This window comes from Mycobacterium sp. EPa45 (assembly GCF_001021385.1).
GTDB lineage: Bacteria > Actinomycetota > Actinomycetes > Mycobacteriales > Mycobacteriaceae > Mycobacterium.
Window position 1 is genome coordinate 1 of record NZ_CP011773.1, and the last position, 228,222, is coordinate 228,222.

215 protein-coding genes, 3 tRNA genes and 3 pseudogenes (1 of these 221 only partly in view) are annotated in these 228,222 nt (G+C 65.6%); 116 read left to right on the forward strand and 105 right to left on the reverse strand.

The window, feature by feature from the left end; translation table 11 throughout:
* Positions 1–251: 251 nt before the first annotated feature.
* The 18 genes from dnaA to AB431_RS00090 all read left to right on the forward strand — a co-directional run bounded on the left by dnaA (position 252) and on the right by AB431_RS00090 (position 21,762).
* Positions 252–1,754, forward strand: coding sequence for a chromosomal replication initiator protein DnaA (gene dnaA, locus AB431_RS00005; protein WP_047328221.1), 1,503 nt, complete (start codon positions 252–254; stop codon positions 1,752–1,754).
* 511 nt (positions 1,755–2,265) lie between these two features.
* Positions 2,266–3,453 carry a DNA polymerase III subunit beta gene (gene dnaN, locus AB431_RS00010; protein ID WP_047328222.1) on the forward strand — a complete coding sequence of 396 codons (1,188 nt, stop codon included), beginning with the start codon at positions 2,266–2,268 and terminating at the stop codon, positions 3,451–3,453.
* 27 nt (positions 3,454–3,480) lie between these two features.
* Positions 3,481–4,374 (forward strand): phosphogluconate dehydrogenase (NAD(+)-dependent, decarboxylating), encoded by an 894-nt coding sequence (gene gnd / locus AB431_RS00015; protein ID WP_047328223.1) that lies wholly within the window; start codon positions 3,481–3,483, stop codon positions 4,372–4,374.
* Between the two features lie 9 nt (positions 4,375–4,383).
* Positions 4,384–5,535 carry a DNA replication/repair protein RecF gene (recF, locus tag AB431_RS00020; protein ID WP_047328224.1) on the forward strand — a complete coding sequence of 384 codons (1,152 nt, stop codon included), beginning with the start codon at positions 4,384–4,386 and terminating at the stop codon, positions 5,533–5,535.
* Positions 5,532–6,104, forward strand: a complete 573-nt coding sequence (locus tag AB431_RS00025; RefSeq protein WP_047328225.1) for a DUF721 family protein — start codon at positions 5,532–5,534, stop codon at positions 6,102–6,104. The genes recF and AB431_RS00025 overlap by 4 nt, the downstream gene beginning before the upstream one ends.
* Before the next feature lie 222 nt (positions 6,105–6,326).
* Positions 6,327–8,339, forward strand: coding sequence for a DNA topoisomerase (ATP-hydrolyzing) subunit B (gene gyrB / locus AB431_RS00030; protein WP_047328226.1), 2,013 nt, complete (start codon positions 6,327–6,329; stop codon positions 8,337–8,339).
* A gap of 38 nt (positions 8,340–8,377) precedes the next feature.
* On the forward strand, positions 8,378–10,909 hold the full coding sequence (gene gyrA, locus AB431_RS00035) for a DNA gyrase subunit A (protein ID WP_047328227.1): 2,532 nt from the start codon (positions 8,378–8,380) through the stop codon (positions 10,907–10,909).
* 29 nt (positions 10,910–10,938) lie between these two features.
* Positions 10,939–11,829: a DUF3566 domain-containing protein gene (locus AB431_RS00040; protein WP_047332902.1), complete on the forward strand. Its 891-nt coding sequence runs from the start codon at positions 10,939–10,941 to the stop codon at positions 11,827–11,829.
* Between the two features lie 69 nt (positions 11,830–11,898).
* Positions 11,899–11,972: transfer RNA gene (locus AB431_RS00045), tRNA-Ile, on the forward strand.
* Between the two features lie 133 nt (positions 11,973–12,105).
* Positions 12,106–12,178: transfer RNA gene (locus AB431_RS00050), tRNA-Ala, on the forward strand.
* 504 nt (positions 12,179–12,682) lie between these two features.
* A complete protein-coding gene (locus AB431_RS00055) occupies positions 12,683–13,447 on the forward strand; it encodes an MlaE family ABC transporter permease (RefSeq protein ID WP_369803102.1) in 765 nt (254 codons plus the stop codon).
* Positions 13,444–14,289 (forward strand): ABC transporter permease, encoded by an 846-nt coding sequence (locus AB431_RS00060; RefSeq protein WP_047328229.1) that lies wholly within the window; start codon positions 13,444–13,446, stop codon positions 14,287–14,289. The genes AB431_RS00055 and AB431_RS00060 overlap by 4 nt, the downstream gene beginning before the upstream one ends.
* Positions 14,290–14,293: 4 nt before the next feature.
* The gene (locus tag AB431_RS00065) at positions 14,294–15,721 is read left to right on the forward strand and encodes an MCE family protein (protein WP_047328230.1); all 1,428 of its coding nucleotides are present in this window, start codon (positions 14,294–14,296) and stop codon (positions 15,719–15,721) included.
* Between the two features lie 10 nt (positions 15,722–15,731).
* Positions 15,732–16,760: an MCE family protein gene (locus tag AB431_RS00070; RefSeq protein WP_047328231.1), complete on the forward strand. Its 1,029-nt coding sequence runs from the start codon at positions 15,732–15,734 to the stop codon at positions 16,758–16,760.
* The gene (locus AB431_RS00075) at positions 16,757–17,983 is read left to right on the forward strand and encodes an MCE family protein (protein ID WP_047332903.1); all 1,227 of its coding nucleotides are present in this window, start codon (positions 16,757–16,759) and stop codon (positions 17,981–17,983) included. Before AB431_RS00070 ends, AB431_RS00075 begins: the two co-directional genes overlap by 4 nt.
* On the forward strand, positions 17,980–19,236 hold the full coding sequence (locus AB431_RS00080) for an MCE family protein (RefSeq protein WP_047328232.1): 1,257 nt from the start codon (positions 17,980–17,982) through the stop codon (positions 19,234–19,236). The genes AB431_RS00075 and AB431_RS00080 overlap by 4 nt, the downstream gene beginning before the upstream one ends.
* Positions 19,233–20,366 carry an MCE family protein gene (locus AB431_RS00085; protein ID WP_047328233.1) on the forward strand — a complete coding sequence of 378 codons (1,134 nt, stop codon included), beginning with the start codon at positions 19,233–19,235 and terminating at the stop codon, positions 20,364–20,366. Before AB431_RS00080 ends, AB431_RS00085 begins: the two co-directional genes overlap by 4 nt.
* A gap of 1 nt (position 20,367) precedes the next feature.
* Entirely contained in the window at positions 20,368–21,762 is a 1,395-nt protein-coding gene (locus tag AB431_RS00090; RefSeq protein WP_047328234.1) for an MCE family protein, read from the forward strand.
* Positions 21,763–21,787: 25 nt separating this feature from the next.
* On the opposite strand, the gene cwsA is transcribed toward AB431_RS00090, so the two are convergent.
* Positions 21,788–22,195 carry a cell wall synthesis protein CwsA gene (cwsA, locus tag AB431_RS00095; RefSeq protein WP_047328235.1) on the reverse strand — a complete coding sequence of 136 codons (408 nt, stop codon included), beginning with the start codon at positions 22,193–22,195 and terminating at the stop codon, positions 21,788–21,790.
* A 106-nt stretch (positions 22,196–22,301) separates the two neighbouring features.
* Between cwsA and AB431_RS00100 the strand changes: the two genes are divergently transcribed.
* The gene (locus tag AB431_RS00100; protein ID WP_047328236.1) at positions 22,302–22,829 is read left to right on the forward strand and encodes a peptidylprolyl isomerase; all 528 of its coding nucleotides are present in this window, start codon (positions 22,302–22,304) and stop codon (positions 22,827–22,829) included.
* A 72-nt stretch (positions 22,830–22,901) separates the two neighbouring features.
* Here AB431_RS00100 and AB431_RS00105 read toward each other — a convergent pair whose 3' ends face one another.
* Together AB431_RS00105 and crgA are read right to left on the reverse strand one after the other, a co-directional pair.
* Positions 22,902–23,318 carry a PH domain-containing protein gene (locus tag AB431_RS00105; protein ID WP_047328237.1) on the reverse strand — a complete coding sequence of 139 codons (417 nt, stop codon included), beginning with the start codon at positions 23,316–23,318 and terminating at the stop codon, positions 22,902–22,904.
* Between the two features lie 157 nt (positions 23,319–23,475).
* Complete coding sequence (gene crgA / locus AB431_RS00110) at positions 23,476–23,757, reverse strand: cell division protein CrgA (RefSeq protein WP_047328238.1); 282 nt, start codon at positions 23,755–23,757, stop codon at positions 23,476–23,478.
* 49 nt (positions 23,758–23,806) lie between these two features.
* On the opposite strand from crgA, the gene AB431_RS00115 reads away from it, so the two are divergent.
* Both AB431_RS00115 and AB431_RS00120 read left to right on the forward strand, forming a co-directional pair.
* Complete coding sequence (locus AB431_RS00115) at positions 23,807–24,598, forward strand: DUF881 domain-containing protein (RefSeq protein WP_047328239.1); 792 nt, start codon at positions 23,807–23,809, stop codon at positions 24,596–24,598.
* 28 nt (positions 24,599–24,626) lie between these two features.
* Complete coding sequence (locus AB431_RS00120) at positions 24,627–25,349, forward strand: aminodeoxychorismate/anthranilate synthase component II (protein ID WP_047328240.1); 723 nt, start codon at positions 24,627–24,629, stop codon at positions 25,347–25,349.
* Here the strand turns inward: AB431_RS00120 and pknB are convergent.
* From pknB to AB431_RS00155, 7 genes are all read right to left on the reverse strand, one after another.
* Complete coding sequence (gene pknB, locus AB431_RS00125) at positions 25,327–27,198, reverse strand: Stk1 family PASTA domain-containing Ser/Thr kinase (RefSeq protein ID WP_047328241.1); 1,872 nt, start codon at positions 27,196–27,198, stop codon at positions 25,327–25,329. The two genes, AB431_RS00120 and pknB, sit on opposite strands and share 23 nt — an antisense overlap.
* Entirely contained in the window at positions 27,195–28,472 is a 1,278-nt protein-coding gene (locus AB431_RS00130) for a serine/threonine-protein kinase (protein ID WP_047328242.1), read from the reverse strand. Before AB431_RS00130 ends, pknB begins: the two co-directional genes overlap by 4 nt.
* Before the next feature lie 46 nt (positions 28,473–28,518).
* A complete protein-coding gene (gene pbpA / locus AB431_RS00135) occupies positions 28,519–29,994 on the reverse strand; it encodes a D,D-transpeptidase PbpA (protein ID WP_047328243.1) in 1,476 nt (491 codons plus the stop codon).
* Positions 29,991–31,394, reverse strand: a complete 1,404-nt coding sequence (locus AB431_RS00140) for an FtsW/RodA/SpoVE family cell cycle protein (RefSeq protein ID WP_047328244.1) — start codon at positions 31,392–31,394, stop codon at positions 29,991–29,993. The genes pbpA and AB431_RS00140 overlap by 4 nt, the downstream gene beginning before the upstream one ends.
* Positions 31,391–32,935 carry a PP2C family serine/threonine-protein phosphatase gene (locus tag AB431_RS00145; RefSeq protein ID WP_047328245.1) on the reverse strand — a complete coding sequence of 515 codons (1,545 nt, stop codon included), beginning with the start codon at positions 32,933–32,935 and terminating at the stop codon, positions 31,391–31,393. Before AB431_RS00145 ends, AB431_RS00140 begins: the two co-directional genes overlap by 4 nt.
* Positions 32,932–33,399, reverse strand: a complete 468-nt coding sequence (locus tag AB431_RS00150) for an FHA domain-containing protein (RefSeq protein WP_047328246.1) — start codon at positions 33,397–33,399, stop codon at positions 32,932–32,934. The genes AB431_RS00145 and AB431_RS00150 overlap by 4 nt, the downstream gene beginning before the upstream one ends.
* A gap of 150 nt (positions 33,400–33,549) precedes the next feature.
* Positions 33,550–34,998: a DUF3662 and FHA domain-containing protein gene (locus AB431_RS00155; protein WP_047328247.1), complete on the reverse strand. Its 1,449-nt coding sequence runs from the start codon at positions 34,996–34,998 to the stop codon at positions 33,550–33,552.
* A gap of 225 nt (positions 34,999–35,223) precedes the next feature.
* Between AB431_RS00155 and AB431_RS00160 the strand changes: the two genes are divergently transcribed.
* Positions 35,224–35,306 (forward strand) — tRNA-Leu (locus tag AB431_RS00160).
* A 52-nt stretch (positions 35,307–35,358) separates the two neighbouring features.
* On the opposite strand, the gene AB431_RS29300 is transcribed toward AB431_RS00160, so the two are convergent.
* From AB431_RS29300 to AB431_RS00175, 3 genes are all read right to left on the reverse strand, one after another.
* Complete coding sequence (locus AB431_RS29300) at positions 35,359–36,555, reverse strand: diguanylate cyclase domain-containing protein (RefSeq protein ID WP_158423489.1); 1,197 nt, start codon at positions 36,553–36,555, stop codon at positions 35,359–35,361.
* A 167-nt stretch (positions 36,556–36,722) separates the two neighbouring features.
* The gene (locus tag AB431_RS00170) at positions 36,723–37,031 is read right to left on the reverse strand and encodes a hypothetical protein (RefSeq protein ID WP_047328248.1); all 309 of its coding nucleotides are present in this window, start codon (positions 37,029–37,031) and stop codon (positions 36,723–36,725) included.
* Positions 37,032–37,077: 46 nt separating this feature from the next.
* Positions 37,078–38,178, reverse strand: coding sequence for a diguanylate cyclase (locus AB431_RS00175; RefSeq protein WP_200902678.1), 1,101 nt, complete (start codon positions 38,176–38,178; stop codon positions 37,078–37,080).
* Positions 38,179–38,288: 110 nt separating this feature from the next.
* On the opposite strand from AB431_RS00175, the gene AB431_RS00180 reads away from it, so the two are divergent.
* Positions 38,289–38,558 carry a YdeI/OmpD-associated family protein gene (locus tag AB431_RS00180; RefSeq protein WP_047328249.1) on the forward strand — a complete coding sequence of 90 codons (270 nt, stop codon included), beginning with the start codon at positions 38,289–38,291 and terminating at the stop codon, positions 38,556–38,558.
* Between the two features lie 160 nt (positions 38,559–38,718).
* Here the strand turns inward: AB431_RS00180 and AB431_RS00185 are convergent, their stop codons facing one another.
* On the reverse strand, positions 38,719–39,321 hold the full coding sequence (locus AB431_RS00185; RefSeq protein ID WP_047328250.1) for a TetR/AcrR family transcriptional regulator: 603 nt from the start codon (positions 39,319–39,321) through the stop codon (positions 38,719–38,721).
* A 77-nt stretch (positions 39,322–39,398) separates the two neighbouring features.
* Between AB431_RS00185 and AB431_RS00190 the strand changes: the two genes are divergently transcribed.
* The 6 genes from AB431_RS00190 to AB431_RS00215 all read left to right on the forward strand — a co-directional run bounded on the left by AB431_RS00190 (position 39,399) and on the right by AB431_RS00215 (position 45,528).
* Complete coding sequence (locus AB431_RS00190; protein WP_047328251.1) at positions 39,399–40,382, forward strand: nitrilase-related carbon-nitrogen hydrolase; 984 nt, start codon at positions 39,399–39,401, stop codon at positions 40,380–40,382.
* Positions 40,379–42,010, forward strand: a complete 1,632-nt coding sequence (locus tag AB431_RS00195; RefSeq protein WP_047328252.1) for an amidohydrolase — start codon at positions 40,379–40,381, stop codon at positions 42,008–42,010. The genes AB431_RS00190 and AB431_RS00195 overlap by 4 nt, the downstream gene beginning before the upstream one ends.
* Positions 42,007–43,350, forward strand: coding sequence for an APC family permease (locus AB431_RS00200; RefSeq protein ID WP_047328253.1), 1,344 nt, complete (start codon positions 42,007–42,009; stop codon positions 43,348–43,350). Before AB431_RS00195 ends, AB431_RS00200 begins: the two co-directional genes overlap by 4 nt.
* Positions 43,351–43,352: 2 nt before the next feature.
* The gene (locus tag AB431_RS00205; RefSeq protein ID WP_047332906.1) at positions 43,353–44,090 is read left to right on the forward strand and encodes a YqjF family protein; all 738 of its coding nucleotides are present in this window, start codon (positions 43,353–43,355) and stop codon (positions 44,088–44,090) included.
* A gap of 26 nt (positions 44,091–44,116) precedes the next feature.
* On the forward strand, positions 44,117–44,386 hold the full coding sequence (locus tag AB431_RS00210) for a hypothetical protein (protein WP_047328254.1): 270 nt from the start codon (positions 44,117–44,119) through the stop codon (positions 44,384–44,386).
* A gap of 176 nt (positions 44,387–44,562) precedes the next feature.
* Positions 44,563–45,528: a GGDEF domain-containing protein gene (locus tag AB431_RS00215; protein ID WP_047332907.1), complete on the forward strand. Its 966-nt coding sequence runs from the start codon at positions 44,563–44,565 to the stop codon at positions 45,526–45,528.
* 51 nt (positions 45,529–45,579) lie between these two features.
* Here the strand turns inward: AB431_RS00215 and AB431_RS00220 are convergent, their stop codons facing one another.
* The 5 genes from AB431_RS00220 to AB431_RS00240 are packed head-to-tail and all read right to left on the reverse strand — an operon-like array spanning position 45,580 to position 48,532.
* Positions 45,580–46,413, reverse strand: a complete 834-nt coding sequence (locus AB431_RS00220; RefSeq protein ID WP_235435787.1) for an acyl-CoA thioesterase domain-containing protein — start codon at positions 46,411–46,413, stop codon at positions 45,580–45,582.
* A 26-nt stretch (positions 46,414–46,439) separates the two neighbouring features.
* Positions 46,440–46,781, reverse strand: coding sequence for a GNAT family N-acetyltransferase (locus AB431_RS00225; RefSeq protein WP_047328255.1), 342 nt, complete (start codon positions 46,779–46,781; stop codon positions 46,440–46,442).
* A 9-nt stretch (positions 46,782–46,790) separates the two neighbouring features.
* Positions 46,791–47,756, reverse strand: a complete 966-nt coding sequence (locus AB431_RS00230; protein ID WP_047328256.1) for a pirin family protein — start codon at positions 47,754–47,756, stop codon at positions 46,791–46,793.
* Between the two features lie 21 nt (positions 47,757–47,777).
* Entirely contained in the window at positions 47,778–48,194 is a 417-nt protein-coding gene (locus tag AB431_RS00235; RefSeq protein ID WP_047328257.1) for an EVE domain-containing protein, read from the reverse strand.
* Positions 48,195–48,250: 56 nt separating this feature from the next.
* Positions 48,251–48,532 carry a hypothetical protein gene (locus AB431_RS00240; protein WP_158423490.1) on the reverse strand — a complete coding sequence of 94 codons (282 nt, stop codon included), beginning with the start codon at positions 48,530–48,532 and terminating at the stop codon, positions 48,251–48,253.
* A 159-nt stretch (positions 48,533–48,691) separates the two neighbouring features.
* Between AB431_RS00240 and AB431_RS00245 the strand changes: the two genes are divergently transcribed.
* Complete coding sequence (locus tag AB431_RS00245) at positions 48,692–49,003, forward strand: DUF4242 domain-containing protein (protein WP_144418150.1); 312 nt, start codon at positions 48,692–48,694, stop codon at positions 49,001–49,003.
* Here AB431_RS00245 and AB431_RS00250 read toward each other — a convergent pair.
* Both AB431_RS00250 and AB431_RS00255 read right to left on the reverse strand, forming a co-directional pair.
* Complete coding sequence (locus AB431_RS00250) at positions 48,967–51,873, reverse strand: AAA family ATPase (protein ID WP_052960130.1); 2,907 nt, start codon at positions 51,871–51,873, stop codon at positions 48,967–48,969. The two genes, AB431_RS00245 and AB431_RS00250, sit on opposite strands and share 37 nt — an antisense overlap.
* Before the next feature lie 379 nt (positions 51,874–52,252).
* On the reverse strand, positions 52,253–52,438 hold the full coding sequence (locus tag AB431_RS00255) for a hypothetical protein (protein WP_047328259.1): 186 nt from the start codon (positions 52,436–52,438) through the stop codon (positions 52,253–52,255).
* Between the two features lie 58 nt (positions 52,439–52,496).
* Here AB431_RS00255 and AB431_RS00260 point away from each other — a divergent pair, with 58 nt between their 5' ends.
* Positions 52,497–53,390 carry a hypothetical protein gene (locus AB431_RS00260; RefSeq protein WP_144418151.1) on the forward strand — a complete coding sequence of 298 codons (894 nt, stop codon included), beginning with the start codon at positions 52,497–52,499 and terminating at the stop codon, positions 53,388–53,390.
* Between the two features lie 167 nt (positions 53,391–53,557).
* Here AB431_RS00260 and AB431_RS00265 read toward each other — a convergent pair whose 3' ends face one another.
* On the reverse strand, positions 53,558–54,157 hold the full coding sequence (locus AB431_RS00265; RefSeq protein ID WP_082135488.1) for a TetR/AcrR family transcriptional regulator: 600 nt from the start codon (positions 54,155–54,157) through the stop codon (positions 53,558–53,560).
* A gap of 57 nt (positions 54,158–54,214) precedes the next feature.
* Between AB431_RS00265 and AB431_RS00270 the strand changes: the two genes are divergently transcribed.
* On the forward strand, positions 54,215–55,354 hold the full coding sequence (locus tag AB431_RS00270) for a Rieske 2Fe-2S domain-containing protein (RefSeq protein WP_047328262.1): 1,140 nt from the start codon (positions 54,215–54,217) through the stop codon (positions 55,352–55,354).
* Between the two features lie 9 nt (positions 55,355–55,363).
* Here AB431_RS00270 and AB431_RS00275 read toward each other — a convergent pair whose 3' ends face one another.
* Positions 55,364–55,774, reverse strand: coding sequence for a WhiB family transcriptional regulator (locus tag AB431_RS00275; protein WP_047328263.1), 411 nt, complete (start codon positions 55,772–55,774; stop codon positions 55,364–55,366).
* Between the two features lie 129 nt (positions 55,775–55,903).
* Between AB431_RS00275 and AB431_RS00280 the strand changes: the two genes are divergently transcribed.
* Genes AB431_RS00280 through AB431_RS00305 form a run of 6 tightly spaced genes read left to right on the forward strand, consistent with a single transcriptional unit; the run spans position 55,904 to position 59,935 of the window.
* Positions 55,904–56,644 carry a helix-turn-helix domain-containing protein gene (locus AB431_RS00280; protein WP_047328264.1) on the forward strand — a complete coding sequence of 247 codons (741 nt, stop codon included), beginning with the start codon at positions 55,904–55,906 and terminating at the stop codon, positions 56,642–56,644.
* Positions 56,641–57,429: a C40 family peptidase gene (locus tag AB431_RS00285; RefSeq protein ID WP_047328265.1), complete on the forward strand. Its 789-nt coding sequence runs from the start codon at positions 56,641–56,643 to the stop codon at positions 57,427–57,429. The genes AB431_RS00280 and AB431_RS00285 overlap by 4 nt, the downstream gene beginning before the upstream one ends.
* A gap of 54 nt (positions 57,430–57,483) precedes the next feature.
* A complete protein-coding gene (locus AB431_RS00290; RefSeq protein ID WP_047328266.1) occupies positions 57,484–57,843 on the forward strand; it encodes a DUF4226 domain-containing protein in 360 nt (119 codons plus the stop codon).
* A gap of 58 nt (positions 57,844–57,901) precedes the next feature.
* Entirely contained in the window at positions 57,902–59,314 is a 1,413-nt protein-coding gene (locus AB431_RS00295; protein ID WP_047328267.1) for a DUF4226 domain-containing protein, read from the forward strand.
* Between the two features lies 1 nt (position 59,315).
* Complete coding sequence (locus AB431_RS00300) at positions 59,316–59,633, forward strand: ESX-1 secretion-associated protein (protein ID WP_047328268.1); 318 nt, start codon at positions 59,316–59,318, stop codon at positions 59,631–59,633.
* Positions 59,630–59,935: a DUF2694 family protein gene (locus tag AB431_RS00305; protein ID WP_047328269.1), complete on the forward strand. Its 306-nt coding sequence runs from the start codon at positions 59,630–59,632 to the stop codon at positions 59,933–59,935. The genes AB431_RS00300 and AB431_RS00305 overlap by 4 nt, the downstream gene beginning before the upstream one ends.
* 6 nt (positions 59,936–59,941) lie before the next feature.
* Here AB431_RS00305 and AB431_RS31385 read toward each other — a convergent pair whose 3' ends face one another.
* The 6 genes from AB431_RS31385 to AB431_RS00330 all read right to left on the reverse strand — a co-directional run bounded on the left by AB431_RS31385 (position 59,942) and on the right by AB431_RS00330 (position 63,465).
* Positions 59,942–60,067: a hypothetical protein gene (locus AB431_RS31385; protein WP_255353520.1), complete on the reverse strand. Its 126-nt coding sequence runs from the start codon at positions 60,065–60,067 to the stop codon at positions 59,942–59,944.
* A gap of 37 nt (positions 60,068–60,104) precedes the next feature.
* Positions 60,105–61,358 (reverse strand): lipase LipE, encoded by a 1,254-nt coding sequence (gene lipE, locus AB431_RS00310; RefSeq protein ID WP_047328270.1) that lies wholly within the window; start codon positions 61,356–61,358, stop codon positions 60,105–60,107.
* Positions 61,355–61,840: a peroxynitrite isomerase gene (locus AB431_RS00315; RefSeq protein ID WP_047332911.1), complete on the reverse strand. Its 486-nt coding sequence runs from the start codon at positions 61,838–61,840 to the stop codon at positions 61,355–61,357. The genes lipE and AB431_RS00315 overlap by 4 nt, the downstream gene beginning before the upstream one ends.
* Before the next feature lie 24 nt (positions 61,841–61,864).
* Positions 61,865–62,272 (reverse strand): VOC family protein, encoded by a 408-nt coding sequence (locus AB431_RS00320; protein WP_047328271.1) that lies wholly within the window; start codon positions 62,270–62,272, stop codon positions 61,865–61,867.
* A gap of 62 nt (positions 62,273–62,334) precedes the next feature.
* Positions 62,335–62,970, reverse strand: coding sequence for a class I SAM-dependent methyltransferase (locus AB431_RS00325; protein WP_047328272.1), 636 nt, complete (start codon positions 62,968–62,970; stop codon positions 62,335–62,337).
* Between the two features lie 54 nt (positions 62,971–63,024).
* The gene (locus AB431_RS00330) at positions 63,025–63,465 is read right to left on the reverse strand and encodes an STAS domain-containing protein (RefSeq protein ID WP_052960131.1); all 441 of its coding nucleotides are present in this window, start codon (positions 63,463–63,465) and stop codon (positions 63,025–63,027) included.
* Between the two features lie 477 nt (positions 63,466–63,942).
* On the opposite strand from AB431_RS00330, the gene AB431_RS00335 reads away from it, so the two are divergent.
* Entirely contained in the window at positions 63,943–64,806 is an 864-nt protein-coding gene (locus tag AB431_RS00335; RefSeq protein WP_047328273.1) for a rhomboid family intramembrane serine protease, read from the forward strand.
* Positions 64,807–64,895: 89 nt separating this feature from the next.
* On the opposite strand, the gene AB431_RS00340 is transcribed toward AB431_RS00335, so the two are convergent.
* From AB431_RS00340 to AB431_RS00355, 4 genes are read right to left on the reverse strand one after another with little or no spacing between them, the layout of a single operon-like run.
* Positions 64,896–65,348, reverse strand: coding sequence for a hypothetical protein (locus tag AB431_RS00340; RefSeq protein WP_047328274.1), 453 nt, complete (start codon positions 65,346–65,348; stop codon positions 64,896–64,898).
* Positions 65,349–65,383: 35 nt separating this feature from the next.
* Positions 65,384–66,046, reverse strand: a complete 663-nt coding sequence (locus tag AB431_RS00345; RefSeq protein WP_047328275.1) for an LUD domain-containing protein — start codon at positions 66,044–66,046, stop codon at positions 65,384–65,386.
* A complete protein-coding gene (locus AB431_RS00350; protein ID WP_047328276.1) occupies positions 66,043–67,500 on the reverse strand; it encodes a lactate utilization protein B in 1,458 nt (485 codons plus the stop codon). The genes AB431_RS00345 and AB431_RS00350 overlap by 4 nt, the downstream gene beginning before the upstream one ends.
* Positions 67,500–68,240: a (Fe-S)-binding protein gene (locus AB431_RS00355; protein ID WP_047332913.1), complete on the reverse strand. Its 741-nt coding sequence runs from the start codon at positions 68,238–68,240 to the stop codon at positions 67,500–67,502. The genes AB431_RS00350 and AB431_RS00355 overlap by 1 nt, the downstream gene beginning before the upstream one ends.
* Positions 68,241–68,338: 98 nt before the next feature.
* On the opposite strand from AB431_RS00355, the gene AB431_RS00360 reads away from it, so the two are divergent.
* Entirely contained in the window at positions 68,339–70,240 is a 1,902-nt protein-coding gene (locus AB431_RS00360; protein ID WP_082135489.1) for a potassium transporter Kup, read from the forward strand.
* A gap of 36 nt (positions 70,241–70,276) precedes the next feature.
* The gene (locus AB431_RS00365) at positions 70,277–71,485 is read left to right on the forward strand and encodes an FAD-dependent oxidoreductase (RefSeq protein ID WP_047328277.1); all 1,209 of its coding nucleotides are present in this window, start codon (positions 70,277–70,279) and stop codon (positions 71,483–71,485) included.
* A 76-nt stretch (positions 71,486–71,561) separates the two neighbouring features.
* On the opposite strand, the gene AB431_RS00370 is transcribed toward AB431_RS00365, so the two are convergent.
* Entirely contained in the window at positions 71,562–72,611 is a 1,050-nt protein-coding gene (locus AB431_RS00370) for a phosphotransferase family protein (RefSeq protein WP_047328278.1), read from the reverse strand.
* A 35-nt stretch (positions 72,612–72,646) separates the two neighbouring features.
* Positions 72,647–73,270, reverse strand: coding sequence for a TetR/AcrR family transcriptional regulator (locus AB431_RS00375; protein ID WP_047328279.1), 624 nt, complete (start codon positions 73,268–73,270; stop codon positions 72,647–72,649).
* A 37-nt stretch (positions 73,271–73,307) separates the two neighbouring features.
* Between AB431_RS00375 and AB431_RS00380 the strand changes: the two genes are divergently transcribed.
* Positions 73,308–74,468, forward strand: coding sequence for a hypothetical protein (locus tag AB431_RS00380; RefSeq protein WP_047328280.1), 1,161 nt, complete (start codon positions 73,308–73,310; stop codon positions 74,466–74,468).
* 8 nt (positions 74,469–74,476) lie between these two features.
* A complete protein-coding gene (locus tag AB431_RS00385) occupies positions 74,477–75,511 on the forward strand; it encodes a phosphotransferase family protein (RefSeq protein ID WP_047332915.1) in 1,035 nt (344 codons plus the stop codon).
* On the opposite strand, the gene AB431_RS00390 is transcribed toward AB431_RS00385, so the two are convergent.
* On the reverse strand, positions 75,512–76,264 hold the full coding sequence (locus tag AB431_RS00390; protein WP_047328281.1) for an SDR family NAD(P)-dependent oxidoreductase: 753 nt from the start codon (positions 76,262–76,264) through the stop codon (positions 75,512–75,514). It abuts the gene before it with no gap.
* Positions 76,265–76,388: 124 nt separating this feature from the next.
* On the opposite strand from AB431_RS00390, the gene AB431_RS00395 reads away from it, so the two are divergent.
* Positions 76,389–77,399 carry a zinc-binding dehydrogenase gene (locus AB431_RS00395; RefSeq protein ID WP_047328282.1) on the forward strand — a complete coding sequence of 337 codons (1,011 nt, stop codon included), beginning with the start codon at positions 76,389–76,391 and terminating at the stop codon, positions 77,397–77,399.
* Here AB431_RS00395 and AB431_RS00400 read toward each other — a convergent pair.
* Both AB431_RS00400 and AB431_RS00405 read right to left on the reverse strand, forming a co-directional pair.
* Positions 77,396–78,292, reverse strand: coding sequence for an LLM class flavin-dependent oxidoreductase (locus AB431_RS00400; protein WP_047332916.1), 897 nt, complete (start codon positions 78,290–78,292; stop codon positions 77,396–77,398). The two genes, AB431_RS00395 and AB431_RS00400, sit on opposite strands and share 4 nt — an antisense overlap.
* A gap of 35 nt (positions 78,293–78,327) precedes the next feature.
* Positions 78,328–78,873, reverse strand: coding sequence for a TetR/AcrR family transcriptional regulator (locus tag AB431_RS00405; RefSeq protein WP_082135491.1), 546 nt, complete (start codon positions 78,871–78,873; stop codon positions 78,328–78,330).
* 105 nt (positions 78,874–78,978) lie between these two features.
* Between AB431_RS00405 and AB431_RS00410 the strand changes: the two genes are divergently transcribed.
* From AB431_RS00410 to AB431_RS00430, 5 genes are all read left to right on the forward strand, one after another.
* Positions 78,979–80,220: a cytochrome P450 gene (locus AB431_RS00410; protein WP_082135844.1), complete on the forward strand. Its 1,242-nt coding sequence runs from the start codon at positions 78,979–78,981 to the stop codon at positions 80,218–80,220.
* Between the two features lie 14 nt (positions 80,221–80,234).
* Positions 80,235–80,429, forward strand: a complete 195-nt coding sequence (locus tag AB431_RS00415; RefSeq protein WP_047328284.1) for a ferredoxin — start codon at positions 80,235–80,237, stop codon at positions 80,427–80,429.
* A 3-nt stretch (positions 80,430–80,432) separates the two neighbouring features.
* Positions 80,433–81,137: a hypothetical protein gene (locus tag AB431_RS00420; protein WP_047328285.1), complete on the forward strand. Its 705-nt coding sequence runs from the start codon at positions 80,433–80,435 to the stop codon at positions 81,135–81,137.
* Entirely contained in the window at positions 81,137–82,360 is a 1,224-nt protein-coding gene (locus AB431_RS00425; protein WP_047328286.1) for a cytochrome P450, read from the forward strand. Before AB431_RS00420 ends, AB431_RS00425 begins: the two co-directional genes overlap by 1 nt.
* 77 nt (positions 82,361–82,437) lie before the next feature.
* The gene (locus AB431_RS00430; RefSeq protein ID WP_047328287.1) at positions 82,438–83,874 is read left to right on the forward strand and encodes a wax ester/triacylglycerol synthase family O-acyltransferase; all 1,437 of its coding nucleotides are present in this window, start codon (positions 82,438–82,440) and stop codon (positions 83,872–83,874) included.
* A gap of 1 nt (position 83,875) precedes the next feature.
* Here AB431_RS00430 and AB431_RS00435 read toward each other — a convergent pair whose 3' ends face one another.
* On the reverse strand, positions 83,876–84,682 hold the full coding sequence (locus AB431_RS00435) for a lysophospholipid acyltransferase family protein (protein WP_047332918.1): 807 nt from the start codon (positions 84,680–84,682) through the stop codon (positions 83,876–83,878).
* A gap of 179 nt (positions 84,683–84,861) precedes the next feature.
* Here AB431_RS00435 and AB431_RS00440 point away from each other — a divergent pair, with 179 nt between their 5' ends.
* Entirely contained in the window at positions 84,862–85,590 is a 729-nt protein-coding gene (locus AB431_RS00440; protein WP_047332919.1) for a TetR/AcrR family transcriptional regulator, read from the forward strand.
* Here the strand turns inward: AB431_RS00440 and AB431_RS00445 are convergent.
* The 3 genes from AB431_RS00445 to AB431_RS00455 form a co-directional block, all read right to left on the reverse strand.
* A complete protein-coding gene (locus tag AB431_RS00445; protein ID WP_047328288.1) occupies positions 85,538–86,506 on the reverse strand; it encodes an enoyl-CoA hydratase/isomerase family protein in 969 nt (322 codons plus the stop codon). The two genes, AB431_RS00440 and AB431_RS00445, sit on opposite strands and share 53 nt — an antisense overlap.
* Before the next feature lie 123 nt (positions 86,507–86,629).
* On the reverse strand, positions 86,630–88,879 hold the full coding sequence (locus AB431_RS00450) for a molybdopterin-dependent oxidoreductase (protein WP_047328289.1): 2,250 nt from the start codon (positions 88,877–88,879) through the stop codon (positions 86,630–86,632).
* A 9-nt stretch (positions 88,880–88,888) separates the two neighbouring features.
* A complete protein-coding gene (locus AB431_RS00455; protein ID WP_047328290.1) occupies positions 88,889–89,455 on the reverse strand; it encodes a TetR/AcrR family transcriptional regulator in 567 nt (188 codons plus the stop codon).
* A 107-nt stretch (positions 89,456–89,562) separates the two neighbouring features.
* Between AB431_RS00455 and AB431_RS00460 the strand changes: the two genes are divergently transcribed.
* The gene (locus AB431_RS00460) at positions 89,563–90,273 is read left to right on the forward strand and encodes an enoyl-CoA hydratase/isomerase family protein (RefSeq protein WP_047328291.1); all 711 of its coding nucleotides are present in this window, start codon (positions 89,563–89,565) and stop codon (positions 90,271–90,273) included.
* 13 nt (positions 90,274–90,286) lie between these two features.
* Here AB431_RS00460 and AB431_RS00465 read toward each other — a convergent pair whose 3' ends face one another.
* The 3 genes from AB431_RS00465 to AB431_RS00475 all read right to left on the reverse strand — a co-directional run bounded on the left by AB431_RS00465 (position 90,287) and on the right by AB431_RS00475 (position 94,401).
* Positions 90,287–90,670, reverse strand: coding sequence for a PaaI family thioesterase (locus AB431_RS00465; RefSeq protein ID WP_047328292.1), 384 nt, complete (start codon positions 90,668–90,670; stop codon positions 90,287–90,289).
* A gap of 33 nt (positions 90,671–90,703) precedes the next feature.
* A complete protein-coding gene (locus tag AB431_RS00470; protein WP_047328293.1) occupies positions 90,704–92,830 on the reverse strand; it encodes an elongation factor G-like protein EF-G2 in 2,127 nt (708 codons plus the stop codon).
* A gap of 95 nt (positions 92,831–92,925) precedes the next feature.
* Complete coding sequence (locus AB431_RS00475) at positions 92,926–94,401, reverse strand: adenylate/guanylate cyclase domain-containing protein (protein ID WP_047328294.1); 1,476 nt, start codon at positions 94,399–94,401, stop codon at positions 92,926–92,928.
* Positions 94,402–94,498: 97 nt separating this feature from the next.
* Here AB431_RS00475 and AB431_RS00480 point away from each other — a divergent pair, with 97 nt between their 5' ends.
* The 4 genes from AB431_RS00480 to AB431_RS00495 all read left to right on the forward strand — a co-directional run bounded on the left by AB431_RS00480 (position 94,499) and on the right by AB431_RS00495 (position 98,089).
* The gene (locus tag AB431_RS00480) at positions 94,499–95,344 is read left to right on the forward strand and encodes an LLM class F420-dependent oxidoreductase (protein ID WP_047328295.1); all 846 of its coding nucleotides are present in this window, start codon (positions 94,499–94,501) and stop codon (positions 95,342–95,344) included.
* Positions 95,345–95,348: 4 nt separating this feature from the next.
* Complete coding sequence (locus AB431_RS00485; protein ID WP_047328296.1) at positions 95,349–96,149, forward strand: SDR family NAD(P)-dependent oxidoreductase; 801 nt, start codon at positions 95,349–95,351, stop codon at positions 96,147–96,149.
* A gap of 26 nt (positions 96,150–96,175) precedes the next feature.
* Positions 96,176–97,168, forward strand: coding sequence for an alpha/beta fold hydrolase (locus AB431_RS00490; protein ID WP_047328297.1), 993 nt, complete (start codon positions 96,176–96,178; stop codon positions 97,166–97,168).
* A gap of 96 nt (positions 97,169–97,264) precedes the next feature.
* Positions 97,265–98,089, forward strand: a complete 825-nt coding sequence (locus AB431_RS00495; RefSeq protein WP_047332920.1) for a mycofactocin-coupled SDR family oxidoreductase — start codon at positions 97,265–97,267, stop codon at positions 98,087–98,089.
* Here AB431_RS00495 and AB431_RS00500 read toward each other — a convergent pair.
* Positions 98,086–99,753 carry an acyl-CoA synthetase gene (locus tag AB431_RS00500; protein ID WP_047328298.1) on the reverse strand — a complete coding sequence of 556 codons (1,668 nt, stop codon included), beginning with the start codon at positions 99,751–99,753 and terminating at the stop codon, positions 98,086–98,088. The two genes, AB431_RS00495 and AB431_RS00500, sit on opposite strands and share 4 nt — an antisense overlap.
* A 39-nt stretch (positions 99,754–99,792) precedes the next feature.
* The gene (locus tag AB431_RS00505; protein WP_047328299.1) at positions 99,793–100,131 is read right to left on the reverse strand and encodes a hypothetical protein; all 339 of its coding nucleotides are present in this window, start codon (positions 100,129–100,131) and stop codon (positions 99,793–99,795) included.
* 98 nt (positions 100,132–100,229) lie between these two features.
* On the opposite strand from AB431_RS00505, the gene AB431_RS00510 reads away from it, so the two are divergent.
* Entirely contained in the window at positions 100,230–100,961 is a 732-nt protein-coding gene (locus AB431_RS00510; RefSeq protein WP_082135492.1) for a TetR/AcrR family transcriptional regulator, read from the forward strand.
* Between the two features lie 177 nt (positions 100,962–101,138).
* Here the strand turns inward: AB431_RS00510 and AB431_RS30690 are convergent, their stop codons facing one another.
* Positions 101,139–101,606: a hypothetical protein gene (locus tag AB431_RS30690; protein WP_047328300.1), complete on the reverse strand. Its 468-nt coding sequence runs from the start codon at positions 101,604–101,606 to the stop codon at positions 101,139–101,141.
* 16 nt (positions 101,607–101,622) lie between these two features.
* Here AB431_RS30690 and AB431_RS00520 point away from each other — a divergent pair, with 16 nt between their 5' ends.
* Together AB431_RS00520 and AB431_RS00525 are read left to right on the forward strand one after the other, a co-directional pair.
* Positions 101,623–104,160, forward strand: a complete 2,538-nt coding sequence (locus AB431_RS00520; protein WP_158423491.1) for a VCBS domain-containing protein — start codon at positions 101,623–101,625, stop codon at positions 104,158–104,160.
* A 148-nt stretch (positions 104,161–104,308) separates the two neighbouring features.
* Positions 104,309–105,217: an LLM class F420-dependent oxidoreductase gene (locus AB431_RS00525; protein ID WP_369802957.1), complete on the forward strand. Its 909-nt coding sequence runs from the start codon at positions 104,309–104,311 to the stop codon at positions 105,215–105,217.
* Here AB431_RS00525 and AB431_RS00530 read toward each other — a convergent pair.
* Positions 105,207–106,448, reverse strand: coding sequence for an MCE family protein (locus tag AB431_RS00530; protein WP_082135494.1), 1,242 nt, complete (start codon positions 106,446–106,448; stop codon positions 105,207–105,209). The genes AB431_RS00525 and AB431_RS00530 overlap by 11 nt on opposite strands.
* A gap of 176 nt (positions 106,449–106,624) precedes the next feature.
* Entirely contained in the window at positions 106,625–107,449 is an 825-nt protein-coding gene (locus tag AB431_RS00535) for an SGNH/GDSL hydrolase family protein (RefSeq protein WP_047328303.1), read from the reverse strand.
* Between the two features lie 49 nt (positions 107,450–107,498).
* Between AB431_RS00535 and AB431_RS00540 the strand changes: the two genes are divergently transcribed.
* The gene (locus AB431_RS00540; RefSeq protein ID WP_235435788.1) at positions 107,499–108,125 is read left to right on the forward strand and encodes a TetR/AcrR family transcriptional regulator; all 627 of its coding nucleotides are present in this window, start codon (positions 107,499–107,501) and stop codon (positions 108,123–108,125) included.
* Positions 108,126–108,128: 3 nt separating this feature from the next.
* On the opposite strand, the gene AB431_RS00545 is transcribed toward AB431_RS00540, so the two are convergent.
* Positions 108,129–108,353: a hypothetical protein gene (locus AB431_RS00545; RefSeq protein WP_047328304.1), complete on the reverse strand. Its 225-nt coding sequence runs from the start codon at positions 108,351–108,353 to the stop codon at positions 108,129–108,131.
* 144 nt (positions 108,354–108,497) lie between these two features.
* Here AB431_RS00545 and AB431_RS00550 point away from each other — a divergent pair, with 144 nt between their 5' ends.
* Positions 108,498–109,676 (forward strand): cytochrome P450, encoded by a 1,179-nt coding sequence (locus tag AB431_RS00550; RefSeq protein WP_144418152.1) that lies wholly within the window; start codon positions 108,498–108,500, stop codon positions 109,674–109,676.
* A 69-nt stretch (positions 109,677–109,745) separates the two neighbouring features.
* On the opposite strand, the gene AB431_RS00555 is transcribed toward AB431_RS00550, so the two are convergent.
* Positions 109,746–110,201, reverse strand: coding sequence for a MarR family winged helix-turn-helix transcriptional regulator (locus AB431_RS00555; protein WP_047328306.1), 456 nt, complete (start codon positions 110,199–110,201; stop codon positions 109,746–109,748).
* A 543-nt stretch (positions 110,202–110,744) separates the two neighbouring features.
* Between AB431_RS00555 and AB431_RS00560 the strand changes: the two are divergent.
* Positions 110,745–110,915 (forward strand): annotated as a pseudogene (locus AB431_RS00560) (transposase); the annotation flags it as partial.
* A 703-nt stretch (positions 110,916–111,618) separates the two neighbouring features.
* Here the strand turns inward: AB431_RS00560 and AB431_RS00570 are convergent.
* Positions 111,619–112,830, reverse strand: coding sequence for a cytochrome P450 (locus AB431_RS00570; protein ID WP_047328307.1), 1,212 nt, complete (start codon positions 112,828–112,830; stop codon positions 111,619–111,621).
* Positions 112,827–113,450, reverse strand: coding sequence for a TetR/AcrR family transcriptional regulator (locus AB431_RS00575; protein ID WP_052960132.1), 624 nt, complete (start codon positions 113,448–113,450; stop codon positions 112,827–112,829). The genes AB431_RS00570 and AB431_RS00575 overlap by 4 nt, the downstream gene beginning before the upstream one ends.
* A gap of 835 nt (positions 113,451–114,285) precedes the next feature.
* Between AB431_RS00575 and AB431_RS00580 the strand changes: the two genes are divergently transcribed.
* From AB431_RS00580 to AB431_RS00595, 4 genes are all read left to right on the forward strand, one after another.
* Positions 114,286–115,347, forward strand: coding sequence for an LLM class flavin-dependent oxidoreductase (locus AB431_RS00580; protein WP_235435790.1), 1,062 nt, complete (start codon positions 114,286–114,288; stop codon positions 115,345–115,347).
* 118 nt (positions 115,348–115,465) lie between these two features.
* Positions 115,466–116,215 carry a hypothetical protein gene (locus AB431_RS00585; RefSeq protein ID WP_047328308.1) on the forward strand — a complete coding sequence of 250 codons (750 nt, stop codon included), beginning with the start codon at positions 115,466–115,468 and terminating at the stop codon, positions 116,213–116,215.
* A 65-nt stretch (positions 116,216–116,280) separates the two neighbouring features.
* Positions 116,281–116,895: a cytochrome c oxidase subunit 3 gene (locus tag AB431_RS00590; RefSeq protein ID WP_047328309.1), complete on the forward strand. Its 615-nt coding sequence runs from the start codon at positions 116,281–116,283 to the stop codon at positions 116,893–116,895.
* Positions 116,892–117,167, forward strand: a complete 276-nt coding sequence (locus tag AB431_RS00595; RefSeq protein ID WP_047328310.1) for a cytochrome C oxidase subunit IV family protein — start codon at positions 116,892–116,894, stop codon at positions 117,165–117,167. Before AB431_RS00590 ends, AB431_RS00595 begins: the two co-directional genes overlap by 4 nt.
* Positions 117,168–117,673: 506 nt before the next feature.
* Here the strand turns inward: AB431_RS00595 and AB431_RS00605 are convergent.
* On the reverse strand, positions 117,674–118,888 hold the full coding sequence (locus tag AB431_RS00605) for a cytochrome P450 (RefSeq protein WP_047332928.1): 1,215 nt from the start codon (positions 118,886–118,888) through the stop codon (positions 117,674–117,676).
* A 333-nt stretch (positions 118,889–119,221) separates the two neighbouring features.
* On the opposite strand from AB431_RS00605, the gene AB431_RS00610 reads away from it, so the two are divergent.
* Together AB431_RS00610 and AB431_RS00615 are read left to right on the forward strand one after the other, a co-directional pair.
* Positions 119,222–120,445, forward strand: a complete 1,224-nt coding sequence (locus tag AB431_RS00610; RefSeq protein WP_047328312.1) for an amidohydrolase family protein — start codon at positions 119,222–119,224, stop codon at positions 120,443–120,445.
* Between the two features lie 36 nt (positions 120,446–120,481).
* Positions 120,482–121,651, forward strand: a complete 1,170-nt coding sequence (locus tag AB431_RS00615; RefSeq protein ID WP_235435792.1) for an acyl-CoA dehydrogenase family protein — start codon at positions 120,482–120,484, stop codon at positions 121,649–121,651.
* 83 nt (positions 121,652–121,734) lie between these two features.
* Here AB431_RS00615 and AB431_RS00620 read toward each other — a convergent pair whose 3' ends face one another.
* A complete protein-coding gene (locus tag AB431_RS00620; protein ID WP_047328314.1) occupies positions 121,735–122,490 on the reverse strand; it encodes an SDR family oxidoreductase in 756 nt (251 codons plus the stop codon).
* A 269-nt stretch (positions 122,491–122,759) separates the two neighbouring features.
* Here AB431_RS00620 and AB431_RS00625 point away from each other — a divergent pair, with 269 nt between their 5' ends.
* The 8 genes from AB431_RS00625 to AB431_RS00660 all read left to right on the forward strand — a co-directional run bounded on the left by AB431_RS00625 (position 122,760) and on the right by AB431_RS00660 (position 132,400).
* Positions 122,760–123,863, forward strand: coding sequence for an amidohydrolase family protein (locus tag AB431_RS00625; RefSeq protein WP_047328315.1), 1,104 nt, complete (start codon positions 122,760–122,762; stop codon positions 123,861–123,863).
* Between the two features lie 19 nt (positions 123,864–123,882).
* Entirely contained in the window at positions 123,883–125,025 is a 1,143-nt protein-coding gene (locus tag AB431_RS00630; protein ID WP_047328316.1) for an amidohydrolase family protein, read from the forward strand.
* A gap of 182 nt (positions 125,026–125,207) precedes the next feature.
* On the forward strand, positions 125,208–126,125 hold the full coding sequence (locus AB431_RS00635; RefSeq protein ID WP_047328317.1) for an alpha/beta fold hydrolase: 918 nt from the start codon (positions 125,208–125,210) through the stop codon (positions 126,123–126,125).
* Between the two features lie 148 nt (positions 126,126–126,273).
* Positions 126,274–127,755 carry an aldehyde dehydrogenase family protein gene (locus tag AB431_RS00640; protein WP_082135496.1) on the forward strand — a complete coding sequence of 494 codons (1,482 nt, stop codon included), beginning with the start codon at positions 126,274–126,276 and terminating at the stop codon, positions 127,753–127,755.
* 87 nt (positions 127,756–127,842) lie between these two features.
* Positions 127,843–128,445, forward strand: coding sequence for a hypothetical protein (locus AB431_RS00645; RefSeq protein WP_052960134.1), 603 nt, complete (start codon positions 127,843–127,845; stop codon positions 128,443–128,445).
* A 343-nt stretch (positions 128,446–128,788) separates the two neighbouring features.
* Positions 128,789–129,400 (forward strand): TetR/AcrR family transcriptional regulator, encoded by a 612-nt coding sequence (locus tag AB431_RS00650; RefSeq protein ID WP_369802958.1) that lies wholly within the window; start codon positions 128,789–128,791, stop codon positions 129,398–129,400.
* A gap of 189 nt (positions 129,401–129,589) precedes the next feature.
* Positions 129,590–130,831, forward strand: coding sequence for an acyl-CoA dehydrogenase family protein (locus AB431_RS00655; protein WP_047328319.1), 1,242 nt, complete (start codon positions 129,590–129,592; stop codon positions 130,829–130,831).
* 6 nt (positions 130,832–130,837) lie between these two features.
* Positions 130,838–132,400, forward strand: coding sequence for an AMP-binding protein (locus tag AB431_RS00660; protein WP_047328320.1), 1,563 nt, complete (start codon positions 130,838–130,840; stop codon positions 132,398–132,400).
* Positions 132,401–132,413: 13 nt separating this feature from the next.
* Here AB431_RS00660 and AB431_RS29305 read toward each other — a convergent pair whose 3' ends face one another.
* The 5 genes from AB431_RS29305 to AB431_RS00685 all read right to left on the reverse strand — a co-directional run bounded on the left by AB431_RS29305 (position 132,414) and on the right by AB431_RS00685 (position 137,665).
* Entirely contained in the window at positions 132,414–133,034 is a 621-nt protein-coding gene (locus AB431_RS29305; protein WP_082135497.1) for a TetR/AcrR family transcriptional regulator, read from the reverse strand.
* A gap of 72 nt (positions 133,035–133,106) precedes the next feature.
* On the reverse strand, positions 133,107–134,303 hold the full coding sequence (locus AB431_RS00670; protein WP_047328321.1) for an acyl-CoA dehydrogenase family protein: 1,197 nt from the start codon (positions 134,301–134,303) through the stop codon (positions 133,107–133,109).
* A 24-nt stretch (positions 134,304–134,327) separates the two neighbouring features.
* Positions 134,328–135,581: an acyl-CoA dehydrogenase family protein gene (locus AB431_RS00675; RefSeq protein WP_200902679.1), complete on the reverse strand. Its 1,254-nt coding sequence runs from the start codon at positions 135,579–135,581 to the stop codon at positions 134,328–134,330.
* Positions 135,475–136,353 (reverse strand): SDR family NAD(P)-dependent oxidoreductase, encoded by an 879-nt coding sequence (locus AB431_RS00680; RefSeq protein WP_047332932.1) that lies wholly within the window; start codon positions 136,351–136,353, stop codon positions 135,475–135,477. Before AB431_RS00680 ends, AB431_RS00675 begins: the two co-directional genes overlap by 107 nt.
* Before the next feature lie 73 nt (positions 136,354–136,426).
* Positions 136,427–137,665, reverse strand: a complete 1,239-nt coding sequence (locus AB431_RS00685; protein WP_158423493.1) for an amidohydrolase family protein — start codon at positions 137,663–137,665, stop codon at positions 136,427–136,429.
* 339 nt (positions 137,666–138,004) lie between these two features.
* Here AB431_RS00685 and AB431_RS30695 point away from each other — a divergent pair, with 339 nt between their 5' ends.
* Together AB431_RS30695 and AB431_RS00700 are read left to right on the forward strand one after the other, a co-directional pair.
* Positions 138,005–138,265, forward strand: a complete 261-nt coding sequence (locus AB431_RS30695) for a Zn-ribbon domain-containing OB-fold protein (RefSeq protein WP_052960137.1) — start codon at positions 138,005–138,007, stop codon at positions 138,263–138,265.
* Positions 138,262–139,443 carry a thiolase family protein gene (locus AB431_RS00700; protein WP_047328326.1) on the forward strand — a complete coding sequence of 394 codons (1,182 nt, stop codon included), beginning with the start codon at positions 138,262–138,264 and terminating at the stop codon, positions 139,441–139,443. The genes AB431_RS30695 and AB431_RS00700 overlap by 4 nt, the downstream gene beginning before the upstream one ends.
* A 4-nt stretch (positions 139,444–139,447) precedes the next feature.
* Here AB431_RS00700 and AB431_RS00705 read toward each other — a convergent pair whose 3' ends face one another.
* The 6 genes from AB431_RS00705 to AB431_RS00730 all read right to left on the reverse strand — a co-directional run bounded on the left by AB431_RS00705 (position 139,448) and on the right by AB431_RS00730 (position 146,276).
* A complete protein-coding gene (locus AB431_RS00705) occupies positions 139,448–140,602 on the reverse strand; it encodes an acyl-CoA dehydrogenase family protein (protein ID WP_047328327.1) in 1,155 nt (384 codons plus the stop codon).
* A gap of 18 nt (positions 140,603–140,620) precedes the next feature.
* A complete protein-coding gene (locus AB431_RS00710) occupies positions 140,621–141,649 on the reverse strand; it encodes a phosphotransferase family protein (RefSeq protein ID WP_047328328.1) in 1,029 nt (342 codons plus the stop codon).
* A gap of 48 nt (positions 141,650–141,697) precedes the next feature.
* On the reverse strand, positions 141,698–142,906 hold the full coding sequence (locus AB431_RS29315) for a cytochrome P450 (RefSeq protein WP_052960138.1): 1,209 nt from the start codon (positions 142,904–142,906) through the stop codon (positions 141,698–141,700).
* A gap of 28 nt (positions 142,907–142,934) precedes the next feature.
* On the reverse strand, positions 142,935–144,398 hold the full coding sequence (locus AB431_RS00720) for an aldehyde dehydrogenase family protein (RefSeq protein ID WP_047328329.1): 1,464 nt from the start codon (positions 144,396–144,398) through the stop codon (positions 142,935–142,937).
* Positions 144,395–145,291 carry a hypothetical protein gene (locus AB431_RS00725; protein WP_047328330.1) on the reverse strand — a complete coding sequence of 299 codons (897 nt, stop codon included), beginning with the start codon at positions 145,289–145,291 and terminating at the stop codon, positions 144,395–144,397. The genes AB431_RS00720 and AB431_RS00725 overlap by 4 nt, the downstream gene beginning before the upstream one ends.
* Before the next feature lie 103 nt (positions 145,292–145,394).
* Complete coding sequence (locus AB431_RS00730) at positions 145,395–146,276, reverse strand: MaoC/PaaZ C-terminal domain-containing protein (protein WP_047328331.1); 882 nt, start codon at positions 146,274–146,276, stop codon at positions 145,395–145,397.
* A gap of 167 nt (positions 146,277–146,443) precedes the next feature.
* Here AB431_RS00730 and AB431_RS00735 point away from each other — a divergent pair, with 167 nt between their 5' ends.
* Entirely contained in the window at positions 146,444–147,592 is a 1,149-nt protein-coding gene (locus tag AB431_RS00735; protein ID WP_047328332.1) for an acyl-CoA dehydrogenase family protein, read from the forward strand.
* Positions 147,593–147,845: 253 nt separating this feature from the next.
* Here AB431_RS00735 and AB431_RS00740 read toward each other — a convergent pair whose 3' ends face one another.
* The 7 genes from AB431_RS00740 to AB431_RS00770 form a co-directional block, all read right to left on the reverse strand.
* On the reverse strand, positions 147,846–149,060 hold the full coding sequence (locus AB431_RS00740; protein WP_047328333.1) for a thiolase family protein: 1,215 nt from the start codon (positions 149,058–149,060) through the stop codon (positions 147,846–147,848).
* 11 nt (positions 149,061–149,071) lie between these two features.
* Complete coding sequence (locus AB431_RS00745; RefSeq protein ID WP_369803103.1) at positions 149,072–149,437, reverse strand: Zn-ribbon domain-containing OB-fold protein; 366 nt, start codon at positions 149,435–149,437, stop codon at positions 149,072–149,074.
* 81 nt (positions 149,438–149,518) lie between these two features.
* Positions 149,519–150,733, reverse strand: coding sequence for a CaiB/BaiF CoA-transferase family protein (locus AB431_RS00750; protein WP_047332934.1), 1,215 nt, complete (start codon positions 150,731–150,733; stop codon positions 149,519–149,521).
* A gap of 246 nt (positions 150,734–150,979) precedes the next feature.
* Positions 150,980–151,684: a TetR/AcrR family transcriptional regulator gene (locus AB431_RS00755; protein WP_047328335.1), complete on the reverse strand. Its 705-nt coding sequence runs from the start codon at positions 151,682–151,684 to the stop codon at positions 150,980–150,982.
* A 90-nt stretch (positions 151,685–151,774) separates the two neighbouring features.
* The gene (locus AB431_RS00760) at positions 151,775–151,963 is read right to left on the reverse strand and encodes a ferredoxin (RefSeq protein ID WP_047332935.1); all 189 of its coding nucleotides are present in this window, start codon (positions 151,961–151,963) and stop codon (positions 151,775–151,777) included.
* 42 nt (positions 151,964–152,005) lie between these two features.
* Positions 152,006–152,830, reverse strand: a complete 825-nt coding sequence (locus AB431_RS00765) for an NAD(P)-dependent oxidoreductase (protein WP_047328336.1) — start codon at positions 152,828–152,830, stop codon at positions 152,006–152,008.
* A gap of 7 nt (positions 152,831–152,837) precedes the next feature.
* Positions 152,838–153,653, reverse strand: a complete 816-nt coding sequence (locus AB431_RS00770) for a mycofactocin-coupled SDR family oxidoreductase (protein ID WP_047328337.1) — start codon at positions 153,651–153,653, stop codon at positions 152,838–152,840.
* Positions 153,654–153,942: 289 nt separating this feature from the next.
* On the opposite strand from AB431_RS00770, the gene AB431_RS00775 reads away from it, so the two are divergent.
* From AB431_RS00775 to AB431_RS00785, 3 genes are all read left to right on the forward strand, one after another.
* Positions 153,943–154,983 carry an LLM class F420-dependent oxidoreductase gene (locus AB431_RS00775; protein WP_047328338.1) on the forward strand — a complete coding sequence of 347 codons (1,041 nt, stop codon included), beginning with the start codon at positions 153,943–153,945 and terminating at the stop codon, positions 154,981–154,983.
* Entirely contained in the window at positions 154,940–155,905 is a 966-nt protein-coding gene (locus AB431_RS00780) for a MaoC/PaaZ C-terminal domain-containing protein (protein ID WP_200902680.1), read from the forward strand. The genes AB431_RS00775 and AB431_RS00780 overlap by 44 nt, the downstream gene beginning before the upstream one ends.
* A 62-nt stretch (positions 155,906–155,967) precedes the next feature.
* On the forward strand, positions 155,968–157,197 hold the full coding sequence (locus AB431_RS00785; protein ID WP_052960139.1) for a cytochrome P450: 1,230 nt from the start codon (positions 155,968–155,970) through the stop codon (positions 157,195–157,197).
* Between the two features lie 378 nt (positions 157,198–157,575).
* Here AB431_RS00785 and AB431_RS00790 read toward each other — a convergent pair whose 3' ends face one another.
* The 8 genes from AB431_RS00790 to AB431_RS00825 form a co-directional block, all read right to left on the reverse strand.
* Entirely contained in the window at positions 157,576–158,298 is a 723-nt protein-coding gene (locus tag AB431_RS00790; protein WP_047328339.1) for a hypothetical protein, read from the reverse strand.
* A 170-nt stretch (positions 158,299–158,468) separates the two neighbouring features.
* Positions 158,469–159,008 carry a hypothetical protein gene (locus tag AB431_RS00795; protein ID WP_235435794.1) on the reverse strand — a complete coding sequence of 180 codons (540 nt, stop codon included), beginning with the start codon at positions 159,006–159,008 and terminating at the stop codon, positions 158,469–158,471.
* Entirely contained in the window at positions 158,998–160,584 is a 1,587-nt protein-coding gene (locus AB431_RS00800; protein ID WP_047328340.1) for an MCE family protein, read from the reverse strand. Before AB431_RS00800 ends, AB431_RS00795 begins: the two co-directional genes overlap by 11 nt.
* Positions 160,584–161,792 (reverse strand): MCE family protein, encoded by a 1,209-nt coding sequence (locus tag AB431_RS00805; RefSeq protein ID WP_052960141.1) that lies wholly within the window; start codon positions 161,790–161,792, stop codon positions 160,584–160,586. The genes AB431_RS00800 and AB431_RS00805 overlap by 1 nt, the downstream gene beginning before the upstream one ends.
* Positions 161,789–163,123 (reverse strand): MCE family protein, encoded by a 1,335-nt coding sequence (locus AB431_RS00810; protein ID WP_052960142.1) that lies wholly within the window; start codon positions 163,121–163,123, stop codon positions 161,789–161,791. The genes AB431_RS00805 and AB431_RS00810 overlap by 4 nt, the downstream gene beginning before the upstream one ends.
* Positions 163,120–164,202: an MCE family protein gene (locus tag AB431_RS00815; protein WP_047332941.1), complete on the reverse strand. Its 1,083-nt coding sequence runs from the start codon at positions 164,200–164,202 to the stop codon at positions 163,120–163,122. Before AB431_RS00815 ends, AB431_RS00810 begins: the two co-directional genes overlap by 4 nt.
* Entirely contained in the window at positions 164,202–165,176 is a 975-nt protein-coding gene (locus tag AB431_RS00820) for an MCE family protein (protein WP_235435795.1), read from the reverse strand. The genes AB431_RS00815 and AB431_RS00820 overlap by 1 nt, the downstream gene beginning before the upstream one ends.
* A gap of 38 nt (positions 165,177–165,214) precedes the next feature.
* On the reverse strand, positions 165,215–166,399 hold the full coding sequence (locus tag AB431_RS00825) for an MCE family protein (protein ID WP_047328342.1): 1,185 nt from the start codon (positions 166,397–166,399) through the stop codon (positions 165,215–165,217).
* 385 nt (positions 166,400–166,784) lie between these two features.
* On the opposite strand from AB431_RS00825, the gene AB431_RS00830 reads away from it, so the two are divergent.
* The 3 genes from AB431_RS00830 (at position 166,785) to AB431_RS00840 (ending at position 169,691) form a co-directional block, all read left to right on the forward strand.
* A complete protein-coding gene (locus AB431_RS00830; protein ID WP_158423495.1) occupies positions 166,785–167,540 on the forward strand; it encodes an SDR family NAD(P)-dependent oxidoreductase in 756 nt (251 codons plus the stop codon).
* Entirely contained in the window at positions 167,537–168,757 is a 1,221-nt protein-coding gene (locus AB431_RS00835) for a CaiB/BaiF CoA-transferase family protein (RefSeq protein WP_047328344.1), read from the forward strand. Before AB431_RS00830 ends, AB431_RS00835 begins: the two co-directional genes overlap by 4 nt.
* A gap of 73 nt (positions 168,758–168,830) precedes the next feature.
* Positions 168,831–169,691: a mycofactocin-coupled SDR family oxidoreductase gene (locus AB431_RS00840; protein ID WP_047328345.1), complete on the forward strand. Its 861-nt coding sequence runs from the start codon at positions 168,831–168,833 to the stop codon at positions 169,689–169,691.
* 129 nt (positions 169,692–169,820) lie between these two features.
* Here the strand turns inward: AB431_RS00840 and AB431_RS00845 are convergent, their stop codons facing one another.
* Both AB431_RS00845 and AB431_RS00850 read right to left on the reverse strand, forming a co-directional pair.
* The gene (locus AB431_RS00845) at positions 169,821–171,119 is read right to left on the reverse strand and encodes an amidohydrolase family protein (RefSeq protein WP_047328346.1); all 1,299 of its coding nucleotides are present in this window, start codon (positions 171,117–171,119) and stop codon (positions 169,821–169,823) included.
* 85 nt (positions 171,120–171,204) lie between these two features.
* Positions 171,205–172,047: an SDR family oxidoreductase gene (locus AB431_RS00850; protein ID WP_047328347.1), complete on the reverse strand. Its 843-nt coding sequence runs from the start codon at positions 172,045–172,047 to the stop codon at positions 171,205–171,207.
* Between the two features lie 537 nt (positions 172,048–172,584).
* On the opposite strand from AB431_RS00850, the gene AB431_RS00855 reads away from it, so the two are divergent.
* On the forward strand, positions 172,585–173,793 hold the full coding sequence (locus AB431_RS00855; RefSeq protein ID WP_047328348.1) for a cytochrome P450: 1,209 nt from the start codon (positions 172,585–172,587) through the stop codon (positions 173,791–173,793).
* A gap of 281 nt (positions 173,794–174,074) precedes the next feature.
* Here the strand turns inward: AB431_RS00855 and AB431_RS29730 are convergent, their stop codons facing one another.
* Positions 174,075–174,677, reverse strand: a complete 603-nt coding sequence (locus tag AB431_RS29730) for a TetR/AcrR family transcriptional regulator (RefSeq protein WP_082135499.1) — start codon at positions 174,675–174,677, stop codon at positions 174,075–174,077.
* A gap of 639 nt (positions 174,678–175,316) precedes the next feature.
* Here AB431_RS29730 and AB431_RS00865 point away from each other — a divergent pair.
* The 3 genes and pseudogenes from AB431_RS00865 to AB431_RS29735 all read left to right on the forward strand — a co-directional run.
* Positions 175,317–176,168 (forward strand): TIGR03619 family F420-dependent LLM class oxidoreductase, encoded by an 852-nt coding sequence (locus tag AB431_RS00865; RefSeq protein ID WP_047328350.1) that lies wholly within the window; start codon positions 175,317–175,319, stop codon positions 176,166–176,168.
* 4 nt (positions 176,169–176,172) lie between these two features.
* Positions 176,173–176,974, forward strand: a pseudogene (locus AB431_RS00870) (SDR family NAD(P)-dependent oxidoreductase).
* Between the two features lie 791 nt (positions 176,975–177,765).
* Positions 177,766–178,077 (forward strand): annotated as a pseudogene (locus AB431_RS29735) (cytochrome P450); the annotation flags it as partial.
* On the opposite strand, the gene AB431_RS00880 reads toward AB431_RS29735, so the two are convergent.
* Positions 178,033–179,037: a VWA domain-containing protein gene (locus AB431_RS00880; RefSeq protein WP_200902681.1), complete on the reverse strand. Its 1,005-nt coding sequence runs from the start codon at positions 179,035–179,037 to the stop codon at positions 178,033–178,035. The pseudogene AB431_RS29735 and the gene AB431_RS00880 sit on opposite strands and share 45 nt — an antisense overlap.
* A 94-nt stretch (positions 179,038–179,131) precedes the next feature.
* On the opposite strand from AB431_RS00880, the gene AB431_RS00885 reads away from it, so the two are divergent.
* From AB431_RS00885 to AB431_RS00895, 3 genes are read left to right on the forward strand one after another with little or no spacing between them, the layout of a single operon-like run.
* Complete coding sequence (locus AB431_RS00885; protein WP_235435796.1) at positions 179,132–180,136, forward strand: VWA domain-containing protein; 1,005 nt, start codon at positions 179,132–179,134, stop codon at positions 180,134–180,136.
* A 53-nt stretch (positions 180,137–180,189) separates the two neighbouring features.
* Positions 180,190–180,396, forward strand: a complete 207-nt coding sequence (locus AB431_RS00890) for a DUF3072 domain-containing protein (protein WP_047328353.1) — start codon at positions 180,190–180,192, stop codon at positions 180,394–180,396.
* Positions 180,396–180,641, forward strand: a complete 246-nt coding sequence (locus AB431_RS00895; protein ID WP_369802959.1) for a hypothetical protein — start codon at positions 180,396–180,398, stop codon at positions 180,639–180,641. The genes AB431_RS00890 and AB431_RS00895 overlap by 1 nt, the downstream gene beginning before the upstream one ends.
* Here the strand turns inward: AB431_RS00895 and AB431_RS00900 are convergent.
* On the reverse strand, positions 180,638–181,438 hold the full coding sequence (locus tag AB431_RS00900; protein WP_047328355.1) for a HugZ family protein: 801 nt from the start codon (positions 181,436–181,438) through the stop codon (positions 180,638–180,640). The genes AB431_RS00895 and AB431_RS00900 overlap by 4 nt on opposite strands.
* 120 nt (positions 181,439–181,558) lie before the next feature.
* Between AB431_RS00900 and AB431_RS00905 the strand changes: the two genes are divergently transcribed.
* The 4 genes from AB431_RS00905 (at position 181,559) to AB431_RS00920 (ending at position 185,349) form a co-directional block, all read left to right on the forward strand.
* Entirely contained in the window at positions 181,559–182,677 is a 1,119-nt protein-coding gene (locus AB431_RS00905; RefSeq protein ID WP_047328356.1) for an ABC transporter substrate-binding protein, read from the forward strand.
* Positions 182,678–182,681: 4 nt separating this feature from the next.
* Positions 182,682–183,542 (forward strand): ABC transporter permease subunit, encoded by an 861-nt coding sequence (locus AB431_RS00910; RefSeq protein ID WP_047328357.1) that lies wholly within the window; start codon positions 182,682–182,684, stop codon positions 183,540–183,542.
* 65 nt (positions 183,543–183,607) lie between these two features.
* A complete protein-coding gene (locus tag AB431_RS00915; protein WP_369803104.1) occupies positions 183,608–184,309 on the forward strand; it encodes an ABC transporter permease in 702 nt (233 codons plus the stop codon).
* Positions 184,306–185,349, forward strand: a complete 1,044-nt coding sequence (locus AB431_RS00920) for an ABC transporter ATP-binding protein (protein WP_047328359.1) — start codon at positions 184,306–184,308, stop codon at positions 185,347–185,349. The genes AB431_RS00915 and AB431_RS00920 overlap by 4 nt, the downstream gene beginning before the upstream one ends.
* On the opposite strand, the gene AB431_RS00925 is transcribed toward AB431_RS00920, so the two are convergent.
* Entirely contained in the window at positions 185,346–186,023 is a 678-nt protein-coding gene (locus tag AB431_RS00925) for a Crp/Fnr family transcriptional regulator (RefSeq protein ID WP_047328360.1), read from the reverse strand. The genes AB431_RS00920 and AB431_RS00925 overlap by 4 nt on opposite strands.
* Before the next feature lie 93 nt (positions 186,024–186,116).
* Here AB431_RS00925 and AB431_RS00930 point away from each other — a divergent pair, with 93 nt between their 5' ends.
* The 3 genes from AB431_RS00930 (at position 186,117) to AB431_RS00940 (ending at position 188,930) form a co-directional block, all read left to right on the forward strand.
* Positions 186,117–186,593 carry a GreA/GreB family elongation factor gene (locus AB431_RS00930; RefSeq protein WP_047328361.1) on the forward strand — a complete coding sequence of 159 codons (477 nt, stop codon included), beginning with the start codon at positions 186,117–186,119 and terminating at the stop codon, positions 186,591–186,593.
* Between the two features lie 7 nt (positions 186,594–186,600).
* Entirely contained in the window at positions 186,601–187,575 is a 975-nt protein-coding gene (locus tag AB431_RS00935; RefSeq protein ID WP_047328362.1) for an NADPH:quinone oxidoreductase family protein, read from the forward strand.
* Between the two features lie 80 nt (positions 187,576–187,655).
* Positions 187,656–188,930: a phosphotransferase gene (locus AB431_RS00940; protein WP_304413812.1), complete on the forward strand. Its 1,275-nt coding sequence runs from the start codon at positions 187,656–187,658 to the stop codon at positions 188,928–188,930.
* A 133-nt stretch (positions 188,931–189,063) separates the two neighbouring features.
* On the opposite strand, the gene AB431_RS00945 is transcribed toward AB431_RS00940, so the two are convergent.
* Positions 189,064–192,528: a Calx-beta domain-containing protein gene (locus tag AB431_RS00945; protein WP_235435797.1), complete on the reverse strand. Its 3,465-nt coding sequence runs from the start codon at positions 192,526–192,528 to the stop codon at positions 189,064–189,066.
* Positions 192,529–192,750: 222 nt separating this feature from the next.
* Between AB431_RS00945 and recC the strand changes: the two genes are divergently transcribed.
* Genes recC through AB431_RS00965 form a run of 4 tightly spaced genes read left to right on the forward strand, consistent with a single transcriptional unit; the run spans position 192,751 to position 201,838 of the window.
* Positions 192,751–196,011 carry an exodeoxyribonuclease V subunit gamma gene (gene recC / locus AB431_RS00950; RefSeq protein WP_047332944.1) on the forward strand — a complete coding sequence of 1,087 codons (3,261 nt, stop codon included), beginning with the start codon at positions 192,751–192,753 and terminating at the stop codon, positions 196,009–196,011.
* Positions 196,011–199,310 carry an exodeoxyribonuclease V subunit beta gene (gene recB / locus AB431_RS00955; RefSeq protein ID WP_047328364.1) on the forward strand — a complete coding sequence of 1,100 codons (3,300 nt, stop codon included), beginning with the start codon at positions 196,011–196,013 and terminating at the stop codon, positions 199,308–199,310. Before recC ends, recB begins: the two co-directional genes overlap by 1 nt.
* The gene (recD, locus tag AB431_RS00960; RefSeq protein WP_082135502.1) at positions 199,307–201,040 is read left to right on the forward strand and encodes an exodeoxyribonuclease V subunit alpha; all 1,734 of its coding nucleotides are present in this window, start codon (positions 199,307–199,309) and stop codon (positions 201,038–201,040) included. The genes recB and recD overlap by 4 nt, the downstream gene beginning before the upstream one ends.
* A gap of 3 nt (positions 201,041–201,043) precedes the next feature.
* Positions 201,044–201,838, forward strand: coding sequence for a phosphotransferase family protein (locus AB431_RS00965; protein WP_047328365.1), 795 nt, complete (start codon positions 201,044–201,046; stop codon positions 201,836–201,838).
* Here the strand turns inward: AB431_RS00965 and AB431_RS00970 are convergent.
* Together AB431_RS00970 and sigI are read right to left on the reverse strand one after the other, a co-directional pair.
* Positions 201,835–202,155, reverse strand: coding sequence for a zf-TFIIB domain-containing protein (locus AB431_RS00970; protein ID WP_047328366.1), 321 nt, complete (start codon positions 202,153–202,155; stop codon positions 201,835–201,837). The genes AB431_RS00965 and AB431_RS00970 overlap by 4 nt on opposite strands.
* A gap of 60 nt (positions 202,156–202,215) precedes the next feature.
* On the reverse strand, positions 202,216–203,064 hold the full coding sequence (sigI, locus tag AB431_RS00975) for an RNA polymerase sigma factor SigI (protein WP_047328367.1): 849 nt from the start codon (positions 203,062–203,064) through the stop codon (positions 202,216–202,218).
* A gap of 102 nt (positions 203,065–203,166) precedes the next feature.
* Here sigI and AB431_RS00980 point away from each other — a divergent pair, with 102 nt between their 5' ends.
* Both AB431_RS00980 and AB431_RS00985 read left to right on the forward strand, forming a co-directional pair.
* Entirely contained in the window at positions 203,167–204,012 is an 846-nt protein-coding gene (locus AB431_RS00980; RefSeq protein WP_047328368.1) for an NAD(P)H-binding protein, read from the forward strand.
* Positions 204,009–204,455 carry a nitroreductase family deazaflavin-dependent oxidoreductase gene (locus AB431_RS00985; protein ID WP_047328369.1) on the forward strand — a complete coding sequence of 149 codons (447 nt, stop codon included), beginning with the start codon at positions 204,009–204,011 and terminating at the stop codon, positions 204,453–204,455. Before AB431_RS00980 ends, AB431_RS00985 begins: the two co-directional genes overlap by 4 nt.
* Here the strand turns inward: AB431_RS00985 and AB431_RS00990 are convergent.
* From AB431_RS00990 to AB431_RS30945, 5 genes are read right to left on the reverse strand one after another with little or no spacing between them, the layout of a single operon-like run.
* Positions 204,444–205,268 (reverse strand): ABC transporter permease, encoded by an 825-nt coding sequence (locus AB431_RS00990; RefSeq protein WP_047328370.1) that lies wholly within the window; start codon positions 205,266–205,268, stop codon positions 204,444–204,446. The genes AB431_RS00985 and AB431_RS00990 overlap by 12 nt on opposite strands.
* Positions 205,258–206,067 (reverse strand): ATP-binding cassette domain-containing protein, encoded by an 810-nt coding sequence (locus AB431_RS00995; protein ID WP_047328371.1) that lies wholly within the window; start codon positions 206,065–206,067, stop codon positions 205,258–205,260. The genes AB431_RS00990 and AB431_RS00995 overlap by 11 nt, the downstream gene beginning before the upstream one ends.
* Positions 206,064–206,510, reverse strand: a complete 447-nt coding sequence (locus AB431_RS01000; protein ID WP_047328372.1) for a MarR family winged helix-turn-helix transcriptional regulator — start codon at positions 206,508–206,510, stop codon at positions 206,064–206,066. The genes AB431_RS00995 and AB431_RS01000 overlap by 4 nt, the downstream gene beginning before the upstream one ends.
* A 26-nt stretch (positions 206,511–206,536) precedes the next feature.
* Positions 206,537–207,037 carry a metallophosphoesterase gene (locus tag AB431_RS01005; protein ID WP_047328373.1) on the reverse strand — a complete coding sequence of 167 codons (501 nt, stop codon included), beginning with the start codon at positions 207,035–207,037 and terminating at the stop codon, positions 206,537–206,539.
* A gap of 21 nt (positions 207,038–207,058) precedes the next feature.
* The gene (locus AB431_RS30945; RefSeq protein ID WP_200902682.1) at positions 207,059–207,229 is read right to left on the reverse strand and encodes a hypothetical protein; all 171 of its coding nucleotides are present in this window, start codon (positions 207,227–207,229) and stop codon (positions 207,059–207,061) included.
* 76 nt (positions 207,230–207,305) lie between these two features.
* Between AB431_RS30945 and AB431_RS01010 the strand changes: the two genes are divergently transcribed.
* Genes AB431_RS01010 through AB431_RS01020 form a run of 3 tightly spaced genes read left to right on the forward strand, consistent with a single transcriptional unit; the run spans position 207,306 to position 209,642 of the window.
* Positions 207,306–207,611: a hypothetical protein gene (locus AB431_RS01010; RefSeq protein ID WP_082135503.1), complete on the forward strand. Its 306-nt coding sequence runs from the start codon at positions 207,306–207,308 to the stop codon at positions 207,609–207,611.
* 25 nt (positions 207,612–207,636) lie between these two features.
* Complete coding sequence (locus AB431_RS01015) at positions 207,637–208,851, forward strand: CoA transferase (RefSeq protein WP_047328374.1); 1,215 nt, start codon at positions 207,637–207,639, stop codon at positions 208,849–208,851.
* Positions 208,848–209,642 (forward strand): acyl-CoA thioesterase II, encoded by a 795-nt coding sequence (locus tag AB431_RS01020; protein WP_047328375.1) that lies wholly within the window; start codon positions 208,848–208,850, stop codon positions 209,640–209,642. The genes AB431_RS01015 and AB431_RS01020 overlap by 4 nt, the downstream gene beginning before the upstream one ends.
* On the opposite strand, the gene AB431_RS01025 is transcribed toward AB431_RS01020, so the two are convergent.
* Together AB431_RS01025 and AB431_RS01030 are read right to left on the reverse strand one after the other, a co-directional pair.
* Positions 209,612–210,277: a helix-turn-helix domain-containing protein gene (locus AB431_RS01025; RefSeq protein ID WP_047328376.1), complete on the reverse strand. Its 666-nt coding sequence runs from the start codon at positions 210,275–210,277 to the stop codon at positions 209,612–209,614. The two genes, AB431_RS01020 and AB431_RS01025, sit on opposite strands and share 31 nt — an antisense overlap.
* 11 nt (positions 210,278–210,288) lie before the next feature.
* Positions 210,289–211,584 carry an acyl-CoA dehydrogenase family protein gene (locus AB431_RS01030; RefSeq protein WP_047328377.1) on the reverse strand — a complete coding sequence of 432 codons (1,296 nt, stop codon included), beginning with the start codon at positions 211,582–211,584 and terminating at the stop codon, positions 210,289–210,291.
* Between the two features lie 108 nt (positions 211,585–211,692).
* Between AB431_RS01030 and AB431_RS01035 the strand changes: the two genes are divergently transcribed.
* The 5 genes from AB431_RS01035 to AB431_RS01055 all read left to right on the forward strand — a co-directional run bounded on the left by AB431_RS01035 (position 211,693) and on the right by AB431_RS01055 (position 217,106).
* Positions 211,693–212,529 (forward strand): magnesium transporter, encoded by an 837-nt coding sequence (locus AB431_RS01035; protein ID WP_047328378.1) that lies wholly within the window; start codon positions 211,693–211,695, stop codon positions 212,527–212,529.
* Complete coding sequence (locus AB431_RS01040; protein WP_047332947.1) at positions 212,526–213,764, forward strand: NRAMP family divalent metal transporter; 1,239 nt, start codon at positions 212,526–212,528, stop codon at positions 213,762–213,764. Before AB431_RS01035 ends, AB431_RS01040 begins: the two co-directional genes overlap by 4 nt.
* A 17-nt stretch (positions 213,765–213,781) precedes the next feature.
* Positions 213,782–214,576 (forward strand): enoyl-CoA hydratase/isomerase family protein, encoded by a 795-nt coding sequence (locus AB431_RS01045; RefSeq protein ID WP_047328379.1) that lies wholly within the window; start codon positions 213,782–213,784, stop codon positions 214,574–214,576.
* Positions 214,573–215,487, forward strand: a complete 915-nt coding sequence (locus AB431_RS01050) for an SDR family NAD(P)-dependent oxidoreductase (protein ID WP_047328380.1) — start codon at positions 214,573–214,575, stop codon at positions 215,485–215,487. Before AB431_RS01045 ends, AB431_RS01050 begins: the two co-directional genes overlap by 4 nt.
* Before the next feature lie 170 nt (positions 215,488–215,657).
* Positions 215,658–217,106 carry a serine/threonine-protein kinase gene (locus tag AB431_RS01055; protein ID WP_047328381.1) on the forward strand — a complete coding sequence of 483 codons (1,449 nt, stop codon included), beginning with the start codon at positions 215,658–215,660 and terminating at the stop codon, positions 217,104–217,106.
* A 37-nt stretch (positions 217,107–217,143) separates the two neighbouring features.
* On the opposite strand, the gene AB431_RS01060 is transcribed toward AB431_RS01055, so the two are convergent.
* Positions 217,144–217,887 carry a cutinase family protein gene (locus AB431_RS01060; RefSeq protein WP_047328382.1) on the reverse strand — a complete coding sequence of 248 codons (744 nt, stop codon included), beginning with the start codon at positions 217,885–217,887 and terminating at the stop codon, positions 217,144–217,146.
* Between the two features lie 181 nt (positions 217,888–218,068).
* Between AB431_RS01060 and AB431_RS01065 the strand changes: the two genes are divergently transcribed.
* Both AB431_RS01065 and AB431_RS01070 read left to right on the forward strand, forming a co-directional pair.
* Positions 218,069–218,674: a GNAT family N-acetyltransferase gene (locus tag AB431_RS01065; RefSeq protein WP_047328383.1), complete on the forward strand. Its 606-nt coding sequence runs from the start codon at positions 218,069–218,071 to the stop codon at positions 218,672–218,674.
* A gap of 46 nt (positions 218,675–218,720) precedes the next feature.
* On the forward strand, positions 218,721–219,044 hold the full coding sequence (locus AB431_RS01070) for a hypothetical protein (RefSeq protein WP_047328384.1): 324 nt from the start codon (positions 218,721–218,723) through the stop codon (positions 219,042–219,044).
* Between the two features lie 229 nt (positions 219,045–219,273).
* Here the strand turns inward: AB431_RS01070 and glgX are convergent, their stop codons facing one another.
* From glgX to AB431_RS01095, 5 genes are all read right to left on the reverse strand, one after another.
* Positions 219,274–221,406 carry a glycogen debranching protein GlgX gene (glgX, locus tag AB431_RS01075; protein ID WP_047328385.1) on the reverse strand — a complete coding sequence of 711 codons (2,133 nt, stop codon included), beginning with the start codon at positions 221,404–221,406 and terminating at the stop codon, positions 219,274–219,276.
* 98 nt (positions 221,407–221,504) lie between these two features.
* Positions 221,505–221,930 carry a hypothetical protein gene (locus AB431_RS01080; RefSeq protein ID WP_047328386.1) on the reverse strand — a complete coding sequence of 142 codons (426 nt, stop codon included), beginning with the start codon at positions 221,928–221,930 and terminating at the stop codon, positions 221,505–221,507.
* Positions 221,927–222,670 (reverse strand): pyrimidine reductase family protein, encoded by a 744-nt coding sequence (locus AB431_RS01085; RefSeq protein ID WP_047328387.1) that lies wholly within the window; start codon positions 222,668–222,670, stop codon positions 221,927–221,929. Before AB431_RS01085 ends, AB431_RS01080 begins: the two co-directional genes overlap by 4 nt.
* Before the next feature lie 40 nt (positions 222,671–222,710).
* Positions 222,711–223,373, reverse strand: coding sequence for an HAD family hydrolase (locus AB431_RS01090; RefSeq protein WP_047328388.1), 663 nt, complete (start codon positions 223,371–223,373; stop codon positions 222,711–222,713).
* 140 nt (positions 223,374–223,513) lie between these two features.
* On the reverse strand, positions 223,514–224,245 hold the full coding sequence (locus AB431_RS01095) for a TetR family transcriptional regulator (protein ID WP_082135505.1): 732 nt from the start codon (positions 224,243–224,245) through the stop codon (positions 223,514–223,516).
* Between the two features lie 70 nt (positions 224,246–224,315).
* Between AB431_RS01095 and AB431_RS01100 the strand changes: the two genes are divergently transcribed.
* Positions 224,316–225,362, forward strand: a complete 1,047-nt coding sequence (locus AB431_RS01100; protein WP_047328389.1) for a ferredoxin reductase — start codon at positions 224,316–224,318, stop codon at positions 225,360–225,362.
* Between the two features lie 16 nt (positions 225,363–225,378).
* Positions 225,379–226,476 carry an acyl-CoA desaturase gene (locus tag AB431_RS01105; protein ID WP_047332949.1) on the forward strand — a complete coding sequence of 366 codons (1,098 nt, stop codon included), beginning with the start codon at positions 225,379–225,381 and terminating at the stop codon, positions 226,474–226,476.
* Here the strand turns inward: AB431_RS01105 and AB431_RS01110 are convergent, their stop codons facing one another.
* Positions 226,477–228,222 carry the 3' portion of a glycosyltransferase family 39 protein gene (locus AB431_RS01110; protein WP_047328390.1) on the reverse strand. The gene runs 168 nt beyond the window's last position, so only the last 1,746 of its 1,914 coding nucleotides appear in the window; its start codon lies beyond the right edge, outside the window — the gene reads right to left on this strand; its stop codon occupies positions 226,477–226,479. It lies immediately after the preceding gene.

The following is a 228,222-nucleotide window of genomic DNA, read 5'->3' on the forward strand; positions in this document are numbered from 1 at the left end:
AAAACTGTTAGCTTCTGCCAAAGCCGTTTCAGACCGAAGCGGCGTGCAAGTACCAAGCGGGGGCACTGGTCGGCCGATAGTCCACACGACACCTGAATTGCGGGGATTAACTGCCGGCCCGCGGCCCTGCGCCGATATGCTTCCAGGCGAGCCGACTGTCCTGTCCACACCTGTGGATAACTATGTGGACAGATCGTTCGTCGACTCGGTTATTGGTTCCTGCCCGACCTTGCGACCAGGGGGATCTGTCGTTGACCGATGATCCCGGTTCAGCGTTCGCCACGGTGTGGAGCTCGGTTGTCGCCGAGCTCAACGGCGACGGAACTGCGGACTCGCGCCTCAGTAACGGAACTGGCGGCGACGCGCCGCTGACTCCGCAGCAACGCGCATGGCTGAAGTTGGTTCAACCGCTCACCATCGCCGAGGGCTTCGCGCTTCTGTCCGTGCCGAGCAGCTTCGTGCAGAACGAGATCGAACGTCATCTGCGGACCCAGATCGTCGACGCACTGAGCCGCCGGCTCGGGCAGCGGATCGAACTCGGGGTACGAATCGCGCCGCCGGCTCTCGAGGACGATGACGAACCCGCCGCAGCCGAGCCTGCTGTCGTCGACTCCGATCTCGACGAAGTCGACGAAGACCGCGAGGCACTGGCCAGTGCTCACGAGACCTGGCCGAGTTACTTCATCGAGCGGCCCCGCAGTAACCCGTCCGCCGAAGCGCCCGGCATCAGCCTCAACCGCCGCTACACCTTCGACACCTTCGTCATCGGAGCGTCGAACCGGTTCGCCCACGCCGCCGCCCTGGCCATCGCCGAAGCGCCGGCCCGCGCGTACAACCCGTTGTTCATCTGGGGTGAGTCCGGTCTGGGCAAGACGCATCTACTGCATGCCGCCGGCAATTACGCGCAACGGCTGTTTCCGGGCATGCGGGTGAAATACGTCTCGACCGAAGAGTTCACCAACGACTTCATCAACTCCCTGCGCGACGACCGCAAGGTCGCGTTCAAGCGCAGCTACCGCGACATCGACGTCCTGCTGGTCGACGACATCCAGTTCATCGAAGGCAAGGAAGGTATCCAGGAAGAGTTCTTCCATACCTTCAATACGCTGCACAACGCCAACAAGCAGATCGTGATCTCCTCCGACCGGCCGCCCAAACAGCTGGCCACGCTCGAAGACCGACTACGCACCAGGTTCGAGTGGGGACTGATCACCGACGTTCAGCCGCCCGAGCTGGAAACCCGCATCGCGATCTTGCGTAAGAAGGCGCAGATGGAGCGGCTCGACGTTCCTGATGACGTCCTGGAACTCATCGCCAGCAGCATCGAGCGCAATATCCGCGAGCTCGAGGGCGCGCTCATCCGGGTCACCGCGTTCGCCTCGCTGAACAAGACGCCGATCGACAAGTCACTCGCCGAGATCGTTCTGCGCGATCTGATCGCCGACGCAGGCACGATGCAGATCAGCACCGCGGCGATCATGGCCGCAACCGCCGAATACTTCGACACCACCGTCGAGGAATTGCGCGGGCCCGGCAAGACTCGCGCGCTGGCCCAGTCACGGCAGATCGCCATGTACCTGTGCCGGGAACTCACCGACTTGTCACTGCCCAAGATCGGGCAGGCCTTTGGCCGCGATCACACCACGGTCATGTACGCCGAGAAGAAGATTCGCGGTGAAATGGCCCATCGGCGTGAGGTGTTCGATCACGTCAAGGAACTCACCACGCGGATTCGCCAGCGTTCCAAGCGCTGAAATCCCTCGTTTCCTGTCGTCTTCGCGAAAAAACTTTGGTCACTGTCGTACCAGTGGTCACGCAATTGGCTTGTGCACACAGCTGTGGACAAGACCTCACATCACCGTGGAAGTACCGGAATCACAATGAACAACCGGCGGCTGTGCACACCGCTCCGGTGATTCGTCCACGGTCATGCACAGTTGGTCCACATGGCGTGACAGCACCGGAGCAGGCCATCGGCCAGGTAGTCCACAGGTTGCACAGGCCCTATTACTATTGCCGTTATCTCTCTTCCATTTTCTTCTTTGAAGACAGGCTTGGGGAGTAGCCCGTTAACAGCACGTCCGGCATCGTCTGGTGGTGCTCGTGTCACCCCGATCGATTAGCTTTCAAGATGGCGCCCGACGCTCTACGGTTGTTGTTCTGACTGCCGTTCTGCGGCTGTCGCTCACAGATCACGCTCATCCGTGCCGCGGCACGCGGTGAACGCTGGTCGGGGTTATCGCGTGATGAAGGGACTATGTAGACGTGGCAACGACGACGGTTGGCTCCGACCTGAAGTTCCGCCTGGTGCGGGAGGACTTCGCCGACGCGGTGGCCTGGGTTGCCCGTAACCTTCCGACCCGGCCGACGGTGCCGGTGCTGGCAGGCGTGTTGCTCACCGGCACCGACGAGGGCCTGGTCATCTCCGGCTTCGATTACGAAGTGTCGGCCGAAGTGCGCGTTCCCGCCGAAATAGCTTCTCCTGGAAGCGTTTTGGTCTCCGGCCGGTTGTTGTCCGACATCACCAGGGCACTGCCGGCCAAGCCTGTCGACGTCAGCGCCGAAGGCACCCGGGTGGCGCTGAGCTGCGGCAGTGCGCGATTCTCGCTGCCCACCATGGCGGTCGAGGACTATCCGGCGCTGCCGGAATTGCCGGAGGAAACCGGTGTGATCTCCGCCGATCTGTTCGGTGAGGCGATCGGCCAGGTGGCCGTGGCCGCCGGCCGCGACGACACGTTGCCGATGCTCACCGGTATCCGCGTGGAGATTTCCGGTGAGACAGTGGTTTTGGCGGCCACCGACCGGTTCCGGTTGGCCGTGCGTGAACTGACCTGGTCGACGTCCTCCCCCAGCTTGGAAGCCGCGGTGCTGGTGCCGGCCAAGACGCTGGCCGAAGCAGCCAAGGCCGGAACCTCCGGTTCCGAGGTGCACTTGGCGCTGGGGGCCGGATCGGCGGTCGGCAAGGAAGGCCTGCTCGGAATTCGCAGCGGCGGCAAGCGCAGCACCACCCGCCTGCTCGACGCCGAGTTCCCGAAGTTCCGCCAGCTGCTGCCTGCCGAGCACACCGCCGTGGCGACCATCGGCGTCGGCGAGTTGACGGATGCCATCAAACGCGTCGCCCTCGTCGCCGACCGTGGGGCCCAGGTCAGGATGGAATTCGGAGACGGGGTGCTGCATCTGTCGGCCGGTGCCGACGATGTCGGTCGCGCCGAAGAGGACCTGCCCGTGGAATTCGCAGGTGAGCCACTGACCATCGCGTTCAACCCCACCTACCTGACGGACGGCCTGGGCTCGCTGCATTCGGACCGGGTGACATTCGGTTTCACCACACCCAGCCGGCCGGCGGTGTTGCGGCCCGCCGATGGGGAACAGCAGGTGGATGGCACCGGACCGTTCCCCGCCGCTGCGACCGACTACGTATATCTGTTGATGCCGGTCCGGCTTCCCGGCTGACCGGGTCCCCTGACTAGAGAGGCAGTCATGCAGCTGGGTTTGGTCGGTCTCGGCAAGATGGGTTTCAACATGCGCCAGCGGTTGCGCGAGGGCGGCCATGACGTCATCGGGTACGACCCCAGACCCGAGGTGAGCGATGTCCCGACGCTGGCCGCACTGGCCGAGGCGCTCGCCGCTCCGCGTGTGGTGTGGGTGATGGTGCCGTCGGGACCCATCACCGATGACACGATCAGCTCGCTGGCCGAGGTCCTCAGCCCCGGCGACCTGGTCGTCGACGGCGGCAACTCCAAGTACACCGAAGATGGCCCGCACGCTGAACTGCTTGCCGCAAAAGGAATTTCGTTCGTCGACGCCGGTGTTTCCGGCGGTATCTGGGGTCTGGAAGAAGGCTATGGCCTGATGGTCGGTGGCAGTGACGCCGACGTCGCCCGGGTGATGCCGATCTTCGACACGCTGCGACCGGCTGGAGAGCTGGCCGACGGTTTCGTACACGCCGGCCCGGTCGGTGCGGGTCACTACGCCAAGATGGTGCACAACGGAATCGAGTACGGCCTGATGATGGCCTACGCCGAAGGCTACGAGTTGCTGGCTGCCGAGCCCTTGATCACCGACACGCAGGCCGTGATCCAGGCGTGGACGAACGGTACCGTCGTGCGGTCGTGGTTGCAGCAACTGCTGGCCAAGGCGCTGAAGGAAGATCCCGCATTCGACGCGATCTCGGGATACACGGAGGATTCCGGCGAGGGTCGTTGGACGGTCGAGGAGGCGATCCGTCATCGGGTGCCGATGCCGGTGATCGCAGCATCCTTGTTCGCACGTTTCGCGTCGCGGCAAGAAGACTCGCCAACGATGAAAGCCGTTTCGGCGCTGCGTAATCAATTCGGCGGGCACGCGGTCAAGCGAGTCTCGGTATCGGGATAACCAGCGTCGATGTATGTCCGGCACCTGGCGCTCCGCGACTTCCGGTCGTGGGAAACCGTCGATCTCGAATTGGCGCCGGGCCGAACGGTATTCGTCGGACCCAATGGTTTCGGGAAGACCAATCTTGTTGAGGCACTGTGGTATTGCGCGACTCTCGGATCCCACCGGGTCGCCACCGACGCCCCGCTGATCCGGGCCGGGGCCGAGCGTGCGGTCGTGTCGGCCATCGTCGTCAACGAGGGCCGGGAACTGGCCGTCGATCTCGAGATCGCGGCGGGACGGGCCAACAAGGCGCGGTTGAACCGCTCCCCGGTCCGTAGCACCCGCGAAATTCTCGGTGCGGTGCGCGCAGTGCTGTTCGCGCCGGAGGATCTTGCCCTGGTCCGCGGCGACCCCGGCGAACGACGTCGCTACCTCGACGAGCTCGCCTCTGTCCGCCGCCCGCGGGTAGCCGCGATCCGCGCCGACTACGACAAAGTACTCAAGCAGCGCACCGCCTTGTTGAAATCTGCTGCGGGAGCACGGTTCCGGGGCGATTCCGGTGTTCTGGAAACCCTTGACGTGTGGGACGGTCACCTGGCTGCGCACGGCGCGCAGTTGATGGCAGCCCGAATCGAGCTGACCAACCTCCTGGCACCCGAGGTGGAAAAGGCCTATCAACTGCTCGCGCCGGCGTCGCGTCCCGCGGCAATCGGCTACCGCAGCAGCGTCCTCGACGGACCGGACACCGCTTACGACGTCGAGTATCTGGAAGCTGCGCTGCTGGCCGGGCTGGCGGCGCGGCGCAATGCCGAATTGGAACGCGGTATGTGTCTCGTCGGGCCGCACCGCGACGACCTGGATCTGCGACTCGGCGACCAGCCGGCCAAAGGTTTCGCCAGCCACGGCGAATCCTGGTCTATGGCACTGGCATTGCGACTGGCTTCATATGAACTACTGCGCACCGAGGGCAGTGAACCGGTGCTGATTCTCGACGACGTGTTCGCCGAACTGGACAACTCACGCCGCCGTGCGCTGGCCGGTGTGGCGGCCGACGCCGAGCAGGTGCTGATCACCGCGGCCGTCGGTGAAGACATCCCGGCGGACTGGGATGCCACCCGCATCGGCATTTCGTTACGTGACGGCGACGACGGCAGGATGTCGGAGGTGGTGTCACCGTGACCGATCCGCAGGACGACGCAGCGGAGCCGGCCGGTCCGCCCGAGCATCTCGCGAACCTTGCCGGCATGGACCTGGTGCGGCGTGCTCTGGAGGAAGCCCGCGGCGCGGCTCGCAGCCAGGGCAAGGAAGTCGGCCGTGGCCGACGCTCCCCCGGCGCCCGCCGCAGTGCCGAGCGGGACGGCCGCCGCCGCTGGTCGGGACCCGGGCCGGACGGCCGCGACCCGCAGCCTCTCGGAACGGTTGCCAGCGAACTGGCCAAGTCGCGCGGGTGGACACCCAAGGTCGCCGAAGGCGCAGTGTTCGCGCAGTGGGCGACAGTGGTCGGCGAGCAGATCGCCGAGCATGCCGAACCGACGGCGCTGCGTGACGGCGTCCTGAGCGTGACGGCGGAATCGACCGCCTGGGCGACGCAGTTGCGGATGGTGCAGTCACAGCTTCTGGCCAAGATCGCCGCCGCCGTCGGCGACGGCGTGGTGAAGTCACTGAAGATCACCGGACCGGTCGCTCCGTCGTGGCGGAAGGGCAGGCTGCACATCTCCGGGCGCGGACCTCGGGACACCTACGGGTGAGGTCGCTACCACAGTCGGCTGACAGCCACGAGACGCTCGCCTATTAGCCCGTCAAGCGTCATCACGTATACCGATCCGAGAAATTCCGTGCACGGCGCAACTAGGTGTGTAGAAACGCCGCCGCAGAATCGGTCCGGAACGCACTTACCGGTAGACTGAACCAGACCCGCGCGCGGTCGGTGAAACCGTGCGCTTGCGAATCCCAAGGAGAGCGTCCCGCTAGTGGCTGCCAAAGAACAGTACGGTGCCGACTCGATCAAAGTCCTCGAAGGTCTGGAGGCGGTCCGCAAGCGTCCCGGCATGTACATCGGCTCGACCGGTGAACGAGGCCTTCACCATCTCGTCTGGGAGGTCGTCGACAACTCGGTCGACGAGGCGATGGCGGGTTTCGCCACCAAGGTGACGGTCCGCATCCTGGAGGACGGCGGCGTCGAGGTCACCGACGACGGCCGCGGCATCCCCGTCGCCATGCACTCCACCGGCATCCCCACCATCGATGTGGTCATGACCGTGTTGCACGCCGGCGGCAAGTTCGAAGAAGGCGCCTACCAGGTGTCCGGCGGCCTGCACGGGGTGGGCGTCTCGGTGGTGAACGCGCTCTCGAGCCGGCTCGAAGCCGACGTTCGCACCGACGGCTACGAGTGGTTCCAGACGTACGACCATTCGGTGCCGGGCACTCTTCGGCAGGGTGAGAAGACCAAGAAGACCGGCACCACGATCCGGTTCTGGGCCGACCCCAACATCTTCGAGACCACGACCTACGACTTCGAGACGATCGCGCGCCGCCTGCAGGAGATGGCCTTCCTCAACAAAGGCCTGACCATCGAGCTGACCGATGAGCGGGTCACGCCCGAGCAGGTCGTCGACGAGGTCGTCAGCGACACGGCCGAAGCGCCGAAGTCCGCGGAGGAGAAGGCTGCCGAGGCCGTCGCGCCGCACAAGGTCAAGCACCGGGTGTTCCACTACCCGGGTGGACTGGTCGATTTCGTCAAGCACATCAACCGGACCAAGAACGCGATCCAGCCCAGTGTCATCGACTTCGACGGTAAGGGCGAAGGCCACGAGGTCGAGATCGCGATGCAGTGGAACGCCGGTTATTCGGAATCGGTGCACACCTTCGCCAACACGATCAACACCCACGAAGGCGGCACCCACGAAGAGGGCTTCCGCGCCGCGCTGACCACCGTGGTGAACAAGTACGCCAAAGACAAGAAGCTGCTCAAGGACAAAGATCCGAACCTCACCGGCGACGACATCCGCGAGGGCTTGGCGGCGGTCATCTCGGTGAAGGTCTCGCAGCCGCAGTTCGAGGGTCAGACGAAGACGAAGCTCGGCAATACCGAGGTGAAGTCCTTCGTGCAGAAGATCTGCAACGAGCAGCTGACGCACTGGTTCGAGGCCAACCCGACGGAGGCCAAGACCGTCGTGAACAAAGCGGTGTCGTCGGCGCAGGCGCGTATCGCCGCCCGCAAGGCACGAGAGTTGGTGCGGCGCAAGAGTGCGACCGATATCGGCGGCCTGCCGGGCAAGCTCGCCGATTGCCGTTCCACCGACCCGAGGCTGTCGGAATTGTATGTGGTGGAGGGTGATTCGGCCGGCGGCTCGGCCAAGAGTGGTCGCGACTCGATGTTCCAGGCGATCCTTCCGCTGCGCGGCAAGATCATCAACGTCGAGAAGGCCCGTATCGACCGGGTGCTGAAGAACACCGAAGTGCAGGCGATCATCACTGCGCTGGGAACCGGCATTCACGACGAGTTCGACATCGAGAAGCTGCGCTACCACAAGATCGTCTTGATGGCCGACGCCGACGTTGACGGCCAACACATTTCGACGCTGCTGCTGACGCTGCTGTTCCGGTTCATGAAGCCGCTGGTGGAGAACGGCCACATCTTCCTGGCGCAGCCGCCGCTGTACAAGCTCAAATGGCAGCGCAGCGAACCGGAGTTCGCCTACTCCGACCGCGAACGCGACGGTCTGCTGGAGACGGGCAAGGCGGCCGGCAAGAAGATCAACGTCGACGACGGCATCCAGCGCTACAAGGGTCTGGGTGAGATGGACGCCAAGGAGCTGTGGGAGACCACCATGGACCCGTCGGTTCGCGTGCTGCGTCAGGTCACGCTCGACGACGCCGCCGCGGCCGACGAGCTGTTCTCCATCCTGATGGGCGAAGATGTCGAGGCGCGTCGCAGCTTTATCACCCGCAACGCCAAAGACGTTCGCTTCCTGGATGTTTAGTGAAGTGCCCCCCTTCGTAGGGATAAAAGAGGAACCACATGACTGACACGACCCTGCCCCCCGGCGACGAGGCCGGCGACCGCATCGAACCGGTCGACATCCAGCAGGAGATGCAGCGCAGCTACATCGATTACGCGATGAGTGTCATCGTCGGGCGCGCGCTTCCGGAGGTGCGTGACGGCCTCAAGCCCGTGCACCGCCGCGTGCTCTACGCGATGTTCGACTCCGGTTTCCGGCCCGACCGCGGCCACGCGAAATCGGCGCGCTCCGTCGCCGAGACGATGGGTAACTATCACCCGCACGGTGATTCGTCGATCTACGACACTCTGGTGCGCATGGCGCAGCCGTGGTCGCTGCGTTACCCGCTCGTCGACGGCCAGGGCAACTTCGGATCGCCCGGCAACGACCCTGCGGCCGCCATGCGTTACACCGAGGCTCGGCTGACGCCGCTGGCCATGGAGATGCTGCGCGAAATCGACGAGGAGACAGTCGATTTCATCCCCAACTACGACGGCCGGGTGCAAGAGCCCACCGTGCTGCCGAGCCGGTTCCCGAACCTGCTGGCCAACGGCTCGGGCGGCATCGCCGTCGGCATGGCCACCAACATCCCGCCGCACAACCTGCGCGAGCTGGCCGAAGCCGTTTACTGGTGCCTGGAGAACCACGAAGCCGACGAAGAGGCGACGCTGGCGGCTTGCTGCGAACGGGTCAAGGGTCCCGACTTCCCCACCCACGGCCTGATCGTCGGATCGTCGGGCATCAACGACGCGTACACGACCGGACGCGGCTCGATCCGGATGCGCGGAGTCGTTGAGATCGAAGAGGATTCACGCGGTCGCACCTCGATTGTGATCACCGAGTTGCCGTATCAGGTCAACCACGACAACTTCATCACCTCGATCGCCGAACAGGTCCGCGACGGCAAGCTCACGGGCATCTCCAACATCGAAGACCAGTCCAGTGACCGGGTCGGTCTGCGCATCGTCGTGGAGATCAAGCGCGATGCCGTGGCCAAGGTCGTGCTGAACAACCTCTACAAGCACACCCAGCTGCAGACCAGCTTCGGCGCCAACATGCTGTCCATCGTCGACGGCGTGCCCAGGACCCTGCGCCTGGACCAGATGATCCGCTACTACGTCAACCACCAACTCGATGTGATCGTGCGGCGCACCAGGTACCGGTTGCGCAAGGCCAATGAGCGGGCCCACATCCTGCGCGGTCTGGTCAAAGCCCTCGACGCTCTCGACGAGGTGATCGCCTTGATCCGGGCCTCGGAGAGCGCCGACGTCGCGCGGGTCGGCTTGATGGAGCTGCTCGACGTCGATGAAATCCAGGCCCAGGCCATCCTCGACATGCAGCTGCGTCGCCTGGCCGCCCTGGAGCGTCAGCGCATCGTCGACGATCTGGCCAAGATCGAGGCCGAGATCGCTGACCTGGAAGACATTCTGGCCAAGCCGGAGCGGCAGCGCGCCATCGTCCGTGACGAGCTCAAGGAGCTCGCCGACAAGCACGGCGATGACCGTCGCACCCGGATCGTCGCCAGCGACGGCGAGGTGTCCGACGAGGACCTGATCGCGCGCGAGGACGTCGTCGTCACGATCACCGAGACCGGGTACGCGAAGCGGACGAAGACCGATTTGTACCGCAGCCAGAAGCGCGGCGGCAAGGGCGTGCAGGGTGCCGGGCTCAAGCAGGACGACATCGTCAAGCACTTCTTCGTGTCCTCGACGCACGACTGGATCCTGTTCTTCACCACGCAGGGCCGGGTGTACCGGGCAAAGGCGTACGAGTTGCCGGAGGCGTCGCGTACCGCGCGCGGGCAGCACGTTGCGAACCTGCTGGCGTTCCAGCCGGAGGAGCGCATCGCGCAGGTCATCCAGATCAAGAGTTACGACGATGCGCCCTATCTGGTGTTGGCCACCCGCAACGGTCTGGTGAAGAAGTCGAAGCTCACCGACTTCGACTCCAACCGGTCGGGCGGGATCGTGGCGGTGAACCTGCGCGACGGCGACGAGTTGGTCGGCGCGGTGCTCTGCTCGGCCGAGGACGATCTGTTGCTGGTCAGTGCCAACGGACAGTCGATCCGCTTCTCGGCCACCGACGAGGCGCTGCGGCCGATGGGCCGGGCCACCTCGGGTGTGCAGGGCATGCGATTCAACGAGGATGACCGGCTGCTGTCGCTCAATGTGGTCCGGGAGGGGACGTATCTGCTGGTGGCGACTGCCGGTGGTTACGCCAAGCGCACCGCGATCGAGGAGTACACCGCTCAGGGCCGCGGCGGTAAAGGCATCCTGACCATTCAATACGACCGGCGGCGTGGCAGTCTGGTGGGCGCATTGGTGGTCGATGAAGACAGCGAGCTGTATGCCATCACCTCAGGTGGGGGTGTCATCCGCACCGCCGCCCGTCAGGTCCGCAAGGCCGGGCGCCAGACAAAGGGCGTTCGCTTGATGAACCTGGGTGAGGGCGACACACTGTTAGCCATCGCTCGCAATGCCGAGGAGCAGGACAGCACGGACGAAGAGACCGCGCTGGAGCCTGAATCCGGCGAAACATCCGACGAGACGTAAACGCGGCGGGCGACAGGTTAGGAGTGGCGGTGAGCGCACCGAACGAGCCGGGCCAACCCGGACCGGGCGAGGGCCCGGGCAACGGGAACGGCTCGGCCGACCGGGCCGGTACCCGACCGGGTCCTGGCGGCGGGTCCGGCGAGGCCCCGCCGTGGCAGCGCGGCGCCACGCGTGCGCGGCAGGGTGGCGCACCTCAGCGACCGGCGGCGGAGGGACAGCCTCGGCAGGCGCCGCCGGCGGGTCCACCGCCGAATATCGAGCAGCGGGTGAACCGGTTCATCAGCGGCACGGCCGCCCCCGATCTGTCCGGCGCGGGCGGTCCGCAGCAGGAGCAGCGGCCCGAGCCGCAGCCCAACCGACCCGAGCCTCGTCCCGAAGTCAGGCCTGAGCCCCGCACCGAGGGCGCCCGCCCGGAGAGCTACGGCAGTGAGTTGCCGGACCTGTCGGGGTCAGCCCCGCCGAAGCCCGTTGCGCAGCAACGCAAACCGGCTTCGGAGGCGCCGGCGCGACCGGTCGGCCCGACCGCCCGAATTCAGGCCGCTGCGGGTCGCTCGCGCGGGCCGGTGCGGGCGAGCATGCAGATCCGCCACATCGACCCGTGGAGTGCGCTGAAGGTGTCGCTGCTGCTGTCGGTGGCGCTGTTCTTCGTGTGGATGATCGCCGTGGCGTTCCTGTATCTGGTGCTGGGCGGTATGGGCGTGTGGAGCAAGCTGAACAGCAACGTCGGTGACCTGTTGACAGCCACCAGCGGGGGCGGCGGTGAGCTGGTGTCCAGCGGGACGATCTTCGGCGGCGCGGCGCTGATCGGTCTGGTGAACATCGTGCTGCTGACGGCGATGGCCACTGTCGGAGCATTCATCTACAACCTCAGCACCGACATCGTCGGCGGTATCGAGGTCACACTGGCCGACCGCGACTAGCGACCGTTGACCGGTTTGGGCGCAGTGCCTCGCGTGCGGTAATCTCGTCGCTCGGTCGTATGTGAGTACGGGCCTATAGCTCAGGCGGTTAGAGCGCTTCGCTGATAACGAAGAGGTCGGAGGTTCGAGTCCTCCTAGGCCCACGATGTCCTGGTCATCGGGAAGGGCGCCCGTGCGGATTGCACTGCTGTTGGTGGCGGCGTTCTTTGTGGGCGCGGCGATCATCCGAAGCCGCCGCAGCGCAATCTGGCACACCCTCGACGACCGCGGCACCGCGGGGCCTTAGCTCAGTTGGTAGAGCGCTGCCTTTGCAAGGCAGATGTCAGGAGTTCGAATCTCCTAGGCTCCACAGAGACGGCGGGCGAACCTCAGGCCGGAATCGCCGTACGTTGCGGCAACGTCTTCTTGCATCGGCGACAGGTGAATGTCGCCCGCGAGGCGAAGATCTTCTGCGCATGATTGCAGATGCCGCACTTGACGTGCCGGCGAGATAGCCACCCCCAAGTCATTCCGACATCATGCACCACCGACAGCGTCCTCACAGGCAAGATTCAGCAAACGTCAGATTTGAGCATTTGATCTTTCAGCAAACGCCCATTGCTGTCGTTGCGCCACGGGTTGGACCTTGCGGGCCGTCAATTTGACCTCGGAATAATCCGGCTCGCAGCGCGGCCCGGCGTGCTGAACACAGGAACCTCGGCGAAATCGCTGCGATCGTGCCCGCGCCCGGCAGCCACGTTCTTCAGTCCTTCGACGAAGTGACCTTCGACCCCTCCGGCACCGCTCTTTGCTGCATAGCGTAAATCGCTGAGATGCCGCAGACCGTCGGCAACCGGCCAGGGGGTCCGTCGTGGTGTCAGCCGACAGTGTTCTGAAACCTATCCGGTCGGTCGGCGACTTCTATGCCATCGCACTGGATGCGCTCGTCGCGATGTTCAAGCCCCCGTTCGCCTGGCGAGAGTTCGTCCTGCAGACCTGGTTCGTGGCACGCGTGGCAGTGGGCCCGACCCTGCTGCTGGCCATCCCGTTCACCGTCCTCGTCGTCTTCACCATCAACGTCTTGCTGACCGAGTTCGGCGCCACCGACTTCTCCGGAACCGGGGCGGCCACCGCTGCGGTCACCGAGATCGGGCCGATAGTCACCGTCCTCGTCGTCGCGGGCACCGGAGCGACGGCGATGTGCGCGGACCTGGGGGCCCGCACCATCCGCGACGAGCTCGACGCGCTGCGGGTCATGGGTGTCGACCCGGTGCATCGCCTGGTGGTGCCGCGGGTGCTGGCGGCCACCGTCGTCGCCGTCTCGCTGGTGTCGTTGGTGACCTTCGTCGGGCTGGTTGGCTCCTTCAGTTTCGCGGTGTTCGTTCAGCACGTCACCCCGGGTGCATTCGCCGCGGGCCTCACGTTGTTCACCGGGCTGCCGGACATCATCCTGGGTGTGGTCAAGGGCGCGTTGTTCGGCATGGCAGCGGCATTGATCGCCTGCTACAAGGGCATGTCGGTCCGGCGAGGACCGCAGGGAGTCGGCAATGCGGTCAACGAGACCGTCGTCTACTCGTTCGTGGCGCTCTTCGTGATCAACATCGTCGCGACCGCCGTCTACTACACGAGCGCGAAATGACGGCGATCCCAGAGCATTCCGGATGGTCGGCCGCAATCGACGGCGTGGTCGGCGGCTGGAACCGAATCGGTGTCCAGATCAAGTTCAACGCCCGATCCATCCGTGAGATGGGCATAGCCGTCACCCGGTACCGAACCGAAATCCTGCGGCTCATCGCGCAAATGAGTTTGGGTACCGGGGCATTGGCGCTCATCGGCGGCACCGTGGTGGTCGTCGGCTTCCTCACCCTGACCACCGGCGCGGTGATCGCGGTGCAGGGGTACAACGAACTCTCGGGCATCGGCGTGGAGGCCATGACGGGATTCATCTCGGCTTACGTCAACGTCCGCATCATCTCCCCCGCCGTAGCCGGAATCGGGTTGGCCGCCACGATCGGTGCGGGCGCGACCGCCCAACTGGGCGCAATGCGCATCGCCGACGAGATCGACGCGCTCGAGGTCATGGCGGTCCGGTCGGTCGCCTATCTGGTGTCCACCCGAGTGATCGCCGGAGTGGTCGTGGTGATCCCGCTGTACTGCGTCGCGATGGTATGTGCCTTTCTGGCGGCCCGCTTCGGCACAACCGGGTTCTACGGGCAGTCCACCGGCGTCTACGACCACTACTTCAACACCTTCCTCAACTCGACCGACCTGCTCTGGTCGTTCTTCACCGTCGTGCTGATGGGCATCGCCGTCATGCTGGTGCACACCTACTACGGATACACAGCCACCGGTGGACCCGCGGGAGTCGGCGAGGCTGTCGGCCACAGCGTGCGCACGTCGCTGATCGTCCTGACGCTGCTGCTGCTGGCGGTCGCCATGTCCGTCTACGGACAATCCGGCAACTTCCACCTCTCCGGGTAGTGCCATGTCCGATCCGCGCTCAGAAGGTATGCCGCCGGGTTGGTGGACCCTGATCTTCGTCACCGCCGCGGCCGCCGCCGTCGTGGCGACGACGGTGTTGTTTTCGGGCTCGCTGCGCGATTACGTGCCGGTGACTTTGACCTCGGACCGAGCCGGTCTGGTGATGGGCCGCGGCGCGAAGGTGAAACTGCGCGGTGTCCAGATCGGCCGGGTAGGCCACGTGAGCGGCGGTCAGAACGGGGTGACGCTGAATCTCGAAATACAGCCCGAGCAACTGAAGTTCATTCCGGCGAACGTGACCGCGCGCATCCGCGCGGGAACCTTGTTCAGCGGGAAGTTCGTCGAGTTGCTCTACCCCAGCGACCCCAGCCCACAGCGGCTGGCCGCCGGCGGGGTCATCAGGGCCGACAACGTGAGCACCGAGATCAACACGCTGTTCCGCGATGTCGCCGACATCCTCGATCAGGTCGATCCCGCGAAGCTTCAGTCCGTGCTCACCGCGCTGGCGGAGGGACTGCGGGGTCACGGCGCCGTCATCGGTCAGACCATCACCGACACCAATGACGTGATGACGCAGATCAACGCCCGCACCGACACCATCACCGCCGACCGGCGATCGATCCGGGATATCAGCGACACCTACAGCGCCGTTGCCCAGCACATCCTGACCGCGCTCGACGCGGCAGGCACCACAAGTGCCACGATCTCGAGCAACGCACAACCACTGGATGCCTTGCTCACCGGTGTCGTCGGAATGTCGCGCAGCGGAATCGATCTGATCGGTTCCAGCCAATCCAACATCACTGCGGCGGTGACGGCCTTCGCGTCGACGGCCCGGCTGCTGCTGAAGTACAACCCCACGTTCACCTGCACGCTGGTGGGAGCCAAGAAGGCGCTCGACACCGGCTACCTCGACGCCACCGGCGCCGCCAACGGCAAGTCGCTGATTCTCGACAGCGCATTGCTTTTCGGACCCGACGCCTATCGCTACCCGCAGAACCTGCCGATCATCGGGGCCAAGGGCGGACCGGGGGGCATGCCCGGCTGCGGTTCGCTGCCCGACGTGGCCGCCAATTGGCCGGTGCGCCAGCTCATCACGAACACCGGATGGGGTACCGGCCTGGACATCCGGCCGAACCCGGGCATAGGTTTCCCGGGCTACGCCAACTATTTCCCGGTCACCCGCGGTGTGCCCGAACCGCCGAGTGTGCGCTACCCCGGCGGCCCGGCGCCCGGGCCGATCCCGTATCCGGGCGCGCCGCCGTACGGAGCGACGCTGTATGCCCCCGACGGAACCCCGCTGTGGCCGGGTCTGCCGGCGGCGCCGCCGGGCGCCGCCCCCGACCCGGGACCGCCACCGCCGGGCTCCGAACCCTTCAACGTGGCTGCACCCGCGCAGCTGCAACCGACGCCCGCTGCGGCGGCACCGTGACGGAGCGACCATGAGGGAGAGTCTGCCGGGGGCGATCTGGCGCGTCGGCGTGTTCCTGGCGGTGTGCGCGCTCGGCCTGGCGGCCATGCTGGCGATCTTCGCCCAACTGCGTTTCGAGGCAGAAAAGGTCTACACCGCAGAGTTCCGCACGGTATCCGGGCTCGAAGACGGAAACTTCGTCCGCGTCGCCGGAGTCGAGGTCGGGAAGGTCAAAGCAATCCATATCCGCGACGACGGGATCGCGCTGGTCGAATTCGGGACCGATCCGTCGGTCGTGCTGACCCAGGGCAACCGGGCCGTGATCCGGTATCGCAATCTGATCGGCGAACGTTATCTGGCGCTCGAGGAGGGTGCGGGCGGCACCCGGGCGCTTGCGCCGGGCGCCACGATCCCGCTCTCGCACACCGCGCCGGCGCTGGACCTCGACGCACTGCTGGGCGGCTTCCGCCCCCTGTTTCGCGCGCTGAATCCCGAACAGGTCAACGCATTGTCCGGGCAACTGATCGAAGCGTTGCAGGGTGAAGGATCGGCGATCACGACATTCCTGACCCAGACCGCAACGCTGACCAGCACGCTGGCCGACCGGGACCACCTGATCGGACAGCTGATCACCAACCTCAGAGCCCTGGCCGGATCGCTGGGCGATGAGAGTTCGCAGCTGGCCGTCGCCGTCGACGCCATGAGTGCATCGTTGGCGACGATCGCCGACCGTCGGCAGGACTTGCGCAACGGCCTGGCGTACGGCAACGCGGCCGCCGCCTCGATCGGCGACCTGCTCGTCCAGGGCCGCGCCCCGCTGAAAACCGTTGTCCACGAGGCAGATCGGACGGCGACCGTCGCACTGGCGGACCGAGAATACTTCGACCACCTGCTCGACACGCTGCCGGACGTCTACCGGATGCTGAACCGGCAGGGACTCTACGGCGACTACTTCAGCTTCTATCTGTGCGACCTGATCCTGAAACTGAACGGCAAAGGCGGACAGCCCGTTTACGTGAAGGTCGTCGGCCAGGACACCGGGCGGTGCGCGCCCAGATGAAAGCTTTTGCCGAACGCAATTCCATTGTCGTCGGTGTGGTGGGTGTGGCGGCGACCCTCGCTGTGGTGCTCGCAGCGCTGAACTACGGGAAGCTTCCGTTCGTCAACTCCAACCGGCACTATTCGGCCTACTTCGCCGAGGCCGGCGGCCTGCTCACCGGTGCCGCGGTGCAGGTATCCGGCTACAAATCCGGCGAGGTCACCAGCATCGATCTCGACGGCCCGCGGGTCAGGGTCACCTTCGAGGTGGACAAGAGTATCCGGCTCGGCGACCGGACCGAGGCGGCTATCAAGACGAAAAGTATTCTCGGCGCGAAGATCCTGGAGCTGACCCCCCGCGGCGACGGTTCTCAATCGGGTCCCATCCCCCTCGACCGAACGACGTCGCCCTACCAGCTACCCGACGCCCTCGGTGACCTGACGGCCACCATCAGCCAACTGGACACCGCCCGGCTGTCGGACTCCTGGAAGGTACTGGCCGACGAATTCTCCGAGACCCCAATGGCTCTCAAGCCCGCCCTGGAGGGCGTGGCGCGGTTCTCGGAGACCCTGAACACACGCGACGCACAGCTACGCAAGCTGCTGGCCGACGCCAACAAAGTGACGACGGTGCTGGCGCAACGCAGCGACGCGCTGGTGAAAATGCTCACCGACAGCAACGCACTGCTGGCCGATCTGACCAATCAGAGCCGAGCCCTGGACGACATCGCAGGCAACATCGCCGCCTTGAGCCGCCAGCTGAAGGGTGTGATCGCCGAGAACAGGCAAACCCTGGCACCCGCGCTGGACAAGCTCAACCAGCTGCTGACGATCCTCGACAATCGGAAGGAGCGTATCCAGTTGGCCATCAAGGGCTTCAATCAATACGCGATGTCGCTGGGCGAATCGATGTCGGCGGGGCCCTTCTTCAAGTTCTACATCGCCAACCTGCTGCCGGGCCAGTTCATCCAGCCGTTCGTCGACGCCGCTTTCTCCGATCTCGGCCTCGACCCGCACGTCCTGGCACCCTCGGAGCGCACCGATCCGCAAACCGGCCAACCCGCAACGCCGCCACTGCCGCTGCCCTACCCCCGCACCGGCCAGGGCGGTGAGCCGAGACTGAGCCTTCCCGACGCGATCACGGGCATCCCCGGCGATCCCCGCTACCCGTACCGCGAGCCCCCGCCGGCACCGCTGCCCGGCGGCGCCCCGCCCGGTCCACCCGCCGAGGGACAGAGCCAATGACCAAGCGCGCCAACATCCGCATCGGGCTCGCGGCAGCGCTCGCCCTGTTGCTCGTCGCCGGTGTCACAGTGCTGTCGATCTCGGCCGCAACGGTGGACCGACGAACGATCGTCGCGTACTTCGCGAACAGCAACGGAATCTTCGTCGGCGACGAAGTCCGGATTCTCGGTGTGCGCGTCGGCAAGATCGACCGCATCGAGCCCGAACCGCAGCGGGTCAAAGTCACCTTCTGGTACGACGCCAAGTATCCGGTGCCCGCCGACGCGAAAGCCGTCATCCTCTCCCCGGCCATCGTCACCGCGCGCGTCATCCAACTCACCCCGGCCTACACCAGCGGACCGCAGATGCACGACAACGCAGTCATTCCCCAGGAGCGCACCGCCGTTCCGGTGGAATGGGACGAACTGCGCGAGCAGCTCGAACGGCTCAGTGAGCTCGTGCAACCGGACCAGCCCGGTGGAGTCAGTACGCTGGGATCGGTGGTGCACACCACCGCTGAAACCCTGCGTGGTCAGGGCGCCACCATCCGCCGGACCATCATCGAACTCTCCCAGACGATTTCGCTGCTCGGCGACCACAGCTCCGACGTGTTCGGCACCGTCAAGAACCTCTCGCTGCTGGTCTCCGCGCTGCAGGACAGCGGGCAGGTGATGCGGCAACTCAACACCAACCTGGCCACCGCGACAGGACTACTGAGCAACGATCCCAATGAAATCGGCGACGCCCTGTCGGCGCTGGATGCCGTTATCGGCGATGTGCGTAGCTTCGTCGCCGAGAACCGCGAGGCGCTGGGCACCACCGCCGACAAGCTGGCCGCGGTGTCCTCTGCGCTGGGCGCCAGCCTCGACGACGTCAAGCAGGCCCTGCACGTCGCGCCCAATGAACTGCAAAACCTGATGAACACGTATCAGCCCGCACAAGCCACCATGGGTGGCGCCTACGCCTTCAACAACTTCGCCGACCCGATCACGTTTCTGTGCGGCGCAATCCAGGCTGCCTCGCGACTGGGTGCCGAACAGTCGGCGAAATTGTGCGTGCAGTATCTGGCCCCGATCGTCAAGAACCGTCAGTACAACTTCCCGCCGCTGAGCGAGAACCTCATCGTCGGCGCGACCGCGCGACCCAACGAGGTGACCTACAGCGAGGACTGGCTCAGGCCCGATTACATCCCCCCGACGAATCCCGTAGTCCGGCAGGCTGATCCGACGCAGGGTCTGCCCGGGTTGATGACGCCGCCCGAGGCGGGCTCATGAGTAGCCGGCGCAGGATGACCGCGGTGCTGCTGGCGGTAATGCTGGCCGCGTCGATGTCGGCCTGTGCCTGGCGCGGACTCAATTCCCTACCGCTGCCCGGGACGGCGGGCCGGGGTCCGGGTGCGTACACGATCCAGGCACAGCTACCGGACGTGCGGACCATCGAGCCCAACTCCCGTGTGCAGGTCGGCGACGTCACGGTGGGCACCGTCACCAAGATCGAGCGGCAGGGCTGGCACGCGCTGCTGACCATGAGCATCGACGGCGGCGTCGAACTGCCCGCCAACGCCACCGCGACTATCGGCCAAAGCGGGCTGCTCGGCTCTTTGCACGTCGAGCTGGCCGCACCAACCGCCACCCCACCCCGTGGCAGCTTGCACGACGGATCGTTGATCCCGCTGTCGTCGGCCGGAACGTACCCGTCGAGCGAGCAAGTCCTGTCGGCAATCACGTTGCTGCTCAACGGCGGCGGTATCGGGCAGGTCCAGGACATCACCGACTCGCTGAGTACCGCGCTGGCCGGCCGGGAACAGGATCTGCGGAACCTGATCGCACAGCTGGACGCGTTCACCCGCTACGTCAATGGCCAGTCGGCCGACATCATCGCCACCGCCGAGAGCCTGAACACCCTCGCCGGCCAGTTCGCCGATCAGCAGCCGGTCGTCGACAAGGCACTCGCTACCATCCCGGACGCACTGCGCGTCATCAGCGACGAACGCCAGACGCTGGTCGAAGCACTCGATCAACTCGGCAAGTTCAGTGCGCTCGTCGCCGACAGCACCAATCAGACCAAAGACAGCCTGATCGAGGAACTCAAGGACCTGGGTCCGGTGCTGGAATCGCTGGCGAACGCAGGGCCCGCGCTGACCCGATCACTGGGCATGTTCGCCACCTACCCGTTCCCGGCCGACACCGTCGGCGTCTGGCAGCGAGGCGATTTCGCGAACCTGACCGCCGTCATCGACCTGACATTGAGTCGGCTCGACGCGTCGTTCCTCACCGGAACCCGGTGGGAGGGCAACCTGACCCAACTGGAGTTGCAGTGGGGCCGGACCATCGGCCAGCTGCCCAGCCCGTACACGCAGGGCAATCCGCTTGTCGCTCTGTATCATTGGGAACAGGGGCGATGACATGCCCCCGTTGACTCTGCGCATTCGCCTCCAATTGGCGATCTTCGTCGTGGTCGCGGCGGTGTTCGGGGCCGCGATGGTCTTCGGCTACATCAGGTTGCCGGCCATGTTCGGGATCGGGCGCTACCAGGTGGTCGTCGAGCTACCGCGCACCGCGGGCGTCTATCCCGGGGGCAACGTCACCTATCGAGGTGCTGAGGTCGGCCGGATCAAAGACGTGCGGCTGACCGACACCGGCGTAGCGGCCGTGCTCTCGCTGAAGTCCGGGATCGCCATTCCCTCGGACCTCGACGCTCAGGTACACAGCCAATCGGCGGTCGGCGAGCAGTACATCACGCTGTTGCCGCGACGCGACTCGCCGCCACTGCACAACGGCGATGTCATTCCGGCCGATCGCACGTCGGTCCCGCCGGACTTCGACGCCGTACTCGACAGGCTGAACACCGGACTGAAGGTCATCCCCCACGATGACCTGAAGACGGTCGTCGACGAGTCCTACACCGCGTTCGGCGGGCTGGGACCCGAGCTCTCCCGGATGATCGTCGGCGGCGGTGAGCTCGCGGCCGGCGCCCGCCAGAACCTCGGCCCGCTGCTGACCCTGATCGACCAGTCGAAACCGATCCTGGACGCGCAGACCGACTCTGCGGACTCCGTCCACGCGTGGGCCGCTCAGCTCGCCACGATCGCCGGGCAGCTCAAGGGCAACGACGCAGCCGTCAAAGATCTTCTGCAACAAGGCGGCCCGGCCATCGAGGAGGCCCGATTGCTTCTCGACGAGGTGCGGCCCACGGTACCCATCATCGCCGCCAACATGGCGAGTGTCGCCCAGGTGGCGCTCACCTACCAGCCGGGTGTGGAGCAGCTCCTGGTTCTGCTGCCGCAGGCCGCTGCCACCGCGCAGGCGATCGTACTGGCCAACCGGGACACCCAACAGCCGTACCGAGGGCTCTACCTGAGTCTGAACCTGAGCCTCAACCAGCCGCCGCCGTGTACCACCGGCTTCCTTCCGGCCCAGCAGCAACGCGCGCCTGCGCTACAGGACTCTCCGGACCGTCCACCCGGCGACCTGTACTGCCGGGTGCCGCAGGACTCGCCGCTGAGTGTGCGCGGTGTGCGGAACATCCCCTGCACCACCCGGCCGGGCAAGCGCGCGCCGACGGTGGCGATGTGCGAGAGCGACCAGAACTACATTCCGCTCAACGACGGCTTCAACTGGAAGGGCGATCCCAACGCCACGTTGTCGGGCCAGGGGGTTCCGCAATTGAACGGCGCCGAATACGACCCGGCCACCGGAGTGTTCGCCGGACCCGACGGGCAACAGTACACCCAGAGCAACCTCGCACCCGGCGCGAAGCAACCCCCGGATTGGCAGTCGATGTTGTTACCCGGCAGCTGAATTCGGCTCCGGGGGCCGCGGTGGGCTAGAGCTTGGGGGCGACCTCGACGCTGGGCGGCAGCGGCGACGGCTCGGGGGCAGCGGACCGCCGCGTGATCACGAAGGCGACCACCCCGCCCACCGTCGCCAGGCCCAGGAAACCGAATACGAACAGCCGGCGGCGACGGCGATGCTGTGCCTTGCGGGCTTCGGCAAGCATTTGAGGCAGCTCGGCCACGACCTGCTTGACGGCTTCGACTTCCGCGGCGACTTCGTGTTGCACGGCCCGCGCTTCTCGGGCGCGGCGTTTGATGGCGCCGGCGGCCGACTCCGCCGAATGCGCGGTGATGCCGACCACTCCTCGGGTGATGTCCACCGGACCGACCGCGGTGTAGTGCAACCCGCGGTTGAGCCGTTCGCGCGACGTGAGCTTGGGTTCAGTCCTGCGGCCCATGGGGTCCTCCCGGCGCTGGCGGTGCGTTGACGGCTCAACACTGCCACAGCGCTCGAAGGGTGGCCGCGGGATCGGGCAGACGACCCTAGTGGCACACTGAGATCCCGTGACGAGCGACATCGCAACCGCAACAGCGACCCTGCACACCAACCGCGGCGACATCAAGATCGCCCTGTTCGGTAACCACGCCCCCAAGACCGTCGCCAACTTCGTTGGCCTGGCCCAGGGCACCAAGGAGTACTCGACGCAGAACGCGTCGGGCAGCACCTCGGGACCCTTCTACGACGGCGCCGTCTTTCACCGCGTCATCGACGGATTCATGATTCAGGGCGGCGACCCGACCGGCACCGGCCGCGGTGGCCCGGGCTACAAGTTCGCCGACGAATTCCACGGTGAACTCCAATTCGACAAGCCGTACCTGCTGGCGATGGCCAACGCCGGCCCCGGCACCAACGGCTCGCAGTTCTTCATCACCGTCGGCAAGACCCCGCACCTGAACCGTCGGCACACCATCTTCGGTGAGGTCGTCGACCCGGAGTCGCAGAAGGTCGTCGACGCGATCGCCACCACGGCCACCGATCGCAACGACCGTCCCACCGACGATGTCGTGATCGAGTCGATCACCATCTCCTGACTCGACCTTTGAAGTAGCACTGAGAGCGAAGATTCTGCGGAATCTTCGCTCTCAGTGCTGTTTCGCGGTGAGCTAGCGGCCCGCGAAGCCGGCGTCGGTCAGTGCGTCCAGGACGTCGACGGGATCTGTGCCAAGGTCCCATCGGCTGAGCACGATCAGCCGGTCAGCGGTCGTGTCGATCTCCAGCAGTTGCGTCTTGCGGCCTATCCGCCGGAACTCGGTGATCCGGATCAGGGTGATGTCCGCGTGCCGCAATGTCTGAGTCCGGAACCACCCGCGGTACACCAGGGCATCGCCGGTGATAGCCAGCCGGGGTCTTGCTCGCCATGATCCGATCGCGAACGCCGCCAGTCCCACCGCAGCGATCCCGGTGAGAATCCGGCCCGGCGGGTCTGTGACGACCGTCACACAAACGATTGCCATAAGAATCGCCGCGATCCCCAGAGCAGCGATGGCGGGAGATTTCGGCGCCCATTCAGTTTGCTGCATGGGGTCTTCCGGCACCTCTACCGTGGCCGATGCAGTTATCCACAGGTGCTATCAACAATGGGGATGAATCACACGCGTGTGATTGGGTGACCAGGAGGTTGCCAGCCTCAAAACGGTGCTTGCACAGCATGGATCCACTAGGGTGTCCTCGCCTGCTTCAGCGCCACCGCATGGTGAGCAACAGTCCCGTGATCATGAAGCCGAACGCTATCGCATAGTTCCACGGACCCAGCTTGGCCATCCACTGCAGTGCGCTCGGGGTGTCGTAGCCGGAGGCGGCGAGCTGGAACACCAGCAGCCAGGCCAGACCGATCAGCATCAGGCTGATGAACAGCACGACGAACCACACGCTCGACGGTCCGGCCTTCACCTTGACCGGAGTGCGGCTCACCGGATTGATCGTGAAGTCGTTCTTCTTGCGAACCTTGGACTTGGGCATGGGTACCTTCGGGCCGGGATCTTCTGCGACGATGGTGCGCAGATCGCTTATGAGATTAACGCAGCGGCGCCGTGACCCGACAACTCCGGCGGCAGCGACGACGGGTGCCAGACGCTCGCCGTGGCGGATTGGCGTCCCGGTGGTATGCCTGCTGGCCGGCGTGCTGCTGGCCGCCACACACGGCGTCTCGGGCGGCAGCGAGATCCGTCGAAGCGACTCCCCCCGGCTCGTCGACCTGGTGCATGACACGCAGAAGTCGGTCGATCGGCTTAGCGCGCAGCGGGACGCGCTGTCCGGCCAGGTCGACTCCACCCACGGCGGCGGGTCCGGCACGGCGCTGGCCGCCATGCAGGCAAGGGCCGATGAACTGGCCGCCTCGGCGGGGCTGAATCCGGTGCACGGGCCCGGGCTGGTGGTCACCCTGTCCGACGCCCAGCGCGACGCCAACGGGCGCTTCCCGCGCGACGCCTCCCCGGATGATCTGGTGGTCCATCAGCAGGACATCCAGGCCGTCCTCAACGCCCTGTGGAGCGCAGGCGCGGAGGCGATCCAGATGCAGGACCAGCGCATCATCGGAACCTCGGCCCCGCGCTGTGTCGGCAACACCCTGCTGCTCAACGGGCGGACCTACAGTCCGCCGTACACGATCACCGCGATCGGCGATGCGTCCGCGATGCAGGCGGCCCTGGCAGCCGCTCCGCTGGTGACCCTCTACAAGCAGTACGTCGTGCGGTTCGGCCTGGGTTACACCGAGCAGGTGCGCGACGACGTCCAGGTCGCCGGCTACACCGAGCCGGTCCGGATGCGCTATGCCCAGCCTGCGGGGCCGCTGGGCTACTGACCCGATCCACCCCGGGTAACCTGGCCTGATGCAGGTTCTGGTCGTCGACAACTACGACAGCTTCGTGTTCAACCTCGTCCAGTATCTGGGCCAGCTCGGGGTGGACGCGCAGGTCTGGCGCAACGACGACGCCCGCCTGGCCGACGAAGCGCACGTCGCCGCCGAATTCGACGGGGTCCTGCTCAGCCCCGGTCCCGGCACACCGGAACGCGCCGGCGCCTCCATCCCCCTGGTTCGCGCGTGCGCTGACGCGGGCACTCCGCTGTTGGGTGTGTGCCTGGGTCACCAGGCGATCGGTGTGGCATTCGGCGGGACGGTCGACCGCGCGCCCGAGCTCCTGCACGGTAAGACCAGCACCGTCTACCACACGAATATCGGTGTGCTGCACGGACTTCCGGACCCGTTCACGGCGACGCGGTATCACTCGCTGACGATCCTGCCGGAGACCATGCCGGCCGAGCTCGAGGTGACCGCCCGCACCGACGGCGGCGTCGTCATGGGTGTGCGGCACGTCGAGCTGCCGATCCACGGCGTCCAGTTCCACCCGGAGTCGATCCTGACCGAGGGTGGCCATCGAATGCTGGCCAACTGGCTGGGCTACTGCGGGCGGGCTCCCGAGGAGTCGCTGGTTCACCGCCTCGAGCAAGAGGTCGCCGACACCGTGCGGCACGCACTCGGAGGGCAGGAGCGCAGCGACTCAGGGATCAACGCCGGCGGCGAGCTATCGGCTACGACGCAAAGCTCAGCGTGATCGTCGCGCCGAAGTTCACGGCGCTACCCGCCGAAGGGTTCTGCGAGACAACCGCATTGGACCGCTGACCGCTGTTCTGGACGTCGCCGCCCTTGTCCAGTACACCGGTCCAGCCCAGGCCCCGAAGCCGTGGCTCGGCGTCCGTCCAGAACATGCCTCGCAGATCCGGCATCACGAACTGGTTGCCCTTCGACACCTTGATTTGAATCGCGGTGTCTTGCGGGACGGTCTGGCCGTTGGCCGGATCAGTCCCCACCACCTGGCCGGACGGCTCGGTGCTGTCGGTTGGCACAGGCAGCGTGTTCAAGAAGCCCGATGCGGTGAGAATCTGCTTCGCGACATCGATCGTCTGCCCGGCCACGACGGGCACCTCGGCGGTCTGGGGCCCGTTGCCGATGACGATCGTGATCTCGTTGGTGATCGCGGAGGTCTGGTTGGCGGGCGGAACCGTGGACAGCACCTTGTCCTTCTGGTCCGGGGTGGACGCCGAGTTGGTCTGCTTGAACTTGCCGAACCCCGCGTCGGTGAGCTTCTTGACGCATTCGGCGTAGCTCAGATTGGCGCAATCCGGCACCTCGACCTGCTTCGGACCGGTCGACACGTTGATCGCCACATCGTCACCGGCGGCGGCCATCGAGTTGGCCGGCGGATCGGTGTCGATGACTTTTTCGGGCGGCACGGTGTTGTCGGGCTTGGTGTTGGTGTGGATCTTGAAGCCCTTGTTCTGCAGCGCCGCGATCGCATCGGCCGACGCCTGGCCCCGCACATCCGGTATCTGCACGTTGCGCGGGTTTCCGCTGACCATGTTGATGCCGATGGTGACGACGACGGTCAAGACGGCGAGCACTGCGACGACGATCAGCCAGCGACCGATCGAGCCGCCGGCGCGGTCGTTGTCCACCGCGCGCGGGATCTCGTCGGTCTCATCACCACGAGGGGCCACCGGCGGTGCGGCGTTGAGCAGCGAGGTCCGCTCCGCCGCGCTGAGCACCTTGGGCGCCTCGGGCGCTTCCCCGTTGTGGACCCGCACCAGGTCCGTGCGCATCTCTGCCGCGGTCTGGTACCGGTTGTCCGGGTTCTTGGCCAGCGCCTTGAGTACCACGGCATCGAGCTCGGCCGAGATGCCGGAGTGTTTCTGCGACGGCGGCACCGGATCCTCGCGCACGTGCTGGTAGGCCACCGCGACGGGTGAATCGCCGATGAACGGCGGTTCACCGGTCAGGATCTCGTAGAGCACGCAGCCCAGCGAGTAGACGTCCGATCGCGCGTCCACCGGCTCGCCGCGAGCCTGCTCCGGCGACAGGTACTGGGCAGTGCCGATCACCGCCGCGGTCTGGGTGACGCTGTTGCCGGCGTCGGCGAGAGCACGCGCGATGCCGAAGTCCATCACCTTCACCGCACCGGTCTTGGAGATCATGATGTTCGCCGGCTTGACGTCACGGTGGATGATGCCGTGCTGGTGGCTGAAGTTCAGCGCCTGACAGGCGTCGGCGATGATCTCGATCGCCCGCCGGGTCGGCATCGGGCCGTCGGTGTGGACGATGTCGCGCAGCGTGACGCCGTCGACGTACTCCATCACGATGTACGGCAGCGGTCCGTTCGCGGTCTCCGCCTCACCGGTGTCGTAGACGGCCACGATCGCGGGATGGTTCAGTGCGGCGGCATTCTGCGCTTCCCGGCGGAAGCGCAGATAGAAGCTCGGGTCGCGGGCCAGGTCGGCGCGCAGCACCTTCACCGCGACATCGCGATGGAGGCGGGTGTCGCGGCCCATGTGCACCTCGGACATGCCGCCGAAGCCGATGATCTCGCCCAGTTCGTAGCGGTCGGACAGGTGCTGTGGGGTGGTCATCGCGGTTTCTCGTCGGTGGGAACAGCCTCGGACAGGGCAGCGATAGCCACAGTGGCAGCGCTGAATCGGGGTACCCCGATCTGTCCTCCAGGATTACCGGCGATGTGATGATCCGTCCAACCGGATGGCGCGGCCTGGCTCGTGGGCGTGACGGTGTCGGTGACCGTCTGCTCGACCGGCTTGTTGTCCTTGCGGTCGCGATCGGCGAGCACGATGAGTATCGCGCTGATGATCGCCAGGGCGCCCAGTACTCCGGCGGCCCACAGCAGAGCGCGCTGGCCGGAGGAGAACGTGCGTCGCGGTGGCGGCGGACGGTGTCCACCGGTGTTGGCACGCGGCCGGGTCCCGGTCGCGGGCGCGGCGGGCAGGCGCGGCGAGCTGCCCGGGATCGACGCGGGGGTGGCGCGGATGGTGGGCGCGGAGTTCGGCCGGGGCGGACGGCGGCCGGCCCGCACGGCGGCCACCGCGTCGGCGAACTGCCCGCCGTTGCGGTAGCGCATGCCCGGGTTCTTCACCAGGGTGATCTCGATCAGCTCGCGCACGTTCGGCGGCAAATCGGCCGGCAGCGGGGCAGGTGTTTCTTTGATGTGCTTCATCGCGACCGTCAGCGCTCCGTCGCCGATGAACGGTCGCTTGCCCGAAACCGCTTCGTAGCCAACAACTCCCAGTGAGTACACGTCGCTGGCGGCGGTGGCGTCATGGCCCAGGGCCTGCTCGGGGGCGATGTACTGGGCGGTGCCCATCACCATTCCGGTCTGGGTGACGGGGGCGGCGTCGACGGCTTTGGCGATACCGAAGTCGGTGAGCTTCACCTGACCGGTCGGTGTGATGAGGATGTTGCCGGGCTTGACGTCGCGGTGCACCAGGCCGGCGGCGTGCGCCACCTGCAGCGCGCGGCCGGTCTGCTCCAGCATGTCGAGGGCATGCCGCAGTGACAGCCGTCCGGTGCGCTTGATCACCGAGTTCAGCGGCTCACCGTTGATGAGTTCCATCACCAGGTAGGCGGTGCGGCCCTCGCCGTCCATGTCGGTTTCGCCGTAGTCGTGCACAGCGGCGATGCCCGGGTGGTTCAGCATGGCGACCGTGCGCGCTTCGGCACGGAACCGCTCGACGAACTCGGGGTCCGACGAGAACTCCTGCTTGAGCACCTTCACGGCGACCCGACGGCCGAGCCGGCTGTCGACGGCCTCCCACACCTGGCCCATGCCACCGGTCGCGATCAGCCGCTGCAGCCGGTACCGGCCGGACAGCGTCACTCCTACGCGGGGGCTCATTGCTCGCCTCGCTTCGCTCGGATGCAGGGGCGCGTTGCTCGCCGACTCATGACGCCCCCTGCAACGCCGCGGCAATCGTCGCGCGGCCGACGGGGGCGGCCAGCGCACCGCCGGTGGCATTCAGCCGATCACCGCCGTTCTCGATCAGCACGGCCACGGCCACCTTGGGGCTCTGTGCTGGGGCGAAGGCGATATACCAGGCATGCGGCGGAGTGTTGCGGGGGTCGGTACCGTGCTCGGCGGTGCCGGTCTTGGATGCGATCTGCACGCCGGGGATCGCCCCTTTCTGCTGGGTCATCTGTTCGGCGCCGACCATCAACTCCGTAAGTTTAGCCGCGACCTGCGTCGATACGGCACGCCGCTGTTGGGCAGGTGCCGCCGTGCTGATGTTGGACAGATCCGGACCCTTGAGGCTGTCCACCAGGTACGGCTGCATCATCACACCGGAATTCGCGATCGTCGCTGCCACCAGCGCGTTCTGCAAAGGTGTCACCGCCACGTCTTTCTGGCCCATGCTCGACATCCCCAGGGCTGCGGCGTCGGAGATCGGGCCGATGGTCGACTCCGCCACCTCCAACGGGATCGGCGCAGGTGGGCTGTCGAACCCGAATGCCTGCGCGGTGTTGCGCAGGGCGTCAGCCCCCACCCGGATACCCAATTCGACGAAGGCTGTATTGCAGGAGCGGGCGAACGCCTCCCGCAGCGACGCGGTGGGCGCACTTCCGCACGGGGTACCGCCGTAGTTCTCCAGGCTGGCCGTGCTGTTCGGGAGCTGGATCTGAGGGGCACTGGTGAGCTGCTCTTTGTCGGTCACGCCGTTCTGCAGCGCGGCGGCGGTGGTGATCACCTTGAATGTCGAACCGGGCGGGAAGGTCTCGGCGATCGCCCGGTTTGTCAGTGGCGAACCGGGATCGTCACGCAACTGCTGCCAGGCGTTGCCCTGTTCCTCGGCGTCATGGGTGGCCAGCAGGTTGGGATCGTACGACGGTGAGGACACCATCGCCAGGATCTTCCCGGTGGACGGCTCCAGGGCCACCACCGATCCGCGGCACCCACCGTTGCAACCCCGCTGCATCGCCTCCCACGCGGCCTGCTGGATGCGGGGCACGATCGTGGTGTCGACGTTCCCGCCGCGGGGGTCGCGGCCGGTGAAGAAGTCGGCCAGCCGGCGCCCGAACAGCCGCTGATCGGAACCGTTGAGGATGCCGTCCTCGGCGCGCTCGAGCCCGGTGCTGGAGTACCGCAGCGAGTAGAAACCCGTAATCGGTGCGTACACAAAGGGATTGGGATACACGCGGAGGAACCGGTAGTGGCCGTTGGTGGACACCGAATAAGCCAGCAGCTGTCCGCCTGCGGTGATCTGGCCACGCTGGCGCGAGTATTCGTCGAGCAGCACTCGCTGGTTGCGGGGGTCAGCGCGCAGGCCGTCGGCACGGAAGACCTGGGTGATCGTCGCGTTGAACAACAGCAGCACGATCAACGCCATGATCATCACCGAAATGCGGCGCAGGGAGGTGTTCATACGCGCTCGATCACCTCGGTGCCGGCCGCCGCGATCGATGTGTGCGGGTTGGTGATGATCGGACGCCGCGCCGCGTGCGAGATCTTCACCAGGATGGCCAGCAGAAGATAGTTGGCCACCAACGACGATCCGCCGTAGGACATCCACGGTGTGGTCAGGCCGGTCAGCGGGATCAGCCCGGTGACACCCCCGACGACGATGAACAGCTGGATAGCCAGCGTGGAGGCCAGCCCGGCGGCCAGCAACTTGCCGAAGCTGTCACGCACGGCCACCGCCGTGCGCAGCCCACGCACGATCACGATCGTGTAGAGCATCAGCACCCCGGCCAGGCCGACCAGGCCCAGCTCCTCACCGATCGCGGCGATGATGAAGTCCGTCGAAGCGGCGGGCACGGTGCCCGGCTGTCCGTTGCCCAGCCCGGTGCCGAAGATGCCACCGGTGGCAAAACTGAACTGGGACTGCACCATCTGATAGCCGGCGCCTTCGGGATCAGCGAACGGATCCAGCCAGGTCTGCACCCGCACCCGCACGTGACCGAACAGGTAGTAGGCCACCACACTGCCCGCGGCGAACAGCGTCAGGCCGATGGCCACCCAACTGAACCGCTCGGTCGCGATGTAGACCATCACCAGGAACGAGGCGTACAGCAGAAGCGAAGTGCCCAAATCTTTTTCGAAGACCATGACACCGACGGAGACGATCCAGGCCACCAGCAGCGGGGCGAGGTCCCGCGGGCGGGGGACGTCGGTGCCGAGGAAGTGCTTGCCGGCGCTGGTGAACAGATCGCGCTTGGCCACCAGCACAGCGGCGAAGAAGATCAGCAGCAGAATCTTGGAGAACTCGGCCGGCTGAATACTGAAGCCCGGGAGCCGAATCCAGATCTTGGCGCCGTTGGTCTCGGAGAAGTGGCTGGGCAGTAGCGCCGGGATCGCCAGCAGGACCAGGCCGACCAGTCCGCAGGTGTAGCCGTAGCGGGCCAGAATGCGGTGGTCCTTGAGGAAGACGACCACCAGGGAGAAGCCGAGCACGCCGACGAGGGTCCAGAGCATCTGTTGCTCTTCGCTGGGCCCGCGTTGCGGGGCGATCGCGCCACCGATCAGATCGAGGCGGTGGATCATCACCAGGCCAAGTCCGTTGAGGAGTGCGACAACTGGCAGCAGCACTGGGTCGGCGTAGGGGGCGAACCGCCGGATGGCCAGGTGCGCGCACACGAACAGGGTGAGGAAGGCCAGCGTGGAACTGGCCAGATCCCAACTGATGCCCTGCTCCTGGTTGGCCTCGACGATCAGCAGTGCCACCACGGTGATGAACGTGGCGAAGCACAGCAACGCGAGCTCGGCATTGCGGCGAGTCGGTGTTGCCGGTGCCACCGTGATGGGTGCTTGGGGCTGGGTACTCATGCCGCCGCCCGGCAGTCGGTGCCCGGTTTCTGCGGCGCTGCGGGCAGTTGCGTCACGGTCGGCGACGGGCTCGGGGGCGGCATCGGCGTGGCGGAAGGGGCTGTAGCCGAGCCACTTTCGGTCGGAGCGGGGGCGGGCGGGGGTGTCGGTGCCGGCGTTGCCGATGGGGCAGGAGCCGGCGTGGATGTCACTGCCGGGGTGGGAACGGGCGCCGGCCCCGGCGCGGGAGCCGGAGCCGGGGGCGGGGTGGGCGTCGGTGTGCTGCTGGGTGGCGGGGCGCACGGCGGCAACACCGAGCTGTGGGCGAGTTCCCGCAGCTGCCCGATCGCATCGTCGAGGCTGCCCGCCGGCAGCCCGGCCGAGACCTGAGCGCGCTCGGAAGGCCGCAGGTCCTGTAACCGCATCAGCTGGCAGCCCAGCGAGTCGGTCGGCTGGCCATAGCTGATCTGCGAGAGCTCATTTCGGTCGTTGAGGCAGCCGAGCAGGTAGGGGTCCTGCAGCGGATAGCCCAGAATCGAGCCCTGGATGCCGCGCATGATCGCGACCGTGCCGTTGTAGGCGCTGACGTAGTAACTGCTGCGGATGATCTGGCGCCCAACCGCCAGTCCGGCGAGGACGACCAGCAGGATCAGCGCGACGGCGATGATGATCCGCCGGCGCGACCGCGGTTTCGGCGGTGGCTCGGGCTCAGCCACGACCCGCTTGGCGGCTGCGGGCCGCGGAGCGATGGCAGACGCTCGGCCTGCCGCGGTATTGGGTGGCGCGACGTGGTCGTCGTCTCCGGAGACGGCACCGGCCAGGATCGGCTGGGTCTGCCCGCCGTAATCGTGATCGACGACATCGGCGACCACCACTGTGACGTTGTCCGGACCTCCGCCTCGCAGCGCGAGCTCGATGAGACGGTCGGCGCTTTCGGCGACGTCTTCTATCTGGAGCGCCTCCAGGATGGTCTCCTGGCTGACCGGGTCGGACAGGCCGTCGGAGCACAGCAGATAGCGGTCGCCCTCCTTGGCCTCCCGCATGATGAGCGTCGGCTCCACCTCGTGGCCGGTGAGCGCGCGCATGATCAGCGAGCGCTGCGGGTGGCTATGGGCCTCTTCGGCGGTGATACGGCCCTCGTCGACGAGGGTCTGCACAAAGGTGTCGTCCTTCGTGATCTGCGTCAGCTCGCCGTCACGCAACAGATAGCCGCGGGAGTCGCCGATATGGACGAGCCCAAGTCTGTTGCCCGCGAACAGGATTGCAGTCAGTGTGGTGCCCATGCCCTCGAGCTCGGGTTCCAGCTCGACGTGCGCGGCAATGGCCGAGTTACCGTCGCGCACCGCGCCGTCGAGCTTGCTCAGCAGATCGCCGCCGGGCTCGTCGTCGTCGAGGTGCGCCAGCGCGGCGATCACCAGCTGGGAGGCCACCTCGCCGGCGGCATGGCCGCCCATCCCGTCGGCCAGGGCGAGCAGCCGGGCGCCGGCGTAGACGGAGTCTTCGTTGTTGGCGCGGACCAAACCGCGGTCGCTGCGGGCGGCGTAGCGCAGGACAAGGGTCACGGGCGCAGCTCGATTACCGTCTTGCCGACGTGTACCGGCGTGCCAATCGGAACGCGTACTGCGGTTGTCACCTTCGCCCTGTCGAGGTATGTGCCGTTGGTCGATCCTAGGTCTTCCACGTACCACTCGGAACCGCGCGGCGACAGCCGGGCGTGCCGGGTGGAGGCGTAATCGTCGGTCAGCACCAGCGTGGAGTCATCGGCGCGCCCGATCAACACCGGTTGGCTGCCCAGCGTGATCCGGGTGCCGGCCAGCGCCCCGTCGGTGACCACGAGATAACGTGCGGCATGCCGCTGCTGGCGGGACGGCAGCAGAGCACCGCGCAGCGCCAGGCCCCGGCGGACCATCACCGCGCCGGTGGGTGCGTAGATGTCGTTGCGCAGGATGCGCAGCACCGACCAGATGAACAGCCACAACAACAGCAGGAAGCCGGCGCGCGTCAGCTGCAGTACTAACCCCTGCATCCGGCGTCCTCTCCGTCCTCATGCCCCGCTCGCCGTTCTCGCGATACCAGCAGGCACCGGGCCGACTTCGGCACCGTCACGATACTTGGACGCCGATGGGTGCGCGGGTGAAGCCACTCCGCGTCAACCAAGCTGTGACCCCCGCCGACCTCAGTGAACGCGGACGATGATCTCGGAGTGCCCCAGCCGGATGACGTCTCCGTCGGCCAACTGCCACTCCTGCACCGGGGCGTTGTTCACCGTGGTCCCGTTGGTGGAGTTCAGGTCCGACAGCAGCGCGACCTGGCCGTCCCACCGGATCTCCAGATGCCGGCGCGAGACGCCGGTATCGGGCAGCCGGAACTGGGCGTCCTGGCCGCGGCCGATGACGTTGGCGCCTTCGCGCAGCTGGTAGGTGCGTCCGCTGCCGTCGTCGAGCTGCAGGGTGACCGCATGCCCGGTCGACGGGTAATCACCCTGGGCGGGCGGCTGTGCGTATCCGCCGTAGCCACCACCGGCGGGCTGGCCGTAGTCGTAGTCGCGACCGCCCTGCTCGTAGCCGCCCTGCTCGTAACCGCGGCCAGCCGGCTGACCGTAGTCCGGCTGACCGTAGTCCGGGCGGCCGTAGCCGCCGCCCGGCTGACCGTAGCCACCTTGCTCTGGGTATCCACCCTGATCGGGGTAGGCGGGCCGGGGCTCGGGGCGACCATAGCCGGCATCCTCGTGCCTACCGGGGCCGCGGCCGTAGTCATAGTCACCTGCCGGCGGACCCTGCGGGGGATAACCGCCGCCCTGCGGCGGGCCGTAACCCTGGCCGCCGTATCCCGGGGGCGGTCCCTGACGGTAGCCCTGGTCGTAACCCTGGCCCTGGTCATAGCCCGGGCCGCTGTAGCCACCGGCCGGTGGGCGCTGCTCATAGCCCTGGCCGCCGTAGCCCTGGCCGCCGCCGTAGCCGCCCTGCTCGGGATAACCCGGCCGCTGGCCGTACCCCTCGTTGGGCGGCGGAGCGTAGCCGCCCTGCTCGGGCGGATAGGGAGGGCGCTGCTCGGGGGCGCCGCGCTGCTCGTCCTGCGGCCGCGAATAGCGCTCGTCGTAGTAATCGTCGCCGGGCCGCCCCTGACCCTGGTCGCCTCGGTAGGTGGGGTCGTTGCTCATCGCTGGTACTCCTGGTTCTGCGGTGTACGCCTGGTTCGATTCTGGCGGGGCGGTTGTGGCTCGGGACGGGTGGGGGTCGGCGTCAGGGTTGACGACGCCGCGCGCACGGTACTGGCCGGTGTGCAGATTCGGCGACTGCTCGAACCTAACGACCAGCTCACCATACGTTTGCCATCCCTGTTCACGGATGTAGCCGCCCAAGTGTTTGGCAAAAGTGTCCGTGGTGAGATCACGATCGGCGCTGACCTTCGCAAAGTCAGATGCACTGAGGGTAATGACGTACTCATTGGGGGCCAAAAACTTGTCGCGTGGAAGTGTCTGTACACCGGCAGAGGCTTCCCGCCGCAGCGCGGCTTCCACCTCCGCGGGGACGATCGATCCGCCGAACACCCGAGCGAACGCGTCACCCACGGTGTTCTCGAGTCTGCGCTCGATGCGTTGAACCAGACCTCTCTGGTTACTCATCTCACCGCCTAGCTCGAGTACCTGCACGTGGTGTGTCGACCCCTGTTCACCTTGATGGTATCGGCCCAGGTCGACGCGCCGTCACCATGAGAATTCTGAGAATCGCGTTACACCTGGTCAGGGCATCGGCGACAGGCCTGGGACGGCGGCCGCTAGGCTTGAATGAGCCGCGGGCGCGAGTTGAGGTTCACCCCCTCGACCGTGATACGCTCCCTCGGTTGTTTCGGGCGAGTGGCGGAATGGCAGACGCGCTGGCTTCAGGTGCCAGTGTCCTTCGGGACGTGGGGGTTCAAGTCCCCCTTCGCCCACAATGTGGAGAAAATCCCCGGCTTCCGGCCGGGGTTTTTCTGTTTGATGCAGTTACGGATCGAGACCGGCGACGGCATTGCGGCCGGCTTGCTTGGCCTGATACATCGCGGCGTCGGCCCGAGCGCTGACCGCCGCACTCGGCTCGCCGGGTACCGACGAGGTGGCGCCGATGCTCAGGGACGTGTTGATCGTCAAACCGAATTGATGGATCGGTTCGGCGGCCAGCCCGCGGATCCGTTCGCCGACCTCGACGGCGTCCTTGGTGCTGCCGACGCCCGGCAATAAGACAAGGATCTCGTCACCGCCAATTCGCCCGACGGTGTCGTCCAGGTGGACGCATTCGCGCATCCGGGCCGCGATCGTCGACAGCACCGCGTCACCGACGGCGTGGCCCCAGGTGTCGTTGATCTGCTTGAAGTGATCGATATCGCAATACAGGACGCCCAGCCGCGAACCGGGTTGCTTCAAAGCGGTCTCGAAGCGGGCCATGGTCTCGGCTCGGTTGACCAACCCGGTGACGCTGTCGAAGCGGGCAAGTTCGCGAAGCCGGTTACGCATATCGTCCACGGCAGCCGAAATCTGCGCGATCTCGCGGGGCCCGCCCCGGCCGATGGGCTGGTCGTAATCGCCGTCCGCTACGGCGCGGACCGATCGCACCAACCGCGAGACAGGCTGGGTGAGCATGCGCCGCACGACGACGATGCACCCGATGACGCTGGCCACCAGGATGCTCATCGCAACCCATTGGTTGTTGTTCGACGTGCGCAGCACTGAGCCGATGTGTTCGATCTCGGCGCTGATGAGCCTGTCGAGCCGAGCATTGAGTGCGCGGAACCGTTCTCGAAGCGGATCGAACAGATTCTTCGCGTCGAGGACCATCTGATCGAGCAGGGATCGCGGGATGGATCCCGTTCGCAGCGCGAGGATCTGGGGTTCTGCCGCGTGGCTGCGCCACAACGCCGCTGCCGCCATCTCATCCTGGAACAAAGCGCGTAGGTCAGCGGCGTACGGGAGACCTTCGATTTCCCGCCGGAGCTCAGGTACCACGCGGTTGACCGTGGCGGTCCCGGCTTCAAACAACTCGAGCGCAATCGGATTGCCGGTCAGTAGATACGCCCGCTGGCCGGTCTCCTGGTCGACGAACGCGCGACTCAGTTCAAAGCTGTGGTTCCTGATCGGGATCAGGCGGTCACCGAGTTCGTGGAGAGAGTGCCCGATCGTGATTCGACCGACTATCGACGCGGCCATCGTCGCAACGAAAACCACCGTAATGACGCCGACACAGCAAAAGATCAACGCTCGCAGGGATGGCCGCCGTCTGCTCGAACTCACCACAGCGTCGACCATAAGTCACCAGGTCAGCGGAGCGCGGTTCTTTGCGTTGTGAGATAACGCCGGTGGGCGGAGGGCTGCTTTCAGTTGTTCGGCGACACCTGGTGCGGGGCACCGCGCCAGGGGTAGAGGGTGCTGCTGTTCACGTCGACGATGCCGTACGAATTCCAGTACCAGTCGTGGCAGCTGTTCCAGTCCCAGCGCAGCACCTGGCTGCCGGGAATCGCCGGATCGCCGGGACACCAATGGGTGCAGGTCATTCCCTGCGGGCAGTTGCCGCCCTGATAACTGGGCCCGTCGGCGGTCGCGGCGCCTGCTCCCAGTGCCAGGCCGGCTACTGCGATGGCACCGGACAGCACCGGCGATGTCGTGAGCCGGGAGATGTTCGTCATGGGACAAGTGCAGCCGGGGCAGCCCGCTACCGATCCCAACCGTCCGTTATCGGTCGACGCGGGCCGGCCGGCAGATACGGGTTTGGTTGCCGCCGGCGCGCTTCGCGGCGTACATCGCGGCATCGGCGGATCGGATCAAATCGTCCATCGCCGATCCGCTGTCCCACCGCACGATCGCGGCGCCGACACTTGCGGTCACCGGCTGGGGCAGGGAGGCGATGGCTGTACAGAGGTGGGTGGGCAACCGCTCGGCATCCTCGGCCGGCACTGCGTCGATGACGATGAACTCCTCGCCGCCGAAGCGTCCGATGATCGCTGAGCCGGTACTGGCCTCGCGAAGCACCCAGCCGACCGCGGTCAGGGCCTGGTCGCCGGCGAGATGACCGTAGGCGTCGTTGAGTTTCTTGAATTTGTCCAAGTCGATCATCACCACCACCAGATGTAGGTCATCACCGGGTGAGGTCAGCAACGTCGATGCGCGCTCGTAGAAGGCGCGCCGGTTGAGCACGCCGGTGAGCGGATCCTGGTCCGAGCGCACGACATCGGCACCGAGGGTGCGCACCACCGCCTGGATCGCCAGTGGGACCGCGAGGTTGAGTTCGATGACCAGCCACAGTCCAGCGGTAGCGGCCACCCAGCCGTCGGCCTCGGCCACCCGCAACGCACACAGCACCCCGGCGACGACGCCGAGGAGGATGTTGACCGCGATGGCCTTGGTGTTGTGGAAAAAGGCCGCATACCCGCCGAGCAGGGCCATGGCGGTGCAACCCAGGAGGGCGAGCATGGCAAGCGGTTGCATCAAGCAGCCCACTGCGATGATGCCGCCGCCGAGCCAGGCCATCACCAGCGATTGCCTGCGAGTTGGCCACCCCCGCAGCCACAACACGGCGTAGCCCAGACCGATGACCACGGCGGCGATGCTGAACACTGCCTTGACCACGACGGGCACGTCGCGCATCGTGAGCGTCGCGACCGCCATCAGCATCAGGGCCGCCGAGATCAGGGCCATCAACAGCTTGGTGGGCATCTCCAATCCGCGTGCGCGGAGATACCCGGTAAGCCATTCGAACTGATCGGCTTGCCGCCACCAACGCCCGATAGGTCCCCCGGCTTGGCCGCCCTGCCTGACCGCCCGCTCGTCGTTCACCGTGCTGCCCCTCCCCGCCTTCGATTCACGGTAGCCGGGCGCACTCCATGGCGAAGCGAAACATCAACGGCGGCCGGAAATTAGGGCGGCCTACTTATTAGTCTGTTCGGATGAGCCCGCAATCGGTTCCCGGTGGAGTGGTGCACAAGCTTCCGGCAGACCTGCGAACTGCGCTGCTTGGTAACGACACCGCGCTGGCGGCGTGGAAGGACATCACTCCCCTGGCGCGCAACGAGTTCATCTGCTGGGTCGAGGACGCCAAGCAGGAGAAGACGCGCGAGCGTCGCATTCGCCGCACCCAGGAAGAGTTGGAGGAAGGCATGCGCCGGCCGTGCTGTTGGCCGGGTTGTAAGCACCGCGAGCGCACCGGCAAGGCCTAGACGGTCAGGTGTTCACCGATACCGCGACCGGCGCAGACCCGGCGGCCGCGGGTCCGAAAGATGAAGCGCCAGAATTTCTTTGAACGGCGGGTTGCCCCGACCGTGAATCAACTGGCCACGGCAGCCTGCCTGGGTGTGCGATCGCGACCGTCCTCCGCCATCAATCTGGCGTGAGTCCGCGCAACAGCACCGCCAACCCGTACTCGAAGGCGTCATCCGCCCGGCCCGGCTTGGGGCCGCCGGTGGCCAGTGCCGCCGCCAGCTCCGGGCCCACCTCGGCACCGGAATCCCACGGCTCCTCCGGTGCGGCCAGGTCCAGCGCCGACCCCAGCACGTAGCAGTCCATCAGGGTGATCGCCCGCAGCGTGTCCGCGGCGTCGAACCCGGCGCGCCCAAGCGTCACCGCCAAGACGTTGTACATCCGGATGGCGTGGCTGCTGTTCACGGCGTACGCGGTCAGCAGCGGGATCAGTCGCGGATAACGGGCATAGCTGCGCCGGTAGGAGCGCAGGATGTCGGCGACGGCGTCGGCCCACGGGCGGGTCGGTTCGTCGTCGGGCAGCTGCACCTCGGACATCGCCCGCTCCCGCAGCAGCTCCACGATCTGGTCGCGACCAGACACATGGTTGTACAGCGACGACGGGCTGACCTGCAATTTTTTTGCCAGATCCGGCATGGTGAAGCCACCGGTCGCGCTCACCAGATCCATCGCCGCCGACGCGATCCGGTCGGTGGACAGCAGTGGTGTCGGCGGGCGGCCCATGAAAAACCTCTCTCCGTCTTGCGAAGAATTATGAGCCAGTTCACACTAAAACGAAAGAGATTCGTTTTAGGAGTTCGATGATCACCCTGACCGGTAGTGCGCTGGAACCGCTCTCCCGCTCGGCACCGTCGCAGCGGTCGCCGCTGCGGGTCGGCCTGGTCCAACATCGGTGGCGGCCCGATCGCGGCGAGCTGGTCGCAGCACTGCGATCCGGTATCGACACCGCAGCCGGCGAGGGTGCATCGGTGGTCTTCCTGCCCGAGATCACTCTCCTTCGCTATCCGGCCGACGCCCCCGCCGGCGCCAACCCCACGGCGCTGGCCGAAGATCTGAAGAACGGACCCACCTTTGAGTTGGCCGCGAATGCGGCGCGGGACAACGGAATCTTCGTGCACGCCTCCCTCTACGAGCGCACCTTCGATGGGCACGACGGCCTGGGCTACAACACCGCGATCCTGGTCTCGCCCGCCGGTGAATTGGTCGGCCGGACCCGCAAGCTGCACATCCCGATCTCGGCGGGCTACTACGAGGACACCTACTTCCGGCCCGGCCCCGACGCCGACGCGTATCCCGTCTACGCCCCCGACGGTCTCGACGCACGACTGGGCATGCCGACGTGCTGGGACGAGTGGTTTCCGGAGGTCGCCCGCAACTACTCGCTGGCCGGCGCCGAGCTGCTCGTCTACCCGACGGCGATCGGATCCGAACCCGTCTTCCCCGACTTCGATACACGGCCGCTGTGGCAGCAGGTCATCGTCGCGAACGGCATCAACAGTGGCCTGTTCATGGTGGTGCCCAACCGGGTCGGCGACGAGGGCACGGTGACGTTCTACGGTTCGTCGTTCATCTCCGATCCCTACGGACGGGTGCTGGTGCAGGCACCCCGCGACGAGGAGGCGGTCCTGGTCGCCGACCTGGACCTCGATCAGCGTCGAGACTGGTTGGAGCTCTTCCCCTTTCTGCTGACCCGACGGCCTGACACCTACGGCGCGCTCACCCGGCCCGTCGTCGCCGACCAGCCCTACGGTGCCGGCCACGCCGCCACGGCGGTGGTCAAATGAGCGCCACGCTGTTCACCGGCGGTGTGGTCTGGACCGGAGCGGGAGAGGAGGTCGACGCCCTTCTGGTGACCGACGGGGTGGTGCGCGCGCTGGGCGACGCGGCCCGTGAACTCGCTGCCGGAATCGACTGCGAGCGAGTCGATCTCAAGGGCGGATTCCTGATGCCGTCATTCGGTGACGGCCACGCCCATCCGCTCTACGGCGGACTCGAGGCAGTCGGGCCTGCGGTCCGCGGATGCAGCACGGTCGACGAGATCGTCACCGCGGTCAAGGTCTACGCCGAAGAGCATCCCGACGAGGAGTGGATCGTCGGCGCCTCCTACGACGGCAGCCTTGCCCCTGGCGGGCTGTTCGATTCCCGGTGGCTGGATGCGGCGGTACCGGATCGCCCCGTGGTCCTGCGGGCGTGGGACTACCACACGCTGTGGTGCAACACCGCGGCCATCGAACGCGCCGGCATCACCGCCGATACCCCCGACCCGGTGCTCGGCGAGATTCCCCGGCGCCCGGACGGCTCGGTGCTCGGTACGTTACGCGAGTGGGGTGCAACCGATCTGGTGATGGCGGTGATGCCACCGCGCGACGAGCGGCAGCGCATCGACGCGCTCGGCACGGCCGCCGACTACTACCTGGCCCGCGGCGTCACCTGGGTGCAGGACGCCTGGGTCGAGCCCGGTGACGTGGCAACCTACGTCGCGGCCGCCCGTCAAGGCGAGCTGCGCATGCGTTTCAACCTCGCGCTGTACGCCGACCCGCGGCATTTCGATTCGCAGATAAAGCAATTCGCCGAGTCCCGGCGAGTGGTCGACGAGGTGGGTTCGCCGCTGCTGACCGCGAACACGGTCAAGTTCTTCGCCGACGGCGTCGTCGAGAACGAGACGGGTGCCTTGCTCGCGCCGTACTGCTCGGGACTGCATTCACACGGGATGCAAAATTGGGAAGGTGACGCACTCGCCGAGGCTGTGCGCCGCGTCGACGAGCTCGGACTACAGATCCACATCCACGCCATCGGTGATGCCGCCGTCCGCCAGGCGCTGGACGCCATCGAATACACCGTGTCCCACAACGGGAATCGTGACCGCAGGCCGGTGATCGCTCACGTTCAGCTGGTGGACGACACCGATATCGGGCGGTTTGCCGCGCTCGGCGTCATCCCCAACATGCAACCGCTGTGGGCGCAGATGGACGCGCTGATGACGGTGCTGACCATCCCCCGGCTCGGCGCCGAACGTGCCGACCGGCAGTATCAGATGCAAACTCTGAACCGCTCCGGTGCGGCCCTGGCGTTCGGCTCGGACTGGCCGGTGTCGTCGGGCGCCCCGCTGGACGGCATCGCGGTGGCGACGTCGCGGCGGACTGCCGACGGGCAACCAGACGGCGGCTGGACACCTCACGAGATCGTGCCGATCGAGCGCGCATTGTCGTCCTACACTGCTGCGGTCGCCTATCAGGCTTTCGCCGAAATGACCTGGGGACAAGTCGTTCCCGGCGCCAGCGCCGACCTGGTCTGGCTCGACGACGATCCGCGGAACACACCGCCGCTGGATCTGCCGGGCGTGGGCATCCGCGCCACCTACTTGCGCGGTGCGCAGGCCTACCGGGCCGACAACGGAAGGGCACGACCATGACCGCGGAATACATCACCGGCCCACATGAGGGACACCTGAAACGAGCGCTGGGCCTTCCATCGCTGGTCCTGTTCGGCCTCGTGTACATGGTCCCGCTCACGGTGTTCACCACCTACGGCATCGTCACCGAAACGTCGGGCGGCCGACTGCCTCTGGCGTATGTCGTCACGCTCATCACGATGGTGTTCACCGCGCTGTCCTACGCGCGGATGGCGGCCGCGATTCCGGTTGCCGGTTCGGCGTACACCTACACCCAGCGCACCTTCGGCGCGCCCGCCGGCTTCTTGGCCGGGTGGTCGCTACTGCTGGACTACCTGTTCTTGCCGATGTTGAACTACCTGGTCATCGGGCTCTACCTGAACGCCGCCCTGCCCGCGCTACCCGCCTGGGTCATTGTCGTTGTGTCGATAGCGATCGTCACCGTGCTCAACATCATCGGCATCGTGTCCGTCGCGCGAGCCAACTTCCTCATCATCGCCATCCAGGCGATCTTCATCGTGGTGTTCGTCGCCCTCGCGATCGCCAAGACCACCGGCTACGGAACCGTCGACCTGCTCTCGCCCTTCACCGGTGACGGCACCGCGGGCGGCATGAGCCCCATCCTGGCCGGTGCGGCAATCCTGTGTCTGTCGTTCCTCGGCTTCGATGCGGTCTCCACGCTGTCCGAGGAGGCCCGCGATGCCAAACGCACGGTGCCGCAGGCGATCATGATCGCGACCATCGTCTCGGGGATCATCTTCATCCTGCTGTCGTATGTGTCGCAGTTGGTGTTCCCGTCCAACAAGTTCACCGACGTCGACACCGGTTCGACCGACGTGATGCTGGCCGCGGGCGGGGCGTTCGTCAACACCTTCTTCACCGCGGCGTACGTGGCCGGTGCCCTCGGTTCGGCGTTGACCTCACAGGCGTCAGTGGCCCGGATCCTGTTCGCGATGGGCCGCGACGGGATCCTGCCACGCAGGGTCTTCGGGCATGTGTCCGCCAAATACAGCACACCGGTGTACGCCATTCTCACCGTCAGCGTCATCTCGCTGCTCGCCATCTGGATCGATCTGACGATCCTCGCGTCGGTCGTCAGCTTCGGTGCGCTGGTGGCCTTCTCGGTGGTGAACCTCTCGGTGATCAAGCACTACTTCGTCGACATGCGGGAACGTAACGTGCTGCTCAACCTGATCGCGCCGGTGATCGGGTTCCTGCTCACCGCGTGGCTGTGGACAAGCTTGTCGGGCACCGCGCTGACGATCGGATTGATCTGGCTGGCAATAGGATTCATCTGGCTGCTGGTGGTCACCCGCGGATTCCGCCGGCCCACGCCGGTGTTAGACCTGGAATACGAGTGAACCTGCAGGGCCCGGACCCGCTGACCGGCTTCCCCGTCGCCGCCCCGTCGCTGGGCGGGCGGGTGTGGTTCGACCAGAGCTGGCTGGACTTGACGTTCGTGCACTGGCCGGTGCGTTCCGACGATGTGGCGCACCTCTATCCCGCCGGCACCCGTCCGGACGTGTTCGACGGTCTCACCTACGTGGGCTTGGTGCCGTTCCGCATGGGGTTCACGAAAGTGGGCGCGGGACCGGCGCTGCCGTACGTCGGCGCGTTCGCCGAAACGAATGTGCGGCTGTACTCCGTCGATGACGCGGGCCGGCACGGCGTGCTGTTCCGGTCGCTGGAAACCGAACGGCTGGCGGTGGTTCCAGCGATCCGCGTCGCGATGGGAATCCCCTACACCTGGGCCCGAATGCGGATCAGCCGGACACCAGAACAGATCACCTATGACAGTGTTCGACGCTGGCCGCAGCGCGGGCTGCGCAGTCGAGTCGCCGTCCGGGTCGGTGACCCGGTTGAACCGACGGCCCTGGAAATCTGGCTGACCGCACGCTGGGGTGCGCATACGCGGAAGGCGGGCCGCACCTGGTGGGTGCCCAACCGGCACGATCCGTGGCCGCTGCGGGCGGCGCAACTGCTGGACCTCGACGACCAACTGGTGGCCGCGGCCGGTGTACGTACCGCCGGGGAACACCTGCGGGCGCTGTACTCCCCCGTCATGCGAACCCAGTTCGGTCGCCCGATCGTGGTCGTCTGACCGGCCGGTCGCAGTAAGCTCACCAGATGGGTGTGCGGATCTCGAGGGCGCTGTTGGCCGCCGCGTGCGGCGCGCTGTTCGTGGCCGCGCCCGTGGTGGTCGCTGCGCCGGCCAGCGCCTGCCCCATCGGGCATCTGGCCGACCCGATCACCGGCCAATGCTTCGTGGCCAACGGCGTGCCGAGCGTCGGCGGAATCCCCTGCATCCCCGGCAAGTCGATGGGCACCTGCCTCGGCATCCTCCAGAACCAGTCACCGCGCGGCGGCGGGCCGCCGGTGGGCGGCCCGTGGCCGTAGACGGGTCAAACGCCGAAAGACGCGTGGGTTGTACCGAAATCCGCCCGATGAGTTAGTCGTTATAAAAGATGTGATCCCGCCATCGTTTGCCGGCAACGGGCCTACGATGACGTCGACGAAGGCGGAAAGCCCGCGGGCTCATTCGGCTGGGATGTGGTCAGGCTATGGGAGTCTTCGTGGATGCAGACGTCGCAGACGGACAGCACGCCGCTGCTCTACATACCCGGGTGTTCCATTCGCTCGACGAGCAGATTGCCATCATCGACGAGGCCGGAGACATTGTCGATGTCAACGAAGCCTGGATCCAATCCGGTGTCGACGGCGGCCTCCCGCACGGTTGGATCTGGATAGGCAGGAGTTATCTGGATGTGCTCTCAGTAGCCGGAGCGGCCGGTGACGCATCGGCAGCCGGAGCGATCGATGGGATCACGAAAGTCTTTCATGCTCAGGATAAGTCGCCGTTCGACTTAGAGTATCCGTGCGACGCCCCCGCCGGCAGCAGGTGGTTTTTGATGCGCGCGACGAAGCTCAGGGGCATTGGTGGATGCCTGGTCGCGATCATTCACATCGACATCACTCGCCGGAAGTTTGCCGAGGAAAGGGCGGCGTTCTTGGCGATGCATGACGAGCTCACCGGCCTCCCGAATCGACGGTATCTGGCGATGGTGTTAGCCGACCCACTTCGCAACGGTGCCGCGGCCGGGTCACCCACGGGCCTGATCATGATCGACATCGACAACTTCAAGGAATACAACGACGCGCTCGGCCATCCCGCTGGCGACCGCTGTTTGAGTCGGGTGGGCGAGGTTCTGCAAACCTTTGCCAGAACGACCGGTGGCGTCCCGGTGCGTCTCGGTGGTGACGAGTTCGCCTTCTTGCTCCCCAATACGAATCTCGCCGAAGTGCGGCGGGTCGCCGCCGACATATTAAAAGCCCTCAATGCCCTGAACAACGGCGGCGAGAGGGAACCCACCGTCAACGCCAGCATCGGGGTGGCCGCGATTACCGCGGACGATCTGGACGATCATGAGCTCCTGTTGCGCGAGGCCGACGACGCACTGTACCGGGCGAAACATGCGGGAGGTAATCGGATTGCATTGGCGGAATGGCATTCTCGGGATGGCGACAGCCCTCGGCGTTGATGCGGCGCAGCGGGTCGTCGGCATTCCTCGACTGTCGAACGCCGGATCTTTCTACGCCCTGGGGCGAAAGGACTCGGCCGGGTTGACCAAGCCGACGGTGATCGCGTTACCGATCTGCCCCTCCACGTCGAATACCGCCACCGCACCGCAGGCGATGCCCTCATGGCTGTTGTGCGAGGTGGCCGCCAAGCCGATGTAATCCCCGACCGGCTCGCGAGCCAGCGTCAACGTGTAGTCGGCATTGATGTAGCGCAAACCGCCTGTGCCCCAATGAGATGTCGCACTAGCCGCATCCGCGGCCATGGCCGCGGTGACGAACGCAGTGGTGACTTCACCCTCGACCAGCGGACGGACCTGCCGAATCCAGGCGTACTTGGGCCCGGTGGCATCGTGCCATTCGGTGAAGGACATCGCGCCGCCGGAGTTACCGTCTCCCCCGTAACCCCAGACGAACATCATCAGGTCTTCGGGCAGTGGACCGGGCTCCGGCGGCAGCGGTGGCATGACGACCGGCGAGGACCAGATATCGCCGGCGGGGTGCTCCCCGCGCCGAAGAAACATGGCGCTGGCCCGGGATACCACGACGTCGTTCTGGATGAGTTCGGCGTCGATGAGCCGGATGCGCCGCCCGTCTCGGCGCACCGTCGAGCGCACCTCCAGCGGTGCGATGGCGGTGGGCCGCAGCAGATCGACGGTCAACCGGGCCGGCACCAGGTCGGGGCCGCCGCCCACCTGTTCCAGGGAACGCGCGAGGATGCCGCCGACGACGTGACCGCTGATCGTCGGTCCCCAGGGGCCCTGCCCCGCCGGACCGGGCAACAGCACGTCGCCGTCGGCGACTGTGTAGGCCCGCGAGACGCTGCCGGTGTTGCCCAGATCTGCCACGAGCTCACACGATAGCGGCGGCGAGCTCAGCTGCTCAGCACCTGCTGCAGGTAGCGCTCGGTGTCCGCCGTCGCGGGGTCAACCGCGTCGTCGAAGTCGTGGTGCTTCTCCAGGTACTTGGCCACCATCTTGCACACTGGCACGATGCGCAGTCCGGCGTCGCGGGTGGCGGCCAGGGCTTCACCGACCATGATGCTGGCCAACCCGCGCCCTTCGTACTCGCTGTCGACCTCGGTGTGGTGAAAGATGCGCTGGCCGTCGTGGTCGACGAAGTCGGCGAGGCCCACCTGTATGCCGTCGACGCTGATGGTGAATTGGTCCTTGCCGGCGGTGACGGTGGTCTGGGCGCCGGTTTTGTCTTCGGTCATGGGGGCTCCTCAGGTTCGGCGGCGGGGCCGCAGTCGGGTGGCGGGCAGCGCGGGTGCAGGCAACCGCCGGACGGAACCCGTGTACCCACTGACGGCACCGAAGCGGTCATCGCCGTCCTGCCACTGCCGGCGGTACTCGACGATCTCCTCGTGGTTGCGCCCGACGAAGTTCCACCACATCAACAACTCATCGGGGAACGGTGGCCCGCCGAGTAGCAGCACCCGGGCTGCCAGTCCGGCCGCGTTGTGCAACCGCAGGCTGCTCGACCCGGTCCCCAGGTACGCCAACTGCCCCGGCTCCAGCGCGCGGCCGTCCACGTCGACCTGGCCCAGGTCCAGCAGGACCCCATGCTCGAAGGCGGGATCGACGTCGAGGTCCAGAGTGCAGCCGGCGGCCAGGTCAATCTGGGCGCCGAGCAGCGGCGTGAAGGTGTGCACCGGGGAGCGCTGACCGGCCAGCTCGCCGAGGAATACGCGGAGGGTGGCCCCACCGCGCGAAAATGGTTCCGGGGCATAGTGATCGAAGTCGCGGGCGGTGTTGCGATCCGAGTCGGGCAGTGCCACCCACAGCTGGGCGCCGTGAAGGATCGTGCTCGACGACGTCGACACCTCCGAGTGGCAGATTCCCGCGCCGGCCGTCATCAGATTCAGTTCGCCGGGGCGGACGGTCTGGTGCACGCCGGCGCTGTCGCGGTGCTCGATCTCGCCGCGGAACAACCAGCTGACGGTCTGCAGCCCGGTATGGGGATGGGGCGGTACGTCCATGCCCGCGGTCTCGCGCACATCCTGCGGGCCGTAATGATCGGCGAAACACCAGGCACCGATCAGGGAGCGCTCGCGCTGGGGCAAGGTTCGCCGGACCGGAAGCGCACGGGGTCCGCCCAAGGGCACCTCACGTGGTTCGAGGACTTCTACACCGTCGAACCTCGTTGCCCCGCAGGGTACTTCACGTGGAGCGGTCTCGAGGTTGCTCACGATCTCGAGCGTACCCGTGCCTCAGGCTGCGAGCGCCTGCGTCATCGCCGCGCGGATGAGCAGGAAGTCCGGCTCGTCGATGCGGAACACTCCGAACCGGAACTTGTAGCCCCAGCGCTGCGGATCGACGATGAACTCGAGTCGGTCCAGCAGGGGCCGGATGGGGGTCGCGGTGCAGGGCAGAAACTCCATCCTGCGCCGCCACGGATCCGTCGGCTGCTCCTGATAAGGCTCGTCGTCGGTGACCCGGCCGATCGCGGTGAACGCCTGAAGCGATTGCCCGTGCTCGAGTGCTGTTTTCGGCGAGTAGAAGATGATCCAATCGCCACGCTCCATTTTGCGCAGCATGTGCGGCTTGCCATGGTTGGCCTGAGTGAAACCGCCCGCGACGCCACGCTGCACGTGGTCGGCGCTCACGGTGTTGATCCAGTGCGTCATGGGCTCACGCTAGGTCGCGGGTACGACAGGTTCGGCGCGGGAGGGCACTGCCCCGGCTAGTCTGCCCGCGCGTCGGACGAGGGGCCGCGTCCGTTGCCGGAGATGTCGGGCGCGAACATCTCCGGGCTCATCGCGGGATCGATCGGCTCGTCCTGCGCCACGTCCGCCGTCTCGTCGGCGGAGGTCTGCTTGTGGTCGGCCCGCCAATCCCGCACCAGCAACGCAATGCCGGAGACGGCCAGCCCCACCACCACAAATGCCGCGTAGGTGCTGTCGGTGAAGATGGCGACCAGCAGGGTCACCAAACCTGACAGGGCGAGAACCATCGCAAGCCTCATTGGCCGCCCTCCATCCACATCGTCGTCACAGTTCTATCGCGTACTCGCCTTCCGAGGGCGAATCACCGCGTTCGGCGCGCCACCGTGTCGGGGCTTCGGCTCTGAACACCAGGGAAATCCCTGGTGTGCACCGATTACGTGGCGGCTTAGCGTGGTCGAGTGAGCATTCCTCGTCGGCCGGCCCATCGATTTCTTGTCGAGTGGTACTCGATGGCCCTCGTGCATGCTCCGCCGGCCGATCTCGCCGGTCGGTTGGCGCACGGCGCGGCGGTCGCGCGTATTCATGGGACCCGGGTTTCGGTGGTGTTGACGGTCGCCGCGCCGGAGGACGAAATGGTGTTCGGGGTGTTCTGTGCCGAGACCGCCGACGACGTCAGACGCATCTGTCAGGATGCCGGCTGTCCTGTTGACCGAATCACCGCGGGCGTGACGAGCTATGTCGTCGCTGACGGTGAGTCGTTGTCTGACTGATTGTCAGTGGTGCGGAGCTGTTGGGCGAGTTGGGTTCGGGAGCGGATGCCGAGTTTGCGATAGGTGTTGGACAGGTACATTTCGACGGTTTTTGCCGACAGATACAGGGTGGCGGCGATCTGTTTGTTGCTCAGTCCGGCGGCAGCGTGCTCGGCGACGCGTTGTTCGGCCTCGGTCAGCGCGGACCCGGGGTTGCGGGTGGTCAGTCGGTCGAGTTCGCGGTGGGCGCGCGTCGCCCATAGCGGGCTGCCGATCTGGTCGAAGGTGTCCGCGGCCTCGCTCAAGGCGTTGTGGGCCAGTTGGGGTCGGCGGCGGCGGCGCTGCAGTTGGCCGAGCAGCAGTTGTGTGCGGGCTCGTTCGAAGGGCATGGGCAGCCGGTCATGGTGAGTCAGCGCGGCCTCGGCCTGGGCAGCGGCGTCGTCGAGGTGGCCGGCGGCAGCCAGGAGGAGGGCTCGGCAGCGGGCGCCGACGGCCAGCATCCAGGCCCGGTCCGATCGGGCGCCGTTGGCCTCCAACGCTGCCACGAGGGGCTCGGCCTCACCCACCCGGCCCAACGCAGTCAACGCCTCCACCGCATCCGGAAGATAGGCGCCCGCCATGATTTCGGTTTCATGGGCGGCGTCAAAGTGCTCCAATAGGGGTGAAAGTGTCTGCAGGGCATCGGTGTAGAGGCCTTCGGACACTTGCACGAAAGCCAGACTGGTCAGTGGAGATCGGATTAGGTACAGCGATCCGGCTGCAGTCGCGGATGCGACCGCCCGATCGGCTGCGTTCTTCGTTTGCTCGGCGCGCCCCAGATGAGCGGCTGCGGCCGCCACCGCCGTGTAGGCGGTGACGAGGGGCAGTCGACCGCCGAGCTGTTCGGCCCGTTCCAACGCTTCGCGGGCGGTCTGTAGCGCGTCGGTGTAGCGGCCCAAATACACTTCGATCATCGTGAGTTGTTCTGCGGCCCAGACCACGTCGACTTCGCTGCCGCGCTCCGCGCATCGGTGAGCTATCACTTCCATCGTCGTGTGTGCCTCCTGCAGGCGGCCTGTCCACGCGAGGTTCATCGCCAACACTGCTGAGGGCTGCACGGTGGCGGGTGCGGCAGTGCCGGCATCTTCGATGGCGAGCGCCTGCTGCAGCGCCTCCTCGTCGGTTCCCAGCCCGTACATGAAACTGACGTGCGTCCAGAGGGCCAGGGCCTGGCTGCGGAGCGAGTTGATGCCCGTGGTCTCGGCTTCCTCGCGTGCCTGCCGTGCGTGAGTTACGCACCCCGCCATGTCGCCGGTGAGTCCAGTCGCCAGAGCGAGCAGTATTCGAGCTTGCGCCCGCAGCGCCGGATGCTCTTCGGCTTCGGCGACCGCGCGTGCCAAGACGCCGGTGGTAGTCGTCAGGCCGTCGCGGTAGCTGCGGATGGCGGCCAGCAGCATGAGGCCCAGGGCCCGCACGAATCCCGCAGGCAGGGTTGCGGCGATCGGAGCGATCATGCTTTCCGCTTCGTCGAGGGCCCCGGCCCGGAATAGGTACTCCGAACAGCGCATTCGCCTAATTTCGGTATCGCCGCCGAGGCGTAATGCCAGGGTGACCAGTTCGGCCCCGACGCTGTATGCACCGCGCGCGGCGGCGGTTTCGGCCGCGGTGTCCAGGGCGGTGTGGGTGTCGGGATCGCCGTGCGGGGTGGCCAGGGCGAGATGGCGGGCGCGGAGTTCGGGTTGGTCGACGGCGTCGGCCAGACTGCGGTGCGCCCGTCGGTAGGTGGCGGGGTCGGCGGTGGTGGTGAGCCCGGAGGCGATCAGGGGGTGTGTAAAGCGGATGTGGTGGCCGACGAAGTTCAGGATCCCGCGTGCTTCAAGGGGCTGGAGGATTTCGACGAGGTGTCCGCGGCCGTGCCCGGTGGCGGTGGCGATCAGATCGACTGTGGGGTCGACGGCGGCGGCGATGGTGACCGCTGCCAGGGCCGTGGTGGGGTCGAGGTGGCCGATGCGATCCCGGACGAGCCCCGCCAGGGTCGGCGGTAGTGCCGCCAGTTCACCGCTCGGACTGTCGGTCAGTGCGCGGGCCAATTCCAGTGCGTAGAAGGGATTTCCGCCGGAGAGGGTGTGGATGCGCACCATGGTGGGCCGCGGTGGTGACATACCCAGGTGGTCGCGGATGAGTGCGTGCAGGGCGCCCAGGCTCATCGGGCCCACAGTCAGCCGAGTCAGGGCGCGCGGGTCGCGGGGATGTAGCCAGGAACGGTCCGGGCCGGAGGGGTCCTCGGTGCGGTAGGCGGCTAGGAGGCCGACGGGTCCGCTCAACCGGCGGATGGCGAATCCGAGGACCAGTCGGCTGGCCTCATCGAGCCATTGGGCGTCGTCGATTGCGATCAAAACTGGTTGCCGGCAGGCGAATTCGTCGAGGGCGGCCCGAACGGCAGTCGCTAGCAGCCGTTCATCGCCGCCGGGTCCCTCCAGGCCGGCGATCACCGCGTGCAGGGCCTGTTGGTGCAAGGGTGAGAGCCGATCGATGACGGTGGTGTCGATCCCGGTCAGTAGGTCGCCCACCGCGGCCAACGCTAACGACACCTCGGCGGGCGCCCCGGCGGTTTCCAACACGGTGAACCCCTCGGCCGCAGCGCGTTCGACAGCGGCTCGCCATAGGGTGGTCTTCCCGATCCCGGCCGGGCCTTCGAGGATCAGTGTTGCCGGTGCCTGGCGCGCCCGCTCCAACGCCGTTCGCACCGCAACGACCTCATCGCCGCGCCCCACCACTCCCCCGACCACGCACAGCATGATCGCAGGCAGAACCGGCCGGTGCAGCGCAAACTCGAGAGTGCGCACACGCCCGGGGCGCAACCGGTTGCGGGCTTTCCCGGTGGCCTCGGTGGGCAGGATCTGGCCGTCCATTCCCTGGCAAATACCAGGGAAATCCCTGTATCGGCGCTGATCGCCTCCTCCCTACCGTCGAGGCCAGGTACTCGCAATCTCACTTCAGAAGATCGGGTTCCTGGGCCGTTGGCACCGAGAGGGAGGGGAGCCGTCGATGGTTCGTTGCCCGCGGCCGCTGGGGAGGACATCGATGAGAGTGCCCGATCCGGCGTCTACGCGTGCGAGTCGGTGCTCCCCCAGTCCAGTAGACCAGGTTTGGCTAGAGAGGAAGTCTCGTGAACATCGCAACGGGCAGTATCGGCAGGGTAGGGCTGTTAGCTGTAGCTTTGGGCATCGGGGGCATGTTCGGCCACTGCGCCGTCGCTTCCGCCGATGATCAAGGTGGTACCAAAGCTACTCACACGAGCACCGCGCACGCCAGGTCTGCCCGCGTGGCAGCAGGCCCGGCCGGCTCAGCGAAGTCTGCTGCGCCGGCAACGCCGGTCAGAGCCACGGCGAATTCGGCACTCCAATCGGTCCCGGCACGGGGCGCCAAGCCTCTGGTGGTACCAACCACGCCGAGCGTGCCGAGCGACACAGTCACCGCGGCCGCACTGGCGGCTGCGAGGCGCGCGGACCAAACCGATGAGACGGCGACCGTCTTGACAGCGCCTGCCTCGGCAGCGACGGACCCAGTGCGCTTCTCCGATCACTTGACCACCGCCGACCTGTACGCCGGGAATTTCGCGGTGGTGTCGGTCGACCCAGAGGACGCCGTCTACGACACCCACGGCTACCTCACCAGCGGCACCCTTGAGGTTGCAACCGGTAGCCAACCCCACTACACCTACGCCCCGATCGGGACCACGCAGAACACCTACACCGGCACGGAGTCGATGGCGACCACCAGAGTGACGCAAACCTTCACGCTGAACGGCGGATACAACGTCGCGTTCTACCGCCCGGCCGACGACCCGATCGACCTGCCGCCGCTGGATGACGTGCGCACGTCGGGTCAGGTAGACGTTTGGCTGGTCCGCGCCGAGAACCTCGCCGACCCCGACCTGATCACGGCGGCGACCAAGATTGCGCCCGGTGCCACGATCTCGACAGGGGCGGTACCGTTGGCTTCCTTCGGTCAACTCTATGTGTTCAAGTCCGGGGGCGGTGACTTCCTGGCGGGACTGCCAGCTGCCGGAACCGTCACGCCCGGTGGCGGTTCGGGTGGCGGTTCGGGTGGCGGTTCTGGTGGCGGAGGAAACAGCCCGTCATTGTTGACCAGGGTCATCGACGGATTCACCGGTCAGCCAGACGCCAACAACAGCCAGTCAGAGGTCCAGTGGGAAGCCGCCACCAACCTCATCAGCGCAGTCCCACTGCTGAACATCCCAGTGGGTATCGCGAAATTCGCCGTCGACGGTTTGCAGCTCCTTATCGCGTTACTGAGCAACGACAATGCCGATGCGCAAGACGAGCTTCACGACATCGGCAACGATATGGGCAGCATCCTATTGTTCAGCAATACGACGAAGCTCGTCACCCTGCTTTCGTCCTAGGTCCACCACACCACGCCAACGAGGGGATGGCGAGCCGGTGGATTGGTGGCCGGGGAGCGGGCATAGGAAGGCGAAATGTATGCCCGCTCCCTTCGGCAATCACCCTCTGCCGACGCCCGCTGCGCTGTCTGGATGTGAGACCGAATAGGCTGCAGCGCAATGGAATATCAGCCTGCGGCGGCAGGTTGGCGTTGCGGCGCCGTGAGCATCGCAGCCAGCATGGCGACGATCTCGTCGAGACTGTCGGGGCCCGCTCCCCCGCTTTCGGCGCGACGCTCGCGGTCGGCCAGCAGCGCCCACATCGTGGTGGCGACGGCGGAGACCCTGCGGATGCGAGTGCCGCGATCGGATGCGGGAACCAGCTCGCGCATCGCCCCGGTGATGCGCGGCCATGCCGACTCGGCCGGACTCTGCGGTTCCCGGTTCAGCCGGATTCGCACCACCTCGAGGAACCGGGCGTAGTGCGTGGCCTCGAGGTTGCCGAACGGTTCGACGAGCACCCGCAGCAATGCGTGCGCGTCACGCATCTCCTCGGCGGACATGCCGTCGAGCATGGCCTGCCGCTCGGCCTCCATCGGGACCAGCCGCCGGGCCACCACCGCGTCGATGAGGTCCTGCCTGCTCCGGAAGTAATAGTTGACCGCTGAGTTGTTGCGCTGGCCGGCCGCGACGGCGATTTCGCGCAGCGGCACCTCGAAGCCGTGCTCGGCGATCAGCCGTTCAGCGGCGTCGAGCAGTACTTCCCGAGAACGGGCGCCGCGGTCCACGTTCAGCAGTCTAAATCAACGCTAGGCAGCTTTAAGCACATGTGCTTAAATTGACGCATGAACCAGATCCGCGAGATCGACCCCGGCACGCCGATGACGCGTTACGCGCGCGGTTGGCACTGCCTGGGCCTGGCAGACGATTTCCGCGACGGCAAGCCGCACGGCATCAAGGCCTTCGGCGGCAAGCTCGTGGTGTACGCCGACTCGCACGGCGACGTCCACGTCCTCGACGGCTATTGCCGGCATCTGGGTGCCGACCTGGCCATGGGCACGGTCAAGGGTGACAACCTCGCGTGTGCGTTCCACGACTGGCGCTGGAACGGCGCGACTGGACGCTGCGTCGAAATTCCCTATGCCAGAAGGGTTCCCAAGCTCGCCCGGACTCGCAAGTACCAGACCGTCGAAGTCAACGGTCAGCTGCTGATGTGGCATGACCCGGAGGGGTCGACGCCGCCGCCGGAACTCACCCCGCCGACGATCGACGGCTACGACGAGGGCCAGTGGTCGAAATGGGCATGGAACTCGATGGTCATCGAGGGGGCGCACTGCCGGGAGATCGTCGACAACAACGTCGACATGGCGCACTTCTTCTACATCCACTACGCCTACCCGACTTTCTTCAAGAACGTCTTCGAAGGTCACACCGCCAGCCAGTACATGGAATCCAAGGGTCGCCAGGACTTCACCGAGCATCCGGAGCGGTTGTGGGAGGGCACGAAACTGCGCTCAGAGGCGACCTATTTCGGCCCGTCATACATGATCAACTGGCTGCACAACGACCTCGGACCGGACTTCACCGTCGAGTCGGTGCTGATCAACTGCCACTACCCGATCGATCAGAACTCGTTCATGCTGCAGTTCGGGGTTTCGGTGCAGAACATGCCGGGGTTGTCAGATGAGAAGGCGGCCAAGCTCGCCCAGTCTTATTCGAAGATCTACGAGGTCGGCTTCCTGCAGGACGTGGAGATCTGGAAGCACAAGACGCGGATCGAGAACCCGCTGCTGTGCGAGGAGGACGGGGCGCTCTACCAGTACCGGCGGTGGTACGAACAGTTCTACGTCGACGCCGCCGATGTCACCTCGGACATGACCGACCGGTTCGAGCTCGAGGTCGACACCACCCACGCGTACGACGTGTGGCAGCGCGAGGTCGACGAGAACATGCAAAAGCGCGCTGCTGCAGCAACATCCAGTTAGCGCATTGGTTCAGGCCGCGGTGCGCGGCCGGCCCAACGGTAGATGGACGACGGTCGCCACCTGGGCGGGCAGTTCCTCGCTGCGCGCCAGCAACTCGGCGCTCTCCGGCAGTTCGCGCGGATTGAGCTGACCGTCGGCGATGCGCCGCAGCAGCTCATGGGCATGGGCCAGCTGGTGGCGCTTGCGGTATTGGCCGCCGGGCAGCTTGATGCCGGCCCACACCCCGTACTCCTCGCCACCTTCGACGGCGCTGCGGGCGCACGCGCGCTGCTGGGCCAGCGGGCACCGGCGTAGGCAGATCGTCCGCGCGCGGGTGGCCGACTGCTCATAGACGCGGGCCTTGGCCGCGCCGTCACTGGCGTCGTCGTCGGCGTAGCCGAACCACAGATCGGGGTCGACCGAGCATGGGCGAAAGTTCATCGGAGCCTCCTTGGCCGGATTCAATGACGAAAGCGTATATGCCCGCCATCGACCACGCAAGGGGAACGTAGAAAGAAACGTATAAAGCGATAGTGCTGTGTACGATCCGTATATGGCTGGAGCCCCACCGTGAGCCGAGAGGCGGCGGGCGCGGCCATCCGGACATTGCGCGAAGCCCGGGACTGGTCGCTGGCCGAACTCGCGGCGGCAACCGGGGTCAGCATCATGGGCCTGAGCTTCCTGGAGCGCGGGGCCCGAAAGCCGCACAAAGGCACAGTTCAGAAGGTTGAAAATGGCCTGGGGCTGCCGCCGGGAACGTACGCGCGCCTGCTCGTAGCCGACGATCCGGCCGCCGAAATCGCCCAGTATCTGACCGATTCGCCGACCGCACCCGCGCCGTCGCGGAGCACCACCGGCATCGTCGTCAGCCGCCACAGCGACGCCGATGTGCTCGAAGCCCACGCCGAAGCACACCTGGAATCGCTCAACTCGTTGATAGCCCGTCTGCCAGCGGAGACGTCAAACGAATATGAAACGTATATTCAGTCCGTGATCGAGCAATGTGTGAAGGCCGAGCTGCTGGCCGCCAACTCGTGGCGCGTCGCCGTCAATGCCGGCGCCGAATCCGTAGACCGCCTGATGAACCACCTCAAGTCGCTGGAGTCGATCCGCACTGGCTTGCTGGCCCGGATGCCGGGCAGCCTCAGCGCGCGCTTCGATCAGGCATGCACCCACTCCGACCTCCCCGAACCGGTCATTGCGACCCTGATCGGCGTCGACGTCGAGCAGCTGTGGGACATCCGCAATCGCGGCGCGATCCCACCAGGGGTGCTGCCGCGGGTGAGGGCGTTCGTCGAGGAGCAGCCGTGACCGCCGGCGAACTGGAGATCTTGAGCCGCGCCCACGCGTTGTTCGACGGCCAGCGGTCGTTCGCGGCGCTCGACGCCGCAACCGGTGTGCGATCGTCAGCAGCCGACGGGTTGCCCGCCGCCTACCACCGAGCGGCCGCCCTGCGTCGTGCTGAACTCGACGGCGCCCGCCGCGTGGACGACGACGTATCGGCGATCCTGGCCCGCGCCCAGCGCGATCACCACGAAGCCCAACAGCAGACCCGTGCCGTACTGGACGCCGCCCGCGCCGATGCCGCAGCCGCCTCCGACAGCCCCGTTGCCCAGCGAGAGCTGCTGCGGCGCAGGGCATCCCGGTTGCGTGCCCAACACGCCCATGTTCTCGCCGCCCGGCGCCGAGCCCGTCGACGGCTCGCCCTGCTGCGCGCGATGGGATATCGCACGCGTCGCAGGAGTGTGCCGGTGCCGAACTCTCGCGCAGCGCTCGCCGTGCGCGCCGCGCTGTCCAGGCTGGGCTGCCCGTATGTCTGGGGTGCCACCGGTCCGGACCGCTTCGACTGCTCGGGCCTGGTCAAGTGGGCTTACGCCCAGGCCGGGATTCGGCTGGATCGCACCACCTACGACCAGATCAATGACGGCGTGCCGGTGTCCCGCTCGCAGGTCCGACCCGGTGATCTGGTCTTTCCGCACACCGGGCATGTCCAGATGGCCATCGGCAACGGCATGGTGGTGGAGGCGCCGTACGCCGGCGCCAACGTCCAGATCAGCCGGATGGGGACTGCCGTCGCGATCCGCCGGCCCGTATAGGCCTGACTCGGCGGGTGAGTTGTTCGGCGAAATCTCGCTGAGTACCGTCGACCCATGGCAGAGCACGTCGGAGCGTCGGCCGACGCCCTCGCATCAGCTCGATCGTTGCTGGCCGCCCGCGACCGCGAGCTCGCCGAGGCCGATGCCGAACTGGCCGAGGCGGTGTCCAGTGCCCACGCCGCGGCAACCGAGGCGATCCGCAAGCTCGACGCCATCCACGCCGAGATCGAAGCGGCCGTCGCCCGCCAAGCCGTCAGCGCTCCGGTCGAGGGACGCGAGTTCGCGCGGTTCCTGCTCGCGAAGCAACGCGAGATCAGCAGCATCCTGACTGCCGCCCGTGCCGAGTCGGACACCAAAGTGATTGTGCTGCAGCGTCTTCTGGACCAGTACCGGGTACCGTCCACACCGGCCTGACGGGTGAATTGTCACCCGTATCCCGCCCCGATACAGTCGCCGGCATGAAAGGGCACCGGTGGCGAGTTACCAAGACCTGCTCGACGTGATAGCGCGCGTCGGCGCGCTCACCGGCGACAGCCGAGCCTGGCTGACCGGGCTGTCGGATGCGGACCTCGCGACGATCACCAGTCCGGTCAGCGTCGTGTCGCCGAGCGCAATCGACAACGTAGTGGCCAAGATTCGCGCCCAGCATCGACCGGTCTTCGATGCTCCGGCCGCCGACCAGGCCTCCGCCGCGGGTGAGGGCCACGCAGCAGAAGCCATTCGTTCGGCGGAAACATCGTTGGCACACCAGAATTCGGTGAGTGCGCAAGTTGACCTGCAGGTGATCACCGCGGTGCTCAATGCGCATGCCGCCCACTCCGCGGGGCGCGGCGCGCTCGATGCGCTGCAGAAGGACATCGAGGTAGCCGTGGCCACCCGCACCGATCTCGACACCCCGGCCGGGGCGCGGGCATTCCAGCGATATCTGATCGAAAAGCTGCGCGACATCAAGACCGTCGTGGAAACCGCGGGCCTCGACGCCACCTCGAAGGCCTCACTGGCTGCGGCGCTGGCATCGCTGTATGCGGGCGCCACCCCGCAGACCGCGTCCGAAGCCGATCCGAAGCCGCCCGAGCCGACAACGACTTCGTCCGCGCCGTCACAGCCGGGGGATATGCCGGCCGATATCGGCCCGGACCCGTTCGCCGACGCCCTGCTGCCCGACGACCTCATGGTCCCGCCGGGCGACCCCGCGGTCGCCGGCCAACCCCTCGCCGCACCGATGATCCCGCCGATGACGGGGATCCCCGCCATGGGTGGCGGGTCGGGCGGCGGCCTTCCGTCCGGGTCCGCTCCGATGCCGGCGGCGCTCGACAACCTCACCCCACCGCGGTTGCCGAGCGGCGACCTTTCCGACCTGCACGACGGGCCCTTGCCGGACGAGCAGCTCGACGAGGTCCCGATCGAGCCGGTGGATGGCGAAGACAAACCGGGGGAGGAGCCGGCTCCGGCCCTCGACGAGTCGACGGTCGTGAACCTGCCCGACGGCGAGACGGTTACCGCGCCGACACCGCAGCTGGCCGCCGCCATCACGGCCGCGGTGGCGGGGACGCCCATCGCCGAGGCCTTCCGACAGCAAGGCATCACGATTCCGGCTCCGGGCACTGCGGTGGCACATCCCGTCGACCCCGTGCGGGTGCTGCCCGGCGACATCGGCATGCTCACCGACCGGCATGCGCTCGCATTGGGCAACGGGAAAGTCGTTTTCAACAATCAGATCCAACCCATCGCCAGCGTCACCGGCCCGAGCTTCCTAGGGTGGGAGCATCCGCCGGAACCGGATGACAAGACGAAGACCCCACGGCCTGATCCACAAGAACAGTCCGACCAACCGGCTCCGACCCGGCCGGCGGTCACAGCCGGCCCGCCGGCGATAGGAGAGTGACATGGCAGAGCGCATCCACGTGGTGCCCGACGAGCTGCGCCGCGCGGCACGTGACCACCAGGACACCGCCGAGCAGCTGAGCACGGTGCCGTCCCGCCACGCCGACATTCTGGCCAGCCTCGATTCGCTCGGGCCGATCTTCGGTGAGCTACGCGACGCCGGCCGCGAACTGCTGGACCAGCGCCGGGCGTGTTATGAGCAGCAGGCGGCCGCGCACGCCGAACTCGCCACGAACCTGCGCCATGCCGCCGATGTGTGGGAACACCAGGACACCGCCGCCGCCGCCGAGCTCGGTCGCATCGCAGAGGACGGTCCATGACCGAACCCGAACCCGAGTTCGACGCGACGCACCCCAGTGGCCACATCCTGTTCAGGTCCTGCCGGGGTGGCTATCTGCACAGCGTGGCCCTGGCCGAGCCTGCGATGGACGCCGAAGCGCACACGCTGGCGCAGGCCATCCTGCTGACGGCGGATGTGTCGCATCTGAAGGCGCTGATGGGAGTCCGCGCCGAAATTCTGGCGGCCGGCCACACTCCTTCGGACGAGGTGGCAGGCAGCCGCGATCTCAAACTCGCCACCGAGGCGCTGGTGCAGCATCAGCTGCGGCCGGAAGAGTTCTGACCCGTTTCAGCGATCGCTGTCGGCGGAGATGATCTCCGGCGGCGCAACGGGATTGGGGCCGAACAGCTCCCGCGCCCGCTGCAGCAGGGCACGCACCTCGTCGAGTTGCTGCTGCAGCAGCGAATCACCCATGGGGGGTACGTTATCCGCCCTCACCGGCGGGCACAATTCACCCGCGAACGCGCGGGATTTCGGCGTTGATGCTGTCCAGCACGTCGGTGTACCGGCCGGCTTCGCGATGCTGGCCGGGCTTGCCGCTGCTGATCAGCCCGACCGACAGCTGCCGCTCCGGATCGGTCCAGACCGCGATGTTGGTCAGACCGGTGTGGCCGAAAGCGGCAGGCGCGTTGCGTCCGAACGGCCCGAACCGGGTGGAGCCCAGCATGTAGCCGGTACCCCATCGAATCGGCGCGAGGCCGGTCGCAAGGTCCGGTCGTAGCCGCCGGGCCTGCGCCGTCGCCGCCCGTAAGGTTTCCGCCCGCATGACCCGGACACCGTCGAGTTCACCGCCGCGGCGCAGAATTTCAGCGAAGCGGGACAATTCGTCGGCGTTGGAGACGGTGCTGGAGGACGGGATGACACCGGTCAGGAACAGCGGGGTGTTGGAGAACGGGATGATCTGCGCCGGCGTGCCCCCGACAGCGGTGCGAAACGCCTTGGCGATCGGCGCCGGAAGCGGCTTGCCTGTCACGTGGCTCGGTGCCACGAGAGGAACGTCCCGTTCGGCCACACCGTAATTGGTCCACCGGAAACCCAGCGGGTCCAGAATCTCCTCGGCGAGGATGTTACGAATATTGCGCCCCGTCGCAGCGGAGACGATCTCGCGGACCAGCGGTCCCCAGGTCAGGCCGTGGTAGATGTGAATCAGTCCGGGTCGGTGGATGGGTTTGAGCTCGCCCAGTTTCTCTCGGGCGTAATCGCTTTCGTTCATCCGCTTGAGGTTCGGTCGCGGGCCGGTGGCGAAGGGCACCCCGGCGCTGTGGGTGATCACATGCCGGATGGTGGTGCGATCCTTGCCGTGGCTGGTGTAGTTCGGCAGGTACTCGCAAACCCGGTCGTCAAGGGAGAACGCGCCCCGCTCGACGAGCATGTGCACCACCGTCGTGCTGATCGCCTTAGCGGCGGAGTACACACAGAACGGAGTCTCGACAGTGACCGGCACGCGCTCGGCGTCCGGCGGGTCGTCGGGGCCGTTGCCCCAGCCGTGGCCGATCGCGCGGTTGAGCACAACTTTTCCGTTGTGGCGCAGGCACAGCTGAATGGCGGGATGCATGCCGGCCGCATACCAGTGCCGCACCGAGCGCCAGATCCGGTCCACGCTCGCGGCCGAGATGTCAACGTGGTCCTCGGCGCCGATATCGGTGACGGCGTCGAGGTCGGCCGGAACGCGGATGCGTCCTTCGCGGACGGGGGAGGGGCTCACCCCTGCTGCCTGCGCAGGGTGGCGGCCAGGTGGTGGGTGAGCGCAACGCCGACGGCGGCCATCCGCACGCTGTAGACCAGCTTGTCGCCGGTGATCCGGAAGGAACGGCTCAGGGCGGTAACACTTTTGGCTGATGCGGTCAGACCGATCGACGTCGAGTCGACTTGGATGACCAGACCCTCGTCATCGACCGACAGCGTGCCCTCGTCGATCTCGGTGACTCCGGTGGGGTGCGCGACGACCAGTTCGATCCGGCCCGGTGACGGAACGCGGAGATATCCGGTCTCGGCGTGCAGGGGACGGCCGTCATCGCCGGCGCGGGTTCGTTGCGCGTACGTCAGGAAGGGCTTGCCGACATGCCCTATCACGATTTCCTCGAGGTAGGCGAATGTCTCGATGGTCGGATACTCGCCGGTGCCGTCTCCGGTCCAGGTGCCCAGCAGGGGTGCCAGGACCGCGACGTCGGGATGAAGCTCGGGCACGACGCCCACCCTACGGCTCGCGATCTACATCGGGCCGACGAGTTCGACCCAGTTGCCGTCCGGATCGGCGACGAACATCCAGCCCATCCCGGGGACCGCCTTGAACTCGGCGAGCTCCTGCGCGATTTCGTATCCGGCGGCCTTCACCTGCTCGGCGGCCTTCGTGGTGTTGGCCACCACCAGGGTGTAATAACGGATGCCGGCCGCAGCCGGCCCGCCACCGGGGGTCGCGGGTGCGGCCGGCGGCTCGTCGAGGGTGATCAGCTTGAGCACGTTGTCACCGACCGCATAACGCTTCATGGTGCCGCCGGGGAAGTCCAGATCGCCGGTGAAGGGAAGTCCGAGGAAGTTCTCGTAGAACTCGACCATCGGACCCAGGTTGGTGGTGACCAAACCGACTTCGATGGTCTTGGCGAGCAGATCGATGGCCATGATGTTCCTCTGCGCTGAGTTTGCGTTGACGTCGGAAGAATAAGCGGTGCCCGGCGCAGCGGTCAGGGCTTGGTCCCGATCGTGATCAGGTCGAATACCGCCTTGGTCCACAACGGCCGGTGCACGCGGTGCTGGTCGCTGATCGTGAAGCCGGCATCGGTGAACAGGGTCCGCATCTCCTGCGCCGACGGGTTGTGCGCGGCACTGGCCGGGGAGTTCGTCAGCTGCCCCACCAGGGGGAGTCGCGGCGGGCTGATCGTTGCGACCGCCGCCAGGCCGCCGGGCCTCAGCACCCGGTGGAATTCGCGCATCGCCGCCGGCTGGTCGAAAAAGTGGAAGGCCGAGGTCGAGACGACAGCGTCGAGCTCGCCGTCGTCGAAGGGCAATTGCTCGGCCGGGCCCTTGCGCCACTGCACGTGCGGGGCACGCGAACGCGCCTGTTTGAGCATGCCGTCGGACATGTCGACCCCGTACACCTCGTCGGGATGCAGCTCGGCCTCGATGCGAGCAGCGAGAATGCCTGTGCCGCAGGCGATATCAGCGATGCGACGGGCGCCGTGGGCGCGCAGCTCGTCGATCACCTCGTCTTGAGCCGGTCGGTAGACCCATTGCTGCAGACCGGGATGATCGTAGAGGGGCGCCGCGACGGACCAGAATCGTGTCACCAGGTCGTTGAGATTGCGACCACGTGTCGCCATGACTGCCCGCCTTCGCTAGAACCGATGGAACCAGTCTAGGAAGCGACGCGGGAACTACTTCGCCAGCGGGGCCAACTGCAAATGGGTGTGCGGGCCGCGGGCGAGTGCGGCAACGGCCGACACGATGTTGCCCGCAGTGGTCAGCAACGCTTCTGGATCGCAGACCCGCAGCACTCGCGCGACTTCGGCCCCGGGGACGACCACCCAGTCGATACCGCGGCGTGAGCACCGGACGTTGAGCGTGTGCAGTGCCGAGAACCCGTCGGTTCCGAAGAACGTCAGTCGGGACAGGTCCAACACGAGCTGCTGGTATGCGGTCGAGTGCTCCTCCACGTAGCCGAGGAGGTCGCCGGAGTTCGACGCGTCGACCTCGCCGACCGCGGTGACGAGGACGGTGGTCGCGCTCAGTTCCCGGGCCCGGAACACGCCACGGTCGGTGCGGTCGCGGCCCAGGCGCGTGACCGCCAAGGGTGGCGCGGTGGTGGCTAAAGACATGGCGCCTCCTCCATGGGTACTCCGCAATGCCGAATTCGCTCGCCGAAGCTCTCCGTCTCGAAGCTTCGCTGCGAGAGTTCTGGGGCCCTCGCGCGGTAGCGTCTCCGGGCGGCTGTGAACTCAACCTGGAGGGAAATGTACTACGGAATCAGTTGCGTGGCTACAAATTGTTTTGGATAGCTATAACACCACTTCAGCGGCGATTCGCGTGTCCCGAAATTGGGACGCGAGCGTGCACATTTGGCAAATATTGACGCGTACTGCGAACGATTCCGTAGGTTAGCTAGCCGAAATGCGGACTGCCCTTTGCGGGTGGTGACTGCGACACCGGTCGGTCGCCTTTTCGAGGAGCTGGGTCGACCTGCCACAGCGGATTCCGCGCGGTCGACGAACTCTCCGCGCGTCCGGGTACAGCGCGCAACGGCGCCGCCGGACGCCACGTCGCAGCCGTCGCACAGTATCTTCGGTGGCAGGACTATGAGCACCCCGTACATACCGCAAACTCCAGCGGGAACACCGACCTGCTACCGCCATCCCGACCGCCCGACGTACGTGCAGTGCACTCGATGTGGTCGGCCGGTGTGTCCGGACTGCATGCGCAGCGCCGCCGTCGGCCAACAATGTGTCGACTGCGTGGCCGCCGCCGCCCAGGATGTGCGCCCGGCACGCACCGGAGCCGGCGGCATCCGGCGCGTGGGGGTGCCGGTGGTCACCTACGCGCTGATCGCGGTCAACGTGGTGATGTTCGTGCTGCAGATGACCTCCAAGGACCTCCAGCGCGAGCTCGTGCTGTGGGCCCCCGGAGTGGCGGGAGGCGAGTACTTCCGCCTGATCACGTCGGCGTTCATGCACTACGGCACCATGCACCTGCTGTTCAACATGTGGGCGTTGTACGTGATCGGACCGCCGCTCGAGGCGTGGCTGGGCCGATTGAGATTTGGGGCCCTCTACGGGCTCAGCGCGCTGGGCGGTTCGGTGCTGGTGTACCTGCTGGCCCCGATCGGTGCGGCCACCGCGGGTGCATCGGGCGCGGTCTTCGGGCTGTTCGGGGCCACATTCGTGGTCGCGAAGCGGCTGAACCTCGACGTGCGGTGGGTGGTCCTGCTGATCGCGATCAACCTCGTGCTCACGTTCACCGTCCCGTCGATCAGTTGGCAGGGTCACGTCGGCGGTCTGATCACCGGGGCGTTGATCGCCGCGGTCTACGCCTACGCCCCGCGGGAGCGCCGCAACCTGGTGCAGGGCGGGGTTTCTGCCGCTGTGCTGGTGGTCTTCGCCGCGCTGATCTACTGGCGCTCGGCTCAGTTGATCGCTCAGTACGGCGCGTTGATCACTGGCTAGCCGGTCTGTCCGCTCGAGCCGACCGTTGATGAGCCGGAAGGTACGTTGCCGAAGGCGAACGCAACGCGGGCAGGAGGGTGCCGGGACGGCTAGAGCCGCGTCAGCCAGAACGGGTAGGTGAAGGTGCCGCCCGGCGCGCCGTCGCAGCCGGCGTCGAACGTGGACTGCAGCTGGCCCGCCAGCGTCTTGGCGTCCCATGTGTAGACGTCGTGGGTCGGGATGACCGGGCCGTAATAGATGTCGCCGCAGCGCAATCCGTCCGGGACATCGACGGTCATCGTGTACTGCCCGTTCACCAGCCGGGCGATGCCGTAGAAGCCGTAGGCTTTGGCGATCGGCATGGGGTTGGCCGAGACGTAGACGCAGTCCGGAGAGAACGTGATCGCCGGAGGGCAGGGGTTTGCGGCCCAGGCCCAGGTGTGGAAGTCACGCCGGTCCGGGATGATGAAGTTGTAGTTGCCCGGCCACAGCTCCGCGGAGGCGGGCGGAGCCAATGTCACCGCTGCCGCCGTGAGCGCAACGCCTATCGCCAACGTCCGCATCGCTGCGCTCCCTTCGTAGGTGGTCCGCCCAAAATCTAAGCGGTGTGGTCACGTGAATTGAGTGGATTCTGCAATGTCACTCCGGTGACCAGCAGTACGTCCAAGGTGCGCGGGCCATGCACGCCTTCGACGCGGCTGAGCTCGATGTCGCTGGTGGCACTCGGTCCGGAGATGAACGTCAGCGGACGGCCCGGGTCCAGCGCGGCGAATGCCTGGGGGACGGTGTCGACGATCTGGTCGGTGAACACGACGCAAATGTGGTGATCGGGAACCAGGGTCAGCGCCCGCCGGCCCTGCGTCGGCCCGGCGTCGAGGACGATCGTGCCGGTGATCGCGATGCCCAGGGCGCATCCGGTGACCACGGCATCGGTGGAGTCGAGTTCTGCTACCGCCAACGGCTTTTCGGGATGGTCGACGACGGCGTCGTTGCCGGCCACCCACTCGGTGGGCAATCCTGCCGGGATCGCCAGACGGGCGCCCGGACCGGTCACTGCGGCGACGGTGGCCGCGATCGCGTCGGCGTCGACGCGCAGTACCCGGGCCTGGTATTCGGCCACGGTCCGCGCGAAGCGATCGGCGTCACCCGGCCCGGATGACGGCGTCCGTTCGTAGTCGCGCGGCACCTGCACGGGCTCGGGCGGGGCCGCGGCCAGGGCTCCGCGGATCCGGTCGAGGACGATGCGGCGTGTCTCGTTCATTGGGACGCCTTGTCGTGGGTACGGGCCCACCATTGGCGGAAGGTCTCCGCCGGCGGTGCGGGGACGTCGCGACTGGTGGTCCACCGCGATCCGGGCCAGGGCAGGGCGGTGATCCGGTGATCGGCGCCAGCCACCAACCGTCCGGCGCCCAGCAGCTTCTCGGCCGCGGCAAAGCGCTTCGGCGAGCCCATCGCCCACGCGGCGGCCCTCATCACCAGGTCCTGAACCGGGGCGCGGTGTTCGTCGACTTGAGCGGCCCGCAGATGCACGAGGATCGACGGGATGTCGATGCGGACCGGGCAGGCGTCGAAACACGCCCCGCACAACGACGACGCGTAGGGCAGCGACGCGTTGGGGTCGTCGTGGCCCTGCGTGCCGGTCAGTTGCGGGCTGAGGATTGCACCGATCGGGCCGGGATAGATCGAACCGTAGGCGTGCCCGCCGGTGCGCTCGTACACCGGGCAGACGTTGAGGCAGGCGCTGCAGCGGATGCAATGCAGTGCGGGCCGGCCCACCTCGTCGCCGAGCACCGCGGTGCGGCCGTTGTCCAGCAGCACCAGATGGAACTGCTGCGGCCCGTCGCCGGCATGCACCCCGGTCCACATCGAGGTATACGGGTTCATCCGCTCGGCTGTCGACGAGCGTGGCAGCAGCTGCATGAACACTTCGAGATCGGTGAACCGCGGCACCACCTTCTCGATGCCCATCACCGTGATCAGCGTCTTCGGCAGGGTGATGCACATCCGGCCGTTGCCCTCGGATTCGACGACGGCCAGCGTCCCGGTCTCGGCGACGCCGAAGTTGGCACCGCTCACGGCGACCTTGGCGGACAGGAACTTTCGGCGCAGGTGTGCCCGGGCCGCCATCGCCAGGACGCGTGGCTCGTCGGTCAGATCGCCGGCATCGGGCATCTCCCGGGCGAAGATCTCCCGGATCTCGGCACGGTTGCGGTGGATGGCCGGAACCAGAATGTGGCTGGGTGTGTCGTGGCCGAGTTGGACGATCAGCTCGGCGAGGTCGGTCTCGATCGCTGCGATGCCCGCCGCCTCCAGGTGCTCGTTGAGGCCGATCTCCTGGGTGGCCATCGACTTGACCTTGACCACCTCATCGGCGCCGGCGGCGCGGATCAGGCCGGTCACGATCCGGTTGGCCTCGTCTGCGTCGCGCGCCCAGTGCACCACACCGCCGCGGGCCACCACATTGGCTTCGAGTTGCTCGAGCAACTCGGGCAGCCGGGCCATCACATCGTGTTTGAGCGCACTGCCCGCGGCGCGCAGCTGCTCCCAGTCCGCGCATTCGGCCACGGCAGCAAGCCGTTTCGTGCGGATCGTGCGGGTGGCACGGCCGACATTGCGGCGCATCTGGGTGTTGGCCAGCTCGTGGCGTGCCGCCTCTGGAAACGGTTGGGTGCCGCGTAGATTGCCGGTGCCGGGCACGCCGAGGAAGGTGCTCATCAGCGCGCCTCGGTGGATGCCAGGATTTCGGCAAGGTGCACGGTCCGCACCGCCGAGCGCATGCGGCTCAGCCCGCCACCGATGTGCATGAGGCACGAACTGTCGCCGGCCGTGCAGACTTCGGCCTGCGAGGTGATCACCGACGACATCTTGTCGGCCAGCATCGCGGTGGAGGTGTCGGCGTTCTTGATGGCGAAGGTGCCGCCGAAACCGCAGCAGGTCTCCGCGTCGGCAAGCTCCACCAACGTCAGCCCCCGCACGTGCCGAAGCAGGTGCAACGGCTTGTCGCCGACGCGCAGCAGCCGCAGCGAATGGCATGTGGGGTGGTAGGTGACCCGGTGCGGATAGTAGGCGCCCACGTCACTGAGCCCGAGGACGTCCACGAGTAACTCGGACAGTTCGTAGGTGCGTGCCGCGACCGATTCGGCGCGCTGAGCCAGCGCCGTGTCACCGGCACGGCGGGCCACCATCGCGTGCTGGTGGCGCACCGAGCCGACGCACGATCCCGACGGCGCCACCACCACGTCACAGCCACTGCCCTCGAACGCCTCGACATGGTGGCGAACCAGGGCGGTCGCCTGTCCGAGATAGCCGGTGTTGATGTGCATCTGGCCGCAGCAGGTCTGGTCCGCCGGGAAGACCACCTGATGTCCGAGCCGCTCGAGCAGCTCGACGGTGGCGATCGCGGCCCGGGGGAACATCGCGTCGGCCAGACAGGTCGCGAACAGGGCAATGCGCATCGGTTCCACCGTACGTCGGGACGGCGTCCCGGCCGCTACCATTGGCGCCACGTCGCCGGGGACCGACGCCGGGCGGACCGATCAGGGGGACTTGCTGGGTGAGCACGGCGACCAAGGCCCGCACCGGGATCGTCATCGGTGCGTTGGGCGTGGTGTTCGGCGATATCGGCACCAGCCCGATCTACACCGTGCAGACGCTGTTCAACCCGGGTGACCCGCATCCCGTTCCGATCACCCGCGCGAACGTCTACGGCGTGGTGTCACTGATCTTCTGGTCGGTGATGATCATCGTCACGCTGACCTACGTCACCCTGGTCATGCGCGCCGACAACGACGGCGAGGGCGGCGTGATGGCGCTGATCACGCTGGTGCGCAGACTGGGACGGCGGTCCAGTCCACGCGTGATCAGCGCCTTATCTGCACTCGGGATCCTCGGCGCTGCACTGTTTTTCGGCGACAGCATGATCACCCCGGCCATCTCGGTGCTCTCCGCGGTGGAGGGCCTGAAGGTCGTCGACCCCTCGCTGTCGGAGTTGGTGGTGCCGATCACCGCCGTCATCATCGTCGGCTTGTTCGCGGTGCAACGGCGTGGCACCGCGGCGGTGGGCCGCTTTTTCGGCCCGGTCATGATCGTCTGGTTCCTGGTGATCGGCGCGTGCGGGATACGTGGCATCCTCGGTCATCCGCAGATCCTCAAGGCACTGTCTCCGACCTACGCGCTGGAGTTCATCTTCGGGCACTTCCACATCGCCTTCTTCGCCCTTGCCGCGGTCGTGCTGTCGGTGACCGGCGCCGAGGCGCTCTACGCCGACATGGGCCACTTCGGCCGCAAGGCGATCACCTGGGGCTGGCTGGGTCTGGTGCTCCCGGCGCTGGTGCTCAACTACCTCGGCCAGGGCGCGCTGCTACTGGGCCAGCAGAGCGTGGTCAACGCGCCGTTCTTCCTGCTGGTGCCCAGCGGCTGGGAACTTCCGATGGCGATCCTGGCCACCGCGGCGACGGTGATCGCGTCCCAGGCGGTGATCACCGGGGCGTACTCGGTGGCCTCGCAGGCCGCACAGCTTGGGTATCTGCCGCGGCTGCGGATCGCACACACCTCGGCGTCGTCCATCGGCCAGATCTATGTGCCCTGGATCAACGGCATGCTGATGGTGGCGGTGCTGATCCTGGTGTTCGCGTTCCGCAGTTCCGCGGCGCTGGGGTACGCCTACGGGATGGCGGTCACCGGCACGATCACCATCACCACCCTGCTGTTCCTCTACATCGCGCACACCCGCTGGCGGTGGCCGCTGTGGATGGTGATCATCGGCGGCGGAGCGCTGCTGACGGTGGACCTGATGTTCCTGGCCGCCAACCTGACCAAGCTCGTCCACGGCGCGTGGCTACCGCTGCTGATCGGCCTGGTGACGTTTACGGTGCTGATCACCTGGCAGCGCGGGAGCGCGGTCGTGGTGAGTGCGCGGGATAAGGCAGAAGGACCGTTGCAGCCGTTCATCGAGGAGATCAACGGCCACACACCGCCCTACCCGCGGATCCCGGGGACCGCGGTGTTTCTCAATCGTGAGAGCGAGACGGCGCCGTTGTCGATGCGGGCCAACGTCGACCACAACCACGTCGTGCCGGAACGGGTGATCATCCTGTCGGTCGTCGTTCCGCCCTCGCCCAGGGTGCCCGACAACCAGCGGATCACCGTCGACGACCTCGGTAACCCTGACGACGGAATCTACTATGTGGCTGCACAATTCGGCTACATGGAACGACCCGACGTGCCCGCCGCACTGCGGCTGGTCGATCCGGCCGACGTGGGCGGTGAGATCGACCTCGACAACACCTCGTACTTCCTGTCCAAGATCGAACTGGTGCCCGGCGACCAGCCGACGATGGCGCCGTGGCGGAAGCGGATCTTCATCGCCACGTCGTTCATGGCCGCCGATTCCGCAGGGTACTTCGGGCTACCGGCCAGCCAGACGATTCTGATCGGATCACGAATTCAGGTTTAGCTCCGCGCGTCCGGCAGTCGTCGTTACGGTGTGGCCATGACCGACTCCACGACGGTGGCGATCGTCGGCGGCGGCCCCGCCGGCATGGTGCTCGGATTGTTGTTGGCCAGGGCCGGTATCGAGGTCACCGTGCTGGAGAAGCACGCCGACTTCCTCCGGGATTTCCGCGGCGACACAGTGCATCCCACGACGCTGCGGTTGCTCGACGAGCTGGGGTTGGGGGAGCGGTTCGCCGCGCTGCCGCAGAGCAAGGTCGATCATGCCGAATTCACCGCGGGTGGTACGTCGCTGACGATGGTGGACTTCCGCCGGTTGCGGCAACCGCACCCCTACATCGCGATGGTGCCGCAGTGGGATCTGCTCAATCTGCTGGCCGAGGCCGGGCAGGCCGAGCCGACCTACACACTGCGGTTGCGCCATGAGGTGACCGGTCTGCTTCGCAGCGGCGCACGGATAACCGGGGTGACCTACACGTCGCCGGACGGCGACGGTGAATTGCTGGCCGATCTGACGGTGGCCTGCGACGGGCGGACGTCGATTGTCCGACAGAACGCCGGTCTGACTGCGCGAGATTTCCCGGTGCCGTTCGACGTGTGGTGGTTCCGGCTGCCGCGGGACAGCTCCGCGGAATACACCCTGATTCCGCGGATCGCGCCCGGGCGCATGCTGATCATGATTCCCCGGGAGGGCTACTTCCAGCTCGCCTACCTCATTCCGAAGGGTAGTGATCCGGAGCTGAGAGCCCGCGGCCTTGGCGCCCTGAAAGCCGAACTCGCCGAACTGATTCCAGAGGCCAACACCGACAGTCTGACGTCGCTGGACGAGGTGAAATTCCTTGACGTGAAGCTCAACCGGTTGAGCCGCTGGCATACCGACGGGCTGCTGTGCCTCGGCGACGCGGCGCACGCGATGTCGCCGGTCGGTGGAGTCGGCATCAACATGGCCATTCAGGACGCGGTCGGCGCGGCGACACTGCTGGCCGGCCCGCTGCGCCGCGGTGTGGTCACCGACCGCGACCTGGCCGCGGTGCGCCGCCGACGACTGCCGCCCGCTGCGGTCACGCAGGCGGTGCAGCGGGTGCTGCACCGCGGGCTGGTCGGACCGATCCTGGACGGGAAGAGCGCCGATCCGCCGGCGGCCCTGATCGCGTTGATCCGGCGGTTGCCGGGGCTCGCGGCGATCCCGGCCTACCTGGTCGGTGTCGGGGTGCGGCCCGAGCACGCACCGGATTTCGCCCGCCGCTAGGGCGGCGGCGCCGAGCGTGCCATTTCGTACGCGCCACGCCGTCCGCGGCGTATCCAGGTGCACATTCGCGGCCTGATCACCACAGCCGCGTCTCCAGGAGCTCCACCACGCCGAGATCCTCGATGGCCGTCGTCGTCAGAACCATTGCTGCCCGGGCGATTTCGATCGGCTGCCATTGTGAACCCACCGCTGCGGTCGACACCGCGGCGATCCACGAATACAGCGAGAACAAGCGGTACTGCTCGAGGGCGGTGCGCTCGTCGAGGGCAACCCCGTTCGCCGCCAGCCCGGCACGGTAGCCGGCCAGCAGCGCGTGCTGTTCGGATCGGCGGACGTCGGTGGGTAGCGAATTGCACAGGAAGTACGCGACGTCGCGCATACCCGGCCCGCGGCCGACGACCGCCCAGTCGTAGAAGCCGGTGCGCCCGTTGTCGACGAACAGGTTCCCGCTGTGGGTGTCGCCGTGGATCAGAGTGAGCGCACCTTCGCCGAACAGGCCGATGATGTCGCCCGATCGCTCGATGTACAACTGCGCCAGGCGACGAAACTCCGGACCCATCTCCGCCCCGAACTGGTCGAGCGCCAGCCGGATGAAGTGGGTCCGCCGGGCAGCGGTCTTGGGATCGTCAGGCTTGCGTCGCATACCTTCTGGCGTTGCAAGCCAGGGGATTTCGCGACCCAGATAGGTCGAGTGCAGGACGGCGAGCTCAGCGACGGCCGATCGGGCGACATCGAGTATGTCGTCGTCCTGGGGGGTGGGGAACCCGCAACCCGAGGCGACCAGGTCTTCGAGGACCATGACGAACGAGCCGTCGGCCTCGTCCGCGGTGGAATACCAGACCCGCGGAATGCGCACCGGCAGTTCGGCTCCCAGCTTCGCGTACAGCCGGGCCTCCGCAACCCCCAGACCCACCTGCCGCAGGAAGGCCTGCTGCTCTGGGGTGAACGGCTGCAACTTGACGAACAGCGTCTCGGGCAGCGAATCGCTGGTCAGTCGGACGCGGGCGCGACCGGTGGTGCCGGAGTGTGCGTCGAGCACCTCGATGCCGGTCACGTTTTCGCCAAGGACGTCGCTGAACCAGGAGGGCGTCAGTTCATCGACCGAGGCCGGGATGTTCGGGCTCATCCGAAGAAAGCTAGCACCAATCGGACAATATCAAGTTATTGTCCGATTTGTGGCACGAGGGCACGCAGCAGGTACTGCTCGACGAACCGGCCCTTGGCATCTGCGGGCCGGTGCCGCCACGCGGGCGCGACCAAAAACAGCGCCGCCGTGTGCAGCCACCGGGCGGTCTCGCGTGGGTCAAGGTCGGCGTGCAGCTGGCCGTCGGCCTGCCATCGGTCGAACAGCGGGCGGTAGTGCCGCAGGATCACATCCACGATCTGCTCGGATCCGATTTCGAGTGCGGTTCTCAGCGCAGTGCTCTCGCCCGACATCAGTGCTTTGTTCAGTCGATCGCCGCCCACCGATTGCACGGGTGCCATCAGCAGTTCCCGAATCGATTCCGCGGCGTCGTCGGGATGTCGCAGCGACGCGACATTGTCGGCCAGCGCGTTGTCGATCCGCAGCAGCAGCAGTCCGAGCAGAAGGTCGTCGCGCGACGGGAAGTAGCGATACACCGTCGAGCGGACCACACCGGCTTCCGCGGCGACTTCGGCCATCCGGATCTGGGTGTTGCCGCGGCGCACGATGCACCGGCTGGTGGCCTCGAGCAGGCGCTGGCGCGCCTCGTCGCCGTCCAGCTGCGCACGCTCGGCACCCCAGCGACGACTCACTGTTCCCATTCGGCAGATCGTACGACGGGGCGCAAGGAAGGTAACCGTGGCAATCAAAGACATCGGGCCGCTGTTCGGGGCCGACGAAGGTCTCAATCATCAGATCGTCGACACCTTCGCGACCCTCTCGCAGGCCGACCTGGCGTGGACGGAGAAGATCTGGGCGTCGATCGCGCGCATTGATGGTTCGCTCCAACTGGACTTCGGGCTCGGCAAATATCAGAATCGCGGGATCATCGACGGCTTCGCCGGCATCTCCCGCGGGCGCGAGCAGTGGACGGTGCGGGGGAGTCGCGAGCTGGGCTCGGCGCCGGAGGCAAACAATGTCGGCCCGATTCAGCTCGAGGTCGTCGAACCGCTGCGCGCCATGCGCTTTCGGCTCGAACCCAATGACGTCCAGCGCATCTCGTTCGACGTGGTGCTCTCCGGGGTTACGCCCCCGTTCTTCGAGGAGCGCAATCTGGTGCGCAACCGGCGCACCGGCCGCGTCGACGTCGACGTGATTCGCTATCACCAGGGCGGCTGGGCCAGCGGCAGCGTCACCGTCGACGGTCGGACCCACGAGATCCGGCCCGACGAGTGGTTCGGTATGCGGGACCACTCCTGGGGTGTCCGCCAGGCCATCGGCTCGCCGCCGGACGACCTGATCCCTTCTCCCGCAGCGCCGGCCGGAACGCGGGGCGGCATGAAGTGGTCGCCGGCCTTCTTCCGCCGTCCGGACGGAAGCTATTACGAGACAGCAATTTTCGTTGTCGAGGGCCCGTGGGAGTACAGCTCGGCTTACCTCAACGACGCCGACGGTACCCAGACCCCGGTACGGCGTGTCACCCCGAAGATCGACTACGACACCACGACCCGCTTCGTCAAAGGCGGCGAGCTGGTGATGACGCTGGAGTCCGGCGAAGAACGCGTGATCGAGGTGGAGGCACTCGGCGAGTCGGGCTTCTTCCTCAAGACAGGTGGTTATGGGGCGTGGAAGGGTCACAAGCACGGTTCGTGGCGTGGGCCGCTGCACCTGGACGGTGAGTACATCGCGGATTGCTGGTCGCAGGAAAGCCTGCGCAGCCTCGGCCAGTTCCGGGACACCCCGATCCGGGTGCGCGACGGTGACGCCATCGGCTACGGAATCATGGAAAGCCTCATCGGTGGCGTGTGGCCCGAACTGGGGCTCACCGCCGAATCCGACTTCAAGGTGTCCTACAACTGATGAGCAACATGATCCCCGATCTGACCCCCCGGCTCACCTCGTGGCTGCGGACTTTCGCCGGCGACGACGTCCGCGTGGAGGGGCTGGACCGGGTGGACTTCGGGCACTCGGCCGAAATGCTGGTCTTCACGATCGCGACGGCAGGGGACCGCACCGATGTGGTGTTGCGGCTGCGGCCGGCCCCGCCGGCACTGCTGGAGCCCTACGACCTGCCGCGCCAGTTCCGGATTCTATCGGCGCTAGACGACACCGCCGTTCGGGCGCCAAAAGTGTTGTGGCTCGAGGAATCCGGAGATGTACTCGGCCGGCCCTTCCTCGTCATGGAGCGGGTGCCCGGTGACGTCTACGAGATGGAGGTACCCGACGGCCCGGACGTCACCGACCAAAGGATCCGGCGGATGTGCATCAGCATGGCCGAACAACTCGCCGCCGTGCACACCGTAGACCTGGTGGCCACCGGACTGGTCGAGCTCGGCGACGGTCGCGACCACCTCGACCGTGAGATCGCGCACTGGGCCGAGGAGATGCATCGGGTACAGCGCGCCCGATTACCTGCGTTGGAGCGGCTGCTCGCGGAGTTGCAGCACAGCAAGCCCGAACAGTACGAAGGCGTGACACTGGTCCACGGTGACGCCAAGCCGGGAAACTTCGCGTTCGTCGGCGACGAGGTCAGCGCTGTCTTCGATTGGGAGCTCACCTCTTTGGGTGACCCGCTGACCGATCTCGGGTGGATGGAGCTGCTGTGGATGCAGCCGGTCGGTCTCACCAGCCATCCCGCAGCGCTCAGTGTCGACGACTTCCTGGCGCACTACCAGGCAGCCAGCGGCATCACGCCACGCAACCGGCCCTGGTACCGGGCGCTGAACGCGTTCAAGATGGCGGTCATCTGCCTGATCGGCTCGGCGCTCTACGACAGTGGCGCCAGCGATGACGAGCGATTCCTGATGAACGCCCACGGCATTTCACTGCTGACGCAGCTCGGGCTGGCCGACCTGGGCGTCACCGACAAGATCGACGACGGACCGGTTCTACCGTCCCGCTAGTCAGCCACCCACCATGATCAGGCCGCCGTCGACTGGCAGCAGCTGACCGGTGATGAAGTGCGAACCCTTGCTCGCCAGGAAGACCAGTACGGGCCCGAGGTCACGGTCGGGATCGCCGAGCGCCCCGCCCAGTGGGATGCTGGCTTTGATCTGCTGATCGATGAACGGCGCCGCGTCGGGCCCGAGAAACTCGCGCAGCCGGTCGGCGCCGCGGGTCTGCATCGCCGGCGCCAGCGCATTCACGGTCACGTTGTCCGACGCCCAGGCCTTGGCGGCCGACCGGGTCCACGCCTGCACCGCACCCTTGGCTGCGGCGTACACCGCGGAGATCGGACTGCCCATCACCGCCTCGGCTGAGCCGAAATTGATGATGCGGCCGCCGGACTTGCGCATGACCGCGTACGCGGCCTGGTTGGTGAGGATCGTGGTCTTCACGTTGGCGTCGAACGCGAAGTCGATATCGGCGACGGTGATCTGCCCCGGAATGCCCTGGTACCAGAGTCCCGCCGCGTTGACCAGAACGTCCAAGCCGCCCATCGCCGCGACAGCCGCGTCGATCACCGCGCCCACCGAGTCGGTGTCCCTGGCGTCACACTGCAGCCAGGTTGCGTGCGATTCGTCGGTGGGCTCGGTCTGGTGATAGGTCGCGAAGACCTCTGCACCGGCCTCGGCCAGCGCCCGGACCGCGGCGGCGCCCAGCCCGGTGGCGGCGCCCGTGACCACCGCCCGCCGTCCCGTAAGCAGCTTGCTCATCGCGAGATCAAGGACGACCCGATGGCCGTGTGCCTTACCATGACGGTCACGGTAGGGCGCGGCACCTCGGGTGTCAACCGTCGGCTATTCGAAAAGCATTGTGCGAGTGGATCTGTGAGGACCAATGAAAGCAACGTTGGTAACCGGGCCCGGCCAGACCGAGGTGGTCGAGGTCGCCGATCCGACGGTCGGGCCGGCCGATGTCCTGGTGAAGATCAAGGCCTGCGGTATCTGTGGGTCGGACGCCCTTTACATCTCGATGGGCGGCCTGCCGCCGCACCAGGGTCGGATGGCACTCGGACACGAGCCGGCCGGCGAGGTGGTCGAGGTCGGCCGCGATGTCACCGGCATCAGCCTCGGCGACCACGTGGTCATCAACCCGATCGGCGCACCCAGCGGAATCATCGGCAACGGTGGCGCGACCGGCGCGCTGGCGGAGTACCTCCTGGTCGAGAACGCCGTGCGCGGCCAGAGCATCGAGGTGATCCCTCCCGAGATCCCGTTCGAGGTCGCCGCGCTCAACGAGCCGATGGCCGTGGCCCGGCACGGCGTCAACCAGACCAGGCCCACGGCGACGGACAAGGTCGCGGTATTCGGCGCCGGGCCAATCGGGCTCGGCGCGACCATCGCCTACAAGGCTCTCGGCGTCAGCCATGTGACAGTGGTGGATCTGATCGGCTCACGACTGGACAAGGCGTTGGCCGTCGGCGCCGACGCGGTGATCAACGCCGGCGACGAGGATGTGGCGCGACGCCTCATCGAGTTGCATGGCAAAGGTGAAGCTCTGTGGCCCGGCAAGTCCGGGACGAACATCTTCCTCGACGCTGCCGGTGCGCCGTCGGTGATCAGCACCGCGCTGGCGGCGGCCCAGACCGGGGCACGGCTGGGGGTGGTCGCCGTGCACAAAGAGCCGGTGCCGGTGGACTTCATCAACATCATGGCCAACGAGATCACCGTCGTCGGATCGATGGGTTATCCCACGGAGATCTTCGAGGTGACAAGGGATCTCGTCGCAAACTGGCAGAAGTACGCGGTGATCGTCAGCCACACCTTCGGCTTCGACGAGGTGCAGGACGCGCTGCGCACGGCGATGACACCCGGCGCCGCTGACAAGGTCGTCGTCACCTTCGACTAGAGCTGCGGCAGCACCTCGCCGGCCAGCAACTCCAGTGTCGCGTCCGACGCCCGGTCGTGGGTGAAGAACACCACCTGGCCGAAGCCCAACTCGCGCAGCTGACCCAGCCGGTCGACGATCTGCGACGGGGTGCCGACCAGCCCGCCCTCGTGCAACCCGAAACCTGGTCCACCAAACCGCTTCTCGGCAAGCGCCCGCACACCCTGCAGGGCCGCAGAGTCCGGAGCCAGCGCGAGCACAGCCTCCACCGACATCACGATGGTGGCCGGATCCCGGCCGATGTCGGCACAGATGGACCGCAGAACGGTCAGCTTGTGCTCCATCTCGCCGAGGGCATACGTGGGCACGTTCCAGACATCGGCGTAGCGGGCCACCAGCGGCAGGGTGTACTTCTCGCCGGACCCGCCGACCACGATTGGTGGGCGCGGCTGCTGTACTGGACCAGGCTTTATCGGCATATCGCGAACCGTGTAATGCGTTCCGGCGAAGTCGATTCGCTGCTCGGCGAATGCCTGGGTGAGGATTTCCAGGGTTTCGCGCAGCCGGTCGGAGCGCTGCGCGAAGGTGCCCCAGTCCAGTCCGACCCGGTCGTGTTCGTCCTCGATGGAGCCGCTGCCGATGCCCAGCTCGAGCCGGCCGGCGGACACCTGGTCCAAAGTGGTGGCCATCTTGGCCAGCACGGCGGGGTGGCGAAACTGGTTGCACAGCACCATGTGCCCGACCCGCAGCCGTTCGGTGCGGCTCAGCAGCGCGGTGGCCAGCGTCCAGGCCTCCAGCGAGTCGATGTCGGGGACACCGGGGCCGTACATGTGGTCATAGAGCCACAGCGACCCGATGCCGAGCTCTTCGCAGCGCTGCGCGCGATGCAGCACATCGGCATAGCCGAAACCCATCTGGGGGACGTAGATCCCGATGTCCAGCGGTGTGGTCACTGTTTGATGCCGACGGCGTGACGCAGCTGGGCCAGGAACTGGTCGGCGTCATCACTGCGGACGACGTAGTGCGAAACCGCGACGCGAATTGCGGTGGCAGCCTTGATCTCAGCGTTGGGCCCACTCAGCAACCGCTGCAGCCGGGTCCGCATGAGCGGCAGAATCCGGGCCAGCTGGGCGACCACCACCTCGGGCTCGACGTCGATGAGCCGCACCCCCGAGTAGGTCTGTTGGTAGGCGACGATGAACTGCAACGCCGCGTCCAGCTTGTCGGTGCCACGCAGCCCGGCGGTGGCCCGACTGATACCGGTGTCGAACATCTCCCGCTCGTAGGCGCCGAACGCATCGAGTAGTTCGGTCTTGGAGGCGAACCAGCGGTAGAGGGTGGGCCGGGAGACCCCGGCCTGCAGGGCGACCTCGGACAGGCTCAGCTTGGTCTGGCCGCTTCGGGCGAGCACCTCGGCGGTGGCGTTGAGGATGCGGCGCCGCGATGAGGTCTCGTCCTCGTCGGGGATCGCAGCGGTGGTTCCGGCCGGGCTCACGTGTACAGGATTACAGGTTGCGGCCTATGTGTCACGCGGACTTGGCACATCCGAGATCGAAAACACCGTCTTTACAAATACTGGTCAAAGTGTCACGCTGTGCACGTGTCGGCGGACCAGCGTGGGTACAGCCCCCACGACATCACGTCGCGGCGATTCTGGGGTCAGACCTTCGACGTCCGCGAGCAGATCTTCGCCGCGTTGCGGGCCACCGAAGGACTCACCTGGCACGAGCCGTTCCCGTCGTTGTTTCCGATGGAGGAGCCCGGCTTCTGGGCGCTGACCCGCCGCGCCGACATCGTCCATGCCAGCCTGCATCCTCAAGTGTTCAGCTCGGCTCAGGGCATCGCGCTGGATCCGATGCCGGCCGAGATCCAGCGGATTGCGACGTTCTTCCTCATGATGGACCCGCCGCAGCACACCACCTACCGGCGGTTGATCAGCTCGGCGTTCACTCCGCGCAACGTCGCCCAGATCGACGAACAGATCCGCAAGAACGCCGCCACCGTGGTCGACGAGTTGGTCGGCGCCGGCGAGGTGGACTTCGTGGCGGCCTGCTCGGCGCGGCTGCCGATGATGACGATCTCCGAGATGCTCGGCGTGCCGACCTCCGACCGCGAGGCGGTGGCCAAGGCCGCCGAGAAGCTGTTCTCCATGAGCGACGACGAGTACGCCACGATCGAAGAGCGAGCAGAGGCGACCGTCAACGAGATGTTCTTGTTGGCCGGCACCGGTATCGAGCTGGCCAAGTTTCGCCGCCGGCACCCGGGTGACGACCTGATGACCAGCATCGTCAACGCCGAGGTCGACGGGCACCGGCTCACCGACGAGGAGATCGGCGCATTTTTGGTGCTGCTGGCCTCGGCCGGAAACGACACCACCAAGCAGACCACCTCGCACGCCATGCTGGCGCTGGCGGCCAACCCGGATCAGCGCGCGTGGCTGATGGTGGACTTCGACGGCCGGATCGGGCCTGCGGTCGAGGAGTTCATCCGATGGGCGACGCCGGTGCTGCAGTTCGCCCGCTTCGTCACCGAGGACACCGAGCTGGCCGGCCAGCAGCTGAAGGCCGGCGACAAGGTGGGGCTGTTCTACTGCTCGGCGAACCGGGACGAGGCGGCCTTCGACCAGCCGGATGTGTTCGATCTGCAGCGCTCGCCGAACCCGCACCTGGGCTTCGGCGGCGGCGGGCCGCACTTCTGCCTCGGCAACCAGCTCGCCCGCACCAGCCTGCGTAACCTGTTCCGCGAGCTGCTGTTTCGCGTCGACCTCGAGTTCGGTGAGCCCGACTATCTGTTGAGTAGTTTCGTGCACGGGATCAAGCGACTCCCGGCGTTCGTCCGGTGAGTGTGGGGCAGGGTATGCGTATCGAAGTGGACCTCGGCAAGTGCACCGGGCACGGAATCTGCGAGACGATCGCCGAGGATGTGTTCGAAGTCGACGACGACGGCAGTGTCCGTATCCACGGCGACCGGCGGCCTGCCACCGACCGGGCGCGGATGCAGCAGGCCGTGACGCAGTGTCCCGCCGCGGCGCTGGCCCTGATCGAGGACTGATCGGTGAAGAAGTACTTCAGCCACACCCTGCTGTACCTGCACGAGACCATCGCGCTGGGTTCCGAGCGCAGTGACCGGTTCGCCGAGAAGTTCACAACCGTGTACCAGCCGATGCTGGAACAGCTTGGGGCGCGGCTGTTCTCGATCTGGGAGACCACCCCCTACAACGGGCACTGGCCGCAGGTGACGATCATCTGGGAGATCGACGCGTTCGCCGATTATGCCCGGATCGGGCGTGCACAGGCGCCCGGCGGCAGTCATCGCGAGGCCGCGGCCGAGTGGGCCGACTACCTCGCCGGCGTTGGCGCGTCGGGGGAGGGCCGGATCATGTACGCCGGGCGCAGCAACCGCCCACTCCAGGAGCTCAAGGACGCGAAATTCGGTGCTGGGCTGGTGATTCAGGAGATCATGCAGACCAAGCCGGGCAAGCAGGACGACTACATCCGAGAACTGGAGCGCCTGTACGTCCCGTGGTCGGAGCGCACCGGCAAGCGCTGGCTCGGCTCGTTCATCACGACCTTCCGATTCAACGAGGTGATCCATTACTGGGCGCTCGACGGGGACTGGGATTGCTTCGAGAACCACTATCCGTCCTGGAAGGACAGTCCGCCGGCCGAGATCGTCACGTGGATGAGTGTCGCGCCCGCACTGCGGGACGGCTGGGAGGACTCGATCCTGCAGGCCCTACCGCCCTCTCCGCTGCGATAATGACTGTGCTGCAAGACTTCTCATACAGTCCATTCGACCCGGCGGTGATGGCCGACCCGCGGCCGTACTACCGGACACTGCGTGACCACCACCCGGTCTACTACATCGAGGACATCGACACCTTCGCGCTGTCCCGGTTCGACGACGTGTGGAACGTGCTCGCCGTCAACGACGGGACGTTCGTCGCATCCGAGGGCACGCTGCCCGCGGTGGGGGTGCTGTCGCACCGCAACGATGGTCCGGTCGCCGATCCGCCGTTGCACCCGCTGCCGTTTCACGCCAACTTCGACGCACCGCTGTACGACGATGTCCGGCGCTGCACCGCCGCACAATTCCGGCCGAAGTCGGTCGCCGCGTGGCAGGACCGCATCCGCGAGTTGGCCAACCAGCGCCTCGACGAACTGCTGCCGCGCGGCAACTTCGACCTGACCCAGGAGTACGGCGGCATCGTCGCGGCCTCGGTGGTATGCGAACTAGTCGGGCTGCCAACCGATTTGGCAGCCGACGTACTGGCTACCGTCAATGCGGGCAGCCTGGCCGAGCCGGGCAGCGGTGTCGAGGTGGCCAACGCCCGGCCGGGGTATCTCGAGTACTTGATCCCGATCGTTGAGCAGGTCCGGGCCGGCACCTACTCCCGCCAGCTGCCCATCGTGGAGAACCTCTTGGCCTACCGGCTGCCCGACGGAGCTGAGCTGACCGACAGCGAGGTCGCCGTCCAGATGCTGGGCGTGTTCATCGGCGGCACCGAGACGGTGCCGAAGATCGTCGCGCACGGGCTGTGGGAGCTGAGCCGCCACCCCGACCAGCTGGAGCGGGTGCGGGCCGATCCGACCGCGAACGTGCCGGTGGCTCGTGAAGAGATCATCCGCTACTGCGCCCCCGCCCAATGGTTCGCCCGGACCGTGCGACGACCGTTCACCATTCACCACACCACCATCCAGCCCGGCCAGCGCATCATCACCCTGCTGGCATCGGCCAACCGCGACGAGCGGGAGTTCGACGATCCGGAGACGTTCAGCTGGAACCGCCCCATCCCGCGGTCGCTGGCGTTCGGCCGCGGTCAGCATTTCTGCCTGGGCTTTCACATGGCGCGGCTGGAGATCGCGGTGCTGCTGCAGGAGTGGCTGCGCCGCGTCCCCGACTACCGCATCGATGAGGCGAATGCGCTGCGGCCACCGTCGAGCTTCCAATGGGGCTGGAACACCATCCCCGTCCAGGTCTGAGCTCGTCGAGCAAACCCTCACATCGCGCTGAGCGCGCGCCTAGCATGATGCCGGGCGGGCGCTGAGAGGGTGGGACTGTGCGGCGACTCAACGGTATGGACGCGATGCTGCTCTACAGCGAAACGCCCAACCTGCACACTCACACGTTGAAGGTGGCGGTCGTCGATGCCGCGGACTTCGACGGTCGCTTCGACTTCGCGGTGTTCCGTCGCACGGTCGCCGACCGGCTGCATCTGCTGGAACCGTTGCGCTTCCGACTGGTTGAGATCCCCTGGCGTCTTCATCACCCGATGTGGATGGAGAACTGTCAGGTTGATCTGGACTACCACCTGCGCCGTGTCACCGTCCCGGCACCGGGCGGACGCCGGGAGCTGGACACCGTGATCGGTCAGATCGCCAGCACGCCGCTGGACCGGCAACGCCCCCTATGGGAGTTCCACTTCGCCGAAGGGTTGGCCGACAATCGCTTCGCGCTGATCGGCAAGGTCCATCACACGTTGGCCGACGGCGTCGCCTCAGCGAATCTGCTTGCCCGGCTTATGGATCTGGCCGGCACAGACGCGCAACCGCCACAGCCCTATCCGGTGTGCGCCTTGCCGCCGACCCCCGAGCTCCTGAGGTCCGCGTTAACCGATCACCTACAGCAGGCAGCTGCGCTGCCGACCTTGATCAAGGATGCCGCTGCGGGTTTCGTCCGGCTGCGCCGGCGTCAGCGGCAACGTCGCGACCGGGTGGAGCTGGCCAAGCCATTCTCGGCGCCGTCGACGTTCGTCAACCACGTGGTGTCGCCGGTCCGGACGTTCGCCACCGCGACCGTGGCTTTGGCGCAAGTCAAGGAAACCGCCAAGCGCCTTGACATCACCTTCAACGACCTCGTCCTCGCGATCACCGCGGGGGGACTGCGTGAGCTGCTACTGCGCTACGACGGATGCGCGGACCAGCCGCTCGTCGCCGCGGTTCCGGTTGCCACCGACAGGTCCGCCGACCGCGTCACCGGCAATGAGATCGGCGGCCTGTCGATTTCGTTGCCGGTCCATGTCGAGGACGCTTTGGAACGAGTCCGGCTGACGGCGCTGGCCAGCGGGCGTGCCAAGGAGAACTACGAACTGCTCGGGGCGGGCGTGCAGGGCCGGATGATGCAGTACCTGCCGACCGCCTTGGCGCCGGGGGCTTTTCGCTGGCAGGGCAAGCACGCCGACCGCAACCGGATCATGAATGTCGCGGTGTCCAATGTGCCCGGCCCTCGCGAACGTGGCCACATCGGTGGGGCGCCGGTCAGCGAAATCTATTCGGTGGGCGTACTTTCGGCGGGCAGCGCGTTCAACATGACGGTGTGGAGTTACGTCGACCAGCTCGACATCGCCGTCCTCTCCGACGACCGCACCTTCGCCGATGTGCACGAGGCAACGGACGCTATGATGCGCGCATTCGCTGAAATACGCAGAGCCGCAGGCTTTTCCGACGGCATCCAGACGGTCGCGACGGCGATGCCGCCGGCGACCCCACTGAATTGACTCAGCCGAGAATGGGCAGCCGACGCTCGCGACTCAGCCGCTGCAGCGCCTCACTCATCACCGACCGCACGTGCGCGTCCACCTCGGCGATGTCGGGGTCAGGCCCGAAACGCGCGGCGATGTCGATCGGCTCGAGCACCTCGGTCACGATCTTCGACGGCAGCGGCAGGTTGGGTGGCATCAGTACACTGAGACCGAATGGCACGCCGAAGGTGACGGGCAGGATGTCCATCCTGGCCTTCGTCAGGCCCAGTCGCTTGGCCAGCCAGTTCCCGCGGGTCAGAAACAGCTGAGTTTCCTGGGCCCCGATCGACACGGTAGGTACCAGCGGCACCCCGGTCTCCAGTGCGGTGCGGACGTAGCCGGTGCGACCGTTGAAGTCGATCTCGGTCTGAGAGAACGTCGGGCGGTACGAGTCGTAATCGCCGCCGGGGAACACCAGCACCACCGCGCCGGATTTCAGGGCCGTGGCGGCGTTGTCGCGGTTGGCTTCGATGACGCCGACCCTGCGCAGCCAGCCGTCGAGCGGTCCGATGAACACGCCGTAGTGGGCCAGCGTATAGAGCGGCCGGTCATACCCGAAGTGGCGATAGAACTGCGGGGCGAAGACCATCACGTCCGGGGTCAGCATTCCGCCGGAGTGGTTGGACACCACTAGCGCGCCTCCGGTGGCAGGGATGTTGTCCAGGCCTCGCACCTCGGATCGGAACCAGCGTTTCAACACCGGTGAGACCGTGCCTGCCACGCGAGCGGTGAACGCCGGATCCCACTTGGTGGTTTCGTCCTGATCGGCCGCTTCGCCGCTCATCTGTTCCCCCAAGATCACTGTGTGCCGGCGGCTGCCTCCCCCGGCGACCGTCACACCAGCGAATATAAGATTCTCAATATCCGAGAATACCATAATCAGGACACGGGCATCGACATGATTCCCAGCCGCGGACCGGCGCCCGGTGCGTGAGTAAACGCGTTGATTTACTTCGGCACGTGCTGTTCACTGACGCGGTGAGCTCTGCCAAAGACGCGCGCACCGATCGGTCGTCGATCACTCGTAACGCGTTGTTGGTGGCCGCCGAGCGGCTCTTCGCCGAGAACGGTCTGCATGGGGTGTCCAACCGACAGATCAGCGATGCTGCCGGGCAGGGTAACAACGCGGCTGCGTGCTATCACTTCGGCTCTCGAGCCGATCTGTTGCGTGTGATCGAGGCCCGGCACCGTGCCGCGATCGATGCAATTCGCCGACGCAAGCTGGCTGAGCTGCCACTGGATCCACAGCTGCGGGAGTGGATCGGCGTGCTGGTCTATCCGTTGACCGATCATCTCCAAACGCTGGGAGCGGCGTCGACCTACGCACGTTTCGCGGCCCAGGTGATGGCTGACCCCGCCTACCGGGAACAGGTGGGATCCGATGCGATGACGTCAGATCCCATGCTCAAAACGGTTCGTGGGATCAATCGATGCCTGCCCTCGCGCCCGAAGCGGGTTCGAGCCGTGCGCTGGACGATGGCGCGGAATATGTTGATGTACACCTGCGCCGAGATCGAAGGCGAGCATGCGAACGGCCGGGCGTCAGCAGCCGCGGGCTGGCCGATAGTCGGCGAGGAGTTGGTCAACGCGCTGGTGGGGATGTGGACTGCGACCGACGTACCTTCCCGCGTTGGCCAGGTCACGGTTTCCTACGCCCAGAGTGGCTCAACCGCCACTCTGGCGGGAAGTTGAGGTCGTTGTCCTTGACGACGTTGTTGAGGCCCTTCTCGAAGGCGCCCTCCGTCAGGTCGGGATAGTTGTCGCGGTCGTTGGTCATCATCGGCAGCATGCCCTCGACCACACCGGTGAGGAGGCTGCCGAAGTATTCGCCCTTGTGTTGCTTGTAAAGCTCGAGGAACGTCTTCTGCACTACGACGGTGTCGGTAGGTCGCGACTTCGAGCACGCCATCGCGTACTTCAGAGTTTCGGCTTCGAGTTGTTCTCGCGGAACGACGCTGTTGATGAAACCGCAGTCGTACATCTCCTGCGCAGTGAAAGGCCTTCCGGTGAACAACATTTCGGAGAACTTTCGCAGGCCCATGGTTTCAGCCCACCACCACAGTCGCGGGCCCCAGCCGACATAGCGAAAGGCCGGATGTCCGAACAGCGCGTCGTCCGAGGACACCACCAGGTCGGCGTCGCCGGCCTGGTAGAAGTGCCACCCGTAGCAGTAGCCCTTGGCTTCCACGATGGTGACCTTCTTGCACTCCTGTAGCGGCCGGTTTCCGGCGCGCGCCTTGGCGTAATGGTCGGTGAGAGTGTAGAGGTAGCGGTAGGAGTCACCTGGCGGATACTTCACGCTGTCGTCATTGATCGAAAGCTCGTGCAACAGAGGCGATCCCGGGTTCTCCAGCATCTCCCGCTGCTCCGGCAGGTCGCCGCCGCTACCAAAGTCGTTGCCTTCGCCACGGATCACTACAACCTTGACGTCGTCGTCGACGTTGCACTTGTGGATCATGTCAGCGAAGTTCTGCCGCATCCCCATTGTTGTCGAATTGAGCTCTGCGGGCCGGTCGAAGGTGATGTAAGCAATTCGATTAGCGAGATCCTTCTCGAATTTGATAAAGGGCTCCGCTTCGCGCTTCATCTGTTCGTAGTCGTGATCCATGGTGCGAAGCTCCCGTCGTGGACGCGGCAGCGCAGCCCAGTGACAGCGCTATCCGTGCAACATAACGGGATTCGCGCACCACCGGCAATAAATCACGCAATTTACTTCGTGGCAGCCTCTGGCTCAGCCGGCTACGGAAACCTCCGCTGCGACCGCTTCGATGCGCGCTGGGACGTGCTTGTGCCAAGGCGTACCGGCGTAGGGGTCGCGCCAATCGGTGGAGGTGAGCGCATTCGGCGCGACTCCGGGCACCCGGCGTTGCCCGTCGGCGTCGACGTAGTCGAGACCGAAACCGTTCGGAAGGGCGGCATGCCCGGGCAGCATGGTCTCGCTGATCTCGATGGTGGCCTCGGCGCTGCCCGCCGCGGTGGTGATTCGGGCGCGGCCGCCGTCGACCAGGCCGAGCGCGTCGGCGTCTTCGACACTGACGCGCAGGGCGCCGTCGGCGTCGCGCTTGCGCCACGACGGATCGCGCAGGATGTCGTTGGCGGTGAACGCCCGGCGCTCACCCGCGGACAGCACGATCGGGAACTCCGGGTCGGTCAGCTCTGCCCGGTCATCGGCCAGCGCGCGGATGTCGTCGAGCATCTCCGGGATCACCAACGCGATCTTGCGGTCGGCGTGGCCGATCAACGCCCAGTCGTCGGCATACTCATGGATGCTGAAGGTCACCCCCGACTTGCCGGCCAAGATCGCGTCGAACAGCGCGTTGCCGTCGGCGTGCCCGGCCCGGCGCACTGCGTCGGGGTAGGTGGCCGCAGCCTTCTGGGCCAGCCCCCAGAGGGCTGCCGCGCCGGCCAGCCCGTCGGGCAGGGTCGGGCCCAGCGTTTCGTACAACACGAATGGCAGCACCTTGCCCAGCGCCGGGTTGGCGGCGAGCTCGGTGAAGAAGGCTTGGGTGTAGGCGTCGCGGCCCTGCTCGGCGGCCTCGCGCAGGGGACGAAGGTCGTCGTCGCTGACCACTCCCAGCGCCCGCACCAGGCGGGCCCAGATCTCGGGCTCCGGCAGTGTGCCCGGTGTCGGCTCGAAAAGCGGATGCCGCAGGTGGAATTCGTTGCGCGGGAACTCGAAATTGAAGAACGTGGCTTCCGGCTTCTCGAATTGGTTGGCCGCGGGCAGCACGTAATGGGCCAGCCGCGCCGTCTCGGTCATCGCCACGTCGATCACCACGAGCAGCTCCAGTGACTCGAACGCGGCGCGGCAGTTCTGCGAGTCGGCGATGGAGTGCGCGGGGTTGGCGCTCTCGACGAGCATGGCCCGGAACCGATCGGGATGGTCGGTCAAGATCTCTTCGGGCACCACGTTCGACGGCACCAGACCGGCGATGATCGGCGCGCCGGTCACCGGGGAGCGCCCGACGCCGCTGAGGCTGAACAGCGGTGCGAACGACGAATGCAGATGCTGTCCACCGGGTTTGGCGAAACTGCCGGTCAATATCCAGAGCAGCTTGTTGAGGTAGGAGCACAGGGTGCTGTTGGGGGCCTGCTGAACGCCGAGGTCCTCGAACACCGCGACGGAATCGGCGCCGGCGATGCGGCGGGCGGCGGCGCGCAGCAACTCCTCGTCGACCCCGCTGAGCTCGGCGTACTCGGCGACCGGCACGGTCGCCAATACCGCGCGGACCTCATCGGCGCCGTTGACGTGCTCGGCCAAAAAGGCTTCATTGCAGAGGTTCTCCTGCACCAGCACCCCGGCAAGAGCGGCCAGGCACCAGGCGTCCGTGCCGGGTTTCACCCGGAGGTGGAAGTCCGCCATCTTGGCGGTGTCGGTGAGCACGGGGTCGATGACGACCATGGATCGGGCGGGGTCTTTGGCGATGTCGTTGAGCACCGTGCGGGCGCGCGGGAAGCTCTGTGACATCCATGGGTTCTTGCCGACGAACACCGACACCTCGGCATGCTCGAACTCGCCACGGGTGTGCCCGCCGTAGAGCTGCATGTCCACCCAGTTCTCGCCGGTCTTCTCCTGCGCCAGTGCATTCGACCGGTACCGCGAGCCAAGAAGCTTGAGGAAGGCACCGCTGTAGGCGCCACCAAGGTGATTGCCCTGGCCGCCGCCACCGTAGTAGAAGATCTTTTCCCCGCCGTAGGTGCCGGCGATCCGCCGGAAGCCGTCCGCGATCTCGGCGATCGCGGTGTCCCAGTCGATTTCCTCGTAACTGCCGTCTGGGCGCCGACGCATCGGGGACGTCAGCCGCGCTCGGTTGTTCTGGTAGTGGTCCAGGCGCAGCGCCTTGTTGCAGGTGTACCCCTGCGAGGCGGGGTTGTCCTTGTCGCCGCGGATGCGCGCCAGGGTGCGGCCCTCGGTTTGCACCACGATGCCGCAGTTGCATTCGCAGAGGATGCAGGCGGTGGGTTGCCAGTCAGCGGACATCGGACTCTCCTAGGTGGGCAGTTCGGCTTCGAGCAGATCGCGCAATTGCCGGTGGACGACGTCGAGTGGCTTGGTGTCACGGGCGGCGCGGGCGAGCACGATGGCGCCTTCCAGGGTGGCGGTCGTCATCACCGCCAAGTCCTGCGCGCGGTCCGTGGCGATGCCGTCGGCGATGAGGCGCTGCGCGATCAGGTCGTTCCAGCGGGTGAACGCCTCGGCCGCCCGGTCGATCACCGGGTTGGCGTTGCCGGGCTCGCCGGATTCGACCGCGACGGCCAGGACCGGGCAGCCGGCCCGGTACTCGGTCTCGATGAGGTTCTTGCGATAGAAGCGAGTCAGCCCGTCGAGCATCTGCAGGCTGCTGGGCGCCTTGGCGAGCTTGGTGGCGACGAAGTCGGCAACGTAATCGATTGCCTCGCTGAGCAATTGGGTGCGTCCGCCGGGAAAGTAGTGGTAGGCCGAGCCGCGCGGTGCCCCGCTGTGCGCCAGGACGTCGGCGATAGCCGTCGACTGCGCTCCGCGCTCGCGGATCAACAGTGCAGCTGAGGCGACCATCCGTTCGCGGGGGCTCGTCATGCCTATGTATGTAACCATACATAATCCGTCCGCGCCAGGGTCTGTGCAGCACCGCCGCGTGCTCACGCAGAATCGGTGTGCCGGGATATCGACGATGGAGTGGCCTGATGATCGAGGAACGCCGAGACGGACTGCTGGTGTGGGTGTCTTTCGACCGGCCGGAACGACTCAACGCATTCACCGGGCGCGATTACCGCGACTTGACGAATACGCTGCACCGGTGCCAGGCGGACAGCACGATTCGTGCGGTGATCCTCACCGGTCGGGGCCGAGCGTTCTCGGTGGGCGCTGACCGGTCACTGTTGGACCCGAATTCCTCCGAGGAGGACCGGCGCAGCGCCGGTGACGAATTCGCCCGGCTCATGGATGTACTTGCGACGTTCGACAAGCCCCTCTTCGCCGCGGTCAACGGATTCGCCGTGGGCTTCGGCGCAACGCTGCTGCTGTACTGCGATGTCGTTCTCTTCGCCCAGTCGGCTCGTATGCGGTTGCCGTTCACCGAATTGGGGATCGTCCCCGAAGCTGGGAGTTCTGCGTTGCTGACCGGTCGGGTCCGATGGGCAGATGCGATGTGGACCGTGTTGTCCAGCGAGTGGTGCGATGCCGACGCCGCCCTTTCGATGGGATTGGCCTTGCGGGTGATACCTGATGACGACCTGCTCGACGAGACTGCGACCGCTGCGGCAGCCATCGCCCGCCTGGACCCGCGGGCGGTCGCCGCCACCAAGCGGCTGATGACCGCGGGTCGCGCCGACGTTGCGCGCCAGGCGATTTCACGTGAACTGGCCGAAATGCGCCTCCTTGCCGGAGGTGGGTGAGTCGTGACGGATCTCAGACCGCGGCGAAGTTGACCGTGCTGGTGGCCGCGAGTTCGTTGTCCTCGCCGCGGTGGATGTCCACCTGCACCACCACCGAGCGCTTGCCGGTGCGCAGGATCTTGGCCACTGCGCGGGCCGGGCCCACCTTGATCGGCCGTAGGTAGCGGACGAACAGGTCCGTGGTCGCGATGCCGAACCCGAACGGCGTCGCTTGGGAGGCCAGCTGCCCCGCCGCCACGTCGGCCATGGTGGCGATCAGCCCGCCCTGCAACCCGCCGGCGGTGTTCTTGGTGCGTTCGTCCACCGGCATCTCCATGACGACGGTGTCGTCCGTCGACTCGACGACCTGCAGGCCGAGCTGGTCGAACAACTCCCGAAGCGAACGAGGTGCCGTCATGGAGAATGACGTTACCGCGCGATCGCGCAGCAGCTAGGCCTGGACCTTCGCGGCGGCGGTTTCCGGCATCGGCTCATACCGGGCGAAGGACCGGGTGAACGACGCGGCCCCGTGGGCAAGGCTGCGCATGTCGATGGCGTAGCGGGTCAACTCGACCTGTGGCACCTCGGCCCGAATCAAGGTGTGGTTCTCGCTGGCCTGCTCGGTGCCCAGTACCCGGCCGCGGCGGCCGGACAGGTCACCCATCACCGCACCGACGAGTTCGTCGGGCACGTTGATGGTCACCTCGTCCACCGGCTCGAGCAACTCGATCCGTGTCTCGGCGGCGGCCTCCCGCAAAGCCAGCCCGCCGGCCATCTGGAAGGCCATGTCGGAGGAGTCCACGCTGTGCGCCTTACCGTCGACGAGCGTCACCCGGATGTCGACGACCGGATACCCGGCGTGCACACCCCGTTCCATCTGGGCGCGGACGCCTTTCTCCACGCTGGGAATGAACTGCCGGGGCACCGCGCCGCCGACGACCTTGTCGACGAACTCGAAGCCGGCGCCGCCGGGCAGCGGCTCGACTTCGATATCGCACACCGCGAATTGGCCGTGGCCGCCGGACTGCTTGACATGGCGGCCGTGCCCCTTTGCTGGGCCGGCGAACGTCTCCCGCAACGGGATTCGCACCTCGACGGTGTCGACGTTGACGCCGTAGCGATTCGCCAGCGCCTCGAGCACCACGTGAGAGTGCGCCTCGCCCATGCACCACAACACGATCTGATGGGTCTCCGCATTCTGATCGATGCGCAGCGTGGGGTCCTCGGCAGCCAGCCGCTGCAAGCCGACCGACAGCTTGTCCTCGTCGGTCTTGGCGCGGGCCGCAATCGCCACCGGCAGTAGTGGTTCCGGCATCGTCCACGGCTTGAGCAACAGCGGATCGGCCTTGTCCGACAACGTGTCTCCGGTCTCGGCCCGGGTGAGCCGGCCGATCGCGCAGATGTCCCCGGCGACCACCTGGCCGGCCGGTCGCTGCTGTTTGCCCAGCGGGAAGGACAGCGTGCCGATGCGTTCGTCCTCGTCGTGGTCGGCGTGCGTGTTCGCTTCGAAGAAGGCCGAAAAGTGGCCCGACACATGCACTGTCGTGTCGGGCCGGATGGTTCCGGAGAAGACCCGGACCAGGCTGACCCTGCCGACGTAAGGGTCCGACGTCGTCTTGACCACCTCGGCCAGCAGCGGTCCGTCGGGATCGCACGACAGCCCCGGGCGGGCCACCCCGTGGGGGTTGTAGACCTCGGGCAGAACGTGTTCGGGTGGTGACGGGAAGCCGCGCGTCGCGACCTCGAGCAGCTCGACGGTGCCCACCCCGGTGCCGCTGCACACCGGGATGACGGGGAAGAACGATCCACGCGCGACGGCCTTCTCCAGATCGGCGATCAAGACCGACTCGTCGATCACCGCGCCGGTGAGATAACGCTCCATCAGCGATTCGTCCTCGGACTCCTCGATGATGCCTTCGATCAGGGTGCCGCGATGTTCGGAGATCCGGTCGGCGTACGCGTCGTCGGGCGGGTGGACGGTGCGCGTGCCCTCGCGGTAGTCGTATTGGCTGCCCGACAACAACCCGACCAAGCCTCTCTCGATCGGCAGGTAGAGCGGCAGCACTTTCTCGCCGAACGCGTCCTGCGCGGCGCGAAGCGCGGTGGCGTAGTTGGCGCGGGCATGGTCGAGCTTGGTGATGGCCACTGCGCGGGGCATGCCGACGTCGTCGCATTCGTGCCATAGCGCCTTGGTCGCTTCGTCGACGCCCTCGTTCGCGGCGATCACGAACAACGCACAGTCGGCCGCCCGCAGACCGGCCCGCAGTTCGCCGACGAAATCGGCGTACCCGGGGGTGTCGATCAGATTGACCTTGACGCCTTCGTGCGGGATGGGTGCCAGCGCGAGCCCCACCGATCGTTGTTGGCGGATGGCAGCGTCGTCGAAGTCGCACACCGTGGTTCCGTCGACCACCGAACCCGCCCGCGACAGCACGCCGGAGGCGACCAGCAGGCTTTCGACGAGGGTGGTCTTGCCCGCTCCGGACGGGCCGACGAGCACGACGTTGCGGATGGCGGCCGGACTGTCCGCGGCGGGAGCCGGTCGGGCCGCCGGTGAAGTGTTCGTCTTGTCAGCCATGACAAACCTTCCCCCGCGCGCGTAGGCGCGCAAATTCGACTACATCCTCCACCATTCACCCGAAGGCGTCGTGGGCACAAGGGGCGGAGCGCAATTCAGGCGGTGGGCGACGACATCCGGGTCGGCTCGACCCGGCCGCGCAGCACTTCCGAGGAGTGCTCGGTCCAGTGCGCGCGCTCGGCCGGGTCGGCTTTGGCCAAGGCCACGTCCGAGCACAGCGCCCTTTCGCCGGTCGCCTTGGCCCGATCGGCAAGGCGCGCAGCCTCATTGACCGCGTCGCCGATCACGGTGTACTCGTAGCGCTTCTCGGCACCGAGGTTTCCGGCGAACACCGGGCCGGCCGACACTCCGATGCCGAAGTCCACGACCGGTAGGCGGCGCAGTGCGACCGTGAGCGATCGGGCGGTGGCCAGTGCATCGGACGCCGAGCGCGCGTTGGGCAGCGGCGCCCCGAAGACCGCGAGCACCGCGTCACCCTGAAACTTGTTGATCAGTCCGTGGCGTTCATCGACGGCGTCCACGACGATCTGAAAGAAGTCGTTGAGTACCTCGGCCACCTGGGCCGGGGATCGGCTCTGCGCAAGTTGGGTCGAGCCGACGAGGTCGACGAACAGGACGGCCGCCTCCCGGACTTCGCCGGTGAGGGTGTCGGCGTCGCTGACCGCGCGCAGCGCCACGTCCGTCCCCACGTGGCGGCCGAACAGGTCGCGCAGGCGGTCGCGCTCGGCGAGTCCGGCGACCATTCGGTTGAAACCGCTTTGCAGACGACCGATTTCGGAACGTTCGTAGACGTCGACCCGGGTTGCGATCTGGCCGCGCTCCACCTGGGCCATAGCGGCGACGACGTCGTGGACGGGGTCCGAGATCGACAGGGCGACGATGGCCATCCCGCGCAGCCCGACCAGGACCGAGACCACCGACAGCACGATCACCGGTATCTCGATCGATGCGTTCTTCTGGATGATCCAGCCGGTCGATCGCATCAGGACCACCACTGCGATGCCGATGCTCGGCAGCGCACTGGTCATCAGCCACATCAGCAGCAATCGGGGCAGAACCCCGGGCGCGGTGTCGCGGCCCGGCGTCGAGCCCATGATGGCCGCGGTGATGGGGCGCATCGGCCGCTGAATGAGCAGTAGCGCCGCGCCGGTGGACGTGGTGGTGCCGAACAACACCGACATCCCGATGAGCCACGCGGCGACCGCACCACCGTCCCGGTTGATGACGAACAGGATCGTGCCGCTGAACAACCAGATGCTCGTCAGCAGCGTTGATTGGTGCCGCAGGAGCCGCTCGACGAACAGCCGGTCGGCCGGCCTCGGCGGCTCGCCAGCGGTGAACCAGTGCAGCTTGCGATCGACGACCAGGATCGCGTAGCCGATCGAAGCGGCGAAGCCGACCGACGAGAGCGCAATCGAGGCGATCAGGGTGTCGGTTCCGAAGACGGTCTCGGCTTGCGGCACCAGCTGGTGGCGTAGCGGCAGCACCAGGAACGTCAGCTCGACGGCCGCCAGGACCTGAGCGAGCACGAGGGCCAGGGCGTAGCGGACCTTGAGCCTGCTCGCCGTCATACGTTCAGACGCTACTGCGGCGACCGAGCAGAATCACGCTCTCCGATACTGAGAGTTGTACTTCCGCGGTCGCGCCGCGCTGCGTAACATCCGCCCTGTGAAGTTCGGGATTCCGCTGGGTGGCGTGCACCCCGGCCTGTGGCGTGAGCTGACGGTGCGGGCCGAGGAGCTGGGCTATGAGTCGGTCTGGCTTCCCGAGCATCTGGTGCTGCCCGCGGAGATGTCCGGCAGCCCGCATCACGGCGACAGCCACCCGCCGATTCCGTCGAAGACACCGATGTACGACGCAATCGCGTACCTGTCCTATCTCGCGGGGCAGACCAGCACCATCCGGATGGGCACCTACGTCTACAACCTCGGGTTGCGGCACCCCTTCGTCAGCGCCCGGGCCGCCGCGACGCTCGACATCGTGTCCAACGGCCGGTTCGACTTCGGTATCGGCGCCAGCTGGTTGCGCGAAGAGTGGGACGCCGTCGGGCTGGACTTCAGCACCCGCGGCGCCCGCGTCGACGAGGCGCTGGAGGTGTGCCGGGCGCTGTGGACCGAGCCGACCATCTCCCACCACGGGCGGTTCTTCGACTTCGACCCCGTCGCGTTCGAGCCCAAACCGGTCCAGCCGGGCGGGCCGCCGATCCACGTCGGCGGTGACGGGCTGCCGGCGTTGCGCCGGGTGGCGCGCTTCGGCCGGGGGTGGATTCCGATGAACCACACCCTCGACCAGATCCCCGGGTCGGTGAAGAAGCTCTCGGCGCTGTGGGCCGAGCACGGGCGTGAGGGCAAGCCCGAGGTCACCACGTCGGCGCCGGCCGATTCACCGGAGGATGTGCAGAGAGCCGCCGACGCGGGTATCGATCGGATGATCGTCATGCCGTGGCGGCGCACCCGCGAGGCGCTCGACGGCATCGCCCGGTTCGCCGACGACGTACTGGCGCGGAGCAGCTAGCGCGGTGACGATCGCACCGTCGGACATTCTGCTCACCGATCGGGTGGCCGTCGTCACCGGCGGCGGCACCGGGATCGGCCGGGGGATCGCCGACGGGCTGGCGCGATTCGGGGCCAAGGTCGCCATCTGGGAACGCGACGCGCAGACCTGCGCCACCACCGCTGACGAGCTGAGTGTGCTCGGTATCGTCGCCGACGTCCGCGACAGCGAACAGGTCGACGCGGCTCTGGAGCGCACCCGCGACGAACTGGGGCCGGTCGAGATTCTGATCAACAATGCCGGCGGAGTATTCGCCTCACCGCTTTTGCACACGAGCGAAAACGGTTGGGATGCCTTGTACAAGGCCAACCTTCGCCACGTCATGCTGTGCACGCAGCGGGTGGCCAGGCAACTGGTCGCCGACGGCCGCGGCGGCAGCGTCATCTCCGTGACATCCATCGAGGGAGTGCGCGCGGCACCCGGTTACGCGGCCTACGCAGCGGCGAAGGCCGGGGTGATCAACTACACCCGCACGGCGGCTTTCGAGCTGGCGCCGCACGGTATCCGGGTCAATGCGATCGCCCCGGACATCACTGTCACCGAAGGCCTGCTTGCGCTGTCCCCGGATGGGATGCGCCCCGAACTCAGCCAGGCCGTCCCGCTGGGCCGGCTCGGCCATGTCGACGAAATCGCCTCGACGGCAGTCTTTCTCGCCTCCGACATGGCCCGCTACATCACCGGCCAGACGTTGCACGTCGATGGCGGAACGCAGGCCGCCGGCGGTTGGTACCACGCCGAGGGTGGCGCGCAATTCGGGCCGGCCTGAGCCGCCCTTCGTCTTAGGGTGGGTTCATGAGGAAAGGCACTCCGCCATTCCGGGGCCCGACCGGCGACGTCGTCCCGGGCAGCATCGCCCGGGCCGGATATCTCCGGCTCGGCGGCATCGACCAGTGGGTGATGGTCCGTGGCCGCAGCACCGCCAACCCGGTATTGGTGCTGCTGCACGGCGGTCCGGGATTTAGCGAGACCCGGTTCTTCCGGTACTTCAATGCGGCTCTCGAAGACAAATTCACGGTCGTCTACTGGGATCAACGAGGTGCGGCGAGGTCTTACCATCGCGGGATTCCGGCGTCGACGATGACGGTCGCGCAGTTCATCGCGGACCTGGACGAGCTGGTCGACATCGTCGGCCAGCGTGTCGACGTGAAGAGGGTGGTGATCTTCGGTCACTCCTGGGGTTCCGTGCTGGGTCCGCTATACGCCGCGCGGTATCCGGACAAGGTGACTGCCTATGTGGGATGTGGCCAGATCGGGGATTGGGCTGCCGCAGAGGCAGAGTCGTATAGCTTTGCCCTGGGCGAAGCCAGGCGCCGTGACGACCGGCGGGCACTGCGAACGCTGAGCAGGATCGGCCCACCGCCCTACGATGCGAGTGCGGTGTTCAGGGAGCGGACCTGCCTGCAGCGCATCGAGGGACAATTCCGGCCCCGAGAGCTCCGGGAGATGGGCCGAGTCATGCTCGGCACGCCGGAAGCGGGGATCCTCGATATCCCGAAAATCATTGTTGGCTTCCGGTTCTCGATGAATGCGATGTGGACGGAGGTCAGCCAAATCGATCTGCGTCAATGCGTCCCCGTGCTGGCCATGCCCGTCTTCCTTCTGCTTGGCCGCCACGATCGCTGGGTTCCACCGGACACCAGCGTGGCCTACTTCGACGCGCTCGAGGCGCCCGCCAAGGAGTTGATCTGGTTCGAGAATTCCGGGCACGAGCCGTTCGTGGACGAGCCGGCCGCGTTTAACCAGGTCATGACCGAACAGGTCCGGCGTGCGGTGGGAGATCGGTGAACAGCGGCCCCGCCACGATGACAGTTATTTTCCACGTGGATGAACCATGCTCACGTTCTCGACAATTCACGGCCACCCCGCGCGTATGGTGTGGCGGTGAAAGCCGCACGCCCGCTGGAGGGCAAGGTCGCCTATGTCACCGGCGGAGCTAGGGGACAGGGCCGCGCGCATTGTGTGCGACTGGCCCAGGCCGGTGCCGACATCGTCACCATCGACGCCTGCGGGCCGGTTGGCAACCACATCGGCTACGAGCCGGCGACGCCCGAAGACCTCGCCGATACCGTCCGGCTGGTCGAGGACGAGGGCGTCAAGATCAGCGCCGAGCGGGTCGACGTGCGCGACCACGCCGGACAGCAACAGGTGATCGCCCGAACCATCGAACAATTCGGACGCCTCGACGTCGTCGTCGCCAATGCCGGGGTGATGAGCTGGGGCCGGGCTTGGGAGATCCCAGCCGAGATGTGGCAGGAGATCATCGACGTCAACCTGACCGGGTTCTTCAACACCGTGCAGGCATGCGTCCCGGCGATGATCGAAGCAGGCAATGGCGGGTCGATCATCGCAATCAGCTCGTCGGCGGGCATCAAAGCGGTTCCCGGTGCCGGCCACTACTGCGCGAGCAAGTTCGGTGTTGTGGGACTGGCGAATTCGCTGGCTTTGGAGCTGGGCGAATACGGCATCCGGGTGAACTCCGTGCACACCTACGGTGTCGATACCGCGCTGGGCAACGACCTGTCGATGTACTCGATGTTCGAGAAGCATCCGCACTACGTCTACAGCTTCTCGCCGGGTGCGCTGCCCACCGAGTCGCTGATCGCGCCGAATCAGGTCAGTGAGGTCGTGCTGTTCCTCGCCAGCGATGCGTCGGCGCTGCTAACCGCCGCCCAGATCCCGGCGGACAAGGGTTACATGAAGGTTTAGCCCTGTGCGGCAAGGCTTTTCACTGCGAGATCCTTGGCCCAGCGATAGTCAGCCTTACCCGCGGGTGAACGCAGCACCTTGTCGGTGCGGATGAACGCCTTGGGCAGCTTGTACTGCGCGATGTGCGCGCGGCAGGCGTCGGCCAACTCGGCGTCGGTGGCGCTCTGTCCGTCGGCGAACTGCACGATGGCCACCACCTCGTTGCCCCACCGTTCCGAGGGGCGGCCGGCGACGACGACGTCGTAGACGGCGGGATGGCTGGCGACCGCGCGCTCGACCTCCTCGGCGAAGATCTTCTCCCCACCGGAGTTGATGGTCACCGAATCGCGGCCGAGCAGTTCGATCTGGCCGTCTTCCAAGAAGCGCGCCCGGTCACCGGGTACCGACCAGCGCACGCCGTCGATGGTGGGGAAGGTGCGCGCGGACTTCTCGGCGTCGCCCAGATAGCCCAGCGGGACGTAGGCCCGCCGCGCCAGCCAACCCTCACCGTCACCGGGCTTCAGCACATGGGCGAAATCAGCTGAGATGATGGCGGTGTCGTGCTGCGGGGTGAAGGTCGCCGCCTTCTGCTCGACGCCCTTGGCCGCCATGGTCGTCATCTGCATGCCGGTCTCGGAAGCGCCGACCGCGTCGAGCACCATCAGGTTCGGCAGCGCGGCCAGCAGCCGTTCACGGACCGTCGGGGACAAGGGCGCGCCGCCGTTGGTGATCGTCACCAGCCCGGACAGGTCGTACTTTCCGGTCTCGATCTCGTCGAGCAGCGGCCGGGCGATCGCATCGCCGACGACCGGAATGCTCAGCACCCGTTCACGTTCGGCGAGCTTCATCACCGCGGGGGCGTTGAGCCGGTCGACGTCGTCGGGCAACACCATCCAGCCGCCCGTGCTGAACATGTTGAACGCGGCCCACTGTGCCGCACCGTGCATCAGCGGCGGAATCATCAGCACCGAACGGAAGCCGGCGTTAAGGCGAGCCTGCTCGGCCAGCTCTTCGTAGGACTCCAGCGACTTCTCGGCGCCGAACGGCCGGCCGCCCATTGCCGACATGAAGATGTCGTGCTGGCGCCACAGCACGCCCTTGGGCATGCCGGTGGTTCCACCGGTATAGAGGATGTAGAGGTCGTCGCCGCGAGGCGTGGGCATGCCGCCGGCCGGGGCGGGCGTGCTGATGATCGACTCGTAATCGACCGCGCCGGGCAGCAATTCGTTGCCGGAGCTGTCGGCGACCTGGATCAGCACGCGCAGTTCGGGCAGCCGGTCGCGGATGGCGGCCACATGCGGGGCGAACTCGGCCCCGTAGACGAGTGCCTTGGCCGCCGAATCGGTGAGCAGGTAGAGCAGCTCTTCTTCGACGTAACGGTAGTTGACGTTGAACGGCGCGACCCGGGCTCGGTAGCCGGCGACCATCGCCTCCAGGTACTGGTTGCCGTTGCGCAGGTACAGCCCGATGTGGTCCTGCCCGGACTCGTGCGGCGCCAGCTGATCACGCTCGGTATGGCAGCCGAGACCCTGCATGACGAGATAGTGCGCGACGCCGTCGATGCGGGCGTCGAGCTGCGCGTACGTCAGCCGCTGATCGCGCCAGATCAGAGCCTCATGATCGGGCAGGGTCTGGGCGACGGTACGGAACACCGACGAAAGGTCGAAACTGACGTCGCTGCTCATGGGAGCGCTCCTCACAGGTGGCCGAGACTAGAACGCGTTCTAGTCTGCCACGGGCGCCACGGTCGACTTGTGGCTGAACTTCACCCAGCGGGACCGCCACAAACCGACGCTCGCGATCTGCTCTCGCCGCGGCGCACGAGCAGGGCCAACACCGCGCCGACGGGCCGCAGCCGCTGCGCCCACCCACATCGACAGCTGCAGGCCGGCCATCAATGCCTCGTTGCTGCTGCTGGTGATCGCGGCGGTCAGCTGCGGCGGAGCGCCCGGAATCGAGGACGCCATGCCCTTGGCCACGAGTTCCTTTGCTGGTGAGAGCTTCTCGGCAATCGGTGCGGGCGTGCCCGCCGCGGTCAGCTTGCCGGCGACTGTCGAGCCCACCTTGCTCGAGAGGGCCGAGCCCAGGGATCGTGGTGCCCAGCACCACCCCGAGCTGCGCCGAGGTGCTCTGCAGCCCGCCGGCCTGAGCCTCGCCACAAATGGTGGTGCGCCTCCACTTGTGGGAGTACGCTGACGTGGTGATTCCTGGCGCACAATGGGGTGTGGAGCGATCCAGGCCACTTCGGGCCGATGCCGAACGCAACCGCGAGCGGATAGTTACCGCCGCGGCACGACTGTTTGCCGAGCAAGGGCTGTCAGTTCCCTTGGAAGACGTGGCTCGGGCCGCGGGTGTGGGGGTGGCGACCCTCTATCGGCGCTTCCCCACCCGTACAGACCTGGCGATTGCCGCCTTCGAACGAAATATGACGGCCTACACCGACGCGGTCGACAAAGCCTTGAGCAATCCGGTGCCCTGGGACGGGTTCCGCGACCTGTTGTTCGACCTGTGTGCGCTGCAGGCCTCGGACCCGGGACTACGGGCCCTGCTGACGACAGCGTTCCCGGCCAGTTCGGTGATCGAGGGGCGAGCCACCGAGGCAATCGCCAAACTTGGTGAAGTTATCTCCCGCGCACAGCAGGACGGAACGCTGCGCCCGGACATCGGCGTCGGCGACATCGTGGTGCTGCTGTTGGCCGACACCGGCGTGCTCGAAGCCACTCGCGAACATGCGCCGGGTGCGTGGCGCCGATTCACCGCGCTGATGGCCGATGCGTTCAGGGTCGGTCCGCACGAGCCGCTGCCGCCACCTACCCCGGCTGAAGAGCTTCGGAGCTCGATAGCCATGCTGACGGGTGACACCTTGCGCATCGAATGGCTCGCCGACGACTGACGTCGCCTGAGGTCCAGGGAAATCCCTGTATCGCCGGGTGGGACCCCCGCATAGTTTGAGCTCGACGGGTTGGGTTCGCCGCGGGCAGCGGCGATCGGGTCAGGAGATTGTCATGACGGGACGCCACGCGGCCAGCGCAGGGGAAAGCGGCGCGCGAGTAATCGGCACCTACGCACGTTATGTGGGCCGGGTGGGCGCATTGGCCGTGGCGTTGGGCGTCGGAGGTGCTTTGGCTGGCGGCCACGGCACCGCGGGAGCCGCTCCCGACACCAGCGCCAGCAACGACAGCCAGCCGGTGCGACCCGCCGCGGGTAAAGCGCGCGATGCCGATCGATCGGTGCCTGTCGGGCGGCGACCAGACGGCCACTCCACGATCCCTACGTCGGTGACCGGCAGGCGCGCAGCGGCATCTTCCGGCACGACCGGCGGTGACACGACAACCACGGTTGCGGTAACCGCGACAAGGCCAAAAGTATCGGGGCTGACCCCGGTCTCCCCGAGTGCGACAGTCTCGCCGCGGCTGACCGCCGCGGCCACGACGTCTATCGAACCCGTCGTCGCGTCGGGGGTGCCCGCGCCGAAGCCGTCGACAACGGCGACAACCGGACGGGTCGCCGCCCCGAGGTCGCCGGTGTTGCAGTCCACCACGCTCCCCGCGCGCGTGGCGGCCGCTGGAGAGCTGAGTACTCCCGCAGGTGTCCCGGCCGACCCGACGCCGACATCGCTGTTCGAGTCGGTGCTGGGTTGGGTGCGGCGCACGTTCAACAACGCCACCCCTACGCTGTCGCCGCAGATTGTGACCGTGACGGCGGAACCGGGGCACACCAGCGCGCCGATCTCCTTCACCGGAGGCGCCGACGCGGACGGCGATGCTCTGACCTACGCCGTCACCCAATCCGGCGCGGGCACCCTCATCCCAACCGGTGACGCGTTCACCTACACACCCGATGCCGCCTGGGATGGGCGCAGCGACTACACGGACACCTTCACCATCACCGCCTCCGATGCCGGCAACGGCTTCCACATTCACGGACTGCCGGGCCTGCTGCACCTGGTCAGCTTCGGGCTGCTCGGCAGCGCTGGCGACACCGCCACCTCCAGCGTGACCGTGCAGGTACTCGCCGCCCAGGTGGACCCGCCGGTACTGACTGACCCCGCTCACCCCTACACCCCGATCGCCGCCCAGCCCGGGGACCCGGCCGGGTCGGTGCGTGGCCAGATCACCGTCACCGACATCCACCAGCCGATCACCTACAGCTACAGCGGGCCCACCACCACCGCTGACGGCAGCACCCTGAGCCTCAACGCCGACGGCAGCTTCCTCTACACCCCCTCAGACAGTGCCCGCCACGATGCCGCCGCCGACACCGCCCACCAGACCGGCGCCGACGCCTTCGCCTTCACCGTGACCGCCACCAACAGCCGCGGCGCAGCCAGCGATATCGCGATCACAGTGCCCGTCGCTGCGGCCAATGGGGACCCGACACCCCCCGCCGTCGCGCCCACCGCCACCGTCGACCACACCACCGGCGCGGTCACCAACGCCCTTGGTTACACCGACCCGGACGGCGATACCCTGCGCTTCAGCAACCCCAACGGCGGCACCGCGACCACCTGGGCCACCGCACACGGTGGCACCGTCACCGTCGATCCCACCACCGGCCGCTACACCTACACCCCCGACCCGCTCGGCCGGCTCAATGCCTACAGCCACCCCGACCAGAACGCCGACACGTTCGACGTCACGATCACCGACGGCTACGGCTCCACCACCACCCACGCCATCACCGTCACGATCGACCCTGCGGCAGCAGTACTCACCGGAGCGACGCAATTCGAATTGATCTCCGCCGGGTCGTATTCCTACGGCTCTCCGGTCCGTGGACCCGACGGAAGCGTCTACGCGACTACCTATGATCAGGCTGCCCAAAAATTCGGCATCACCGTGGTTCGCCCCGACGGAACACGGGCCGCCGTCGACCTCGATGGAAACCCGTTCGCTTCCAGCGGGTTCCGGGGCATTCAGGCCGGGCCTGGGGGGCGGGCCTACCTCACCACCGATCACGACGTTCTGGTGGTCAACCCCGACAACACCTTCACGACGGTGCCGCTTGCAGGGCGGGCCACCGGAAGGATCATGGTGACCGCGGACGGCCACGCGTACCAGCTCGCCGCCGACCCGGGATCCTACGGTGTCGCGAACAAGTTTTCCGTCACCGTCATCAACCCGGACGGCACCTATGCGACCGTGCCGCTGACCAACAATCCACCGTATGGCGGAGTAGGCGACCAAATCAGCCTGTCGGAGGAGGCTGTTGTTGTTGCGGACGACGGCACCCTCTATGTCAAAACCTATGCCGGCGCGGTGGTCGTCGAGATGGTTCATCCCGACGCTTCGCACATGACAGTGACGCTTCCCCGTTTCTTCGGGCAGAACTGCAGTTGCAGCGGAATCACCGTTGGTCCGGATGGTCGCGCGTACGTCCTCGGCAACCTTGGCGCCGACGCGACATTGATCACCGTCAGCAAAGACGGCACGTATACCACCACACCAGTGCGCGTGCCGGGATTGGCCGCATACGGCAACTCCACCGCCGATTCGGACGGCAGCGTGTATCTGGCGGAAGGCACCGGCTTCTTTGGGAACGACACGATGGTCATCGTTCACCCCGACCAAAGCATCACCGCAGTGCCGTTACCGGGGAGCACACTGTTCGAGCGCGAGCCAATCGTCCTGCCAGGCGGCCGCGTCTACCAGGATCTCGAACACCGCGCAGCTGTCATTGTCAACCCCGACGGCACCACCGTCGACGTTCCCGATTCTGACGGCGTCTCGCGGACCGTGGTCGTCGGCGCCGATGGGCGCACATACGTTTTCGGCGGAGGTTTTTCCGCATCGCTCGACAGCGGTGTCCTTGTCGTCGGCCAGGACAACAGCTTCACGACGGTGCCCGCGCCAGGCAGAGTCGTAAGTGTTGTCGTGGACGAGGCCGGCTATGCCTACATCACGAGCGGTGATGTAGGCAGTTCGACCACGGTTACGGTCGTTAGGCCCGACGGGACCTACAGCGCTTTGACGATGGCCGGACCGCAGGTGGGCCCCGTGCTCGTATCAAACGACGGCGTGGTTTCGCAAGCGGTGTCGTCGGCCGACGGGTCCACCGTCACAACGCACCAGATCGCGGTCGCGCGCGCATAAGTGGTTGGCGGGAGCCCCACTCTCGGGCTCCACTCGAGTACCCGACATCGCGATGTTGGCGAGAGGCTTCCCGCCCGACGAGATCGGTGTAGCAGGTACGCGTGCAATGCTGACGCGGACAACTCTCAACTACTCCCGAGGAGCGACGTTGACTGATCGCCCGACCATCGACTTCCCGGCCCGCATCGGCGTGTGGTGGGCGAGCGAGAGTTGGCCGATGCCCGCGGCCGTCGAGGTGGCCCAGGAAATCGAGGAGCTCGGCTACGGCTCGCTGTTCATCCCCGAGGTCGGCCTGAAGGACGCCATGGTGCAGTCGGCGATCTTCCTGGCCGGAACGCAGCGGTTGGTGCTCGGCACCGGCATCGCCAACATTCACGCCCGGTTGGCGACGATCGCCGAAGGCGGTGGCCGTAGCCTGACCGCCGCCTACCCGGGGCGGTTCGTCCTCGGTCTCGGTGTCAGCCACGGCCCGCTGGTGGAGAACATGCTCGGCGGCACCTACCAGAAGCCGCTCGCGACCATGCGCGGCTATCTGGACCGGATGGCCGGGCTGCCGGAATTCGTCGAGCCGGGTTCGGGGCGGCCGACCCGTCTGCTTGCCGCCCTCGGACCCAAGATGATCGAGCTGTCCGGCACGCACGCCGACGGTGCACACCCGTACCTGGTGCTGCCCGAGCAGACCGCAACCACTCGCGAGATCCTCGGCCCGGACAAGTGGGTGGTGTCCGAACAGGCCGTCGTCATCGGCGAGAGCGCCGACGAGCAGATGCGCAGGGCGCACCTGCATCTCGAGGTGTATTCGGGCCTGCCCAACTACCGCAACTCGTGGCTGCGGCAGGGCTTCGACGAATCGGATCTGGTGCGCGGCGGTTCGGACCGGCTGGCCGAACGGATCGTCGGGCAGGGCTCCGTCGAGCAGGCCGCCGCGTCGGTGACCGCGCACCTCGATGCCGGTGCCGACCACGTCGTGGTGCAGGTCCTCGGCGACGGCAACCCGACCTGGGATCCGCGCCCGGCGCTGCGTGAATTGGCCGAGGCGCTGAACCTCAGGGGTTGATCGTGTTCTCGCCGACCTGACGTCCCCAGACATACTCGGTGAGTAGCGGCTGGCCGAGTTCGAAGTGGTTGTAGGGGGCGAGGGAAGCACCGTAGTCGGCGACCAGGAACGGCGCGGGCCAGAAGTCGTGGGTGATCGGTTGCCAGCAGCCGGGCGCGCCGCCCGGACCGCCCTTGGCGTTCACCCGCGGCAGATTGTCGGGATACACGTACGGGTTGGGTGCGCCGGTCAGCCCGATGCGGAAGTTGATCGAGTAGCCGTTGCCGCCGGCCGCGGTCTTGGCATCGGAGGTCGCGTAGTTGCGCACGGTGCACATGATTGCGGGGCTGTAGGTGTCGAGCAGCTGGGCGGTGGGGATCAGGTCGGCCTGGCCGCGCACGAAGTAGGGACCGCCCTGCTCGATGATGTCGGCACCGGTGTTGGCGAAGCCGGTGGACGCCAACAGCGCGGCGTCCAGGTCCTTCTGCTGCGCGTTGAGGGTGCGCGCGGTGGTGACCGCATGGTCGAGTGAGTCCCAGAATTGCGGGCTGGCCTTGATGTAGACGTCGGCCAGATTCGACAGCTGCCGGATGTTGGTGCGGATCTGCGACATCTGGGGGTTGACGTCGTCGAGGACCGCATTGCCGTTCACGATCGACTGGCCGAATTTGGTGCCGAGGCCACCCAGCGCCTCGGCCGCCGCGCTGAGCGTCATGTTCAGCTTCACCGGGTCCACCCGCTCCGAGATCGAGAGAAGCGTCTCGAACAGCGTGTTGAACTCGGTCGTCACGTGGGACACGTCGATCTCGTCGCCACTGGCAATGCGCTGCTTTGTCGGATCGGGCGGGCTGCGGAAGGACACGTACTTGTTGCCGAAGACGGTGCTGGCCTTGACCTCAGCGATCGCGTTGGCCGGGATCAGCGCGACGTATTTCGGGTTGACGTTCAGCGAGAGCTTGGCTTTGGTGGTGCCGTCTCGCTCGATGGCGTCGACGCCGGTGACCCGGCCGATCTCCACCCCGTTGTAGGTGACCTTCGACCCGGGGTCCATCACCAGGCCGGCCCGCTGCGAGATCAGGGTCAGCTCGGTTTTGGGCGTGAAGTCACCACGGAATTGCAGGTAGACCACCACCACGATGACCGTGAACAGAATGGCCGTCACCGCGAAGGCGGTCTTCAGCGGCGGCGAGAACTGCCAGTGCCGGGCGCGGGACTCGAGCCATCCGGGCGCAGCCCCGCCGCGGTCACTCATGTCCGCGCCTACCCATCACGGGTCTCCTCCACCGACTGCGGGTCACCCGCAGGACACCATTCGTTGCCCTGCCACTATCCCATGCAGGTCGGGGACGTCGGGCTTTTCAGACCAATCGATATCAGTGATGAATTCGGGGTGGTGCTCGCAGCGTGACGTGGCTCACATGACCGACGTCAAGCGGTCTGGTGTGAGCGGAACGGCAGCTCGGAAACGGGATGCAGCACAGCGTATTTCGGATCCCGGCCGTCCCCGGATGACCGGCCGCGGGCGTGCCGCCAGATCCACGGCAGGAGCAGACCCCGGGTCCACTGGGCTTGCGCGTACATCCGCTGCCAGAAGCCGTCCTGGATCTCCTCACCGCTTGGTCGGGCCCAATCATGGTTGCTACCGGGCAATTTCAGCGCCTCGGCGGCAGCAGCGGCAAACAGCATGTGACCGCGGGTCGAGGCGTGCATGCGGTCGTGGCTCCAGTTCGACGTCTCGTTCATCGACTCGGCGTTGTAGAGGTCGACCAGTCCGAATCCGTGCCGATCGGCGGCCTCTCGGATCACGGCATTCACCTGCTGGATGCGCACGCCGATCAGCCTGCCGACCGGCAGCATCCTGGCAACGTCGGGAAACGTTGTCGTCACCACCGTCGCACCGGAATCGGCCAACTGCTGGTACACCTCGGCCAGGTCGGCCATCGCCTTGGTGAACGTGCGACCGGGCCTCGTCACGTCGTTCATCCCGACGCAGACGGTGACCAGATCGGGCTCCATCGCCAGCGCGCGAGGCAGTTGGTCATCGAGGACGTCGATGACCCGTTTGCCCCGGATGGCGAGATTGGAATACCTCAATCCGGGATAGCGGACATCCAGCATGGCCGCGAGCCGGTCGGCGAACCCGATCACACCGATCGTGTCGTCGCCGTCCCAGAGTCCTTCGGTCTGGCTGTCACCGATCGCGACATAGCGGGAGAAGCCGATGTCGGACACGATCGACGATCTTAATGCCATGCACCGCAGTACGATCGGCAAGCGAACGGGAAGGCGGGGTGTACAAACGGTGAACTCACCTGCGTCGGTCGAATCCGCGTCGCCGCCCGAGGATCCCGCTCGGTCGACTCCGCGCCAGCGACTGATCGCCGCCCTGGCTGCCTCGATCACCGACATCGGCTACTCCGCCACCACGGTCGCCGACATCGTCCGCCGCGCGCGGACGTCGCGACGCACCTTCTACGAAAACTTCACCGACCGGGAAGCATGTCTGGTCGCGCTGCTCGCCGACACCAACCGCCGTGCCGTGGAGACCATCTCGTCGGCCGTCGATCCGGGCGCCCCGTGGGAGACACAGATCAGGCAGGCGGTCGAGGCCTGGGTTGCCAATGCCGAGTCGCAGCCGGCGGTGATGCTGAGCTGGATCCGGGATGTGCCGGCGCTGGGAATGGCCGCCCGCACGCTGCAGCGCGAGGTGACCGAATCGTTCATCGTGATGGTTCGGACCCTGTCCGACACGCAGGAGTTGCGGGCCGCCGGCATCCCGGCAGTGTCCCGACAACGGGCGATCATGTTGATCGGCGGTTTGCGGGAGCTGACCGCGGTGACGGTCGAGAGCGGCGGCCGAATGAACGACGTCACCGACGAGGCGGTCGCCGCCGCCATCGCCCTGCTGGGCCCCAACCGCGGCGGCTGAGCGCTACTTCTTGAGCCAGGCGCGGACTTTGGCCAGGTCGCGGGTGTAGAGCTCGTACATCTCGTCTTCGAAGAAGGACGCCCCGCTGATGACCTCGTTGCCCTGCCAGATCACGCGGATGCGGAATCGGTCGCGAAGGTAGACGTCGACGCGCCCGCTTTCGCGGCGCTGCCAGCCCCTCTCTTCGCCGGCCTCGGAAAGGGCCTGCCGCTCGTCGGTGCCAGACATCAGTGATAACTCCTCTTGGGCGGCGGTACGGCGCCCCGGGCGTCAACAGTACTGTGGCGGCCTCTGCCGCCAGCCGTTGTGCCGTCCGGTACACCGGCGTACCGTGGCCGGTACAGCACCGTACCGATGTGGAGGATGGGAACGATGGCGCAAGCGACGACCGATCCGGTGCGACTGCCGCACGGCCCCCGCGCCCCCCGGTTGGTCCAGGGTCTGCGCTTCCTCACTGCGCGCCGAGCCGTGGTGGGCGGCCTGGCCCGGCGGTACGGGTCGGCGGCCACCCTGAACCTGCCGATCTTCGGCCGAACCGTGTTGATCGGTGACCCGGCGCTGATCAAAGACCTGTTCACCACCGGCCCCGACCTCGTCGGCCGGGCGACCAATCTCGGCGAGGTGCTGGGGCCGGGCTCCACCTTCAGCCTCGACGGCGAGGAACACCGGGAGCGGCGCAAACTGCTGGTGCCGCCATTCCACGGCAAGCGCATGCACAGCTACGAGTCCATCATCGAAGAAGAGGTGCTGCGAGAGGTCGCCGGCTGGCCTGAAGGCGTCGAATTCGAGACGCTGCCGTCGATGATGCGGATCACTCTGAATGCGATCCTGCGCGCGGTGTTCGGCGCGGAGGGTGCCGCCTTCGACGAGTTGCGTGAGCAGCTGCCCCGTCTCGTGGAAGTCGGATCTCGGATTGCGCTGCTGCCGAAATTCTTTCGCCGCGATCTCGGGCCGCGCAGTCCCGGCGGCGCCATGCTGCGCCACCGACGGCGCTACGACGAGATCATCGACGGGTTGATCGCGGACGCGCGCCGTGACCCAGCCTTCGACGAGCGTCCCGACGTGCTGTCATTGATGCTGCGGGCGCGCTACGACGATGGCTCGGCGATCTCCGACCGGCATATCGCCGACGAGTTGCTGACCCTGCTGACCGCCGGACACGAGACGACGGCGACAACCTTGGCATGGCTGATCGAACGGGTCCGCCGCCACCCGCAGCTCTTGGAGCGGCTGACCGAGGAAGCCGACGCCGGCGGCTCCGAACTGCAGCAGGCGACGATCTGGGAGGTGCAGCGGCTGCGGCCCGTTATCGACGGCACATCGCGGCGGGCGTTGCACCGTATTCGTCTCGGCGAGTGGGTGATTCCTGAAGGCCATGTGGTGATCGTCAGCATCCCGATGGCCCACGCAAACCCCGACCGGTTCACCGGCCCGTCGATGTTCGACCCGGACCGATTCATCCGACGGCTGGTCCTACACTCGACTCTTCGATCAACCGACGAACGCAACAACGCTCCACCGGGCAGGTGGCACTTTTACAATCATCACTGAACCCACTCCGCCCTCCGAGGTGAGCCGTCGTCACCTGACTGACCAACCTCCCTGGACATCACAGATCCATCACTCGCTGACGTTGGTTAGCTTCTCCAGTGGCCGTAATCCCCCGCAGAGATTCGCCCGTTCCTGGTCTGTCAGTTGGGCGAGTATGTCGGCCAGCATGGCATGGCGAGCGTCTAGCGATTCACGGTGCTGGACCATTCCTGCCTGCGTTACCTCCACTAAGACTGCACGCAAATCCGTCTTGTCGCGGCAACGTTTCACCAGCCCCAGCCTCTCTAAACGTCGAATCGCCACGGTGGTCGTCGGGGTGCGCACCCTCTCCCTTGCGGCGAGCTCGGTCATCCGAATCGGGCCATGCTCGAGAAGGGTGACCAGAATGGACACCTGGGCCAGCGTCAGGTCGCCAGCGGTCCCGCGGCTTGCATCACGTCGGCGCAACGCCATGAACACCTTCAACAGCACCTGCTGCAGATCGGCTGCCAAGTCAGCCACTCTTGGCTCGACTTCCCCTGTCATAGGATGTGAGCGTAACGGCAGCGGGCCGTGAAATACGTTGTTCGCAGACACCATTCATCCCCGGTAAGCATGGGTCAAAGCTTCCTTTTATCGATTCCGCCACCACTGGCGGAACTGGATGTGGGTCATTGTGCTTCCAGCTCATCGGTCGGCCTTGGTCAGTATGAGATGCAATGAACTTTTCAAGAATGGGATTACCTCGATTCGCATCGCTCACGCCTTACATTCGGGCGAGCGTGAGCGGATACGTGTTTGAGCCGCCTGGCCCTCCATCGCAACCGGGTGATCGAAGGCTGACTGCCGTGCCTGCTTGGGCGGTGGCGTCCCAGGCGTAGACGTCGTGCGTCGATATCACAGGCCCGTAATCGATCTCGCCGCGGTGCAGCGAAGCCACATCCGGGATCAACCAATGGCAGTCGTCGCCGTCACGTGCTGGCGCTCCAAACACGATGAGCCTGGATAGTGCCGGATCGATCGGGACTGCCCCCGGTTTGGTTGACTCCTGACCTGTGAGGATTCGTCCTTGCTGGAAGGATCAATCTCGTGCCGAAGCCGTTTCCTACCGAGTTCCGAACCGATGTCATCGCCGTGGGCCGTAAGGGTGGGGCGCCGCTGCGCCAGATCTCGAAGGACTTCGGTATTGCGGAGGCCTGCCTGCATCCCTGGCTCAAGATCGCCGACCGTGAGGAAGGCCTCGGCCGGATCGATCGGCCGAAGCCGCGCACCACCAAGATCGAGGGCTTCGCCAAGACGTTCGCTGTTGCCTACAACGGCAGTGAGCGGGCATGGATCTCCACGGTGCCCGCTCCCCTCAGCGCACTCGATCGATCACCATGATGCGGGCAAATCTAGTCCGGCAGTCAGCGCATCGTCCGTGACGTGTGTTCAGTCTGAATCGCTGCGGCGTATCGGGACAAATACGGCGGATGGCCAATAAGCTGCTGAGCGCGCCTTCTCCTGTTAAGGCAGCATGCTTGTGATACCACCCCAGCTGCGGCGCAACACGTTTGACGGCGTTATCAACGCCCATCATTACCTAGGGCACCACTACTCGCCGTCAAGCGTCACGTAACGCATTTCAGGAGGGGGTTCCGTTTGCAAGGCGACGGGTGGTGATATGAGTCCTGCTTCGACTGCCTTCCTGAGATTCGCCTTGGCGATGTCTACGGCAACCCCAATTTCGTAAACTGTGACTACGCTTCCGGTGTCCGACTGCCCGCGTCGCGCAGACTGGAAGCCCGTGATCCGTAACATTTCTGGAATATGCGTTTCGATGGACCAGCGGTCGTAGTCCGCAGTGACGTCCTCACTCGCGGGCCAACTTTCTACGATCAGCAATGATCTAACCATCGCCATCTCCTGCTCGCCGGTGCGCGCTGTGCGCGTCGCGCTTGCTGATGTAGCCGATCCTCGGTTATCACCGGCGGGCACTCACGCGCACCGGTAGCGAATCGATGCCGATTCCCACATTGTGCACCGGGCCGGATCCCGTCCAGACCGGCCGACCCGCGAGCTCGATGTCGTAGCCCGCAGCGATGGTTCGGAGCACGACTTGAATCTCCTTGTGCGCCAAATTCGCTCCGAGGCAATAGTGCACGCCGCCTCCGCCGAAGGCGAGGTGCGGATTGGGGGCTCGCTGGATGTCGAACCGGAACGGATCGGTGAAGACGTTCTCGTCGCGATTGCCCGAGGGATACCAGAACACCACCCGGTCGCCGGCCGCGATATCGTGACCGCCCAGGGTGACATCCTTCGTGGCGGTGCGGCCGAACATCAGCACCGGACTCGACCACCGCAGCACTTCATCCGCTGCGATTCCTGCAAGACTCGGGTTGAGATTCAACTGCTCGAATTGCGCCGGGTTGTCGGCCAGTGCGGTGAGGCCCATGGCAAGTGCGTTACGGGTGGTTTCGCTTCCAGCTACCGACAGGATCAGGAAGAACATCTCCAGCTCAAAGCCGTCGAGCCGCTCGGCGAGTTTCGTCCACACGTCGTCGGCGGGGTTGGCCCGTTTCTCCACGGTTGTCCGTTGGGCGTACTGCAGCAGTTCGACCTGGAAGCTGATGCGGTCCTCGACGGAATAGGCGCCATACGGGTCACCGGACTTCAGGAGGCAGTCGGTGCGCTCGAAGACCCACGCACGGTCGTCTTCGGCGATGCCGATGATGTCGGCGATCACGTGCATCGGGACCTGGTAGGCAATGTCGCGCACAAAGTCGCAGGACTCCACAGATGCGGCGGTCTCAAGGAGACAAGCGGTGCGTTCAGCTAACCGCTCCTCCAGTCTGCCGACCATGCGTGGGGTGAACTCCGAGGAGATGATCCGACGCATCTCGGCATGGTCCGGCGGATCGAGCGTCAGCAACGTACGACCGGCGGAGATAAGCGGATCGGGTCCGATCATCGGTCCGTCGGTTGCCGCGAACGTCTTCCAGTCGCGGTTGGCCAGCTGAATCTCGGGATGGGCCACAACCGACCAGAATGGGATCTCCGGAATGTCCGGACGGCCCTGGACCGGCGGATGCAGATGCACCGGACCGCGATGGCGTATCTCGGTGAACACGCTGTGCGGGAATCCCTTCGCATACAGTTGGGGGTCGGTGAGATCAATGTCCAGGCTCGCGGTCACAACCCCTCCTCAGTTGCCGGCGGTATCGCACAGCTGCCCACGGCCTGGCGGACGAGACCGGTGACAGTTGCCGCGTCGATTTCCTCGCCCAGCAGCAGCCGCCGGTAGAACAGCGCCCCGGCGAGCATGTCTATCAGCGTCTCGGCATTCGTCGATACCTCGATGTCACCGCGTCGGCGCGCACGCTCGACCGCATCGATCGCCCGCTGCCGCGAACGGGCCACAAAGACACGCAGCGTCTCGCGGATCGTCGTGTCGTTCGCCGCCTCCGCGAGCAGAGAGGGAAGTAGCGCAACGAGTTTCGGCCGCGTCAGCATGTCGGCGATCGGGAGGACCGCCGCAACGAGGTCATCGGTTAACGAACCGGTATCCACAGCCTCGGCGGAGCAGGTGACGACCGCAGCGGCGTACTGGAACAAATCGATCTTTCTGGGCCAGCGTCGATATATCGATCCACGGCCCACACCCGCGCGCGCGGCGATCCCCTCGACGGTTGCTCCGCTCCAGCCCTTCGCGCCTACCTCTGCAATCGTCGCCTCAACGATCACCGCGTCTAGCCGCTCGTCTCGCGGCCGACCACGCCGCCGCTCCGTGCGCGGAACCGACACCGTGTTCGTCATGCCAGGAATACTGTACTAACAAGTTCCGGAATGCAAGCGTCCCGTATTCCTGACCCGCCTGGTCAGGACTCGACCGAAGCCCTCTCCCGCGACTACGGTCGCGGACGAGACCCATCCAAACGCGTTGCCGTCCAGCACTTGTCGGCCACGATCAGCGTTGCGCGAGCAGGAGTGGTGTTCCGATTTGGATCAGAACACATTGCGCCACCGGCTGGCCGTCGTCGTGACCCCTGCCTGATATGGCTTGGCGCAAACGGGCAGCGACAGCCGGTCGCAGGACGTCCTCGTCAATCGTGATCGCCCCACCCCTGTTCCGATACGGCGTAATCAACGATGTTCGGCTGGGAGACGGGGCCTTCCGCTCAAGCGAAGTGTTCCTGCAATCGCGGTGTTCCGAACGCCGGAAACAACAGATTCGGCGCGAAGTCCTCCCCGAGGAGATCACTACCCGGCAGTGGGATGCGTCGTGCAGGTTCGACTGAGTGCTAACCGGATTCTCCTGTCTCGCAGCGCCATCCTTGCTCGGACCGGCACCCCTCACTCGCCTCCACTGATCGTATGAACCAGCCACCTCGGACCTGCAATTGCTGCGGCACTGATCGAAGAGCCGCGTGATACGGACACTAAGGGTGGTGACGCCAGCCGAGGTGGCCGGCGACTGATGAAGCGGCGGACCCAGTCGCGCCGGAATGACCACCTTCGCACACCGAAGCAACCAGTTACTTGACAGAGCGGAAGTGCCTCGCTACGGTGCGGAAATGACCGCGCGCCTTGCAGTGTCGCCTACCGGCCGCAGCTCCCCATTGCGCCCACGTGCACGTCTGGTCCTGTCCGAGTGACCGTCCCCGCGAGCATGCCGGGCCGCGGTCTGAAAGTCGGTCTGCTCTTCGACCTTCGGAACCCAGCCCGCTGGCATGCCGATTCAGCACGACTGCACAGCTTCACCTTGGAGCTGTGCGAAGAGGCCGAACACCTCGGCGCTGACTCCCTCTGGTTTTCAGAGCACCACCTGTTCGACGACGGCTACCTCCCTCAACCCTTATTGTTCGCCGCCGCGGCCGCGGCCCGAACCCGCCGTATCCGCCTGGGAACTGCGGTCCTGGTGGCCCCGCTGCACAACGCTGTGGAGATCGCCGAGCAGGCGGCCCTCGTCGACATCCTTTCCGCGGGCCGCCTCAATCTCGGACTCGGCGCAGGGTATCGGCTCCCAGAATTCGAGCTGTACGGCGTGTCGGCGCAGAACCGATTCGACCGAACCGACAACATCTACCGTGAATTGCACCGGCTGTGGAGTGACGAAGGAATCAGTCCCCGGCCCGTCCAACAACCGCCCCCGGTTTATCTCGGATACATGGGACCGCGCGGCGTTCGACGGGCAGGACTGCTGGGCGCGCCCATATTGACTGCTGACGCAGCACTGTGGCCGGCCTACCGTGCGGCACTGCACGAAGGTGGTCACCCAGAGTCGACAGCACGGATGTCCGGCGGCGTTCAAGCGTGGACGACCGACGACCCCGAGCGCGATTGGCACCTCGTCGGAAAGCATTTGGCGTACCAGGTGAACTCTTATCGGCGCCACGGTGTGCAGGGCACCGGCCAACCCGTGCCGCCGACGCTTAAGCCGGAGGATCTAATCGGAGTACTCGACTCCCCTGGAGCCGATCTGGTACCCAAAGAGCAGCGGCTCAAGGACTTCTGGTACGGCACCCCCACAGCGGTGGCGGAGCGCATTCACGCCTACGTCGCCGACGCTCCGGTGGACACCATTATCCTGTGGGCCTCGATCGGCGGGATGCCCGAACAGATGACTCGCGACAACGTCACCCGGATCTGTACCCAGCTCGCGCCGTTACTCCGCGGCGACCGCAGCACCGGGGATACGTCAGGCGCGACGTGACACGCCCCGATCTCGACGCGTACGCGCAGCTCAACCAGTCTGACTGGGGTCTGCCGAATATGCCTGTCGTGCCGTTGATCTGGTCCCGTCCAATCGAGTCGCACCCCGGAGTCTGACCATGTTGATGTCGCTGCGCAGTCAGAAGTTGTTGATCTGGTGGACATTCGTGGGCGCAGGGGTCTACGGCGTCGTGTTCTTCTTCCTTCTGCACATGTTTCCGCCTCCAAGTGCACAGTGGTCGGCCGACCAAGTCAGAGAGTTTTACACCCAGCACAACACGTCAATCAGAGTGGGCGCTGTGGTGATGAGCTGGGCGAGTGCGTTCGTCATTCCGCTAGCGATCGTCCTGGCCCTGCAGATGCACCGGCAGGAACGAAGTGCACAGCCCGTATGGACGGTGCTCGGCGCTGCTGGCGGCGTGATGTTATCGATCTTCGTGGTGTTGCCGCCCATCTTCTGGGGAGTAGCCGCCTTCAAACCGGACCGACCTGCCGAGGTGACCGCCGTCTTGCATGAACTCGGACTGCTGACCTTCGTGACCACCGATCAATACTTCGTCTTCTTGTTCGTGGCGTTGACGGTGCTGTGTATGATGCCGAAACCCGTGGAACACTGGCCTTTTCCCCGATGGTTCGGATACTTCACCGCATGGACGGCACTGGCGATTGAAGCAGGCGCCGTCGCATACCTCACCCGTACCGGACCGATGGCCTGGAATGGCTTGCTCGCCTTCTGGCTGCCGACCTTCGCCTTCTTCGGTTGGATGGTCGTCGCCGCGGTGTTCTTGTTCAAATCCCTGAACGCACAGATCCGAGACGTTCTCGATCACGCAGATGGAGTCCGCCCAGAAGGCAACGCGGTGGCGTGACAGACCCTGAGCACCTGGCCCCTGGTCGCGACGTGAGGACGGGAGACACACGCGGTACGTCCTCCATGCAACGCCCGGTGAGGCTCTCATACGAGCCCCCACAACCGTTGCATTCCCTTCCTCATGTACCTGGTGAGCCCGGCATCTGGGTGCTCCTATTCGGCGACCTGGCAATCTTTTCGCTGCTCTTCGTCGTATACCTTCACCACCGGGCACGCAATCCGGCATTGTTCTCGGCCGCGCAGGAGGGCCTCGATCGTACATTCGGATTCGTCAACACATTGATACTGCTGACGGCGTCACTACTTGTGGCACTCGGGGCGAAAGCTCTGCGCGACTCGCGGATTCGACACATGGCCTCATCATTCGCTGCGGCGGGCGCGTCCGTCGGCCTGGCGTTTGTTGTGATCAAGGCCATTGAATATCACCGGATACTGAGCGCTGGAACCACCCCTAGCACCAACGAGTTCTACATGTACTACTTCGTCCTCACCGGCCTCCATCTAGCTCACGTCATCGTCGGCTTGATCGTGTTGGTGGTGATTTCCCGGCTAGTGGCTCATCCCACATCGTCGCCTGCACGGATCTCCTTTTTCGAAGGGGGCGCCTGCTTCTTTCATCTGGTCGATCTGTTGTGGATCCTTATCTTCCCGCTGATCTACCTGGTGCGCGCCGAATGATCACTTTGCTGCTCCGCAGCCGACTGACAGTTGCCTGGGTCGTTCTTGTTGCGGTGACGGGCATTTCATGGTCGTTGGGCACACACACATTCGGCGACAAAGAAGGCTTGGTCAGCGTGGTGATTCTCGGTGTCGCCGTCTTCAAAGCTCGTCTTGTTGGTGTCCACTTCATGGATCTGCGTTCTGCGCCGTGGTTACTTCGGGGCGCTTTCGAAGGGATCTGCGCTGTCCTGCTACTGCTATTGACGGCGATGTTCCTCGCCGGCTCCTAGCAGGTGTCGAAACGGCGCCAGTTGTCCGGCACCGGGTTGCCCCGAATAGGCGCCGCCGCAGAAACACTCGCTCATGGCGTAGTAGACGGCTACCGGTTCACGTGTTAGGCGACATGTCGGGCCCCGAGCCGTTCACGGTCGTGCCGACTCTGTGACGGTATCGAAGGCACCGCCGGGCGAAGTACCGGGAGGCGACGTGCTCCGACGTGACACTGATGGCCTCCACTTGCATGTGGTCACTCCAGGCCGACGTCGGGGTTGACGGAATTCTGAGGCTCGCGGTCAACGCAAGACGTGCCTCAGACACGAGGTGCGTAGGGCTCGCCCCCGAGTGTGCCGAGGTGTACTCGCACGTCATCTACCCACGTTCATGCGTCTCGATCGATTCGATAGCGGTAGTCTGCGCCGCTTGCGCAAGCACCGGCGGAAGCGGAAACGGCCATTCTCCCTCTCCCCCAGTGGGCACGTTGCTGAGGGCCCGTCGGCGTGTTACCCGACGTCGTCGATCAAACAGCGTGGACGGGGACGTTGGACCAACCCCACACGTTGGTCATGTGCACCCGGCGCAGACCGGAAGCGTCGATCTCATAGCGCGGAATGAGGTTGAGCAATTCCTCGATGGCGACCCGCGCTTCCATCCGGGCCAGCGCGGCCCCCAAGCAGCTGTGGATACCGTAACCAAAACCAATGTTGTATCCGTACTTACGATCTCGGTCAATATCGAATCGATCGGGGTCGGGGAAGGCGCGTTCGTCGCGGTTGGCCGATCCGTTGATCAGCAACACCGCACTGTGAGCAGGAATCACGGTGTCATGCAGTGAGACGTCGCGAACGGTGTACCGAACGTTGTACTGCGATGGACCCTGGTATCGCAGCAGTTCTTCGACGGCCGCGGGGATCTTGCCACGGTCATCCAAGAGTTTGGCCCATTCTTGAGGGTTCTCTGCGAAAACCACTGCTGCGTTTCCGACCAGCTTGGTCACTGTCTCTGCTCCCGCACCGCCAAGCAGGCTCGCGAGGCCGGCAATCTCGATGTCGTCGAGTCGACGAACTTCTCCGTCCTCGATGATCTCTGCCTGCACGAGGCGGCTAATCATATCGTCTTGCGGAGCGGCTCGCCGTTGCTGGATGAGCTCGTAATAGTAGGCACCCGTTTGGATTGCGGCATCCATCCCTTCTGCGGAGGGGCGCATTGAGCCGTGCTCGCGCTCGAGACTCTTATCGAGCCACAGCCTCAGTTGTTGCCTGTCACCGGGCGGAACGCCGAGCATCGTCGCGATGATCTCCACAGGGAACAGCGCGGAGAAATCAGCGACCAGATCGAAGGACGTTGGATCGAGCTGTTCCGAGAAACTCCGAATGACCTGGCGGATCATTGGTTCGAGATTTGCGATGGCACGGGGAGTGAACACCTTGCTCACCAGCTTGCGCATCCGCTCATGTCCGGGCGGATCCATCATGATGATGAGCTTGTCCGTCGTCGGACCGCCGTCCTTGATCATGTCAAGGCTCGCACCCATCGCCGAGGAGTAGCTGCCGAAGTCCTTGTACGCCGCAGCTACATCGTCGTAGCGCGTGAGTGCGTAGAAGTCATATTCGGCGTTGTAGTAGACGGGAGCTTCGTCTCGCATGCGTCGATACGTGTCGAACGGCCAGTCGAAGAAAGCGTCGGAGAACGGATCGAATTCAACCGGGTTAAGACCACCGGTCGGGATCGACACGGTCACAGGTGCCCCCTGAGCTCAGTACTTGTGGGATCGTTCTCGGTCATCCACCGAGGACGTATTACTAACTGGTTACTTTAACGCGTACGCCGATCGAAGTACACTCATCCGCCATACCGACTCAAACGGGCCGGGCCCCTCGTGATCGGCAGTCCGCGGTGCACGCCGGCGCGAATGAGAAGTCGTCTCGGCCGCCTGCCCTGTTTGTGCCTGGTCCCCGAGTTGCAAATACCGACTAACGGAGGGCGGAGTAACCGGTTAGTATTATGCGGCGAATAGTCCTGGCTCGTCCCACGACAGCCGGATCAGACGACATCTCAGGAGGCGACGATGCCCAGCCGCGAGCTTTCCTACCCCGTGTTCGATGCCGACAACCACTTCTACGAGCCCAAAGAAGCGCTCACGAAGTTCCTCCCCGATAGACGTAAGGGCGTGATCGATTACGTCGAGATCCGCGGCCGCACCAAGATCATGGTCCGCAACCAAGTGAGTGATTACATCCCCAACCCCACCTTCGAAGTGGTCGCTCGTCCGGGCGCTCAGGAGGAGTATTTCCGAACCGGCAGCGGGGGAAAGACTTTCCGCGAAGTGTTGGGTAAGCCGATGAGGGCCATCCCGGCGTTCCGTGATCCCGCGGCCCGAATCGAAGTGCTTGACAGTCTTGGTCTCGACTACACCCTCATGTTTCCGACCCTCGCGAGCTTGGTCGAAGAGCGCATGAAGGACGATCCCGACTTGATCCTCGATGTCATCCATGCACTCAACCAGTGGATGTACGAGACATGGCAATTCAGTTACGACGGTCGAATCTTCTCCACACCGGTGATCAATCTGGCGAACGTCGACCGGGCGTTGGAGGAGTTGGACTGGTGCGTGCAACGCGGCGCGAAGACAGTGTTGGTGCGACCAGCACCAGTGCCCGGATACCGCGCACCTCGGTCCCTGGGGCTGCCCGAGTTCGACCCGTTCTGGGATGCCTGCGTGAAGGCGGCAATTCCGGTGGCCATGCACGCCTCCGACAGCGGATACGCTGAGCACCTGAACGATTGGGAGCCCGCTGACGAGTTCTTGCCGTTTAGGCCGACGGCTTTCCGCATGGTCGCGATGGGCAAGCGACCCATCGAAGACACCATGGCCGCCCTCGTCTGCCACGGTGCCCTGACCCGAAATCCCGGCCTGCGGGTGCTCTCCGTCGAGAACGGTGCATCCTGGGTTCCATACCTGTTCTACCAATTCAAGGACGTCTACTCCAAGATGCCACAGGAGTTCCCCGAGGATCCCATCGCAGCGTTTCGTCGGTGCGTGTACGTTGCGCCATTCTGGGAAGACGACTTTGCGGCGATTGCCGAGCTCATCGGTGTTGACCGCGTCATCTTCGGCTCGGATTGGCCGCATCCTGAAGGGCTCTCCGATCCGCTCAACCTCGTCGACGATCTTCATGGTCTCGATGCCGGCGGTCAGCGCAAGGTGATGGGCGGCAATCTCATCGAGCTCTTTGGCGTGCCCAATAGAAAGGTCCATCGGCCGGACGTTCCCGCCATGGAGTTCGCATAAGCCGCCGCAGCCCGGCGCGACCGGTGACCGCGGCGGATGTCGACATTGAAAGGACGTGGTGCCATGGGGCCATCCGACTCGCCTGAATACCGGCTGTTCGTGTCAAGCAGCCGAGCCTTCCTCGATAAAGAAGCGTCTCTGACCCGTGTGCGCCAACTGCATGCCAGCCGGGAATCATTTCACCGGGGGTGGTGGCAGAACGCCGCGGAGCTCGGCTGGGCAAGCATGCTGGTGCCGGAGGAGCTCGGCGGTGGCAACGTGTCCGGCAACGGCGTGGCCGACCTCGCGATGATCGCCGAGCTCGCCGGGCGAACCGTGGCCCCGGGCCCGTTACACCCGGTGAGCACGGTGTTGGCTGGCCTAGTGGAGGATGAAAACGCCGGCACGAAGCTCGTGGATGTCATCGGTGCGCTCGTCGCTGGCGAGCAGGTCGCATCCTGGGCTGTCTATGAGCCGTCACTTGGATGGAATCCGTTATTTCCCAACACAATTGCTAAAGAGTCCGCAACGGGGTACCGAATCACTGGTGTCAAGGATCGTGTCGAGGCGGGCATGGACTGTGATGCATATCTTGTGACCGCACGACTGGATGGCGCCGTGCGGCAATTTCTGGTACCCGCTGACACGCCTGGGGTTTCGGCGAAGCCACAGGCGTCGATCGATCTGGTGAAGCGCTACGCTCAGATAACATTCACCGAAGTTGAGGTAGGGCTCGATTCCATCGTGGGATCCGCCGAGCAGACGCCGGCGCTGATCGCTAGGCAGGCACTTGTCGCCCAGCTGCTTCAGTGTGCGGAGATCGTTGGAATCCTCGACACCGTAGTGGAATTCACGATCGCGTGGGCCCGGGACCGATATTCTTTCGGACGCCCGCTGGCGTCCTACCAAGCCCTCAAGCACCGCTTTGCCGATATGAAGGTTGGTCTGGAGGCGTGTCGTGCGACTACCGCCGCCGCTGTCGACGCGGCAGGAAAGCGGCCGGGCGACGCGGCGTGGGCGATCAGTGTGGCCAAGGCATACGTGGGCGAACGCGCACCACAAATAATGCAAGCCTGCATTCAGTTGCATGGCGGCATAGGTGTCACATGGGAGCATGACCTGCACTTGTTTCTGCGGCGGATCACACTGTATCGCAGTCTCTTTGGCACACCCGATGAACACAGCCGACAGGTATGTGACTTGGCGGAGCGGCTGAAAGCGGCCTAGCCGCAGGCGGGAGGCCCGCGCAGGGATTGGGCCCGGCGCGTTGGGTTCCAATCCCGAGAACACGCCAAGTTCCGTTTCGTCGACTAATTCGTGGTGATCCTTGGCGCGAGGTGAACCACTTCACTGATCACCGACGGATTGGCGCGCGCAGTTGCTACCAACGAAAGCAACGTGTTTGCCACATCGAAGAGACCCGACATCCGTTCGGGGACCGCACCTGACCGGACCCAGGAAGCGGTCAGCTGGTCGAGGAGATCTCGGTCCGCTCCCCGGAGGATTTCCGTGCTTTCTGTGGGGCCAATGCTCGCCCGGATGACCCCCAAACCAGGATTCTCGGCTCGCCACGATCCCAAGAGTTCGTTCAGCGCTGCCTTGCTCGCAGCGTAAGCGCCGACGCCCGCAGGCGGCCGTCCGACGTCGTAGCTGGAGGCTACCAAGATGACGGCATTAGCAGACAGGTGTGGGCGGGCCGCTCTGATGAGTTCGGACGCGCCGATCGCGTTGACTGCGAACGCATGCAACCACGTATTGACATCGGTATCGCTGATATATGCGAAGGGTGCCACGGCGCTGGTGAAAATCACCGCGTCCAATCCCCCGAGGGTCTGCACTGCAGCATTGACAGTCGACATGATTGTCGCCGAGTCGGAAACGTCGATTTCGTGCGCAGACCCGTCGAGCTCCACCGCCAGACTCGACAGGAGGTCGATTCGCCGTGCCGCCAGTGCAACTCGAGCCCCGCGGTTGTGTGCCGCGATTGCGATGGCTCGGCCAATGCCCGACGAGGCTCCCACAACCAGCGTCCGCATCCCCTCAACCTCGATGCCGACCTTTGTCATCGATTTGTACCTCCAACGGTCAGAGCGCGCATTTTTCCGAACTTCGTCAGCAAAGCCCGCAGCGCAGCCGATGTGGTAACAGGCGTTGTCCGGCAGGATCGCATCGTGTAATGTTAAGCATCTGCTTAAATCTATCAGGCGCCGTGGCCGCGGAGGCAGCCACCACCGGTGCGCGGCGGCCGTGAGGACGAGGATGTGTGTCTTGCCTTCAGTGGAGTGTGACGGACTCGGGATGATGAGCGAGGGCCGATACTGCAACGGAGCCGGCAGTGCTCGACCATTCTGACGGCACCCGGACGCCTCTGATCGACGCCAGCGTCCACATCTTCACCCAGTCCAATGACGATCTGCGGCAAGGGTTTATGCAGGAGCCGTTTCGAAGCCGAGGCTTTCCCGATTACGAGATGGATTGGTGGGGCGCCCCCGGCGGCGAATATGTGGCAGGCAGCCGCGGGCCTGGTGACTCCAGCTATCCCGGATCGAATCCCGAAATCGTTGCGGCCGAACTGTTCGACCGTCGCGGAGTCGACGTAGCCGTGTTGCATCCGATGACTCGCGGAGTGATGCCCGACCGGCATTTGGGTACGGCAATCGCGGCGGCCCACAACGAGATGATGGTCACCCGGTGGCTCGAGCATCCCGACTTCGGTGAGCGCTTCCGGGGGACCGTTCGGATCGACCCGGCCGACGTCGTGGGATCCTTGCGGCTAATCGAGAGGTATAAAAGCCACCCGCGAGTCGTCCAGCTCGGGGTTCCGCTTCAGTCTTGCGCGCTGTACGGAAAGCCGCAATTCTGGCCGCTGTGGGAAGCCGCCGCCGACGCCGGTCTTCCTGTGGCCGCACACATAGAGGTCGGCTCGGGTATCGGCTTCTCCCCGACACCGTCGGGGACCGCGCGCACCTACGAGCAGTATTTCGGCTTCATGGCCTTGAACTACGTCTATCACCTCATGAACATGATCGCCGAGGGCGTATTCGAGCGCACTCCGACGCTGAAGTTTGTCTGGGCCGACGGTGCCGCGGACATGCTGACCCCGTTTAGCTGGCGGATGGACTGCTTCGGCCGACCACATCTCGAACAAACACCGTGGGCGCCGCGCATGCCAAGTGATTACCTTCCCGCGCATGTGTTTTTCGTTCAGAATTTGCTCGACGGCCCGGGTGACACTGACTTCGCCGGCGAATGGTTCGACTTCACCGGCAAGTCCGACATGACAATGTACGGATCAAGCTATCCGCACTGGCACGAGCATGCTCCACAAGTCCCAAGCGCATTCACTGCAGAACAGCGCGACAAGCTGCTGTGGCGCAACGCCGCAGAACTGTACGGAATCGATGTGGGCGTGGCGACATCGACCACTCAAGCACGCTAAGTCCTAGCGAGGAGGCAAGATGACAACCACAGAAAGTCCCCGGGTACCAGCTTCGGAGCGGATCGCGGTGCGCTGTGTCGACTCTGACGTTCACCCCACACCCCGGCGCGGGGTTTTAACCCAGTACATCCCCGAGCCCTGGCGCAGCAAATACTTCACCAGCCATGCCGTGGGAGAAACGATATTCTATGACGCGCCTGATTACGCACATTCCAAGGCGATGCGTGTCGACAGCTTCCCGCCAGATGGTGAATTCGCCTGCAGCGACCCTGATTTGGCGTTGAAACAGTTAATCATGGACGCCGGTTCCGACATTGCGATCCTGGAGCCAGGCACGCGAGCCACTCGACTCCCCGAGACCGACTCCGCCGTCGCGGCGGCCACCAACAGCTGGCAGGCTGAGCACTGGCTCGACAGCCGCAACAACTGGCATGAGCGGTGGCGCGGATCCATCTGCGTCGGAATCAAAGAGCCCGTTGTCGCGGCCGCCGAAATCGAGAAATGGGCCGGACACCCCTTTATGTCTCAAATCTTGATCAAGTCCGAGCCGCGGCCCTCGTGGGGTGATCCAAAATATGACCCGGTGTGGAGCGCCGCGACCAAACACGACATCACGGTCACGTGCCACCTGGGGCGATCACAGCATGAAGAGCTCCCCATGCCGCCAGTGGGCTTCCCAAGTTATAACCACGATTTCATGGTCAGCTATTCGCTGCTGGCAGCGAACCAAGTGATGAGCCTCATCTTCGACGGGATCTTCGACCGCTACCCGACGCTGCGGATCGTGTTCGTCGAGCACGCATTCAGCTGGATCTTGCCGCTGATGTGGCGAATGGACGCCCTGTACGAAGCTCGGAAATCATGGGTCGATATCAAGCGCAAGCCGAGTGAGTACGTGAAGGACCACATCAAGTGGACCACGCAGCCGCTGGACTACCCGGAAGACAAGACCGAATTACTCAGGGCCTTCGAATGGATGGAGTGCGAGAAGATACTGCTGTTCTCGTCGGACTACCCGCATTGGACGTTCGACGACCCCCGCTGGCTGGCCAAGCATCTGCCCGAGCACGCCCGCGAAGCGGTGATGTTCCGCAATGGGATCGAGACCTACAAGCTCCCCGAGACCGTCCCCGCCCTCGAAGGCCAAATGAGGGCCCTCTGACGACGTGACCGACCACACCCCAACGCCGTGCCCGGTAAGGGGCGCGAACGCGTCGCCCCGTGGGATCGCGAAATATCTTTCTACCGGGCTTAATTCGTACCGGTCCGAGCACCGCCGAACTCACCTGGACAACCTTGTCTCACAGCTGGTCGGGTTAAGGGCGGTGTCGCTGTGGTGAGGTCATGATCGCGGGCTCGGAACGGGTGAGCGAAGCCAAGCTCAAGCGCGGGGAAAAAGCGCTGTCGATCAACGGTGGTACCGTCGTCTACGAGCTTCTCGGCGCACAGGGTGAGGTCATCGTCCTCACACCGGGTGGCAGGTTCGGCAAGGATGTACCGGGGCTGCGCCCTCTGGCCCGCGAGCTGGTCAACGGCGGCTATCGCGTCCTGCTGTGGGATCGTCCCAATTGCGGTAAGTCCGACGTCCAGTTCTATGGCGATAGTGAGTCGCATATGCGGGCACAGACGCTGCACGGTCTTATCGAGGGCCTCGAACTCGAATCATGCATTCTCGCCGGCGGGTCCGGCGGCGCCCGAGATTCGATGCTGGCCGCCATCATGTACCCCGACATGGTGGACAAGCTCGTGTTATGGAACATCGTTGGGGGCCTGTATGGCTCCTTCCTCCTCGGTTCGCTGTATGTGCTTCCAAGTATCCGGGCTGTGCGCAAGGGAGGCATACCCGCCCTACTGCAGTTGCCGGAGTGGAAAGCATGTATCGACTCCAACCCAGCGAACGAGGGCAGGATCCTTGCGCTCGACGAAGAGGATTTCACCAAGGTCGCGCTGCGCTGGCTGCGTGCGTTCGTGCCGACGCCGGGCCAAACGATCCCCGGAGTCGATGACGGCATGTTCGCCAACATCCGCGTCCCGACGCTGATCATCCGTGGTGGGCAAGATGATTGGGACCACCCGAAGCGCACTTCTTTGGAGATCGGGTGCTTGATCCGGGGCTCCACAGTGATAGACCCGCCGTGGCCCGAGGATGCTTGGGAACAGGCGTCGCGCAAGTATGCCAGGGGCAACCACACACGATTCCATATGTTCGACACGTGGGTGCAAGCCGCCCCGGCCATTCTGCGATTCCTCGAGCAGCCATGAACATCACCCAAGCAAGTCGTAGAGCCACGTCTGCCGTCCCCCCGGCCGATCGTCTCCGCGCCCGCGAAGGCAAGCCGGCGCAGGACACGGTATCGCCGAAGTTTCCCCTGTGCTCCTCCCCAGATACCCACCGAGAGAAGGAATTACGATGAGCCGAGCGCCCGAATTGCGTTATGAGTCGAAGATGCTGATCGACGGCAAGCTCGTCGAGGGAAGCAACGGGACCTTCGAGAATTTCAATCCCGCCACTGAAGAGTCTCTCGGACATGTGGCAAATGCTTCGAGCGACGACATGCGAGTCGCGATCGGCGCCGCTCGACGGGCCTTCGACGAGACCCAGTGGGCGACCGATCATAAATTCCGGCAGCGCTGCCTGCTCCAACTCCAGGAAGCACTCGAGCGTGAACAGGACGAGATCCGCGAAGAACTCATCCGCGAAGTGGGGTGCCCACGCGCAATCACGTTCGGACCCCAACTAGATGCTCCACTCGCCGACGCGCTGCGGTACCCGGCAGATCTGATTGACCATTACCAGTGGGATTTGGATCTTGGGGACGCGCTGATTTCGGTAACAGGACAAGAATCCAGCCGGCATGTCTGGCGCGAACCGGTTGGTGTCGTCGGCGCCATCGTGCCCTGGAACTTCCCGTTCGAGGTTTCGTTGAACAAGTTGGGCCCTGCGCTGGCAACAGGCAACACCGTGGTTCTCAAACCGGCACCCGACACACCGTTCAATGCCACGCGAATTGGCCGAATCATCGCCGAGCAGACTGATATTCCTGCAGGTGTCGTTAATGTGGTGACATCACAGGATCACCTCGTCGGCGAAGAACTCACTCTATCGCCGGAGGTCGATCTGATTTCGTTCACCGGCTCCACAGCCGTGGGCCGTCGCATCATGGAGAAGGGCGCGGCGACCCTTAAGCGGCTGTTCCTCGAGCTCGGCGGCAAATCTGCGACGATCGTGCTCGACGACGCTGACCTCAACTCAGCGTGCACCCTGGGTCTGGCACCCATCGTCCACGCAGGACAAGGATGTGCAACACCAACTCGAATGCTATTGCCCCGCAAGCTCTACGACGACGGGTTGGCCATTCTGGAGGGCATGTATGCCGGCATCCCGCCAGGTGATCCCCAGGACGCCGGCACTCTGTGCGGCCCGGTCATCTCCGCAAAGCAACGGCAGCGCGTCCTCGGGTATATCCAGAAAGGCATCGACGAAGGAGCCCGCCTGGTCGTGGGTGGCACGAGCGCTCCGTCCGGATTCGACAAGGGACACTGGGTGATGCCCACGCTGTTCGCCGACGTCGATAACGCGATGACGATTGCCCAGGAGGAGATCTTCGGGCCGGTTCTCGTCGTCATTCCCTACGATGACGATGACGACGCCGTCCGCATCGCCAACGACAGCATGTACGGTCTCGCGGGAAACGTGATGGGTAGCCCTGAACGCGCCGTTGATGTGGCTCGTCGGCTCCGCGCCGGATTCATCGGTGTGAACGGTGGCCCCCCCTACGGCGCCGCCGTACCGTTCGGTGGCTACAAATCGAGCGGTCTGGGCCGCCAGAACGGTGTCGCCGGCTTCGACCAGTACACCGAAGTGAAGTCGATCGGATGGCCGGTGGGCTGATGCGGGGGCCCGTGTCCCGGCGGCCGGCCCTCCGCCCTCAACCGATAACACCTGCGCCGCAAGAGGAGTCGACAGACAGGGGAAGAAATGACGGCGTACTTCGATGATCCCGATCAACATCCGCAGCCAGACGAGCCTCTCCCGCTGGTCAGATTCCTCGCCGAGCACCGGCATTTCGTGTATCGCGCGGCTGTCGTCGGCGAGACGGTCACCCAGGTAGTTCACCGCGCAGGGGGGTGGATTTTCGATCAGACGGCGCTTGGGTGCCACGTGACAGTCGTCACCAAAGACACCCGCGGTGCTGATGCACTCAAGGTACTGGGCGCGCGATCGGTGTCGATCGATGAAGCCGTTCGATGCGGAGACCAGCCCAGGCCGCACATACTGATGGCCAGCACGGCCCTGTGTAAGCGCGCCCTCGGGGTCCGCAGAGCTGTTGCCGACATCATCGAGAGCGACGACACGACCGTGTATCTGTTCGGCGATGAGGTGTCGGCGACACTGAACCCCTCAATCCGGTGCGTGGAACACAAACTCAGTGTTGCGACGCTCGCGTTCAAGGCGCAAGCGCTCCGTCTACTGGGCGTCGACTCGAGTGAGACCTCGGAGGTGTTCGGCCGGGCAATCGACACGATGGCGTCGACCTTCGACTCGAGCAAGGTCAGGTCAATTCGGACCCCCGCACGGTAATGCCCGAGTCACCGTCGCCGTCCCACGCGGGTGCGTTTGCCTAACCTGCCGCGACCGTCAGGCTCTCGGGACAGTTTCGCGGCTACGCTTCGAAACCACCCCCCGAACGATCTGCGCTCCTACGACCGACCCGACGGTCGGACGTATCGCCCCGAAGTGGAGGTTAGGCAGAAACAGCCCACGGTAGCCGGAGGTGTCCGCTGCAGATCCTGGTCGGCGTTTCGGGGGGCGCGATGGCGGGCTGTGCTGGTGCTGTTCTAGGTAATCGGACGTCTGTCCCGCAGCCTGCCTGTCGCAGCCTGGACGCGTTAGTATCACGAGTCGACATAGATGTGTATTGCGGGTGAATGTGAGTAAGCAAGTGGCGCCTCCACGTCGGACCGGATCGCCGGACGCAACGACCCGCAAACTGCTCCTGGACGCGGCCGAAGAGCTGTTGATCGAAGGGGGCTACTCGGCGATCACCGGGCGGGCAGTAGCGAAGAAAGCTGGGCTCAAATCACAGCTTGTCCCTTACCACTTCGGGACGATGGACGACTTGTTCTTGGCGGTCTTTCGCCGCCGAGCAGAACAGGGCCTCGAGCGACACCGGGCGGCGCTGAAGTCCGACCAGCCTCTCTGGGCTCTATGGCGGATGAGTACCGACCCGCGGATCGTGGTGTTCACAATGGAATTCGTGGCGCTGGCCAACCACCGCCGGGCTCTTAAGCAAGAAATCGCCTACTACGTTGAGCGCATGCGCGACGAGCAGGTCAAGGCCCTATCGTCGATCCTCGAGGGCTACGGGATCCCGCCCGAAGCGGTTCCCCCCGAAGTGGTGATGACGATGATGTTCAGTGTGTCTGGCGTATTGGCCATCGAGGAATCATTGGGTGTTGAGCTAGGACATTCATCCACCCTCAGGTTCTCCGAACGCTGGATTCGTCAGTACGAAGGCGATCCGCCGGTCCGGTGAGGTAGGCGGCGGCACAAGGCATTCGCCGTGTACCAAGGCGCGCCACGCCGCACCGCGGCACTTCGATAGCACCATGTTTCGCTTGAGGGTTGACCACGCCGCCAGCGAGATGTTAAGCAGTTGCTTAACATCTCGCTGGTGGTCAATCCCGGCCAGCGGCGAGCGACGGATGCGATTGGAGAGTATTAAATGGTGGTTGACCCATCGGAGACCGTCGAACAGTTCCGTGGGCGCGTTCGGGATTGGCTGGCGGCCAACCTTCCCCGGATCACCCCGGGCGCCACCGCCGCCCGTGACTCTGATGAGCTCTGGCATCGCGCCCGAGAGCTACAACGACTTCTCTATGAGGGCGGATTCGCCGGGATCTGCTTCCCCCGTGAGTACGGCGGCTTGGGGCTCAGCTACCCCTACCAGCGGGCCTTCGACGAGGAATCGCTCGGTTACGAATTGCCGGTATGCCTCAACCTTCCCTCCTTCGCCATCTGCTGCGCCACCATCCTCGACACCGGCAGCGAGGAACAGAAGAAAACACATATCGCCGCGGCAATCCGCGGCGACGAAGTCCTCGTTCAGCTGCTATCAGAACCCGGCGGAGGATCCGATCTCGCCGGCGTTACCACCCGAGCTGAACGTCGTCCCGATGGGCGATGGGTGCTCAACGGAGCTAAGACCTGGAGTACCGGCGCCTTTGCCGCCGACTACGGACTATGCCTCGCCCGGACCGATTGGTCGGTCCCGAAGCACGAGGGACTCACCATGTTCCTCGTGCCCATCAATCACCCGGGGATCACGTTGCGGCGCATCGAGCAGGTCAATGGATCGCGGGAATTCTGCGAAGAATTTCTTGACGATGTCGACGTCGGTGAGGACGCGGTGCTCGGTGAAGTCAATAACGGATGGGCCGTGGCTACCCGACAGCTGTTCCACGAACGGCTGTCGCTCGGCAATGGATCTATGTACTCCAGTGGCGTGGGCAGCGAGTCTCCCGAAGACAGGCCTTTGGATTTTATCGATCTGGTGGCCAGATCCGGGCGCGACAGCGACCCGGCCGTTCGCCTCGCTGCAGGGCGCGCACTCGTCCACCGGCAGGTCACCCGTCAACTAACGGAACACATATTCAAAGGCATGCAGGACGGCACGATTCCGCCCACCTACGGCACCATTTTGCGTTTGGCAGCGGCCGAAACCCACGAATTCGAAGCGGACACAGCTCTCGCCATCGCCGAAACCTCCGCCGCCGTCGACTGCAGTGACGGCTTGTTCGACGTCGGGGAGCGATTTCTGAGCCGACAGGTGTTGAGCATCGGGGGCGGCACCACCGAAATGGCACGCAACGTGATCGCCGAACGAATACTCGACATGCCACGCGAGTACTCCGCGGACCGCGGCGTGCCGTTCGACCAAGTACGCCACAACCGGCCGCCGACATAATCGCCAATGACGAGTCACATCGCCGTACGCACCGTTCCGATCGACCTGCGCCGCAGCTACGAAGCGCACGGTTGGTGGGACAACCGTGGGCTCGGCACTCTGGTTGAGAACGGACTCGGAGCTGCTCCCGACGCGGAATTTGTCGTGCACTCTGCGAGCAATCCGTTCGTGGGCACTTTCGGACAGGTGGACCTACTTGCCCGCAGACTCGCTGCCGGCCTACAACGACGCGGAATTGGCCCCGCCGATATCATCGCTTTTCAACTGCCGAACTGGGTTGAGGCAGCGGTCACCTTCTGGGCCGCTGCATATCTCGGCGCCATCGCTGTGCCGATCGTGCACTTCTACGGTCCGCGGGAAGTCGGTCATATCCTGCGGGAAAGCCGTGCGGATGTCTTTGTGACCGCGGCACGGTTCGGGCGGATGGTGCACGACCCAACCATCAGCGCCGGCGTGCCAATCGTCGCCGTGGTCGGGCGAACATTCGACGCTCTGCTGGCAGACCACCCGCTCCCAGGGCCGTTGCCGTGCGACCCCACCGGTCCGGCGATCGTCGCCTACACCTCAGGCACCACGAGCGCACCCAAGGGTGTTGTCCACAGCCACCAGTCAATAGGCTTCGAAGTGCGGCAACTGGCCGCCGTCCAAGCCGAGGACCGTGGCCGGCCACTTACCGTGGCGCCGGTCGGCCATTTCATGGGGATGCTCAGCGCCTTCCTGCTGCCGTTGTGCGATGGCACACCGATAAATCTGCTCGATGCCTGGGAACCCGGCCGGGTGCTGGAACTGATGTCGTCACACCAGGTTTCCTTGATCGGCGGTGCACCGTACTTCGTGACAAGTCTCTTGGAGCACCCGTCGTTCACCCCGCGTCATCTTCCACAAATGAGATACGCGGGACTCGGTGGGGCACCTGTACCTCGGACTGTCGTTGAGCGCCTTGCCGAACAGGGCATAACCGTGTTCCGCTCGTATGGATCCACCGAGCATCCGTCGGTCACGGCAAGTCAACCCCACGACGATGCGGACACCCGCCTGTACACCGACGGTCGACCACTCACCGGTGTCGAGCTCCGGCTGGCCGAAGACGGCGAAATACTAACGCGCGGACCGGACTTGTGCATCGGATACACCAACGAAGAACTCACCAGGCAAGCGTTCGACGCCCAGGGTTGGTACCGAACAGGGGACATCGGTGTGCTCGATGAACATGGTTGCCTTTCGATCACCGACCGCAAGTCCGACCTGATCATCCGAGGCGGCGAGAACGTCAGCGCCGCCGAGGTCGAGGAGGTCTTGCGGTCGTTTCCGCGGCTGGCTGATGTCGCCGTTGTCGCGGTGCCCGACGCCGCCCTGGGGGAGCGCGCTGGTGCGGTCGTGCAAATGGTGCCCGGAGCGCCTCATCCGACGCTGGAGGCGGTGCGCGCGCATTGCGAACGGTCGTCCTTATCGCGCCAGAAGTGGCCCGAATACATTATTCCGTCCGAAGTTCTTGCGCGGACCGCGACGGGAAAGCTGCGCAAGCAGCACATTCGCGAGCAGGCGCTCCACTGGCTCGCCTCCCAGTAAAAAACGTCGAGACTCAGCGTTCCGCCGGAGACGACAGCGTCTGCTCGAGACCGGCGTTGAGGAAATCGGCGACGCCTGCGGCCCATTCACCGTTGTCTCGCGAACCCCGGTATGCCGTGTGCATGGCCAGCCACAGATGAATGCCGATGATTCCCGGCGCCGTCGCACCTGACCGGCCAGTAGTGGGCTGACCCGCGGCCGCAAGGTGCTTCGTGATCCATCCCTGCAACTGAGGCTGAAGCCGCCCAGCGAAATGCCGGCGACCGGCATCATTCTTGGCGAACAGGATGGCGTTGAGCATCTCGCCGAGGCGACTCATGATGGCCGATAACGACGCATGCATCTCAGCCAGCCGCGACGACGGATCAAGACCATCCATGCGAATGTCAGCGGCAGCCAACTCCTCTTCCAAGATTCGGTCGAGCGGACGCAGCACCGCCTCTTCGAAAAGTTCGCCGGTCGATGAGAAATGCTGGTAGATGGTTGCGTTGTTGACGCCCGCGGCGCGGGCTACCTTGAGGACCGACGTCCGGTCGATGCCCAATTCGAGATACACCTCTTGAGCCACCCGCGTCAGTTGCTCGCGGCGCTCGGCGGCCGAGAGCCGAACGCGTCGAGCCTTAGCAGGGGGCATGGGTGAGACGATAGCCGAAATGTCGTATAACCCGGCGGTTGAACCAACGGCCGAGCGAGGAACCCCGCGGACTCACGTCCACGTGGCCACGCTCTTGCGAACATCACGGAACGGAACATCTCGATCCAACGAGGGTTCACGAGGCAGGCCCAGAACCCGCTCCCCGATCAGATTGCGTTGAATTTGATCGCTGCCCCCGCCGATGGAGTTCTCGAAAGCGCACATCGCAGCCAAATGTGCGCGGTCTGCGGATTGCGAGTCAGAGCCCGCCAGCAAACCCTCCGCGCCGAGCAACCTCGCGTGTAGTCGTGCCGAATCGTGCAGGAGTTCGGACATGGCTAGCTTGACCACCGAAGCGGCCCGCTCGTCGGTCGAGTTCTCCGCGCGCTCACCGTTCCAGTGCGCAACACGTTCGAGCGCGTAGAGCCTGGCGATTTCCTGGCGCACCTCTCGGTCGCGGTTCCGCCCCCGTTCTCGCGCCAGCGTGATGAGCGCATCGATCGAGGTGCGGACCAATTCGGAACCCTCGTCACGGTCATGAACCGTGCCCCTACCCATCGCCATCCGCTCGAGTGCGAGCGCGGTCTGCAGCACCGACCATCCACCGTTCAGATCACCGATGCGGTGGGTGTCGGCGACACGCGCGTCGGACAGAAACACCTCGTTGAACGTGGCCCGGCCCGTCATCTGTCGTATGGGACGGACGAGGACTCCCGGCTGCCTCATCGGCAACAGAAACAGCGTGATGCCTTTGTGTTTAGGGACGTCCCAGTTGGTTCTGGCAACTAGCAGCCCGAGCGTGGATTCCGCTGCAAGACTTGACCACACCTTTTGACCGTTGACGACCCACTCGTCGCCGTCTGGCTCGGCGCGGGTCTGCACCGCCGCAAGATCAGACCCTGCACCGGGCTCGCTGTAGAGCAGGCAGGTTCGATGCTCACCTGACAGCAGCCCTCGCACCGTCGACCGGCTGACGCTTTCATCGGTTCCGAACAGATTGATGACATTGGCGATCAGGCGGTTCGCGGTGACGTCAACCGCCCCAAGGGGAGCATCGGCGGCCGCGAATTCCTGGATCACCACCTCATTGGCCTCGAGCGGCAGCCCACGCCCGAAGAGTGTGGGCGCCAGATTCGGGCAGGCCCACCCGGCATCGATGACCCTGTCGACGAATGCGCCGACTTCCTGTGGCGGCCTCCAATTCTCGGCCAACCATCGCCGAACCTCAGCACGCATGGCGCCGGCCGCTTCGTCATCCCATTGATCCATCGAAGCCTCCCTCAACTGTGATCGCTAGAGGCCGATTACGTGCGCCAGCGATTCACGGTGATATGCCGGATCACCGAAGAGCAGGTCGTCGGAAATCGCCCGCTTGAAGTACAGATGGGCGGGATACTCCCAGGTGACAGCGATGGCACCGTGAATCTGGATGTTGTCACGGGCAGCGTTGAGGCAGGTTTCCGAGCACACCGATCCCGCGATAGCAGCTAGCTCATCAAGGCGTTCGCTGCGTTCGGACACCCCGCGAGCGGCTGCGACCGCAGCCGCTCTGGCCGCCTCGACGCCGGCCATCATATCGGCACACAGATGCTTGATCGCTTGAAAAGATCCGATCGGGCGGCCGAATTGCACACGCTGACAGGCATATTCGACAGCCATATCCAATACTCTTCCGGCAACTCCCACCTGTTCGCAGGCCAGGGCCACCACCGCGATTCGCGCCACGTCGCTGACGATCTTCTCGCCCGGGCCGGGAGCGCCGACGCGATAGGCGGGGACGCCGTCCATCTCGATGCGAGCAAGTCGTCGCGTCGGATCAAGGGTGGTCATCGCGGATCGAGTCAGACGGCTGTCGCCGCCCTCGACAGCGAACAGGCCCACCCCGTCGTCACCCTTGGCGACGACCAGAATCACCGACGCGATCTCGCCGTCTAGAACGAAAGACTTGCAGCCCTGCAGGTTCCAGCCGCCGCGGCCACGCGTCGCGGTCACGTTCACCGTGGGGGCGTCCCAACGTCCGTCATCCTCGACCCAGGCGACGGTGGCAATCGTGTCACCAGAGGCGATGGTCGGCAACCACCGCTCCTTCGCGAGCTCGTCATCGGAGTTCAGCAGCGTGGTAGTTGCGATGGCCGATGCCAGGAGTGGCGCGCACACCAGCGAGCGACCCGCTTCCTCGAGCACCAGGGCCGTCTCGTTGAACGAGAAACCAGATCCACCATACTCTTCCGGTATCGATAGACCTTGAACCCCGAGCTGATCGGCAAGCGCGGCCCACAACTGCGGGTCGTAACCGTGCTCACTTGCCATTGTCTCCCGCACGACGGATTCAGGTGACTTGGCGGCGAAAAAAGAACGTATAACGTCGCGGAACTGTTGTTGCTCAACGGTGAACGAGGCGCTCATCGCGGACTCCGTATGATCGGATCGCCTTGGCGGCTCATACCGGTTGAGGCGGCAGCATCGGCGCCTCCAGCGGAACCAGGTAGCCGTCTTCGTCGCGGATCGAATCGATATGCTCGGCAACGTCTTCGACGCTGGCGCCATCAGGGCCGGCAAGCCAGCCGGCAGTCAGCCCGACGAAACTTCGGCCGTACCAACCGGCGCCTGCCGCATAGATTTCGTGGGTCGCCGTGCATTCCCTCGATGCAAGATACACGACCATCGGGGTCACCAAGGTCGGATCTAGTGCCGCCCCGACCTCGCCGAGCAATCCGTCCGTCAGGCGCGTACGCGCAAGCGGTGCAATGACATTGGATTGTATGCCGTATCGGGCTCCCTCGATGGCGATACCGCTGGACAGGCCGACGAGCCCCATTTTCGCCGCACCGTAGTTGGCTTGTCCGAAGTTGCCGAAGAGGCCGGCCGCCGATGTGGTGAAAACGAAACGGCCGTAACCGTTGTCCTTCATCGCCTGGAAGGCGGGTTGACTTACAAAGAACGCCCCTCTGAGGTGAACGTCCAGGACAGCGTCGAATTCGGCGGCGGTCATCTTCGCGAAAGTCTTGTCCCGGAGGATGCCCGCATTGCTGATCACCACGTCGAGTCGGCCGAACGCTTCAAGGGCGGCGTTGACGACCGCAGCCCCCCCTTCGGGAGTTGCGATGGACTCCGAACTCGGCACGGCGGTTCCGCCGGCCGCGGTGATCTCGGCGACGACGTCCTGGGCCGGTGTACTTTCGACTCCTTGCCCGTCCGGCGCCGCACCGACATCGTTGACCACCACCTTGGCGCCGCGTCTGGCCAGCTCGAGTGCGTAGGTGCGGCCCAAACCGCGACCGGCGCCGGTCACCAGGGCGACCTGGTCAGCGAATGAGATCACTGCTTATCTACTCCTTTGAAGACGTATTCCGCGAACTGCGCTGTGCGTTGGGCGGTATCGGTTCCGGCGCCTAAGCGGTCGGAAGTGGGATGTTGTACAACTCGGCGGCGTTGTCCTGCAACACCCGGCGGCGGGTGTAGGCATCGACGTGCGAAAGCGCGGTCGCCAATCGCTCGCGTGCACCTGGGTAGATACAGGTTGGGTGCGGCACGTCGGTCTCGACCAGGACGTTGTGTACGCCTATGTCTTCGATGAGGTGCTTGGGTCCCGAGCGCTCAAACCAGAACGACACGTAAATGTGGTCGGCGAAATACTCTCTCGGACGTCGCTTTTGGAGCGCGATCTCGGCTGGATCGGTCACCATCTCATCGAGCTGAAATTCCATCGCCTCGATGATGAACGGCACCCATCCAATGCCGCTCTCAGCGGAGAACACCTTGATGTTGGGGAACCGGTCGAAGAAGTTGCCCATGCAGAGGTTCAGGATGATCCTGGCGTTGCTCATGTAGAACTGGCTGGACAGAATCGCCAACCGCCGTTGGGGGCCATAGGAGTCCCAGTAGACATCGGGATTGGATTGAGCCATCGGATTCATCGACGTCTGGTTGCCGATCTTCTTGTCCCCACCGCCGGCAATGTGGAAGTTGAATACCAGGCCCATGTCGTTGCCCAGCTGCCACATGGGTTCGAAGTACTCCGAATCCAGCCCAGGCAGTCCGGTGTTGTGTGGCTTGTCGCTGATCGTGAATCCCCGCATGCCACGCTCGCGCAGGCGAACCATCTCTTTGAGGGTGAGATCCATGTCCCAGGTCGGCAGCAACGGCTGCGGGAACAACCGGCCACCCGACTCCTGCTGGACGTCGGCCATGAAGTCGTTATAAGTCTGAATCAGAATTGCCCGCTGGGCTAGGTCGTCGACGCCGAAGAAGGTGTTTGACGAAAAGCCCACGGCGTTGGAGAACAAGATCTGGGCGTACACGCCCATCTCGTCGAGCAACTTCACCCGCTCCCGGGGGTCCCACGTGGACGAGTCGACTTCTTCCCACGGCTGCACAAAGAGTGTGCCCAATTCCTTCTTCTTGCCGCGACTCAAAGTGTTCCCGCCGATGCCCATGAGCATTTCGTCTCCGAGATACCAGTGGGTGACCCCGTCCTTGGTGCGCATCTGGGGCACCTTGTCGTGCATCGACGCCGGCACCCGAGACGTCCACAGATCCGGCGGTTCGGTGAAATGCGAGTCCGAGTCGATGATGTGGATTCCATCGAGCAGCTGATCCACCTGGTCAGAATTCGTCAACGTCGCTGTCACGCGATCGCCTCCCCACGCGTTTCGAGAATCGAGTTGTTCGGCGCGATTCTGCACCTGATAGTCAAGGTACCGAGCCGCGGAGGTAGAAGCAACTAGTTACTTGACGCCGCCTCGAGCTCGCTTCTACAGTCGCGGCATGCACGGCGCAGACCACTACGCAGAGCGCAGTCAGTCGGCTCGGCGATGAGCACACGGGTAGTTCCGCCGGTAACCGAATCCCTCTCGGGATACTGGCGGCAGGGCGGCGGCGGCTCGTTGATGATTCCAATGTGTTCGGGGTGCCGGCGCTGGTCTTACCCGGAACTGGCGCCGACCTGCACCGTCTGCGGGGCATTGACGGTGCTCTCGCCCCTGCGTGGCATCGGCACCGTGTACAGCTACACCGTCAACTTTCACCAGTATCACCCGGATGTGTTGCCTCCCAATATCATCGCGTTGGTTGAACCAATCGATGACCCGAGTTTGCACCTGATTTCCAGCATCGTCGATTGCGAACCCGAACGCGTCCACATCGGACTCGAAGTCGAGGTGTGTTTCGAATCGCATGGCGACATCAAGGTGCCGGTGTTTCGTCCGCGACGTGGGCCCGGGGATCGATGAGCCAGCAGCGCCAGCCATTCGTCTCGGGGCTGGGTCTGTCGCGGATCGGCCGCCACACCGGGCGCGCCGGGCTGGCCCTGACGCTCGAGAGTGCGCAACAGGCGATTTCCGACGCAGGTCTGACACCGTCTGACATCGACGGTGTCGCCACGCTCGGCGATACCCCGCAGAGCGTGGCGGCCCAGGCCCTCAACATCGAACCGCGATTCCGTGGCGGCAAGGTCGGACGTTCGTCCTTGTTCTCTCCGTTTCTGGATGCGTTCGACGCCGTTCGCCACCGACAGGCACGCCATGTGCTCGTCTACCGCACCGTGAGCATGCTGGGCGGGGCCTACGACCCGTCAGCTGCCGCAGACAGCGAGTGGGACCCCAAACTCGATCCCGGCCAGAATTGGCGTGCCGACCTCGAACACCTCAACACCGATATGGATCTGCTTCTCGCCGCGAACGCGTTCTCGGCGGCGAACTGGTTTGCTCTGCACTGCCGGCGACATATGCACCTTTACGGCACGACCAAGGAGCAACTCGGTTGGTTGGCGGTCAGCAGCCGACGGCACGCCACGCTCAATCCCGATGCCGTCTTTCGTGATCCGATGTCACTTGACGACTACCTCACGGCACGACCGATCTCTGAGCCGTTCGGGCTCTTAGATTGCGACGTTCCGGTTGACGGCTCGGTGGCGATGGTGATCTCGCACGGCGACCATGTCGCCGACTGTCCGCATCCGCCGATCCGGTTGGCCGCCGCCGGAGGATCATCCGGTGCCGGTGGGTGGACTCAACGGCCGGACTTCCCCAATATGGCGATGGTCGATGCCGCAGCAGAGCTGTGGCACAACACCGATTTGCGCCCCCGCGACGTCGACGTCGCCGAACTCTATGACGGCTTCGCCTTTCTCACGTTGGCGTGGCTGGAAGCGCTAGGGCTCTGCGGCGTAGGAGCTTCAGGCTCTTTCGTCGAAGGAGGCAACCGGATCGCCCTGGACGGCGAGCTGCCGCTCAACACCTACGGTGGCCAGTTGTCGGCCGGCCGCTTACACGGGCACTGGATCTTGCACGAAGCGTGTCTGCAATTGCGCGGCGCGGCCGGTGCGCGCCAAGTCCCGAACCGGCCAGAGGTCGCAGTGGCTTCCAACGGTGGCGGCCCCACAGCAGGATGTGTATTGCTCACAGTGTGAAGGGCTACACCGTAGCCCCGCGCAACATCTGCCTGGCCACCACCATCCGATGGACTTCGTCTGGGCCGTCGTAGATTCGCGCGTACCGTGCATTGCGGTACATCCGCTCGAGCGGGGTGTCGGCACTCACGCCCAGCGCGCCGTGCACCTGTATTGCCCGGTCGATCACGTTGTGCAGCATGGTCGCCCCGAAGACCTTGATCATGCTGATCTCCACGCGAGCCGATTCTCCCGCGTCAATGCGACGGGCGGCGTCCAGGGTCATCAGTCGGGCGGCGTGCATCTCCGCCGCGGAATCGGCAATGAAACGCTGGATTTCACCCTTGTCCGCCAAGGCACTGCCGTGGGCGTAACGTGTCTTCGCGCGATCACACATCAACTCGAAAGCACGCTGTGCCTGTCCGAGCCAGCGCATGCAATGCAGGATCCGCCCTGCCCCGAGACGCTGTTGAGCGATGGTGAAGCCCTGACCTCGGTGTCCGAGCACTGCGGTGTTGGGCACGCGTACGTCCTTGAGGCGAACTTCGCAGTGCGGGGCCAGCGACCCGAGAGTTGGTATCACACGGACGATTTCATACCCAGGGCTATCAGTGGGTACCAGGAGTGCGGTGAACGCCGAGTGTCGCTCCTCCGCCGCGGCTTCGGTGCGGCAGAACACCGTCGTGACTCGGGCAAGGTTCGCACAGGAGACGAACCACTTATGGCCGTTGATGACCCATTCGTCTCCATCTAGTACCGCGGTGGTCGTCATCAACGTGGGATCCGACCCCGCGACATCAGGTTCGGTCAGCGCGGTGGACGGCAACGCCGCCGCAGAAACCAGGTCGCCGAGGTATCTCTCCCGTTGTTCCGCCGTGCCGTGATCGGCGATCATCATGCAGTCGTGCATCGACGCCGTTCCCAGTGCGTACATACCCCATTCCGACCTGCCGATGATCTCATTGAGGTAGACGAACGGCAGGAACGCCACTCCTCCTCCACCGATCGCTTTGGGGTGACCCAGAGCCCACAGACCCCGTGCTTTCGCTTTCACCCGCAATTCATTGAGCTTGGCGGAGTTGAAATCGCCGGAATCGTGGAGCTCGGGCTCCGCGGGGATGATCTCGTTCTCGACGAAGTCGCTGATCTGCTCACGCAACGCCGATGTGGTGGGGTCCATGATCGTGGTCTCCTACTTTCACTGTGGAGGTCGGTATGTCGAGGATTCGGCGAGTTCGGCAGCCGCGGCCATGCTCGCCAGCGCCGAGTCGCCGAAGGCGGCAAGCTTCTCGTCCTCGGGGGCGCGCTGAAAGCCGCGTTCGAGTACCACCGCGAGCTTCCATCGGGCTAGCACCAGGTAGTAGTCGAAGTCATCCATCTGCCGTCCCGATGCAGTGCCGTAGTACTCGGCGAGCGCGGTGCGCGAGGGCATCCCGAAGAGGTCTCCGGCATGATGGGTTCCGATCACCGCGGGGTCCTCGGTGTCATCCGGCCAAAACTGCAGCGCCCATGCCACATCGAGCTTGGGATCGCCGATCGTCGACATCTCCCAGTCGATGATCCCGGCGACACGTGCCGGAGTGCTGTGCTCGAACAACACGTTCGCGAACTGATAGTCACCATGCATCCGACCGGGGATGTAGTCGATCGGACGGGATCGCTTCAGCCAGGCGGTCGCGACATCCGCGCCCGGCAGCACTCTGGTCGTCGAGGACGCCAGCATCGCGCTCCACCGGCTGACCTGCCGCTCGTGGAATCCTTCTGGCTGCCCGAAGTCGGCAAGCCCCCGGCCGCGCCAGTCAAAGGCCCCCAGGCTGACCGCCGCGTCGAGCAGCGCGTGCGCCAGTTCGGCACGAAGGCTCACGTCGTGCGCGTAAGGCGGGGGCCATACCGTCGAATTCGCGGATGACCATCCATCGAGATAAGCGCTGAGATAGAAGTTGCGCCCTAATACCTCGCGGTCGGCACAAAGCGCGAGCGCATCGGCATGCGGCACCCCCGAACCTTTCAACGCCGACAGAATCCGCCACTCCCGCAAGATGCCGTCGTCGCGGTCGAGGGGTGCGCCGAGGGGAGGTATGCGCAACACGGCGTGCAGATCGGATCGGTGAATCTCGTAGATCTCATTCTGTGTGCCCGATGAGATGGCCACGGCTTCGACAGCCTGGCCGCGGCCGGGCAGGTCTTCTCCATCCAGCCACGCGCTCAGGCGGGCGAGATCGATCACCGTACAGCCGGAAGTCTCGACCCGAGTGTTCCAGTCTCGGCGGGAGTTTCAGCCATGCTTGGGCGTCATCACCACCGGGACTGAGCGCGCCACGTGCCACACGCTCATGCCCTTGTCGTCCCAAGTTACGGAGCTGTCCGGCGCCAGGGAGATGTCACCGAATCGGGCCAGTATTTCTTCGAACTCGACCCGCAACACCATGCGCGCGAAATGCGAACCCACACATCGGTGCACTCCCCCACCGAATACCAAGCTGCGATTCTTCGCTCTTCCGACGCGGAAATCGAGTGGGTCGTCGTACTCCGCGGGATCGCGGTTGGCCGCGTCCACCAGGTATGCGACGCGCTGCCCCGCCTTCAATGCCACGCCATCGATCTCGACATCGGCCGTGCACCGCCGAGGCACGAGATCCACCGGTGGCACGAGCCGAAGATGCTCTTCGATGGCCGCTTCGATGTCCTCGGGGTGATCTCGAAGTCGTTGCATCAGTTCGTGATCCTCGAGCAGTCGGACAAGAAAGGAACTCGACGCGTTGGTCGTCGTCTCGAATCCGCCGAACAGCAGCACCATGACGGCGCCGGCCACCTCCTCGTCGCTCAGGCTCCTGCCGTCTTCGACGGTCCCGTGAACGAGCGCGTCGACGACGTCGTCGTGGCGCCCAGCCGCACGGCGCTCAGCGACGAACGCGAACAGCCACTTCACGAAAGCAGTGTTCGACTCGGTGACATCATGATCCTGTGAGCCGAACAGCGTCTCCTCGACCCAGCCGCGAGCTCGTTCGAGTACCTCCTCCTGCACGTGCATGAGCAGGCGAAAGGTCAACACCGGCGGCAGTGGCTGAAAGACCCGGGCCGCGATGTCGAAAGGGTCTCTCGGAATGCCATCGAGGAACTCGGAGATGATGGCACGAGCCTTGGGTTCGTACTCGGCGACCTTCTTGGGACTCAGCCAGGGATTGATGATGGTGCGAAACTGCCGATGCAGGGGTGGATTGGTGTCCAGGGGCGGCATCGTCAGCGGGAAAGGCTCGACACCGATCCGGACCTCTCGGCCGACCTCGAAGTTTTGCCAATCCTGCATGACACGCAGGACGGCGCTGTGTTTGGCAAACACGTAGTAGTCGCCACGTGAGTCCACTCCGCGCGCTACCGGACAACGATCGAGCAGGAAGTCCACCGCCGGGGCGACATTGTGGTGTCCGAGGCGGTTCGGATCGAAACCCTCACGCATCCAGTCGTATTCGGTGGAGCTGGTCATCGCAGCCTCTCTTGTCCCGCACAGTCCCCTAGTTGGGTACAGCAATCGTCTTGGGCTCTAAGTACTCGCGGAATCCGTGCACGCCGTTGCGCCGTCCCAGTCCGCTTTGCTTGAATCCGCCGAACGGACTGTCCAGATGGCTGAAAGGAGCACCGTTGACGCTGACTGTGCCCGTCTTCATCCGCAGGGCGATCCGTACGGCGCGGTCTTCGTCGGCGCCGCTGACCTCGCCGGAGAGCCCGTAGATGGTGTCATTCGCGATGGCAACCGCTTCGTCGTCCGAGTCATACGGTGTGACGGTCAGGACAGGCCCGAAGATCTCCTCCTGCGCGACAGTCGAACTGGGATCGACGTCGGTCAACAGAGTCGGTTCCACAAAGAAGCCATCTGTGAGGTGTGCAGGAATCGAGCCACCCGTGACGAGGGTCCCCCCATCCCGGACACCTTCGGCGATGAGTTGGAGTACTTTGTGACGCTGCTGCTCGCTGATCAGCGGGCCTTGAACGGTTGCCGGATCCCACGGATCGCCAACGGTGATCGACTCGAGTACCGACCGCAGGATCTCGACACCTTCGGCCATCCGCCGGCGAGGGAGCAGGATTCGGCTGCGCATGATGCATGCCTGTCCAGACATCACCGCAACGGATGCCGCGCTACGTGGCAGACATGAGCTCAGGTCCGCGTCGTCGAGCACAATATGTGCTGACTTTCCGCCCAACTCGAGGATCGATTTCTTGACCGTCGGAGCGGCTGCCGCGAGAATACGCCGGCCGGTCGCGGTTGATCCGGTAAAGGTGATGACGTCCACCCGTGGGTCAGCGACCAGCGCCGCACCCACTTCATTGGCGTTCGACAGCACGACATTGAAGACACCGGCCGGGATGTCGGTCTTCTCGGCAATCAGCCGTCCGAGTTCGCTACCGGCCCACGGTGACAATGGAGCCGGCTTGAGAACCACGGCGTTGCCGGCCATCAGGGGCGCCATCGTGTCGGAGATGTTGAGATAGAACGGCGCGTTCCACGGCGTGATGACACCGACAACGCCCGGCGCGTCGTAGTGAATGAAGTGGCGCGCGGAATTTTGCCCCACCCGCTTGACCCCATTGTCGACGAGATAGTCGAATTCGCGGCCGAATTCGGCCCAGAAGGCCACCTCGTTGATGGGGCCGTCAATGAGAGCCGGAGTCAGGGAGATCGGCGCCCCGACTTCAGTGACCTCGATCTGACGCAGCCGTTCCCGCTCCTCGCGGAGGGCGGCTTCGAGTTGTTTCAGGCAATGATGGCGGAATCCGACGTCACGCGACCACTGGCCGCGATCATGAGCGCGTCGGGCCGCCTGCACAGCGCGGGCGACGTCGTGGGCGCTGCCGTCGGCTGCCTGTCCTGCGACGAGGCCGGTCGCTGGATCAGTGACATCGAAGAGTCCGCCTCCCTCGGCTTCGACTAGTTCACCGTCGATGAGCATGCGCGATTCGCCGGTTGGACGGCTCATATTGGCGCCCCTGATGTCGTGAATTGGTAGCGGGCTCCGTGACAGTCCTCTGGCGCGGTCCGCACCAGGTCGCCGATACGTTCCGTCTTGATCGACTTGCTCGCCAGGTAGGCCTGCACACTGTCGAGGTCTTTGACTCTGAACGTCACCGAGTACACCGCGTTATCGCTTGCGGCGACGTAGTCGGCCACATCGGCGGTGGAGTCGCTCGGTTCAGCCAGTTCTACGACAATGTCGCCCACGCTCAGCCAGGAGGACTTGGCTCCCGGAGTGGAGTCGCTGGTCTCGCCGAACAGCTGGGCTGACCACAGGCCCGTGAAGATCTCCTGGGTAGCGAGTCTGCTGCGAGTGCCGACGGTCACGTACGCCAGACCTTCGATGCCCAGGGGGTGGGCTGCCCACAGCCGCTGCAAGGACGACCATTCTTCGCGCAACCGAGGATCTTCGGCCACCAGGTCGTCGATGAACTCGATGATGAGGCCACCGATGTCACGGGGTCGGGGAAAGAACCACGTCCGGTCGTTGGCCTGCTGCAGACCACACCGTATGCCGCGGTCGGTCAGGTCCTCGGCCAGTGCGACGACGTCGTCGGACACGAAGCCGATCGAGTGCAGCCGCTCGCCGTATCGTCCATAGAAGCGGCCGAAGGCTGTTCTGTCGTCGACCGGTATCTCCGGCGCCACTGTTTCCACGCAGTAGTCCGAAATCATGAGCAGCGAAGCCCAACGTTTCTCTTCAGCCAAGTAGGTGGGTTCGTCGAGACCCAGGAAAACGAGGCCACCGAATACGTCCTCGTACCACGCGTTGAGCTCGCGGATGTCTGCACTGACGTGGATGACATGGATCAACGCCCCAATCCCGAACGGCCCAGTTTTGCTTGGCTGATGGCGCACGATGGGGATCTCCTGTCGGCAGCGATGAAGACGGAGTGTGGCGATGCGTGACTGACGCCGAGTCCACGGTAACGGCGGAACAGGTCTAAAGCAACCAGTTACTTTAGCTCTGGGGGGCTGGGTTGTACTCGGCCAGTCCATCGTCGAGCACCGTTCGGGGGTTTGATCCGTCTTCCGGCGAAGCTTCGGTGCGGAAGACTGCTGTGCCCGACCCCAGCGCCCAGATGGACGTGAAGAGAGTTTCACCCGGATAAACCGGGGAGGTAAACCGCGATGACATCGAGGTGATGTTGGAAGCGTCTCCGCCGCCGACGGTGGCGACGAGCGCCCGGCCCGCCACGCCATATGTGCATAAGCCGTGCAGGATCGGTACGGTGAACCCGGCCATCTGGCTGGCGAACCACGGGTCGCTGTGCAGTGGGTTGCGGTCGCCCGAAAGGCGATAGATCAGCGCCTGATCCTCTCGCGTGGACAACCCGACTCGCCAATCCGGCGCACGATCCGGCGGCTGTGGCGCCTGCGGGCGGCCGCCGGCAGGCCCGCCGAACCCGCCGGCGCCGCGGATGACCGCCGTCATCTCGGATTCCGCGACGAGTTGGCCGGTGTCCGGATCGACTCCGGTGGATCGGAATACGACGATCGCGTTCTTGGACGGGCCCTTGTCTTGCAGATCGGCGACCTCAGAGACCACGTGGAGCCTACCCGCTGCAGGCAATGGCGAGAACAGGCGGATTTGCTGCGAGCCATGGAGCAACTTGCTCATGTCGAACGTCCCGATCATATCGACCGCACCCCACGACGGACATGCGATCACGGCGAATGTCGGAAGGACTTGCTGTTGGATCCCGTGACTGTTCTCGGTGGTGAAGGCCAGATCATCGACGCCACAACCGACGCCCAAGGCATAAAGCAACGTCTCACGGTCGGTCCACTCGATGAGCTTGGGTTCGGTCCGTCGCCCGATCGAATTGGGGTCAAGCGCCATCGGTCAGTCCTTCCGCCGGGTCGCCATGCATGCGCTGGCGCCGGTGACGGTACTTCGTCGGCGTGTATAAAGCAACTAGTTACTTGACGCAGATGTAAGCGCGTCGTAGGTTGCGATCGGTGCAGACTCGCACGCCCCGGGCCGGGACGAACCTTTGAGGAGCGGCATTGGAACGCAACATCTTCGAACCGGAACACGTCCAGTTTCGGGCCACCGCCAAGGCCTACTTCGAGCAGGTGTGCGTCCCGCATGCCGAGGAATGGGAACGTCGCGGATACGTCGATCGAGAAGCGTGGGTAACGGCGGGCGAGCTTGGGTTGCTCGGCTGGCAGATGCCTGTCGAGTACGGGGGCGCAGGCATCGACGATTTTCGTCTGAATGCGATCGTCAACGAAGAATCCTGGCTGACCGGATCTATCGGCATGGGGTTCGGAATTCAGAACGACATTGTGGCGGGTTACCTTCGTGATCTCACGACCGACGAGCAGAAGCAGCGATGGCTCCCCGGGTTCACTTCTGGCGAACTCATCACCGCGATTGCCATGTCGGAGCCCGGGGTGGGCTCTGACGTCGGACAGCTCACGACATCGGCACGTCGCGCCGGGTCAGACTTCATCGTCAATGGTGTGAAGACGTTCATATCCAACGGATTGCTCGCCGATCTCGTTCTCGTCGCGTGCCGAACCAACCCCGACGCAGAAAAGCCACACAAGGGGATAAGCCTGCTGGTGGTCGAGGATGGAATGCCGGGCTTCAGCCGAGGCCGAAAGCTCGACAAGATCGGCACGCGAGCTGCCGATACCGCCGAGCTCATCTTCGACGACGTCGTTGTACCCGCCAGCAACGTGGTCGGCGAGCTGAATATGGGCTTCTACTACTTGATGCGGAACCTACCGTCTGAACGCCTGGGCATCGCGATACACGCGGCGGCGCAGGCGCGTCGGGCTTTGGATCTGACCAAGCCGTATGCGCGTGACCGTCAAGCCTTTGGCCAGTCCATTGGGACATTTCAGGTCAACCGACACGCTCTGGCGGCGATGCACGTCGAGTTGAACGTCCTGCAGACCTACGTCGATCAGTGCATTTTGGCGGTCAACGCGGGGCAACTCACTGCGGACGAGGCGGCCGGCGCAAAATGGTGGGCGAGCGAAACCCACTGGCGCATCATCGATCGCTGCCTCCAGATGCATGGTGGCTACGGCTATATGAACGAATATGAAATCGCACGACTCTGGCGCGACTCACGGGCACAGCGCATCTGGGGCGGCACCAATGAAATCATGTTGGACATCGTCGGGAAAGGCTTGGGTTTCTAACGCCCGGACGTCATGCGTTCGCAGCGTGACCAGATAAATGGTCGCGTGGATTCGTGGTCGAGCCTGTGAGGCACTCCTTCTCTGCCCCAACGGTTTTAGTCTCGCATGTCGGGCATCAGTCGACGGCGTCGGCAGGCACGTACGCGCGACGTTGTGCTGCACAGCTTGACCCGTGCCGACCACCTGCGGTCGGCCAGATCGCGAGTGCAGCGACACACGCTGCGCAGGACGTTCGCCGCGCCACCGCCGGCTGCTAAGCGGCGGACTTCTCCAAAATGTGTACGCCGCAGGCAGACCCGAGGCCGATGACGTGCGCCAGGCCCACACGCGCGCCCGGGATTTGGCGGTCACCGGCTTCGCCACGCAAATGGTGGCAAACCTCCCACACGTTGGCGATACCCGTGGCCGCAACCGGGTGACCCTTGGACTCCAGACCACCGGAGACGTTCACCGGTGTCGTCCCGTCGCGCCAGGTTGCACCAGAGTTGAAAAAGTCGACGGCTCCGCCCTCTTGGCACAGCATGAGATTGTCGTAGTGCACGAGCTCGGCGGTGGCGAAACAATCGTGCAGCTCAACCAGGTCGAGGTCGTCGGGCCCCACCCCGGCCTGCTCGTAGGCTTGCCGGGCGGCGTTGCGCGTAAGGGTGCTGATATTCGGCAACACCTGGCAGGCTTCCTCCCAGGGATCGGTGGTCAACACCGAGGCAGAGATTTTGACCGCACGACGTTGCTGGGCCAGGGAGAGAGTTTTGAGCTTTCGTCCGCTGACGATGATCGCCGCAGCGGCGCCGTCACAGTTGGCTGAGCACATCGGGCGGGTGTTGGGGTAAGCGATCATGACGTCATTCATGATTTCGTCCACGGTGTAACGCTTCTGGTACGCCGACAGCGGATTGAGCGTGGAGTGGGCGTGATTCTTCTCCGAGATCCGCGCGAACAGCTCGAATGACGTTCCGCCGTACCGGTGACCGTACTGCATCCCTATCTGGGCGAAGACGCCAGGCATGTTCTTCGTGGTGCCGATGCGGCCTTCTATGTCCGCTACGCTGCCGTAGCGCCCAGTGGGAACCCAGGCGTTGCCCGACGTGTCCGGCCCGGGATTGACCAGCAGACCAAGCCCCGCGAGCTTCTCGACACCGACCGCAAGGCCCATGTCGGCTTCGCCCGCTTTCAGCGCCATGATGACAGTGCGCAGGGCGGTCGCACCGGTGGCACAAGCATTCGCCACGTTGAACACCGGTATGCCGGTCTGACCGACCTGCTTTTGGACTTCTTGGCCGAAAGCTACGCTACCGCCCATCAGATTGCCCGCCGCCATGACGCCGACGTCGCGCATGGATGCGCCACCATCTGCCAATGCATCTGAGATCGCTGAAGCTGCGAGGTCGATGGTGTCTTTGTCCGGGTGTTTACCGAACTTCGTCATCGCTATACCGAGGACGTAGACGGCATCGTTGTTAATTGTCATATGTGCTCCCCCTAGGTCGTAATGGGTGCGAAACCGAAGCCGACGGCCTCGGTTCCCTCGTCGTCGGTGCCCAGCGATGTGAGCGCGAGCTGGACCTTCATGCCGGTGGAGATCACATCCGGATCTGGTTCTACGCCAACGAGGTTGGCGGAGACAGCGGTGCCCGCGCAGTCGATCACCGCGGCGACGAACGGAACTTCGATACCGGGTGCAGCGGTGCGGACGATGGTGAACGTCTCCACGATCCCTTCAGTGGGAACGTCGCGTGTGACAAATTCTGACGTGAAGCACGCCGCGCAGGAGTTGCGACGTCCGAAGAAACGAGCCCCACACGACGCGCACTCGACAACAACGAGGTGCGGGTTGGCCCCGAGCACGAGGTAGTCAACGAGGGGAATTTGATTGCCGGACAACGTTTCATCCTTCCTGGGCTCTGACGACGGTTCGGGTGAGATGCATCAGAGAATTGCGCCTGCAGTCTTTTCGTCTTCGAGTTCGTCCCAGGTCAGTCCCAGTTCGAGCAGAACTTCCTCGGTGTGCTGACCGTGTTCGGGCGCGCGCACCAGTTCGGCCGGTCTCTCGTCGAACTGCACCGGGTTCGCGACTAGCGTGAACGGCGTACCACTGCCGGATTGCACGGAGGGAAGATAGCCGTTGGCCACCACTTGCGGATCGTCGAAGAGCTCCTGAGGGACCTGGTAGACCGACCACAGGAAATCGGTACCGGCGAAGAAGGTTTTCCATTCATCGAGGGTGCGCGCGGCGAAGACATCGTCGAGTTGTGCAATGCACTCGCGACGGTTGGTGTAGCGGGAACTGCTGTCGTGAAACCGAGGATCCTCGACCAGCTCACCACGGCCCACCCCCTCGCAGAAGGGCTTCCAGAAACGATCCGACTGGAACATTCCGAGAATAATGATCCGGCCGTCTGCGGTGCGGTAATTGTTGGCCAGCGGGTTGGGCGCTTCTTCTCGCGGGAACCGAAGCACCTCATCGAGGTGCTGTCCGCCGATGATGTCGAAGCCGATGGTCCACATCGCGCAGTTGAGCAGCGAAACATCAACTGTAGGAACGGCACCCGTACGTTCCCGGCCTAACAGTGCCGCGGCGATGCCACCTGCCAACATCATCCCGCTCGGCATGTCACCGATGCCGGCCCGATGTGGTGCCGGCCAGCCGTCCGGATCTGTCCGAAGTACCTCTGCGATACCGCTGCGCGCCCAGAAGGACGTCGTATCGAATCCGCCAACATCGGCATCTGGCCCCTGGCTGCCCTGCCCGTGGCCGCGTGCGTAGATGATGCGCGGGTTGCACTCACGCACCTCATCGACGTCGATTCCCAGCCGCTTACGCGCTCCTGGCAACATGTTGGTGAGCAAGACGTCCGAGGATTGGATAAGACGGTTCAGCAGCCGGCGCCCCCGCGGATTGGCGACATCGAGGCCGACACTGCGCTTCCCTCGGTTGACCTGCTCGACGAGGAAGTTGACCTCGGGCTGGGTGTCGACTCCCATCGCGGTAACCGACAGCATCCCCCTCATGGGGTCGCCAGTGAGCGGGTGTTCGATCTTGACTACGTCGGCGCCCCAGTCGGCCAGAACCGCGCCAGCGGCGGGAACAAAGCCGAACGAGGCGACTTCGAGAACCCGTATGCCGGTGAGAAAGCCGGTCATCGGCGACACCTGCTCGGCACCTGCCGGTTCGGCGTGCGCGCTATCAAAGCCGACGTCGCCGTGCGGTCATTGCAAATTTGCATCACCTCATCGCCTTCCACCGGGTGCGTCTGTCGACGAGTTCGGTCGGCAGCCACCGTTTCGGCGAGCAGCCCGAAATGTGATGCTAGATTGCGCCCGGCTCGTGTGTCAAAGTAACTAGTTATTTGGCCGATCCGCCGGCGGCGGCGACACCGGGGTGCGTGCCTATCCGCGCTTGGTGCGCTTGGTGCGCTTGGCTGCCCGCGCTGCAGAGGCGTCTGCGTTGACCCGGTTCCGCCGAGTAGAGCGCGCCATGCCGTAATACAGCAGGTCCCCCAGCCATCGGGCTTGCCCATGGACGTCGACGTCGACGCCGCGCATCATCGCGTCCAAAGCGATGCCGTAGCACATCCCCCAGATGGTCATGATCATCGTCAGCGGATCGACATCGCGGTGGGGACGGCCTCGCAGAGCGAACTCGGTGCCGCCGGCCCACCGCTGAAAAAGCGGCCACAGACGTTCGTTATAGAACGTGCGCCCCAGCGCTGGATCGGAGAACAAACCCACACCCAACAGCGGCGTCAGATCAACAGCCAGGGCAAGCTGCCGCTCCATCTCGGCGAGGAACGTACGCGTTCGGGTCTTCTCGTCAGCGTCATTGAGTCGATCGATGTCGACGAGCACCTCGGCGACGACCGCTTCGAGAGGTTCGAAGACCGCCGCAAAGAAGATGTCCTCCTTCGATCTGAAGTGCCGGAAGAGCGCCGACTCGCTGACCCCCGCCGCCTTTGCGATCTCGAACGTCCGAGCGCCCGCCAAGCCGTGTGACCGAAAGACTGCGGTCGCGGCTTCGACGATCAGCGCGCGCTGCGGGTTCTCACCAGCAGGCTCGCCGTTGATGTCTGGGGACCGCGTCGGGGGTTGCTCCACGTGGACACGGTAACCCCCGGGACGGGTTCATGAAGTAACCACTTGGTCAGGTCACGGCGTGCCGGGGGCGCCGCCACGTCCCCGCCGGGCTCATTCGATGGTGATAGCGCCCTCAGGACAGGATGCGGCGCCGTCGATGGCATCCTGTTCCTGGCCCGGAGGAACCACTTTTTCAGTCAGTGCGTTGTAGCCCTCGTCGTCAAGTTCGTAGATCTGCGGCCCCATCGCAAAGCAGCGCGCATGGCCACTGCACTTGGTGCGGTCCACGACGATTCTCATGTCACTCCCCATCTGGCGCCGTTTGAGCGCTCTGGATTGCTGTCAGCATGACCTGCCCTTCAGATAACTGAGTGCCGCGTCGACGACGGCCGGAGGCTCCCCCACCCCGCATTCCTCGGCGACATCCAGGACGATGTCGAGGTCCTTGGCGAGCAGTCGTCGACTGTGTTGCCACATCTCCCCGAGGTCGAACCCGCACTCGGAGAGAAACGTCGCTGCATGACTGCTCCCGCTGCCAGAGGCGAGTACTCGGGCGAATTCCTTGCGGTCAACGCCTAGCCCGCGTGCGAAGTCGAACGCCTCGACCGCGATCGCGAGGTGCGCTGCAACCACCAGATTGTTAATCAGTTTGGCGGTCTGGCCGCTGCCCACCGGGCCAAGATGAAAGACATTGCCCGCGAAGCTGTCAAACACCGGGCGACACCGTTCGATCGGCGCCGACTCGCCGCCGGCCAACACCGTCACCGTCCCGGCTTCCGCCGCTTGCGCTCCACCGCTCACTGGTGCGTCGATAACGAAAACGTCGCGTTCTCGCGCGTACTTCGCGACACAGGTGACTGTTGTGGGATGCACGGTGGACTGCACGGCCACGACACCACCGGGCGCCATTCCGGCGATGACGCCACGCGGACCAAGGAGCACCTCCTTCACGTCCGCATCCGAGACGACGCAGATACCGACGACGTCGCTCACTGCGCCGAGCTCGGCGGGCGTCGACACGACATCAGCGATCGCGGCGAACGCCGCCGCGGCCTCGGATCGCCTCGCCCAAACCGTCAAGGGGAAGCCGGCGCGAGCGATCCTGCGTGCGATTGGGCCGCCCTGATTTCCCAAGCCGATGTAACCAACCCGTGTCACGGTGCCCATGACGCTGCTAACGCTTGTTCACAAGGCCCGCATCCACCGGCAACACGGAGCCGGTGACATAGCGCCCGGCGTCGGATACCAGGTAAAGGACAGCATTGGAGACATCGATCGGCTCAATCATGCTGACCGGCAAAGCGTTCGACATCGCCGCACCCTTACCAGGGTTAGCTGCATAATATTCCGGAAGCCAGTCGTTGACGATCATCGGCGTCGCGACACCGGTCGGCGCCACACAATTGACGCGGATATTGTGCGGCGCACCGTAATTGGCCAGGGAACGCATCAGCCCAATCACGCCGGTTTTGGCCGCATAATAGCCCATCAGGCCCGGCTGTTCAGATGCTGCACCGACCAATCCAGCCGCCGAGCTGGTAATCACTACCGCGCCGCCGCGCCCACGTGCGATCATCGGGGCCATCGTCATCCACACGGTGTTGTACACCCCGTTTAGATTGACGTCGACGACATCGTCGTACTCTTGGTCAGTCGGCTCGAAGGACATGGGGCAGATGCCGGCGTTTGCGATGACGATGTCAACGGGTCCAAGCTCTTTGGTTCCGGCGTCGTAGGCGCTGCGCATCTTTGCTCGGTCACGCACGTCGGCTTGAATAGCCACGATTCGGCCATTGACGTTCTCGACTTCCTTCACCGTTTGGTCGAGATCGTCCGGGGTGGACATCGGGTAAGGCACCGAATCGATCTGCGCGCAGATGTCGACCGCGATGATCGCGGCGCCCTCCTCGGCGAGGCGGACTGCGTGACTGCGGCCCTGACCGCGAGCAGCGCCGGTGATGAAGGCGACCCGCCCATCAAGAGTGCCCATAATCTCTTCCTCCTTGTGGTCGTTCAACCTTGTCGACAAGCACAGCTACCAGTTAAGCATGTGCTTAAAATGTGGGTATGCGCAAGACCGGAGTTCTTACGGGTCGTTCGGCCCGGGAGCACACAGGCGACCCGAGATCCGTTACGCGAAGGCTCGAAGCAACTAGTTACTTGACTCCAGCCTGGCTGCCTGGTTACCGTTCGGACATGACCACGGGTTCCCTGGCTCCCTCCTGGACGCGACGGGTCGGCAAGACCCGGTCCGAAGTCGGCACAGCCACACCGCCATTGTGAAACTCGGCCTTGCGCTTGGCGCTTGGGGCTCGCGCCCCCCTGTCGGAGTAGAGGCCACCGTGACCGAGGCGGAAGCACTCGGGTACCACGCCTTGTTCACCGCGGAAAACTACGGATCCGACGCCTACACGCCGCTGGCGTGGTGGGGATCAAAGACCAGCCGGATTCAGCTAGGCACCCAAATTGTTCCTCTCGGCGCGCGGACCCCGACGGCGACGGCGATGACGGCTCTCACCCTGGATCACCTCACCGGGGGACGGCACATCCTCGGTCTCGGGGTGTCCGGCCCACGCGTCGTCGAGGGCTGGTTCGGCCAACCCTTCGACAAGCCACTTGCCCGAACCCGCGAATACATAGACATAATCCGGCAGGTATTCGACCGGACCGCACCAGTGCGGAACGACGGGCTGCACTATCCGATCCCGTTCCGCGGCGCGGGGTCACTGGGACTTGGCGCGCCGCTGAAGCCGATCGTCCATCCGTTGCGCTCCGACTTGCCGATCTGGCTAGCCGCTGAGGGACCCCGCAACATCGCGTTGTGTGCGGAGATCGCCGACGGATGGATGCCGATCTTCTACTCGCCACGGATGGCGCCTACCTACCGTGCCGCCCTCAAGGAGGGCTTTGCCCGAAGCGGCGCCCGTCGCACCGCCACCGACTTCGAGATCGCGGCCAGTTGCAAGGTTGTGGTGACTGACGACCGCGACGCGGCGTTGGAATCGATGAAGCCGATGGTCGGTTTCTACATCGGCGGAATGGGTTCCAAGGAGATGAATTTCCACAAAGACCTGTTCTCGCGCATGGGTTACGAGGGACCCGCGGAACGGATACAGCAGCTCTACACCGCCGGACGTTCTGAGGAGGCATGTCGTGAGGTGACCGCCGACATGGTCGCCGACATCTCCCTTGTGGGCTCAGTCGAGCGCATTCGCGACGAGATCGAGCAGTGGGAGGAATCCGGGGTGACGATGTTGATTGTGCAGGTGGACAACGATGACCACATGCGTCAGCTGGCCGAGGTGGTGCTCGACCGGTGAGGACAGCATCTCTATCGCTTCCCTGCGGGCGCGGCCGCGCAGCGACGGGATCACCTGCATGATCCGCCCAGAAGCTGTCGGGGCTACCAGCAATCCGGTCGAGATATCCTGGACTGCAAAGGATTGCATACTCTACGCGCTCGGCGTCGGTGCGGGCGCAGACGACCCGACCGTCGAACTCGAATTCACGACCGAGAACAGCCTCGATCGGCCGCAGCAGGTGCTGCCCACCTTCGCGGTGGTTCCGAGCTTTCCGTGCTTCGCCGGCGGCGATGCGCTGGACAAGGTGGGTGATTTTGATCTTGCGATGGCTGTGCACGCACAGCAGGTCACCGAGGTGCATACGCCGATTCCGACACAGGGAACGGTCAGCACCGTGGCCACGATCGTCGGCATCTGGGACAAAGGCTCGGGTGCGCTGGTGGAAGCTGAACTGGTCTCCACCGACATCCGCACCGGCAAAACGATGTTCATCAACCGGAATTGGATCTTCATCAAGGGTGAGGGCGGCTGGGGGGGTGAGCGCGGCCCCTCGGGCAAGGCCGTGATTCCAGACCGCCCACCCGATTACACGAAGAGATACCAGACGCGACGGGACCAGGCGCTCCTCTACCGGCTCTCAGGCGATGACAATCCCCTGCACTCCGATCCAAAGTATGCGCAACGCGGCGGTCTCGATGCACCGATCCTGCACGGCCTGTGCACATTTGGCTTCAGTGGCCGAGCCTTATTGCACGCGTTCTGTAAGTCCGAGCCGGACCGATTCACCTCGATCGGCGGACGCTTCTCCGCCCCCGTCATCCCAGGCGATGAACTACGCGTGGACCTTTGGGACCTCGGCGACGGACGGGCGGCCTTCCAAACCAACAATCAGCGGGGCCAAACGGTGATCGATGCCGGGCACTTCTCATACACCGGATAAGCGACGGAAACCGTTGACCGACTGGATCTTCGGCTATTTCTCACAAGGAGGGTAGACAGCCAATGAGTAACTCGAACGTCAAGATGGACGACTACGTCAAGCAGCAGTATGCGGCCATGGCTCGCGTGTTCTCCGACCCGGTACTGGCCACGATCCACTCCAAAACGGCTCCCCAACAGACCTACATCGACCTGGCGTCGAAATGTCCGGTCCGCGACTTGGGAGAAGGCGTCTACGCCCTGTTCCGGATGGACGACATCCGCTACCTGAACCGCCATCCCGCGGTCGAGCAGGGTTTCAAATATCTCGGCAGCGACCGGCCCGCCATCCCGTTGGGGCTGGATGGGGAAGAGCACCGAAAGTACCGCAAACTGCTCGATCCGGTGTTCGCCCCCAGACAAGTAGCTCTGCTCGCCGACAAGGTGCGTATCCAAGCCCACGAGCTCATCGACGGCTTCGTCGACCGTGGTGCCGCCGACGCGTTCAACGAATGGTGCGAGCCGCTCCCCTCATTGATCTTTTTGTCGATCATGGGCCTGCCGATGGAGGATCACGCCGAGTTCCTCCGATTCAAACACCTCATCCTCAGTGATAGTCAGACCGACGTGCCCGAAGACGAACGCGTCGCCAACGTCGCCGAAGCGGTGCAGTGGATTCAGGGCTATTTCAACCGCGACCTCGACGCGCGTGAAACCGAATCTGAGCCGAGGGACGACATGATCGGCTGGCTGCTCTCTACCGAGGTCGACGGAGACCGGCTGACCCGGCCCGAAGTACTCGATATCCTGGGCATGCTTCTGCTCGCCGGTTTGGATACGATCGCATCGTCGCTGGGATGCATTCTAAGTTACTTCGCCCGCACCCCCCAGCATCGCGAGCGCCTCGTTGCCGAGCCACAACTGGTATCTACCGCCGTCGAGGAACTCATGCGTTTCGAGTCGCCGGTCACCGCGGCCTACCGACTCGTCACCGACGACGTCACGTTGCCTAGCGGGGCATCACTACCCGCCGGCTCCTGGGCGTGGGTCTCTTGGGCAGCGGCCAACCTCGACCCCGACGCTTTCCCGAATCCACTCGAAGTCGACCTCGACCGAAAACGCAATGCGCACATGAGCTTCGCCAGCGGTGCCCACCGTTGCCTGGGATCCCACCTCGCCCGGCTGGAAATGGGAGTCTCGCTGACCGCCTGGCACGAGCGCATTCCGGTATACGAGATCGAGCCTGGCGCGACCCTGCACTACTCCGGCAATCCCCGGGCACCCCGAACACTGCCCCTCGTCTGGCCGACCTAGGCAGACTGCGGAATTCTCCTTTCCCGCAACGCCCGCCAGTCAAGACCGATCCCGGACCGTCGGTCGGGCTGGGCGTCCCACCCCACTCGCACATGGGTCAGCATGGGTTGCAGTGTCTGTCGGCGCCACTGCGGGCGAGCACCGCCGCATCACGGCACCCACCGCGCGGGACATGCCGGCCGATTCGCACACAGTCGCTCAACCTCTGAGCCGGTCCTGGGTTGGGCGTACCAGCACCTGTTCAGGTCAGCGTCTCCGAAGCGCAGACTGTTCGATTCACGATCCGGCCTACTGCGCAGTTGGCCGCGGCGCTCGGCGCAGCGCATCCGAGGGGCGCTGAGATGTCGACGGATCGCAGATCGGCCGACTGATCGGCAATCACGGCCAGGCTTCCCAGTGGGTCATCGATCGCAACGGCCCCGCGAACACCGGGACAACGACTCCTGACTCCCACCGTTGCTCGATCATTGCCCGGAGTGCCGACGACGCAGCGAGCGGGTCGCTGTCGAGGTACACAACGGTGATGTACTGCCGCGAACGACTCCACATCGGTGCGGCGGGCGCCCAAGCCGCTGTGGAGCCGAACATCCATGCCCCCGCAACGCCCGCGACCCCCATCAGTTCGGGAAGGTGTTGCGTGTGAATCCAACCCAGCCATTCGTGTGAATCGGTAACGGGTTGCTCGAGAATAACCACCACCCCACGATGCGGGCGAAAGGGCACAACCTCGGGCGAAATCACCGCGGTCGGTGAGGCATGCCAATCGAGAAGGCGCAAAGCTGCGACCTGGAGGGCCGGGCGCGGATGCGGATAACGTCCCGCCTCGCTCAACCGGGCTCCGAGGTCCATAAAGTCATCGAGTGTGCGTGCGACGGGATCGGTTACCAGATAGCTGACCACATTTCCGACATTGCCGAGCGAGCCTTGGGAAACAATCCGCGCATCGAGGTAGCGCCCGTCGGCTATCCATCGTTGTCCCAGAACGATCCCCGGTAGTTGATACTGCTCCGGCATGTGGTCGAGCAGGTGCCATTTCAGATATTCGTCATCGTCGGTCCCGCCGGGGGCTGTGAGACTGAAGATCCCTGCCTTTACGTGCATGTGTTACCTCCTGCGCCACGGACTAGTCGCTTGCTACTGGGCGCCGGCCCCGCTTCCGGCAATTCATCGATGAAGACTCCGAGTCCGTCGACATACACCACAGACCTCGGGTGGGCGATGGAAGGCCACGACATGACGGCCCCCGCCGCGACTGAGCTCTGCGCTGCCCGTCACCCAGACAACGGGGTGAGGCGAAACGGCATTTCTATTGTCAGGGGAAGGTTCAAGCCACATCCACCGCTGGGACCTATGGTCTTGTCCCACCCGACGTACTTCGACCTGTCCGTCGCGTCAGTGTAAAACGAGATCCGCTGGTCGCCCGGCGTCGTCGTACCGTCGGAACATGGCTGCCAATCGGGAATTGTGCGGATGACAGCCCACAATCCGCTATTGCACACAATCGGATTCACCCATCCTTGATCGCTGACAATCCGACCGGTGCAACTCATCACGTCGTGACAGACCGAGTCGATCGTCCACACCGAAGAGACCGTCGCCTCGTCGTGGTAGACATACCGCGTCTTTGCCCACTGTCCGTCGGAGACAGCCTGATAACGACCGTTTATCGCTGAATTGCAGTAGTACTCCGCTTGGGCAGGCTGAGCAGTGATGACCGCGATCATCGTGAAAACTCCGGCCGCTAATGCGGACATCGGGAGCATCTGCGTTCTTCCCACCGACGGCGCGGCGGCCGTCGTATCAAACACCATTGAGCACCAAGTCCTTCCATGAGCGTGGATGGTGGGCCGCCAGGCTCAACTGTGTGGCGGTGCTTCCATCGGGCGCCATGTACACCCCCGTGGCAGGGTCGTACGTCGTAACTGCTACCGATGGCTCACCGGAAACGGTGCGCGCGGACGCCGGTGCAGCCGATGTCTGCGTGGAACTGGCCGGTGCCGACCCGTTCTCCGTCGGTGGGGGGGACATGGGCAACCCAGGTGGGCTCGGTGGCGCTTCAGTTGGCTGCGGCGCATTCGCCCCCGGTGGAGGTGGAGTTCCCTGTAGCGGTCCGAATAGCGGTGGATCAACGCGGGAATCGGGCAGCACGCCCTGCGCCAACAGGTTGGGGTCGAGCGGCGCCGGACCCAACGCGTGTTGTCGTTGCGCAAGCGGCTGGTAGCCCTGCTCGCTGTAGCACTCCTGCACGGTCGGGGCGCGCTTGCCCGGCGCGTTCATGCAGGGGTAGTTGCGCGCACCTCGGACCGCCAGCGGCGAATCTTGTGGAAGTTTGCAATACAGTCCGTCTGGCGTGTCGACCGTGGTGGTGTCCGCAGGTGAGCGCCACTCGCTCTGCGGCAGGTAACCGACCGTGCATCCAACCGGATCCTCCAGCTGTATCCGAAAATCTCCGGTCGGCAGTCCCGTGTAGTTCTTCGTCGGGTTCTCGGCCTGAAAATTCGCGGCAGCAGGCGGCACAAGCACCAGGAGTTGCTCAAGCCCGGGCCGATACATCACACCGACTTGACCCAGTGTCGTCAAGTTCGCGAGCAGCACCGGCAGGGTCGGTTTCACCTGATTCAACAGGCGGCTGACCTGATCGGTGAACCCGGGCCCCTGATCAAGGATGGATCGGATCTGCGGGTCATTGTCAACGATCTGACCGGTGACCCCGGCAAGGCTGTGGGTCCATGTCGTGATCGAGTCCGCCGTCTGCGCTTGCCCATCGAGGAAGATGGACATGTCCTCGACCAACGCTGAACCCTTGTCGGCGAGGGAGTTCAGATCGCCGGTGATCTTGTGCCCTGAGTCGATCAGCGAACCCAGGTCGTAACCTGTGCCGTCGAAGGCGGTGAATGACTCGTCCAAGAGCGAATGGAATTGATCTTTGGGAATGCTTTGGACAAGGTTGTTCACCTGGTCCAGCATCGGTCCGGTTTGGACCGGCAGCACGACGTCGCGCTCCGGAATTGTTGCACCGTCGGCCAGGAACGGGGGGTTCTCGTTCTTGGGCTGCAAGTCGACGTACTGCTCGCCCACCGCCGACATCGAACGCACATGCACGGTCAACGCTGTCGGAATCTGAATCGATCGCGGCAGAGACAGTGTCGCGACCGCGCCGTCGTCGGTCGCCGACACATTCGTGACCGTACCGATTTGTATGCCCCGGTAAGTGACGTTTCCCATCCGGTAAAGTCCGGCCGCACGGGGCATTTCGACCTTCACCGTCAAGTGGCCAATGCCTACCAGCGTGGGAACGCGCATGTATACGAACAACATCACCAGAACGCCCACGATCGACGCGATGGTGAAGATGATCAACTGGATTCTGACCAAGCGGGTGAACATCAACCACCACCGCTCGTGGCCGCCGGGGGCGGTGCCGGCGTACTCGCCTCAGGCGGCTGTGTGCCTTCACCCGGCGGTACCGCAGCGGGAATCGGTGGCGGGGTAACGCCCACGCCCAGAGGGTTTTTGGTGTAGTAGGCGTCGTAACCCGGGTCACCCGGAGCGGGTACCAGATCGAGGTTCTCGTTGCCCCACCTGGTTCCGAGGAATAGCGATCGTTTGAATCTGTTCACTGTCAGATCGGCGACCACGAAAAGGTTCAGGTAGTCGCCCCTGATGGCGCGGTCGATTGTGTTCTGGCCCAACGGGAAAACGGTGGCGTACGCTAGCGCCGTATCCAGGTCGGGGCCCACGTCAGCCAGGGCGCGAAGTGTGGGTTCCAGGTTTTTCAAGTTCTCGACCAGATCGCCCTGGATCGCATTGACCAGGGTTGACGTCGCGTTGCTGAATACACGTAGCTTGTCTAGCGCCGTGGTGAACCGAGGACGTTCCTTGAGAAGAACATCGAGCGCAGGTGGAAGGGCTTTGAGGGCTTGCTCGACGGAATGCCGCTGGTCTGCGAAGACCGACGCGATTCGATCCATCTGGTGAATCGTCTCGACAATGTCTTGACGTTGGCCGTCAAAGACTGCCATGAGATCGTTCAGCCGGTTGAGGAGATCCCGCAGTTGGGGTCCCCTGCCCGCTAACGCGATGTTCAGATTGTGGATCACATCGCCGATCTGGCCGAGTCCGCCTGTTGTCACCACCGCCGCCACCGACGCCAGCGTTTGCTCGGTGGAGGGGTAGGTGGAGGAGATCGAGAGCGGTATCGTTGCACCCCGCTCGAGCCGTCCCTGCGGCGCTTCACCAACTGGGGGGTCAAGCGCAAGATGCATTGACCCGAGCAAACTCGTCTGTCCGACGCTGGCACGTGCGTTGGCCGGCACAACGACGTCCGGGCGCACGGAAATGCTCACTTCCGCCTGGCGGTTGCGCACCCGCATCGAGGTGACGCTGCCGACCACAACGTCATCGAGCATCACGGGCGAGTTCGGCTCCAAAGTGCCGACATTGCGCAGTTCCACGACGTAGCGCACCGCCCCGGAGCCACGGCCGACCGCCCCCGGCAGGGGTAACGAGTTCAGTCCCTGGAACCCGCAGGAGCTCACGATCACACAGAGCAGCAGCAGCGCACAGGCTCGCGAGATCCACCGGGCCGGCGTCATCGTGCCCCCTGCTCTGCCGGCAACGCGGCAGGCGGATTGTTAGCGTCGGTTGATGGGGCTGACGGCCCGGGCATCAACATTTCCGGCAGTGAATGGGGCATGTCGACCGAAGCGGCGACGGGAGGTGCGCTGGCGGGAAGGTCGGTGGGCGAAGCCTGCTGCGCCCCCGGCATCAGCTTCGGATCGGTATAGATCAATTGGTCCGGGGCGGGAGTCTTCGCCAGGAAGGGATTCACCGGGATAGGTATCGCGTTGAAGTTCATCGTCCTGAGGGCCGGCCCGAGGTATTGCGCGCAGAGTTTGGCGGTCTCAGGAGCGGTCACGTTTCCCATGGCACCGATCGACCCGCACAGAAATTGAACGGGATTCGCGAGGTTGGCCAGCGTGAACACCCCGGTCGCGGTGCCCAGCTGGGGATCGAACATGTTGTAGGTGTTGGCAATTGCGTTGGGAGCCACGTGCAAAACCTGCTCCACGTCCATCCGCTTGTCGACCAGGATCTGTGTCACCGATGCCAGGCGTTTGATCTGCTCGTCGGCTCTGTCGCGGGTGTCGGCGACGAATTCCTGCACTGTCACCACTGCTTCAGACAGGTTTTTCAACGCGGCGTCCAGATTCGACTTGCTGCCGTCAAGCACACTCGTGAGCGTCGCCAGTCGATCCTGAAACTGCATGACCTGCTGATTGCTTTGACTCAAGGCGCCGATGAACTTCTGCAAGTTCGTGATCACATCGACGATGTTGCCGCCCTTGGCCGCGAGTAGTCTCCCGAGAGAGGACAACTGAGTCAAAGTGTCGTGCAGCGCGGCGCCTTTGCCATCCATCGCCGAAGCGCTGCTATCGATGAACCGGGCCAACGACGAGCTCGGCGCGCCGTCTTTAGGCGCGAGTTCTGTTGCGAGACGGTTCAACTGCTCCTTGACCTGATCCCATTCCACCGGCACTGCTGTCCGCTCGATTGGTATGGACGCACCGTCGGCTATCACACCCACCCCTGGTGACGGTTTGGCCGCGAGTTGCACGTATCGAGCCGAAACCAGATTTTGTGCCACGATGACTGCCCTGGCATCGGCCGGAACCGGCACGTCGCGCTGCAGGCTCAGGGTCAGTTTGGCGCGGGCCCCCTCGGGCTGGGTGTCCAGCACCGTGCCGACCTTGACTCCTGCGACCCGAACCTCGTCACCGGTGTAAATCCCCACCGCTGAAGCGAAGTACGCCGTGATCGTCTTGGGTTTCTCGCGTTCCTGACGCACCAGCCACAAACCTGCTATCACCATCGACGCGAGGACAACGAACGTCAGGCTGCGTGTGATCCGTTTTCGCTGGGTCATCGCGGTGCCTGCGGTATCCCGTTGCGCGGGAGGGGAAGTTCGGCACGAGGACCGGCATTATCGGGTGGTTGGCCGGCGTCGGTACCCCGGCGCAATCCGAATGCATAGTCGAAGAATGGCTGGGTGAGTGCGCCCAAGGCGAGATTGGGAACGAAGGCCATGTAGTAGTGGCCGCTCGAGACGGTTTCACCGAGCGTGATCATGTATTTCGACAGCCGCGGCAGCGCCACGTCGATAGCGTCTCGGTTGGCTTCGAGCATACGCAGCACCGAGTTCAACTTGTCCAGGGCCGGCCCCAATTTCTCTCGGTTGTCGTGGACGAGTCCTGTGAGTTGCTGTGCGACGGCCGAGGTGTTGGCCAGCAGTTGGACAATTGCTTCACGGCGCGATACCAGAACCCCCAACAGTTCATTGGCGTCGAGTATCAGTGTGTTCACTTGGTCGGTGCGTTGGGCCAGCACCCCCGTCACATCTGAGGCACTCGTCAGCAGATCGTCAAGGGCCCGGTCCCGTTCATTGATCGTCTGCGATAACCGAGTCAAACCCTCAAATGTCGGTTTGAGTTGCGGTGCAACGTTATCGATCGTCGTGGCCAGTGTGTCCAAGGCACGATTCAGTGCGTCCGTATCGGTACCTGCGGTGTTTGTGGTCAACTCGTCGACCGCCTGCGTGAGTGAATACGGTGAGGACGTACGTGTCATAGGAATTACCTGTTGAGTGTCCATCACTCCCCGACCGGCCGGCTCGATTTTCAATACCCGCTGCCCGAGCAGAGTGCCCGTGGTGATGTGGGCTGTGGTTTCGGAACCAAGTGGGAGGCGTCTTTCCACGGTGAACGACACCAGTGCGTCGAGCCCCTGCAAGCTGACCTTTGTCACGGTTCCCACTTTGACACCGGAGATTCTGACATCGTTTCCGGTAGTCAGGCCGGCGGCATCGGCGAACAGCGCACGATACTGCGCAGCGGTGGCCAGAGAGATCAATCGCTCAGGGGCAAGGCCGACGGCAATGATCAGCAGACACAGGACTACCCCGATGATCCCCACCCGAATGAGTTTGGGTTGACGGTACTTCAACATCAGGGCTCGGTACACCTTCCTGTATCTTGCTGGAACCACGGGAACACGGCGGTGCGTCCCTGCAGATCGGTGACTCGCACACTGACTCCGCATATGTAGTAGTTGACGAAGCTGCCGTACGACCCGATCCGTATCAGTTTCCGGTAGTTCTCCGGCGCCTTCTGAATAGCGGTCTGTAGGCGATCTTTTTGGCCATCCAGAATCGGGGCCAGCCGACTGAGCTCATTGACCGTGCCGGCCAGCGGTGGCCGCGCGGTATTCAAAAGGTCGGCCACCGTCGCTGTGCCGTGATCCAGGGCGTCGATAGCGTCGGCGATCGGATCCTTCTGGTTGGTGAGTTCGGTAACGAGCCGTTGCATCCGATCCAGAGTCGCCGAGAATTCATCCCCGCGGGCCGCCACCGTTGATAAGCCGTCTCGTAAGCGCTCGATGACGGCCTGAACAGTCTGACCATTGTCTGCCAACGTGTTCGAGAATGAAGCGACTCTGGCCATCAGGGACGCGGTCGAGGCGCCCTGATCCTGAAAGATATCCAGCAGCGACGCCGTCAACGCATTCACGTCTTGTGGATTCAGGCCTCGGATCACGGGCTTGAGTCCGCCAAGGAGCAGGTCGAGGTCCAGCGCGGGAACGGTCCGTTGTTTCGGAATTTGGCTGCCGGCGGGTAGCAGGCGCGTCGAACCGGGTTCGTCGACGATCTCGAGGTAACGGTCCCCCACAAGGTTTAAGTACCGCACAGCAAGTCGGGTGCCCTGGGTCAGGGCTACATCACGATCTGCGTCGAAGGACACGATGACATCGGTGTTCTGTTGAAGCGACACAGACCGTACGGTCCCGATCCGGATGCCGGCGAACCGCACCGAATCACCCGACTTCAGGTCGGAAACGTCGGAGAAGACCGCCGAATACTCGTTGACAGTACCGCCACGTTCTTGCCCGAACACCATGAACAAGAACGCCGTTGCCACCGTCATCGTGGCGACGAAAGCGAAGACCTTGACGGCCGCACTCCTCATCCTGGGTGCCCGATCTCGAGGGTGTTTCGCGGCGGCCCGTCGATCGGGCCGAACAGGAGCTGTTTGAGGCCATCGGAATTCAGTAGCAGACCCTGGTTTCCGTACTTCCACGGATTGGTACCCACGTCGGCTACCACGTACGGTGGATGCACGCCGAAGGGGATGAGGGGAAGCCCGACACATTGAGGGCCACCGGTCGCGGCGACTTTGGGAAGGTCTCCCGGAAAGCGGAAGCGCTCCATGCCGAAAGTGAATCCGGCGAGCACCATGGCCCCCGGCACCGGGAACGGATCGCTATGGGCCATCACGTTCAAGCCGCCCCCCAGGCAGGTCAGCGCCTCGTGGTATTGATTTGTCAGGGAAGTCGTCGAAACCAGCAGGCGCAAGACCTCGGTGAGGGCGTCGGCGTTTTCGGTAACAACCTGGGTTCCGAGGTCCGACAGCCCGATCAGACCGACCAGCAGCGAGTCCAGCTCCGTCTGCTTGTCAACAATGCTTCCGCTGATCCGCGTCGCATTGTCCACCGAAGCAAAGATGTCGCCTGCGGCGTCTGCGTAGGTGCGTAACACCGATGGCGCCGTCGCGATGTCGTGGCGCAATGCCGGGATGCTCGGCTGGATGCGAGTCAAGAACTCGTCCAGGGCGGTCACCGACTCACCAAGTGTTGCGCCACGACCATTCAGTGCCGACGACAACGCCCCCAGAGTTTCGTTCAGCTTCGCCGGGTCGATTGCAGACAACACCGACGTGAGGCGTTGAAAGACCGTGTTCACTTCGACCACGACGTGGCTAGCTGCCAACGTCTGGCCAGACCTCAGCCGTTGGGCCGATGGCCGCTCCGGCACGATGAAATCAACCGATTTCGCACCAAAGACAGTGCTTGAAGTGATCTCCACCCCGACGTCTGCGGGGATGTGTCGCAGCTGATCCGGTGCGATAGCAAGCCGAATGACCGCCTGCCCGTCGGAACGGTCGTCGATCGACGAGACGCTTCCCACCTGCACTTCGTGCAGCTTCACCTTCGCGCCGGGATTGAGAACCAGTCCAGCCCGCGGCGCTAGAACAATGATGGGATCCGAGGCGACGAAGTCACCACGGAACGCTGCGGCAGCCAAGCCGACAACGCCGAATAGGCCTGCGACGGTGAGCAATCCGACGAGCGGGCGCAGCAGAATTCTCACCGATCCAACCCGGACCTCGCGCTGGTGGCGGCGACGATTCGTGCGCGATTGGCCAAGCCGGGCATTCGATTCCTCTCCGTTTAACCGGGGCTACCCGTGCCGAGAGTTTAAGCATGCGCTTAACAGGAAGGGAAGGTTTTCAGCGAACTCTCTCAAGGGATTCAGGCCCCCACCGGCCGGCGGCGAAACATTGACGTTGGCGCGCATCATGTGTTAAGCACGTGCTTAACATGGCCGTCTTGGGAACGACCCGCGGGGGAGAGACGCCGTTGCCGCCAGAGTCGCCCAAGTCAATCCAGGTGAGCGAAAGCGCCTTATCGTGTGAGGAAATCTAATGACAAACGTCCATGCGGAGCCTGTCGCTGCGGCGGATGATCCGCGCACGGTGATCGTGACGGGTGCGTCTTCAGGAATCGGTCGAGCCACCGCCGAGCGCCTGGCGCTCGCCGGCCATGCGGTCGCGATGGGGGCACGGCGAGTTGAAGACTGTGAGGTGCTGGCAAAACAACTGCGTGGGCAGGGCGCGCGGGTATGCGCGCTCCCGCTCGACGTCGCTGATGGCGATTCGATCGCCACATTCGTTGACGCAGTGCAGAACCACCTTGGCCCCGTCGACGCCCTGGTTTCCAACGCGGGACAGTCCAAACCCCTGGCCGCGATCTCCTCCGACGCCCACGCCCTGATGAACACGATCGGCGTGAATTTCCTTGGTGCGCAGGCGATCACCGCTGCGTTGGCGCCGGCGATGGTGGACCGGGGTCGTGGTGACCTGATTTTCGTCAGCTCGGAGACCGTGGGCGGCCCGCCACGTCCCTACATGGCGGCCTACTCCGCATCGAAGCACGCGCTGGAAGCGTGGGTTTCTGTCCTGCACGGGGAACTGGAAGGCACCGGCGTTCGTGCTTCCGTTGTCCGACCGGGCCACACCGTGACGGGTTATTCCGAGGGGTGGACGGAGGCCGACATCGCACCGATGATCGAATCGTGGTCTCGCTTCGGTGTGCTGCGGCACATGTCGATGCTGCAGCCCGACGATGTCGCCAGGGTGCTGCAAACCATGTTGGAATTTCCTCCGTCCGTCCATCTGCGCCTGGTCGAGGTCCAACCGACGGTGCCGCGCGCTGATGAGAGTGCCGAATGAGCGTCAATGACGTGCTGGCCGGCGTTCGTGTGCTCGAAGTCGCGGCGTGGACGTTCGTGCCTTCCGCCGGCGCGGTGCTCGCGGAGTGGGGCGCCGAAGTCATCAAGGTCGAGCCGCGGGACGGCGGAGACCCGCAGCGCGGGCTCGTCTCGATGGGCCTGGTACCGGCGGGCGCCGGCGGCGTCAACTACATGATCGAGATGCCTAACCGGGGTAAGAAATCAATCGGTGTGGACCTGCGGAACCCCGACGGGCAGCAGGTCGTGCACGAACTCGCCAAGACCTGCGATGTCTTCCTCACCAGCTACCTGCCGAGTCGACGCACCAGTTTTGCCATTGACGTCGCCGATATCCGAGCCGCGAACCCCGACATCGTCTACGTGCGGGGCTCCGGCTATGGACCGCTCGGTGAAGACCGTGATCGGCCAGGGTTCGACGGTGTTTCGTACTGGGCACGCGGGGGAATCGGGATGGCGCTCACTGGTCCCGACAGTGACCTGGTCTTGCCGCGCGCCGCGTTCGGCGACCTCCTCGGCGGCATGACCATCGCCGGCGGCATCGCCGCCGCGTTGTACAAGAGAAAGGCCACGGGGCAGACGTCGATTGTCGACGTGTCGCTGCTGGCACTCGCGGCGTACAACATCACCCCCGATATCACGACAAGTTATCTCTACGCGGACGACCCGATCCCCACCTTCGGTCATGCGGATGCCCCCAATCCACTCGCAGGCAACTACCGCACCCAGGACGGCCGGTACGTCAATCTGATGATGTTGCAAGCCGACCGCTTCTACGCCGAGTTCATGACACTGATCGGCCTGACCGATCTCATCGACGACGTCCGTTTCAGCGACGGGGCGGCACGCTTTGCCAACCGCGTGGAACTGATCGCACTCCTCGACGACGTGTTTGCCGCCAAGACGCTGTCGGAATGGCGCGCAGTGCTCGCGCCGTTGTCCGGCGCATGGGGACCTGTCCAGTCACCGAGCGAGCTGCCCGAGGACGCGGCTGTCGTCGCCAACGGGTACATCCCGACCATGACGACGATGAGCGGTGCGCCCTACCGCATGCCCGTTAATCCTGTTCAGTTCGACGAGGAACACGTCGTCCCTGACGGTGCGCCCGAACACGGCCAGCACACCGAGGAGGTGCTGCTCGAGGCCGGGATCGACTGGGAACGCATTGAACATTACAAATCAACGGGCGCCATTCTCTGACCGAGTCCGCGACCGCTGCGACGGCGGTAAGCCTTCAAAGGCGCCGAGAGCCTGATGCGTTGGGAGACTGAACATGACCAGACTCGAGGGAAAGGTCGCGTTCGTGACGGGCGCGGCCCGAGGCCAAGGACGCGCTCACGCAGTGCGGCTGGCCGAGGAAGGCGCCCACATCATCGCGATCGACCTGTGCTCGGAAATCCCCTCCCTGCGTTATGAAATGCCGGGAAGCCACGATCTGCAGGAAACCGTGCGCCTTGTTGAGAAGACCGGACGTCGCATCATCGCAACCCAAGTCGATGTCCGAGATGCCGACGCCCTGCGAAACGCCGTCGCGGCGGGCGTTGGTGAATTTGGTGGCCTGCACATCGTGGTCGCCAATGCGGGAGTGCTTGGCCTCGCCGGCAATCCTCCGCTCGACGCCTGGGCTGATGTGCTGGACATCAATCTCACCGGGGCGCTGAACACCATTCACGCCACGCTCACGTTTTTGGAACCGGGCGCTTCCATCATCGCCATCGGATCCTTGTCGGCGCTCGTTGCGTCGATGAACAACAACAGCCCAGGCGTAGACCTGGGCCATAGTGCCTACATTCTGGCCAAACGTCTTCTTGCCCAATATGTTCACGAGCTAGCGCGTCAGCTCGCTCCGCGAAGCATCCGCGTCAACATCGTGCATCCCACAAATTGTGATACTCCAATGCTGCAGAACGACACCATGTATCGGGCCTTTCGCCCCGACCTCAACCACCCCACCCGTGACGACGCCGAGCCGATGTTCAACGTTTTGCACGCAATGCCGGTGCCGCACGTCGCGCCGGCCGACGTCAGCAGCGCGGTGGCTTACTTGGCGTCGGACGAAGCCCGGTTCGTCACCGGTATGCAACTGCGGATCGACGCCGGTGGCTATGTCAAAGCCAACGACTACACCGTCTGAACGTCCGCACAACCATCAGACCCGCAAGCCAGTGTGAGCCGGGCCCGTGCGATGTCCGAGTTGTCTGCCCGCGCCGTTCACGTGCGCCGGGGCGTTACCCGCACGCACGTGAACGGAACCAAGGTTGATTCAGTCATCACCAACACCGGAAGCCGCTTTGGCCTTGGCTTGTAGTTCAGCAAAACTCACCGTGGCTTTCTCGCGGCGGGAGAGCGCCTGGATGGAAACATCGTGGTCTTCGGCAGCCTTGCGCAGCGCGCCGATGGTGGCCTGCTCCTTGGAGATGTGAGTGAATGGGTCCCAGTGGTACCAGCGCATCGCGTTCTGGTAGGTCATCTTGTTGATCTCGTCATCGGGCACCTTGTGCTCGGTCAGCACCTCATCCAGCTGTTCGGGAGCGCCAGGCCACATCGAGTCGCTGTGCGGGTAGTCGGCTTCCCAACAGATGTTGTCAAGTCCGATATCGCGCCGCATCGCCACACCGACTGGATCGGCGATGAAGCAGGTCAGGAAGTGATCGCGGAACACCTCCGAGGGTTTCTTGCCCTTGAAGTCCTGCCCGGTCCAGGTCGAGTGCATCTCGTAGGTGCGATCCAGGCGTTCGAGAAAGTACGGGATCCACCCGGTGCCGCCCTCACTCAGGGCGATCTTGAGGTCGGGGTACTCCTTGATCGGCCGTGACCACAACAGATCGGCGGCGGCTTGGACGATGTTCATCGGCTGCAGGGTGATCATCACGTCGACAGGCGCGTCGGGCGCGGTGATCGCCATCCGACCCGAGGACCCGATGTGCACGTTGAGCACGGTGTCGGTGTCGACCAGGGCGTCCCACATCGGCTTCCAGTGATCGAAGTCGTGGAAGCTGGGATAGCCCATGGCGGCGGGGTTTTCGGAGAACGTCAGCGAATGCACGCCGCGGGCGGCGTTGCGGCGGATCTCGGCGGCACACGCGACCGGGTCCCAGATCACCGGCAGCGTCATCGGGATGAACCGGGCCGGATAGGCCCCGCACCATTCCTCGACATGCCAGTCGTTGTAGGCCTGCACCAACGCCAGGGAGAACTCCGGATCCTCGGTGGCGAACAGCCGGCCGGCGAACCCCGGGAACGACGGGAAGCACATCGATCCCAGGATGCCCCCGGCGTTCATGTCCTTCACCCGCTCATCGACGTTGTAGCAGCCGGGCCGGATCTCATCGAGACCCTGCGGCTCCAGCCCGTACTCCTCCTTCGGCCGGCCGGCGACCGCGTTGAGCGCGACGTTCGGGATAACGATGTCGCGGAACTGCCACGTATCCGAGCCGTCGGGATTGTGAACCAGACGAGGCGCATCGTGTTGATACTTTTTGGGCAGGTGGTTGGCGAACATGTCGGGCGGCTCGACAATATGGTCGTCCACGCTGATCAGGATCATGTCGTTCTTGTTCATCGGAGGTCCTTTCGAGTCTGGGTCACCGGTCCATCACCTGGTCCGCAGGAAAAGCGGATGTGGGACGGCTGCGTGGGCGGAATCGTCACAGTTCCATGTGCATCAGGAAGTCGACGATCGGCTTGCCGGGAGCGAAAGCGCCTGCCCGCGAGGACATCACATGTCCGTGATCGACGAGGACGTTTACTCCGCTGATCGCAGAGGCAGCTGCACTGTTGAGGAAGACCATCACGTCGGCCATCTGCTCAGGGGTGTGGATATCGAGCCCAGTGTCCTGGCGATAATCCTCCCCAAAGCTCAGCCATAGGTCTGCGTTGGCCTGGCTGAGCGGCGTGTCAGTCGGGCCAGGACAGATGGCATTGATCCGGATCCCCTCCTTGATGAAGGGGTATGCCTGCGCAGCCACGTAAGTGTTCAATGCCTGCTTGCTGAACGGGTAGCTGTTGATGCTTCCCGTGTCGTTGTCATGTTCGGAAATCCACTTGACCGCAGTCTCAAAGCTCGGTGTGGCCAAGAAATCGTTGAGGCGTTCGAGGTCACTCTCCCAACCGATTCCGCCGACCGACGAGATGAAACAGATTGCGGCGCCGCGGTTGAACGAGCCACGCTCGCGCAGACGATCGATGAGATGTCGATGACCGATGAAGTTGATTTTCATGACGTCTGGGCCATCGGCGACACCGGCGGCCGCGAACAGTGCATCGACCGGTCGTTCGAGCGCCGCCACGGCGGCATCGATCGATTCTGGATCACGCAGATCCACCCGCCCCGTGTGGTGAACCTCGAAACCCACGGGGGCATGGTCCAGCACCGTGACTTCGGCGCCGAGTTCTGCGGCGGCTTTGGCCGCGGCCGCCCCCATCCCTGTCGCCCCCCCGACGACCAGCGCATGCTTGCCGTCGTAGCGGAACTTCTCGGCTGTCGCCATATGTTTCCCACTTCCTATGTTGTCGAGACAGCTATGTCCTTGTGTCGAGAGAGCGACGAGCGTCGCAGAGTTTCCCGGCCCCGCGGGTCGATGGGCGCCTCCAACCCGCAGAGTGGGCGGTCGAACTCCACTGTGGCGCCGATTTCCAACGGCCCGACAAGCTCAGCCAGTGGGCAGTCGAGGTCAACCGCATCTCCCTCTGAATTCGCGCCGCAGCGACTCGCCTCCGCTGACCGATACTTTAAGCAAGTGCTTAACGATACCGCGACGAATCGGCGATTCTCAAGGGCGCGAACGGTTAATGTTCCCCGAACCAGCCATGTACGCCGGCAAAAAGGGCCGATGTTGCGTTTCGTGCCATCGTTGTGAAGGCGCGAGAGCGAGCACGGATTGATCTCGGCACCTGCCGTTTTCCCGGAGAGGAACCCGGTTCGCCTTGACGCCCCTTCCGCTGGTGTGTTAAGCAGATGCTTAACATGTGCTGATCGGCGCGGCGACGACTCGCGTCCTCCAACCATCATTTCGAAAGGCGCGATCGTGACCATTGGCGCGGACAGAGACATCTACTTTGACCCGTACGACGTAGAGCTCAATGCTGATCCGTACCCGATGTACCGGCGGCTTCGCGAAGAAGCACCGCTGTACTACAACGAGCAGCACGACTTCTATGCCCTGAGTCGATTCGAGGATGTCAACCAAGGCCTCATCGATTACGAGACGTATACGTCGTCGCGGGGCGCCTTCCTCGAGATCATCAGGGCTGAGATGCCAATTCCGCCGTGCGCCATCGTCTTTGAGGATCCGCCGGTGCATGATATCCACCGCAGTCTGCTCTCCAGGATGTTCACTCCCCGCAAGATCAAAGCGTTGGAGCCGCAGATTCGTGACTATACGGTTCGCTGCCTCGATGCGGTCGCAGGTACCGGCCGCTTCGACTTCGTCAACGATCTGGGCGCGCAGATGCCGATGAGGGTGATCGGAATGCTGCTCGGTATTCCCGAAGGCGATCAGGACGCGCTTCGAGAGCAGTGGAACGATGCGATTCGCACCGAAGCGGGCCAGCCAATGGACGTGTCGACTCAGAAGTGGAACGTTGAAGACGTTTATGCCGAGTACATCGACTGGCGGGTGACACATCCGTCGGACGACATCATCACCGAGCTCCTCAATGTTGAGTTCACCGACGAACATGGCGTGCGCCGACGCCTTTCGAAGGAAGAGCTCCTGACGTTCGTACACATCGTGTCGGGCGCCGGCAGTGAAACCACCACTCGCTTAATCGGCTGGGCGGCAAAGGTTTTGGCCGAACATCCTGATCAGCGCCGAGACCTTGTGGAAAACCCGGCACTGATCCCTCAGGCACTGGAGGAGCTGGTGCGCTTCGAGCCACCCGCACCTCATATGGCGCGGTATGTCACCCGAGACGTCGAACTGTACGGCCAGACGGTGCGCGAAGGCAGCATCATGATGCTGTTGATTGGAGCCGCCTGCCGAGACGATCGCCAGTTCCCCCCCAACGGAGACGTGTTCAACATTCATCGTGAAGCACGCCAGCACCTGGGCTATGCCGTCGGAGTCCACTACTGCCTCGGCTCAGCCCTTGCCCGCTTGGAAGGGCGGGTGGCCATGGAGGAGATCCTCAAGCGTTACCCGGAGTGGGAGTTGGATATGGACAACGCAGTCCTGTCCGCGACATCCACCGTGCGAGGCTGGGACGCAATGCCGACGTTTGTACGCAAGGGCTAACAGCGCTGTCCCGCCCCGCCTCCAGCCGGTGGTCGCCCAGTGGTCGGTCTGTCAGCATCAGGTGGTTTCCCAGCGCGCTACTTTGTGGATTGCCAAGTCCAAAACTCCTTTGCTTCCAATGCCGCCGCGCCGCGGCATGGCCGTCGCTCCAGACACCGCGAAGACGCGCGAAGACGGTGGGCCTGATAGCGGGATAGCTAACAAACGAGTTGTTCCGCATCGTCGGTCGGTTCCCAAGCCCATCCAACGGTCTGGCGGACACTCACCGGAAAAAAATGGGACTAATGAGAGGATTCCGGTGATACAGGTGCCTGCCAGACGCCGATCATGGCGTCAACGAGGTTGTGGCCCAGCGTGATCCACTGGTACGTCACATCGCTGCCCGCGCCCGCCAGTATGAGTTCATGTTCGGCAAGCGTTTGCAGCAACAGCATTCGGTTCATGAGTGCGCGGTGCGCTCGTACCCCATCGGGCAGGTAAGCCAATGCGAGCTTGATGCGGGCGATCACTGTTCGCATCGACGTCGAACTCAATGCGTCTTCCATCAGAACGTCCTGATAAACCGGCTCCGACATCGCCTTGGCAACAAAGCGCGCATAACAACTATGCGCTCCCAGGTCGCTCAGATGTCCAACGACGGCCCCAACCAGGCAGGCCAGCCAATCATCAAGTCCCCCAACGTCCCCCACGTCCGCCAGATTTCCTCGCAGCTTACGTTCCACCTCTTCGACATGCCGGACGTCGATTTCGCGCACGAGATCGAGGCGCGATGGGAAGTAGTAAGCGGCGGCGGCGTTGTTGCGCAGCCCGGCAAAGCGAGCGATTTGGCGGTTCGATACCGGCCGGACGCCATGGCGGGCGAACAATTGCTCGGCGGCGTTCATTACCGCTTCGCGGGTTGCAGTACTGCGCCCGGACCCCACCACTGATGCTGATGAAGTCACAGCTTCTCACGTTCCCTTCATCCCTCAACGACACGGTGAACCGGCGGCTTCTCAATCCCTCGCCAGTCGACCGGCCTCCCCCTTCGCCTATCACCGATTCGAGTGCTGCAGAGAATTTCGTTTCACGCCGACAACACCTTTGTCTTGCCTCGAGCCGGGTCTCCGAGCTAGCCGTTTGAGCCGGCCGGTGAGCGTTACTGTATTGATCTTCATTCAATCACATTGGCGTGCAGGTGGTATCACTACCGCGTGCTTGTAGGGATATGCTCGTTAGCCGACGAATTTCAGGTGTCTGTTTCTTGGGACACGAGGCTTGCGACCAGGGCGGCAACCAATCTCGGTTGAGCGGCAACATTGTCAATACGACGAATAACTAGCGAGCCTGTCGTCCTTCCGGTCGCGGCGACCCGGCATTACCGGCCATCGACCTAGCTGGATCGCTGGGATCAGAACACCATCGCAGGAAATCACCGATTCTCAGCCGCGATGTCACACGGTGCGGAGGCGACCGCGCGAATCATGCTCTCGAAATTCTGAGTTACGCGTTCAAAGTCCCCGCCGTTGCATAACATTCGCATTGTGAAGTTTGGGATTCCGCTTGCTGGTGTGCACCCCGGGCTGTGGCGTGACCTGACGGTGCGGGCCGAGGAGCTGGGGTACGAATCGGTGTGGATACCCGAACACCTAGTGTTACCGGCCGAGATGTCGGGCAGTCCCCATCACGGTGACAGCCACCCACCGATCCCGCCGCAGACCCCGACGTTCGATGCGATCGCCTACCTGTGCTACCTGGCCGGGCAGACCAGCACCATCCGGCTGGGCACCTACGTCTACAACATCGGGCTGCGGCACCCATTCGTCACTGCCCGGGCCGCAGCAACCTTGGACATCGTCTCCAACGGCCGTTTCGACTTCGGTGTTGGCGCCAGCTGGTTGCGGGAGGAATGGGATGCCACCGGGCTGGACTTCACTACCCGCGGCGCCCGCGTCGATGAGGCGCTAGGCGTCTGCCGGGCGCTGTGGACCGAGTCGACCATCTCTCATCATGGCCGTTTCTTCGACTTCGACGCCGTCGCCTTTGAGCCCAAACCTATTCAGCCCGGCGGTCCGCCGATCCATGTCGGTGGCGACGGCATGCCGGCATTGCGCCGGGTGGCGCGGTTCGGATCCGGCTGGATTCCGATGAACCACACTCTGGATCAGATCCCCGGGTCGGTGGACAAGCTGTCGTCGCTGTGGGCCCAGCACGGCCGCGCCGGTAAGCCGGAGGTCACCACCTCGGCGCCCGCCGAGTCCCCCGCGGATGTGCGGCGGGCAGCCGACGCGGGGATAGACCGGTTGATCGTCATGCCATGGCGACGCACCCGCGAGGCGCTCGAGGGTATGGCCCGCTTCGCTGAGGACGTGCTGACGCCCTCGCGGACCGGTTAGCCCGATGACGTTAGCGCCGTCGGACATCCTGCTCACCGACCGGGTCGCCGTTGTGACCGGCGGCGGCACCGGCATCGGCCGCGGGATCGCCGACGGGCTAGCCCGGTTCGGCGCAACAGTGGCGATCTGGGAACGCAATGCCGATACCTGTGCCGCGACCGCGGACGAGCTGGGTGTGCTCGGCATCGTCGCCGACGTCCGCGACAGCGAACAGGTCGACGCCGCACTCGAACGCACGCGCGCCGAGCGCGGACCCGTCAGCATTCTGGTCAACAACGCCGGCGGTGTGTTCGCCTCGCCGCTGCTGGATACCACTGAGAACGGCTGGGATGCGTTGTATAGAACCAACCTTCGGCACGTCCTGCTGTGCACCCAGCGGGTGGCCCGCCAGCTCGTCAATGACGATCGCGGAGGCAGCGTGATCTCCCTGACTTCGATCGAGGGTGTTCGTGCCGCACCCGAGTATGCGGCGTACTCGGCGGCCAAGGCTGGCGTGATAAAACTACACTCGCACGGCGGCTTTCGAGCTGGCGCCGTACGGCATCAGGGTCAACGCGATCGCGCCCGACATCACGATCACCGAAGGCCTGAAGGCGCTTTCCCCGCAGGGTATCCGGCCTGAGCTCGGCCGGGCCGTGCCCCTGGGGCGTCCCGGTAACGTCGACGAAATCGCTTCAGCAGCAGTGTTTCTCGCCTCGGACATGGCCCGCTACATCACCGGCCAAACGTTGCGTGTCGATGGCGGAACCCAGGCGGCGGGCGGTTGGTATCACGCCGAAGGCGGTGCACGGCTCGGACCGACATGATCAGCGTGCGTGTCTTGGTGATTCGACTATGGCCGGCACCGGCGGCGAGGCCCAGCGCCGACCACCTGTCGATGGCGCAGGCGTGCGCTGAGTTTGTCGTGCCAGCAGCCGCATGAACGCGGTCATTTCACCGTGCATCAAGACGCAGAGCCAGATTTGAGCGTAATCGCGGCCCAGGTCCCGACTCCGAAGCGGGATTCGTACGCCCACCGAACAGAGGCTTAGCGGCGTGAAAAGTAGGACCGGCATTGACGGGTGTACTCGGCGAGAGTAACGCCAGATGCTCGCGTCTCAAACCGGACTGCGCGAGACCATAGCTGTGTCGTCCGTATCTCTCTCGTGGCCGGTTTGCCAAGTACTCGTTCATGGCTCGTCGGGCTGCCGGGGCGAGGTCCCGCCGATGTGGTCATAGATCCAGGCCAGCGTGGAACCCGGGTTTCGATGAAGTGCCGGGAAGCGATCTCGCAGAAGAAGGGGACGCGATCGGGGTGGGTGGCGCGAAAGTCGCACGCGCGCTGAATGATACGGCGGCGTGTGCCGCGTCTGTCCGGCCAGCTGTAAAGGTTCCTACTGACTCGGAAGAGCCGCCTCGTAGGGTTACAAACAGGCTGCACAGCGATCCGACGACCTCCGCCGGCTTCCGATGCGTGTTGTTGATGATCCTGGCGTTGGGGTACCCCTAGCTTTCGATCGTCATCGACGGCTGGGCATCATCTACGATCCGCTCGGCGTGAGGTGGGCGATTTGCGACCTGTTGCCGCCGGCGCGTTTGGCAACGTACATTCGGCAACCCGCCGGACAATTACTCGTGGATACCGTTCGGCGGCGGAATCCGCCGTTGCATCGGCGCGGCGTTCGCCAACATGGAGATGAACGTCACGCTGCGAACCCTGTTGCGCCAGTTCACCTTTGCGCCGACCAACGCACCCGGTGAGCCATACCACTCGCGGGGGATCGCCAACGCCCCCGGCGCCGGCGGAAGGGCGGCCGTATACCGGCGATCGAACAGCATCCCGCCCGGCGACTGGGCAGCTCCTGGGAATCTGCTTGGAATCGCGTCAGGCGGGCAGTCGGCGGTTCAGCAGAATGCCCGCGCCGATTGACAACGCCAGCGCGAGTGCGCCGAGTGCAACCCAGCCAGCGCTGGCGTCGCCGCGCACGACCTGATAACCGATCTGCTCGTCGAGGGTCGAGTACACCCGGTCGAGCTCGCCCAAGCTTTCGGCGCGAAAGGCCTGACCCCCACTGAGATCGGCGATCCGCGCCAGCGATGCGTCGTCGGTGGGAACCGGAATCGGTTGGCCGTCGACCTCGACGACGCCGTTCGGCGTTCCGAACGAGATCGTCGAGATCGGTACGCCCTGTTCCTTGGCTGCCTGGGCGGCGGTGAACGCACCCCGGGGCGCATCGAGATCCGGTGGCACCGTCTCCTTGCCGTCGGACTCCAGTACGATGCGGGCGGGCGGTGGTCCGTCGCCGCCGCCCATCACCGCGCCGGTGGTCGCAATCGCCTGCAGCGCAGTGAAAATGCCCTCGCCTGTCGCGGTCCGCGGTTCGGGGACCAGCTTTCCGATCGCTTGCTTGACCTGGTCGCGGTCGGTTGTCGGCGCGACCAGCAGAGTCGCCCCCGACGAGAACTTCACCAAGCCGAGATTGATGCCCGCAGTGAGCATGTCGGCGAAGTGTTTACCGGCCTCGCGGGCTGCCTCGATCCTGCTGGGCGCGACGTCGGTGGCCGACATCGATTCCGAGACATCGATGACGAGCATGACGACGGCACGATTGCGGGGGATTCGCACATCGTGGGTGGGGCCGGCCATCGCTGTGGTGAGCAACGCCAGCGCCGCCACGAGCAGGGCCGCGGGCAGATGGCGCCACCGGCGCGGCTTCTGCCCGGCCGCGACCTGCTCCAGCAGTGCCATGTTCGCGAAGCGCAGCACCCGCCTGCGCCGGCCACGGGTGACCAGGATGTAGGCCGCCACCGCGAGGACGACGACCACCAGATATAGGAACAACCACGGGGATGCGAAGCCCGAAAGTGACAGCGAATTCACAGCTTCCACGCCGGCGGGACCACCTCTCAACTAACCCGGGTACAAAGGACACGTTAACCACATTTCCCAGGTACTAGCTGACAGCGATGACAGGAGTGGGTTGTTGCCCGGTTTCGGCCCGTTGACGTTGACCGGACTGGCGCACCCCGGACTGCTGCTGCTGGCGGCGATCCCGGCGGTGCTCGTCGGACTGTACGTGGCCGGGCAGGTTCAACGGCGGCGGCGCCTGAGGGAATTCGGTGCTCCGTCGGCCCTGCAACGATTGTCGCCGACGCGGCCACACCGCTTGCGGCACTTGCCGATTGCGTTGGCAACGGGAGCACTGCTGCTGCTCATCGTCGCGCTGGCGGGCCCGACCCAGCAAGCACGCATTCCGCGGAATCGGGCGGTGGTGATGCTGGTCATCGATGTCTCGCAGTCCATGCAGGCCAAAGATGTTGCCCCTACTCGCCTGCGGGCCGCGCAGGACGCTGCCAAGACTTTCGCGCAGCAGCTGACGCCGGGTGTGAATTTGGGGCTGGTGTCTTTCGGCGGCAACGTCAACCTGCTGGTCTCGCCGACCCCGGATCACGCCGCCACTGTGACCGCATTGGACAAGCTGCAGCCGGACAACTCGACGGCCACCGGTGAGGCGCTCTTCACCGCCCTCGAGTCGATCCAGACCGTCAGCACCGTGCTCACTGCGGGCGATGCGACGCCACCCCCGGCGCGGATCGTGCTGCTGTCCGACGGCGGTGAGAACAAGCCGGCGAACCCCGACAATCCGCGCGGCGCGTTCACCGCAGCCCGGGCAGCCAAGGACCAGGGGGTGCCGGTCTCCACGATCACCTTCGGCACCCGGGACGGCGTGGTGACGCTCAAGGACGACACCATCCCGGTCCCGTCGGACGACACGCAGATGAAGCGGATCGCCCAACTGTCCGGCGGGCAGAGCTACCGGGCCACCAACGTCGGCGAGTTGAACAAGAGTTACGGTGCTGTGCTCCAGCAGGTCGGCTACCAGACGGTGAGCGCGCCGGCGACCACCGGCTGGTTGCGGCTGGCCGTCGTGGTCCTCACGGTCGCAGCGGTTCTCGCGTTGGCGGTCAATCGGAGTCTCCCCGCGTAGAGGTGCGCTCGGGTGGGCATAGCTAGGGCGACAGCAGAGGAGATCCAGCCGCCATGAGTGACGACACCGCGCCCCGGGAAAACCCAGAGAAGGACCGGTCAGAATGGGTGACCGGCGACGAGCCGATGACGGGCCCACAGCGTAGCTACCTGGGCACCCTGGCCCAGGAAGCCGGCGTTGAGGTGCCCGCGGATCTGACCAAGGCGCAGGCCTCGGAGATGATCGATGACCTGCAGAAGACGACCGGACGGGGCACCTGATGATCACTCGCGATGACGTTCGCCGGCTACTCGACGGCGACTCCGACGCGGTGCTGGTTCTGGTGGAAGGGCGCATCGAGGTCATCGACCCGGCCGCACTGGACACCGATGACTACCGCGGTGCGCTCCAGGTGATCACCCGCGCGGAGCTGGTCGAGCAGGCCGGCGGCGAGGACCTGTCGGATCGAGAGCTGGTCGAGCAGGCCGCGGCCCTGGACACCGCGATCACCGAACTCGGCGGCTAAGCGTCTCGGGCGCGTCTGACCAATTCCACCGACGCCGAACGCAATTCGTCGGCCGACGACAATGGCCCGCCGAACCCGACGCGGGTGTACCCGGCGCCACGCGGGGTGTCGACCCGAAGATCGAGCCCGTAGCGATCGATGCCGGTGCACACCGCGGCCGTCGTATCGGGGTAGCCGCCGAGCGCCCGCGCCATCTGCGCCAGCGAGTCGGCGTGATCGGCATTGAGGTGCGCGATCGCGCCGGCAGCCTGCGGGCGCACCGGGTCGGCGGTGGCCGCCGCATAGTCCGCCGCGGTCGCCGAATCCATCCGACCGTAGCCGCCCACCCAGCGCACCCGGTGCACGCGCAGCACCCAGAGTGTGAAGTCGGAGTAGTCGACGTAATACTTCGCGGCCGCGACGGCCGACAGATGCGCCTCGCGTGCCGCGCGGGCTTCCTCTCCCGTCGGGCGTTCGACGACGCCGGCCAGGGTGATCCGCCCGCTGGCCAGGGGATCGGACTCGGTGGTGGGCGCGACGATCGCGAGGCTGGCCCGAGGATCGCCGGCGAGGTTACGGCCGTGCTCCGCCATGTTCGACACGCACAGCACTGGCTGGCCGTCGAGCAGTCCGTAGGTGACGAAGGAGGCCCACGGATCACCGTCGGCGGTCAGCGACGCCAGCGTCGCGGTATTGGTGGACGCGGCGATGCTGCGCGCCTCCTCGGCTGCCGAGGGCCGGGTCGCGTCGACGACGGCGGTCAACGGGGGTGGAACCGAGGGAGCGTCACCTGGGTCGCCATGGTCGCGGGATGCCACGACCGCACCATACCGCGGAGGTAGGGTCGAAAAGTCGCGACGATTCCCGTTCACCGTCGCGAAACGCCGCGGACCCCGCGGTGCCACCGCAGCGCTTCGAAGTCACAAGAAGGTTCGGTCATGAGGAACGTAGGTCTGATCTCCGTTGTCGCGGCCGCGGCTCTCGTCACTGCCGTCGCGTGTGCACCACCGGAAAAGAAGGGCGGCACAACCGGCAATGGCGCGGCAGCCGGCCAGGCCACGTCGATGGCCGACTTCGGCGGCATCGACGGCCTGATCGCGGCGGCGAAGAAAGAGGGTGAACTCAACGTCATCGCACTGCCGCCGGACTGGGCCAACTACGGGGTCATCATCAAGACCTTCGGCGACAAGTACGGCATCAAGGTGAACTCCGCTCAGCCCGATGCCGCCAGCCAGGATGAGATCAATGCCGCCACTCAGCAGAAGGGCCGCAGCACCGCACCGGACGTGTTCGACCTCGGCCAGTCGGTCGCTCTGGCCAACAAGGCGATGTTCGCGCCGTACCAGGTCGCGACTTTCGACAGCATCCCGGCCTCGATGAAGGCGGTGGACGGATCCCTGGTCAACGACTACGGCGGCTTCATGTCGATCGGTTATGACTCCGCCAAGGTCCCCGATCTGAGCACCGTCAATGACCTGCTCAAGCCCGACTACAAGGGCAAGGTGGCGCTCAACGGAGACCCGACCCAGGCCGGCGCCGCGTTCTCCGGTGTGGCGATGGTGGCTCTGTCACAAGGTGGCTCGGCCGATCAGATCGCCCCGGGGGTCGACTTCTTCACCAGGCTCAAGCAGGCGGGCAACTTCCTGCCGGTCGATCCCACACCGGCGACCATCGAGTCCGGCCAGACCCCCGTGGTCATCGATTGGGACTACCTGAACGCCGCCGAAACCAAGAAGCTGCCGAGCTGGAAGGTGTTCGTGCCGCAGGACGCGGTGTTGGGCGGCTATTACTTCCAGGCGATCAACAAGGACGCTCCGCATCCGGCGGCGGCCCGGTTGTGGCAGGAGTTCCTCTACAGCGACGAGGGGCAGAACCTGTATCTGGCCGGCGGTGCACGCCCGGTGCGGGCGGACGCAATGGTGAAGGCGGGCACGATCGACACCGCTGCCTACGAGAAGTTGCCACCGATCAGTGGAAAGCCGGTCATCCTGACCCAGGCGCAGACCGACGCCGCCACCCGCTACCTGGCCGACTACTGGGCCAAAGCGATGGGGTGACGCGGTGGGATTTCCCGCCGCGGGAAGGCGTGTGCGCGAGGGGCTTCCGCTGCTTCCGTTCGGCATCTTCGTCACGGTCTTCTTGCTGATTCCCACGGCGACGGTGATCGTGTCGGCGTTCGTTCGCGACGGGGTGTTCTCGCTGCAGCGCATCGGTCTGCTGTTCTCCGGTACCGCGCTGGCCGCACTCGGTAAGAGCGTGGTGCTCTCGGCGAGCACTGCGGCGATCGGTGCGGTCCTGGGTTCGGTGTTGGCGTGGCTGATCGTCACCAGTGCGCCCACCTCACCGATGCGCCGGGTGGTGTTGGCGCTGTGCAGTGTGCTGGCCCAATTCGGCGGTGTGGCTTTGGCATTCGCGTTCCTGGCGACGATCGGTCTCAACGGCGTGCTGACCGTTTGGGTATCCGACCGCTTCGGGTTCAACCTGGCCGGTGATGGCTGGCTGTATTCGATGCCCGGACTGATCTTGGTGTACACCTACTTTCAGATCCCGCTGATGGTCATCGTCTTCACCCCGGCATTGGAGGGGTTGCGATCGGAATGGCGCGCAGCCGCGGTCAGCCTGGGTGCTTCGCGGTGGGCCTACTGGCGCGAGATCGGCTTCCCGCTTCTCACCCCGGCTTTCCTCGGGTCGGCGCTGTTGTTGTTCGCCAACGCCTTTGCCGCCTACGCCACCGCCGCCGCACTGGTCAGCCAGGGCAGCCCGATCCTGCCGCTGCTCATCCGTGCGGCATTGACCTCCGAGGTGGTGCTGGGGCAGTCCGGCGTCGCCTACGCGCTGGCGCTGGAGATGGTGGTCGTGGTGGCCGTCGTAATGCTCGCCTACAACCTACTGATGCGGCGGACGTCGAGGTGGCTGCAGTGAATCGGGTCGGGCGCGCGGTGGTCCTGACGCTGTTCGGTGCGTTCTTTCTGTTCCCGTTGTATGCGATGGCCGACTTCAGCACGCGAAACCTCATTCACGGCGGACGCACCCTTGCGGCTTGGAAGAACCTGGTGCAGAACGGGATGCTGTATCAGGCGATCATCGTCTCGCTGCTGTTGGCGGCGTTCACCGTAGTGCTGATGCTGGTCATCCTGGTGCCGACGATGATCTGGGTGCGGCTGCGCGCGCCCTGGGGCAGGCGTCTGGTCGAGTTCCTCTGTTTGCTGCCACTGACCATCCCTGCGCTGGTGATCGTCGTCGGCCTGCGCAACGTCTATCTGTGGGTGGTGTACTTCCTCGGGGAATCGCCGCTGACGCTGACGTTCGTCTACGTGGTGCTGGTGCTGCCTTTCGCTTACCGGTCGCTCGATGGCGCCCTGTTGTCGATCGACCTGAAAACCCTTGCCGAAGCGGCTCGTTCCCTCGGTGCAGGCTGGACCACAACAATTCTGCGGGTCGTGGTGCCGAACATCTGGCCGGGCATCCTGTCGGCGGCGTTCATCTCGATCGCGGTTGTGCTGGGCGAGTACACCATCGCCTCGTTGAGCGGATATCAGAATTTGCAGGTGGTCATCGTTGCCATCGGCAAGAGTGACGGACCGACGTCGGTGGCGGCGTCCCTGGCGACCCTGGTCTTCGGTTTCCTTCTGCTGCTGACCCTCTCGCTGGTGACCGGCCGAACCCATGCCGCGAGGCAACGCTCATGACCGGCGTTGCCGTCGACTTCACAGATGTGACAAGGATTTACGGTGCGGTGCGTGCCCTCGACGGTCTGACGCTGCACCTCGAGCCCGGTGAGATGGTCGCCCTGCTCGGTCCCTCGGGCTGTGGCAAGACCACAGCGCTGCGCATTCTGGCCGGGCTGGATGAGCCGACGTCCGGGTGCGTCGCCGTGGGCGGCAGCGATATCACCGGCGTGCCCCCCAACAAGCGGGACATGGGCATGGTGTTCCAGGCCTACAGCCTGTTCCCGCATCTGACCGTCCTCGACAACGTCGCCTTCGGACTCAAGCTGCGCGGCAAGAACAAAGGCGACCGCACGGCGCAGGCCGCCGAGATGCTCGATCTGGTGGGGCTTTCGGAGCACAAGCAGAAGTATGCGAGCCAGCTCTCCGGCGGTCAGCAGCAGCGGGTGGCGCTGGCCCGCGCCCTGGCCATCCAGCCGCGGGTCCTGCTCCTGGACGAGCCGCTGTCCGCACTCGACGCCAAGGTGCGCGCGCAGCTGCGCGACGAAATCCGGCGCGTGCAAATCGAAGTCGGCACCACCACGCTGTTCGTCACCCACGACCAGGAGGAAGCACTGGCCGTCGCCGACCGGGTCGGTGTGATGAACAAGGGCCGGCTGGAACAGATCGCCCCGCCCTCCGACGTCTACGCTCATCCGACCACCCCGTTCGTCGCCGATTTCGTGGGCTTGAACAACAAAGTCGACGTCCACGTTGCCGACGGCCGCGTCCACCTCCTGGGAACCTCGTTGCCGGTAGCGCGCGGTTCGGTGTCGGCCGGCGGCGGCACCGCGCTGGTACGGCCGGAGTCGGTGCGGATAGACGCCGACCCGCATGGCCCGGCCGTCGTCGCATCCGTGTCTTTCCTCGGCCCGATCTCGCTGATCCACTGCACTTTTGACGACGGGACGCGGGTGATCGCCCAGAGTTCCAGTGCCCATGCCGCCGCGCTGTCGCAGGGCGATCGGGTGGCCGTCCGGGTCGAGCAGTCGGAGGTGTTGGTGATCTCGTCGGGTGCCTAGACGTGTGCCCGGCGGGCCAGCCGTTCGGTGTCGGAGATCAGTAAACCCCTGCCGCTCAACTTGATCCAGCCCCGGCCGGCGAAGTCGCTGAGCACCTTGTTGACGGTCTCGCGCGATGAGCCGACCAGCTGGGCGATTTCATCCTGGGTCAGGTCGTGGTCGACCTGGACCGAACCGTCGCGCTGGACACCGAAGCGCTGACCCAATCGCAACAACAGCTTGGCCACCCGTCCGGGTGCGTCGGTGAACACCAGATCGCTACGGCTGGTCGTCATCCGCCGCAACCGTCGGGCCAGCACCCGCATCAGCTGTTCGGCGACGTGCGGGCGCGGCGCGATCCACTCCTGTAGCTGCGTGCGGTCCATTGACACCACGGTGACGTCGGTCAACGCCTTGGCAGTGGACATCCGGGTACCGGGGTCGAGTACCGACAGCTCGCCGAACATATCCGACGGGCCGAGGATGGACAGCAGGTTCTCCCGGCCGTCGTCGGCTCTCGTGCCGATCTTCACCTTGCCCCGGGTCACGATGTAGAGCCGTTCGCCGGGCTCGCCTTGCTCGAAGATGAGTTGACCGGCGACATAGTGCGATCTGCGCAGGCGATCGCACAGTTGTGCCACGTCATCGGGATCGACACCGCGGAACAGCGCAGCATCGGAGAGATTCGGATGCATGTGCGATGCCGATACCCATCGCGGCGCGGCCCAAACGGTCGGCTGTGCAGAAGACAGCACCTTCGACGCAACCTCGCAGGTACGTTGTCGAGCATGGGTCAGGACACGAATTTCACTGGTGAGGAAAGCGACCGGATCGAAGAGGAGCTGGCCGAACTGCGCCAACGGCGTGATCAGCTCCGCGCCGAACTGCAGGGTGGCGCCGACACCGTCGGGGACAGTGGCGACGCGGCCGATGCGCTGCAGCGGTCCGAGGATCTGGCCGGCATCGACGAGCAGATCAACCGGTTGACCTGGCTGCTGGCCGGCGGAAATGCGGACACCCCTGGGCAATTGCCCAGCGGCACGGAGGTGACCCTGCGCTTTCCGGGCGACGAGCCGTTGCGAATGCGGATCATCCACTTCTTGGAGGAGACGCCCGCCGGCGAAGAGGACACCACGCTGACCTCCGACAGCCCGCTCGGTCTAGCGTTGTTCGGGCGCCGTGCCGGTGAGACCGTCACCTACTCGACGCCCAGGGGCGAACTGCAGGTCGAGCTGCTCGCCATCGATCTTCCGAACGAGCGATAGAGGTGTAATGCGGGCGATAAGGGTGACTGAGCTGGCTGGTCCGGAGTCAGTGCAGCTGGTCGAGATCGACGAACCCGCCGACGAGGGCGCAATCCTGGTCGACGTTCACGCGGCCGGGGTGGCGTTCCCGGACGCCTTGCTCACCCGCGGGCTCTATCAGTACAAGCCGGAGCTGCCGTTCACCCTCGGTGCGGAGGTCGCGGGCGTCGTGCGGTCCGCCCCGTCCGACGCACAAGTCAAGGCCGGTGACCGGGTGGTCGGTTTGACGATGATCACCGGTGCGATGGCCGAGACGGTCGTGCTCACGCCGGAACGGGTGTTCCCGCTGCCGGACAACGTCAGTTTCGAGGCCGGAGCGGGCCTGCTGTTCAACGACCTGACGGTGTACTTCGCATTGACCGTGCGCGGGCGGCTGGCCAAGGGCGAGTCGGTGCTGGTGCACGGGGCCGCAGGCGGTATCGGCACCTCGACATTGCGACTGGCGCCCGCGCTGGGCGCCAGCAGGGTGATCGCGGTGGTCAGCAGCGAGGAGAAGGCGGACGTCGCCCGGGCGGCCGGCGCCACCGACGTCGTGCTGGCCGACGGCTTCAAGGACGCGGTCGCCGAGCTGACCGGTGGGAAAGGCGTCGACATCGTGATGGATCCGGTGGGCGGCGACCGGTTCACCGACTCGCTGCGCTCGCTGGCTCCGGCGGGGCGGCTGCTGGTGGTCGGTTTCACCGGTGGCGAGATCCCCACCGTCAAGGTCAATCGGCTGCTGCTCAACAACATCGACGTCGTCGGGGTCGGGTGGGGCGCCTGGACCATGACGCATCCCGGGGCGCTGACCGAACAGTGGGACGGACTGGCCGAGCTGCTGACATCCGGCAAACTGGCTGCACCGCAGCCCGAGGTGTACCCGCTCGACCAGGCCGCCGCCGCCGTCGCCTCGCTGGAGAATCGCACCGCCAAGGGCAAGGTCGTCGTTCGCGTTCGGGACTGACCTGGGGACGGTTCGGTTCGGGTGGTGTGGGGTAGTGGAACCTAGATGCGCCCGTCCGAGGAGAAGCAATGAGCTCACCGGTGAACCTGCCCTGGAGCGAGTGGCTGCCGACCCAACGGTGGTACGCCGGTCGCAGCCGAACATTGACGTCGGCGCACACCGCCGAAGTGGTGCCGTTACGGCCGAAGCTCGACCTGATGCTGGTCGACGTCGCCTACACCAATGGATCGGCCGAACGCTATCAGGTTGTGGTGCAATGGGATTCGGCTCCCCCATCTAGCAACGGCGCGAAGATCGATGACGGTGCCTTCGATGGCCTACACGATCCGTCATCGGCCCAGTTCCTGCTGTCGCTGATCGACTCGGGCGCCACGATCGGGAGCGTTACGTTCACCAAGGAGCCCGATGTGACGCTGCCCCTCGAGGTCACACCGCGAGTCTCGAAGGCTGAACAGAGCAATACCAGCGTGGTGTTTGCCGATCAGGCGATCTTCAAGTTGTTCCGCCGCGTCGCCGCCGGGATCAACCCGGATATCGAATTGAACCGGGTGCTGGGGCGTGCCAAGAATCGGCATGTGGCCCGGTTGCTGGGCTCGTTCGAAACGACGATGGACGGTCAGCCCTGTCCGTTGGGGATGGTGACGTCGTTTGCGGCGAACTCCGCCGAGGGCTGGGACATGGCCACCGCGAGCACGCGTGGTCTGACGACCGGTGCCGCAGGCGAGGATTTCGCCGCGGAGGCCTACCGGTTGGGCGAGGCGGTGGCGTCGGTGCACGCGACGCTGGCTCAGGAACTAGGAACCTCGACCGATGTGCTGCCCGTCGACGTGATGCGGGAGCGGCTGACAGCCGCCGCGTCGGCGGTACCGGAGCTAGCCGAGTACCGGCCCGCGGTCGAGGAGCGTTACGCCAAACTGGCTGACGAGCCGGTGACTGTGCAGCGCGTCCACGGCGACCTGCATCTGGGTCAGGTGCTGCGGACCGCAGACGGTTGGCTGTTGATCGACTTCGAAGGTGAGCCCGGGCAGCCGGTGGAGGAGCGGCGCAAGCCTGACTCGGCCATGCGCGATGTCGCCGGCATGCTGCGCTCGTTCGAATACGCTGCATTTCAACAACTGGTGGATCAGACCCCCGACCCGCAACTGGCGACCCGGGTGGCGGATTGGGTCGACCGCAATTGCGCGTCCTTCTGCGCGGGGTACGCCGCCGAATCCGGCATCGACCCGCGTGATCACGCGACGGTGCTGTCGGCTTACGAGCTGGACAAGGCGGTCTACGAAGCCGGTTACGAGGCGCGGCACCGGCCCAACTGGCTGAACATTCCGATGCGTTCGATCGCTCGACTGGTGAGCTGAGGGATTGCTGGTGTAGCTCTCGTTCATTGAGAAACCATGCGCGGGCGTACTCGCACTTTGGCTGCGAGAGTTCCCACTCAATGTGCGGATGGTCCCCGAACGCAACGCCATTGCGACTGCGAGCTACGGCAGGCTAGGCAACACTGCGGTTGAGGATCGTGCCGGTGCCCGACCCGTCGCTGATCGTCGCGCCAACCGGACTGGACAACAGGATCGAGAAGGTCTCGTTGCCTTCCACCAGAGAATCGCTCTTCACGGGGACCGTGATGATCTTCTGGGTTTCGCCCGGGGCAAACGTGAGAGTGCCCGCCACGGAGATGTAGTCGAGGCCCGCCGTCGCCGTGCCGTTGGACGTCGCGTACTGCACCGTCACCGACTGGGTGGACGGGGCGGCCAATGTCACGACGAACGACGCCAAGGAGGTGCCGCTTCCTCCGCTGAACTCGATCGGCGTCAGGTAGACCATCTTGTTTGCGTTGATGGTCCTCCAGTCATCGGCCAGAATGCCGCCGGTGTCACCGGAATTCGGATTCCACGACCAGAACGTCCAGCTCATGTCTTCAGTACCCGACGGGATGTCGATCGTCCCGTTGTTGTCGAAGTCGCCCGACAAGTACGAGGTGAGCGCTTCGAGCCACACGGCATCTTTGGGGTCCTGCAATTTCGTGCCGAATTCACCGACATAGATTGGCGCGATGTTGTTTTCGTAGATGTAGCCCCAGGCCTGGCGGAACACGTTGGGCAGATTGGTGCCGAAATTGCTGGACTGGAACCAGGTTTGGGGATAGACGGAGTTCGGATAATCGTGGGGGGAGTAGACGACCCGGTTGGGCACGTTGAGCACGATCGGCCGGTCCTTGACCCCCATCAGGTTGCCGCCCCACCAGTAGCTCTGTCCCTGGTAAGTTCCCACGCCCTCGACGAAAATCAGCAGGTTCGGATTCGACTGCAGGACAGCGTTTCCGGCACGCTCTGCGGCACGGGCCCAGTCGTTCGTGCCGCCGCCGCCCCAGGTCCCGTTGTACGGCTCGTTGTGGAGATCGAAACCGATGACGGTCGGGTTGTTCTTGTAGCGGGTCGCCAGGGTCTGCCAGTCCGCGACCCACTGGTCTTCGGAGTACTGGCTGTTGTACCAGAGACCGTTCTCGCTCGTCCCCGCGCCGGCTGTGCTGCGGTGATGGTCGAGGATGACCCGCATTCCGTCCTGGCCGGCGTAGGCGATGATCTGATCCAGCACCTGAATACGGGAGAGCCCCTGAAGGTCGGGGTTCAGGGCGTAGTTGATGCCCGACGGCGCTGAGGTGGTGTGCAACATCTCGCTGGAGTAGGGGATGCGAATGGTGTTGAACCCCTGGGCCGACATCTGATCGATCATGTCTTTGTAGTTGCGTGTCCATAGACCGTCCGGCACCCCGTTGGTGCCTTCCGCGCCGAACCAGTTGACACCGGAGATCTGTACGGGCTTGCCCTGTGAATCCAGGATCTGGTTGCCCGAGGTGTGCAGGAAGCCCGCGGCGATACCGGTCGAACCCGGTTCGGTCGCCGACGCGTCGGAGATACTGAGCCCCGGCGTCGTTGCGACATCGTCGTTGGTGATCGTGCCGATCGCGGTGCCGTGGGAGAGCGTCGCGCCGGACGGGTTGGACAGCGCGACGGTGAAGGTCTCGGCTGCCTCGACCGCGGTGTCGCCGGTGATCTTGACGATGACCGTCTGGGAGGTCACGCCGGGGTTGAAGGTGAGAGTGCCTGCAGTGCTGGTGAAGTCCGTTCCCGCGGTGGCGGTGCCATTGGCGGTGGAGTAGCCCACCGTGACGGGTGCGGTGGATGCCTGAGACAGGGTGACGGTGAACGTGGCGTTGGCTGTGCCGCTGTTGCCCTCGGCGACAGTAGTATCGGCGATCGAGATGCTGGGTGTGGTCGGTGGGGTGCTGACCGCGACGCCGTTGACCGTGAGATTGGTCGGTGCCGAACCAACGGCGCCGGGGGTGGCTTGGTAGCCGAACGTGGCGCTCTGTCCGGATGCGACGGTGCCGTTGTAGGGCATGTTGCTGATGACGTAGTGGTTGCCCAAGTGGCTGGTGATCTGGCCGTTCCAAAGACCGACAATCTGTGCGGGCGAGTCGAATTCGACCGTCCAGCCGTTGAGATTCTGGCCTGCGGTCAGCGTGATGTTCGCGGTGTGGCCCGAACCCCAGTCGTCTACCACCTTGTAGGTCACCGAATTGATGCCCGGGTTCGTCGCGACGTCGTCGTTGGTGATGGTGGCCGTGGCGGTGCCGCGGGAGATGGTGGCCCCGCTCGGGTTGGACAGCGTGACGGTGAACGATTCGTCGGTCTCGACCGCGGTGTCGCCGCTGACCTTCACGGTGACCGTTTGGGAGGTCTGGCCCGCGGCGAAGGTCACGGTTCCGGCGGCGGCGGTGTAGTCGGCGCCGGCGGTGGCGGTGCCGTTGACAGTGGTGTAGGCGACCGTGACGGGCGCGGCGGCGGCCTTGGACAGGGTGAGCGTGAAGGTGGCGTTACCGGAGCCGGAGTTGCCCTCGGCGAGGGTGGTGTCGGCGATCGAAATGGTGGGAGTGGTCGGTGGGGTGCTGACCCCGACGCCGTTGACCTTGAGGTTGGTGGGTGTCGATGCGAGCGCACCGGGGGTGGCTTGGTAGCCGAATGGGGTGCTCTGCCCGGCGGCAACGGTGCCGTTGTACGCCATGTTGGTGATGACGTAGTGGGTGCCGACGTGGCTGGCGATCTGGCCGTTCCAGATGTTCGAGATCTGGGCGGATGAGTCGAACTCGACCGTCCAACCGTTCAGCGTCGCGCTACCTGCAGTCACGGTCACGTTGGCGGTGTGGCCCGAACCCCAGTCGCTGACCACGCCGTACGTGACGCTCGGCGTCGACGTCGTCGTTGTCGCGCTGAGTGCGGCCGACTTTCCGGCCGACTGGGGTGTCGCGAGCAGCGATTCGATCTGCCGGTACAGGCCCGACAACAGGTCCTGGATCGGGTTGCCGGCCGGTAGTGATGGAGCGATCGGGGCCATGCCCAGGGCGCGCAGCACCTGCGCCGGCGTCGGGAGGGACGCGGGGATGTGCACGAGGCTCGGCGGCGCGAACGTGGACACCAGCTTGCTCGCCGTCGTCTCGGTCGTTGACGCTGCAAGATTGGGTGTCGATGACGCGGCGGCGTTGCTCACCGTCCCCGACGAGTAGGAGCCGCGAGATGCGGTTGCCGCTGCAATCTCGTTGCTGGATGCCGACGGCTTCGCGGGTGTAGCAGTTAGCGCACTCGCCTGCCTGACTGCCTTGGTCCCCGACTTGCGACCATCGGGTGTGCCGGGTTTCGGCCCCGACTGCCGACCGGTGTGACCGCCGGGTGCCTTGCCCGCGGAGGTTCCGCCAGCCACGCTATCCGACGACGAGCCACCGGTGGCGGGTGCAGTATCGGCATGTGCGACGCCCGAACCGGTCGCCAGAGCCGCGCCGACACTCAGGCTGAGCGCCCCGGCACCCAGCCAGCCGTACGGCTGCGTCCGGCGGCGGCGACGGTGCCGGCCGGCAGTGGCGTTGGCCGCATTCCCGATACGACATGCCGCAGCATTCATTGCTCTGCCCTTCCCTCCACGAAGGAACACAGCTTTGCTGACGGGGCGCCACAAGTCACGCATTTCGCCGAAAATGGCGTCGAAAACGTCTTTGCTCTGTACAAGCGCTGGACAAAACCAGCGGAGGCGTCAATGGTCTGGACGCAGCGCCGGGTGCAGCGCCAGCACGCGCCGGACCCACAAGCCGTCGCGATGTCCGCCGCCGCGGCTACGGTATTGCCGATGGCCCTGCACCTGCACCGCGCCGAGCGAACGGACTTGCTCGCCGACGGCCTCGGTGCGCTGCTGGCCGTCCCGCAACCCGACCCATTCGCCGAGGAACTGGTCGTGGTGCCGGCCCGCGGAGTGGAACGGTGGCTCAGTCAGCGGTTGTCGCACATCCTCGGCGGTGGGGAGGCTGTCGGGGGCGTCTGCGCGGGGGTGGCGTTCCGGTCGCCGGCGTCGTTGATCAGTGAGATCGCGGGCACCGGCGACGACGACCCCTGGTCGGCCGACGCGATGACGTGGCCGCTGCTCACCGTCATCGACGCCAGCCTCGACGAGCCGTGGTGCCGAACCCTGGCCGCGCACCTCGGGCGCTTCGTGGCCGGCGAGGAGAAGGAGTTGCGGCAGGGTCGGCGCTACGCCGTGGCCCGCAGGCTCGCCGGGCTCTTCGCCTCCTATGCCCGGCAGCGTCCGCAGGTTTTGCTCGATTGGCTGGCCGGTGAGCCCGGCGGTTTGGACGCCGACCTGCACTGGCAGCCGCATCTGTGGCGGGCCCTGGTTGCCGCGATGGGCATCGATGCACCACCCGAGCGGCATGCGAAAACCCTTGCTCGCCTGCGTGAGTCGGGGGCGGACCTGCCGGCAAGGCTGTCATTGTTCGGGCACACCCGGTTGCCGAGCACCGAGATCGAATTGGTCGGCGCGCTGGCTGAGCACCACGAGGTGCATCTGTGGTTGCCGCATCCCAGCGCCGCATTGTGGACGGCGTTGAGCGATGTGCGCGGCGTCGTAACGCGCAGCGACGACACCAGCCACCGGCTCGCCGTCCATCCGCTGCTGGCCACGCTCGGCCGCGATGTCCGGGAACTCCAGCGCAGCCTGCCCGCGTCGCCGGCCACCGACGAGTTCCTGGGCGCCGGCCGTCTCCCGGAGACGCTGCTGGGCTGGCTGCAATCCGACATCGCGGCCAATGCCGTACGGCCGCAGGGTCGTGCGTATGCCGACGATCGCTCGGTCCAGGTGCACAGCTGCCACGGACCGGCCCGCCAGGTCGATGTGCTGCGCGAGGTCCTGCTGGGTCTACTCGCCGAGGACCGCACCCTGGAACCCCGCGACATCCTGGTGATGTGCCCGGACATCGAGACCTACGCCCCGCTGATCGTCGCGGACTTCGGCCTCGGTGACGTGGTGCCCGGTGCGCATCCCGCCCACCAGTTGCGGGTGCGGCTGGCCGACCGTGCCCTGATCCAGACCAACCCGCTACTCGGTGTGGCGGCCAAGCTGCTGACGCTGGCCGGCAGCCGCGTCACCGCGACCGAGGTGCTCGACTTCGCCCGCCTCGAGCCGGTGCGGGCGCGCTTTGCGTTCACCGATGATGACCTGGAGACCGTCACCCGCTGGGTTCAGCAGGCCAACATCCGCTGGGGCTTCGACGCCGAACACCGCGCCCCCTTCGGAATCCCGTTCATCCAGAACACCTGGCGGTTCGGCCTGGACCGCGTGTTGGCCGGGGTCGCCATGTCCGACGACTCGAAGGACTGGCTGGGCGTCACCCTGCCGCTCGACGACGTCGGCAGTAACAGCGTGGAGCTGGCGGGGCGGCTCGCCGAGTATGTGGGCCGCCTACAGCGGACCGTCGACTCGCTGCGCGGCGTGCGGCCGTTGGCTCAGTGGCTGACCGCATTACAGGACGGCGTCGACCTGCTGACGCTGACCGGTGGGGACGACGGCTGGCAGACGAGCCAGCTCCAGCGTGAGTTCGGCGACGTGCTCGCCTTGGCCGGACAGCGCGGTGATATCGGCCTGCGGCTGCCGGACATCACCGCCCTCCTGGGCCGGCACCTGTCGGGTCGGCCGACGCGAGCGAACTTCCGCACCGGCACACTGACGGTCTGCACGATGGTGCCGATGCGTTCGGTGCCGCACCGGGTGGTCTGCCTGGTCGGCTTGGATGACACCGTCTTTCCCCGAATCGGGGCGGTCGACGGGGACGACGCACTGGCCCGCGATCCACGGACCGGCGAGCGTGACATCCGGTCCGAAGACCGCCAGCTGCTGCTGGACGCGATCTGCGCCGCCACCGACAAGTTGGTGGTCACCTATACGGGCGCCAACGAGTACTCCGGCCAACCGCGTCCGCCAGCGGTCCCGCTGGCCGAACTCCTCGACGCGCTGGACCGCACGACCGAGGCGCCGGTGCGCGATGCGGTTCTGATCCGGCACCCGTTGCAGCCCTTCGATATTCGGAATGTCACGCGTGGTGCGCTCGGCGTGCCCGGGGAACCGTTCACCTTCGATTCGAGCGCGCTGGCGGCCGCATCAATCGCAGGCGGTCAGCGCCCCGAACAACCCGACCTGCTGGCGCGTCCGCTGCCGGCACCCGGCCCCGACGATGTGACGCTGGCTGATCTGTCGAAGTTCTTCGCCAACCCGGTCAGGGGTTTCTTCACCGCACTCGACGTGACGTTGCCGTGGGATGTCGAGGGTGTCGAGGACGCCATGCCGGTCGAGATCGACAATCTGCAGCAGTGGACCGTCGGCCAGCGGTTGCTCACCGACATGCTGGCCGGCATGGACCCCGAGCGTGCCGGGCAGGCGGAGTGGCGCCGGGGCGCGCTGCCGCCCGGGCGACTGGGTTGGCGAACGGCCAGTGAATTACGAGACCAGGCAGAAGAATTGGCGCGGGCGGCGCTGATCCATCGGACCGGTAGTCCGCAAGCCTACGACGTCGACGTCGACCTGGGCGGCGGCCGTCGCCTCACCGGCACCGTCTCGGGCGTTTTCGGCAACCTGCTGCTGGAGGTGACGTTCTCCAAGCTCGACGCCCCGCATCTGCTGCGGGCCTGGATTCCGATGCTGGCCCTGTGCGCCGCGTATCCGGGGCAGTGGTCTGGGGTGTGCATCGGCCGGCAGCGGCGGCGCGGGGTGGCCGAGCGCGTGCTGGGGCCACCGCATGAGGATCCCGTCGCTCTGTTGCGGGATCTGGTCGCGATTTATGACGCCGGCCGGCGCGAGCCGATTCCGCTGCCCATCAAGACCTCTCACGCCTGGGCTGTGGCGCGGATCAGCGGCCAGGACCCCCGCAGCGAGGCCTGGAAGAAGTGGCGGTACGAACGCGACGACCGCGCCGTCGAACGAGTCTGGGGCCGGGAGCCGGATCTGGACGTGCTGCTGACGGAGCCCAAACCCGGTGAGGAAGCACCGGGCGAGGCAACCAGGCTGGGCGCCTACGCGGCGCGCCTGTGGGCACCGCTGCTGCGCGCCGAGGACGGTGCGTGATGGAGCAGTTCGATCTGCTGGGGCCGTTGCCCGAACACGGCTCGACGACGGTGCTCGAGGCCAGCGCCGGGACCGGCAAGACGTTCACTCTTGCAAGCCTGGTGACACGCTATGTCGCCGAGGGCCGCGCCAGGCTGGACCAGATGCTGCTGATCACGTTCAGCCGCGCGGCCACCCAGGAGCTGCGGGAGCGGGTTCGCCACGCACTTCAGGATGCTTTGCGCGCATTCGATGACCCGGAGTGCGCGCAGCGCAACGATGTCCTGGCCGCACTGACCACGGGGGAGGCGACCGAGCTGGCCGACCGCAGGCGGCGGCTGCGCGACGCGCTGGCCGGCTTCGACGCCGCGACGATCGCAACCACCCACCAATTCTGCCATCTGGTACTCAAATCCCTTGGTGTCGCCGGGGATACCGATTCTCACGTGACGCTGGCAGAAAGTCTGGACGACCTCGTCGCGGAGATCGTCGACGACCTCTATCTGGCGCATTTCGGGCAGGACCGCGAGCCGCCCCCGATCAGTCGCGGGGAGGCACTCAAGCTCGCCCGCGAGGTCGTCGCCAATCCGTGCACTGAACTGCGGCCGCTGGACCCGGCTGCCGGCTCGCCACCCGCGGTGCGAGTCGAGTTCGCCAATAATGTTCTCGCCGAACTGGATCGGCGCAAGCGGCGGCGCGGCATCCTGAGCTACGACGACCTGCTCGGCCGACTGGCCGATGCGCTGGAATCGGCCGATTCGGCGGCCGCGACCCGCATGCACCAACGCTGGTCGGTGGTCATGGTCGACGAGTTCCAGGACACCGACCCGGTGCAGTGGCAGGTGATCGAGCGCGCCTTCAACGGGCAGTCGACACTGATCCTCATCGGTGATCCCAAACAGGCGATCTATGCCTTCCGCGGCGGCGACATCTTCACCTATCTGCATGCGGCCAAAACCGCGGGGCAGCGCCGCACGCTCGGGGTGAACTGGCGCAGCGACTCCGTCTTGGTCGACCGCTTGCAGAAGGTGCTCGGCGGCGCCGAACTCGGCGATCCCGATATCAAGGTCCTCCCGGTCCGGGCCCGCCACGACGGCCACCGCCTGGCGGGTGCGCCGCACAACGACCCATTTCGCCTGCGAGTTGTCCGCCGAGAAAGCTTCGGGCAGAAGGGGACCCGAACCATCCGGATGGACGCGCTGCGCCCGCACATCGCCGCTGATCTGGCGGCCGACATCGCAGCATTGTTGGCGAGCGAGGCCACGTTCTGCGGTGAGGCATTGCAAGCCCATCACATCGCGGTCATCACCGAAAGCCACGCCGACGCCAGGGCATGCTTCGACGCTCTGGTGGCTGCCGGCGTGCCCGCCGTCTACACCGGTGACACCGATGTGTTGAAATCTCAGGCCGCCGACGACTGGCTGACTCTGCTGGAAGCCTTCGACCAGCTGCACCGGCCCGGGCTGGTCCGTGCGGCGGCCACCACGATGTTCTTCGGCAAGACCGCCGAAGACCTCGCCGACGGCGGCGACGAGCTGACCGATCGGATCGCGGATACCCTGCGGCAGTGGGCCGACCATGCGCGCGAAGCCGGGGTGGCGGCGGTGTTCGAGGCGGCGCAGCTGGCCGGAATGGGCCGCCGGGTACTGTCCTGGGCCGGCGGCGAGCGCAACATGACCGACCTTGCGCACGTCACCCAGCTTCTGCACGACGTCGCGCATCGGGAACGCTTCAGCCTCACCGCGTTACGTGACTGGCTGCGTACCCAGCGCGACGAGCGCAGCGGCGCCCCCGAGCGTAACCGCCGCCTCGACAGCGACGCGGCCGCGGTGCAGATCATGACGGTGTGGGTCAGCAAGGGGCTCCAGTTCCCGATCGTCTACCTGCCGTTGGCCTTCAATCGCTATGTGCGCAACGAGGATCTCGTCCGGTTCCACGACGAAGGAAGACGCTGCCTGCATGTCGGCGGCGACCAGAGCGCCGAATTGGCGACCGCCCAGCGGCTCGGCCGACAGGAGTCCGCGGGTGAGGAGACCCGACTGACCTACGTCGCGATGACTCGGGCGCAGTCGCAGGTGGTGACGTGGTGGGCGCCCTCCTGGGATGAACCCAACGGCGGCCTGTCGCGCCTGCTGCGGGGGCGGCGTCCGGGACAGAGCACGGTCCCGGACCGCTGCGATCCCGAGCGGATCGACGACGCCGATGCGATGGCGCTGCTGAGGGAGTGGGAGACCGCCGGGGGGCCGGTCCTGGAAGAGTCGATCATCGCCCCGGTGGCTGAGCTGGCCGGCCCGCAGCCGCGAGACGACCTCGGCGTCAGGCACTTTCACCGCAGCATCGACACCACCTGGCGGCGCACCTCGTATTCCGCATTGATCCGCGCTGCGGAGACCACTGGTGTGACCAGCGAGCCGGAGGTGATCCAGCTCGACGACGAGGTCGCTGACATCGCGGTGAGTACACCGCCGGCGGGGGCTGACCTGCCGTCGCCGATGGCCGACCTGCCGACCGGCGCGACGTTCGGCAGCCTGGTGCACGCGGTGCTCGAGACCGCCGACCCGTTCTCCGCCGACCTCGCGGCTGAGCTGCAGGCCCAGATCGACCGGCACTCGGTGTGGTGGCCGGTGGACGTCGATGCCCCGGAGCTGGCGGCGGCCCTGGTACCGATGCACGACACGCCGCTGGGTCCATTGGCCGGCGGCCTGACGTTGCGCCAGATCGGGTTGCAGGACCGATTGTGCGAGATGGACTTCGAGTTCCCGCTGGCCGGCGGTGACCTGGCGGGGGTGCGGTCCGAGATCCGGCTGGCCGACGTCGGCCGCCTGCTTCGGCAGCATCTGCCCGCCGATGACCCGCTGGCGCCGTATATCGACCGGCTCAGTGGCGGCGCGCTCGGAGCACAGTCGTTGCGCGGCTACCTGTCCGGATCCGTCGACGCGGTGCTGCGGATACCCGACGGAGCGGGGCACCGCTACCTGGTCGTCGACTACAAGACCAACTGGCTGGGGGAGGCCGATCGGCCGCTGCACGCCGGCGACTATGACCGCGCGCGGATGGCCGAAGCGATGCTGCATTCCGACTATCCGCTGCAGGCGTTGCTGTATAGCGTTGTGCTGCACCGGTTCCTGAGGTGGCGCCAGCCCGCCTACGACCCCGGCCGCCACCTTGGTGGCGTGCTGTATCTGTTTGTCCGCGGCATGTGTGGCCCGGATACGCCCCTATCCGACGGGCATCCCGCCGGGGTGTTCAGCTGGCGGCCACCCGCGGAGTTGGTGGTGGCGGTGTCCGATCTGCTCGATGGGCGACAGGTGGCGGCATGACCATCGAGGTGACTGACGCGGCGGATTGGCGGCTGTGCGCTGACGCCACCGGCATGCTGCGGGTCTTCAACGAAGCCGGTGCCATCGAGGCGTCCGATGTGCTTGTCGCCCAGCGCTTGACGGCACTGGGTAAAGAGCCCGACGAGCTGGTGGCATTGGCGATCGCGTTCGTGGTGCGCGCGGTGCGCGGCGGGTCGGTGTGCGTGCAACTCTCGGCGGTACCCGAGCAGGTCGAGATCGAAGACCTGCCGTGGCCGGAGCCGGGAGCCTGGCTCGCCGCAGTCGCGGCCAGCCCGCTGCTGAGCTCGCCGGCCGTGCTGCACCTCGACGAAGACCTCCTGTACTTCGATCGGTACTGGCTCGAAGAACGTCAGGTCGCCACCGACGTGCTGGCGTTGGCGGCGGACCGGCCGCAGCGGCAATTGCCGGACATCGCAAGGCTTTTCCCGACCGGTTACGACGAACAGCGGCGGGTTGCCGAGGTCGCGCTGTCCCAGGGCCTGACTGTGCTGACCGGCGGGCCGGGCACCGGGAAGACCACCACCGTGGCCCGGCTGCTGGCGCTGCTGGCCGAGCAGGCCGAGTTGGAGGCCAAGCCGCCGTTGCGCATCGCGCTGGCCGCTCCGACCGGCAAGGCCGCCGCCCGACTGCAGGAGGCGGTCCAGGCCGAGGTCGACAAGCTGGAGCCCGCCGATCGCACCCGTCTGCAGGGACTGCGTGCCACCACGCTGCACCGCCTGCTGGGTCCGTTGCCCAGGACGTCGGCACGGTTCCGGCATCACCGGGAGAATCGGCTGCCGCACGACGTGATCGTCGTCGACGAGACGTCGATGGTCTCGTTGACAATGATGGCGCGCCTGGTCGAGGCCGTCCGCCCGGAGTCCCGGCTGTTGCTGGTCGGCGATCCCGACCAGCTGGCCTCGGTGGAAGCCGGTGCGGTATTGGCCGATCTGGTGGAGGGGCTCAGCGCGCGCGGCGATACGCCGGTGGCCAAGCTGATCACTCCGCACCGATTCGGCGCCTCGATCGGTGCGCTGGCGCTGGCGATCCGAATAGGTGATGCCAACCGCGCCATCGACATCCTGAATGCCGGCGGTGAGCACATCGAATGGATCGACACCGAAGAACCCGCCGAAGCCCTACGCCGGGTTCTGGTTCCACCCGCGATCCGGCTGCGTGAGGCGGCGGTACTCGGCAACGGGCCGGCGGCACTGGACGCGCTCGAGCAGCACCGGCTGCTGTGCGCGCACCGGCGCGGGCCGCACGGGGTCGCCTACTGGAACCGTCAGGTCGAGCGGTGGCTGGCCGAGGAGACAGATGCACCACAGTGGGCCTCGTGGTACGCGGGCCGACCGGTGTTGGTCACCGCCAACGACTACGGGCTGCGGCTGTACAACGGTGACGTGGGAGTGACCGTGCTGCGCGACGGGGTGCTGCGGGCGGTGATGGCCGGTGCGGACGGGCCGTCCGAGTTCGCGACCAGCCGACTGGCCGATATCGAGACCATGCATGCGATGACCATCCACAAGAGCCAGGGAAGTCAGGTCGCAGAGGTGACTGTGCTTCTGCCACCGACGGATTCGCGACTGCTCAGCCGGGAGCTGTTGTACACCGCGGTCACCCGGGCCAAGACCAAGGTCCGGGTGGTGGGCTCGGCCGAGCAGCTGCGCGCCGCGGTGGGCCGCCGGGCCGCACGGGCCAGCGGGCTCAGCCGTCGGCTGACGGAGTGAGGAATGCGCACGACCTCAGGCGCGGACATCATCGTCGACGGGGACGTCGTCATCAAGGTGCACCGGCTCGGCACGGACCCCGAGGCGCTGAGGGTGCGGTTGCGGATCGCGACGCAGCTCGGCGGGGACGCCGACGGTTGCCTGTTGGCGCCGTTGGACACCGAACCGCAGCCGGTTGACGGCGGGGCAGGCCGCCGCTGGTGCACCAGATGGCCGCGGGTCGAGACCGTCCCGGTGCGGCCGGAAGGGCTGCCGTGGAGTGACGCGGCGCGCCTGCTCGCGCAACTACATCGCACTGCGCACGAGGCGGTGATCCCGCATGGCGCCGCGGCGCGCACCGTGCGGTCCGTCGCGGCGCTGCCGGCGGGAGCGGCGTCGGTCATCGGTCGGGCTGCGGCCCGGTTGCCCGACCCCGCCCGGCGGCCGTGGTCGCCCGGCAGACCCAACACGCTCGTGCACGGCGATTTCCATCTCGGGCAACTGGGCCGTCGGCCCGCCGCGCGGTGGCGGCTGATCGACGTCGACGATCTGGGCGTCGGCGATCCGGCGTGGGATCTGGCCCGGCCTGCCGGGTTCTGGGCCGCGGGCTTGCTTCCGGACGACGACTGGCATGCCTTTGTGGCTGCCTATCGGACGGCTGGTGGGCCGGCGGTGCCGGCCGGTGGTGATCCGTGGCCGGTTCTGGAGCCGGTGGCCCGGGCTGCCGTCGTCCAGGCCGCGGCATCAGGCGCGCGTCGCGACCCTGATGAAACCCAGGAGCAGTTGGTCGCGGCCTGCGCGCGGATGGCGCACGACTAGCTGGAGAAGAACAGCCGGCCGAATCCGCCCTTGCGGTAGCGGTGGTTACCGTGATTGCCCCAGGCCGGGCCGTAGCCGTGGCCGGACCCGTAACCGGGCTGCGGTGGCGGGGCGGCGGTGAAGCGGTTCTCGAGCTGAGTCAGGGCCTCCAGCTCGCCGAAATCCAGGAAGATGCCCCGGCAGCTGTCACATTGTTCGAGGTGGACGCCATTACGTTCGTATGTGCGCATCACTCCCGAGCACTTCGGGCACAGCAGCATGTTGCCGGGGTTGGGCGATCCGGGAGACTTCGGTGGCTCGTACGGCGGTATCGACATACCTCACCAACGCCCGAACGGCCGCGGAAGATCCCGTCCGCCAGAACCCGGCGCCCACGGTCAGCGCGCGGACGGGTCGGCGGTTGCCTCGAGCTTGGCGATCTGGCCGTCGTGGATCGTGAGGACGACGACGGCGAATAAACGCCGGTCGCTGAACGCCAGCACGACCGGACGCCCGACCGGACCGGTGACGAGCGTCGCGCCGGTGAGGTAGCGCAGCAGATTCGTGCCGACGGCCAGCCGGCCGCGGTTCACCTGTGCCGGCGGCGCCGGGTCGGCGAGGATCGTGCCGACGCCCCATACGTCGGGCGCCAGCACCTCGGTCAGGGCGGCCAGGTCTCCGCCGGCGCAGGCCGCGATGAACCGTTCGGTGACCAGATGATGTTCGGTGTCGTCGACCGCGGCGGTGGCGGGTGCGGCGGCGTGGATCTTGGCCCGCGCCCGCCGCGCCAACTGACGGCACGTCGCCGTCGGGCGGCCGACGGTATCGGCGATCTCGTCGAACGGCACACCGAAGACGTCGTGCAGCACGAACGCCACCCGCTCCGGCGGACTGAGCCGGCCCAGTACCTCGAACAGCGCATTGTGCACCTCGTCGTCGAGGGTGACCCGGTCGCCGGGGTCAGGCATGGCACTGTGCAGCAGCGGTGTTCGTTCCAAGAGGTCGGGCTCGGCGGTGGTCACCCGCCGGTGCCGCGCTGAGCGCACGTGATCGAGGCAGAGTCGGCTGCTCACCACGGTGAGCCAGCCGCGCGGATCGTCGATGCCATCGAGCTCCGACTGTGACAGCCGTAGGAAGGCCTCCTGCACAACGTCTTCCGCATCACCGATGTCGCCGACCATCTGGTAGGCCAGATTGATCAGGTACGGGCGGTGGGCCTGCAGCAGGCCGGCAAGACGATCGCTCATGTCAGAGACGACGAATCGGCATGGCGAAAAGTTACCGCTTCGCGCTGTCACTTTGCATGACGCTGCGCCGTCCTTGTCTTGTACCCACAGAAAGGACGCGAGATGACCGTCGTGGTAACCGGAGCGAGCGGCAACGTCGGCCGGCCGATCGTCGAGCAACTACTCAAGGCGGGCGCGCACGTACGGGCGGTGACCCGGCGGCCGGGCCGGGCCGGGTTCCCGCCCGCTGTCGATGAAGTGCCCGATGCGGCAGAGGCGTTGAAAGGTGCGTCGGCAGTGTTCCTCAACTCCCGAGCGCTCGGAGCGGGGCTGACCGATGTGGTGTCCTCGGCATACCGGCACGACGTCGGCAAGCTGGTGGCATTGTCGGCGATCAACGCCGACGATGACGACACACGCCAACCGTCGCGATATCGCGACGACCGGAACCGGGAGTGTGAACAACTCGCCGCCGGGTCGGGTGTGCCGTGGGTCAGCCTGCGCCCGACGGTGTTCGCATCCAACTTTCCCGGCATGTGGGGGGCACAAATCCGCGCGGGCGACGTGGTCGCCGGGCCGTACTCCTCGGCCTCCATCGCGCCGATCGCCGAGGCCGATATCGCGGCGGTCGCGACTCGTGCGCTGCTGACCGATGAACTTGATGGGCAACGGGTTCCGCTGACCGGGCCGCAATCGCTGACCAATGCCGAGCTGGTCGAGATCCTCGGTGCGGTCCTGCACCGGCCGCTGCGCTATCAGGAAATTCCTGCCGAGTTCGTGCGCAAGCGCTTCATCGAGAACGGATTCTCCGCCGACTTCGCCGACGCTTACATCGCGATGCTGGCGACCACCGCGACATCACCCGCCCTTGTCACCCATGACGTCGAGAAGATCCTGGGCCGCCCGGCAACCCCGTTCGCGCAATGGGCGCACGCCCACACGGCGTTGTTCACCGAGGAGCTGACATGACCAACCCCCAACCACCGCGCTGGCTCAAGCCGATGAATCGGCTCATGATGGCCGTGCAGAAGCTCGGGGTACACACCGGGCCCGCCTGTGTGCTCACCGTCCCGGGCCGCAAGTCCGGCAAGCCACGCAGCACACCGATGACACCGTTCGAGTTCGACGGCGGCCTGTACACCGTCGCCGGCTACCCCGGCGCGGACTGGGCGCGCAACGCCAAGGCGGCCGGCGCCGGAACGCTGAGCCGCGGACGTCGATCCCGCTCGGTCAGAATCGTCGAACTCGGTGCCGAGGAGTCCAGGCCGGTGTTGCGCGCCTTCCCCGAACAGGTCCCCGTCGGCGTGATGTTCGCCAAGCATTCGGGGCTGGTGCAGCAGGGCACTCCCGACGAGTTCGAGGCGCTGGCAGGCACACTCGCGGTGTTCCGCTTCGACGATCTACCGGACTAGCCGGCGCAGCAGTCCCGACGCGGCGGCGATACCGACCACCGCGGCCAACGCCAGCACACCGAGGTCCAGCCACGGATGGGCCGAGGGCATGCCCACCAAGAGCAGCCGCAGCGAATCCACCTCGTAGCTCAGCGGATTCACCCGAGACAACCACCGCAGCCATTCCGGCATGACCGCGACCGGATACAACGCATTCGACGCGAAGAACAGCGGCATGGTGATCGCCTGCCCGATGCCCATCAGCCGGTCCCGGTTGCGCACCAGCCCGGCCAGCGTCATCGACAGGCAGGCGAAGAACGCCGACCCGAGCATCACCACACCCATCGCGGCCACGATCCGCAGCGGGTTGTGCGTCATCTGGATGCCCATCAGGTAGGCCAGCACCAGCACGCCGATCACCTGCGCCACCGACCGCACTCCGGCGGCGAACGCCTTGCCGGTGACCAACGCCGATGCCGGAGTCGGGGTCACCATCAACTTGGCCAGGATCCCGGCATCCCGGTCCCAGATGATCTGGATGCCGTAGAAGATCGAGATGAACAGCGCCGACTGCGCGATGATGCCCGGTGCCAGGAACTCCAGATACGGCACCGAGCCGGTGTTGATCACGTGCAGCCGGTTGAACGTGGTGCCGAAGATCAACAGCCACAACGCCGGTTGCACCGTCCGGGTGATCAGCTCGGTGCGGTCATGGCGCAGCTTCTGCAATTCGACCCAGGCGAACGTCTGCATCCGGGCGGCCAGGCTGGGCACCCGCCGCCAGCCGCGCGGTGCCCGCAGTATCCGGGTACCGGCAGCGGAATCAACCGGCATTGCGCGCCGCCTTCCGTCCCGCCCTGATCCCACCGAGGCCGGATTGGGTTGCGGTGTCGTCGAGTCCGGATCCGGCGTAGTGCCGGAAGACGTCCTCCAGGGTCGCTTCTGGACCGACCGTGGCCTTGAGTTCGCCCGGGGTTCCGACCGCCCGCAGCCGGCCGTGGTGCATCAACGCCACTCGGTCGCACAGCACGTCGGCCTCCTCCATGTAGTGGGTGGTCAGCAGCACCGTCATGCCGAACTCTTGTTGCATGTTCTGCACCTGCGTCCAGACACCGTCGCGGGCAATGGGATCCAGGCCGACCGTCGGCTCGTCGAGAATCAGCAGCGACGGCTGGTTCACCAGGGCCTGGGCCAGCTCCAGGCGGCGGACCATGCCGCCGGAATAGGTGTTGGCCAGCCGGTCGGCGACGTCGGTCAGCTGCATGGCATCCAGCGCCTCGTCGACCCGCCGCTTACGCGCCGCGCGCGGCACGTCGTACAGCCGGGCGAACCACTCCACGTTCTGCCGCCCGGTCAGCGCCGGCTCGATCGAAAGCTGTTGCGGCACATAGCCGAGGTTGTACCGGATGTCCATGGTGTCGCGTCGCGAGTCGAGGCCGAACACGCGGACCCGCCCGTGCTGCACCGGGGTCAGCGTCGTCAACACCCGCACCACGGTGGTCTTGCCGGCACCGTTGGGCCCCAGCAGCCCCAGGGTCTCGCCGGGTTGCACCTGCAACGTCAGGTCGTCGACGGCGGTGAAGTCGCCGTAACGGTGCGTCAGGTTCTGGCAGTCGATCGCGGGCGCGGTCATGAACGCTTCTCTCGCAGTTTCGTGGTGAGCTCGGCCAGCACCCGCATCCCCGCAGCCAGGGCACGAGTGTCGTCCTCGTCGAGTTCGTCGAGTGCTTCGGCCAGCGCTGCGCGCCGTGCCGCCCGGGAGGCGTCGGCGAGCTTCTGCGCCGGCGGGGTGAGCTCGAGGCGACCGACGCGGCGATCGTCGGGATCGGGGGTGCGCACCAGCAGGCCCTCCGCCGAGAGCTTGGACACCAGTGTCGAGGCGGTGTTGGCCGCCAGCCCCAGTTCAGCGGCGGCCGCACTGACCGAGATGCCCGGCTGCCGGCCGACCAAGCGCAACAACTCGGCCTGCGATTCGGTCAGCCCGACGAAGGAGGCACCCGCAGCGCGACGGACAGTACGGCGAAATCTGCCGACAGTGCCGAACAGCTCGGCGACGAGATCGGTGCGAAGGCTCACCCCTCCACATTAGCTCTGTTGCAGAGCTAAGTCTTCTCGATGCGGTGCGCCCGCACATCGGAGAGCACCCCCGGACGGGTGTCGACGGTCATGTAGGTACAGAACGGCTGACGGCGCCGGTCGGTCGGTGAGCCCGGGTTCAGCAGCCGCAGGCCGGTCCGCGCGGTGGTATCCCACGGGATGTGGCTGTGCCCGAAGACCAGCACGTCGGTATGCGGATACTGCTGCGCCATCCGGGCTTCCCGGCCGGACGCCGCACCTGTTTCGTGCACGACGGTGAAGCGCAGACCGTCCAACGTCGCCTCGGCGCGCTCCGGCAGACGCGCCCGCAGTTCCGGGCCATCGTTGTTGCCCCAGCACGCGATCAGACGCCGCGACCGCGCGGCCAACTCATCGAGCAGGCCGACCTCGACCCAGTCACCGGCGTGGATGACGACGTCGGACCGCTCGACTTCGTCCCAGACCTGGGGCGGCAGGTCGCGGGCGCGCTTGGGGAGGTGTGTGTCGGCCAGCAGCAGCAGGCGCATACGGCGATCCTCTCACCGATCTCAGCCCTCGCTGCGGGCCTCCGCGCCGGTCTCGCCGGCGTCGAACGAGTCGTCGGGTCCCGTCTCGCCGACGTAGGAGCCGTCGTCGCCGTCCTTGCCCTCCCGCGAGGACGCGACCTTCGGGTCCTCGTGGACGTCCTCTTCGCTCTTGTCGTTCGTGGGGTTAGTCATGGACGCGGGACTACCCCGTGGCCAGGGCAGCCAACCGCTCGCACCAGTGTTTATCCAGGCCTACGCTGGAAACGCGATGAACATGAACCGCAATGATGTGGAGAAGCGCTGGCACGATCCGGCGGCCTTCCGTGCGGCGGTCACCTATGTGGTCGCCGTGGTGGTGGTTGCCGGTGTGGCACTGGCGGCGGCATGGGGGTGGCACTCTCGGGTCGCGGGCATCCTGGTGCCGGTCACCTTGTTCGTCGGTGGGGTCGGTGCGCTGGTGCAGACCTATCGCGTTTGGCGCGCCGAGGGCACCTGGCCCATCTGGCAGGGCGCGGGCTGGTTTCTGCTGGCGCTGATGCTGCTGTGCCTGGGTGTGCCCGTCGCGGTGTGGTGAGCGGGGCACCCGCCATACTCGTCGGGTGACCGATACGCCTGACCTGCCGCTGGCCGGTGTCCGCATCGTCGAGATCTCCAGCTTCGTGGCCGTGCCGTTGGCCGGGATGACACTGGCCCAGTTGGGCGCTGAAGTCATCCGGGTCGACCCGGTCGGCGGTGCCGCCGACTACAAGCGCTGGCCCTTGACCGAGGCCGGCGAGAGCATCTATTGGGCCGGTCTCAACAAGAGCAAACGCTCGGTGGGCGCCGACATGCGCTCGGCGGACGGGCAGCAGCTGGTTTCCCGGTTGATCGCGGATGCGGGCATTCTGATCACCAATGTCGCTGGGCGGCAATGGCATTCATACGAAGAGCTCAGCGCTGTGCGCCCAGACCTGATCCATTTGGAAGTCGTCGGACGCGGCGACGGATCCACCGGGGTGGACTACACCGTCAACGCCGCCACCGGTTTTCCGCTGGTCACCGGGTCGCCAACCCAGAGCGGCCCGGTCAACCACGTGCTCCCGGCCTGGGACGTCAGCTGCGGTCTGTATGCCGCGCTGGCGATCCTGGTCGCTCTGCGCCGGCGTGACACCGCCGGGGTGGGCAGCCGCATCCGGCTGCCGCTGGACGACGTGGCGCTGGCCACCGCGGCCAACCTCGGCTTCCTCACCGAGCCGATGGTCACCGGCGCGCAGCGGCCCCGTCTGGGCAACTCGATCTACGGCCAGTACGGCGAGAACTACACGAGCAGTGACGGCGCGACCTTCATGCTGGTGGCACTGACCAACCGGCACTTCCGGGATCTCGCCGAGCTGACCGGGACCACGAAAGCCGTTGCCGCCGTTGCCGAAGCGCTGGGCGCGGACTTTACCGACGAGGGTCAGCGCTACGAACACCGTGCGGTGCTGACCGGCCTGTTCGCGCCGTGGTTCGCCGGCCACACCGCCGAGGAGGTGACCGCCGCGCTGTCGGCCAGTTCGGTCCTCTGGGATCGCTACCTGGACTTCGCGGAGGTCGCCCGACATCCGCGCGTGACGAACAACCCGTTGTTCAGCGTGCTGTCGCAGCCCCGGATCGGCGACTATCTGGCGCCCGGACTGCCGATGTCGGTCGACGGTGCCCACATCGCGGCCCAGCCCGCACCCGCGCTCGGCGACGACACCGCGGCGGTACTGGCCGAGCTCGGGCTGGCTGACGATGAGATCGCTACGCTGGTCGAATCTGGAACTGTCACAATGGGATCCGGTCCGAAGTGAGCGTGCTGTCCCGGCTCCTGAACGTCGCACCCGCTGAATCCGGCTTCGTGGGCGAAGCGAGCGGGCCGCCGGACAAACGCGCCTACGGTGGCCACCTCGCCGCGCAGGCCATGGCCGCGGCCTGCCACACCGTCGACGCCGACAAGGCACACAGGGTGCACGTCCAGTTCTTGCGCGGCGGGGACGCGGGCGCGCCGGTCCACTACGAGGTCGAGTACGTCTACGACGGCCGCACCACGGCGTCGCGGCGGGTACTGGCCCGCCAGGAAGGCCGGTTGCTGACCGCCGCGACGGTGTCGTTCTCCGCCGCGGCCGACGGTCCCGAGCACGCTGCACAGGCGACAACCTCCGGTGAGCCCGAGCAATTGCCCGCCACCGGCCCCATCGGCCCGGCCCCGTCGCTGCCGCTCGACGAGATCGACATCCGCACCGACGATGACCGCAGCACAGGCGAATTCGTGCGCCGGCTGTGGTGGCGGGTCACCGTGCCGCTGGACGGTCCGGCGTGGCTGGGCGCCTGCGCTGCGGTCTACGTCACCGACATCTACGGCATCGATCCGGTGCTACAGGTGCACGGCCATTCGATGGTCGACCGCAGCCACCGGACCGCCACCACCGACTCGTCGATTTGGTTTCACCGGCCGATCCACGCCGAACAGTGGAACCTGCTCGAGTCCCGGTCACCGGCCGCCGCCCGCGGCCGCGGCCTGGTGACTCTGAACCTCTATGACGCCGACCGGATCTTGACCGCCACGCTGGTTCAGGAAGGGCTGGCGATCGTCCGCACCTGAGGCCGCGACCGGCGGGCCTGCCGTTCTGTGGCCAGCGAGCGGGTCTCCTCCGACAGGGGCGCGGCCAGCATCGCGGCGACGGTGTCGACAAGATGGCTGGTGAACAGGCGGTCGTCCGCATGCGGTGCCGTGGTGGCGCGGCGGCCCAACTCCACCGCGGCGTACACCAGCGCACCCAGCCGGGGATGCAGCGTGACGGCCACCGGGTCGAGTGTCGGCTCCAGCAGCGTCCGCCAGCGCTGCAGGCTGCCGGAGCGTCCGGTCAGGTCGAACGAAGGCACCGGACGATTCAGCAGGTCGGCATGAATCCGCAGGAACGCCGGACCGCCGTCGGCGTCGGCCAGCTTGGCGGCCAGCGGGCGGACCAGCGCCGAGGCCATCGCCCGCATGGAGGGCTCAGTGTCGCTCTCGATGCCGTCGAGCAGCGCATCGCGGCGAGCGTCCACCACCGGCAGGTGCTTGTCGGCGATCGCGGCCAGCACCCCGGCCCGGTCGGTGAAGTGGTACTGGACCGCCATCACGTTGCGGGCCCCCGCCTCACGGGCGATCTCCCGCAGGCTGACCGCGTCGACCCCGCGTTCGGCGAACAGCCGCTCGGCCGTCGACACCAGATTGGCCGAGGTGTCGGCAGCCATCTACTGCGCCGTCACAGCTGTGCGACCTCGTGTTCGAGAAGTTCGGCCAGCGTGGCCTGGGCCGCCGCGCGCCGGGTCGGGATGTGCTGCGACGGGAACAGGGTGTCCACGGGCTCGTACTCCTTGAGCGTGCGGCGGGCCACGGTCAGCTTGTGGACCTCGGTGGGACCGTCGGCGATCGCCAGCGACTCCGCACCCACCAACATCTTCACGAACGGCATCTCGTCGGAAACACCCAGTGCCCCATGCAGATGCATCGCCCGCTGCACCACGTCATGCAGCACCTGCGGCATCGCGACCTTCACCGCGGCGATGTCGCGGCGCACCTTCTGGTAGTCGTGGTACTTGTCGATCTTCCACGCGGTGCGCAGCACCAGCAGCCGGAACTGTTCGATCTGAATCCAGCTGTCGGCGATCTTCTCCTGCGTCATCTGGTAGTCGCCGAGCGGACCGCGGCGGGTCTGGCGCGACACCGCCCGCTCGCACATCATGTCGAAAGCCTTGCGCGCCAATGCGATTGTGCGCATGGCGTGATGCACGCGGCCGCCGCCGAGCCGGGTCTGCGCGATCGCGAAGGCCTGGCCCTCGCCGCCGAGTACGTGGTCGGCAGGCACCCGGACGTCGTTGTAACGGATGTAGCCGTGCCCGGCCCGGTCGTCGGACTCACCGCCGACGCCGACGTTGCGAATGATCTCGATGCCGGGTGTCTCGGCCGGCACGATGAACAGCGACATCTTCTGGTGCGTGCGGGCTTCCGGGCTGGTGACCACCATGACGATGAAGAAGCTGGCGTTGCGGGCATTGGAAGAGAACCACTTCTCGCCGTTGATCACCCACTCGTCACCGTCGCGCTCGGCGTGGGTGGTGAACAGTCCGGGATCCGAGCCGCCGTGCGGTTCGGTCATCGAGTAGCACGACGAGATCTCACCGTTGAGCAGTGGCTGCAGGTAGCGCTCCTTCTGCTCGTCGGTGCCGAACATGGCCAGGATCTCGGCGTTGCCGGAGTCGGGTGCCTGCGATCCGAAAACCGAAGGGGCCCAACGGGACCGCCCGACGATCTCATTCAACAGCGCCAGCTTGACCTGCCCGTAGCCCTGGCCGCCCAGCTCCGGGCCCAGATGTGCCGCCCACAAACCCTGCTCGCGGACCGCCTGCTGCAGCGGGCGCAATACCTTGAGCACCTGGGGGTTGGTTTTCTCGTACGGGTCCAGCGGGGCGAAGTCGAGGGGCTCCAGCTTCTCGCGCATGAACTCCTCGACCCAGTCGAGCTTCTCCTGGTATTCCGGGTCGGTCTCGAAGTCCCACATGGTGTCGTCCTCAGGTCGGGTGTTAAGGCGCCGCGATCATAACTTCATGCATCTGCATTAATCAATGACTTGCGATGAAGCGCCGCAGCGATCAGGCATGCTTCCACCGTGCTGTTGCTCAGCCGGATCACCGGTCAAGATGTGCGAGGGCCCGACGGCCAGGTGATCGGCCGGCTGGCCGATCTGACCGTCAGCCTCGCCCAGAAGTCCGGCCTGCATCGGGTCGAGCGGGTGCTGGTCAAACGCCCTCACGGCGCGGCACTGCTGGTTCCGTGGGATCAGGTGGCCAGGTTCGGCTACCACCACATCGTCCTTGCCGGTCGCTTCGACCGGTACGCGACCGCGGAGCTGGGTGAGCACGAAATTCGGTTGGCGCGAGACGTGCTGGACACCCAGGTCGTCGACATCGTCGGTCAGCGACTGGCCCGCGTCGCCGACGTCGTCCTGGCTCGCACCGGGTACGGCGGCATCGAACTCGTGGGGGTCGAGGTCGGCTTCGCGGCGGTGCTGCGCCGACTCGGCCTGGGCCGATTGGCCACACGTCCCGGCCCGGACGTCATCGCCTGGTCGGATCTACATCTGACGTCGGAGCGCGGGCACGCCGTTCAGCTGGCCAGTCCGCGGGCTGCCGTGCACCACCTCGATGCACGCGGACTTGCCGCACTGGTCAGTCACGTGGATACCGAGTCGGCTGCCGAGATATTGGCGGCCGAAGGACCCGATGTCGCCGCCGACGTCGTCCGCACCGCCCACCCGGCGGTGGGCGAACGGGTTCTGCGGGCAATGCGCCCCGCCGAGGCCGCACGGATCATGGCAGCGATGCCGATCGAACATGCCGGTACGTGGCGTCGGCGGCTGGAACACGCGTCGGCATGGCAGGGCCGGCCCTTCCTGCGCTCGCGGGTCTGGCCGCGGCGTCGGCACGTCCGGAGAGTGTCGTCGTGACCGCACCAGGGCGTACCACGAAGAGGTTCGGTGCGCTGCTCGCCGTCGTGGGACCCGGACTGCTCGCCGGACTGTCCGACGACGATCCGGCCGGGATCACCACCTACTCGGTGCTCGGGGCCGACCACGGCTACCAGCTGCTGTGGGTCCTGCTGTTGTCCACGGTCGCCCTGATCGTGTTCCACAGCCTGGCCGCCCGGATGGGTGTGGTCACCGGTCAGGGACTGATCGGGCTGGTGCGCCAGCGTTACGGCGTCCGGGTGGGCGGCGCCGTACTGGCCGCCCTCGTCGTTGCGAACATCGGCACGACATGTGCCGAATTCGCCGGCATTGCAGCAGGTTCCGAGCTGTTCGGGGTCAGCCGGTACATCAGCGTGCCGGTGGCGGCGGCGATGGTTTCGCTGCTCGTCCTGCGTGGCAGCTTCCACCGCGTCGAGCATCTCCTGCTGGCTTTGTCCACCGTGTTCCTGGCCTACATCGCTTCGGGATTCCTGGCCGGCCCGGACTGGGGGGCGGCACTGCGCGGGACTTTCGTGCCGACGATGCCGATGACCGGGTCCGCGATCGCGATCGTCACCGCAACGCTGGGCACCACTCTGGCGCCGTGGGGTCTGTCGTTCATGCAGTCCTACGCCGTCGACAAGAAACTGCGCACCGACGATCTGCCGCTCGAGCGGGTGGACGTCGTGACCGGGGCCGTACTGACCGGGGTCATCGGGTTCTTCGTCGTGGTCGCCTGCGCGGCGACGCTGCACCGCGACGGGCACCACATCGCCGACGCCGCCGACGCCGCCGTCGCACTGCAACCGCTCGCCGGTAAGGCCGCCGGAACGCTGTTCGGGATCGGGTTGATCGGTGCCGCGTTCCTGGCTGCATCGATCCTGCCGCTGTCCACCGCCTATTCGGTCTGCGAATACGCCGGTGTGGAAGCCGCGGTCGACGACAAATACCCCGAGGCCCGCACGTTCTACCTGACCTACGGGATCGTCACCCTGATCGGCGCGGCCATCGTCTTGTCTCCGAATGCACCGCTGGTGGCGATCCTGGTCGGTACCCAGGTGCTCAACGCCGTGCTGCTGGTGCCACTGCTGTTCGCGATGATCGGGCTGGGCTGCGACGCCGACCTCATGGGCCGGTTCGTCATCGGTCGCACCGCGCTGATCGGCTACGTCGTGACCACCGCGGTGGTGGTGTTGTGCGTTCTGACGCTCGGCGTCACCACCGTGCTCGGTTGAGCAGGAAGGACCGCGCCATGACCACCACAGTTCGCATCGACGTCGACGACTGCGGCGTCGCCCTGATCACCCTGGACGGCCCGGAGCGGCTCAACGCGTTCTCGCCGGACACCGCCCGCCGGCTCGGCGACGCCTACCGCCGGTGCGACACCGACGACGCCGTCCGCGCAGTGGTCGTCACCGGTGCCGGCCGGGCATTCTGCGCCGGGGCCGACATGACCGCCGCCGCCGCAGCCTTCGGCAGCCCGCAGCCGGGCTTCAGCGCCTCTCCCGTCCAGCCGCCGGCCTGGCGGGTGCGCAAGCTGGTGATCGCCGCGATCAACGGGCCCGCGATCGGCATCGGCCTGACTCTGGCGCTGCAGTGCGACATCCGGCTGGTCGCCGAGGATGCCACACTCGCGATCCCGCAGGTGCGCCGCGGCATGGTCGGCGACTGTGGCGTGCACTCCACCCTCAAGCGCGCCGTCGGGCTGGCCGTGGCCGCCGACATCCTGCTCACCGGACGCGGCTTCACCGGCGCGCAGGCCGCCGAGTTCGGGATCGCCAGCCGCGCGCTGCCCGCCGGCGACGTGCTGGCTACGGCGCTGGAGCTGGCCCGCGATGTCGCGGTCAACGCCAACCCGGCCTCGGTGGCCTACAGCAAGCGGCTGTTGTGGAGTGAGACCGACGCCGACACCGTTGCGGCCGAGGAGACTACGGTGCACCTGAAACTGATGGGCGGGCCGGACGCGGCCGAGGGGCCGGCCGCCTGGCGGGAGAAGCGGCCCCCGGTGTGGCGGTCCACGGCCAGCGAGACGGGAGACCCCGCATGAGCACGACCGCCGAGGTTCTCTCTGGTGTCGACCTGACCGGTCGCACCGTCGTCATCACTGGGGCTTCGACGGGACTGGGGTTGCAGACCGCCCGCGTCATGCAAGCGGCAGGCGCCGAGATCGTCGCCGCGGTACGCGATCTGGACAAGACGCGGGCGGCGATCGACTGCGAGACCGTGCAACTCGAACTCGGCGACCTGCGCTCGGCGCGCGACGCAGCCGAAGCGATCGCCGCGCGGCATGACCGCATCGACGTGTTGATCAACAACGCCGGGGTGATGGCGCCACCACTGATGCGCACCGAGCAGGGCTACGAAATGCAGCTCGGCACCAACCATCTCGGCCACTTCGTGTTCACCACCGGGCTGGCCGCCCGCTTCGTGGACGGCAGCCGGATCGTCAACGTCAGTAGTCGCGGGCACCAGCTCGGCGGAATCCGTTGGGATGACCCGAACTATGACGACGAGAGTTCGTATGACAAGTGGCAGGCCTACGGGCAGAGCAAGACCGCCAATGTGCTGTTCGCCGTCGAAGCCGAGCGGCGATGGGGACCGCGCGGGGTGCACTCGTTCGCGGTGCATCCCGGGGTGGTGTTCACCGACCTCGCCCGGCACATGACCCGCGACGACTTCGGCGCGGGCGGCACCCTGGCCAATCTCGAGGTGACCGACGTCGAGCATGGTGCGGCGACCACGGTGTGGGCGGCGACCAGCTCCGAGCTCGACGGGCGCGGCGGGCTCTATCTCGAGGACTGCCGCATCGCCGATGCGATGGCCGACGGCGTCGAGGGCGGATACGCGCCGTGGGCGGTCGACCCCGAGCAGGCCGCCCGGCTGTGGGACTGGTCGCAGCGCCAGGCTGCGCTCAATTTGGGTGCGGGAGTCTGGTCGGACACGCCGGCGGAAGGTTGACTCGAACTCCGCGTACATCACGCGGTGCGGCAGAAGCAATTGCTTTGTGCTGCTTCGAGTTCGGCATCGAGCCTGGTTGGGCACCGCGGAGGCGGGTTGAGCTGAACGTGAGTGGGAACACCCCTTCAATGACGCACGCGCGGTCACGCGGCAGCAGGGAGGGAGCGGCCATGGTGTCCCTGGGTGCTGGGCGGCATCCACGCACGCGATTCGGGCCCTACGAGCTGCAGGAACTGATCGGTCTCGGCGGTATGGGCGAGGTCTACCGGGCCTACGACACCGTGCGGGAGCGGACGGTGGCGCTCAAGCTGCTTCGCGCCGACGTGGCGGCCGACCCGAGCTATCGGGACCGGTTCCGCCGCGAGTCCCGCATCGCCGCACGCCTCCAGGAGCCGCATGTCATCCCGGTGCACGACTTCGGCGAGATCGACGGTGTGCTGTACATCGACATGCGGTTGGTCGAGGGCGGCAGCGTCAGGGACGAGTTGCGGGTCAAGGGTGTGCTAACCCCAGCGCGGGCGGTGTCGATCGTCGGGCAGGTCGCCGCCGCGCTGGACGCGGCCCATGCCAACGGGCTGGTCCACCGGGACGTCAAGCCGGAAAACGTGCTGCTCACCGCTGACGACTTCGCCTACCTGGTCGACTTCGGCATCGCCTATGGCGGCGGCGAGGCGAGCGTCACCAAGACCGGCTTGATCATCGGGTCGTGTGCGTACATGGCCAGCGAGCGGCTGAGCGGCGAGCCGGGCGGTCCGCCGTCGGACGTCTACTCGCTGACGTGTCTGCTGTTCGAGTCCCTGACCGGCCGGGCCCCGTTCGAGGCGGCCGACATCCGGCAGCTGATGAGCGCGCACATGTTCGCGCCACCGCCACGTCCCAGCGAGGCGCGGCCCGGCCTGAGCCCCGCCTTCGACGCCGTCGTCGCCAGGGGCGTGGCGAAGAACCCGGCCGAGCGGTTCTCGTCGGCGGGCGAGTTGGCCAGGGCGGCGTCGGCTGCTCTGCACACGGCGCCGGGGGTGTCGACCCCGCCGCACACCCGGCAGTTCCCGGCCGAACGGCCCCACCGCCTGCAGCCGGCCCCGGCGCCGGTCGTGAGCTCACGGTTCAGCAGGACCCAAAAGGCTCTGCTCGCCGGGACGGTCGCGATGTTCGCCATGGCGGCGGGCTTGGCGGCGGCGATCGTGTTCACTGGCGGCGGGACGGCGTCGCAGCCGCAGAGTCCGCTGGCCGCACCCCCGGCGTCGACCGCCAAGTCGATTACCGGCCCGCCGAGCAGCGTCGCGCGCGTCGCCGGCGTGTCCAACACCGATGCGCTGGGCTTCGTCGATCATGCTGCCCGGTGCGACGCGGGCAGCTCGCTGGTGTCCGCGATCCGGACCTCGTTGTCGCTGGCGGTGATCTGCCGCGATGCGCCCGGCAGCTACTACTACCACGGCGAACGCCTGCGCGACGGCGCCAACGTGCGCCTGTCCAACGCGGTGCCGGCCGACGGCGGCTATGACGCCGTAAACCCGGCCGATGGCGCCCGCTATCTGTTGCGGCCCGACGAGCTGACGATCGTCAGCAACGGGCACGTCGACTCGGCGGAGCCGGCGCTGGAGTACGGGTCGGCCGACTAACCGGCGGTGAGACCGTCGAGCGAGAGAGTGCGGCTTCCTAGCCGTTGGGCGGGCCCGAGGCGGCGGCCACCGGAACCGGGGCGATGCGGTCGACGGCGTAGCTCGCGGCCTGAGCGGTCATCCCGTTGAACCCGTAGGACGCGTGCGCCACGGTCGGTCCGCCGCTGGGTGTGCCGTCGCAGATGGTGTCGCCCTGCGCGCACAGCTGCAGTGTCTTGGTGGCGAAGTTCGATCCGATGGTCAACTGCGGTGCGTCGTACTGGGCGAGGAACTCCGGCGACGGCGTGCCGAACAGTGCCACCGACGCAACGTGGTTCGCTGCGCTGGCGGGCACCGCCGCGGGCACCGCAGAGGCGGGCACACCGGCAGGCGCGCGGTCGGCGGTGACGTACGCGGCGAGCGCTGCGCCCTGGGAGTACCCGCCGAGCACGATCCTGGTGTTGGGGCAATTCGCCGCCGTGGCCTCGATGTGGTTGTCCGCGTCGCGGACGCCGTCGATCACGGTGCGGGCCAGCCCCTCTCGATCGTTGAAGTCGTTACTGGCGGCGTAGTTGACCGCGTAGACGTTCAGCGATCGCGGGCCGAGCTGCGCGCGCAACGCGTCCACAAACGACTGGCCGACACCGCCGACGCCGGGCTGCTCTCCGGTGCCGCGCGCAAAGACGACCTCCACGTCGGAGCAGGGCGCGGCCGACGCGGCCGGGACGACAGTCCCGCAGAGGATTGCGCTCGCAGAGACGGTGGCGGCGCCGAGGAGCCGAGGCAGGTGTCGAAGTGTCATGTCGGGTCCTCGGGTCGATTCGTGGCATGACCGAGGGGATCGGCCGGCAAAGTCGACCTACCCATGGCCAATACCGGGTAAACCAGCACGGGTCTTACGCCTCGAGGTCGAACAGTCCGCCCGGCTGTGGGAGTGGTCGCAGCGCCAGGCTGCGCTTAATTTGAGTGACTAGCCTGCAGTAGTGCCCATCGAAGTCCGTCCCACCCGCAGGGCCGATATTCCGGCATTGGCGCGGGTGTTGGCGAGGGCCTTCCACGACGATCCGGTGATGGCGTGGGTGCAACCCGACGCCGCGCGCCGCAAGGCCGCACTGCCGGGGTTGTTCAGCGCCCTGACTCGCCACCACTTTCTGGCCGGGCGTGGCACGGAGGTGGCGGTGTCCGAGGGCGGCATCACGGCGGCCGCGCTGTGGGACCCACCCGGCGGCTGGCAGCAGTCACCGCGCGAGCAGCTGGCGATGCTGCCCGGCGTGATCCGGGCATTCCGGGGCCGGCTCGCTGCCGGCCGGATGGTCACCGACCTGATGAAGGAGCATCATCCGGAGGAGCCGCACTGGTATTTGGGCATCATCGGCAGCGACCCCGCAGTGCGCGGCAGCGGCTTTGGCCATGCGTTGATGAGCTCGCGGCTGGATCGGTGCGACGCCGAATACGCCCCGGCCTACCTGGAGTCCAGCAACCCCGACAATATCCCCTACTACCAACGGTTCGGCTTCGAGGTGACCGGGGAACTCGCCCTGCCCGAGGGTGGCCCATCACTGTGGCCGATGTGGCGGGCGCCTCGATGACGGTGCCGCCGGTTTAGTCATCCGGACCGCAGGGCACGCGGTTCGCATGACCAATCCAGCGGATTTCCCCGCAGAAGGCGGCCCCGGAGACACCTTGAGCGGGAGCGAGTCGCTCGACTCCGACGAGGTGCGCAACGCCGATGGCGACGAGGTCGTCGATCCGCCCGACGGCTGGAGTGGGGCGACGAAATTCGGCATGACCGCGCGCGAGGAGCGCGGGGGCGAATCGCTGGAGGCAAAGCTCAGCGAAGAGGAGCCGGACGTGATCGAGGACATCGAACCCGATGACACGCCCCCGGATCGCGCCCACCACGGTCAGGTCAGCGGCACACCCGAGGACGGCGAGTCGCTGTACCCCGTCGTGGAGTGATGGCGGCGCGCCGAGCCCGGAGCTAGACGTGTCGCATCAGCGGCAATTGATGTATGCGGCGATGTGTGACGGTTTGCTGGGTCATGAAAATTCTCGAATTCAAGTTGGTGAAAACTGCGCATCGAGCGTGCCCCGATTGTGATAATCGGCCCAGCGCTGCAGCGGATCATGGCGGGTCCCCCGGAGGGGAGGGGATCGGCCATGATCCGTTGTCTGAAGTCGGAGGTGTCTACTCCGACGCCCGCAGCACCACCATCGATCGGGCCTCGACCGGCATCGGTGTCGACGCCTTCACGACGGCGGCATCGTCGATCTCTCCCGCGGCCGCCGACGTATCGACAACAGGTTGCCAAGCCTTACCAAACTCGGCCGGCGGCAGCACGAATTCGATGGGTTCGTGGTGGGCGTTGAAGCACAGCACGAACGAATCGTCGGTGACGCGCTGCCCGCGGGCATCCAGATCAGGTATGCCGTGGCCGTTGAGGTACACCGCCACCGACTTGCCGAAGCCGGAGTCCCAATCGTCGTCGCTCATCTCCGAGCCGTCCGGACGGAACCAGGAGATGTCCGGCAGGCCTTCACTGCCCCGGCGCCGCACCGGGCGCCCGTTGAAGAAGCGCCGCCGACGGAACACCGGATGGGCCGCGCGCAGCGCTGAGACCGACGCCACGAACCCCAGCAGCTCGTCGTTGGCCGAATCCCAGTCGATCCAGGTGATTTCGTTGTCCTGGCAGTAACCGTTGTTGTTGCCGCCCTGGGTGCGGCCCAGCTCGTCACCGTGGCAGATCATCGGAACGCCTTGGGACAGGATCGTGGTAGCAATCAGGTTGCGCTGCTGGCGATCTCGCAGGGCATTGATCTCCGGGTCATCGGTCGGACCCTCGACGCCGCAGTTCCACGAGCTGTTGTTGCTCTCGCCGTCGTTGTTGTCCTCGCCGTTGGCCTCGTTGTGTTTCTCGTTGTAGGACACCAGATCTCGCAACGTGAAGCCGTCGTGGGCGGTGACGAAGTTGATCGACGCGACGGGGCGGCGTGCGGTGTGCTCGTAGAGGTCGGCCGAGCCGGTCAACCGGGAGGCGAACTCGCCCAGGCTGGCGTCCTCGCCGCGCCAGAAGTCGCGGACTGTGTCGCGGAACTTGCCGTTCCACTCCGTCCACTGTGGCGGGAAGTTGCCAACCTGATAACCGCCGGGGCCGACGTCCCAGGGCTCGGCTATCAGCTTCACCTGGCTGACGGTCGGATCCTGTTGCACGAGTTCGAAGAACGCACTCAGGCGGTCGACGTCGTAGAACTCCCGGGCCAGGGTTGAGGCAAGGTCGAAACGGAAGCCGTCCACGTGCATCTCGGTCACCCAGTAGCGCAGCGAGTCCATGATCAGCTGCAGCGAATGCGGGTGCCCGACGTTGAGACTGTTGCCGGTGCCGGTGTAGTCCATGTAGTACCGCTTGTCGTCGTCGACGAGCCGGTAGTAGGCCGCGTTGTCGATCCCGCGGAAGGACAGCGTCGGCCCCATGTGGTTGCCCTCGGCGGTGTGGTTGTAGACCACGTCGAGGATCACCTCGATGCCGGCTTCGTGCAGGGCCCGCACCATCGCCTTGAACTCCTGCACCTGACCACCCGGAGTCGCGCTGGCCGAATACTTGCTGTCGGGGGCGAAGAACCCAATTGTGTTGTAGCCCCAGTAGTTCGACAGACCCTTGTCGATCAGGGTGGAGTCGTTGGCGAAGTGGTGCACGGGCATCAACTCGATCGCCGTGGCCCCGATCGCCTTCAGGTGGTCGATGATCGCCGGGTGCGAGATGGCCGAGTACGTCCCGCGGATCGCGTCCGGAATGTCGGGATGCGTTTGGGTCAGGCCTTTGACGTGTGCCTCGTAGATGACAGTGTCGGCGTATTCGCGTTGCGGCGGGCGGTCGACTCCCCAGTCGAAGTACGGGTTGATGACGACGGACTTCGGCATGCTCGCCGCCGAGTCATCGTCGTTGCGGCTGTCCGGGTCGCCGAAGTTGTAGCCGAACAGCGACTGGTTCCAGTTGAAATGGCCGTCGATGGCCTTGGCGTACGGATCGAGCAGCAGCTTGTTCGGATTGCAGCGGTGCCCTTCCGCGGGATCATGCGGGCCGTGCACCCGGTACCCGTAACGCTGGCCGGGTTCGATGCCCGGCAGGTACCCGTGCCAGACGAAACCGTCCACCTCGGGCAGGCGGATACACGTCTCGGTGCCGTCCTCGGCAAACAGGCACAGCTCCACCCGCTCGGCCACTTCGGAGAACAGCGCGAAGTTGGTGCCGTAGCCGTCGTAGGAGGCGCCCAGGGGATAGGCCTTACCGGGCCACACCTCGGAAGTGGCAGCGTTGGTCATGAAACTCCTCGATCGACAGGATGGACTGTGCCGGGTACCCCGGAACAGGGCCCGCCAAATCACTCAGAACAGGTTTGTGACGGGGGTGACAAATGCCGTCACGGAGTCGCTTCGTGACCAGGCCGACCGTGGGTCCGTCGACGGTCTTTCATCTCCGCCTCGAACACGTGGCGTTGCCCGCCCATCAGCTGGTCACGGACCTCGCGCTCCCGTTCGCGCACCAGTGACCAGTAGTTGTCGTCGAATTCTTCGACGATCTGAAAGGTCCAGCGGCCGTAGAGGACGTTACGACCGACCAGTTCGTCGGCCAGCTGATCGGCGACCTCGGCGTGACCCGAGTCGCGCAGTTTGTCGCAGGTGTCCCCGAGCAGCAGGTCGGCGTGGCCCATCAATTGATGGAACGAATACAGATGGCCGCGGGCCCGCTCGATGTACTCCAGGGCCTCGGACAGCGATCCGACCGCTTCGACGGTGTCGTCGTCGACACCGTCGGGTCGGCGGCTGCGCAGTTCCTCCCCGCTCATGTGCCGGCCCGCCTCTCGTTGTTTCGGACATAACGCAGGTACACGTAGTCCTCGAGGATCACCGAGTGCCCCAGGGTCAGACGCGTGGGTACGCTCAGCGCCGGTGCGCCCGGCCGGGCGGTGGTCGCCGTCGCGGCGAGCGTGGGCGAGATCGTCAGACACATCTCATCGACCAGGTCGCCCGCGACCAGCTCGTCGAGCAACGTGGGGCCGCCCTCGCAGAGGATCCGGCGCATGCCTTTGGCCTGGAGCGTGCGAAGGGCCGATTCCAGGTTGACCGCGCTGTCCCCGGCGATCAGCAGGTCGGCGTGGTCGGCGAGCTGGGGGCGCTCGCGCGCGACGACGGCGGTGGTGATCAGGATGGGCCGCTGCGCTGGTTCGGCGAACAACGATGCGGGGACACGGCCGGTGTGGGTGACCACCGCGATCGGCGGGATGGCGTCGGTTCCCCAGCGCTCCCGTCGTTCGGCCACTTGCGCGGCGGTCAAGCGCACCGGGCCGTAGCCCTCGGCGCGCACTGTGCCCGCACCGACCAGCACGACGTCGGCGTAGGAGCGCAACGCCAGCAGCAGGCTTTGGTCGTTCGCGTCCGAGAGCGGGCCGGCCACGCCGTCGAAAGCGGCGGATCCGTCGAGCGACAGGATCATGTTGGCGCGCACCCCGTCGGGCTGGTCACGATAGAGCGCGATCAGCTCCTCCGGTGCCGTAGCCCGTTTCGGCTCTTGCACCGCCTGCGTCATGGGCAGTCTCTACCCGGCGGTGGGTAGGGCAAAACCCCGGTCACAACAGTGCGCTGATCGGGGATCGATCGAGGTTGTCCACCAGATCCTGGGTGTCGTCGAAAATGGCTGCGGCCCCTGCGGTTTCGAGCTCACCGCGGGACACTCCGCCGGACAGCACCGCGATGCACGGCACGCCGGCGCGGGCGCTGGCCTCGACATCCCACACTGTGTCGCCGATGAATACCGCCTGCTGCGCCGTCACCCCGGCCTTCTCCAGTGCGACGTTGACAATGTCCGGCCGGGGTTTGGCCTGCTCGACGTCCTCTGACGAGGTGATCGCCGAGACGAGCTCGTCACACCCCAGCGTCTTGCGCAGCAGGGCCAGTTCGTTGTCCGGTGCAGACGTCGCCAGCACGACCTGCAGGCCCAGGCCCCCCACCCGCTCCAGGAGGTCGCGTGCGCCCGGCAGAGCTTTCAGCAGCTCGGCGCTGGCCTCGTAGTGGCGGGTGTGTAACTCCTTGAGCCGCTTCTGCACATCGTCATCGGCACCGTTGGACAACTCCTCGACCAGAGTCGACCCGTCCATGCCGATCGAGCGGTGGACGTGCCAGGCCTGGACGGGCAGACCGGCCTCGTGGAAGGCCTGCTGCCAGGCGTGGACGTGCAGGTAGTTGGAGTCGACGAGGGTGCCGTCGATGTCGAAGAGCACAGCGGGGTTCATGGGACCCGGGGTACCCGGTTTTCGTGACTTCGCGAGACTGAACCCACGCAGCGGTCTACCCGCAGTTTCGCTGCGGGACTTCAATTTCGCGCGCTCACCGTTGCCGGCAGGGGCGGCTGAGGCTGACGGGGCCGGTGGTGTCAGGCCTCGGGAGCGCCGGCGGCGTCGGCCGACTCGATTTCCTCGTCCTCGTCACTTGCCGGCGCCGGATGCCAGGCGTTGACGCCCACCGTGATCATCCGCAGCTGCTTGACCGCCGTGCGCTTGATCTCGTCGAGCGCGGCAGCGTCGTGGGCATCCTCGATGGCCTCGGCGATGATGATCATCGAGTTCACGAACAGGCTGGCCAAGATGTTGAGGTCCTCGGTGCTCCACTCGTTCAGGCCGGGGAACCGCGCGAGGTCGGTGGCCAGCTCGGAGGTGATCAGCCGGATCTCGGTGCGGATCGCATAGCGCAGCACCGTCACACCACTGGAGCGCTCACGCCCGATGAACCGCCAGTGCTCACGCTGCTCGGCCACGCCGGCGACGAGGATCTCGACTGTCGACTCGATGACCCGGTTCGGGTCAAGCTTGCCCGCGCGGGCGCTGCGCAACATTTCGCGAAGCGTGCGGAACGACTCGTCGATGAGAACCAGGCCCAGTGCGTCCATGGACTCGAAATGCCGGTAGAACGCCGCAGGCACGATCCCGGCCTCACGGGTGACTTCACGCAGGCTCAGACCGCTGAAGCTGCGTTCGTCGAGGAGCTTCAGTGCGGCCGCGATGATGGCCCGGCGGGTGGCCTCTTTGCGCTCTTCCCGCGATGGCGTTTCCCGGGAGCGTGACTTCCCTGAACGCTCACGACGTGAGCTGGGCGTACGACTGTTCACTGGTGTGAACCCTACCACAGACTGGTCGGATTCCTTGACGACGTGCACTTTCACAATGAACAGTGTACATATGTTCACTGAAACTCTGACCAAGAAGGTGCTTCGCTCACCGCTGGTCGATCTGCTCACCGGTCCGCACGGCGTCGACCGCTACACGGAGCTGGTGGACCCGACTTGGACCACCGATGCACGGGCCAGGGTGGTCGACGTGCGCCGGTCCACCCCGCGCAGCGTCACCCTGCTTCTCGACCCGAACGCGGCTGTCACCGGCTACCGCGCCGGCCAATACCTGAACCTGACGGTGGAGATCGACGGCCGTCGCCACACCCGCTGCTACTCGCCCGCCAGCGCCGAGGGGTCCCCGCTGATCGAGCTGACGATCGGATCCCACGACGGCGGCCTGGTGTCCAACCACCTCTACCGGCACGCCCGCCCGGGCATGGTGGTCGACCTGTCCGAGCCCGCGGGCGACTTCGTGTTGCCCGAGGAGCGGCCCGGCCGCATCCTGTTCGTCTCCGGCGGCAGCGGCATCACCCCGGTGATGTCCATGCTGCGGACGCTGCTGGCCGAGGGCTTCGACGGTGAGATCGCCTTCGTCCACTACGCCCGCACCCCGCAAGAGGCGTGCTACCGACCTGAGCTCGCCGCGACCGGAGTCCGGGTGTTGCACGGCTACACCCGCTCACCCGGTGGTGAGCTCGATGGCCGATTCGGCCCGGAGCACCTGCAGCGCGCCATGCCCGACCCCGACGCCGTCTTCGTGTGCGGGCCGCCCGCGCTCGTCGACGCAGTGCGCGAGCACTGCCCCAATGCGCTGTCGGAAAGCTTCGTCCCCGCGCCGTTCGTGGTGCCCGACGCCCCGTCGGGTGGGCGAATCAGCTTCCGGGACAGCGGTATCGACGCCGACGACGACGGTCGTCCCCTCCTCGATCAGGCGGAGGACGCCGGATTGAACCCGACCAGCGGATGCCGGATGGGCATCTGCCACACCTGCACTCGCCGCAAGCATCGTGGCGCCGTGCGCAACCTGACCACCGGCGCGGTCTCCACCGCTGACGAAGAGGACGTGCAGATCTGCGTGTCCGTGCCCGTCGGTGACGTCGAGATCGCGCTGTGAGATGAAAGGGAAAACCATGACCCAGCAACGCATCACACTGACCCGCGAGCAGGCCGACGCATTCGGCCGCGAACTCGACGCAATCAAGGAGCGGGTGATCGCCGACCTCGGCCAGACCGACGTCGACTACATCCGCCGCGTCATCAAGGCCCAGCGCGCCATGGAGATCAGCGGCCGCGCCCTGCTGTTCGCCGGGATCTTCCCGCCTGCCTGGCTGGCCGGCACCGCCCTGCTCGGGATCTCCAAGATCCTGGACAACATGGAGATCGGCCACAACGTCATGCACGGGCAGTACGAGTGGACCGGTGACCCGGCCCTGCGTGGCCGCACCTTCGAGTGGGACACCGCCTGCCCGGCCGACCAGTGGCGGCACTCGCACAACTACTCCCACCACACGTTCACCAACATCGTCGGCATGGACCGCGACATCGGCTACGGCATCTTGCGGATGAGCCCGGATCAGCGCTGGCACCCCTACTACCTCGGCAACCCGGTGTACGCCTTCCTGCTGATGGTGCTGTTCCAGTACGGCGTCGCGCTGCACGAGCTGGAAACCGAGCGCATTCGCGCCGGCGAGATCTCGCTGGAGGACAAGCGTGACGTGCTGCGCCAGATCTGGCGCAAGACCCGTCGTCAACTGCTCAAAGACTACGTCGCCTTCCCGCTGCTGGCGGGCCCGATGGCGCCGTTCGTGTTCACCGGCAACCTGACGGCCAACCTGATGCGCAACGTGTGGTCGTACGCGATCATCTTTTGTGGCCACTTCCCGGACGGCACACAGGAATTCACCGTCGAGGAGACCCGCGACGAGTCACGCGGCCAGTGGTATTTCCGGCAGGTGCTCGGCTCGGCCAACCTGACCGGTGGCAAGCTGTTCCACCTGCTGTCGGGCAACCTGTCCCACCAGATCGAGCACCACCTGTTCCCCGACATTCCGGCGCGACGCTACGCCGAGATGGCCCCCCATGTCCGCGAGATCTGCGAGCGCTACGGCATTCCCTACAACGCTGGGCCACTGCCCAAGCAGTTCGCCTCCGTGGTGCGCAAGATCGTCAAGCTGGCGCTGCCCACCCGGCAGCGCCGCGAGGACGAAGCGCTGGTCGAGGCGGCCTGATCACTTGGGGCGGGACAGGTCATAGACGTCGGCGTCGCCGACCTTGGACATCGGGAACGTCGCGGTCACCCAGTCGGTGATGCCGCTGTGATTGCGGCTGTTGCCGGGCCATCCGCCGGCCCGGCCCCGCCAATCCCTGGTGACGATGTAGTAGGCCACCTTGCCCGCCGACACGTCGGCCTTGAATTGGCCCAGGCTCGGCGCGGGGTCACTTCCGGTGAAGCCACCGATCGCCATAACGGCGGTGCCGGTTGACAATTCGAGCCCCGCGGCGGCCGACGAGCCGGAGATCGCCGCCGACCACCTGGTTGTGGTGGCACGCAGCAGAGCGTCCAATTTCGGGTTGTCCTGCACATCACCGAATCCCCCTCCCGAGCCGGGCTTCGCCGCAGACGCCGGCCCGACGGTGGGCCCACCGCCGTGATGTGCCGCGCCCAGCGTGGCTACCGCATACGCGGCCGGACCGGCAAGCACCGCGACAACCCCCAATGCGGCGGCGGCCACTGCGATCCGGCGCCGGCGGGGCGCCGACAACGCGACGACGACGGCGGCCAGCACGGCGCCGACGAGAATCGTCCACCGCAGTGCGGGCATCCAGTCCTCGTTGCGGCCCAGCACCCACCAACTCCAGATGCCGGTCACCGCGATCAGGGCGGTCACGCCGACCCGGCCGAACCAGGACCGCCTGCGCGTCCACATCTCGTGCGCGCCGATGGCGACGGTGCCGGTCACCGCAGGGGCCAAAGACAGGCAGTAGTACGGGTGCACCATCCCCTTCATGTAACTGAGCACCAGACCGTCGATCAGCAGCCAGCCACCGAACAGCAGCACGCCGGCCCGCACCGGATCGGTGCGCGGTGCGCGCCCGCGCGCGATCAACACGAGCACCACGGCGAGCAGCGCCGCGGGGATCAGCCAGCCGATCTCGAAACCGAATTCCCCGGCGAACAGGCGGCTCAGCCCTTCCTTCTGATTCCCCATACCGCCGAAGCCGCCGACGTGGCGGAGCTGGTCGCCGGCCGAGTCACCGATCGGGTCGGTCGGCCCGAGGCTCAGGTGATTACGGCCGAGCACGCGCGCAAAACCGTTGTATCCCAGAACGAGGTTCATGAAATTGTTGTCGGTCGAACCGGCGATGTAGGGGCGCGACGACGCCGGCCACACCAGTGTGAGCACCACGAACCAGCCCGCCGACACCACGAACGCCGCCGCGGCGCCCAGCAGGTGCAGCAGCCGCCGGCGCAGCGTCGTCGGCGCGGCGACCAGATACGCCAGTCCCACCGCCGGAGCGATCATCAGGCCTTCCAGCATCTTGGCCAGAAATGCGAATCCGAGTGCAATCCCCGCCCACGCCAGCCACTTGCCGCCGGCCCGCTCCAGCGCCCGCACCGTGCAGTACGCGCAGGCCGTCATGAGCAGCACCATCGCCGCATCGGGGTTGTTGAACCGGAACATCAGTGCGGCGACCGGGGTCAGCGCGAGCGCCGCCCCGGCCAGCAGGCCTGCGCGCGGGCCGCAGATGCGCGTGATGGCGGCGTAGAGCAGCCAGACCGTCGCCACGGCCATCAGAGCCTCAGGCACCAGCATGCTGGCGCTGCTGAAACCGAACAGCTGACCCGACAAACCCATGACCCATTGCGAGACAGGCGGTTTGTCGACGGTGATGAAGTTCTCGGCATCAAGCGAACCGAAGAGCAGCGCCTCCCAGTTCTTGGAACCGGCCTCAGCGGCGCCGGCATAGAACTG

Excerpts from the sequence above, each read along its gene's own strand:
- gnd (WP_047328223.1), top strand. The coding sequence starts at position 3,481 with ATGCAGCTGGGTTTGGTCGGTCTCGGCAAGATGGGTTTCAACATGCGC.
- recF (WP_047328224.1), top strand. The coding sequence starts at position 4,384 with ATGTATGTCCGGCACCTGGCGCTCCGCGACTTCCGGTCGTGGGAAACC.
- gyrA (WP_047328227.1), top strand. The coding sequence starts at position 8,378 with ATGACTGACACGACCCTGCCCCCCGGCGACGAGGCCGGCGACCGCATC.
- AB431_RS00060 (WP_047328229.1), top strand. The coding sequence starts at position 13,444 with ATGACGGCGATCCCAGAGCATTCCGGATGGTCGGCCGCAATCGACGGC.
- AB431_RS00065 (WP_047328230.1), top strand. The coding sequence starts at position 14,294 with ATGTCCGATCCGCGCTCAGAAGGTATGCCGCCGGGTTGGTGGACCCTG.
- AB431_RS00070 (WP_047328231.1), top strand. The coding sequence starts at position 15,732 with ATGAGGGAGAGTCTGCCGGGGGCGATCTGGCGCGTCGGCGTGTTCCTG.
- AB431_RS00075 (WP_047332903.1), top strand. The coding sequence starts at position 16,757 with ATGAAAGCTTTTGCCGAACGCAATTCCATTGTCGTCGGTGTGGTGGGT.
- AB431_RS00080 (WP_047328232.1), top strand. The coding sequence starts at position 17,980 with ATGACCAAGCGCGCCAACATCCGCATCGGGCTCGCGGCAGCGCTCGCC.
- AB431_RS00085 (WP_047328233.1), top strand. The coding sequence starts at position 19,233 with ATGAGTAGCCGGCGCAGGATGACCGCGGTGCTGCTGGCGGTAATGCTG.
- AB431_RS00090 (WP_047328234.1), top strand. The coding sequence starts at position 20,368 with ATGCCCCCGTTGACTCTGCGCATTCGCCTCCAATTGGCGATCTTCGTC.
- cwsA (WP_047328235.1), bottom strand. The coding sequence starts at position 22,195 with ATGGGCCGCAGGACTGAACCCAAGCTCACGTCGCGCGAACGGCTCAAC.
- AB431_RS00105 (WP_047328237.1), bottom strand. The coding sequence starts at position 23,318 with ATGCAGCAAACTGAATGGGCGCCGAAATCTCCCGCCATCGCTGCTCTG.
- crgA (WP_047328238.1), bottom strand. The coding sequence starts at position 23,757 with ATGCCCAAGTCCAAGGTTCGCAAGAAGAACGACTTCACGATCAATCCG.
- AB431_RS00115 (WP_047328239.1), top strand. The coding sequence starts at position 23,807 with ATGAGATTAACGCAGCGGCGCCGTGACCCGACAACTCCGGCGGCAGCG.
- AB431_RS00120 (WP_047328240.1), top strand. The coding sequence starts at position 24,627 with ATGCAGGTTCTGGTCGTCGACAACTACGACAGCTTCGTGTTCAACCTC.
- pknB (WP_047328241.1), bottom strand. The coding sequence starts at position 27,198 with ATGACCACCCCACAGCACCTGTCCGACCGCTACGAACTGGGCGAGATC.
- AB431_RS00130 (WP_047328242.1), bottom strand. The coding sequence starts at position 28,472 with ATGAGCCCCCGCGTAGGAGTGACGCTGTCCGGCCGGTACCGGCTGCAG.
- pbpA (WP_047328243.1), bottom strand. The coding sequence starts at position 29,994 with ATGAACACCTCCCTGCGCCGCATTTCGGTGATGATCATGGCGTTGATC.
- AB431_RS00140 (WP_047328244.1), bottom strand. The coding sequence starts at position 31,394 with ATGAGTACCCAGCCCCAAGCACCCATCACGGTGGCACCGGCAACACCG.
- AB431_RS00150 (WP_047328246.1), bottom strand. The coding sequence starts at position 33,399 with ATGCAGGGGTTAGTACTGCAGCTGACGCGCGCCGGCTTCCTGCTGTTG.
- AB431_RS00155 (WP_047328247.1), bottom strand. The coding sequence starts at position 34,998 with ATGAGTAACCAGAGAGGTCTGGTTCAACGCATCGAGCGCAGACTCGAG.
- AB431_RS29300 (WP_158423489.1), bottom strand. The coding sequence starts at position 36,555 with ATGGCCGCGTCGATAGTCGGTCGAATCACGATCGGGCACTCTCTCCAC.
- AB431_RS00170 (WP_047328248.1), bottom strand. The coding sequence starts at position 37,031 with ATGACGAACATCTCCCGGCTCACGACATCGCCGGTGCTGTCCGGTGCC.
- AB431_RS00180 (WP_047328249.1), top strand. The coding sequence starts at position 38,289 with ATGAGCCCGCAATCGGTTCCCGGTGGAGTGGTGCACAAGCTTCCGGCA.
- AB431_RS00185 (WP_047328250.1), bottom strand. The coding sequence starts at position 39,321 with ATGGGCCGCCCGCCGACACCACTGCTGTCCACCGACCGGATCGCGTCG.
- AB431_RS00190 (WP_047328251.1), top strand. The coding sequence starts at position 39,399 with ATGATCACCCTGACCGGTAGTGCGCTGGAACCGCTCTCCCGCTCGGCA.
- AB431_RS00195 (WP_047328252.1), top strand. The coding sequence starts at position 40,379 with ATGAGCGCCACGCTGTTCACCGGCGGTGTGGTCTGGACCGGAGCGGGA.
- AB431_RS00200 (WP_047328253.1), top strand. The coding sequence starts at position 42,007 with ATGACCGCGGAATACATCACCGGCCCACATGAGGGACACCTGAAACGA.
- AB431_RS00210 (WP_047328254.1), top strand. The coding sequence starts at position 44,117 with ATGGGTGTGCGGATCTCGAGGGCGCTGTTGGCCGCCGCGTGCGGCGCG.
- AB431_RS00225 (WP_047328255.1), bottom strand. The coding sequence starts at position 46,781 with ATGACCGAAGACAAAACCGGCGCCCAGACCACCGTCACCGCCGGCAAG.
- AB431_RS00235 (WP_047328257.1), bottom strand. The coding sequence starts at position 48,194 with ATGACGCACTGGATCAACACCGTGAGCGCCGACCACGTGCAGCGTGGC.
- AB431_RS00240 (WP_158423490.1), bottom strand. The coding sequence starts at position 48,532 with ATGAGGCTTGCGATGGTTCTCGCCCTGTCAGGTTTGGTGACCCTGCTG.
- AB431_RS00250 (WP_052960130.1), bottom strand. The coding sequence starts at position 51,873 with ATGGACGGCCAGATCCTGCCCACCGAGGCCACCGGGAAAGCCCGCAAC.
- AB431_RS00270 (WP_047328262.1), top strand. The coding sequence starts at position 54,215 with ATGAACCAGATCCGCGAGATCGACCCCGGCACGCCGATGACGCGTTAC.
- AB431_RS00275 (WP_047328263.1), bottom strand. The coding sequence starts at position 55,774 with ATGAACTTTCGCCCATGCTCGGTCGACCCCGATCTGTGGTTCGGCTAC.
- AB431_RS00290 (WP_047328266.1), top strand. The coding sequence starts at position 57,484 with ATGGCAGAGCACGTCGGAGCGTCGGCCGACGCCCTCGCATCAGCTCGA.
- AB431_RS00300 (WP_047328268.1), top strand. The coding sequence starts at position 59,316 with ATGGCAGAGCGCATCCACGTGGTGCCCGACGAGCTGCGCCGCGCGGCA.
- AB431_RS00305 (WP_047328269.1), top strand. The coding sequence starts at position 59,630 with ATGACCGAACCCGAACCCGAGTTCGACGCGACGCACCCCAGTGGCCAC.
- AB431_RS31385 (WP_255353520.1), bottom strand. The coding sequence starts at position 60,067 with ATGGGTGATTCGCTGCTGCAGCAGCAACTCGACGAGGTGCGTGCCCTG.
- AB431_RS00320 (WP_047328271.1), bottom strand. The coding sequence starts at position 62,272 with ATGGCCATCGATCTGCTCGCCAAGACCATCGAAGTCGGTTTGGTCACC.
- AB431_RS00325 (WP_047328272.1), bottom strand. The coding sequence starts at position 62,970 with ATGGCGACACGTGGTCGCAATCTCAACGACCTGGTGACACGATTCTGG.
- AB431_RS00330 (WP_052960131.1), bottom strand. The coding sequence starts at position 63,465 with ATGTCTTTAGCCACCACCGCGCCACCCTTGGCGGTCACGCGCCTGGGC.
- AB431_RS00335 (WP_047328273.1), top strand. The coding sequence starts at position 63,943 with ATGAGCACCCCGTACATACCGCAAACTCCAGCGGGAACACCGACCTGC.
- AB431_RS00340 (WP_047328274.1), bottom strand. The coding sequence starts at position 65,348 with ATGCGGACGTTGGCGATAGGCGTTGCGCTCACGGCGGCAGCGGTGACA.
- AB431_RS00345 (WP_047328275.1), bottom strand. The coding sequence starts at position 66,046 with ATGAACGAGACACGCCGCATCGTCCTCGACCGGATCCGCGGAGCCCTG.
- AB431_RS00350 (WP_047328276.1), bottom strand. The coding sequence starts at position 67,500 with ATGAGCACCTTCCTCGGCGTGCCCGGCACCGGCAATCTACGCGGCACC.
- AB431_RS00355 (WP_047332913.1), bottom strand. The coding sequence starts at position 68,240 with ATGCGCATTGCCCTGTTCGCGACCTGTCTGGCCGACGCGATGTTCCCC.
- AB431_RS00365 (WP_047328277.1), top strand. The coding sequence starts at position 70,277 with ATGACCGACTCCACGACGGTGGCGATCGTCGGCGGCGGCCCCGCCGGC.
- AB431_RS00370 (WP_047328278.1), bottom strand. The coding sequence starts at position 72,611 with ATGAGCCCGAACATCCCGGCCTCGGTCGATGAACTGACGCCCTCCTGG.
- AB431_RS00375 (WP_047328279.1), bottom strand. The coding sequence starts at position 73,270 with ATGGGAACAGTGAGTCGTCGCTGGGGTGCCGAGCGTGCGCAGCTGGAC.
- AB431_RS00385 (WP_047332915.1), top strand. The coding sequence starts at position 74,477 with ATGATCCCCGATCTGACCCCCCGGCTCACCTCGTGGCTGCGGACTTTC.
- AB431_RS00390 (WP_047328281.1), bottom strand. The coding sequence starts at position 76,264 with ATGAGCAAGCTGCTTACGGGACGGCGGGCGGTGGTCACGGGCGCCGCC.
- AB431_RS00395 (WP_047328282.1), top strand. The coding sequence starts at position 76,389 with ATGAAAGCAACGTTGGTAACCGGGCCCGGCCAGACCGAGGTGGTCGAG.
- AB431_RS00400 (WP_047332916.1), bottom strand. The coding sequence starts at position 78,292 with ATGGGTTTCGGCTATGCCGATGTGCTGCATCGCGCGCAGCGCTGCGAA.
- AB431_RS00415 (WP_047328284.1), top strand. The coding sequence starts at position 80,235 with ATGCGTATCGAAGTGGACCTCGGCAAGTGCACCGGGCACGGAATCTGC.
- AB431_RS00425 (WP_047328286.1), top strand. The coding sequence starts at position 81,137 with ATGACTGTGCTGCAAGACTTCTCATACAGTCCATTCGACCCGGCGGTG.
- AB431_RS00435 (WP_047332918.1), bottom strand. The coding sequence starts at position 84,682 with ATGAGCGGCGAAGCGGCCGATCAGGACGAAACCACCAAGTGGGATCCG.
- AB431_RS00445 (WP_047328288.1), bottom strand. The coding sequence starts at position 86,506 with ATGGATCACGACTACGAACAGATGAAGCGCGAAGCGGAGCCCTTTATC.
- AB431_RS00450 (WP_047328289.1), bottom strand. The coding sequence starts at position 88,879 with ATGTCCGCTGACTGGCAACCCACCGCCTGCATCCTCTGCGAATGCAAC.
- AB431_RS00455 (WP_047328290.1), bottom strand. The coding sequence starts at position 89,455 with ATGACGAGCCCCCGCGAACGGATGGTCGCCTCAGCTGCACTGTTGATC.
- AB431_RS00460 (WP_047328291.1), top strand. The coding sequence starts at position 89,563 with ATGATCGAGGAACGCCGAGACGGACTGCTGGTGTGGGTGTCTTTCGAC.
- AB431_RS00465 (WP_047328292.1), bottom strand. The coding sequence starts at position 90,670 with ATGACGGCACCTCGTTCGCTTCGGGAGTTGTTCGACCAGCTCGGCCTG.
- AB431_RS00470 (WP_047328293.1), bottom strand. The coding sequence starts at position 92,830 with ATGGCTGACAAGACGAACACTTCACCGGCGGCCCGACCGGCTCCCGCC.
- AB431_RS00475 (WP_047328294.1), bottom strand. The coding sequence starts at position 94,401 with ATGACGGCGAGCAGGCTCAAGGTCCGCTACGCCCTGGCCCTCGTGCTC.
- AB431_RS00490 (WP_047328297.1), top strand. The coding sequence starts at position 96,176 with ATGAGGAAAGGCACTCCGCCATTCCGGGGCCCGACCGGCGACGTCGTC.
- AB431_RS00500 (WP_047328298.1), bottom strand. The coding sequence starts at position 99,753 with ATGAGCAGCGACGTCAGTTTCGACCTTTCGTCGGTGTTCCGTACCGTC.
- AB431_RS00510 (WP_082135492.1), top strand. The coding sequence starts at position 100,230 with ATGGTGGTGCGCCTCCACTTGTGGGAGTACGCTGACGTGGTGATTCCT.
- AB431_RS00530 (WP_082135494.1), bottom strand. The coding sequence starts at position 106,448 with ATGAGTGACCGCGGCGGGGCTGCGCCCGGATGGCTCGAGTCCCGCGCC.
- AB431_RS00535 (WP_047328303.1), bottom strand. The coding sequence starts at position 107,449 with ATGGCATTAAGATCGTCGATCGTGTCCGACATCGGCTTCTCCCGCTAT.
- AB431_RS00545 (WP_047328304.1), bottom strand. The coding sequence starts at position 108,353 with ATGTCTGGCACCGACGAGCGGCAGGCCCTTTCCGAGGCCGGCGAAGAG.
- AB431_RS00550 (WP_144418152.1), top strand. The coding sequence starts at position 108,498 with ATGGCGCAAGCGACGACCGATCCGGTGCGACTGCCGCACGGCCCCCGC.
- AB431_RS00555 (WP_047328306.1), bottom strand. The coding sequence starts at position 110,201 with ATGACAGGGGAAGTCGAGCCAAGAGTGGCTGACTTGGCAGCCGATCTG.
- AB431_RS00575 (WP_052960132.1), bottom strand. The coding sequence starts at position 113,450 with ATGACGAACACGGTGTCGGTTCCGCGCACGGAGCGGCGGCGTGGTCGG.
- AB431_RS00585 (WP_047328308.1), top strand. The coding sequence starts at position 115,466 with ATGTTGATGTCGCTGCGCAGTCAGAAGTTGTTGATCTGGTGGACATTC.
- AB431_RS00590 (WP_047328309.1), top strand. The coding sequence starts at position 116,281 with ATGCAACGCCCGGTGAGGCTCTCATACGAGCCCCCACAACCGTTGCAT.
- AB431_RS00595 (WP_047328310.1), top strand. The coding sequence starts at position 116,892 with ATGATCACTTTGCTGCTCCGCAGCCGACTGACAGTTGCCTGGGTCGTT.
- AB431_RS00610 (WP_047328312.1), top strand. The coding sequence starts at position 119,222 with ATGCCCAGCCGCGAGCTTTCCTACCCCGTGTTCGATGCCGACAACCAC.
- AB431_RS00615 (WP_235435792.1), top strand. The coding sequence starts at position 120,482 with ATGTCGACATTGAAAGGACGTGGTGCCATGGGGCCATCCGACTCGCCT.
- AB431_RS00620 (WP_047328314.1), bottom strand. The coding sequence starts at position 122,490 with ATGACAAAGGTCGGCATCGAGGTTGAGGGGATGCGGACGCTGGTTGTG.
- AB431_RS00630 (WP_047328316.1), top strand. The coding sequence starts at position 123,883 with ATGACAACCACAGAAAGTCCCCGGGTACCAGCTTCGGAGCGGATCGCG.
- AB431_RS00635 (WP_047328317.1), top strand. The coding sequence starts at position 125,208 with ATGATCGCGGGCTCGGAACGGGTGAGCGAAGCCAAGCTCAAGCGCGGG.
- AB431_RS00640 (WP_082135496.1), top strand. The coding sequence starts at position 126,274 with ATGAGCCGAGCGCCCGAATTGCGTTATGAGTCGAAGATGCTGATCGAC.
- AB431_RS00645 (WP_052960134.1), top strand. The coding sequence starts at position 127,843 with ATGACGGCGTACTTCGATGATCCCGATCAACATCCGCAGCCAGACGAG.
- AB431_RS00655 (WP_047328319.1), top strand. The coding sequence starts at position 129,590 with ATGGTGGTTGACCCATCGGAGACCGTCGAACAGTTCCGTGGGCGCGTT.
- AB431_RS00660 (WP_047328320.1), top strand. The coding sequence starts at position 130,838 with ATGACGAGTCACATCGCCGTACGCACCGTTCCGATCGACCTGCGCCGC.
- AB431_RS29305 (WP_082135497.1), bottom strand. The coding sequence starts at position 133,034 with ATGCCCCCTGCTAAGGCTCGACGCGTTCGGCTCTCGGCCGCCGAGCGC.
- AB431_RS00670 (WP_047328321.1), bottom strand. The coding sequence starts at position 134,303 with ATGGATCAATGGGATGACGAAGCGGCCGGCGCCATGCGTGCTGAGGTT.
- AB431_RS00675 (WP_200902679.1), bottom strand. The coding sequence starts at position 135,581 with ATGGCGCCAGCGTCGAAGACGTTGCCGAGCATATCGATTCGATCCGCG.
- AB431_RS00700 (WP_047328326.1), top strand. The coding sequence starts at position 138,262 with ATGAGCCAGCAGCGCCAGCCATTCGTCTCGGGGCTGGGTCTGTCGCGG.
- AB431_RS00705 (WP_047328327.1), bottom strand. The coding sequence starts at position 140,602 with ATGGACCCCACCACATCGGCGTTGCGTGAGCAGATCAGCGACTTCGTC.
- AB431_RS29315 (WP_052960138.1), bottom strand. The coding sequence starts at position 142,906 with ATGACCAGCTCCACCGAATACGACTGGATGCGTGAGGGTTTCGATCCG.
- AB431_RS00720 (WP_047328329.1), bottom strand. The coding sequence starts at position 144,398 with ATGAGCCGTCCAACCGGCGAATCGCGCATGCTCATCGACGGTGAACTA.
- AB431_RS00730 (WP_047328331.1), bottom strand. The coding sequence starts at position 146,276 with ATGGCGCTTGACCCCAATTCGATCGGGCGACGGACCGAACCCAAGCTC.
- AB431_RS00740 (WP_047328333.1), bottom strand. The coding sequence starts at position 149,060 with ATGACAATTAACAACGATGCCGTCTACGTCCTCGGTATAGCGATGACG.
- AB431_RS00750 (WP_047332934.1), bottom strand. The coding sequence starts at position 150,733 with ATGACCGGCTTTCTCACCGGCATACGGGTTCTCGAAGTCGCCTCGTTC.
- AB431_RS00760 (WP_047332935.1), bottom strand. The coding sequence starts at position 151,963 with ATGAGAATCGTCGTGGACCGCACCAAGTGCAGTGGCCATGCGCGCTGC.
- AB431_RS00765 (WP_047328336.1), bottom strand. The coding sequence starts at position 152,830 with ATGGGCACCGTGACACGGGTTGGTTACATCGGCTTGGGAAATCAGGGC.
- AB431_RS00770 (WP_047328337.1), bottom strand. The coding sequence starts at position 153,653 with ATGGGCACTCTTGATGGGCGGGTCGCCTTCATCACCGGCGCTGCTCGC.
- AB431_RS00780 (WP_200902680.1), top strand. The coding sequence starts at position 154,940 with ATGACCACATGCGTCAGCTGGCCGAGGTGGTGCTCGACCGGTGAGGAC.
- AB431_RS00785 (WP_052960139.1), top strand. The coding sequence starts at position 155,968 with ATGAGTAACTCGAACGTCAAGATGGACGACTACGTCAAGCAGCAGTAT.
- AB431_RS00790 (WP_047328339.1), bottom strand. The coding sequence starts at position 158,298 with ATGCACGTAAAGGCAGGGATCTTCAGTCTCACAGCCCCCGGCGGGACC.
- AB431_RS00795 (WP_235435794.1), bottom strand. The coding sequence starts at position 159,008 with ATGGTGTTTGATACGACGGCCGCCGCGCCGTCGGTGGGAAGAACGCAG.
- AB431_RS00800 (WP_047328340.1), bottom strand. The coding sequence starts at position 160,584 with ATGTTCACCCGCTTGGTCAGAATCCAGTTGATCATCTTCACCATCGCG.
- AB431_RS00805 (WP_052960141.1), bottom strand. The coding sequence starts at position 161,792 with ATGACGCCGGCCCGGTGGATCTCGCGAGCCTGTGCGCTGCTGCTGCTC.
- AB431_RS00810 (WP_052960142.1), bottom strand. The coding sequence starts at position 163,123 with ATGACCCAGCGAAAACGGATCACACGCAGCCTGACGTTCGTTGTCCTC.
- AB431_RS00815 (WP_047332941.1), bottom strand. The coding sequence starts at position 164,202 with ATGTTGAAGTACCGTCAACCCAAACTCATTCGGGTGGGGATCATCGGG.
- AB431_RS00820 (WP_235435795.1), bottom strand. The coding sequence starts at position 165,176 with ATGACGGTGGCAACGGCGTTCTTGTTCATGGTGTTCGGGCAAGAACGT.
- AB431_RS00835 (WP_047328344.1), top strand. The coding sequence starts at position 167,537 with ATGAGCGTCAATGACGTGCTGGCCGGCGTTCGTGTGCTCGAAGTCGCG.
- AB431_RS00840 (WP_047328345.1), top strand. The coding sequence starts at position 168,831 with ATGACCAGACTCGAGGGAAAGGTCGCGTTCGTGACGGGCGCGGCCCGA.
- AB431_RS00845 (WP_047328346.1), bottom strand. The coding sequence starts at position 171,119 with ATGAACAAGAACGACATGATCCTGATCAGCGTGGACGACCATATTGTC.
- AB431_RS00850 (WP_047328347.1), bottom strand. The coding sequence starts at position 172,047 with ATGGCGACAGCCGAGAAGTTCCGCTACGACGGCAAGCATGCGCTGGTC.
- AB431_RS29730 (WP_082135499.1), bottom strand. The coding sequence starts at position 174,677 with ATGAACGCCGCCGAGCAATTGTTCGCCCGCCATGGCGTCCGGCCGGTA.
- AB431_RS00890 (WP_047328353.1), top strand. The coding sequence starts at position 180,190 with ATGAGTGACGACACCGCGCCCCGGGAAAACCCAGAGAAGGACCGGTCA.
- AB431_RS00895 (WP_369802959.1), top strand. The coding sequence starts at position 180,396 with ATGATCACTCGCGATGACGTTCGCCGGCTACTCGACGGCGACTCCGAC.
- AB431_RS00905 (WP_047328356.1), top strand. The coding sequence starts at position 181,559 with ATGAGGAACGTAGGTCTGATCTCCGTTGTCGCGGCCGCGGCTCTCGTC.
- AB431_RS00915 (WP_369803104.1), top strand. The coding sequence starts at position 183,608 with ATGGCCGACTTCAGCACGCGAAACCTCATTCACGGCGGACGCACCCTT.
- AB431_RS00920 (WP_047328359.1), top strand. The coding sequence starts at position 184,306 with ATGACCGGCGTTGCCGTCGACTTCACAGATGTGACAAGGATTTACGGT.
- AB431_RS00925 (WP_047328360.1), bottom strand. The coding sequence starts at position 186,023 with ATGCATCCGAATCTCTCCGATGCTGCGCTGTTCCGCGGTGTCGATCCC.
- AB431_RS00930 (WP_047328361.1), top strand. The coding sequence starts at position 186,117 with ATGGGTCAGGACACGAATTTCACTGGTGAGGAAAGCGACCGGATCGAA.
- AB431_RS00935 (WP_047328362.1), top strand. The coding sequence starts at position 186,601 with ATGCGGGCGATAAGGGTGACTGAGCTGGCTGGTCCGGAGTCAGTGCAG.
- AB431_RS00945 (WP_235435797.1), bottom strand. The coding sequence starts at position 192,528 with ATGAATGCTGCGGCATGTCGTATCGGGAATGCGGCCAACGCCACTGCC.
- recC (WP_047332944.1), top strand. The coding sequence starts at position 192,751 with ATGGCCCTGCACCTGCACCGCGCCGAGCGAACGGACTTGCTCGCCGAC.
- recB (WP_047328364.1), top strand. The coding sequence starts at position 196,011 with ATGGAGCAGTTCGATCTGCTGGGGCCGTTGCCCGAACACGGCTCGACG.
- recD (WP_082135502.1), top strand. The coding sequence starts at position 199,307 with ATGACCATCGAGGTGACTGACGCGGCGGATTGGCGGCTGTGCGCTGAC.
- AB431_RS00965 (WP_047328365.1), top strand. The coding sequence starts at position 201,044 with ATGCGCACGACCTCAGGCGCGGACATCATCGTCGACGGGGACGTCGTC.
- AB431_RS00970 (WP_047328366.1), bottom strand. The coding sequence starts at position 202,155 with ATGTCGATACCGCCGTACGAGCCACCGAAGTCTCCCGGATCGCCCAAC.
- sigI (WP_047328367.1), bottom strand. The coding sequence starts at position 203,064 with ATGAGCGATCGTCTTGCCGGCCTGCTGCAGGCCCACCGCCCGTACCTG.
- AB431_RS00980 (WP_047328368.1), top strand. The coding sequence starts at position 203,167 with ATGACCGTCGTGGTAACCGGAGCGAGCGGCAACGTCGGCCGGCCGATC.
- AB431_RS00985 (WP_047328369.1), top strand. The coding sequence starts at position 204,009 with ATGACCAACCCCCAACCACCGCGCTGGCTCAAGCCGATGAATCGGCTC.
- AB431_RS00990 (WP_047328370.1), bottom strand. The coding sequence starts at position 205,268 with ATGCCGGTTGATTCCGCTGCCGGTACCCGGATACTGCGGGCACCGCGC.
- AB431_RS00995 (WP_047328371.1), bottom strand. The coding sequence starts at position 206,067 with ATGACCGCGCCCGCGATCGACTGCCAGAACCTGACGCACCGTTACGGC.
- AB431_RS01005 (WP_047328373.1), bottom strand. The coding sequence starts at position 207,037 with ATGCGCCTGCTGCTGCTGGCCGACACACACCTCCCCAAGCGCGCCCGC.
- AB431_RS30945 (WP_200902682.1), bottom strand. The coding sequence starts at position 207,229 with ATGACTAACCCCACGAACGACAAGAGCGAAGAGGACGTCCACGAGGAC.
- AB431_RS01010 (WP_082135503.1), top strand. The coding sequence starts at position 207,306 with ATGAACATGAACCGCAATGATGTGGAGAAGCGCTGGCACGATCCGGCG.
- AB431_RS01025 (WP_047328376.1), bottom strand. The coding sequence starts at position 210,277 with ATGGCTGCCGACACCTCGGCCAATCTGGTGTCGACGGCCGAGCGGCTG.
- AB431_RS01030 (WP_047328377.1), bottom strand. The coding sequence starts at position 211,584 with ATGTGGGACTTCGAGACCGACCCGGAATACCAGGAGAAGCTCGACTGG.
- AB431_RS01045 (WP_047328379.1), top strand. The coding sequence starts at position 213,782 with ATGACCACCACAGTTCGCATCGACGTCGACGACTGCGGCGTCGCCCTG.
- AB431_RS01050 (WP_047328380.1), top strand. The coding sequence starts at position 214,573 with ATGAGCACGACCGCCGAGGTTCTCTCTGGTGTCGACCTGACCGGTCGC.
- AB431_RS01055 (WP_047328381.1), top strand. The coding sequence starts at position 215,658 with ATGGTGTCCCTGGGTGCTGGGCGGCATCCACGCACGCGATTCGGGCCC.
- AB431_RS01060 (WP_047328382.1), bottom strand. The coding sequence starts at position 217,887 with ATGACACTTCGACACCTGCCTCGGCTCCTCGGCGCCGCCACCGTCTCT.
- AB431_RS01070 (WP_047328384.1), top strand. The coding sequence starts at position 218,721 with ATGACCAATCCAGCGGATTTCCCCGCAGAAGGCGGCCCCGGAGACACC.
- glgX (WP_047328385.1), bottom strand. The coding sequence starts at position 221,406 with ATGACCAACGCTGCCACTTCCGAGGTGTGGCCCGGTAAGGCCTATCCC.
- AB431_RS01080 (WP_047328386.1), bottom strand. The coding sequence starts at position 221,930 with ATGAGCGGGGAGGAACTGCGCAGCCGCCGACCCGACGGTGTCGACGAC.
- AB431_RS01085 (WP_047328387.1), bottom strand. The coding sequence starts at position 222,670 with ATGACGCAGGCGGTGCAAGAGCCGAAACGGGCTACGGCACCGGAGGAG.
- AB431_RS01090 (WP_047328388.1), bottom strand. The coding sequence starts at position 223,373 with ATGAACCCCGCTGTGCTCTTCGACATCGACGGCACCCTCGTCGACTCC.
- AB431_RS01100 (WP_047328389.1), top strand. The coding sequence starts at position 224,316 with ATGTTCACTGAAACTCTGACCAAGAAGGTGCTTCGCTCACCGCTGGTC.
- AB431_RS01105 (WP_047332949.1), top strand. The coding sequence starts at position 225,379 with ATGACCCAGCAACGCATCACACTGACCCGCGAGCAGGCCGACGCATTC.